Below are 226,635 nucleotides of genomic sequence, written 5' to 3'. Positions count from 1 at the left end.
CCGTACGCTCCTGCCGTCACTCAGCCACCTAGCCATGTTAGCTAACACCACAGACCAAGCATCTGGTCTGCATTATAGTTTTCGCCGAATCGCACGAGCAACGTCGGCCGGAGGCTGTCACGTGTCCGTCCATCGCTCGCGAGGGGGAACGACGGCATCGCCGGTGACTCCCGGACAGCGGGAAGACGAACCGGGCTGTTCCAGCGACCTTGCTCTCGTCACAGGAACAGTGCCGGGACGGTCTTCCGGAAGATGTTCAGCGAGATGATGAACAGCATGATGATGACGATCCAGTTGAACTTCGCTTCGTCGACCTCGAGCCGGCGGAGGTAGGTCCCCAGCAGGAGGCCGACGATGGTGACGGTCGCGATGGCCGACCCCAGCCAGAGCCGGTAGGGAGTCAGCAGGCCGTTGAACCACATCTGGACGATGCGTTCGGTGAAGACGAATGTGAAGATCATCGACAGACCGCCGACGTACCGCTCGGTGTCGCGCTCGAACGTGTGCAGGTAGGCGGGGAGCAGCGGCCCGAGGTTCGCCGCGGCGAGCAGGAACCCTTCGACGAGCCCCACCGTTCCGAGCGCGACAGGGTTGTGGGCCTTCTCGATGACGACGAAGTCCTTGCCCACCTCGAACAGCACGTAGCCGAACAGCAACACGCCGATGAGGAACGGTATCGCGGGGCCGGTCTGGAACGTGCTGAGGAAGAACACGCCCGCGAACGAGCCCACGATGGCGAGCAGGATGAGCGTCCACTCGCGCTTGATGTAGGTCAACCCGGTCCTGGTCTCGCCGATCTGGAAGAGGTTGATCATCCACGGCGGGATGGCCAGCACCACGACTGCGAGCGTCGGATCGATGACCGTCGCGAACACCGGCGTGGTGATGAGCGCGTACCCGAAACCGAGCGCGCCCTTGACCGCACCGGAGAAGATGGCCACGGCGAAGAAGAACAGCAGGGTGAGCGTGCCCACCTCGGCGTTGACCCCGTCGGTCATGCTATCGACGCCGGGGAACAACGCGACGGTAGCCACCAGAACCGTCCCGGTGGCTAGCACCATCATCAACTCACGGTACTGCAGGGCGAGCAGGTTCCTCGTGAACTGTCTCGGCTGGATCTCCGTGTCCTTGGTGGTCATCTGTGATCACGAACCCGTACCGTTGTCTGGGTCTGGTGGCTGTGGGTCATCAGTCGACCGCGCATTTGTTCGGCCCGAGTTCTATCTCGGGGTCGGTCACCTCTCGTTTCCCCTCGTTGATGGCGATGATCTCGTCGTGGTTCGCCGGCTTCGAGCCCAGTTGCTCGATGATGTAGTCGACGAACGCCTCCCGGGAGTCCTTCTGGACGGCCGGATTCGTCTCCTTCACCTCGCCGATCGTCGCGGTGACCGGCGTCCCGGCGTCGACCTCACCGCCGCCGTAGTGGGCCGGGAAGATCGACACGTCGTCGTCGTGTTCGAGGATCGTGTCGAAGATGGTCTCGTAGAGCACCTCGGCGTGTTCCTCGGCACCCTCGTCGCCGTGTTCCAGGTCGGGTCGACCGACGCTGTCGACGAACTGCGTGTCGCCGGTGAGCATCGCGTCGCCGTCGACCAGATAGGAGGTGCTCTCCATCGTGTGGCCGGGCGTGTGGAGCGCCTCGACCTCGTGACCACCGACCTCGAGGACGTCGCCGTCCTCGACCAGCGTGTACTCCGAACAGCCGTCGGGCTGGTCGGTCCGGTCGGAGACGGGTGCCCCGACGACGAGTTCGGCGTCGTACTCGGCGGCGAGCTCGCAGCCCGACGAGATGTGGTCGGCGTGGATGTGCGTCAGAGCGACGTACTTCACGTCGATGCCGCCGTTCTCGTCCCGGAGGCGCTCGTCGCCCTCGAGGTTCCGCCTGAACACGTCGGTGTACTGCACCGGGTCGACGATCATGGCCTCGCCGTCGGCGCCCAGTACGTACGACAGACAGCCGTTGGCGACGCGCTTGGCCTGCTTGAACACGAGGTCGGAGCCGAAGTCGATGTCGACGACGTCGAACACCTGGCTCCAGCCCAGCATGCCGTCCTCGAGCGTCGCGACGTCGAAGCCGCGACGCGAGAGGGCCGCCGCGGCCTGCCGGCTCGTGTTGCCGTGGGCACAGACCGTCACGACCGTCTCCCCCTCGTCGAACAGCTCGTTCGGGTCTTTTCCGAACTCGTCCTCCTCGGCGTCGTACGGGAGGTGGACCGCACCTGGAATGTGCCACTGGTCGTAGGACTCCCGCGACCGGACGTCGGCGACGGGCGTTCCGTGGTTGATTCTACCGATCAGTCTCTGCGGGGTCATCTGCCCCATCGTATGACCTGCTTGCATCGGTTTCACCTTGATTGCGGTGTGGTGGCATACACCACCGGGAACAAGTATACAGAGCCTGCCTGAAATAGTTACCCGTTCAGAAACGCTCCCACGGGGCTCCGCGAGGCCGTCGGGACGTGTGACGGCATCTTCATCGCAGTGAACATTTATGGGATTCGGCCGTGATTACCGGACCATGTTCGATTCGATACTGCTCCCGGTGGACGGTTCCGGGTCGATGGACACGCTGGTCGAGTGCGGCTACGACGTGGCCCAGACCCACGGTGCCGACGTACACGGACTGTTCGTGAACAACGTCTCGGACATCGTCCCCACGACCACCGCACCCGCAGCTCCGGACGCCATCGACAGCGAGGTCGAACAGCGGGGCGAGCAGGCGCTCAACCGCATGCGCCGGATGGCGCCCGCGGGCATCGACCCCGACACCGAGATCCGGCAGGGGAACCCGGCGAACGAGATCATCGAGTACACGAAGGAGAACGACATCGACTGCATCGTCATCGGCCGGAAGGGGACGTCGATGCTGTCGCACCTCGGGAGCAACACGTCCGGTGTCGTCCAGGCCAGCCAGGTCCCGGTGCTGGTCGTGCCGTTCGAGGACGCTGCACGCACCGAAGAAGAGTAGCTGGGCAGCGAGCAGTCTGCCGCGGCGTCACCGCTTGCTGTTGAACCCTTCTTCGGTGTGGCGGTTGCTCTGCGGGATCATCGAGACCTCCGTGTACTCCTCGCCGTTGGCGTAGTCGACGCCGGGCTGGATGTGCGGATACGGCCCGTCGGCCGGGGTGTTCTGGACGTCACCGCCGTCCTCGGGCGTCTGGACGAGCCCCATCACGTCGTAGTCCACGGGGGAGTTGCGCTCGAAGTGGTCGATCAGCACGTCGACCGGGATGGTACCGTTCTCTATCTCGACGTTCTGGAAGGGGAACCCGCAGTTACCGAGGTCCTTCTCCGGATCGCCGGGTCGCCTGAGCGTCGCCACGGTGTACGTCTCCTCGGGGTCCATCGGCTCGCCGTCGACGGTCATCTCGACGAGTCGCCGGCCGCGCTTCGCGGTCGGGTCGATGGTGACCTCGACGTTCGAGGAGTAGTTCCGGAGCCGGCCGTCCTCCTGGTCGTAGACGTACGGCGTGAAGTTGTCCATCAGGAACTCCTCCATGTGGTTCATGATCTGCTGGCCGTACGCGTCGCCCTTCGCCACGGGAGCCGTCATCGGGAAGAAGGTGTAGAGGTCGCCGATGGTCACCTCGCCCGCCGGGATGGCCGAGCCGTACCGGAAGCCGTGCGAGATGGCCAGGTCGGCCTCGAAGTGCTGCTTGAGCGCGTCGTTGTAGAGCGTGTTCCAGGCGCTCTCGAGGAACGACTGGCGGTAGAGCGGTTGCTCCGTCTCGCCGACGACGGTGTCGATGGGGCGGTCGAGCGTCCCGTTCCCGCGCTCGAAGTGGACGTCCTCCTCGAGGAACGGCGCGCGCACCTCCTCGACGGTGCGCTGGGCGGCCTCGTCGGGGGCCGGCGTGTACTCGTGGTCCTCGACGAGACAGTAGAGGTTGTGCCGGAACTCGACCTCGCCGTCGGCGATCCGCACGTCGACGCGACCCAGGCCGTCGCCCATCCCGGACTCGACGACCACGGTTTCGGTGTCCTGGACGACGATGGGTTCGTGGGTGTACTCGTGGGTGTGAGCCGAGAACATCACGTCGATGGAGTCGAAGTCCTTCGCCGCCTGGACCATCCACTGGAGTCCGATCTCGGTGATGGCGACCACCACGTCGGCCCCGTCGTCGCGCGCCTGCCTGGCGTACTCGTCGAGCAGACGCGGGTGCTTGGCGAACTTGTACTTCTCCTTCCAGAACAGCGGCATCATCCGGTCGACGTAGACGTTCGTCATGCCGACGACGCCCACCTTCGTCCCGCCGACGTCCTCGATGGTGTACGGGTCGAAGATGAGCTCCTCGCTGTCCCAGTCGAGGAGGTTGTTGGCGAGCACGTGCGCGTCGAGGCTCTCCATGAGGTCCACCATGTTGCCGTCCTCGACGGCCTCGTTGGAGTAGTCCCAGTTGCCCGGCATGTAGACGTCGGGCTGGAGGTGGCGGTTGACGGGGTCGAGCATCGACCGGCCGAGGGTGTAGGTGGTGACCGCGGTGCCGTGGAAGGTGTCGCCGCTCATCAGCGTGAACACGCTGTCGCCGTACTCCGCCCGGAGCTCGTCGAGTTTCGCGGTCAGGAGGGGGACGCCGCCGCCCTTCCTGATGAGCTTGTCCTTCCCGTCGAAGTCGAAGTCGGGCCTGGATTTCGGATTGTCGTAGTACACCTGGTAGCCGGGCGTTATCTGGCCGTGGAGGTCGCTCAGGTGCGTGAACACCACGTCGGGGTCCTCGTCGGGACGGTCCGACGCCGTACCGTCCAGTCGCTTCCACTCGCCAAGGTACTCGCTATCAATACCCATGATACAGCCCAACTCCAGGAACCAACTTATTATTTGTGTACGTTGAGTTATGGCTCTCCCCGGTCGGAGTGTCGAACGCGGACGTCCACCGTTCCGGCCCCGGAGAATCGCCGGGATGCGCCGCGGTGATGGCCGCTGTTCGGTCGAGGCGACCTGCCGGACCGGCCGGTACGCCGCCGACAGTCCTCGCTATCCCGAGCAGTCCGTTCTGCATCACAGAACGAAAGTCGTGTCGATTGACACCATCTGGCCGCCACCACCCATGCTAAACGGTGACAAAGGCCTGGATGCGCTGCTGCGACACCGGCCGAACGCTCACGTCGTCGTTATCCATGATAGAACGGCGAGTCACGGCCGAGCGCGTGACCGACCCGCCGGGTCGGGCGATGTCGCCGGAGTGGTGGATCGTCTCCGGGAGCGGTCTTCACCAGAACGCGACCCATCGCGGATAGATTTTCGTTACACTGATTGTTGCACCTGTCTTCGTTGAAGTATTTTATCGCAGGTTCGCGCCAGAAAGGCGTTCTATAATGCTGAACAGGCGATTCCGACGGGAAGGACCGCCGGTGGGCGTGAACTGCTCCACGTGACCGACCGCAACGTCAGTTTCGTGACAAAGAAACTAAGATGCTCATCGATGTTTGTTATGTAAGTCCATGTCAGAAGATGCCAAACACCCGGTCAAGGCCACCGAGAAGACGCTGGCCATCGTCGAGGCGCTGAAGGAGGAGGACGGTGGCCGCGTCACTCCCCTCGCGGAGTCGCTGGACATGAGCAAGAGCGTCGTCCACAACCATCTCGCGACGCTCCGGAAGCACGGGTACGTCGACCGGGACGGCGACGAGTACCGCCTCGGCATGAAGTTCCTCGACCTCGGCGGCTATCTCCGCCACAACATGAAGCTCTACCGGGTCGCCAAGCCCGAAGTCGACAAGATGGCCGAAGAGACGGGAGAGCTCGCGAATCTCCTCACCGAGGACAACGGCTGTGGGGTCTACCTCTACCGCGTGAAGGGAGAGCAGGCGGTGGACCTCGACACCTACGTCGGGCGGCGGACCAACCTCCACTACACCGCGCAGGGGAAGGCCATCCTCGCGCACCTCCCCGAGGAGCGACTCGAGCAGGTGATCGAGGAGAAGGGGCTGCCGAAGGCGACCAACAACACCATCACGGACCGCGAGGCGCTCGACCAGGCGCTCGCCGACATCCGCGAGCGCGGCTACGCCTACCACGAGGAGGAACGCCTCAAGGGGCTGCGGTCGATCGCCGCCCCGATAGTCACCGACGACGGGACGGTCCACGGCTCCATCAGCATCTCGGGACCGGCGAACCGGATGCGAGGCGAGACGGTGGAGTCGGAGATTCCCCGGCTTGTCCGTTCGACGTCGAACGCCATCGAACTCAACCTCAACTACACCGACATCTAGTCGTCGTCCTACGGCCGGGAGACGGCAGTGGGGGTGGTACGCCGTTCGCATCACGTCGCGCTGCACCGAAACAGACAAATCCGTCACGGGAGCTACGTGTACACATGGGCGAGACGTCGGGACCGCGGAGCAAGGTACAGCGGGTGATCGACGAGTACGAGCTGACGGGGATGGGCGAGCAGCTCGAAGCGTACTGGACGGGCGACGGCGAGGTCGAGTACAGCCTCCGCGAACTCGCGGACGTCTTCAACCGCGCCGTGTTGCGCGCCGCGCTGGACCGGGCTGGGGCGTCGCCGCTGGAGGGCGAGGTCGAGAACACGTACCGGCTGTTGACGGACGACTCGGTGAGCAGCGGCGTCCGGACGGAGACGCGGAACGCACTCGCGCGCGACGGCGTCGCCGTCGAGGAACTCGAGGACGACTTCGTGACCCACCAGGCGGTCCACACGTACCTGACGAAGCACCGCGGCGTGGAGTACGAGTCAGGCGGGGACGAGACGGACCAGGTCGAGAAGGGTGCCGAAACGATACAGCGGCTGCGGTCGCGAACGAGTGCCGTCGCGGAGACGACGCTCGAAAATCTCGAATCGACCGACCGTATCGCGCTGGGCGACTTCGACGTCTTCGTGGACGTGCGCGTGCTCTGTGACACCTGCGGACGGTCGTACACCGTCGACGACCTGCTCGAGGACGGGGGGTGTGCCTGCGCCGAGTCGGAGTGACCGGGCCCATTACAGCTTTAGTATCGTAATGGCCCTGTTGGCGACAGTCGGGTTTAAATGCCTGCACGCCAAGGTCGGCGGTATGGGAGCTACACAGGACGAACAGCTTCATCCGATAATCTCCGCGCGGAACATCGGTGGCATCGACGAGACGGAGGTGACGTTGGCGTCAGGCGTGACGGCACTGGCGGGGCGGAACGCGACGAACCGGACGTCGCTGCTGCAGGCGCTGATGGCCGCGCTCGGCAGCGACCGCGCGTCGCTCAAGGCCGACGCCGACGAGGGGACGGCCACGCTGGAACTGGGCGACGAGACGTACACGCGAACGCTGACGCGCGAGGACGGGGCGGTCGCGACGAGCGGCGACCCGTACCTCGACGACCCGGAACTCGCCGACCTGTTCGCGTTCCTGCTGGAATCGAACGAGGCGCGACAGGCGGTCGTGCGCGGCGACGACCTCCGCGACCTCATCATGCGGCCAATCGACACGGACCGGATCCAGGCCGAGATCGAGCAACTCGAGAGCGAGAAGCGCAGCCTCGACGAGCGACTCGACGAACTCGATGCGCTGTCGCGACGACTGCCGGAGCTCGAGGAACGGCGAACGCGCCTCGAATCGGAACTGGGGGAGAAGCGCGCGGAGCTCGCGGACAAGGAGGCCGAGATAGAGGACGCCGACGCTGACCTGGACGAGACGAGAGCCGAGAAGGAAGCGCTCGAGGAGAAGCTCGACGAACTCCGGGACGTCCGGTCGCAGCTCGAGGACGCACGGTTCGACATCGACACCGAGAAGGAGAGCCTCGAGGCGCTGCGCTCGGAAGCCGCGGAGCTGCAGGACGCGCTCGACGACACGGACGACGTCGCCGAACGGGACGTCGACGGCCTCGACGACGAGATCCGGCAGTTGCGCGACCGGAAGCGACAGGTCGACTCGACGATGTCCGAACTGCAGTCGGTCATCCAGTTCAACGAGGAGATGCTGGAGGGGAGCAGTCAGGACGTGGCCGACGCACTGCAGGGGGACGGCGAGTCCGGGTCGGCGTCGGACGACGCCATCACGGACCAGCTCGTCGACGACGCGGAGACGGTCGTCTGCTGGACCTGCGGGTCGGAGGTCGACCGCGAGAAGATCGAGGCGACGCTCGACCGACTGCGCACGCTCCGCCGCGAGAAGCGCAGCGAACGGAACGAGATCGGAGCCGAGATAGACGACGTCCAGGCCGAGAAGCGGACGGTAGAGGAGGCTCGACAGGAACGCGAGGAGGTGACGCGTCGACTCGACCAGCTCGACGCCGAAATCGAGGACCGGGAGACGCGGCTCGCCGAGTTGCGGACGACGCGCGACGAACTCGCCGACGAGATCGACGTACTCGAGGCTGACGTCGAGGCGCTCGAGCAGGGCGACTACAGCGACATCCTCGACCTCCACCGGGAGGCGAACCAGCTCGAGGTCGAGATCGGACGCATCGAGGACGACCTCGAGGACGTCGAGGCCGAGATCGCCGACGTGGAGGACGAACTGGCGACCAGGGAGGACGTCGAAGCGGAGCGCGAGCGCGTCCAGGAGGAACTCACCGAACTCCGGACGCGCGTCGACCAGATCGAGGCCCAGGCGGTCGAGCAGTTCAACGAGCACATGGCGACCGTCCTCGACCTGCTGGACTACGAGAACCTCGACCGCATCTGGATCGAGCGCACCGAGCGGGAGGTCCGGGAGGGGCGACGGACGGTCTCGAAGACCGTGTTCACCCTGCACATCGTCCGCAGCACGGAGTCGGGGGCGACCTACGAGGACACCATCGACCACCTCAGCGAGTCCGAGCGCGAGGTCACGGGACTGGTGTTCGCCCTCGCGGGCTACCTCGTCCACGACGTGTACGAGGAGGTGCCGTTCATCCTGCTCGACTCGCTGGAGGCGATCGACGCCGACCGCATCGCCGCTCTCGTCGACTACTTCGACGAGTACGCCGACCACCTCGTCGCCGCCCTGCTCGTCGAGGACGCCGCCGCCCTCGACGACGAGTACGAGCGCGTCACCGAGATCTGACCGACGCAGTACTCCACCGTTGCTGCGTCCGGGGGGCTCGTCCGGAGGCACACGCGGCGAACATCTTCAAAAGTGATTACTCATCCTCCCCCGGAGCAGGCAACGGCGGCAACGGCACACGCGATGCGCTCTCGGAAGGGTCGCCGAAGTGACGTCGCCAGTGCGACACGGACCGCCATAATCGGCCGTTCACAGCGTCGCCGTGCCTCCGGTCTCGTGCCAGAACCGTCGTCGGCCGCCACGGGGACGAACGAGGCAGCGCGCAGTCGTTGTCACTCGCCGACGTTCCGTCGAAGACGTCCGAGGAATCGTCACGCACGTCGTCGACGACGGCCGGCCACCGAGGCCAGCGATCGGCTACCGTCGTCGGCCCTGGCAGATCACTCTGCGAGGCGGCCAGGTGGTATCTGGTCCCGCCCGAATCGGCGTCGAGAACTACCGATTCGAGCCTCGACGCCACCACCGGCGAGCGCGTCCGCCATCCGACCTCTGGACAGGGTGATGGCGGGGACCGCCCTGACGTATGCGTGTAAAAATTTCTAATGCCGTGACCGACGACGGGAAGTAGACCGCCGCCGGCGGCCGGGGAGCACGCGCGGCGTCGACGTGCTCAGTTCAGTCGCCGCCCGAGGGTGACGCCGACGCCCACGAGCGCGACCGCGCCGACGCCCACGAGCGCGACGAGGAGCGGCGTGTCGAGCGTCGACGGCAGGCGGCTGACGTCGGAGACGACGCCGGACCCGCCCGACGCCGGGACGTCGCGCTGGAGCGGAACCGAGGCGGAGTCGGCCGACACGGCGATCCCCTCGGCGTTCGCGTCGTTGAGCCGGGTGTCCTCGGAAACGAGGGCGACGTCGGCGGACGTGTCGTTCTCGGCGACGACGGCGAAGGTGACGGTGGCGAACGTCGGAGCGTTCGACCCTTCGGCCTCCGACTGGGTGAAGAAGGCCCAGCCGGCGTCGTTGTTCACGTTCGTGACGGGGTCGCCGTAGTCGACGCCGTCGATGGACTTCACCGTGAGGACCGACGGGTCGAAGGTGAGGTTCGCCTGGTAGCCCGCGACGTTCCGGGCGTCCGTCGCCAGCGTGACCGTCACCGTGCCGTCGTCGCGGACGTCGCTCGACGAGAGCGCCAGTTTGGCGTCGGAAGACTGTGCGAGGCCGGACTGGACGACCGCCGGTGAAGCGAGCACCGACAGCACCAGCAGGCCGACGATGAACCGTGTCGTGTGTCGTGTTCGTGTCATGGATCGAATGGTGCCAACCGGCACCGATGCCCCGTCGGGGGCGTACGAGGGTGTGAGACACCCCGGATAACGGGAACGCCGGTGAAGGCGCAGTGAACTAGCTGTGCGTCGTTCGTCGTCTACGCACCGCCCGTCGCCTGCGCGCCGTTCGCGCCGACGATCTTCTGGAGGATGGCGGTCACGTCGGCCGACGTGATGACGTCGTCGCCGTTCATGTCCGCGGACGCCTCGTAGAACGGCCCGTCGATGGGCTGGCCGACGATGTAGCGCTGGACCAGGGTGGCGTCGGCCGCGGAGACCTCGCCGTCGCCGTTCACGTCGCCGAGGGCAGTCCGGGCGACCGACACGGACCCGGGCGAGTAGTCGACGTAGCGCGTCGACCCGTTCGCCGCGTTCAGGACCGTGTCCTCGTAGACGAACGAGAGGTTCGTCGCGACCGCCCGCTCCTCGGCGGTGACGTCGAACGTTATCTCCGCGAAGACCGGCGAGTCAGCGTTCGTTGCCTGCGCCTGCGAGACGTAGACCCAGCCCTCGTCGTTGTTCACGTTGACGACGGGATCGGCGAAGTCGATCCCCTCGACGTTCGTGACCTCGACGACCGACGGGTCGAACGTGACGTTCGCCTGGTAGCCGGCGACGTCCGTCGCGTCAGTCCTGACCCTGACGGACGCTTCGCCGTCCGGCTGAACCGTGTCCTCGGTTGTCGAGAGGGTTCCGACGGGGTTCCCGCCCGTCGCCGCGAACGACACGGCGTTCGCCAGGATACTGTCGGCCGTGTCGGTGTAGTCGCCGTTGCCGACGTACGTCGTGCGGCCGAGCGACGAGGCCAGCACCGTCATCGAACCGTCGTCGACGGCGAAGCCGGACCCCTTGAGCCCGTCCTGGTCGCCGACTTCGGCGAGGACGGTCGCGTCGGTGCCGTCGAACCAGTCGTGGTCGCCCCACGAACCGGTGTGGATCTCGACGGTCTCACCCGGGGCAGCGATGCCCTCGAAGATGGGGTGCGAGTCCGTCAGTTCGTAGACGACGGGTTGGGAGCCGAAGCCGTCGTCGTCGACGGATTCGGGGTCGCCGATGCTGTCGGAGCGAGCCTCGATACCGTTGCTGTCACTACCCCACTGGTCGAGGTAGACGACGCCGAACCGGCGTGGCTGCGTGCTCTCGACGAACTCCTCGGCGTTCGCGTCGCGAACCTGCTGGACGACGAAGCCGTCGTAGGTCGGGAGCGCGTCGAGCGCGGTGTCGGAGGTGACCGTGGCAACCTCGTAGTTCGCCGGGAGTTCCGAGCGGAGGGTGGCGGCGACCGCTTCGCCCCATCCCTGTCCGCTGTCGTCGACGACGCCGACGGTCGTGTACTCCTCGAACACCTGGGTCGGGCCGGTGGTGAGGGTCTCGCTGTCTCCGAGGCCGGCGAACGTGTGTTCGAGTGCGATGCTACCGTTCGTGTTCGCGGTCGTCTCGACCGTGACGGTGAGTTCGCCGGAGTAGGGTTCGTCGAACTGTAGCGGCTCGCCGAACGCTGCCCGCTCGCCGTTCACGAACAGGGTCGCGTTCTCTGCCGCGTAGTCGCCGGCGAGGTCGATGGTCGCCGATTCGAGGTTCGCAGCCCGCACGGAGAGCGAGAGCGACTCGCCGCCCTCGACCGCGTCGGGCTGTGCCTGCGTCGGTTCGACCGCGAGCGTCGGAGCCAGCGAGAAGTTCTGGGCGACGAAGCTCCCGTTCGGCACGGAGACCGTCGCGCTGTCGGACTCGTAGCCGAACGCCGAGGCGGTCACCGTGTGCTCGCCCTCCGCCGCGAGGAGGGTGTACTCGCCGTTCGGGCCGGTCGTCGCGCTGAAGCTGCCGTCGGCCAGCGCCACCGTCGCGCCCGGGACCGCCGTCCCGTTCGTGTCGGTGACGGTGCCGTTCACGCCGTTGTCGAGGGCGACGAGGTCGGTCGCGGCCTTCGCGTCGACGATGCCGGTGCCGTAGCGCGTGTCGTTCCCGGCCGGTTCGTCGGCGGGTTTCCAGGCCGTCTCGTACAGCGCGGACTTGACGGCGCCGTTGGACAGGTCACCGCCCGACGCCGAGAGCATCAGGGCGATCGAGCCAGCCGTGTGGGGGGCTGCCATCGACGTGCCGTCGTATTCGGCGTAACCGCCACCGGGGACGGAGCTCTTCACCGACACGCCGGGCGCGGCGACGTCGGGGACGACGTAGGAGTCGGGCCAGCTCTCGGGAGCGTCCGACCCCCAGGCGGCGTCGGTGTCGATCTCCTCGCCGCTGGAGAAGCTGGCGACGTCCGCGTCCGCGTCGGTCGCGCCGACGGCGACGGACTCGTAGACGTTCCCGGGCGACCCCGAGCTACCTGGGCCGCTGTTTCCGGAGGAGGCCGCGACGACGACGCCCGCAGCGTGTGCGTTGCGGACCGGCTCCAGCATCTCCGTGGAGTAGCCGCCCGCACCGAGGCTCATGCTGATGACGTCGGCGTCCTGGTTGACGGCCCACTCCATGCCGCCTGCGACCTGTGCGAACGACCCGCCGCCACTGGGGAGGACGAGTCCGTGCATCAGGTCGACGTCGGGCGCGACGCCGATGTACTCGCCGCTCGCGTTCCCGCCGGAGACGGTCCCGCTGGTGTGGGTCCCGTGACTGTCGGTGTCGTGCGGTTCGCTGCCGGGGACGACGTTCCCCTCGTCGTCGAACTCGGCCCAGCCGCCGGGATACGTCGGGTCGCTGCTGTCGTTCGTGTAGAGGTCGATGTCGGGGTGGGAGACGTCGACGCCCGTGTCGAGGACGGCGACCTTCACGCCCGCGCCTTTCGTCCCGTAGGCGTCCCAGACCTCCGTCGCGTTGACCTGGTCGACGCCGTAGGTGGTGTTCGGACCGTCGTCGGACGTCCGGGCGGGAGCAGCGTCGGTCTCCGTGGTCGACTGCTCCGGAATCTCGACCTGGAAGTTCGCGTGGAGTTGCGTGACGTAGCTCTCCTTCGCGAGTTCGTCGAGGTCGACCTGGCTCTGGTCGACCTCCAGCAGGACGGCGTTGGTCAGCCAGAACCGCTGGCGGACGTCCACGCCGTCGGTCCGTTTCGCGTACGCGAGGACCGACCGCTGGGTCGTCCTGGCGTGACGTTTCAACTGTCGGATGGCCGACTCGCGGTCGGTCGACGGGGCGACGTCCGCCTCCTGCAACCGAACGACGACCTGGGTCGTGTCGCCTGCTCGTTCGAGCGCCGGGTCGACCTGGACCGCGGAAACGCCCGGTGAGTTGTCAGTTGTCGATACCATTGAGGACGCCTGTCCGGTCTCGGGGACGGCCGCAACTGCAAAGGGTGCGGACGCCGATAGCGAAACCAGACAGACGAGCAGGGCTGCCAGCACCTTCGTCTGTCTACTTGTCATAGGGTGTACGCTCCGTTAGCGAGCCTGCACTTTATTCTGCGTTGCAGGCATGAAAATACAATAAGCGTTTAGTAATAAGTTTAATTTAGCTATAATTTTATATAGAATCCGTCCTGTCCGCGCCCCGATATAATTTCGGGATTTCACAGTGTGAAAATTTTTCGCGGTGTGACGGAGATGTCGAGTAGCGCCACAATCTTCGAGGAGTGAGAGAACGGTCCCGTGCAGCAAGTACACCGCCGCCTTCGGCCGGAGACCTCGACGTCGGTGGGACGGCCAGTCGACAGCGCACCGGTCGGCAGGACTACAGGTCTGGCAGACGGTCACCCAGGCGGAGAGGACGGGTGACGGAGGGCCGACCGGTGGAAACCTCCTGTTCCGTGACGGAGACGGGACGTTCATTCCAGTCGGTGACCCGACAGCTACGGACGAGCGAAGAGAACGGTGGGCAGCGCCCCATACCCGTTCGCGGGCTGAAGTCGGACGGCTACACGTGCTGTGTCGTCTTCGGATGTCGACGCGTGCACGGCCACACCGGGCGGTTCGACTCCCCGGCCGTCGATTCACCGGGCACGACCGACGGCCGGACCGTCATTCGCCCACGCCGAGGTGGTCGTACAGGAACGTCCACTCCTCGACCTGCTCCTGGACCGCCGACGAGGTGGACGCGCCACCGCCGTGGCCGGTGTCGCTCCGCGTCCGCAGGAGGAACGGGCCGCCGTCGGCCTCCGTCTGCAGTCGCGCCGCCATCTTCCGGGCGTGGGCGGGGTGGACGCGCGTGTCCTCCGCCGCGGTCGTGAACAGGACCGGCGGATACTCGACGCCCGCCTCGACGTTGTGGTACGGCGAGTACTCGCGGAGGGATGCGAACGCCTCGGGGTCCCCGGGATTGCCGTACTCGGCGGTCCACGACGCCCCGAGCAGGAACTCGTGGAACCGCAGCATGTCGAGCAGCGGGACCGACGAGCGCGCCGCGGCCCAGAGGTCCGGCCGCTGGGTGACGACGGCGCCGACCGACAGGCCGCCGTTCGAGCGACCGGTGACCGCCAGCCGGTCGGGGTTCGTGTAGCCGACCGAACAGAGGTGCTCGGCCGCCGCGACGAAGTCGTCGAAGGTGTGCTGTTTCTTCGCCAGCATGCCGTCCTCGTGCCACGACTCGCCGTACTCGTCGCCGCCGCGGGCGCACACCTGCGCGTACACGCCGCCGTCCGCGAGGAACGGCACGCGGAAGCGGTCGAAGTTCGGCGGTCGACCGGAGCGGAACCCGCCGTACCCGTGGAGCACCGCCGGGTTGTCGCCGTCGCGCTCGACCCCCGCGCGGTGACAGACGAACAGCGGAACCTCGGTGCCGCCGGACGATTCGACGAACGCCTGGCGGACGACCAGGTCGTCGGGGACGCCGACGTCGACCCGCGCGAGTTCGCGCGCGTCGCCCGACGAGGCGTCCGCCCGGACGACCGTCGGAGGGCGGTGGAACGACTCCACCTGGTAGAACACCCTGTCGGCGACGGCGTCCGCCCGTAGCTGGGACACCGACGCGTAGTCGGGCAGCGGGAGGTCCCGGGTGCGGTCGCCGTCGCGATCGTGGACGGCGAGACGCGCGCGCGCATCTTCCAGGTGGTAGACCACGACGTGCTCCGACGTGACGGCGAACGACTGGAGGACGGCCTCGCGCTCGGGCACGACCGTCTCGCACTCGTCGAGCGAGAGGTCGCCCTCGCGGAACCGCGCGAGCGGGCAGGCGAGGACGCGCCCGCGCGGCGCGCCGTGGTCGGTCTGGAGGAAGACGGTGCCGTCGTGGAACACCACGTACGTCTCGGCGTCGACGTCGTCGAGAACGGGGCGGAGCTCGCCGTCGACGTGGACGTACCAGTCGATGCCGCCGCCGACGGCCGAGAGCCCGACCGCAAGCGTTCCCGACCCGACCCGGACCGTCGGCCAGACCTGCTCGTCGTCGTTCGCGAGCAGCGTCGACTCGGTCCCGTCGAACCGCCAGTGACGCAGTTCCGTCCTCATCTGCGCGCCCGCGTCCGGGTCGCCGGTGGCGACGTAGTAGAGGCCTTCGCCGTCGGCGTCCCACGCGACCATCCCCGGGCTCACCGCGTCGAACCCGATGAGTCCGAGGTACACCCGACCGCGGTCCGCCAGGACGGCCACCTCCTCGCCGTCGGGCACGCTCAGGACGTGGACGTCCACCTGCTCGTCGCCGCCCTCGGTGACGCCGACGGCGACGTGCTCGCCGTCGGGCGACGGCAGGTGCCAGGCCATCGACCGCGTGGGGGCGTCCGCGGCGGCGTTCGCCGGCCACTCCGCGGGGGCGACGAGGACGTGCCCCTCGTCGCCCGGCGATTCGCGCACGAGCAGTCGGGGATGGTCCTCCTCGGGGCGCTCGACCGTCTGGAAGTAGCGACCGCCGGCAGCCTTGACGGGTCCGTAGTCGCGCACGTCGGCGAGGGGCTCCATCGCCGAACGCAACCGCTCGCGCGTCGGCGAGTCGAGGTGGGCGTCGGCGTACTCGTTCTGCGCCGCCGTCCACTGGGCGACCGCCTCGCCGTCGCCCTCGAGCCACCGGTAGGGGTCGCGCACCTCGACGCCGTGGCGCGTCTCGACGACCTCCTCGCGTCTCGTCGCCGGCGGGGCGGTTGATTCGTCACCCGGATTCGACATGTTTCCCCGTTGGAAGGGCGCGTCGAAAAAACGATGCGGTCGACCGCGACGGCTTACGTCTCGGCCGTGGCGACCTGCCCGCCGGTCGAGAGCAGGCGGTTGAACGCGTCGAGCATCGCCTCGACGCTGGCGCGGGTGATGTCCGCGTCGCTCGCGCCCATGGTCACCGAGCGGTCGCCGCGGGTCACCTCGACCTCGACCGTGACCAGCGCGTCCGTCCCGCCGGTGACGGCGTCGACGTGGTATGATTCGAGCGTCGCGTCGAGGTCGAGCGCCTCGCGCGTGGCGGTGACGGCCGCGTCGACCGGGCCGCTCCCGACGCCGCTGGCGACGCGCTCCTCGCCCCTGACGGAGAGGCGGACGCTCGCCGTCGGCGTCGCGCCGCCGCTCGCGGCGGTGAGGTCGAGCAGTTCGACGGGGCGGTCGCGCTCGCGGCCCTGCACCTCGTCGGCGATGGCGAGCAGGTCGGCGTCGGTGACCCGCCGCCCCCTGTCGGCGATGGTCTTGATCTGGTCGACGACCGCCGCGAGTTCGTCGTCGGTGACGTCCACGCCGTGTTCGTCCAGCGCGGCGCGGACGCCCGCGCGCCCGGCGTGCTTGCCGAGGACGAGGCGGCGCTCGCGCCCGACGGCCTCCGGCGGGTACGGTTCGTACATCGCGTCGTCCTTGAGCGTCCCGTCGGTGTGGATGCCCGACTCGTGGGTGAAGGCGTTCTCGCCGACGACGGCCTTGTTCGGCGCGAGCGGGACGCCGGTCGCCGACGCGACCGTCGCCGCGAGGTCGTAGAGCCCGTCGAGGTCGACGGTCTCGACGTCGTAGCCGCGGTCGAGCGCGACCGCGACCTCCTCCAGCGCGACGTTGCCGGCGCGCTCGCCGATGCCGTTGACCGTCGCGTGGACGAGGTCCGCGCCGGCGGCGACGCTGACGAGCGCGTTCGTCACCGCCAGGCCGAGGTCGTCGTGGGTGTGCGTGCTCGTCGGCCCGAGCGCCGCGAGTCGCGACACCGCGTCGAGGGTGCGGTCCGGCGTCGCGTGGCCAACCGTGTCGCAGTAGCAGATGCGGTCTGCGCCGGCGTCCAGCGCCGCGTCCATCAGCCGTTCGAGGAAGTCGAGGTCGGCGCGCGAGCCGTCCTCGCCGAGGACCTCGACCCAGAGGCCGTGCTCCTTGGCGTACTCGGTGAGGTGGACGGTCGTCTCGACCACGTCCGCGCGCGTCGAGCCGACCTTCCCCTCGACGTGGCGGTCGCTCGCTGGCACGACGAGGTTGACGCCGTCGACGCCGCAGTCGAGCGCCAGGTCGACGTCGTGCTCGACGCCGCGCGCGAAGCTGGTGACCGTCGCGTCGAGGTCGAGGTCGGCGACGCGCGAGATGGTCTCGCGCTCGCCCGGCCCGGTGCAGGCGCTGCCGGCCTCGACGACGTCCACGCCGACGGCGTCGAGTTCGCGGGCGACGTCGGCTTTCTCGCTCGGCGTGAGCGACACCCCCGGTGCCTGTTCGCCGTCGCGGAGCGTCGTGTCGAGGAACTGTACGTCAGAATCGGAGAGGTGGGTTGTGTCGGGGTGACCCCCGAATAAATCGACCACTGGTCATGATAGCCACTCGACCGTGAGAGGTGCACACACATAATACGCCGGAGTCGGGCAGATATTGCTGTCAGATAGCAAGGGTCACCGGTAGGCGAGTCCGATGGCGAGGGTGGTAGCGACGAAGCCGCCCGCCGCAATGGCGAGGACGACGGCGGGACCCGCGTCGACCCAGATGGCCGGCGCGAGCGGGAGGGCGAGGACGCCACAGAGGATGGCCGCGCCCCCGACGCGTCGCGCGGTGTCGCGGTCGACGTCGGGCGACGTGAGCAGTTCCCGGCGGTCGCGACACCGGATGAACCAGCCGAGGACGATACACAGCGCGGCGGCGACGAGCACCGTCCCGGCACCGACCACCCGCTCCGGCACGTCTGCGACGACCGCCGCGCCGAGCAGGCCCAGGAGGACCCCGCTGAGGCCGACGACGAGGGCGTTCGACCGCACCGCCGCGTCGTCGTCGGGGTCGACGTCGTACAGACGGCGGAGCGGACTGTCGGGCCGCAGTGAGTGGAGGGCGACGCCGACGAACAGCACCGCCGTCAGGAGAGTGATCGACAGGGCGACAATCTCCGAACCCATACGTCACCATTCGTACCTGTAACTGAAAAGGACGAGGGTCGACTGCGGCCGATAGCGTCGCAATCCGCGCCGGGGCAGGCGGACGAATATATGGGATAGTCACGTACTTGCGTCGTGTGTCCACCAGCTACCCCGACGGATGGGAGTATCGCAGCCTCGATCCACCTCGTGACGAGACGCGGAAGGAGGCGACGGACCCGACAGCGCAGCTCAACGAGCTCGGCGCGGAGGGCTGGGAACTCGTCGACACGATAGAGTACAGCGGCGGCGGGACGAAGCTCCTCCTCCTCAAGCGTCCGCTCGACCACGACGCGGAGACAACGGATGAGTGACCGGGACCCCGGGAGCATCGGTACCGCGGACAGGATGCGCGAGCGGGCGAACGAGAACCGCCTCAAGATCTGGCTGCTGTTCCGGACGAACCGGTTCCTGCTCACCGCGCTGCTCGCGGCGTTCGTGTTCGTCTCCCTCGTCGCGACGAGCGTCGTCCTCGAGCCGTCGCTCGCGACGGAGCTGCGGTCCGCCGACACCATCGAGACGACCTTCTCGGCGATGATCGGCGTCATCGTGACCGGGACGACGCTCGTCGTCTCGATCAGCCAGCTCGTGCTCTCGCAGGAGAACGGACCGCTGGGCGACCAGCGCAGGCGCATGAGCGACACGATGGACTTCCGGACGCACACGAAGGACATGTTCGGCGGCGTCGTCCCGGCCGACCCGAACTCGTTCCTCAGCCAGTTGATCGACGAGACCGAGCGGCGAGCGGAGGCGCTCGACCGCATCGTCCGCGAGAGCGACGACGACGAACTGATCGAGCAGGTGGGGGAGTTCGTCGACAGCGTACACGGGAACGCCAAGGCGGTCCAGAGCAGCCTCGAGGGAGCGAAGTTCGGGACGTTCGACGTGCTGTTCGCCGCGCTGAACTTCAACTACGGGTGGAAGATATACCAGGTCGAACGGATGAACGAGGAGTTCTCGGCGTCGCTTTCCGACGACCAGCGGGCGGCGTTCGAGGAGTTGCGGACCGCGCTCGCGATGTTCGGGCCGGCGCGCGAGCACGTGAAGACGCTCTACTTCCAGTGGGCGCTGGTCGACCTCTCGATGTACATCCTCTACGCGGCGGTGCCGGCGCTGGTCGTCGCCGGCGGGATGCTCACGTTCGTCAGCAGCGAGACGTTCACCGGGGCCTTCCTGTCGGTCCCGACCGTGACGTGGGTCACCAGCGCGGCGTTCACCGTGACCCTGGTCCCGTTCCTGCTGTTCACGTCGTACATCCTCCGCATCGCGCCGGTCGCCAAGCGGACGCTCGCCATCGGCCCGCTCATCCTCCGGGAGTCACAGCGGTAGTTCGTCCCCGTCGAACCCTCGACCGGCACCGCCAGAACCAGGACGTCCCGGGCGTCACCCGTCGACGCGTCCTCGGGGCAACCGTCCCGGCGGCGGTCAGCCACGACGTCAGCCGGCAGTCCCGCCGACCGTTCCCGCTCCCTCGGTGCCCGTCGGGAGCGGAGCGACTGTTGCCCCGGTCGTGGTGGGTGCCGCGGTCGCTGTCGCCGGCGCTTCACCCGTGGTCTCCGCCGGCGGCTGCGCCGTCGTCGTGGGCTGGCCGGGCGGCGTCTCCGTCGCCGTCTGCTGGCCGAGACACGCTTCGAGGTTCCGCTGCTGAGCTGCAGCGACCTGCTCGCCAGCGGGCGTGAAGACGGAGGCGTTGACCACCACGTACCCCTCGAAGCCGAGGTCGGCCGTCGTGTTCGTCCACGTCCAGTTCCCGGGGTCGTCCGGCGACGCGACGAAGTTCTCCGGGGCGAGGTCCAGGGTCAGCAGCCGCGCGTCGTCGAGGTTCGCCGGGTCGACGACCACCGCCTGGAGGCGGTACTGGCTGCGGTTCGTCGTGTCGAACGTGATCTCCGTGCAGGTGAGGTTCAGTCCGTACCGGTCCTCGGCAGGGACCGCAGTCGTGGTCGTGGCGTTGGTCGCGGGCGTCGTGGTCGTGGCGTTGGTCGCGGTGGCCGTTCCTGCCGTCCCGGGCGTCGTCGTGGTGCCAGGGAGAGTCGCGGTTCCGGTCGGTCCACCGGGCGTCGTCCTGGTCGGCTCGCCGGCGGGCGTCCCGGGCGTCGGAGCGACCGCCGTCGTCGTGTCCGGGAACAGTTCGACGGTCCCCGTCGTGGTCGGGAGCACGTCGACGGTCCCCGTCGTCGTGTTCGGCAGGACGGCGGTCGTGGTCGTCGTCTCGGTCGGGGTCTCCGTCGGTGGGCCGGGAGTCTCGTCGGGCGTCGGCGACGTCACCGCCACGGTCTGGGTCGTCTCTATCGTCGTCGGTTCGGCGGTCGTCGTGACGTCCTCGACGTCCGTCGCCGCCTCTCGCGCCGCCGTTGCCAACTCCGCCGGCGGGGCGTCCGGACTCTGGACGGCGATGCCGGCCGCGGCGACCACGCCGGTACGGGCCGCGGCGCGGACCTGTGCCTCGTCGGTCACGGACCGTTCGACGGCGGCCGTCGCCGCGCCGCTCGCCGCGCCGAGCGTCGCCGACTGCACCTGCTCGACCGACACCGCCTGGCTCTGGCCGACGCCGCCGGCGGCAGCACCCTGGGCGGCCGCCTGGAGCTGCGTGACGCTCGCGCGCTGGGACTGCCTGAGCGCGCCGACCGCGGCGCCGACGGTCGCCGCCTGGACCTGCCGGACGTTCACGGCCTGCACCTGCGTGACGCCGCCGCGGGCCGACCCGGCCGCGACCGCCTGCACCTGCTCGACGGTCACCTGCTGACTCTGGGCGGCACCGACGACGGCCCCGCGGGCGCTCCCGCTCGCGGCGAACTGGATCTGGACGACGGTCACGACCTGCTGCTGGACGACGACGAGCGCCCCGCTCGCCGCGCCGCGTGCGGCCGCCTGTATCTGGACCACCGTCACCTGCTGGCGCTGGACCAGCGCCCCGCTCGCCGCGCCGAACGCCGCGGACTGGAGCTGTTCGACCGTCACGCGCTGGCTCTGGGAGATCGCGCCCGCCGCCGCACCGCTGGACGCGGACTGCACCTGCTCGACGGTCACCTCCTGGCGCTGGACGAGGCTCCCCCGCGCGGCGGCGAGGGCGGTCACCTGCACCTGCTTCGGGTCGGCCGTCGTGCTCCCGTTCAGCACGCCGCGGGCGGCACCCACCGCGGCCGCCTGGAGCTGTTCGACCGACACCCGCTGGCGCTGGACGAGCGCGCCGTAGGTGGCACCCTGGGCCGCCTCCTGTATCTGCGCGACGGCCGAAGCGTTCTGGACCGCACCGGCGACCGCGCCGCGCGCACCGCCGCGCGTGGCGACCTGGAGCTGTTCGACGGTCGCTCGCTGGCTCGCCGCGACGCCGCCGTGTCCCGCACCGAACGCGGCGGCCTGGACCTGCGAGACGGTCGCGCGCTGGCGCTGGGAGAGCGCTCCCTGCATCGCGCCCGCCGTCGCCTGCTGCACCTGCGAGACGTTCACCCGCTGGCTCTGGAGCAGCACGCCGTGGGCAGCGCCCTGCGCGGCCGCCTGTATCTGCGAGACGTTCGCGTCCTGCGTCTGTCGGACGACGCGAGCCGCTGCCTCCGCCGCCGCGCGCCGCTTCTCAGACGGGACCGACGCGCCGCTGACCGCCGCGATGCGGGCACCCCGACGCACTCCTCGCACGGCGGCGCGTCTGCGCTCGGCCGTCGACTGCGACTGCGACTCTTGCGCGCTCGCGTGGGCGGACGGTTGCTCGACGGGCAGTACCGACGGCGACGCAGCGAGCGCGGATGGATGCACATCAGCGGCGGAGGACCGGTCCCCGCTCGCGGACTGGCCGTCGGTCCGGCGGTCGGACGTCGTGGCGACGCCGGCACTCGCGACGAGGGCGAGGGCCACCACGACCACGACCGCGCGTGTCGTTCGACTCATGCGGCTAACATCAGAGGGGACCACGTTCAAGCCCAGGCGCCGTTAATTCCGTTCGGCGGAGCGGAGAACGACGAAAGCGGCCGATACGGTGTCGGCGACGCGAACGTGTCCGAGCCCGCCGGCCCCGTAACGTTCGTTACCACGCCACGTTCGCGACGGCGCGTTCCCGCCGACGGGACGCTCAACGTCGCGCCTCGCGCGAGACGCCGCCGGAGCGATGGACGACGGCCGGAAGAATGAGGCGTCGTCAAGACGTAGCTCTCCGGCGGTTCGACCCGGCAGGCCCGTGCGAGGAAGCACTGGTGCGAGGACGTACCGCAACCTGCGACACGCGCCAGCGGGCGACCGGTCGGTCCGGGCCCCGGCCGAATCAGGAGGAAGCATGACAGCACTCGATTCCAGTCCGGTATCGGCGGTTCGACGCACCGTCGTGAAGGGGCTGGCTGCACTCGGCGTTGCGGGAAGCGTCGCGGACCCGGCCGCAGCAACGCAGAGCGTCATCGTGTTGCACAGCGCGACCGAAGACGTCGTCGACTACCAGTTCACGGTGTCCGGCGAGCTCCGGAAGACGACCAGCAGCGGAGGTGCGCCGGTCGACGGCGACGCCATCACCATCGACCCGGAAGACGACCGCGACGGCCGGACGGTTCACGGCGCGACCGCCGGCGGGTACGACGCCTACGCCTACACCGGGAAGGTCACCGCGTTCGACGTCACCGACTGCGAACGCGCCGACGTCTGGATCGACGGGCAGGCGGTGGACGCCTGCGACCTCGTCGACGAGACGCCCGCCGACGGCGGCGGACCGTCGACCCTCCCGGGCGAGATCGTGCTCCGGGGCGGGTACTCCTCACCGGTCACGTTCCTGATCCAGGTGTCCGGACGCATCTACTCGACGCGGCGTCACGAACGGGACAGCGAGTACGAACAGGTCGAGTGGCAGCTCGGCGGCGGCGAGCCGACCCGGGACCGGTACCGGTTCAGCGGTCACGTCGAGCAGCTGCAGACCTCCGACGGCGAGGTCGACGTCGTCGTCCGACAGCGCGACTGACGCGACGGTCCGACGCAGTCGGTCGGCCCGCGCGGGATGGTCACTCGGCGTCGTCGTTCCCGCCCGGGGTCTCGTCCGTCCAGTAGTCGACGTCGTCGTCGCGCCGGTAGTAGCCGTGGACCTGCCGGTCGTCGCGTCCGCCCGGCGGCGAGCCGACGAACACCCAGAGTTTCTCCGAGTCGGGGGGTACGGTCACCTCCGGTTCGGCCATCGTCGACACGGCCAGGTAGGTGAGCGGGTCGTCCGAGTCGTTGACGACCCGATGGGCGCCGCTCTCGTCCGCCGGCAGGCTGACGTAGCCGCCCTCGGTCACCGCCAGCAGTTCGTCGTCGAGTCGTATCTTTCCGCTACCGGAGAGCACGAACAGCGCCTCCTCGTTCCGCGTGTGGTAGTGGTAGGGCGACGAGCCGCCGACTCCGGCCACGAGGCCAAAGTACCGGTGTGACGAGAGGAGGACGTGAGCTACGACACGACTATCGGATGGTCGCTGTTCAGTTCCGGCGTCGTCACGCTGCTCCTCGTCTGGCTCCCGGGCGACTCGCTGTACTGGGGCCTCGCCCTCCTGGCGATCGGACTGGCGGTGCTCTCCCGACGATTCACGTAGTCGGGGGACGGCGACCCCGTACCGACGCTCGACGACGTCGCCGGGCGGGGAGCGCGTCGCGGACTGCGACGGAACACCTACAGCACGAGCGACACCACTGCCAGGACGAGGAACGCGATCACCAGCCACTTTGCGATACCCATCGACATCCCCGCGACGCCGCCAGCGCCGAGCGCGCCGGCGATGATAGCCAGTACGAAGAAGCCGATTGCGAGCTCTAGGAGTGCCATCGTCGGAGACAACACGAGCGTTCGGTTAGTCGTGGTGGCTAAACAGATAGCGTACCCGCGGTTCCCGGCCGGAACGGGGTTCGGCATCAGGTAGCACTGAACTCGGGCGGTGGCAGTCCGGAAACGCGGGGGTTCCGTCACGGGCGACGTCCGCGCGCGGCGGCATCAGTCCGGCAGCGACGGACGACGGTCCCGTCCGTAGTCCGCTGGGACGCCACCGCTCCAGCGCGAATCGGTCACCGGGGGATGGCTACTCGGTCTCGGCGGCCCCGTCGTTCGCCGACGCGTCGTCGCCCGCGGTGGACCGTTCCCGGGCCGCCTGCGGATCGGACCCGACGGACTCCCCCAGCGACACCGTCGGGGTGAGCGGCTCGCCGCGGACGAGCTGCGGAAGGGGGATGCGGATCGCCTCGAGCATCAGGATGAACAGGATGGGGAGCAGGAAGAAGCCGTACCAGCCGAAGAGTACGGGGCCGAGCAGGTAGGCGAACATCATCACCACCATGTCGAGCTGGCGGCCGGTGATGTACGGCTGGAGGAACGTCTGGGGCAGGATGTCGAGCACGAGGAAGTAGGAGACGAGCGCGCCAGCGACGAACGGGAGGTAGCGTCCCCCCGCGCGGAGGGACTGGAGCGCGAGATAGGCGACGACCGGGACGTAGACGAGCTTCCCGACGACGATCGGGACGAGGCTGGCGACGCCGGTCAGGAACGCGAGCACGAGCGGCATGGGCACCTGCAGCGGTTGCGGCGCTAGCTGGTTCGTCCCCCAGTAGGCGACCGCGGAGACGGCGAACATGACGACGACGAACAGCAGGTTGCCGAAGAAGACGGACTCGAGGTCCGAGTCCACCGCCGTGGCGTACGCGTAGGCGGTGCTGTCTTCGCCGCCGAGCAGTTCCCGGAGACCGTCCGAGAGCTCCTGGTCGTTCTGCAGCAGGAAGTACGACAGCGTGATGGCGAGCGCCAGGAACAGCAGCGTGCCGACCAGTGCCGAGAAGACGGCGACGCTGATCTGCAGGAGCGTCTCCGCCGTCTGCTGTGGGTTCGCGACCAGTTGCTGTGGGTTCTGGATCACCGACGCGAGCATCCGCTGTTGTTCCTGCGGGAGCGCGCCGGTGTTCAGGTAGTTCCCGGCGAGCGCCAGGGGGTTGGCGGCGTTGCCGAGGAACTGCTGGGTCTGCTGGAACACCTGGAACCCCGCGTACAGCGCGAGCGCGACGATGGGGACGAGCACGAGCAGGACGGTCACCCCGGCCGCGATGCTGTCCGAGTCGATAACGCTGCCGAGTCGCTGGTAGATCGGCCGCGTCGCGTAGTAGCCGAAGATGCCGAGGACGAAGAGACCGACGAACGAGTACGTGATGTACGCGGCCAGGGCGGCGAGCGCGAGGGCGAAGAGCCACCAGCCGACGCGGGCCCGGGAGTCCGGGAGCGCGGATCGAGGGTCGTCCATCTCCGTGGAAGTATGGCGGTCGTCGTCCGTAACAGTTGTCGCCGCGCTGGTCGGCGTCGTCACGGCCGGGAACTTCGTCGGCGGCATCGGACTGGTGACGCTCACCCACGTCACGCAGGCCATGGGCTCCGAGGCGTCCAGCGAGGCCGGTCAGTCTTCCGGGGCCGCGGGGAGCAGTGGCTCCGAGCAGGCCTCCTCCGGGTCCGAGGGGTGACCACCCGGGAACGCCGCGACGGGTCTCTCGCTCGTCAGCGGGAATGGACGAGACGCGACCGGTGACGAACTGGATCCTCGCCTGCCGGTTGCTGAATCCTTTTCAAACCGCCGTGCATACTACGAGTCGTCCATGAGTAATCTGGAAGCACTCGACCTCGACTACGCCCAGCTCGGAACCACCGGCCTGCAGACGAGTGAACTGCAGTTCGGCACCTGGCGATTCGGCAAGGAGACCGAGGAGGGGAACGTCGAGATCGACGAGGAGCGCGCGTACGAACTGCTCGACGGCTACGAGGCGGCCGGCGGACGGTACATCGACACTGCGGACATCTACGGCGGCGGTGCGAGCGAGCGGTGGATCGGCAACTGGCTCGAGGACCGCGACCGACACCGGTACACCATCGCCTCGAAGATATTCTGGCAGACGCGAGAGGAAGACCCCAACAGCCGCGGGACCAACCGGAAGAACGTCCGCCAGCGCGTCGACGGCATCCTCGACCGCCTCGACACCGACTACGTCGACGTCCTCTACATCCACCGCTGGGACGACCAGACGTCTGCCCGCGAGATGATGAAGACGCTCAACGGCCTCGTCGAGTCGGGCAAGGTCAACTACCTCGGCGCGTCGACGCTGCGCCCCAACGCCTGGAAGGTGGCGAAGGCGAACGAGATCGCCCGCAGCGAGGGCTGGGAGCCGTTCACCGTCCTCCAGCCGCGCTACAATCTCGTCGACCGCGAGATCGAGGGGGACTACCTGGAGATGGCCCGCAGCGAGGGCCTCGCCGTCTGTCCCTGGAGCCCGCTCGGCCAGGGCTTCCTCACCGGAAAGTACTCCCGCGAGGACGGACTGACGGGTGAATCGCGCGCCGCGGAGTCCAGCCGCTTCGAGGAAGGGTACCTTACCGAGGAGAACTTCGACCTCCACGACGAGCTCGACGCGGTCGCCGAGGAGGTCGACGCCACGCCCGCCCAGACCGCGCTCGCGTGGCTCATGCACCGCGACGGCGTCACCGCGCCCATCGTCGGCGCGCGTACCGTCGACCAGCTAGAGGAGAACCTCGCCGCCGCCGAGATCGACCTCTCCGACGAGCAGGTCGAGCGACTCACCGAGGCGAAGGGCGGCCCCTACGCCGGGCTCTGACGGCGGCGCGAACCGCACCGGCCCACCGACGCTGACCCGACGGTGGCGGTCCACCCCTCGTTTTTGCGCACCGCCGATCGTCGCTTCCTACGCCGTCTGCGAACGCGCCCGTTCGAGCAGTTCGCCGATGCTCGCGTCGTGCAGGTCCTCGTCCGCGAACCGCAGTCGGAGTCGCGGACGTCCGACGTCGATGGGAACCTTCTCGGTGTCGATGAGACCGGTGTCCTCCAGATGCGTCTTCGTCCGCGAGAACGTCGCCTTGCTGGCGAGACCGACGTCCTCGCCCCACTTGCTGATGTCGTAGAGGAGCACCCGGTTCTTCGCCGCGACGATGAGGCTGATCGCCACCTCGTCGAGCGGGCTCTCGCTGTCGACGGTCTCGGTCGCCTCGAGAAACTCGTCGAAGTCGTCCGCCGTCTCGTCGCCGATGTCCTCGCGCAGCGTCTCGCGGATCTCCGACAGGGGCGGCGTCCGGAGCGTGACCTCGTCGGCGCCCTCCCACTCGCTCATGAACGTCTCGCGTGCCCGGTCGACGAGTTCCGAGTCGTCGGACTGCAGGCTGGTGATCTCGCCGTTGATCTCGACGAGCGGGATTATCCTGTCGGTCGTGATGAGCAGCGAGTTGCGAGCGATCTCCGGCGCCGAGCGCGGCTGGAGCTGCTCGCGGTCGATCAGGTCGGCCGCGTGACTCGCGATGATGAAGTCGTCGAAGACGCTGCCCGGGGTCTGCTCGTCAGTGAGGACGCGGAGCTCCGGACCCTCACCGTCGAATTCGATTGCAGAGACGATGAGACTTTCAAGTTCGGCGTGCGACGGGTTGACGATGAGAATCGGTTCGGTTGTTGTTTCGAACAGTTCCTGAAAGAGTTCGGCGACGTCGTGGTCAAGCAATTCGGCGTGGGTCATAATACTGCCATCGGACACGCTGGACTTTGTTGTGCGCCGATTGCTCATGAGAAACTTCAGAATACTACGCTCCGCAAACGAAACTTGACCGTCCCGTCCTCGCGCTGATCACCCTAACGTCTGCCTGACAGGTTCGGACCTGCGGCGACACGGCACCGCCGCACACTCGTGTACCCGCCGGTGACGGGATAATAGAACGCGATGAAAGCTCGTATTACCGGTGTCGGGACGTCACAGTTAAGCCCCGAATACTCGATTAATCTGTCCCGTCAGTAGTCGTATCACCCGAGTCGTGGCGGGGCGAGCGCCCGACGGCGCTCGCGTCCGAGACGTGCGGCGTCCAGCGCGCGGAACCGGGCGGGCGCCACGGCCTGCCGTCGTCAGTGAGCGTGGCGAGGTGGACGCCGCAGTCGTCGAAAGCGGGACACAGTTCCAGGATGGCGTAATCGACGTCGTGGTCGGTGAGCGTCTCGTGGACGTGACGGGCCACCGACTCCGCCGCGTCATCGTCTCCATCGACGCCTCGAAGTGCTGTCCGACCGTCGTGCGCTGAACAGGTGCGATACCACGGTATCCAGGCCGTGGATACGCGCCGTCGCTTGCCACGCGCCGCCGATATTGGATATACCATCATGCAGTTTATCAGGTGGTGGGCAAGCCACCAGGTGGTAAAGCCGACGTAGCGACCGTTGCGGACGCCGGCGCACGGAGAGCAAAGGCAGACGCAAAACGGTATCGTTTTATTCCCGCACGGGTGGATTAGTGACATGGTGTCGCATGGGGAACGGGAAACAGTATCGCAGCAGGCCGGATCGGTGCCGACCGAAGGATTCAACGCAGACGAACGGACGGAGCAACGCCTCAGCTGGGCGCTCGGCGACCGGCTCACGTCCCAGGACGGTATCGAACGGGTAGCGACGCTGCGAGACCCCCCGTCGGGCGCAACGGTGACGGTGTTCGACCTGGCCGCGGAGACGTACCTGGTCCGCCGACGGACGCCGGTGGGCCGCGAGCGGTACTACGAGGTCGAGCGGACGACGTTCGACCACGAACTGGGCCGTCGGTCGCGATACGGCCGCTGGCATTTCGTCGAGGAGTAGCGGAACCGAACGGTGTGACCACCGACGCGCGGACGGTTATCCTGTAGGCTTCGTCGCTTCGAGCAGCGGTCGGTACGGTCGTCGGCCCTCGCGGTGGGGATGGAGCCCCAAGGTGTGGTCTAGAGGTACACGGATCGACAGCGGGATGACAGTCCCTGACGACGCAGTACCCTGTCGACCGACACCGAATTCTACTGCCTGCGGACCTCAGCCTTCTCGAGCATTATCGCCGCCTGACGCTCGCGGGGGCTACATCGTTTCCCCTCGGAGTGCGCTCCCCCGAGGGCGGCGACCCGCTAGCATCCACTTCCGTTTATGGCTGTAAACAGCAGTGGGAAGAATCGGGGGAGAATGGCGAAAATCGCAAGACGGCGGCAGGAGCACCTGAAAATAAATCGTATAGTGCTATATCAAATATCGTCGTGGGCGCGGTCGAACACTCCGGTGCATCGGAATAGCTGGATCGGTCCGCCACTGCCAAGAACAGTCGGGGGCTCTCCTGGGAAGTTGCGGAGACGAGCGGGTTAGTCGAAGGACCCTTCCAACGCCGTCCGGGACGCCTCGGGACGGTCCTGCATCATCCAGTGGTAGTCGTCGTCCAGGGACTCCTGCTCGGCGTTCGGGAGGTCTTCAGCGAGTCTGTCGGCCGAACGGGATCCTCTGACTATCGACCGTCGTCGTGGAATTCCCGGGTCGTCGGCCGGCGTTCACCGCCGCGTTCGCACGGGAGATGAGTGGTCGCACAACGACTTTCCGCGAGCGTCCGGTAACGCCGTTCGGGGGGAACACCTTGGCTGAAGTCACTCACACGGTACAGATCGACGTCCCAGTCGAGTCGGTGTTCGAGTACATGGACCGACCGGAGAATCAGCCCGAGATAACGCCCAGTCTGACCCGCTCGGAACCGGTCGAAGCCCTTTCGAACGGCGGGAAACGGGTCGCGTACACCTACACCATGGCGGGGATGGAACTCGACGGCCACGTCGAGGCGGTGGCGTACGAACCCGAACGGCGGATCGGTTGGGAGATGACCGGCGACCTGAACGGCGAGATAGAGTGGGAGTTCGAACCGGACGGCGACGAGACGGAGGTCACCTACACCGCACGGTACGACGTCCCGATTCCGGTACTCGACGCCCTCGTCGAGCCGTTCGTCGAGCGCTACAACGAACGCGAACTGCGGACGACGCTGGAGAACCTCCGGACCCGACTCGAACACGGAGCGACGCCCTGAACGACGACGTCGGTGACGATACCGAAGCGTCCGCCGGGGGGATAGTCCACATCCAGAGCGACCGTTTCGACCTCGGTCCGAGTGCCGAATCGAGGCCACAGTGGAGGCGACGATTGGAACGACTGGCCTCAGGCGAGTCGACGAGAGCGGGTACCCTCGGACGTGATGCAACCACCGATGGCGGTTCGATTCCCGTCGACGGGGACTCTTTCCTGGACGGCGCACGGCGACCACAACAATTATTGAGCGCATGTATAAAATTTCTGGGAATTTTCTAGCCAGCATTATATAAAACCCTAATTTTTTACCAGAATGGCCTAATACACGCAGGTTCTCTCCCAGGGTGTGAACGTGAGTTCCTTCGAGACGTTCGACCGGGGACGGGAGCGGCCGTGACCCGTCTGGGGGCCACTACGGGGTCGTGGAGGGCGTCTGCCGTCCGTCTGGGTTCGACGGCGGCGGTCTCGTTCGGCTTCTACCTCGCCCTCGGTGACCCGACCGACCCCTTCGACCTCGTGACGGGCCTCGTGAGCGCGGCCGTCGTCGCGGTCGTCCTCGGCGGCGTCACGTTCGAGCGCACCCCCTCTATCGCCACGTTCGGGACCGTCCTGCGGTCGGTGGTGTTCCTCCCGGTACTCCTCGCCGCGGTCGCCCGCACGAACCTCGCGCTGACGGCCGTGATCCTCGACCCACGGCTGCCGGTCGACCCGGCGGTCGTCCGGATACCGGCCCCGGAGAGTCGGTTCGCCCGCGCGCTGCTGGCGAACAGCATCACGCTGACGCCAGGCACGCTGACGCTCGACGTCGTCGACGACGAACTCGTCGTCCACGCGCTGTCCGAAGCCAGTCGGACCGAACTGCTGGAGGGGTCGCTGGTCCGGTGGGTCGCGTTCGTCACCGGTGAAAGCGAGTTCCTTCACGAGAACCGGAGGCAGACACGATGACGGGCCTCGTGACGACGGGACTCGTGGGCGGCGCGCTCGCGCTCGTCGTACTCGCGCTCGCGCTGTTCGGCCGGGTGGCCGTCGGTCCGAGCACCGCCGACCGGCTCGTGGCGGTCAACGTCATCGGGACCGCGGCGGTGGTCGTCATCGCCCTGCTCGCCGCGGCGTTCGACGAACCCGGCTTCCTCGACGTCGCGCTCGTGTACGCGCTGTTGAACTTCCTGCTGTCGCTCGGGCTGGCGCGGTTCTCCGTCGAGCGGGGAGGGATACTGTGACGCCCGGCGAGGCCGGCGTGCTGGCGCTCGTGGCCGGGAGCGTGTTCTTCTCGTCCGTGGCCGTGGTGGGGTTCGCTCGGCTGCCCGACGCCTTCGCCAGGGCTCACGCCGCCTCGAAGAGCGAGACGCTGGGCGCGCTGTTCGGGCTGGCGGCCGCAGCCGTCGCGTTCGGTCCCGGCAACGAGACCGTGAAGCTCGCCATGCTCGCCGTGTTCGTCCTCGTGACTGGCCCGACCGCGGCCCACGCCATCGTCCGGGCGGCGACGCGGGCCGGTGCGACCCCGTGGACGCGGGACGAGGCGGGAGACGGGGACGCAGGGGACGACAACGAAGCGGAAGACCGGAGCCCAGGAGACGGGGACGAAGCGGGAGACGAGGTCGAGAGCGACGGAGGCGAGCGATGACGCCGACGCAGGCGCTCCTGTTCGCGCTGTTCGGGGTCGTCATCGCGACCGCGGTGGTGGCGGCCCTCGCCCGGACCCTGGTGACCGCCCTCGTCGCGTTCGCCGCGTACAGCCTCGGGCTCGCCATCGTGTGGCTCGTCTTCCGGGCACCCGACGTCGCGCTCACCGAGGCGGCCGTCGGCGCGGGCGTGACGACGGCCCTGTTCCTGTTGCTCGTCCGACGTCTCGGCGGGGTCGGGACGGCCACCGCCTCGCAGAAACAGCAGATCAGGCCCGCGTCCGTCGGGGTCGCGGCGCTCGTCACGGTCGGCCTCCTGCTCACCGTGCCGGCACTGCCAGCCGTCGGTTCGGCGGACGCACCGGCGTTCGGCCCGGTCACCGAGTTCTACCTCGACGACGCCGCCGACAGGGGTATCGACAACGTGGTGACGGCGGTGCTGGTCGTCTACCGCGGGTTCGACACCTTCGGCGAGATCGCGGTCGTGTTCACGGCGGCCGTCGCCGCCCTCGCGGTCCTCCGACGGGGGGTGCTGGCGTGACCCGCCGCGGCGACAGCCCCGTCGTGCTGACCACGGTCCGCGTCCTCTCGCCGTTCGTGCTGACGTTCGCGCTGTTCACCCTCTTTCACGGCACCAGCTCCGTCGGCGGGGGCTTCCAGGGCGGCGTCGTCGCCGCAGCGGTCGTCGTGACGCTCGCGTTCGCGTTCGGGGTCCAGGACACCGCCGACTGGCTCCGGCCGGGATGGCTGGTGGCGTTCGTCGCTGCGGCACCGGTCGTCTTCGGTGCCGTCGCCCTCGCGGGCATCGCGAGCGGCGGAGCGTTCCTCCAGTTCGACCTGCTTCCGATCCCGAAGGCGTCGGTGTACGCGACGGAGGCCATCGAACTCGGCATCGGTGCGACGGTCGCCGCCGTCGTCGTGGTCCTGTTCGTCTCGCTGGCCGAGGAACCCGGGGAGACAGAGGAGGGCGAGGAGAGCGAGGAGAGGGAGGGCGAGCAGCGGTGACGTCGCTCGAATCGCTGCTCCTCACCCGCGGGGCCTACGTCGTCTACGCGCTGCTCGTCGGCGTCGGACTGTTCGTCCTCGTCGACGACGACAGCCTCGTCAAGAAGATCCTCGGCCTGAACCTGTTCCAGACGGGCGTCTTCCTGTTCTTCATCGCCGCCGCGTTCCGCGTCGGCGGGCAGGCACCGCTGCTCACCGGGGACGGGCCGTACGCGAACCCGCTGCCGCACGTGCTCGTCCTGACCGCCATCGTCGTCGGCGTGAGCGTCACTGCCGTCGCGCTCGCCCTCGTCGTCCGGATCTACGACGAGCACGGCACGGTCGACGAGAGCGAGATCCGGGAGGCCCGGTCGTGACCCACCTCCTCCCCCTGCTGGTCGCCGTCCCCGTCCTCGGGGCGCTCGTTCCGTTCGCCTTCCGGCGTCGGTTTCCGACGGTCGGCCACCGGGCGACGGGTGCCCTGCTCGTCGCACAGGTCGGACTCGCGAGTGCCGTCGTCGCCGGCGTCGCGACCACCGGGCCGCTGACCTACGTCGTCGGCGGTCTCCCCGCGGCCGTCGGGATCGGCCTGCTCGTCGACGAGGTGTCGAGCGCGTTCGTCCTGTTCGTCGCGGTCGCCGCTGCGACGCTGTACCTGACCGTCCGGACGGACCCGACCGGAGCGAGCGACAGCCTCTGGCTCCTGTTCGTGGCCGGGCTGACCGGGATGGCCGTCACCGCCGACGTGTTCAACCTCTACGTGTTCCTCGAGATCGCCGGGCTGGCCGCGTACGCCCTGGTCGGGAGTCGCCGCGGCGCGACGGCCGCCCTCGCCGCCCTGCAGTACCTGCTGGTCGGCACCGTCGGCGCGACCTTCTACCTGCTCGGCGTGGGCTACCTCTACGTCGCCACGGGGACGCTGGCGATGGCCGACCTCGGACCGGAACTCGCGGCGGTCGGCTACGACTCGCCGCTGGTCGTCGCGGCCCTCCTCCTCGTCACGGTGGGACTCGGCGTGAAGATCGCGGTGTTCCCGCTCCACACCTGGAAACCCGACGCCTACGCCGCCGCCGGGACGGACGTCGCCGCACTGCTGGCGGCGCTCGGCTCGACGGTCCCCGGCTACGCGCTGGTCCGGATCGTCTTCGACGTGTTCACCGTCGGCACGTTCGAGGCGGTCCCGCTCCTCCAGGCAGTGTTCGTGGTCGGCGGTCTCGTGAGCGTCGTCGCCGGCGGGTACCTCACCTTCCGGCAGTCGAACGTCCGCCGTCTGCTCGCGTACTCGTCGGTCCTCCAGTTCGGCCTGGTCTTCGTCGGCATCGGGCTCGCGACCCCCGGTGCCGTCACGGCGGCGCTGATCCTCGTGCTGGCGAACGGCATCGCGAAGGGCGGGCTGTTCGTCGCCGCCGGGCAGTTCGAACGCGAGTTCGGCGCGCGGACGGTCGACGAGTACGCCGGACTGGCGCGCGAACGGCCCGTGGTGGCTGCGGGCGTCGCCGTCGCCTTCGCTTCGCTCGTGGGACTGCCGCCGACCGTCGGGTTCGCCGGCAAGTGGTACCTCGCGCTCGCCGCCGTCGAGGTCCGTGGCTGGGTCGTCGCGGGCGTCGTCCTGCTCAGCACGCTGGTCTCGCTCGCCTACGGCGGCCGCGTGGTCGAGCGACTCTACCTCGCACCGACGACCCAGGGGGAGTCGACGGTGGCCGACGGCGGGGCGGCAGGCGACGGGCCGGCAGACGATGGACCAGCAGGCGGCGAGGCAGCAGACGGGGGGACGGCAGATGGAGAGACGGCAGACGGGGGAACGTCGAAAGGGTGGGTGGCAGGCGGCGAAGTGGAGGCCACGCGTCGCGGGCGGGAGGCACTGGTCGTCGTCCTCGCAGCCACCGCGACCCTCGCGCTCGGGCTGGGTTCGACGGCGCTCGCGGACTGGTTCGCCCCGGTCGTGGAGGTGTGGGTGTGACCGACGCCGTCTCGCCCCTGCCGCTCGTCGCGGTCCTGCTCCCGACGGTCGCGGTCCCGCTCGTCTACGCGACGCGGTCCCGACCGAACGTCCGGGAAGGGGTGACCCTCCTCGCAGCAGTCGGGACGCTGGTCGCGGTCTGGCTCGCGACCCGGTCGCCCGCGACGCCGGTCACGCCGCTGGGGTCGGTCGCCGGCGTCCCCTTCGACCTGCGGGCCGACGCCGCCGGACTCCTGTTCGCCCTGCTCGCGAGCACGCTGTGGCTCGTGACCAGCGTCTACAGCATCGGCTACGTCAGGACGGTCGAGGAACGGTCCCAGACGAGTTACTTCGCGGCGTTCGCCGCGAGCATCGCCGCCACGATGGGCGTCGCCTTCGCCGCGAACCTGTTCACGCTGTTCGTGTTCTACGAGCTGTTGACGCTCGCGACCTACCCGCTCGTCGTCCACGCCGGGACGGCGAAGGCCCGCAGGGCCGGCCGGACGTACGTCGCCTACACGCTCGGCGGCGGTGTGCTCGTCCTCGGCGGAATCGTGCTCGTGGGCGTGCTCACCGGGACCGTCGCGTTCGTTCCCGGTGGCATCGCCGGACTGGCGACGGTCGACCCCACGCTCGGTCGACTCGCGTTCGCCCTGCTCGTCGTCGGGTTCGGCGTCAAGACCGCGATCATGCCGTTACACCGCTGGCTGCCGGCCGCGATGGTCGCCCCGACGCCCGTCTCCGGGCTGTTGCACGCCGTCGCCGTCGTCAAGAGCGGCGTGTTCGCCGTCGCGCGGACCGTCCTCTACACGTTCGGACCGGACCCCACCTGGGACCTCGGCGTCGGCCTGCCCCTCGCGGTCGCGGCCGCGGTCACGATGGTCCTCGCCGGCGTCGTCGGCCTCCGGCAGGACAACCTCAAGCGCGGACTGGCGTACTCGACGGTGAGCCAGCTGTCGTACATCGCCCTCGGCGTCGCGCTGGCGACCCCACTCACCGTGTTCGGTGCGTTCCTCCACGTCGTCGCCCACGCGTTCATGAAGATCACCCTCTTCTTCGCCGCGGGGGTCGTCTACGCCGAGACCGGCGAGAAGTACGTCTCCGACATCGCAGGGATCGGACGGCGGCTCCCGATGACGATGGCGGCCTTCGCCGTCGCTGCGGCCGGACTCGTCGGCTTCCCGCTGGTCGCCGGCTTCGTCAGCAAGTTCCAGCTCGTCCTCGGGGCGGCCGGCGGCCCCGTGCCCGTCTTCGTCGCCGCCTACCTGCTGGCGGGGGTCCTGAAGCTGCTGTACTTCTGGCCCGTCGTCTACGTGGCCTTCTTCGGCGAACGGAACGCGGACGACCCGGAGAGTCGCCACGCGTTCGCGCCGCCACATGCCGCCGATGGGCCTCGGGCCGACATTGATGGGCCTCGTGCGGACACCGGTGGGCCTCGGGCCGCGGACGGCGGCCGCGAGGAAGGATGGGAACGTCGCCCGCTCGGCCGCGAGGCCACGCCGTTCCTGCTCGTTCCCGTCCTCGTCACCGTCGGGTTCGCCGTCGCGCTCGGGGTCGCGCCGACCGCGTTCCCCGTCTGGGAACTCGCCGAGACCGTCGTGGCGGAGGTGTTCGGATGACCGACGTCCTCGCGGTCGTCCCGCCGTGGGCGGCGTACCTCCTCGCGGCGGTGGTCGTCCTCCTGGCACCCCGTCGCGTCGGGACCGCCGTCGCGGTGGCGCTCACGGCACTCACGGTCCCCTGGCTGTTCGCGGTGCCGCCGGGGAGTTCGCTCTCGACGACGGCGCTCGGCTTCGAGCAGGTGCTGTTCCGGGTCGACCCGCTCGCCCGGCCGGTCGCCGCGCTGTTCGGCTTCGTCGCGGCCATCACCGTCCTCTACGGCTACGGGACCGGCGCCGACGCCCGACAGACGGCGTACTCGCTGGCGTACATGGGTGCCGGCGTCGCGGCGGTCGTCGCCGGCGACTGGCTGACGCTGTTCATGGCCTGGGAACTGCTCGCGGTGTCCGCGACGGTGCTGGTCTGGCACCACGGCGGTGACGCGGTCCGACCGGCGTTCCGGTACGCCGTCTACCACCTGATCGGGGGCGCGTTCCTCGTCTCGGCCGTCGCGCTCCAGTACACCGCTACGGGGACCTTCGTCTATGACGGCGGCCTAACGGCCGGCCTCCCGACGACGCTCGCGGTCGTCGGCGTCGGCGTCAACCTGGGGTTCGTCGGACTCCACGCCTGGCTGCCCGAGACCTATCCCCGGCCCCACGTCGCGGTGAGCGTCGTGATGGTCGGGTTCACCACGAAGGTGGCCGTCTACGCCCTCGCGCGGATCGCGCTCGACGGGAGCCTGGCCGTCGCGTGGCTCGGTGCCGTGATGGTCGGATTCGGCGTGACGCAGGCGGTCCTCCAGACGGACATGCGACGGCTCCTGTCGTACCACATCATCTCGCAGGTGGGGTACATGGTCGTCGCCATCGGCATCGGCACGTCCGCCGGTCTCACGGGGGCCTTCGCCCACCTGACGGCGAACGTCCTCTACAAGGGCCTGCTGTTCATGATCGCCGGCGCTATCATCGTCCGCACCGGCGAACGGTCGCTCAAGAAGCTGGGCGGCCTGGCCCGCGAGATGCCGGTCACCTTCGGGACGTTCCTGGTCGCCGCGCTCGCGATCAGCGGCGTCCCCGGATTCTCCGGGTTCGTCAGCAAGGGTCTCGTGACGAAGGCAGTCGAGAGCGCCGGAGCGGAGCTCCTGTGGTGGGTGCTCGTCCTCGCTAGCGTCGGGACCGCGCTCTCGTTCGCGAAGTTCGGCTACTACGCGTTCGTCCGGCGGCCGCCGGACCCGGTCGTCGTCGCTCCCGCCTCGCGATCGCAACTGGCGTCGCTCGTGATAATCGCCGTTCCCTCGGTGCTCTTCGGCCTGTTCCCCGGAGCCTTCCTCGGAGCCTTCGCCGGCAGTCCCGGGACGTTCGAGCCCTACGCCGCCAGCGAACTGGCGAAGGCCCTCGCGGTCGCCGTCGCGGGGGTCGTCGGGTTCGGACTCGTCAGGAAGCCGCTGACCCGCGTCCATCCGGTCGACGTCGACCGGGTACTGAACCCGGCCGCCGCGTCCCTCGCGGTCGCGACCTCGACGCTCGCCGTCGACGCCGGGGCCACGGCGACCCGGGCGGGGGCGGACCTTCTCGGCCGTCTCGGGTCGCTCGCGGGCCGCGACCCGGCGACGACCGAAACCTCACTCCGCGCGGCACTCTGGGCGCTCGCTGCGACCACCGGGCTCGCGCTCCTCGTCGTCGCGCTCGCCTAACAGACACCAACACCATCATGATATTCAACGAGAAGAACACGCCCGAACCGGACTACGACAACCTCGTCGCCCAGCTCCAGGACCGCTTCGGCGACGGCCTCCGCTGGGTCGCCTCGTTCGACGCGACCCGGTACGATTACGTCATCCACTACGTTCGCGACGACCTCAGGACCGAACTGTCGAGCCACGAGTTCGACGTCATCGTTCACCGCTCGATCGCACTGTTCCGGCGGCCGTACGTCGAGGAGGTGTACGCCCATCTCGGTCAGGCCCGGTCGCTGATCGTCGAACACGAACGGGCGACGGCCGTCCACCTGTACCTCTCGGAGACCAGCGGCGTGATCGTCAAGGTCAGGGCCGGAAACGAGATCTCCGTCCCCGCGTTCACCGAGGAGTGCACCGACGCACTGTTCCCGGAGGAAGACGCGTCGTGATCCCCGCGGCCCCGCGCGGCGGTACCGTCCGGAGGCGGTCGACGCGCCGCACTACAGCGTCGTTCCGATCCGCGGACGACTCTCGACCCCCGACATGACGCTCGAAGGTCTCGACGAACTGGACCAGCACATCCTCGCCGAGTTACAGCGCGACGCTCGACACGCCTCGTCCAGGGACATCGCGGCGAAGGTGTCCGCCTCGCCCAGCACGGTCCGGAAACGGCTCCAGCGGCTCGAGGACGAGGGCATCGTCACCGCGTACCGGGCCGAGGTGGACTACGACCGGGTGGGCTACGACCTGCACGTCCAGATCGTCTGCACCGCACAGATTCCCGAACGAGAGGCGATGGCCGACGCCGGGCTGGCGGTTCCGGGCGTCGTCGGCGTTCGGGAACTGGCGACCGGAGAGCGAAACGTCGTGTTCACCGTCGTCAGCACGGACAACGACGACCTGACGCGCATCGCCGCCGCCCTGAGCGAACTCGGTCTGACCATCGTCGACGAGGAGTTGATACCCGCCGAGAGGGTGAAGCCGCTCTTCGAGTCCGCGCTGGACGACACCGCGACCGAGCGCGAGTGACGGCCACGGGAGAGGTGATGACCACGGGCTGTTTCGAGAAGGCGGGCACGTGCGACACTCCATCGCCGGGTCGCGCGTGAAGCTGGCGATGGTCGAGCGCGACCACCTTCCCGGACCGGTCGAACGCATCGGCGCGGAGTCAGGGACGCCGACCGTCGCGGTGCTGGTGACCGACGCTCTCGTCCTGGCGTTCTTCGTCACGTTCACCGTCGTCTTCGGGTCGCCGCCCGGCGTGCCAGGAGGACAGGCCACCCTCGGTCTCGAATCGCTCGCGCACTTCGCCGAGTTCATGCTCCTCGCTGGGCTGACGTTCGTCAACGTCGCGCTCGTCCAGTCGCGACGGAAGCGTCCCGAACTGGAACGCCGGTTTCGGACGCCCGGCGTCCCCTGGGTGCCCCTGGTCGTCATCGGGTCGAACCTCGCGCTGCTGGCGAGCCTGGAGCTGCTGAGCGTGAGCATCGGCGTGCTCGCGGTCGCCGACGGCGTCGTCGTCTGGGTCGCCGTCCTCGACTGGGGGCGGATTCGTCCTCGCTACTCGTCGAGCGCGCGGTGGGGGGCGATGTGGGGGCCGGTGTCGGCCTCGCCGTCGACGTCGGCGTCGACGCGGAAGACGTCGGCCAGCAGCTCCTCGGTGACGACCTCGCGAGGCGGCCCCCAGTCGTAGGGTTCGCCGTCCTTCATCGCGATGAGGTTGTCCGCGAACCGCGCGGCCTGCCCGATGTCGTGGAGCACGACGCCGACGGTGACCCCCTCCTCGCGGTTGAGCGTCCGGACGACCTCCATCACCCGGAGCTGGTGGTGCAGGTCGAGGAACGTCGTCGGTTCGTCGAGCAGCAACACGTCGGTGTCCTGTGCGAGGACCATCGCGATCCACGCCAGTTGCTTCTGGCCGCCGCTGAGGTTCCCGACCTCGTCCTCGCGGAGATGGTCGACGCCAGCCAGGTCGATGGCCCGCTGGACCGCCGCGCGGTCCTCCTCGGTGGCGGACTCGAAGAACCCGCGGTGGGGGTATCGACCGTGGTAGACGAGGTCCTCGACGGTGATGGAGCCCGGCGACTCGTTCTCCTGTGAGAGCAACCCGAGCCGCCTGGCGAGCTCCTTCGAGTCGAACGACTGGACGCGGTCGCCGTCCAGCAGGACCCGTCCCCGTTCGGCGGAAAGCTGGTCCGCCATCGACTTCAGCAGCGTGCTCTTCCCGCTCCCGTTCGGACCGACGAGAGCGGTCACCTCGCCGGCGGGGATCGTGACGTTGTCGCACTCGACGACCGGTTCGTCCGTGGTCGGATAGCCGACGGCGAGGTCCTCGCCCACGAGTTCGCTCGCGGTCTCGCGGTCGGCGGCCGACCGACCGTCTCCGTGTGACGGGGACCCCGCGTCTCCATCCCTGCGTGTAGGCTCGTCCCCGTAGCTGGTCTTCTCGCTCATCAGATCTCACCCATCTCGTCCTGCTTGCGCATCAGGTAGAGGAAGTACGGCCCGCCGATGACGCCCGTGACGACGCCGACCGGTACCTGGATGGGGTTCAACGCCAGGCGGGCGCCGACGTCAGCGACGACCATCAGCGCCGGACCGGCGAACACGCACCCGACGAGCAACCGACGGTAGTCGCTCCCGACGGTGAGGCGGACGACGTGGGGGACGACGAGGCCGAAGAAGCCGATGATCCCCGCGACGGAGATGGCGGCGCTGGCCGCCAGGATAGCGACCCCAGACAGGAGGAACCGGACGCGCTCGACGCGCATCCCGAGCGAACTCGCCGTCTGCTCGCCCAGCAACAGCAGGTTCAGCTGGCGCGCACCGGCCAGCGCCAGGAGCACGGCGACGGCCGTCGGCAGGGCCGCGATCCGGAACTGCTCCCATCCGACGCCCGTCAGCGAGCCGGTGATCCACGCTATCGCCGACTGGACGGTGCCCAGGTCGTCGGCGAAGAAGAACAGCGCCCGCTGGAGCGAGCTGAACACCATGTTGACGATGACGCCCGCGAGCACGAGCCGGACCGGACTCGTCCCGCCCTTCCAGGCGATGGAGTACACCAGCAGGAAGGCGATCGTCCCGCCGAGGGCCGCCAGGATCGGGAGGAACGGCGCGAGACTGCTGAACACGACCAGTGTGAGCAGGACGGTGAAGCCGGCGCCGGAGCTCACGCCCAGGACGAACGGGCTGGCGAGTTCGTTCCGCGTCACCGCCTGGAAGATGGCACCCGACACCGCGAGACACATGCCCGCCAGGACGGCGACGAACACCCGCGGCATCCGGATGTTCCAGACGATGAGGCTCCGCTTGTTCATCTCCGGCACCTCGCCGCCGAGCAGGAAGTACTCCCACGCGTTCGGGTTCAGGACGACCTGCGGATCGAACACGGCCCGCCACGCCTCGACGAAGCTCATCGAGAACGCGCCGAAGCTCACCTGCACGAGACCACCGAGGACGGTGATGGCGACGCTCCCGGCACAGAGTGCGACGAGCGAGGAGTCGACCCAGTCGACCAGTCGCTCTCCACTCGACTCCGGGGGCGACTCACTTGCTAGCTCGCCCGCCATCGTCACCGGTTCACCTCTACCGAGTCGGCATCGATCTCGCGCGCCCGTTCGAGGACGAGTTCGTCGTCGACGTGGTCGAGCAGACGACGCTGGCCACGTTCGGTCCGGCGTTCGATCTCGTCGTCGGTTATGTAGGTCGCCAGGCGTCGGTCGATGTGGCGCTCCCGCAACGTCACCCATCGGTCTCCGTCCAGATCGGCGTCGTCGGGGCAGCGGTCGTCGTACCACTCGCGCCACCGGTCGCGGTCGGACCACTCCGCGTCGCGTGCCGCCTCCCGACGGACCCAGTCGTAGTGGTCGGCGACGGACTCGGGGTAGCCGGTCGCGCGACGCGCATCACGAACGACGGCGAGTCCGACGCGCGCGCCGCGGCCGGCGGCGACGATGGCCTGGCGGTCCGCCTCGTCCGACGGGGACGCGACGTAGAGGCCGTCGACGGGCGTCGTCCCGTCCGATTCCGGGTACGACCGAGCGAATCGCTCGCGCTCCTCGCCGTCGTACTCGACCGTCTCGAACATCGTCCCGTCGTCGAGCGGACGGAGGTAGTCGCCGTCGTACCGGGTGGCCGCGACCACCCGGCGGGTCGAGACCCGTCGACCGTCCTGCGTGCCGACGACGAACCCCTGGCCGTCCTCTTCACGCGTCACCGACTCGACGAGGTCGGCGATCAGTTCGGAACCGGCTTCCGCGACGTGGTCGTGCAGCAACCCGTACAGCGTCTCGACGTCGACGCCGGCCGGGAACCCGGGGTAGTTCTCCAGGTAGGCACACTGCCGCATCGAGGAGCGGCCGCGGTCGAAGACGGCGGTGGCGAGGCCGTACCGGGCCGCGAAGACGGCGGCCGAACAGCCGGCCGGGCCGCCCCCGACGACCACGACGTCGTAGTCGGCGTCCTCCCCGTCCCCGCCAGGCGTCTCACTCGCTACGTCGCCCGTCCCACCGGTGGCCATCGTCAGCTATCTCCGTTCACGACGTCGGCGACCCGCTGGCGGTCGAACAGCTTCCGGTCGCCCATGGCGTCGGGGTAGACCTGCCGGGCCGCCCGCTCGGTCACCACGAGGTTGATGATCGGCCCCTGGTAGAGCGGGCCGCCGCGGTAGACGTCGCCGTTCGTCACCGCCGTCAGCGCACTCGCGGTCGAGTGGTTCTCCAAGAACGAGACGACGGTGTTCTGGAACTCCTCGGCGGTCTTGGCCTCGTGGCCGCGACAGAGCAGCACGTCCGGATCCACCTCCAGCAGCGTCTCGTAGTCGATCTGGCCGCGCGTGGCGTGGAAGTCCTTCACGTCGGAGTTGCCGAGCGCGTCCTTCACCTTCAGGTCGCGCCACTGCTTGAAACTCGTCCCCTCGCCGATGACGTAGGGGTAGAACCCCTCGGGTTCGTCGCCGCCCGCCCAGACGATGGCGACGCTCGGTCGCTCGCTCTTCGAACTCGGGACGACCTCGCTCACCTTCGACTGGAACTCCTCGTGGAGCGCCGCGAACTGCTCGTAACGCTGCTGGCGCTGGAACACCTTCGAGAGCTTCTCGAACGCCTCGTACAGCGAGAGGTACGGGTAGTCGTCGTGCCACTCGTACCCGGTCGAGAAGATGCTGTTACCGAAGAACGGCGCGATGTTCTTCTCGATCTCGTCGACGTCTGACTGTTCCCAGCCCTTGAAGCGATTCTTCAGGAAGTTGGGGTCGATGACGTGCACGTCGCCGTCGAGCTGGTAGAACAGCTCCTTGCTGACGCCGTCGTTGGAGAGGGCCTGCATCCCGCTCTTGTCGACGGAGACACCCGGAATCTCGTCGTAGTACTTCGTTCGGTAGCGGCTGGGCAGCCAGACTGCCTTCGGCGGTTCGACGCCGAGTGCGGCACCCATGTCGGCCCAGCTACCGTTGTTGGCGACCCAGGTCTCCGGGACGCTCTCGAACGTTACCTCCCCGACCGGTTTCATCGAGACGGAGTACGGGCCATCCGTCGTGGTCGTCTCGGTGGACGTCGCGCCGGTCGACGTTCCATCCGTCGTCGTACTAGTGGTCGTCGTGTCGCCGTCCGACGTGTCGCCAGTACAACCAGCCAGCAGGGCTGCACCGGTCGCAGCACCACCTTTCAGGAACCGTCGTCGCGTCGCATCGTCGCTGAATCTGTCGACCATATGATTTAGGCCCGCCTAAAAGTAATTAATGGCTTCGGTTTAGGGTTGCCAAAACCGCTCTGTCAGTTTCCTTTTCCGACCGTACGGATAAACGTCCCGGAAGACGTCGGGGTCTCATGGTCGTACCGCTGTCGATGTCCGGATCGCACGCACCCTGACCACGAGAATCGGCCCGGGTGGTCCAACGGCTCAGGCGTCACCCTTGCTGATGGCGGCGACGCGCTGGCGATCATAGAGTCGTTCGTCGCTGTCGAACTCGTCAGGGAACAACTGCTTCGCCGCGCGCTCCGTCTTCGCGAGATTCATGATCGGGCCCTGGTACATGCTGCCGGCGGGATAGACGTCGCCGTTCTGCACCGCCGTCAGTGCGCTGGCGGTGTCGTGCTCACGGAGGAACTCCAAGTACGTCGAACGGAATTCCTCGTGAGGACGGTGTTCGTCGGTGTAGAACATGATGACCTCCGGATCGATCTCCAGCAGCGGTTCGAAGTCGATGGTCCCGCGGTCCGACGTGAACGTCGCGATGTTCGACCCAGCGAGCGCGTCGGTGACGCCGAGGTCGTGCCAGTGTTTGTACGCCGTCCGTTCGCCCAGCCGGTACGGGTAGAACTTCTCCGGTTGGGTGGAAGCCGGCGACAGGAGCGCGATGGACGGTCGTTCGTCCGGCAGTCGTTCCGTAACGTTTCCGATAAACTCGTCGTGATACTGCTTGAAGGCCACGTAGCGGTCGCGACGTCGGAACACCTTCGCAACCTTCTCGAACGCTTCGTAGAGGTCGTAGTATGGGTAGTCCTCGTGCCATGGGTAGGTCGAGAAGCTGGTGTTCCCGCACATCGGAGCGACGTTCGTGGCGATCTCGTCCACGTCCGACTGGTCCCAGTTCGGGATGAGCTTCGTCATGTAGTTCGGGTCTATGAAGTGGACGTCGGCGCCGAGTTTGTAGAACAGCTCCTTCGAGATGCCGTCCTGCCAGAGGGAGGTCATCTCGTCCGTGTTCACCGAAATTCCCGGGATATCGTCGTACTGGTGAGTCCGGTACTCGGACGTGAGGACGACCGCGAGCGGTTGTTCCAGGCCGAGAGCAACGCCCATATCGGCCCAGCTCGGGTTCTCTGCCACCCACCGCCCGGGCACCGACTCGAACGTGACCTTCCCGACCGGCGGCATCGTGACCGAGTACGGGCCGTCGGTCGTGGTCGTCGTCTCGTCGCTCGACGTCCCATTTGACGTAGTCCTGTCGGACGTCGTCTCACCGGTCGTCGTGTCGCCGTCCGACGTGTCACCAGAACAGCCCGCAAGGAGGGCTGCACCGGCGACAGCGCTACCTTTCAGGAATCGTCGTCGTGTCGCGTCGTCGCTGGAACGCTCGACCATGTGATTTAGGCTAGCCTAAAAATAATTAATCGCTTTGGTTTAGGCCCGCCAAAAAACCACGTAGCTCGATTCCCCCACGATTTATATGAACGTTTTGAAACACGTCGGCTGCCCGTGGCCGTGCCACCGTCAGTGTCTGGCTCCACTCCTCCTACTATCGCCGACTCGTCACTTACCTCGTGACCATCACAGCGAACGCAACGCGAGTATCGCCGCCTGCCGGGATAGCTGAGACCAGCCCAGTCAGTCTGTCTCCTCGTTCCCGTCCAGTCGCCCCGCCGCTCTGCGGTCTCGTGGCCCGTCTATCCGTGCAGTACTTTATGTAGGTTTCCCATCGGTCGGTCAGTCGGTCATCGCTGCGGCGAGCAGACGGATGTTCGTCCCCAACTGTCCGACGAGCGCGCGCGGGAACCGCTTCCGTGCGCCGTCGAGGGCGTCGTCGAGTGCGGCGCTCGCGTCATCGAACACGCCGTCGCCGTGACCGAAGAGCACCCGCTCGGGGTCGAGGTCGCCGAGCGCGTCCCGCGGAGGAAAGAGTCGGTGTGAGAGCACGACGCCAACCCGTTCGTCGCCGACGGTGTACCCCGGGGCGGACGCGAGCAGGTCCGGCACGACGAGCGTCCCGTCGTCGGCGCGGTAGGCAACCGCCTCCGTCCACAGCGAGAGCGGGTCGAACCGTCGGACCCGGAACCCCGAGCCGCCGATCGCGACGTCGTACCGCTCGACCGGCGCGTCGACGCGGTCCGCGACGCGGTCCATCCAGCGCGGGACGTGCACGGCCACGTCGTGGCGCGCCGCGAACGCGCCGGCGTCCCGGGCGTGGTAGCTCGACAGGACGGCGACGCCGGCGACGTCGCCCAGTTCCGCGATCAGCCCGTCGACACCCGGCGCGTCCAGCGGGTCGAACACCCAGACCCCGTCGTCGCCGACGACGGCGTGACTCGCTCGCCGGCCTTCCTCGTCGGGGTGGGCGAGCCAGCCGACGCCGTCGGGCCACCGGTCGATTACCTGGAGGTCGGTCGATTCGGACCGCTCGTAGGCGGGCATGGGCGAATGTTATCTAGCAGGACACAATAAACGTCGGTTCGTCGTCGGGTCGGCGCGGTTTGCAGTCGAACACGACGCCCGCCTTCGTTACGTCACGACGGGCAAGGCAGACGCAATCGAGGACGGTCGTTCGACGATCCGAGGGCGGCTAGAGGTCGTAGCCCCAGTCGCGGAGAATCGTCGCCGCGTCCTCGATGTTCTGCATCCCCGCGAGATATATCGCCTCCCGGGCGTCCAGCCGATAGACGTCCTCGCCGACGAGCGACTCCAGGTCGCGTTCGGCGTCCTTGGCGCGCTCGTCCGTCGCCGACTGCACGAACAGCTGGTGGACGCTGTCGCGCTCGTCCTTGACGTTGTCGCGGCGCAGCGTGAGCGGGAGGTCCTCCCGGTTGATGCGAGTATTACTGTCCGATGTTACTGACTCGTCAGTAGTGCTGGTGTGACCGCCTGTGGCTACGTCGGTCTCGTCGCTCACCGACCCGTCGTCGGACGCGGGCGTGGACTCCGACGTGGAAGCGGGGTCGGCGTCGTCCTCCTCGACGTCGTCGCTGAACGGATCCGACGCGCCCGATTTCATGGCATCGCCTCCGGCTGTTCGAACTGTTCGGTCACGTGTGCCGCCAGTTCGTCGAACTTCTCCAGGGTACCCTCCTCGTAGTCCCGGAGGTCGCGGTAGTCGTCGTTTTCCGCGAGTTCGAAGACGCTGACCTGGTTCTTCCAGGCCTCGCTGAGCATCGACCCGCGTTCGCGGATCGACACCGGCGCGATGGGAATCTCCTGGCCCGAGAGCCGCTCCTGGTACTCCTCCTGGACGTTCGTGTCGGAGACCTTGTTCGGGACGATGCCGAGCACGCCGATCTCGATGTCGCCGAGCGTCTCCTCGATGTTGTCGACGACGTCGCGGAGCCCCTCCACGCTCTGGGAGCCCTTTGCGGAGAGTTCGGCCGGGATAAGCAGGTTCGACGTCGCGTAGATGGAGTTGTAGATGTGCTGGCCGACCGTCGCGGGCGGGTCGATGATGAGCACGTCGTACTCGTCGGGGACGTCCGCGTCGGCGAGCACGCGTCGGAGCTGTTTCTCCTTGGGCCAGCGGTAGTTGGCGTCGTGCATGTCCTCCTCCATCTGTGCCGCGCGGGTGAGGTTGCGCTCGAGCGATTCCAGCATGTTGTGACCGGGGACGATGTCGACGTTCTCCTCGGCGGACACGACGAGATCATCGAACTCGCCCTTCGGCCGCTCGACCATGTGCCGGACGATGTTGTCGACGTCCGGGTCCGAGCGCAGATGCTCGGCCCCGAAGTGGTGCGTGATGCTGCCGTCCTGGGGGTCCATGTCCACGACGAGCACGCGCTGTCCACGTCGGGCGTGCGCCGCCGCGAGGTTCACGGACATCGTCGTCTTGCCGACCCCGCCGGCCTCCGACCAGACGGTGTACGAGATCATACGATTCCGTTTTCACACCCCCCACATAAAAATACTCGTCAGACGAACTGCTTAGTATTACTGGCCAGTGTTACTGCCCATAGTGACCAGGCAGTGATATCACCAAGCAACGCCAGCGAGTAAACCGCAAGAAGGCTACTTGATCCGCGCCTATTTGGAGGAGGAGGACCGGAAGTCCGTGACTACCGACCCAGTGACGACCATCCACCGGCAGACCAGATAGTGAAACTGCCCAGACGTACTGTGCGACAGTACTGGCCAACATTACGCTCCAGCACTACCCACCAGACTGACTCGACAGTATCACCAGACAGCATAATTGCACAGCAACGCCAACCATAACTACCACCCAACACCACCATCCATATTTACTGCCCAGTACAACCAGGCATATTTACTAGGCAGTATTACTGCCCAGTACCACTCCCAGCACAACCAGGCAGTGGTGGGTAGCAGGGCTAATCGTCAGCAAGACTGTAAGACAGTGCAGGGTGGCGACGCCGGAACCGGCCAGGCTCCCCGATCCGACCGCGGGCCCGATAGCCGACGCGCGCCCGATAGTATTAGGAAAATTATAGAACAGTTCTTCTATCGTTCCACCGATAGAAATATCGTTCTAATTACAATTACGTGCCAGGGGGCGGACGTTCGAGTGGACGATGACCGACGACACAGATTCGAGCGACAGGCTGGCAGCGTTCGCTGCGCTGTCGACGCTCGCCAGCCCGACCGCATCGCCGACGGGTGAGGAAATCGCACTGTACTACGACGTCACCGGGCGGAACGAACTGCACGTCCTCGACGTAGCGTCGGGCGAGCTAACGCAGTGGAGCGACGGCGAGGTGCCGCGTGATTCGGGTGCGCCGTTACTGTGGGGGTCGGACGGCGACCGGGTGTACTTCCACAGCGACGAGGCCGGGAACGAGCAGTACGACGTGTACGCGTGCGGACGTGACGGTGACGTCGAGCCAGTCGTCCAGTCCGACGGGCGGAACGTCCTCCACGACGTCGACCAGGAAGGAAAGTTCCTGCTCGTCGGCTCCACCCGCGACGGGCAGTTGACTCTCTATCGACACGATATCGACGGCGACGGCGTCACGGCGCTCACCGACGGTGACGGATCCGTGTGGTGGTCCGCTATCTCGCCGACCGGCGACCGCGTTGCGTACGCGGCGGGCGAAGCCAGCGACGTTGCAGTGTACGTTGCCGCCGCGGACGGTTCGTGGCGACGAGAACTGTCCGTCGGGACCGCCTGTAGCGAGACGCGCGTCGCGGACTGGAACGATGACGGCGATCGACTGCTCATCGCCGACGACGCCGATGGACGTACCCGCATCGGGGTGTACGACCTCGCCGCAGACGCGACGATCTGGCTTGGCGACGGTGAACACGAGGAATCACCGAAGGCGTTTCTGCCCGGGGGAGAGCGCGTCGTCGTCACGCGCGACCGCGACGCGATGACCGTCCCGGTCGTCTACGACATCGAAAGCGGCGACGACCGAGAGTTCGACCTGCCGGAAGGCGTCGGACTCTTCGGGACGATTCCACGGCCACCCATGGACGCGGCGAACGAGGTCGTTCTCGGCGACGACCGCGTGCTGGTCACGCACTCGACACCGACCCATCGGCGTGAACTCCTCGCGTACGACCTCGCGACCGACGAGTCGAGGACGCTCATCGAGGCCGACCACGGACCGTTCGACACGGCGGAGTTCGCCGGCGCGGAGTACTTCACGTTCGAGTCAGACGGCGTTCCCGAGACACGGCAGGCCGCGGTCGAGCACGAACCCGCCGAGACGCTCGAAATCGAGGCGCTGCTGTACGACTCGGGCGAGCGCCCGTCGCCGCTCGTCGTGAAGCCACACGGCGGGCCGCGCGGGCGGGACACGCGGGGATTCAGCCGTTACACGCAGGTGCTGGCGGCGCTGGGCTTCTCCGTACTGGAGGTGAACTATCGCGGGTCTATCGGCCGCGGGCGGGAGTTCGTCGAGGAACTGTACGGCGACTGGGGCGGGGCGGAGCAGGGAGATATCGCGACCGGCGTCGAACACGTGCTCGACGCCAACGACTGGCTCGACGAAGACCGCGTCGCCGTGTTCGGCGGGTCCTACGGGGGCTACTCCGCGTACTGGCAGCTGGTCCAGTACCCAGACCGCTACGACGCGGTGGTCGCGTTGAACGGCCTGACAGACCTCGCGGACTACCACGAGAACACGATGCCTGACTTCCGGAACTTCCTGGAAGTGTACCTCGGTTCGCCCGAAGAGAACGCCGCCTTCTACGAGGAACGCTCGCCGGCGACACACGTGGACAATTTCGACGCGCCGTTGCTCGCCGTCCACGCCGTCAACGACCGTCGCGTCCCGATATCGCAAGCCAGAATCCTGCGCGAAGCGCTCACAGCGGCCGGGTACGAGGAGGGCGTCGACGGCGATTTCGAATACCACGAACTCGACGAGGAAGGACACAGTTCGACGGACCAGCGACAGATGCTACGAACGTTCCGACTGCTCGGTGATTTCTTCGACCGTCGACTCGGCACCGACGGCAGACGGGACGGACAACAGTTGCGAGGGGACGGATAGTAGCGCGAGCAGCCAGAGCGTGCGCCAATCGTCCTGCACCGTTTGACCGCTGGGTGGACCAGGCGACACCTCCTTTTACGGTACCGGGACGGCGAGTCGGTGTATGAGCGAACGGTTCGTCCAGCGAGCGGACCCGGAGGAGGTGTTCGGGTCGCTGTCGAACGACACGCGCGTCGCGGTCATCCGCGCATTGCGAGAAGCCGACGGGCACGAGGCGACGTTCTCCGACCTCCGCGAGACGGTCGGGGTCGATGATCCGGGCCAGTTCAACTACCACCTCGGCAAACTCAGGGGGCACTTCGTCACCCGGACGGACGAGGGGTACGAACTCACGCAGGCGGGCAAGCAGATCGCGGGTGCGATCGCGTCCGGCGCGTACACGGTCCGGGGGGAGACGGACCCCATCGCACTCGACGACCCGTGTCAGGTGTGCGGCGGTGAGCAGACGCTTCGCTACGAGGACGAGGTCGTCCGCGTCGAGTGCGACTCCTGCGTTTCAACCAGCGCGTTCGCGGTACCGCCCGCCGCGTTCGCGGGGCACGAACGCGAAGAAATCCCGCAGGTCGCCAGTCGCTACCTCCGGACGACGATCCGACAGCAGTACAACGGGTTCTGCTGGTACTGCGAAGGGCGAGTAGAGCCCTCCGTCGGAACCATCTCGGACATCGATATGGTCGAGGTCCCGTCGGAGGAAGTGCTCGAGGAGTTCGTCGACGACATCGAGACCATCCCGTGGGTGCAGTACGACTGCCAGCAGTGCGGGGCCACGGCGACCACTGGACTGAACACCGTCCTCCTGAACCACCCTGCCGTGGTCGCGTTCTACCACGACCACGGGGTCGACGTTCGGGAGCGACTCGTCTGGGAGTTTCCGCCGGTCGACGACGTCCGGATGGCGGTTCGCGACGCCGATCCGTTCCGAGCGAGCGTGACCTACGAAGCCGGTGGCGAGACGCTGACCGTGGTCGTCGACGAGACGCTCGGCGTGGTCGACGTCGACCCATAAACCACATATCGATTGACGTTTCCTCGCCGGACGCCGCAGGCCGTGCGGAGATTCGGAGAGCAGTTGGCGGGCGACCGCGTTGTGACGTCGCGCCCAATCGACCGCCAGCTCGGCGTCGGTCCAGAACCGAGACGAGAACGCACCGGGCACGTGCTGGCACGTTCAGTCGTCCACGGACGTCGAGTCGCCACTGTCCCGGAGGGAAGCTAGAACGTCGTCGTCATCCGCGGCGAGGATGACCTGTTCCTGTTCCTCGATCCGCTCCATCCACTCGGCGAACTCGTCGGATTCCAGTATCTCGTGTTCGCGGTCGAGGCCCAGATACACCGTATAACACATCAACAACAGCAGCGCCGCGAAGGGTAACCCGGCCGTGATCGAGGCGGTCTGGAGCGCGTCCAGGCCACCGCCGAGCAACAACACGGCCGCGACTGCGCCCTCGGTCACGGCCCAGAAGATGCGCTGGACGACAGGCACGTCGTGTTTCCCACCGGAGGTCAGGTGGTCGACGACCAGCGACCCGGAGTCGGAGGAGGTGACGAAGAAGGTGACGACCAGGAGGACCCCCAGTCCGGACAGTAACGCCGTCAGTGGGAAGAAGGAGAACAGTTCGAACATCGCCGTGGCGACGTTCGCGTTCACCGAATCGACCAGCGTGCCCGCAGTTTCCAGTTCGACGAACAGGGCCGAACCGCCGAACACGGACATCCACAGGAAGGAGAACATCGACGGCAGTAGCAGGACTCCGAGCACGAATTCGCGGACGGTGCGTCCCTTCGAGATGCGCGCGATGAACATCCCGACGAACGGCGACCACGAGATCCACCAGCCCCAGTAGAAGATGGTCCAGTCGCTCTGCCAGGTGGTGCCACTTCTCGATTCGGTCCAGAACGCCAGGGCCGGCAGGACGTCGACGTAGGTGCCGAGATTCGACACGAACCCCCCGAGGAGATACAGCGTGGGTCCGAGCACCAGCATCAGCGCGAGGAACAGAACCATGAGATAGAGGTTGACCTCGCTGAGCCGTCGGACGCCACCGTCGAGCCCCGCAGCGACCGAGAGTGTCGCGACGCCCGTGATCAACCCGATCAACGCGATCTGCACCCAGACCGACTGCGGGACGGTAGCGGGAAGGAACTGGCTCGACAGGACGTTGAGCCCGGCGTTCACCTGCTGGACGCCGATTCCAAGCGAGGTCGAGAGACCGAACAGCGTCGCGATGACCGACAGGACGTCGATGACGTGGCCCGGCCAGCCGTAGATGCGGTCACCGAGCAGCGGCCAGAAGATCGACCGGAACGTCAGCGGCAGGCCGCGGTTGAACGAGAAGAAGGCGAGCCCGAGGCCGACGAGCGCGTAGATGGCCCAGGGGTGGATTCCCCAGTGGAAGAAGGTCGTCGCCATCGCAGTGTTGCTCGCCCGGACCGTGCCGCTTTCGACCCCGCCGAAGAACGGTGACACGGAACCGAAGTGGAAGACCGGTTCGGCGACGCTGAAGAACATGAGGCCGATCCCCATGCCGGCGCTGAACAGCATGGCCACCCACGAGAAGTCGCCGAACTCCTTCTCGGCCTCCACGCCGCCGATGCGGACGTTCCCGTACTTGCTGAGCGCGAAATAGAGGATGACGACGATGAACGCGTTCACTGCGAGGATGTAGAACCAGCCCGCTGTCGCGGAGATGGTCGTCTGTATCGCGTCGAAGAAGGAAGCGGCCTGGGTCCTGAACAGCAGGGTGAGGGCGATGAAGACGGCGATCAACCCGCAGGCGATCGGGAACACCTGCGGGTGGACGTCGAACCCCCACTTCCGGATGTTCGTATCACCGGGTTTGCGCTCGGTATCCGGGTGGAACAGTTCGACCTGGAGGCCCTCGGACGTCTCGCCGACGACGTCGTCGCCACGATCAGTCGCCATCGTTGTTACTCACTGTGACGAGGCGTCTGGATGGCCTGTGGTCGGGGTCTGGTGGCCAACGAGCCACGCTGCGCCCCCGCTGGATCGCGATACCGCACCCGAACGACCCTCCTGGAACCGTGTATGTGCACCGACCGGAACCCCCCATAGTGATAATTGTTAACATTCTACACTGTTAAACCCTCGCCTTCGCTCGACGGGGCGCGGCGGTGCGAACAACCCACTGCAATGGGGCTGACGGGTCCGCGGTATCACGTCACGACCCGCGTCCGGGAGGTGACATCACAGCAGGCCGGTTCAGAAAGGTAAGACGCTCTTCTCCGGGGGGAGTAGCGCAGAACCAGCCTCGGTACTCGTGGCTCAGGCCAGGTCGTCGAGCTGGCTGTCGCGGAGGACGGCCTTCAGCACGACGTCGGTGTCCTTGACGAGGCGGTGTTCCAGGTAGCTGCCCTGGCCCCGCCCGCCGCCGGTCCGGGTGGACTCGACGACGCCGAGGAACGCCTGCTCTTTGAGGAGTTCGTACACCCGATGTTCGCCGAGGATGTTGACGCTGAGCTGTTCGCAGACGGACTGGTAGCGCTCGTATATCTCGCTGGTCGAGAACTCGTCCTCCGGACTCTCCCGGGTCAGGCGGCCGAGGGCGTAGAGGATGAACTTCACCTGCGTCGTCGAGCCCCGGAGCAGTTCCTCGAAGCGGTCGATCTCGGCCCACTCCTGGGCCTCGCGGACGTTCTCCTCGGTGACGCACTCGTTGCTCTGGCGTTCGGCGAGTTCGCCGGCGTGCCTGAGAATCTCGATGGCCTTGCGCGCGTCGCCGTGCTCCTGGGCGGCGAACGCCGCAGTCAGCGGGATGACGTCGTCGGTGAGGACGCCGTCGCGGAACGCGTCGCGGCGATGGTTCATGATGTCTCGGAGCTGGTTCGCGTCGTACGGCTGGAAGACGAACTCCTCCTCGCGGAGGCTGCTCTTGACGCGCTCGTTGAGTTCGTCGCGGTACTCGATCTTGTTGCTGATGGCGATGACGCCGAGGTGGCAGTCGGCCTTCCCCGATTCGCGCGCGCGAGACAGTTGCATCAGAACGTCGTCGTCGTCGAGGCGGTCGACCTCGTCGAGGATGATGATGGTGGCGTCGTAGGTGGCGTCGAGGATCTCCCAGAGGTAGTCGTAGTACTCGCCGCTCCCGATGCCGGCGCGGGGGATCGAGAGACCGGTCCGGGGTTCGTCGTTGAGGTCGCGGGTAATCGTCCGCGCAACGCGGGTCTGGGTGTTGTGCTGGGCGCAGTCGACGTAGACGGTCCCGACGGACACGTCCTGGGCCTCGGCGGCGCGTCGCGCTCGCTCCGTGACGTGGCGGGCGACCAGCGACTTCCCGGTCCCCGTCTTCCCGTAGATCATAACGTTGTTCGGCGGTTCGGAGCGGACGATCGGGCGGAGTTCGGCCGCGACTGCCTCGATCTCGCTGTCACGACCGACGATCCGGTTGCTCTCGGGGACGTGACCGACCTTGAGCAGTTCCTTGCGTTCGAAAATCGACGTCCTGCCGGATTCATCCTCGTCCCAGTTGAAGAGGGGATCGTCCGACGGATCCTCGAAGGGATCGTCGATTTCGGAGATCCGTGCGGAATCGTCGGTCATACCCCATTTCATATAGCCGTAGTATAAATAATTAATCCATCCCCGCCCAGAGTGTATCGCCGCGTAATCCCTTCTGGAACCCCGTAATCGGAGAGATTACAGTTCGTATTAGGGGTATAGCACACCCCTCATCCAGAGTGAATCGGGCGACGGGTACCGTCAGGTGCCAGTTACGAGACGCCGATGCCGCCTTCGTGGTGCCACCATCCCGATGGACGTCCCACCATCTCCCGATGGACGTCCCACAAATTCCCGACGAACGGCACGACGTACAACGAATCCTCCCTCGGACCGAATACGACGGGACGTCGTGCCGTCAAGCGTCGCAAGGGGGCGAAGTCCCGTTTCGGGGACGCTACGTCACGTTCCCACATCTCGAAGGGAGCAGTCGGGGGCGGGGGACACCCCTCGTCCAGAGTGTAATGGTGTGTGGTGGGTCGGCGACGAGTCGACATCTGGTCACGGGCGCAGGACGGGCGCGGACCACACCCCTCGTCCAGAGTGAATCGGGGAGGGGCGCGTGAACAGGTGACAGACGCGACGTCGCGTTCCGCTACTGCGGTCTCCAGTTCGAGACTAGGTCCGACCGTCCCGCACCAGACCCCTGGTCCAGACTGAAACGCGAGCCACGACTGCATCGCCGAGCATGACTGAATCCGCTGCGTCGAGACCGGCGAGATGAGGTCACCAGAAGACCGATGTACAGCGCAGACCTGCGATCCGGTCGTCTCGAAACGCCGTTGTTCACCGTTATCGTCCGCCCGGCGTGGTAGAACCGTGAAACCGATGGGAAGAGACGTGAGGCCGACGGAACGAGACGTGAGCGACGGTAATGGAGGAAACGTCGCGAGGGACGCAGTCCCGAGTTCGTCGACGGTGCACTACGCGGCCCCGAACCCTGCTCCGATGCACCACACACCCCTCGTCCAGAGTGAAACAGTGTAAAGGAAAGATGCGTGTCGAGAATCGAGAGGGCTCGATGGGCACCCCCAGTCAAGAGTGAAAACGCCGGATTTCGTTCGCGTACAGCACGCTCGCAGGTTATTCGTAATAGTCATCTGTTGATCCGTTTCCGATTGCGGATAGATAAGATTGATAACGTTAATTGTGGCAATCACTACAGAACTGCGTTTTCGGGGGGAAGACGGCTAACTGATGGTGAAGACGAACTTCGGCCACGGTATTCGGGACCTTACTGCGACCGCAGTTGTTCATCTATCTAGTGGTTTTATAAATGAGTAGAATCTAAAGTCCATTGACTGGATTTCGTCTTCTTGTAAGGACGAATCACGATTCGTCCGTAACAGACGAACGATCGGTCGATATCACCGGCGGGGTTCGTTCCTGCCGTGGTTCTAACTTTCGTGATAGAGACTGAGCTCCGTCCGCGTACTGCCGGAATCGAAGAACTCCTGACCCATCGACCACTGTCTCTTACCCTCCCTTCCCTTCGAAACCTTTCACTCTGGACGAGGGGTGTGTGTCCCCGCCCACCGACTCCACAGATTTTCTCCCTCGTCCCAGCGGGTCACTTTCTTTCAGTCGGGTTGCTCCCCGCCAGACGGCATCTGTAACGGAACATTAAATTCTCGTGCAATAATACCTCTGTGCGTGAACCGAATTGGGTCCCTTGCGATCGCTCTCCTCGCCCTCTTCGCCCTCGCCTTCGCCGCGGCGACGCTGGACTCGACGACGGCGAATCCGCTCGCCGAACGGACGGCGTCGTCTACCGGCAGCGGCGGGGGCGGTGGTGGTAGCGACGTACGCGTCGCACCGGACAACGGCGGCAGTGACAGCTTCGGTTCCCTCTTCCCCCAGTTCGACGTTGCAGGTGACCGCTCAGTGGTACCGTCCGACGGGGAACTCGACGTCCTCTTCCTCGCGGGCTGTCTCCTCGCAGTGGGTATCGGCGCGGCCGTCTTCCTGCTCACCGGCGACGACGAAACCGCCCCGGACGAGCGGACGGCGATGGTGGCCCCGTCTCCGGCAGAGGGGCGTTCGGCGGCCGTCCCCAAGGTCGAGCACGCGCCGGCAACGAACGACGTCTATCGCGCCTGGAACCGCATGGTCGAACTCGTCGAACCGGTCGACGACGCCCGGACGCCGAGAGAGATAGCAGCACGAGCTCGCGACGCAGGGTTGCCGGACAGGCCTGTCGAGGAACTCACGTCGCTCTTCCGTGGGGTCCGGTACGGGCAGCGGCAGCCGACCGACCGTCGCGAGGGCCGAGCGACGGACGCGGTGCGCCAGCTTGCGGAGTCGGAGTCGGACGCGTCAACCGACGAGGACGACGCATGACCGACGGTCGACGTCTCGTCCTCGCCGTCGGCGTCGCCGGTAGCCTCCTCGGCGTGACGATGCTCGCGGTCCCGGGGCTGGCCCGGGCGGTCGACTTACCACGGATCGTCCTCGCGCTGTTCCTTGCTGCAGTCGGGCTCCTGGTGCTCCTGGCCGCCTTCCGGACCGTGGTCACCGACCCACACCGCGGCTCAGGGGGAGCGTCGTCCTCGCTTCCCACGCCGGAACGACGTCCCGCGTAGGAGCGTCCCGGGACCGGGTTCGCACGTCGTCTCGACGAAATTCGTTGGACGGACAGACGCGCGGCGACCCGGAGAGGTGCGGCCGACGGTGATTCTGCCCCAGGCGATGCGCGCACAAACGAGAACCATACGGAAGCCGACGCGGCGACTGCCGAGGCGGACGGCGGCTCGACGGCCACCGAACGGGTCGCCGACGACGCGACCCACTCCGACCCCGCAGACCCGCTGGCCGCCCGCCGGCGGCTCAGGGCGACGCTGCGACGGATGGCAACCGACGTCGTGTCGGAACGTGGCGGCCGCTCGGGCGCAGACGTGGGTGACCGTCTCGCGGACGGGTCGTGGACGGACGACCCCCGGGCGGCGGCGTTCTTCAGTGGCGACCTCGTGCCGTCGCTAGGGCTCCGCGACCACGTTCGTGTCCTGTTCGGGCGAGGAGAGACGCCCTTCGAACGCCGGGCCCGGCACGCGATGGCCGAACTGACCGCGCGTCACGACGCGACTGACGGTCGGCCGTCGTCGGACAGCCGTGGGGCGTCAGACTCACGTGGGGCGTCTGAGATGCGGGAAAGACCCGATTCCCGTGGAACGCCAGACGCCCGAGAGTCACCAGAAGTTCCCGAGGACTGCCGCGCCCCCACCGACCCCGAACCGTACTGGCCATCGGTTGCCGACGAACGGTCGACCGTTCGAAGAACGGGCCGGGGGCGCGTGCTGACGGTCGGTGCCTTCGCTGCCGGTGGCATCGGTCTCTTCACCCAGACTCCCGGGATGCTCCTGCTGGCAGTGTTCGGCATCGCGTTCGAGGCGTTGGCGAGCGCGAGTCCGCTCCCGGCCGACGACCTGGCGGTCGAACGAACGGTGAGCGATTCCAGCCCCAGTCCGGGTGACGACGTCACCGTGACGGTGACGGTCCGGAACGGCGGGACCGTGGTACTGCCGGACGTCCGCATCGTCGACGGCGTCCCGCCCGGCCTCGTCGTCACCGAGGGGTCGCCGCGATTCACGACGGCGCTCCGTCGCGGCCGGTCCGCGTCGTTCTCGTACACCGTGACGGCGGTGGCGGGGCACCACGAGTTCGAACCCGCGGTCGTCCTCGCACGCGATTTCAGCGGCGCGTGGGAACACCGGACGTCGGTGGACGCGACGACGAGGATCACCTGCGAGCGACCGACGCCCTCCGTGTCCTTCGACCGTCGTCGACAGGTCACGACCCAGGCCGGACGAACGACCACGGACCTCGAAGGTGCTGGCGTCGAGTTCCACTCCGTCCGGGAGTACCGCCGTGGCGATCCGGTCTCCCGGATAGACTGGCGTCGGCGCGCGAAGACCGGCGAGCTCACCACCGTCGACTTCGTCACGCCGCGACTCGCGACGGTACTCCTCGTGGTCGACGTCCGCCGGTCGGCGTACGTCGCGCCGGCCGACGGCTCCGTGCCAGTCGTTCGACGGTCGGTCTCGGCGGCACGCGCGCTCGTCGACAGCCTGCTCGACGCGGGCAACCCGGTCGGTCTCGCCAGTCTGGGTCCGGACCCGACGGTGATACGCCCCAGCAGGTGCGAGGACCACCGCCACCGACTCCGGACGGCGCTGTCGACCGGCCCGGCGTTCGACTGGACGCCACCGGACGACGACGTCGACGCGACCAGTGTCGTGCGGACGGTCGCCTCGCACGTCGACGCCGGCGTACAGGTCGTGGTCCTCTCTCCGATGCTCGACCGCGGGGCGGTGTCCGCCGTCGAGCACTTCGAGGCGACCGGGCACCGCGTCACGGTCGTCACCCTCGACCCGACGAGCACGACGGACCTGTGTGGCGGGTTCGCGCGACTGCAGCGCGAGGCCAATATCCGAGCACTCCGTGCGACCGGAGCGACGGTCGTGGACTGGTCCCGGGACGATTCCGTCGCGGAGGTGCTGGAACGTGGCCGCTGAGGACGCGGACGCCGGTCCGCAGGCCGACGGTCGTGAGAAGGGGGCGCCCGTCCCGGTCGAGCGGTCGCCGGCGCTCGTGAGTGCCGCGGTGGCGGTCGTCGCCGCGGCGGCCGCCAGCGTTCTCCTCGCGGTTTCGCCGTTGCTGCTGCTCGCGTCGGCCGTCGGAACTGCCCTGGTCGTTGTGGCGGTCGTCCGGGGGTCGCACCGGGCGCTCGTCGCGGGCACCGGCAGCCACTTCGCGGGCCTGCTCCTCGCGGGCGTCTACGGCATGGCCCCCGGGTACGTGCTCGCTGCGGCACTGCTCGTCGTCCTGGCGTGGGACGTCGGCGAGTACGCGCTGACAATCGGTCGGGAGGTCGGTCGAGCACCACCGACGCTCCGCGTCGAGGTCGTCCACGTGGCCGGCAGCGTCGCCGTCTACTCGCTGACTGCGACGGTGGGCTACGTCCTCTATCGGTCGACGACGGGCGGCCAGCCGATGCTCACGCTCGTCGCGCTCGTCGTCGGCGGGATGGCGCTGCTGTACGCGCTCCACTCGGGATGACGACGCCGCCGGGGCAGACCACGCTCGAACGCGACGATGGCATCGCCTCCCGTTACGAAGGCGTCGCCTGACTCTGCACAACCGTCGCTTACGCGGGGTCGAGGACGTGGACGCGGTCGGAATCGTTCTCGCGGCGCGCGACGGCTATCAGTGTACCGTCAGCAACGGTGAGGCCGCCGTTCGGGACGCCTGGGAGGTCGTATCGCCACCGCCAACCCGGTTTCTGGGCGAGCACTCTCTCACCGCCGCCGAGCGTGTGGGCGGCGAGGTAGCCGCCGGACGGGTCCTCGTCCTCGACGCCGACGAGACGGCGGTGCCGCGCCCGGCGACGGCCGCGACTCGCGAAGGGGCGAGCGCGACGCGGACGCTCGGTCACGGCGACGAGGACGTGATGGCGCTGCTCAAGCATCTCGAAGCCGTCCGGGGATGGACCGTCGGCGAGGGGTGAACGGGAGAGAGCGACGGATCGTCGACCAAACGAATCGCCAGCGCACTGGACTGAGGTAGCTACGAATTGTTCGAGTTCTTCGGTATTCCGCCCATCTTGACTGGGTTCGCGCCGAGGACGGCAGACAGCGTCAAGTTGGAAACCTGTTTTATGGGGGGCGATGAGGTCTTCGACCACGGCCGTTTCCCGTCCGTTCGCGTCGCCTGTTCGGGTGTCCGGACGTAGATTTTTGTTCTAGCCAATCGTTCAGCACCCGGGGGAAAGCATGAATTTCGACGAGTTCACCGGTCAGGTACAGCATCGCCTCGAATTACCAGCGACCGGCGAGACGGTACGTGCGATACGAGCGACGTTGATGACTCTGGGCCAGCGCATTCCAGAGGGAGCAGCCGAAGACCTCGCTGCTTCCCTTCCGATGGAGATCAAGTGGTACTTGACCGGCGCTGTCCACGACCACGGCCAGCGATTCGACTGGCAGGAGTTCGTCTCGCGCGTCAGCGACGTCGAAGTGACCGACCGACCGGAAGCAGCCTACCACGCTCAGGTCATCGTGGATCTCGTCCACACCCAGGTCCCGCCGTCCGACTTCCAGCAGCTCCGCGACCAGCTTCCGGAAAGCGAAGACGACGAGAACTGGCGCAAGCTCTTCGCGGTCGTCGATGCCGGGGGGTGGAGCGAGGGCGAAGCGGGACAAACTGCTGGTGCACAACCCGCTGACGAAAACGAGGGCGAAACCGAAACGACTTCGAGTGATCTCTCGGACCGGGACGAGTAGCCCGACTCCGTTCGAGAGGGCGTTCGTCGCGTGGTCGAGGACTGCGACCGATTCGACGTGGTCCCGAAGCTCCGTGTTCTCGCTGGTCCGTTGGCGACCGGGCCGTGGACTGCCGGTCCATCTCTGGAAACTAGCATGGCGTTCGACCGAAGGACGCACCCACGGGGTCGGCTCGTTTTCCCACCCCATATCGCGACAGATGTGCCCCTACTTCGGGAATCTCCTTGCCGGCCGAAAGCTCCCCGCACTCACGAATCTCGGTTTTGATTCTCGCGTTCCAGTATTCTCCCGTCGGCTATACTTGATGTGCCCGCGTAGAACGAGTCTGGGGGGAACCAGATGCCAGTTGAAAACCTCGCACGCAGTGACGTGATCACTGCAACGACCGAAACGTCCGTAACCGAACTCGCGACGACGATGGAGCAACAGAACGTCGGCAGCATCGTCATCACTGAAACGGGGACTCCAGTCGGTATCGTGACCGACCGGGACCTGGTCGTACGTGTGCTCGCCGGACAGGCCGACCAGGACGAGACCGCTGAAAACGTGATGTCCGGGGATATCCACACGATCGATTCGGGCAGCGGCTTCTACCAGGCGGCCGAACTGATGCGCGAACACGGCGTTCGGCGGATTCCCGTCTGTGATGCCGACGACGAACTGGTCGGGATAATCACGGCCGACGATATGACCGAACTCCTCGCCGACGAGCATCAACAGCTCGCCGACGTCATCCGGGCTCAGCGACCCCCATACTGACAACCCCTTTTTTAAGCAGGATCTGATCCCCGCTCTCGTTTCGGGTCGCGTCCGAGGGCGCTGGCGACGGACTCCACGCGGTCTTCGACGTGCTGGGTGCGTTCTCCCTGTTCGTCCACCTCCAGCGAGGAGATGATACGGTCGCCCTCCACCGCGTCGTGGGCGGCTTTGACGGCGTCGAACACTTCGGACACGTCGCGGGCCTCGATGACGGTATCGGTCGCGGTCATCTCGTATGAGATGTCGAAGTCATCGAGTGCTTCGATCGCCCGTGCGATGTCTTGCGAGAGACTTCCTTCGTGGACCGGGATGACCTCGAATCTGGCGATTACTGTCATGTTTGATCTCCACCCGTGATGCAGGTAGCGACTGCTCCGTTCCGCTGTACAGCGCCATACGTGAACAGCTGTCATAGTAATTCGGGCCAACCACCGCTCGTCTTCGAGGCGCGACGCAGGTCCCGTCTACCCCCGTTCGCCGGATTGCCCGCAGGCCAACTCGCTGGATCGGCCGCTGCCTTTCTCACCGCTGGGAACGCCGGTCGAACGAGACCCCGGGGGGTGCACCGACCGTGACGTCTCGACCGGATTCGAACCCGCAACGGCTTCACACGCAGTACGGAGCGGAGGCGTCTGTCATTCTTCGAGCAGCCAGCCGAACCGTTTCTCCCAGTACTCTCTGTCAGGGTGTTTTTTGCTCCGTCCGTGGGTCTTCTTGTCGCGAATCTGGCGCTCCAGGACGTCCCGCGCCTCGTTGAGCGCGTGACTCGCACCGTATCCCGTCCCGGAGGCGATGAACAGCCCCCGGTCGGTGTGCAGGCGGATGCGGGCGAGCAGCAGTGGCGTCCCGCGTCGCTTCTCGTCGTGTTCGTGCAGGTGAATCTTCGCGTCCAGAACGTTCATGCCGTGGTCTCTGTCGTCGAACTTGTCGATCATCTCCACTATCTCCTCGTAGCGCACGTCGTCCAGCATATCTGTGCCGTATATCTGGACGGCCCGGTTGCCGCCAGCCTCCCACGTGAGCGATTCGAGGACGTCCGTTTTCGTGACGATGCCGTCGGGACGCTCGTCTTCGGTGACGACGAGCGACGAGCCGCCGACGTCGAACATCTCGTCGACGGCCGCTTCGAGCGTCTGGGCGGGCCGAATCGTTCTCACCGGTGACGCCATCACGTCCCGGACAGGCAGGTCGAGGATGCGTTCGAGTTCCCCTTCGCGGGCACCGAAGCCGCCGCGCCGCGCGCGCCCTGCACTGTCGGAGATGTCGCCACCGTACGCGTCGGTTCCACCCGGGTCACCGCCCTGGCTCTGCTGGGCGGGCCTGACCGTGAGGTCGATGACGTCGTAGAGGCTGAGGATGCCGACCGCCGCGCTGTCGTCGACGACCGGGAGGTGCGTAATCCGGTGTTCACGAAAGATGTGGAGCACTTCACCGATCGTCGATTCCGAGTTCACCGATACCAGGTCGTCCGTGTACGCCTCGGCGACGGTCGCCGCGTCGAGGAACTCCCTGACCTTCCGGAGGACCCCGTCGACGGTGACGACGCCGACCATGTCCCGACCGTCGAAGACGGGCAGCAGTCGGGAGTCGCTGTCGATCATCAGGCGAGCGACCTTCCGGATGTCTTCGTCGGGAGCGAGTCGCGGGACGTGCCAGACCAGCGACCCGAGCTTTTCGTCGGGCTGGTGATGCGAGGTGGCGAGTTGCCGTCTGGTGATGACCCCCTCGAACTCGTCGCCATGCACGACGACCCCCCGGACGTCGGGGTCGTCGAACGTGCCGACGAGCTTCGAGACCCTCGTATCCGGCGGGTATTCTGCGAATTCTTCCGAGACGATGTCACTGATGTCCATGGATTGGTCCTTTCGACGTCGGTTGGTCGATTCTCGGTACGCCGTGACCGCTCTCCCCCACTATCGCAAGACGAACCCACGTCGTTGGAGTGCAAATAGTCACTGGTCACCGCCACAGCCACAGGGCGGCCGGTGATTCCCGGGGTGGTCGAACGCGAAAGCGTCGCACGCGTGGCTGTCACCGGTGCGCTGTGACGATGCCCCGGGCGTCCCGTTCTCGGCGTGGCTGCTGGGGAAGCGGCGGTGGACGAGTCCAGAAGCGGACAAGGCGTCGCGGGGCCGTCCGCCCCTGGTCCGGTTCAGTCAGTGCTCCGAGGTGGTCGGTCACGACGCGGAGTCGTGCCAACGGCAGCCCCGCCGAAGAAGCCGCTGTCGGTGCCCCAGCGCCCGGCCGGCGACCCGAACGCGCGGCCTGGCGGCCCATCGAACGCACCGGTGGTTCGAGTCCCGGTGGTCGTGGTTAGTTCGAGTCCCGGTCGTGGTTAGTTCGAGTCCCGGTCGTGGTTAGTTCGAGTCCCGGTCGTGGTTATTCCGAGTACCCCTCCGTGAGGAACTCCCCCTCGGTCTCGTACATCGACACCAGTTCCTCGATGAGTTCCGCGTACGATTCGTCCTCCTCAAGGTGTCGGTCAAGTCGCTCCGCGAGTTCGTCGTCTAGCGTTATCGTAACGGTCATGATTGGTGATTTGATTATCGGCGGTGTTTCGTCTTCGGTGACCGCGGCGAGTGCGCCTCGCCCGCGAGCACGACGCGGCGATGGGCCGCCGTCTCGATTCCGGCAGTCCGCCTCCTGCGTCGACGACCGGGGGACGCTGCATCGACTGCCCGTCCATCGCCATGGACGCTTGGGGGACGCCGCATCGACTGCCCGTCCACCGCCCTGGACGCTTCGGAGACGTCTTCGTCGGCACGTACTGCGGTCGAACACGTTCGGTGGCGACTCCGACAGCACGTCGCCGTCTTCGACACCCGTGCTCACAACGTTCTCCCTTGCCATCTCGGTGGCCCGTTCCCCGGCTGTCGCTGGGGAGCGGTCACCACGCTGGCCGGGCTACGTCTCGGACTGCCACTGCGTCACCCCGCAAACGGGTAGGACGGCCGGGTCAATAAGTGTACGTCCCGGACGGAGCGGCGGCGAACCGTCCAGGTGTCCTGCCGTCGATCGTCCGGTTCTATCCCGTCACGCGTCGGAGTAGCGACAGCACGCGATACAGCACCGTCTCGTCCTCGTAGTGTCGCCACCCCTTGAACCCGCCGGAGAGGGTGGTGGCGTCGTAGTCCTGCTCCCGGAGGTGGTCCGTGGCCTTCCGCGCGACGACGCCGGCCTTGCAGACGGTCACGACCTCCGCGTCCGACGGCACCTGGTCTAGGTGGGCGTCGAGCGCTCCGGTGTCGCCCTGCCGCAGGTCGTGGTACACCGGCGCGTTGTAACTCCCGTCGATGTGTCGCTCGCGATAGCTCTCGGCGGGGCGGACGTCGAGCACGAAGACGTCGTCCCGCGACAGTCGGTCGTCGAGGTCCGACGGACGAATCTTGCTCATCGATTCCAATATCGCACCGGACCGGTTTGTACCTTCCCGTCCTACCCAAGGCCTATACGCCGGTGCCCTCCAGTGGATGGTATGCAATCGCCCGCACGTCGTCGCTCGCTGTCGCCGCGAGCGGGGAGTCGCACCCCTGTCACGGGCGGTCGCCACCCTGCCGTCGGCCTCCGTGGGCGGACCCCTGCCGCTGGCGTCCGTAGTCGAAACCCTGCCGCCGGCCTCCGTAATCGGAACCGTCGACGGGCCAGCGACGGCCACCCCTTCGGCCACGCGACGAACGGGGGCCGTCCGCCGTGAAGCAGTTCCCGGCGGTTCCGGACGTCGAGGAGGCCCCCGACTCCCTCCTCGCCGGCGGCCACCTCTGGCTCCAGGAGTCTGTCGACGGCGCGCTTCTCCGGTTCCAGCTCCGGGACTCGGGGATGCTCCGGTTCGGCGACCGCGACCGGACGTTCGACGCCGGCGAGATACCGCCGCCGTACCGCCACGCCGTCCGCCACGTCCGCGAGAACGTCGACCGGTCGGCGCTCCGCGACGCCGTCGACGACGTGGCGTCCGTCGTCTGCTTCGGGGTCGCGACCCACCAGCACGCGGTCGACTACGACTGGGACCGGACGCCATCGTTCCTGGGCCACGACGTCTGGTTCGCGGACGACGAACGGTTCCTCCCGCCGGACGCCGTCGAGAAGCTGTACAGCGGAATCGGTCTGCGGCCGGTGAACGCGTTCCGGAAGGAGGTGCGTGCCGTCGACTTCGACCCTGACGCGTACGGGATTCCGGCGTCGGAGTGGTACGACGGTCCCGCGGCCGGCGTCGTCGTCCGGAACAAGCGCGGCGTCAGGGCCGCGATATCGAACCCCGAAGTCCGAACGCCGGACGAACCGGACGCGCTGGACGCGTCCGCCGTCGATCTGGCCCGAGCGTACGCGACCGACCGTCGATTCGAGCGCGTGGCGGACGGACTGGCTGCCAGCGGACGTCCGGTCACCGCCGACGCGCTGTTCGAACGCGTCTTCGAGACCGTCGTCCGGGAGGAACACCGGCGGCTGTTCGTCGAGGGCCGGGACCTCGACGTGAGCGCGTTCCGCTCGGAGCTTGCCTCGCTCACCCAGCGGTTCGTCGCCGACCGGGACTGATCTCCGGGTCGCTGGTCGCTCGAAACGGTCCTTCCGACCGTTCGTTGCGCCAGCGCACCTCGTCGAAGTCGTACACTATCGTTTAAGATGTTCTCGGGCGTACGTTCGGACGGAACCATGGCGCAGAAAGAAGTACAACAGGAACTGACGGTCGACCAGTACACGCTCGGGCTGGTGGGGCCGGACCAGGAGTGGGCCGGGACCGTCGCCGACGGCGGAACGATCAGGACGCACACGCCGCCGGCGTGCTGGGGACCGATGATAACGCCGGAGTTCCGCGGCGGCCACGAGGTCACGCGGCCCATCCGCGTCGAGAACGCCGAGGTCGGCGACGCCATCGCGCTGAAGATACGGGACATCGAGGTGACGAGCGTCGCGACGAGCACCGGGAGCATGTCCGAGCGCGAGGACGCGTTCGGGGACGACCCGTTCGTCGATCACCGGTGTCCGGAGTGTGGCGCGGAGTGGCCGGACAGCGTCGTCGAGGGCACGGGCGAGGACGCGATCCGTTGCGCGGAGTGTGGCGCGAACGCCTCCTCGTTCGGCTTCGAGTACGGCTACACGGCGGTCTTCGACGACGACCGGACCGTCGGCCTGACGGTCGGCGAGGAGGGTGCCAACGACCTCGCCGAGCGGGCGGCGGATGCGATGGCGCTGCCGCCAAACTCGCGTCAGCACCCCATCCTGCTCTACGAACCGTCGGAGATGCCGGGAACCCTGGCGCACCTCCGGCCGTTCATCGGGAACGTCGGCACGACGCCGCCGGTGGAGATGCCGGACTCGCACAACGCCGGCGACTTCGGCCAGTTCCTGATCGGCGCCGACCACGACTGGGGGCTCGACGACGAGGCCGACCTCGAAAAGCGCACCGACGGTCACATGGACGTCAACGCAGTGCGCGAAGGAGCGGTCCTCGTCTGTCCCGTCAAGGTCGATGGCGGCGGCGTGTACGTCGGCGACATGCACGCGAACCAGGGCGACGGCGAACTTTCGCTGCACACCACCGACGTGAGCGGTCACGCCGAGCTCCAGGTCGAGGTGATCGAGGGTCTCGACATCGACGGACCGCTTCTGTTCCCCAACGAAGCGGACCTTCCCCACATCGCGAAGCCCCACACTGACGAGGAACGCGAGCGCGGCCGTCAGCTCGCCGACGAGTACGGCGTCGACGCCGTCGACGAACTCGGACCGCTCCAGGTCGTCGGGACCGGCGCGACCGTCAACGACGCGACGGAGAACGCCTTCGACCGCGCGGGCTCGCTCCTCGACATGACCGAGGGCGAGGTCCGCGCGCGCTGTACCTTCACCGGCGGGGTCGAGATCGGCCGGCTCCCCGGCGTCGTCCAGCTCACCATGCTCGCTCCGATGGACCGCCTGGAGGAACGCGGACTGGCCGACCTCGTCCGGACGCAGTACGACCTCTGAACCCGCTGCGTTTCCACCCGAAGCGGTACTCCAGCGAGGGTACCGCTCTCCGGCGGAGACCCCCGACCTCGAGTGTAACTCCGGCTACGTTGCTCCGCCCTGGACCGCCGGGACCACCGTCAGATCGGCGTCCGGCGGGCACTTCGTCTCCACGTCGACGCGCTGACCGTCGACGGAGAGGCGGACGCTGGGGCGGAGCGAACCGTCGTCTGAGTAGAGGTGCTGTCGGGCCCGCGGGTACGCGTCGACGAACGCAGCGAGGGCGTCGCTGACGGTGCCGCCGTCGAACGCCACCGGGACCCGCTTGGCACCCGTCGCGCTCCGGAGCGGTCCGTACACGGTCACCTGCACGGGGAGTACTGCGGCGGCCGAGGAGAAAACAGTTCGCTCGGGTCGGCGGCGGCCGAGGAGAAAACAGTTCGCTCGGGTCGCTTCCGTCTCGAACGCCCCGGAAGGGGTAGTCACTCGGGACGGGACGCGCTGGATGGCGGACGACCCACTCCCTGTGACCCCGGGAACGAGAACTGTGGTCGTGTCACGTGACAGCGCCCTTCAGGTGATTTCTACTTTATGGTAATCGGCAGAAGATAAAAGTAGGGGAAGGACTGGTTCATGACTACACTCATGGAAGCCCAGATTCGTACCGAACTTCGAACGCTTCGGGAACAACGACCGGCGCAGTACGGGCTTCTCGACAGTCATCTCTCGGACGTCAGGGACGGCATCGAGGCGTGCCGACGTAACTACCCGTCCACGACGCAGATCGCAGCCGAGCTCGACGACCCCGCCATCACGACGCAGATGCTGGGGAACGTCCTGTCCCTCCTCGCGCGCATCGGGGTCATCGGCATCTACAGCGACCGGAACAACGGCAACCGGTACGACCTGACCGAGTACGACCCCATCAAGATGCAGTACCTGAGTCGCCTCCTCGGGTCGGACCTGACCGCCTGATCGCGTGCAGACCACACTACGTCCGCCGTCTCTTACGACTCGCCCACGTTCCCGTCGACCTCGTCCCACGCGACCGTCCCGTGGTCGGGGCAGGACACCTCGACGGCGTGGGAGAGGTCCGGCAGGCCGCGTTCGAACACGGTGTACAGGATGGCGGCCGTGTGCTGGAGCGCGCTCTTCGGTGACCACTCGGGGTCCCGGGCCCTGACCACTCCCTCCTCGTCGGCCGACAGCGTCAGCGCGTCCTGCCACTTGCAGAACTCCACGAACCGCGCCTGTCCCTCGATGGCGTCGGTCCGGTAGACGTAGGTGCCACCGGCGAACTGGAGATCGAGACGATTCCCGTCGACGTAGAAGTCGATGGACGGGCCCTCGACACTGTCGGCGGGCTCGTGGTCGTGGTGGTGCCGGTACAGTGCCGCGAGACGTTCTCGCTCGCTCCCCGTTTCGGTGGCCCCGTCTGACGACATCACGCCAATATTTCTGCGATACTACATTAATATCTTACTACTCGTTGCGTGAACGGTGGTGTTGTTTCCTATCGTCAGCAGCTGATGATATCATTTCCGGCAATCGACCGCCGGAGATCGGGATGGCGCAGCTTCTGTACGCACCGTCGAGAAGAGGGGTGTCGGTCGTCAGACCGTGACGGCGTTCTTCTGGGAGAGCGACCGCGGAACGGTCACGCGATAGATCGTCGTCGAGCCGTACTGCGTGGTGATCTTCAGCTGGACCTCGTCGCCCTCGTCGAGCGGACTGGAAATCTGGGTCGCGTTCATCGTGATGACGAACCGGTCGTCCTGGCTGTTCAGGACCGGCTGTGAGTCGTCCGTGTCCCGGATCGCCGACACGCTGAAGTTACCGCTGTCGGCCGTGTCGCTCTTCGTCAGCGTCGTCGCCGTGTCCGGACCGATCCACTCGATGGTGGCCGCAGAGAGATTGATGTCGTCGGCGCCGGAGCCGCGCATCACCGTCAGGTTCACGCGGTCGACCGTGTTTCCGTCGACGTTCCCGGAGCCGGAGACGACCGCCACGCGATTGGAGACCTGTGCCGTACTGTCCTCCCCCGTCTGTTCAGCTTTCGTCTGCAGGAAACCCGCCGTGTTGATGAGCACGCCCGCCGCGATCGCGGCGACCAGCACCATCGCGATGAACACGATGAGCGTCCCGATACCGACCTGGCCTCGTTCGTCGAGGCGCTCGTTGAGTGTGTCTTTCATGTTTCTCGGTGTGTCCGTGGATTCGCGTACTAAATAACGGACACTCTGAATCGTCATAACAGCATGGTTTTATAACTTTGCTTCCGTGTCTACTTTCGTATCTATCGGCTGTCTGGTAGCTACAGCAAACATTTTAAAATCTAAACAGCTACCGGCACGAACGCACCACGATGGACGCGGACGACCCTGTGCTGGTGACCGACGGGTGCCGGTTTTTTGCTCGTGGCCGCCGTCTGTCGGGTATGGACGAGCACTCCCGCCGCGAGAGGCCGAGGGACGTGTTCTGGGCCCGCCACTCCAATCCGAAGAGCGGTTGGTCGCGCACGCTCGTCGGTCCGCTGCTCGTGCTGGCGCTGTATCGCCGCGACTGGCGGCTGGTCGCCGTCGCCGTGCTGGCGGCGGTCGTCAACCCGGTCGCGTTCCCGCCGCCGGACGAGGACGTCGACAGCTGGATGACCCGCGCGGTGCGTGCCGAACGCTGGTGGCTCGGCGAGGGACGCGGCACGGTCGGCCTCGGCTGGCCGAACGTGCTCAACGCGCTGAACGTCCCGGCGTTCGCGTACGCTCTGTACGCCGCCTACGAACGCACGCCCGCCCGGGCCGTCGTCGCGCTCGCGCTCTCGACGGCGCTGAAACTCGGGTGGATCGAGGTCGTCGCTCGACGGTACGACGCCACGGTCGAACGGTAAGTGACCCTCGAATGTGGGCTTCAGGGCGACGGTTTCCGACTGGGCTCGTCCGGTCGCTGCCGGACCGTGTCGTCCCTGCCGTGTCCGTCGAACCCGTCGTCGATTCCGGTCTGGTCCGTTGGGACCTCCCACAGACGCCCGGTCGCGTCGGCGTCGCGGGACGCGTCGCTGGAGCGTTGAAATTCGGGGCTCCCCCGCGTTTTCATGCGTCCGCCGGGACCGATGTACTCGCCACCGGTGACCTCGCAGTCGTCAGGCGAGCTGGGCCCGGCTGAACCGCCAGCGACCGAACGCCAGCGGGAGCACGATCCAGAGACCCAGCACCAGAAATCCGAACCAGCCCTGTTGCCAGACCCCGTCCACGGCCCCGTTCGGGTCCACGGAGGCGACGGTCGAGAAGGCGAGGTTGAACGCCTGCTGGGGGTTCAACGCGCTGATGAACGAGACCGTGCCGTCCCGGAACGACTCCGACCCTATCCCGAAGTTCCGGAGGACGAGCGCCAGCGCGAACGTGAGGACGTTCCACAGCATCGTGAAGAGGATGACCAACCCGAACCCTCCGATGACGACGATGTTCTCCGAGCTGAATCCGGCGGACAGACCGACGCCGACGCTGACGAACGCTGCACCGAGCACGAGCGCGAGCAGTACGAAGGCGAGGTAGTCGACGGCCGGGAGCGGTGCGCCGAGTGTGAGGATGACGCCGCCGCCGACGAGGAAGCCGACGATGGCGGCCAACGAGACGACGGCAGTCCGGCCGACGAACTTCCCGACCACGACGTCCGTCCGGGTGTGCGGCAGCGACAGCAGCAGCTTCAGGCTGCCGGACTCGCGCTCGCCGATGACCGACCTGTATCCCGTCAGGATACCGATGAGCGGGAAGAAGGTCCCGACCGGCGTCGAGAGAGCGAGGAGGACACCGAGCTGCTCCGCTCCCTGCTGGTCGATCGCGTTCGTCAGCTTGATGAAGAAGTACGACGCCCCGGCGACGAAGAGGACGAACACGGCGACGAGGGCGAGCAATCGCCGGGAACGGGCGGCGTCCTGGAAATCCTTCTTCGCGACCGTAATCCAGCTCATGCCGGGACCTCCTCGCTCTCGGTGTAGGCGGCGAACAGGTCCTCGAGCGACGACTCCTCGGTGGCGAAATCCAGGACTTCGACGTCCGTTTCCTCCAGGGCACTGAGGACGGTCGTCTTCGAGCCCTCGCCGACCGTGACGGAGATGGTGCCGTCCTGTCCGGAGACCTTCGAGACGTCGTCACAGCGCCTGACGGCCCGGATCGCTTCCGACGTCACCTCCGGAACGGAAACAGTGAGCACCGTCTCGGTGTCCATCGACCGGCGGAGCCCACGGATGGAGTCCTCGGCGACGAGCTGACCCTCGTTGAGGATGCCGACGCGGTCGCAGACGGCTTCCACCTGTTCGAGGATGTGGCTGGAGAAGAAGACGGTCGCGCCCCGCTGGTTCTCCTCCATGATTATCTCCCGCATCTCGCGGGCACCGTTAGGATCGAGGCCCGTCGACGGTTCGTCGAGGATGATGAGGTCCGGGTCGCCGACCAGTGCCATCCCGAGGGCGAGTCGTTGGGCCATCCCCTTCGAGTACTCCCCGGCTTTCCGGTCGGCGGCCTCGGGGATGCCGACGCGGTCGAGTACCGCCATCGGGTCGTCGTTCGATTCTTTCGAGTCGATGGCGAACTCGACGTGCTGGAGTCCGGTCAGTCGGTCGTAGACCTGGAAACCGTCCGGGAGCACGCCGATCCGCTGGCGGATAGCGTGCGACTCCTCGTGGGAGTCGTGACCGAGGACGGTCGCTTTCCCGCTCGTCGGTTGGATGAAATCGAGCAGGACGTTTATCGTCGTGGACTTTCCGGCCCCGTTCGGACCGAGGAAGCCGAATATTTCCCCTTCCTGGACCGTGAGGTCGAGATCGCGGAGGGCGGTGACGTCACCGAACTGCATGGTGACCCCTGTGAGACCAATTGCTGGCATCGCGTCCGCACATGAATACGCCGAACGAAATGATAGTATTGATTGCTCGGGATGATGAAATATTCACGGGGCGATTGCTGACTTAGGAACCACCTCTCCGAAGTTCACAGTCAGCAACCGCTCTCTTACGCTCGTCTCTGACGATACCGACTGTGGTTGGAAGCACCGGAAACCGGGGACGGTTCCCCGCACGACCGATTATTCAACCTGAGATACCTGTTTGTCTGGTTATGGTAACGGCACGGTAACCGTGGCTGTCGCTCCCGGCGGCGGTCCCGGTGGGCTGGCGGGCCGGTCGGGGCGCGGTCGTCTGCGAGGCACTGCCAGCGGGACTGCTCCCGCCAACCCATCCGTGCATCGTCGGCGTGGAAGCACCTGTCGGGGTCGGGCACCTTGCGCCGTCATCGGACCCCTCCACAGCGCTCACGTCCCCCGTAGTCGTCCCGGAGCGGGACGTACCGGAGGCGGTACCAGAGCGCGAACAGGACGAGGGCGGCGAGCGTTCCGACCAAGAACAGTTGGACGCTGGGCTGTCCCAGGAGGTCGAACGCCCGTTCGACCAGGGAGGGCTGCTGGTGGACGGTCGTCGTCGACTTGGTCGCGTCGGTGGTGACGTACGCCTCCTCGCCGCTGGTGCCGCCGCCCTCGCGGTCGGTCGTGGCCCACCCGGAGACGAGGCGAACGAGCAGGCTGGTGACGGCGACGAGCGATATCGCCCCGAAGAGCCGTTCGAGGGCCTTCACGAGCGAGGGGGTCGCCGTGTCGTCCCCGGCGACGAGCACGAGCGACTCCTTCGTCGGCGCGTACACCGTCATCTCGTTGCCGCGTTCGGAGTACCACGTTCCGCTCTCGCCGACGAGGTCGACGTCCTCGAGTTTCCCGAGGTGGTACTGCACGTTCTGGATGGACGTGTCGAGTCGTTCGGCGAGGTCCGACGCCGTCGCCGGTTCCTCGTACAGCGACGACAGCACCCGGCGCGTCGTCCGCGCGGACAGGACGTCGAACACCTCGTCGGCGCTCTCGTCGTCGAGTTCGAGTATCGTCGACTCGCGGTCGGGGTCCGGCTCGACGGGAGTCCGGCGGGGAAACAGTCGACTCACGCGTGTGCTGGAGTCTCTGTCCGCGGACAATAGCTCTTTGTCAGGGTGAAATCCCCATTTTAGTCATCGTCACGCCGCGATTCGTCGCCGGTCGTCTCTGCTGGTCGTCTCCTCGCCCGGTCGTTCCACCACCCACTTGGGTCGTTTCACCACTCACTTTATATCATGTTGGCGAGCAGAGGGGAGAAAGAATTAAGCGCCCGTCGGTTGCCACGACACGTGATGACGCAGCACAACCTGGACGACTACGACGCGTTACGGGAGTCGTTCGACTGGAGCGACGTCTTCGACGAGGCTGACTGGGACGCCCCGGAACGGTTGAACGTCGCCCACGAGACGGTCGACCGATACGCCGACGACCGCGGGCGGGTCGCCCTCTACTGGGCGGGAACCGACGGCGAGCGCGAGACGGTGAGCTTCTGGGAACTCGCCGAGCGTTCGAACCGGTTCGCGAACGTGCTCTCGGAACTCGTCGACGCCGGCGACAGGGTCTTCTCCTACATGCCGCGGGTTCCCGAACACTACGTCGCCCTGGTCGGGACGCTGAAGACCGGCGCGGTCTGGGGGAGCATCAACGAGCGGTTCGGTCCCGACGGCATCGCCTACCGACTCGACGACTGCGACGCGAAGGTGGTCGTCACCACCGCCGACAACCGCGACACCGTCGCCCGGGCGCTCGAGGACGTCCCGTCCGTCGACCACGTCGTCGTCGTCAGCGACGACGGCACCGGTATCCGGCGCGGCGACGTCAGCTACCACGCCGCGATGGCCGACGCCAGCCGCGAGTTCGAGGTGGCCGAGACGAGCGGCGACGACGACGCCCTCCTCTACTACACCAGCGGCACGACGGGGCCCGCTAAGGGCGTCCTGCACGAGCAACGCTGGCTCGGCGGCGTCGCGGCGACCCAGCGGTACGCCGTCGACCTCCAGCCGGGGGACATCTACTGGAGCACGGGCGACCTGGGCTGGCTGACGGGCGCCATCAACACCCTGGGCGCGTGGTTCTGGGGAACCAGCCAGTTCGTCTACGAGGGCGAGTTCGACCCGGAGACGTGGGCCGACCTGCTCGACGAGTACCCCATCTCCGTCCTCTTCAGCGTCCCGACGGCGTACCGGATGCTCCGCGAGCACGACGAACTCCTCGACGACGTCTCGCTGGACCTGCGGCACGCGCTCTCCATCGGCGAGCCGCTGAGCGCGGGGGTCGTCGAGTGGGGCGAGGAGACGCTCGACGTCACCATCCACGACACCTACGGCCAGACCGAGACGGGCAACATGATCGTCAACAACTACCCGGCGATGGACGTCCGCCCGGGGAGCATGGGCAAGCCGCTCCCCGGCATCGAGGCCGCGGTCGTCGACCCCGACACCGGCGAGCGCCTCCCGCCCGGCGAGACGGGCGAGATCGCTCAGCGCGGCGACTACCCCTGCTTCTTCGCGGGGTACTGGGAGCAACCGGCGAAGACCGAGGAGTGCTTCGTCGGCGACTGGTACCTCTCGGGCGACCTCGGGTACGTCGACGAGGACGGCTACTTCTGGTTCGAGGGTCGCGCCGACGACGTCATCCTCAGCTCCGGCTACCGCATCGGTCCCTTCGAGGTCGAGAGTTCGCTCGGGGAACACGAGGCCGTCGCGGAGGCGGCCGTCGTTCCGAAACCCCACCCGGAGCGTGGCAACGTAGTGAAGGCGTACCTCGTCCTCTCTGAGGGATACGAGCCGTCGGCCGACCTCGAGGCGGACGTCAAGGACCACGTGAAGTCGGAACTCGCCGCCCACGAGTACCCCCGCGAGGTGGAGTTCGTCGACGAACTCCCCAAGACGGTCACCGGGAAGATACGCCGGACGGAACTGCGCGACCGGACGGGCGACGCCGGGGAGGAGTGACGACCAGGGTGGGCCATCCAGTTCTTGCCGTCTCGGTTACCTGTCGGAATCGTTTCAGTGACTGTGCTTAGTAACCAATTAACAAAGGGGTCACCTGTGGAACAGTAGTGTGAGCGGAGGAACTCGACAGAGGGTGACTCACTGCTCGTTCGCTGTCGCCCCCTCTGCTCACGCGCTCTAACCCAGCATTCCCCCCTTCGCCGGCGACACGCTCCACAGCACCAGCAGTCGAGCCCGTCGCCCTCGGGACCGGGGTCGTCCTTTCGGCGACTTCGTCGTCCCTCCGTCCAGCGTCGCCCTCTCCCGGAACTTCGACGGCCTCTCTCCGTCGGGACGCCCGACGGTCCACCGTCGCGCCCGTATCCGGCGCTCCGACGGTTGCTCGCCTCGCTCTCGTACCGCTAGAGAGATTCTAACGCCGCGACTACACCGGAGTGGTCGGTCCGGCGACCGAACCGGCGGGCGACGAGCGCCGCGGTCCCCGGACTCCTCGTCGTACTGAATCACCTGGCTGTCGTTCCCTGGCCTGCCCGCGAAGACGCCTCCGGTCGACGTGAGCGACGCTCTCGCAGCGCGCCCGCCGTTTCAGGCACTGATTGTGGCAGTCGTCGCCGACAGGGAAGGGCGCTCGCCGGAGCGGTCTCGCCGCAGCACTCGACGCGGTGCCCGTCGACGAGCGTGCGACGGGCTCTCGTCCCCCCGACCCGGTCGGCGGCGTGGTCGAGGTGGGTCAGTGGCTCGTACCGCTCAGTCGACAGTCCCCAGCGCGTCTTTGGGGCCGCCTACGGGGCGGTACAGGAATCATAACAAAGCATGTCGTCGGTCTGGACCATCGCAAATGCGAGACGGGAGACGACACTGCACGAGTTGTCGCGAGCTAACCACCGTGACGACCCGCCGGGGGTCGGGGTGTGGGAACGAGTAACCGCGTATGGGTGCGAGTAACCGGAACCTCATCGAACTGCTGTCGAGCTCGGTCCTGATAATCGTCGGCGTCGCCTTCTCGTCCGTGGGGCGCCTCGTCGAGCGGGTCGTCGTCGCGCACGCGTTCTCGCCGGCGGTGTACGGCGAGGTGACCATCGGTCTGGCGGTGCTGACCCTCGGGAGTTCGGTCTCGCTCGTCGGGATGAACCACGGGATTCCGCGATTCCTCTCGCGGTTCGACGACGACCGCGACGTCCGGGGCGTCGTCGTCCTCGGACTCGCTATGGCCGTCGCCACGAGCATCGGGCTCTCGCTCGTCTTCTTCGCGAACGTCGACTTCGTCACCACCTACCTGTTCGACGGGGGCTCCTCGTACGAACTCCTGCGGATGTTCATCGTCGCGATCCCGGCCACCGCCGTGCTCACGGTCGGGGTGAGCGCCCTCCGCGGGCAGGAGAACACGCGGCACAAGCTCTACACGAAGGACATCCTCCATCCGGTGCTGCGCGTCGCGTGCCTGGGCGTCCTGCTGTGGAGCGGGTGGAGCATCGTCGCCGTGGGGTACGCCTACCTCTTCGCCGCGCTCGCGACGAGCCTCGTGGTGTACGCGCTCGTCGCCCGTGAGTTCAGCCTCCTCGGGCCGGTCCGGTTCCACGCCCGCGAGCTGCTCGCCTTCTCCGCGCCGCTCGTGCTGACGATGCTCATCGGCGTGCTGCTGACGCGCATGGACACGCTCATGCTCGCGTACTTCCGACCGTCGGACCAGGTCGGACTGTACAACGCCGCCTACCCGCTCGCGAACAGCCTCCTGCTGGTCGTCTCCTCGTTCGGCTATCTCTATCTCCCGATGACGTCGCGGCTCGACGCCGACGGCGAGCGCGAGGAGGTGAACGAGCTCTACCAGCTCACCACGAAGTGGGGATACGTCATCACGTTCCCGGCGTTCCTGGTGTTCGTCGCGTTCCCCGGCGACATCGTCTCGATGTTCTTCGGCGCGGAGTACGCGGCAGGCGGCACGGCGCTCGCCATCCTCGCGGTCGGATTCTTCACGAGCGCCGCGCTCGGCCGGAACCGCGCGACGCTCTCCGCGCTGGGGCACACGAAGCTGATACTGCTCGCGGACTCGGTCACCATCGCGCTCAACTTCGTCTTCAACATCGTCCTCATCCCCGGCTACGGGTTCGTCGGCGCGGCGGTCGCGTCGACGAGCGCGTACGTCATCCGGAACCTCTCGCTCAGCACGGCGCTCTGGCGTATCAGCGGCATCACGCCGCTGTCGCGGCCCACGGTCGTGACCTACGTCGCGCTCCCGGTCGCACTGCTCCCGGTCGGACTCTTCGGTTCGGACGTGCTGACGCTCACGCTGCTGACGCTGCCGGCCGTCCTCGTCGTCACCGGGCTGCTCGGGCTGGTCGTCGTCTGGGCGGCCGGCGGTCTGCAGCCCGAGGACGTGACCATCGTCGACTTCGTCGAACAGGCCACGGGCCTCGACCTCCCCGTCGTCCAGCGATACATCCCGGCACAGAGCGAGTGAGGCTGGCGCTTTGACGCGAAGGTCCCATCCGCGTCGCGCTCGAAACCGCCGTGGCGGGACGCCGTTCCGGAACGCGGCGGTTCCGCCCGCCGCTTAAAAACGCCCTCACCAGCGAGAGCACGGCCGCCCCGTGCACCCGGGAAATGAATGAGGCATGCAGACAGTTGTCTCGGAAGATGGCACGGGGTTCGCGGACGAACGAGTCGGGTCGGGACCGCCGATGGTCCTCCTCCACGGCGGGTCGACCACGCGCAGGACGTGGGACGCCATCCGCCCGCACCAGGGGGACGATTCACGCACGTCGTCCCCCGACCGCAGGGGGCGCGGCGACTGCGGCGACGGCGAGGAGTACGGCCTCGACCGGGAGGTCGCCGACCTGCGCGCGCTCGTCGACGCCTTTCTTCCGGCGGCGACACGGCCGTCGAATCCGCGGCTTCAGCCACTGCATAACAAAGGGTGGTGTCGGGGTATCACCGAACGGAATCGTCAATGACGTTGCTCGAGTCGAAGCGACAGCGAGGCAAGGCCGCGCTCGTCGCGGGCTATCTCGCGCTCGCCGTCGCGACCGTCGTCGCGTATCGCTCACCGGCCGAGGCGTACGAACTGTCGATATACGCCGCCACGCCGCTGACGTACTGGGTCGGTGCGGCGATCGCGATGCTCGTCGGCATCTGGCTGGGTTTCTCGGCCGACGGGCGACTCCGGACCGTCGCGCTCTTCCTGGCTGGCCTCGCGACGCTCGGGTTCGCCGGGTTGCCCGTCGTCCGCGGCTACCACTACTTCGGCGCGGGCGACGCCCTGACCCACCTGGGCTGGGCCCGCGAGATAGCGGCCGGGCAGAAGGAGGCGTTCACGCTGCTCTACCCGGCCCTCCACACGACGAGCGTGTTCCTGCACGACGCCACCGGGTTCCCGCTCAACCGGACGATGCTGGTCACCGTGCTGGCCTTCGTGGCGCTGTTCCTGGTGTTCGTGCCGCTGTGCGTGCGGGCAATCGACGCCGACGGCCTGACGACGGCGATAGCCACCTTCGCGGCGCTGCTGCTGTTGCCTATCAACGGCATCAGCCTCTTCAACCAGCCCCATCCGGCCACACAGGCCGCGCTCTTCCTGCCGTTCCCGCTGTACCTCGCGGTGAAGTACATGGGCGTTCCGTCCGACACCCGCCTCCCGTTCACCGGCACCTCCTACGCCGTACTGTTCGCGCTGTCGCTGGTCGGCGCTGTGCTCGTCCACCCACAGCAGGCGACGAACGTGTTCCTCCTGCTCTCGGCCTTCGTCTTCGTCCGCTGGCTCACGCGTCTGGTGCGGTCGGACGGTCTCATCGTCGACCATCGCTCGCTGCTCGAACACACCGGTCTACTCGGCCTGCTGTTGCTCGTGTGGATTCCGACGCACGACCGCGCCAGCGGGTCGATGCAGTACCTGGCGAGGGAGCTCCTGTTCGGACCGTCACCCGTCGGCGGGACGATCAAGCAGCGAGCGGGCGGGCTGTCCCAGCTCGGCACCAGCATCGAGATAATCTTCGTGAAGATCTTCCTCGTGACCCTGGTGTTCTGCGTCATCGCCGCCCTGCTGATGAGCGCGGGCGTGTTCAACGTCATCCGCGACCGCCCCGTGAACGCGTTCGCGACGTACGCCGCCGTGGCGATGCTCCCGCTGTCGGCGGTGTTCGCCGTCTACCTCGCGACGAGCTACGGCGAGTACCACTTCCGCCAGCTCGGATTCATGATGGTCCTCATCACCGTCGTCGCCACACTCGGCATCGCACGCTTCGTGGCGCTCGCCGAGACCCGGTTCGGCGGCAGAAGGGTGCTGTCGGTGGCGATCGGCGTCTTCTTCGTGGCCGCCATGGTGCTCTCGGGCGTCTCGTTCTATAACTCTCCGTACATCCTGAAGTCGAACTCGCACGTCACCGAGGGCCACATGACGGGCTACGAGCACGCCTTCGAACATCGCGGCGACGTCACCGTCACCGGACTGCGCGCCCCGGGCGAACGGTACGCGGACGGTCTCTACGGCGTTCGCGAGGAGGACCCGCGGTCGTACCTCGGGCGGAGCATCTACGCCACCACGCCGCTCGTCGGGGAGAACTTCACCGCCGAACGGATGCAAAGCTACTACGGGTCCGAGCGACTCCTCCCGATAACGAACTCCTCGCGGCTGCGTGAGACGGCGGTCCTCGAGGGGCTCCGGTTCCCCTCGGAGGGATTCCGGTCGCTGAACAGCCACCCCGGAGCCGACAGGGTGCAGTCCGGCGGCGGGATGAACACCTACCTGGTCCACGGGACGAACTCGACGACGGTCTGACCGCTGCCGGACACCGGTCGCTGGTCCTCCGCCGCGGAATCGCAGCGACCGCCTCGCCGTCCGGGCTCTCGGCTCTCTGGGCCCCTGGCGTGAGCGAGCCGTGCTGGGACCGGACACGGCCGTCGTCCGTCCGTTGATTTCCGGTATCCCGTCGTTTACCGAGCCACGGATTACCGCTCCGGTTACTCTCTAGCGAGATATTATTAAACGATTCCTGAAGCATTGAAGCCGATACCGGAAGTTTATTAATTGCACTCTAAGCATTGACCATCGCATGGCACGCGATGGTTGCAGTGACGCACGCGAGAATAGTAACGACGGCACCGCTCTCCAACGCCGTTCGTACATGAAACTCCTCGGCGCGACTGGCGCCACCCTGGCCGGCGCAGGGATGGCCAGCGGCGTCGCAGGCGCGAAGGACTACCGGACCATCACGGTCCCGTCCGGCGGTCGCAAGGTGTTCCGGGTCGGCTCCGGCGAGACGCTGGAGAACCTCCTCATCGACTGTACGGCGTCCGACGCGGACGCGCGCATCGTCGCCAGCGGCACCGGCTGGACCATCCGCAACGTCGGCTTCAAGGGCGAGATGGACCACGGCGCCTCCGGGGGCTACCCGAACCACATCGCCGCGTCTGGCGAGGGCCGCATCGAGAACGTCTACGTCGGCAACGGCGTCGTGGGCGGCACCCGCAAGGGCGGCATCGGCGTCGGTGCCAACCACTCCGGCCACATCGACCTCGTCCGGACGCACATCGCCGGCTGGTCGGACAACGGCATCTACGCGGCCGGGATGGCCCGAAGCAACGGCGGCCACGGGACGCTCGCGTTCGATTCGTGTTACCTCCACGACAACAACGTCTCTAGCCTCCGCATCGCCTCCGGCGGCACCACGGTCAAGAATACTGTCGTCCACAACACGGGTAACGCCCCGACGGTGTCGACGTGCGGCTGCGTCAACGCCCGCGGCGTCTACGACGGCTACGGCACCGAGAGCGACGTCGTCACGTTCGACAACGTCGACATCAAGTGCACGGACGGCAACACGAACGGCGCCACCTCGGCGCTGGTCGCCGCGAAGACGACCTTCGAGGTCAAGAACTCCCAGGTCGATGGCGAGCTCATCGGGAACGTCGACACCACGAACGTGGGGAACGACCCCGACGTCACCCCGCCCGAGGGCGTCCCGATGACCGCCGAGGAGGCGGCGAAGGGCGCGAGCTCGGCCGGCAGCACCGGCGGGTCCGCCACCACCAGCGACGACTCCTCGACCGACGGCGAATCGACCACCTCGGACGGCGACGCGACGTCCGACTCCGACGGCCTGTCCAACGCGGAGACGACCGACACGAAGTCGAAGCAGAAGTCCGCTTCGGAGGAGACGTGGTGTTTCGAGACCGGCGACGGATCGAGCTACTGCATCTCCCTGTCGCGGCTCAGCAGAATCCTGGCCCGGTACTTCTAGGTTCGGTCCTCGCACGAGGTCTGCTCCGGATTTTTCTGCAGCGCCGACCGCTCCAGCGGTGATTCCATCGGCCGTCCCGGAGACCGTCACGGGCCGACGGATGCGTGGTTCGTTCCGCGTCAGCAGCCGATTACCCGCGAGTACACGGTCCCTGCGTCGCCGTTGTCGGCTCATTACAAAATGGCTGAACGGAGACACACGAACGATTCCAGCAATGAGCGGCACCCCAGAGGAGACGTTACGTCGGTCGGAGGTTAAGCATGAACAACCCGAGAACGCCGCCGTCGACAATCGCGGAGTAGCCGATAAAGTTCAGGATACCGACCAGCTCGCCATCGGAATGTACTATCCGACGGCCGGGTCGGTACACACCAGCGGTATCGTGACGTACATCCGGGAGACGGTGCGGGCGCTCTCAGGGGCCCATTCCCCGTACCTCTACACGGAATCGGAGGCCGCGACGCGGGCGGTCCAGCGCGCGGGGGCGGAGGTCGTTCAGATAGACCGTAACGGTCTCGGCGAGCGAACCGAACGATTACTGGAATATTTCTCCCGTGCGGGGCTCGGGACCGCGAAGGTCCTGCAGCGGCGACTGCCGACGCTCGTCGCGGCCCGACAGGACGGCACCCTCCGTCACCTCTCCGACACCCTCGACGTCGTGGTCACCCACAACTACCTCGACGATATCCTGCTCTCGAACGTCGTCGACGTCCCCGTCGTCACAGTCTTTCACGGTGTTGCGCAGGTAGGGGCCGGAGCGAAGCTCTGGAACCGGTTCTCGAACGGGGACGGCGTCGTCGCGAACTCGCGACACACCGCCGAACGGCTGGAGCACCACTTCGACCGCGAGGTCGACGGTGTGGTCTACCCCGGCATCGACCTGGAGACGTTCCGGCCCGACGTCGAACCCGCGTTCGACCGCGACGAGACCGTCGTCCTGTTCGCCGGCCGGTTCACGGAGGAGAAAGGGGTTCTCGACCTGGTGGACGCCGTCACCCGGCTCCCGGCGGACCACCACCTCTGTCTCGTCGGTCGCGGCGACGGCGAGCGCGTCGAGTCGCACGCCGCCGAGCGCGGCGTCAGGGACTCCGTCACCGTCCTGGGGTCGGTCCCCCACGAGGCCATGCCCCGCTACTACCGCGCCGCGGACGTCGTCTGCAGCCCCACGCACTACGACAGCTTCTGCATGGTGAACGTCGAGGCGATGGCCTGTGGCACGCCGGTCGTGACCACGGCCATCGACGGCGTCACCGAGTACGCGACCGACCGCGAGACGGCACTCCTCGCCACGCCCGGCGACGTCGACGAACTCGCCGACGCCCTCGTCGAGGTGACGACCTCGCCGGACCTGCGCGACCATCTGCGCGACCGCGGACTGGCCACCGCCGAGCGCTACTCCTGGGAACGGTCGGCAGAGCGACTCGCCGACGTCTGCCGGCGCGTCAGCTGACCGTCGGTCGCCGACTTCGACGGTGCGTCGACCGTGCGCGGGTCGCGCCGTCCTGCGCGCCACCGTGAACGGGCGTCAGCCAACGACCCACCAGGCGGCGACGACCGCCGCCGCGCCGACGACGGCGCTCGTGGCCGCGTGGGCCCGCAGGCGGTCGCGGAACGCGTGGACGTCGCCGTCGAACGACCCGGCGGGACAGCTCTCGCTCCCGGTCGTGCACTCGGGGAGCAGGTCCACGGCGACGTGGAGGAACACGCCCGCAGCGACGCCGAAGAACAGGCCCTGGAGTCCGCTGTTCGGCGCGATTCCGAGGATGCCGACCGGGAGCGCGACGAGTCCGACCGCCGCCGCCGGCAGCAGCAGCGCGCCAACCGAGCGCCGCTGGTCCGCGAGTCGACGTGCGGCGGCGTAGCCCGCCGGGGCCTTGTGGGCGACGAGTGCCACGCCGAGAACCGACGTGAGCGACGGCATCGTCGTGTAGATCCCGCCGATGATGGCGCCGGCGAACAGCGCGTGCACCGTCAACTCCGCCGTCGTCCGGTCGACGGGCACGTCGAGGTGCGTGAGCCGGTGGCCGAGCGTGTGCCCGACGTACCCCGCGAGGAAGCCGACGGCGATGCCGAGGCTCCCGAAGCGGCCGTGCTGGCCGAGCGCCTGCGGGACGAGGAAGAGCGCGGCGCTCGCCACCATCGCTCCGCTGGCGAGTCCGTACTCCCACACGGGTTCGAGCGGGTGCTCGGACGCCGCTGCGCGGGCGCCGAGCGGTGCGCCCAGCGCCATCGCGCCGAACGCCGTCCACGAGATCGCGACGAGCTTCCAGTTGACCCCCGTCCCCAGCGCGACCACCGTGAGCGCGACGAGGGCGAACCCGCCTGCCGCCCCCAGAAGCCACCCCTGCCCGACGTCGCGGTGCCGTAGCCGTTCCCGTACCGCGTGTTCTCCGACCATCTGTGTTATTAACTACGAACTGGATATTATTAACAGTTCTGCCGATTCCCACGGGTCGAAACGGAGCCTCCGGCTCGCTGCTGTGCACGCGTCGTTCGCCTCCCGGTCGCGGGCGGCTCCGACGATCAGCGCCGCGAGGCGGAGCTGTACGCCGAGACGAGTTTCGACTCGACCCGCTGGAGGTGTTCGCTCACCGTCCCGGGCGAGAGGTCGAGTTCTGCCGCCAGGGCGCGATGCGTCGTCTCCCGCGGCACCTCGTAGTACCCCTCCTCGACGGCGAGGTCGAACAGTTCGAGCTGGCGGTCGGTCAGCACCGAGGCGAGTCGGTCCGGCGACGGCTCGTACTCGCCCAGCCGTTCGACGTCGAGGCGGACGCCGTCTGGCAGGTCCGCTGCCGCTCGCTGGATGGCCTGGCTCGTCCCGATGACCGTGACGGTGAGTCCGCGGTCGTCCGCGGCGTCGACGTAGCGCATCGGCCAGTCGAGGACGATGTCGTGTTCGCGGAGGATGGCCAGGAGGTCCTCGACCAGTCCGGCGGTCCGGCACTGGACGTACGCGACGCCGCGTTCCCCGGTCCCGGTGACGTCGTACTCGATGGCGTCCTCGGCGGCGGCGAGGAGTGTCCGGGCCGCCGCCAGGTCGCCGGAGAGTTCCAGCAACTCGACGTACCGTCCCTCGTGGACGGGACTCACGTAGCGGACCGCTTCGACCGCCACGGCGTCCGACGACGCGAAGATGTCGTCGACGGGGTGGACCGGGCGGTCGTTCCAGACCAGGGTCACGGTCGCGTATCGCATCGCCGGGACTTCCCGCCGCGGACGGTTAAATCCGTCTAGGATGCTCGGGTCAAGACGTACCGTCGTCGGGCACGTATCCCGAACCACATGAGTCGCGACACCCCGCCGGTCAGCGGCGAGACGCCGCCCGGCCCCCAGGGACTGCCGATAATCGGGAACAAGCTGGCGTTCGTCCGTGACCCGTACGGGTTCATGACGCGGACGGCCCGCCAGTACGGCGATATCGCCCACTGGGAGGACGTCAGCGGACAGATCTACCAGCTCAACCACCCCGAGTACATCGAGCACGTCCTCGTCCAGAACAACGAGAACTACGTGAAGGGCGACGACTTCCAGAACATCCTGGAACCGATCACCGGCAACGGCATCCTGAACAGCGAGGGCGCGGTCTGGCGGCGCAACCGTCACCTCATCCAGCCCGCCTTCCATCCGGACCGCATCCGGAGCTACGCCGAGATGATGACGGACGAAACCGAGGAGATGCTGGCCTCGTGGGCGGACGGCGAGACGCGACTGGTCCACGAGGACATGATGACGGTCACGCTCCGCATCGTCGCCCGGGCGCTGTTCGGCGTCGACATCGACGAACACGTCGACACCATCGCCTCCGCGCTGGAAGAGTTCATGGAGGCGACGGAGAACCTCCCGAACCTCGTGCTCCCGCCGGAGATTCCCACGCCGTCGCGACGCCGCATCCGGCGGTCGCGCGAGCGCCTCGACAGCGTCGTCACAGAGATGATCGAGAAGCGACGTGCCGACCCCGGCGAGGACGACGTCATCTCGATGCTGCTGGACGCCACCGACGAGGGCGGCAACGCGATGTCCACCGACCAGATCCGCGACGAGGTCGTGACGCTGCTGCTGGCTGGCCACGAGACCACGGCGCTCTCGCTGACGCTCACGACGTACGTCCTCTCCCAGCATCCCTCCGTCGAGGAGGACCTCGTCGCCGAACTGGACGACGTGCTCGACGGTCGGACGCCGACGATGGCGGACCTGGACGACCTCACCTACACGGAGCGGGTCGTCAAGGAGTCGATGCGGCTGTACCCGCCGGTGCCCGGCATCGTCAGGGAGCCCGTGAAACCGGACATCGTCGGCGGGTACGAGATTCCGGCGGGCGCGACGGTCCGGATGCACCAGTGGGTCGTCCACCGCGACCCCCGGTGGTACGACGACCCCCTCGCGTTCGAACCGGACCGGTGGACCGACGAGTTCGAGCAGTCGCTGCCGAAACTGGCCTACTTCCCGTTCGCGGCCGGCCCCCGACGCTGCATCGGCGAACGGTTCGCCATGCTGGAGGCACGGCTGCTGCTCGCCACCATCTACCAGCAGTACCACCTCGAACTCGAACCGGGGACCGACCTCGACCTGATGGCGACCGTCACGGCCCGGCCGAAGAACGAGATCCCGATGACAGTCCACCGTCGGTCGACCGAGTGAGTCGTCTCGGACGTCGACGGGATCGCCAACGCTTGCACCCCCGAAACGCTTAGTGTCAGCCTGGCCGAATCCGCCCGGTACGTACGTGGACGGGTCGACGACGCTCGCCATCGGGCTGTATCTGGTCGCCGCGACGCTCGCCGTCTATCGGTCGGTAGCGACCAGTCGGAGCCGCGTTCGGGAACTCGGGACGGCGCTGTTCTTTCTCGGCGCAGCTATCGCGATGTTCGCCGACGACGTCGCCGCGGCCGTCATCGTCGACCAACCGAGCGTCGTGGCGTGGCGCGAACCGGTCGGTGCCGCGCTCATGGTCGTCGGACTCCTGCTCTCGCGATACGCGTCGGATAGCTCGACGTAGCAGGTACTACAGTTCCGACTGGACGTCGAACCTGTCGAGTTCGTCGACGTCGCGGCTGATGTCCTCGATCTGGGCCGTCTGCTCCTCGTTCGCGGCCGCGATCGCCTCGGCCTCGTCGGCGACCTGCTCGAAGCCCTCCGCCGTCTCGTCGACCATCGCCGCGATCTCCTCGGCGCTGGCCGCCTGGTCGTCGGTCGCCCTGGCGACCTCCTCGACGCCGTCGGAGGCGTCCTCGACGACCGCCGCGATCTCCTGGAACGTCTCGCTCGAACTCGCGACGCGCTCGACGCCGCCCTGGACGACGTCGTTCGTCCGTTCGAGGCTCTCGACCGTCTCGTCCGAGTTCTCCTGGATGTCGGCGACGATGGACTCGATCTCGCTCGCGCGCTCCTGGGATTCCTCGGCGAGCGACTTCACCTCGTCGGCGACGACGGCGAAACCGTCGCCGGCCTCGCCGGCACGGGCGGCCTCGATGGAGGCGTTGAGCGCGAGCAGGTTGGTCTGGTCGGCGATGTCGTTGATAACGTCGACGAGTTCGTCGATCTGCTGGATGCTCTCCTGCAGGTCCTCGACGTCCGTCATCACGCCCTCGGAGGCGTGCTCGATCTCGTCCATGATGTCGATGGTGGTCTGGGCCTCGTCTTCGCCCTCCTCGGCCTTCTCGCGGGCGGTGTCGCTGATGTCGCGCACCTCGTCCGCGGTCGCCGCGATCTCTTCGACGGTCGCGCTCAGCGACGACACTTCGCTCGCCACCTCGTCGATGGAGGAGAGCTGGTCGTCGGCGCGGGCGCTGATCTCCTCCGAGTTCTCGGCAACTTGCTGGGAGGACGCCTTGAGGTCGTCGACGGCGCTCTTGATGTGGCCCGTCGCCTCCTTCCGGGTCGAGATGTCGTGGAACGTCTCGCTGATGGCGACGACCTCGCCGTCCTCCGCGCGGATGGGGCGGACGACGAGCTCGGTCGGGACGACGCGGCCGTCGTAGCTCTCCTTCTCGACCTCGACGCGGATCTCCTCTTTGCCCTCGTCGACGATCTGCTTGAGCGTGCAGTTCCCCGTCCCGCATACCTCCGGGTTGCAGAACTGGTCGAAGCACTTCAGGTCCGTGCCCTCGGCCTCGACGCCGCCCATCTCCTTCATCCGGTCGTTCTCGAGGACGACGTTGAAGTCGGTGTCCAGGATCCGCATCGCCGCACCCGTCGAGTTCATGATACCGCGGATGTTGTTCTGGAGGTGTCGATGCAACGTGTCGTCGTCGAGTCGTTTCCCGCCAGAGATGTCCTGGGAGAGGTCTTCGCCGGCAGTGAGTCCCGCTTGGTCGGTCGCCATGGCCTCAATGGTCACACCGAATACTTAAAGGAACCACGAGTTTCCCAGCATGTAGTAACCAATATGGCCTGTAGTTAGAACAATCGTCGGATCGGAGGGAAATATTGCCGGTTCATCACACACAGCGAGCAGGCTGGCCGACGACACGACCCTGGATTCCGGGCTGCTTTCGTTCGCCTCGCGCCCCGCTGTCGACATCGCTTTGGGACCCGAGCGAAAACCGTCCCCCATGTCACTATCCGACTACGTCCACTCGCCGGGCGCTCACTGCGGGTCGTCGTCGCTGCGCAACCTCGCCACCCACTACGGCTGGGACTTCGACGAGCCGCTCTGTTTCGGTCTCGGTGCCGGACTCGGCTTCGGCTACTACGAGGGCGGTCCCGCGAGCCGACTCATCATGGGCCGCAACGGCCACCTGGAGACCAACTTCTTCGACCACCTCGATGTGGGCTACGAGGACCGCTCGGGCCAGGACTGGGAGTCGGCGTGGGACGAGGTCCGCGCCCGCGTCGAGGCGGGGACGCCGGTGATGCTGTTCGTCGACCTCTACTACCTCGACTACTTCGGGACGGACACCCACTTCGGCCCGCACGTCCTCCTCTGCGTCGGCGTCGACGGCGACGAGGTGGTCCTCTCCGACAGCGAGTTCGACGAGCGCCAGCGCGTTTCGACCGACGCTCTCCGGCGGGCCTGGGGGTCCGACCACGGCTTCGCGCCGCTGGACAACCGCTGGCTCGCGGTCACCGACCCGGAACTGGGACGCGACGTCGAGACGGCGGCCCGCGACGCCGTCGACCGCACGACGGAACTGATGCTCGCGCCCGCGGACACGGGGTGGGACACGCAGGGCGTCCGGGGAATCGAGCGGTTCGCCGAGGAACTGCCGTCGTGGCACGGCCTGGACGACGCCGACTGGTGTGCCAGGTTCGCCTACCAGAACATCGAACGCCGGGGGACGGGCGGCGGCGCGTTCCGGCGACTCTACGCCGACTTCCTGGCGGAGGTGGAGTCTGAAATCGACGTTCCATCCGGGAGCGCCGACCGACTGCACGGCATCGCGGACGACTGGACGGCGCTCGCGGGGACGCTGAAGGACGCGAGCGAGGCCGACGCGTCGGAGCGCGAGCGACTCCTCGAACGGGCGGGCGAGGAAGCGTCCGACCTCGCCGACCGCGAACGGACGTTCTTCGAGTCGCTCGACTAGCTCAGGTCGAACTGCTCGGCGGCGGTCTCCATGTCCTTGTCGCCGCGCCCGCTGAGGTTGACGAGGATGGTGTCGTGTTCGCCGGACTCGGCGAGGTCGATGGCGTGCGCGACGGCGTGGCTGGATTCCAGCGCGGGGATGATCCCTTCAGCTTCGCTCAGTTCGCGGAACGCGGCCAGCGCCTCGTCGTCGGTGACGCCGGTGTACTCGGCGCGCCCAATCTCGCGGAACATGGCGTGCTCGGGGCCGACGCCGGGGTAGTCCAGCCCCGCCGAGACGGAGTGGACCTCGACGTCGTCGTCGATGACGCGCGTCTTCATGCCGTGCAGGACGTCGTCCTGCCCCTGTGCAAGCGGCGCGGAGTGGCGCTCGGAGTCGGGACCTTCGCCGCCGCCCTCCGCGCCGTAGAAGTCGACGTCGTCGTCGCGGAACGCGTGGAAGAGGCCGATGGCGTTCGACCCGCCGCCGACGCAGGCGACCGCCGCGTCGGGCAGTTCGCCCGTCCGGTCGAGCATCTGTTCGCGCGCCTCCTGGCCGATGACGCTCTGGAAGTCCCGGACCATCCGCGGGAAGGGGTCGGGACCGACGACGCTCCCCACGAGGTAGTGGGTGTCGTCGACGTTCGCGGCGAAGTCCTCCAGCGCGGCGTCGACGGCGTCGGCGAGGCCGGACCCGCCGCGGGTGACCTCGTTGACCTCCGCGCCCATGAGGCGCATCCGGAAGACGTTCATCTTCTGGCGCTCGACGTCCTTCTTCCCCATGTAGATCTCGGTGTCGAGGTTCAGCAGTGCGCCGACCATCGCCGTCGCGGTGCCGTGCTGGCCGGCCCCGGTCTCGGCGATGAGCCGTTCCTTCCCGGCCTTCTTCGCGAGCAGCGCCTGGCCGATGGTGTTGTTTATCTTGTGCGCGCCGCCGTGCAGCAGGTCCTCGCGCTTGAGGTAGACGTCGGCCCCGTACCGGTCGCTGAGGTTGCGGGCGTAGTAGAGCGGCGTCGGCCGCCCGGCGAACTCCCGCTGGAGTTCCTGCAGGTCCGACTGGAACTCCTCGGTGTCGCCGAGGTCGTCGTACGCGCTGGCGAGTCGGTCGAGCGGTTCGAGAAGGGGGTCGGGAACGTGTCGTCCGCCGTACCCTTCGAAGTCGCCGTCTGACATGCTTGCCAAATTGTCACGGTATCCCTGTATAAATATGTGCGGTAGGGGACACAGCTATCCAGTGAGGTGCCGTTCGCGTCGCCGAAGTCCTCGGTCGTCTGTCCGGCACTCGCGCGTCGCCCCGAAACAATTTCACTGGTGCTGACACGTACCTGGCGACGAAGACGCAAAACCGATGACAACTAACCGGTCGGGAATGTCGCTCTTCGTCTCGCGAGTCGCCGTCGGCCCCGGTGCGGCCAGCGGCGGCTGTCACTCCGGCCAGTCAGGTTCGCGGCCCTCCCGCTGGGCGTCGACGCCCTCCCGGTAGTCCGGGTCGGACCGCGCCGCTTCCAGCGCGGCCGTTTCGAGGTGCGACTTCGCCGCCGTCGGCGACATCTCCGCGCTGGCGTAGACGCCGCGCTTGAGGTGCTCCAGCACGCGCGGACTCGTCGCCTTCAGCGCCTCGACGACGGACTCGACGGTCGCGTCGAGTTCTTCGGCGGGGACGCTCCGCGACACGAGGCCGACCTCGTCGGCGCGCTCCCCGGAGATGGGTTCGCCCGTCATGAGCAGGTCCATCGTCGTCGGCAGCCCCACCCGCCCCAGCAGCTCCGGCGGCGAGAAGTGGTTGACGATGCCCAGCGACGACTCCGGCTGTCCGATGCGGGCGTCCTCGGCGGCGACGGAGATGTCCGCGTGCAGCAGCAGGTCGAACCCGCCGCCGTAGGCGTGGCCGTCGACCTTCGCCACCGTGGGCCGGGGCAGCGTCCGCAGTTCCGTGAACAGTTCCTCCCACGACTCGGTGAACGGTTCGAGGGCGTAGTCGCGCTCGACCACCTCGTCCAGGTCGCCGCCGGCGCAGAACGCCTCGCCCGCGCCCTCGACGACGACCACGCGCACGTCGTCCCGGTCGCGGTACGCCCCGAGTCGGTCGGTGATGGCCCGCTTGGTCTCCATGTCGATGGCGTTCAGCGCGTCCTCGCGCCGGAGCACGACCCGGGCGACGCCCTCGCTGACGTCGAACTCGGCGTTCACGTCTGCCATGTCTTCCCGCACCACGCCTGGTCGAAAAAAGGTACGGCCGGATCCGTCCGGTCGCCCGGCGGGCACCCCCCATCAAGAGTGAAAAGGGCGCTGTCCGTCCCGTTCCGGTGCTCTCCCCCGGTTCTCACTCGGCGGTCCAGCCGCCGTCGACGACGAGGCACTCGCCGGTCACGTAGGACGCGAGGTCGCTGGCGAGGAAGACGACCGGTCCAGCGACCTCCCCGGGGTCGGCGAACCGCTCCATCGGCGTCCGGTCGACCAGTCTGCGGTAGAGGTCCTCGTTCTCCCGCAACTCCGCCGTCAGGTCCGTGGTCACGTACCCGGGTGCGACGGCGGTGACCCGCACCTCGGGCGCCCAGTCGAGCGCGAGGCTCCTGGTCAGGCCGACGAGACCGTGCTTCGAGGCCACGTACGGATGCTGGCGGGGGATGCCGACCACGCCACCGACGCTGGCGACGTTGACGAGCGCGCCGCCCGACTCGCGAAGCGCCGGCCCCGCCGCCTTCGCGCACGCGAACGCGCCGCGGAGGTTCACGTCGAGCGTCCGGTCGAACTCCTCGCGCTCGACCGCCGAGGGCTCTCCGAGCGCTCCGCGAGGGTTGATGCCGGCGTTGTTGACGACGACGTCGACGCCGCCGAACTCGTCTTCGACCCGTTCGAAGAGCGCCGCCACTGCGTCGCGGTCGCTCACGTCCGTGGGAACGACCAGCGACTCGCCGCCGCGATCCCGGACGGCCTCGGCGGCGTCGGCGACGTCCGCCTCCGTCCGCGACGTCGGCACCACGTCCGCGCCGACGTCCGCGAACGCCTCGGTGATGGCCCGCCCGATGCCCCGGCTCCCGCCGGTCACGACCACCGTCTGCCCGGTGAAGTCCAGGTCGACCATGGCCCGACGTCGACGGCGCGTCGTATCAAACCCCGCGTTCGACGAGGACCTGTTTCGTCAGTTCCAGCACGACCTCGCCGTCGTCGGTCCGCATCCGGAGGTCGAAGCGGGCGACGCCGAGGTCCTCGCTCCAGTCCTCGCAGTCCAGCAGGTCCGCGGTCCCGTGGAGGGTGTCGCCCGGTCGGACCGGCGTCGGCCACCGCAACTCCTCGACCGCGACGCCGGCGCGGACGGCGACGCCGGCGTCCTCGACGACGCCGGCCACGAACCGCCGCATGCTGACGGCCACCGTGTACCACCCGCTGGCGACGACCCCGTCGAACAGCGACTCCTCGGTCGCCGACGGGTCCGTGTGCATGGGCTGGGGGTCGTATCGGTCCGCGAACGCCAGCATCTCCTCCTCCGTGACCGTCTCCGACCCGAGGGCGAACGTCTCGCCGGGGCGCAGGTCCGCGAAGTAGCGCGTCGCCGTCTCGTGGCTCATCGATGCAAGGACGGAACGACGTCAGAAATGCGTTCGGGTCGGAACGGACCCGGGTCAGGCGTACATCCGGTCGAGGACGACCAGGCGGTTCACCTCGTTCGTCCCGTCGTAGATCTGGGTGCCCTTCGCCTCGCGCATGTAGCGCTCGACGGGGTGGTCGCGGGAGTACCCCCGTGCCCCGAGCACCTGGACCGCCTCGGTGGCGACGTCCATCGCAGCGTCCGTGGCGAACGTCTTCGCCATCGCGGCGTCCTGCGTGACGCGGTCGCCGGCGTCGCGCCGGGCGGCGGCGTACGTCGTCAGCAGTCGCGCCGCCCGCGTCCGCGTCGCCATGTCCGCGAGCTTGAAGCCGACGCCCTGGAACTCCCGGATGGGCCGGCCGAACTGCTCGCGCTCGTCGGCGAACGACTTCGCCGCGTCCAGCGACCCCTGGGCGATGCCGACGCCCTGGGCTGCCGTCCCGATGCGGCCGACGTCGAGCCCCTCCATCGCGTACCGGAACCCCCGCCCTTCCTCCCCCACGACGTTCTTGGCGGGGACCCGGACGCCGTCGAAGCGGATCTCGCTCTCGACGGCCGCGTCGCCCTCCATGCAGGGTATCGAGCGGACGAAGGAGAGGCCGTCGCGGTCGGCCGGGTCGGGGACGCCCACGAGGCTCAGGTCGTCGTGGCCGCGGTCGTCGCGCTCGCCGTCGGCGTCCGTCCCACCGTCGCCGTCCTCCTCTTCGTCGACGGTGCGGGCGACGACGAGCAGGAGGTCGGCCGCCTCGCCGTTGGTCGTCCAGACCTTGTGGCCGTCGAGCACGAGTTCGTCGCCGTCGCGGCGGGCGGTCGTCGACATGGCGGCGACGTCGCTCCCCGCCTCCGGTTCGGTCATCGCCAGCGCCGGGATGGACTCGCCGCGACACACGGGGGCGAGCCACTCCTCGCGCTGCCAGTCCGCGCCGAACTCAGCGATGGGGTATCCCACCAGCCCGCAGGCGACGTTGACCGCGCCGGCCACGAGCTTCCACGTGCGGGCGAGCTCCTCGACCGTGACCGCGAACGAGCGGTAGTCCAGTCCGGCGCCGTCCACCGACTCGTCGAACGGGACGCCCGTCAGCCCCGCCTCGCCGACGCGCCGAATCAGGTCGTCCGGGAACTCCCCGCACTCCTCGTACGCATCGACGTGGGGCGCGACCTCTCCCTCGCAGAACTCCCGGACCGTCTCGCGGTGGGCCAGGTGGTCGCCGTCGAGCGCGAACTCATCGAGCATCGGTGTCTCCGTCGACGACGGCGGTTCCTTCGAGTTCGACCAGCGCCGCCTCCCTGAAGAAGCCGCTCACCTCGAACAGCGCGACGGCGGGGTACTCCTCGAAGTACTGCCCGAACGCCTCGCCGAGCGAGCCGAGGTTCGCCCGGTACTCCTCGCGGTCGGCGACGTAGATGGTGAGCCGCACGACGTCCTCGCTCGTGCCGCCGGCTTCCTCGACGACCGCCGCGAGGTTCGCCAGCGCCCGCTCGAACTGGCCGACGAGGTCGCCGGGCGCGACGAGGTCGCCATCCGGCCCCGTCGCGTCCTGCCCGGCGAGGTAGACCGTCCGTCCGCCGTCGACCGCTATCCCGTGGTTGAACCCGCTCGGTGGCGCGAGCTCGTCGGGGTCGAGGACCGTCCGTTCCATGCCACCGCACCACGTCCGCCGGCATCTTAAGCGCTGTCCCGGGTCCGAAAATATCGGGGCCAGCAGCACCGGTCGACAGGGTGGCCGTCAGGTCCCGCCGCCTCCGGGGTGGAACGTCACCAGGTCCGCTCGACCGCCGCCGACCAGGGTGTTCGCCTCGTCGTACGTCGTGCAGTAGTTGGTCGAGAGCGTCGGTATCTCGACCTCGTTGCGGAACTTCTCGCTGAACCGGCCGAGCGTCGCGGTGTCGAAGGTCGGGCGCTCGCGCACCGACGCCCGTCCGGCGACGACCGCCAGCAGGTCGCAGCCCCGCGACTTCAGTTCGCGGGCCACCTCGTACGCCTCACGCGTCTTGAACCCGTCGAGGTGCCAGTCGGTCGCCTGTAGGGTCACGCCGAGCGACTTCTCGGCAGGCCAGGCGTCGCGCACCGCCTCGACCACGGCGAGGGGGTAGCGTATCCGGTCGTCGAGCGACCCGCCGTACTGGTCGTCCCGGTCGTTCGCCAGCGGCGAGAGGTAGCTCGACAGGAGGTAGCCGTGGCCGGCGTGCACCTGGACGTGGTCGAAGCCGGCAGCGTCCGCGCGCTCGGCGGCGGCCTCGAACGCCTCCCTGACCCGGTCGCGGTCGTCGTCGTCCATCGCGGTCGGCGTCGGACTGGCCGGCCCGTACGGTTTCGCGGAGGGCGCGAACAGCTCCCAGCGCTCCTCGTCGGGGAGCGGGCGGTCGAGGCCGTACGCCCGGGACCGGGTCGCACCGCGGCGGCCGGCGTGGACGAGGTGCGCGCCGACGGCCGACTCGGTCGGGGACCCCTTTCGAACGCGGTCGAGGGCGTCGTCGAGGGCGGCCGCGTGGTCGCTGTCGTACAGCCCCGGCGTCCCGGGCGTGATGCGGCCGTTCGCCGTCACCGCGAGCGGGTCGGTGAGGACCATCCCGGGGCCGCGCTCGGCGACGTCGACGAGGCGGTCCTCGTACACTTCGGTCGGCTGGCCGTCAGTCGCGGCGTCCGTCGGCGGCAGCGTCATCACCGTGCGGTTCGGGACCGTCGTCTCTCGCAGGTCGAACGACTCGAACAGGGGCGGACTGGCGACCGCCGTCGCGCCGTCGCCCTCGGCCGCCGCGAACCACCGGTCGAACCGGTCGGCGAAGGAGGGGTCGCGCACCCGGAGGTCGTCGTAGGAGACGCGGCCGCTACGCGTGAGCAGGTTGAACGCGAACCGCCGCGGCTGCAGGTTCCGGTAGCGCTCGACCGTCTCGAAGTAGGTCTCGCTGCGCTCGCCGGCGTCCTGGATGGCCTCGACGCGCGGTCGGCGCTCCTTCTCGTACCAGTTGAACGCAGAACGGAGGTCGCGGCCGTGCTCCTCGAAGGCCTCCTGCAGTGCGATGGCGTCCTCCATCGCCATCTTCGTCCCGGAGCCGACCGAGAAGTGGGCGGTGTGGGCCGCGTCGCCGACGAGGACGACGTTCTCGTGCGACCAGGACGCGTTCGTCACCGTGGGAAACGTCCGCCAGGCGTACAGCTTCGACTCCAGGGGGTGGCCGTCGAGGTGGTCTGAAAAGAGGTCCTCGAAGTAGGCGAGCGCCTCGTCCTCGTCCGCCCTGTCCATCTCGGCGGCCCGCCAGGTGTCCTCGGTACACTCGACGATGAACGTGCTCATGCGCCCCGGGTAGGCGTGGACGCGCCAGAGGCCGTGCTCGTTCTCGCGGAAGACGAAGGTGAACACGTCGAACGGCTTCGACGTGCCGAACCACGCGAACCGCGCCGACCCCTCGCTGACGCTCGGGCGGAACGCGTCGGCGTAGGTCTCCCTGACGGTGCTGTCGAGTCCGTCCGCGCCGACGAGGACGTCCGCCTCCTCGCGGAGCGCCCCGGGGTCGTCTATCGCCTCGCCGTGGTGCAACTCCACGCCGAGGTCGGCGGCGCGGTCCTGCAGGACGGCGAGGAGGTCGGCGCGCATGATGCCCGCGAAGGAGTGGCCGCCGCAGCGGAACTGTTCCCCGTCGTAGAAGACGTCGATGGGGTCCCAGCGCACGAACGCGTCGGTGATGCGCTCGTGACTCGCCCGGTCGGCCTCCCGGAGCGACGAGAGCGTGGCGTCCGAGAAGACGACGCCCCACCCGTACGTGTTGTCCGCCGGGTCGCGCTCGTGGACGGTCACGTCCCACTCCGGGAACGACTTCTTCGCCAGCAGCGCGGCGTACAGGCCGCCGGGGCCGCCCCCGACGACGGTCAGGTTCACGACCCACCACCTCGCTCCGAACTGTGCTGCTTCCCGTCGCGCACGCCACCACCGCCACGTTCGTCCCGCTCCCCGCCGTTCCCATCCCACTCGTCGCCGACGACGTCGACCAGCAGGTCGAACTGCTCCTCGTCGGCGACGGTCGGGAACAGCAACAGCTCGTCGCAGCCCTTCTCCTCGTAGCCGCGCACGAACTGCATCACCTCCTGGGGCGTCGTGAGGAGGCCGTCCGCGATGCGCTCGGCGAACGGTCCGGTGAACTCGTAGTAGTCGAGCAGGTACTCTCGGCCCCGCTCCGCGGCGTCCTCGCCGCCGAGCGCGAAGTAGCCGTGGCCCCACAGCTCCGGGTCGCCCGGCCGCCCGCATTCGGCCCACGTGGCGTGTGCGCGCTCGGCCTGCCGCCCGAACGCCCGCGGCGGCCCGCCGCCGTGCACGTACCCGTCGGCGAACCGCCCGACCCGGCGGTAGGTGTGGTCGCTCTCGCCCCCGACGAGGATCGTCGGGCCGCCGTCCTGAACGGGGTCCGGGCCGACGTCGTCGCCCTCCCAGTAGTCGCGGAGCCGCGACAGTTGCTCGTCGAACTCGCGGCCGCGCCGCTCGAAGTCCGCGTCGACCGCCTCGTAGTCGTCGCGCCGCGCGCCGAGCGCCAGTCCGAGGGTGAGCCGCCCGTCAGAGACGACGTCGACCGTCGCCGCCTTCTTCGCCAGCATCGCGTCGCGGCGCAGCGGCCCCGCCACGATGGACGTGGCGAGTTCGACGTCCTCGGTGACTGCGGCGCACGTCGAGAGGGTCGCCAGCGGGTCGAGGCCGTGGTAGCGGAGCCGGTCGAACACCCCGAGGCTGGTGAACGGTCCGTCGTCCGCTCGCTCGGCCCACGTGAGGAGTAGCTGTCTGTCGGCGCCGTGCAGCGTGTTCGGGACCCCGATGCCGACCTGCATGTTTATGTTGGCTCCCCAACACCTACAACCACCTATAGCTATCGGTGAATGTTACCGCGGCACACGACGGCGGCGTCCCGCGGTCTGTTGGTCGCCCACTCCGCCACGGGACCGACGGCCAGGTCGCTCGCCCCAGGTCAGCCGAAGACGCACCCGATGCTATCCGTGACGTCACATCGGGCGTAGTCGAGCGCGACGACGCGGCCGTACGCGTAGGTGACGAGCATCTCGTCGTCGCCGTCGCCGTCGAGGTCGGCAAGCCGCGGGCGGGTCAGGATGGCCTGCTCGCGGCTGTACGACTCCACCACCTCGCCCGTCGAGGGGGCGACCACGGCCACGGTCCCGTCGTTGGCGGCGGCGACGAGCTCTTGGTCCCCGTCGCCGTCGGGGTCGCCCAGGGTCGGCGGCGGCATCATCGGGACGTCCGCGGACGTGAGCGTCGTCGTCCACTCGACGCGCCCGTCGTCGGCCCCGATGCTGCGGAGCTTCCCGTCCCGCGCCGTCGCGTAGACCTCCGCTTGCCCGTCGTCGTCGGCGTCGCCGAACGCGTGGACCGCCGCGAACTTCCCGAAGTCGTGGCGCCACTCCGTCTCTCGCGTCGCACCGTCCACCATCGCGACGGTGCCGTCGGCTCCCGCGACGACGATCTCGACGGCCGGGTCGCCGTCGCCCTGGCCGGTGGTCATCCAGGTGATGGAGGTGTCGAACCGCTTCGGCGCTGGCCACGCCGACGCGCCGTCCCGCTCGAACAGACGTAACTGACCAACGTCGAACCCGGCGACCAGCTCGGGAGCGCCGTCGGCGTCGAAGTCGGCGACGGCCGGCTGGCCCCAGGTGTAGCCCGAGAGGTTCCGAGACCACGCGGTGGACCCGTCCGCCCGGAAGACGTGCACCGACCCGGTGACGTCGGCGGCGATCACCTCCTTGTCGCCGTCGCCGAGGAGGTCGGCGACCACCGGCCGGGTGTAGCCGTAGTGGTCGAGGGGGAACCGCGTCTCGACGGCGCCCGTCCGCGCGTTCGCGGCGACCACCTCCCCGGCGGTGGTGGCGGTGAGCACCTCCATCGTCCCGTCGCCGTCGTAGTCCGCGACGGTCGGGTCGGCGACGGCGTGCACCGTGCAGTTCGACGGCCGAACCCCGTACCGCCACTCCGCGTCCCCGGTCGTCGCGTCGAGCGCCGTCAGCCGGCAGGTGGACGTGTTCGGCAGGCCGTTGAGCGGGGCGAACGCGACCGGTCGTCCGTCGACGCGCGCCACGGCCGGTCCGTGGTGGTTGCCGGGCGTCTCGCCCGTCGCGTCGCTCGCCCACCGTTCGACGAGCCGACGGTCCGACGGCCCTTCCGCTCCGAGCGCGAGGACGGCGGTGCCGACGAGCGCAACCAGGAGGACCGCGAGCGCGACCGCGGTTCGGCGTCGCATCTGAGGGGTGACTCTCGGCCTGCAGAAGCCAAAAGCTGTCGGCTCGATCACCGGCCGTCGGTCTCCCCGCGGTCGCGGCCCCGTCGAGGGGGAAAGCGTTTTTCGCTCCCGGGTCCACGTCCGGATATGGTCTCGGAGGCGGCAATCGAGCGACTCCGGCTGGAGGCGGACACCATCTTCACCCGCATCGAGACGGTGCGGTCGGCGCTCGACGACGCCCGCCACAGCGAGGGCGACCACTGGGACGACGAGGAACTCGCGCTGACGCTCGCGTCGCCCGTCGGCGACGACGTCGAGGTGACGCTCGACCTGACACAGAGCGCGGCCGAGAACGCCCAGGAGCGCTACGAGCGCGCGGACGAACTCGAAGCGGAACTCGCGGAACGGGAGGCGGTCGCGGGCGAACTCGCGGCGGTGCCGCCGCATCCGCTCGCCTTCCTCGTGCTCTACCACCTGGACACGGTCGAGGGCGACTACCCGCGCTCGATGGCCGGCCACCTCACGGCCGACCGCAAGCGGACCGCCGAGACGTGCGAGGACCTCGTGACCGCCGGCGTGCTCGAACGCATCGAGTCGGGGATGTTGAAGCGCCGCGACGTCAAGCTGAAGAAGGCGAACGAGACCCACCAGCACCACACCTACTACCGGCTGTCGCGGGAGGGCGACCACCTCCTCCGGTTCCTCGGCGAGCGCGAGGGCAAGGCGAACTTCCTGCGCTGGGTCGACGGCGCGGCGACGCTCGCGCGCCGACTCTCGCGCGGCGGGCCGGACTACCCCCGGATGACCGCCGAGGAACTCGACCGCGACTTCGAGACGGTCCGGCGGCTCTACCGCGCGATGCGGCGGGTCGGGCTCGTGACCACCTACGAGGGCAGCATCATCAAGGGGACCGAACGGAAGCTCAAGCCGAAGGACGAGACCCACCGCAAGCACACCTACTACGTGACGACCGACGTGGCCGACCGCATCCTGCGCGACCTCGACCAGTCCGATTCGTGAGCGGGTGACGTATTCGCCTCCCGCCGCGGTTCGCGGTCGGCCCCCGAACTTATCATCGACACCGACGGTACCGTCCGCATGAACGTCCACGAGGTCGCCGACGACGTCGAGGGGTGGTTCAGGTCCCGGAAGGAACAGGCGCCGGTCGAGTCCGACCCGTCCGAACTCGACCGGTTCACGGAACCCGACCCGCGGGACGTGCACCCCGACGTCGACGCCGGAACCCTCTCGCTCGGGCCGACCGAGCTCGAGGCGTCCGTCTGGCGTCGCCTCCCGCCGAGCCACGTCCCACGGGTCGAACGGCCGTTCGAGTTCGCGTCGCCCGTCGAATCGCCGCACGAGGCGAACGACGTTGTCACGGGCCTCCGCTGGCACGGGCAAGGGGGCGAGACGGCGTCGACCGCGGTCGTCATGCTCCACGGCGCGTTCGCCCCGTCGTTCGCGGCCGAACGGCTCATCTCGGTCCCGTTGCTCCGCCGGAACGCCCACGTCTTCGCGATGGCCGCGCCGTACCACATGGGGCGGGCACCGCCCACGTCGGAGTACTCCGGCCAGTACCTGCTCTCCGGCGACGTCCCGCGGTTCGTCGAGGGGGTGGTCCAGGCGGTCGCCGACGTCCGGCGCCTCGTCGCCACGCTGCAGCAGGAGGGTTACGACGAGGTCTACCTGTCCGGCGTCAGCCTGGGCGGGAACGTCGCCGCCCAGGCGCTCACGATGGCCGACGTGGATGGTGGCGTCCTCACCGTCCCCGCGGTCGACTTCGCGGAGACCCTCCAGCGAGCGCCGATAGCGGCCGGGATGCGGCGCGCGGCGAACCAGGCCGGGTTCTCGGACCCGGACGTCCGGCGTGCGATGGCCCCCATCACGCCGGAACGCCTGGGGTCGCCCGTCCCGGACGAGTCCGACGTGCACGTCGTCTACGGCCGCTGGGACCGGCAGGTTCCGGCGGAGACGGTCGAGTCGCTTCTCGGCGAGTGGCCGGGCGCGTCGTCTGTCGAGTACCCGACCGGCCACCGGACGACGGCGCTGCGCATCCTCGCCCACCGCCACCAGCTGGCGGGCTGGCTCGACGCGAAGATGGCCGCCGGGTCGGTCGAGTGACCACCGTCGAATCCGGACCGTGCGTCGCCTCGGCCGCCGGGATGGCGACGCCCCTCCCCGCTGCCTACCCGAGGACCAGGGCGACGAAGAACAGCAGCACCACCTCGTTGACGACCCAGGAGTTGTCGTCCATCCAGTCGCGCGCCCTCGGGAGGAACGCCTCCGCCCGGTCGCCGAACGCGAACAGGACCAGCGACGGCAGCGCCAGGAGGAAAAGTGTGAGCGCGACGAACCCGGCGGCGTCGGTCAGCGGGAGGTCGTTCGCGGCGAGATACGAACCGACCGCGACCGCCGTGAAGACGTCGCTCGGGAACAGTCCAAGCAGGAGGAAGCCGAGCCGGAACGAGAACCGCGGGTTCGCGCTGGCGAGTTTCCCCATCCACGCCGGGGGCCCCGACTCCTCGCGGGTCCGGTAGGTGTTCACCATCGCGGCGAGGAGCAGCACGACCACGACGGCGGTGAGGGCGTCGTTCGACGTCCCCTGCCTCGACGCTCCGTCGCCGAGCAGGTAGGCGAGCGTGACGGTGGCGCTGATGGAGAGGGACGCCCCGAAGACGTACGCGGCGGAGTTCCGGCGCCACTCGTCGCTCGTGGCGAGGAAGATGGCGCTCAGGATCTGCGGCCCGGCGACCATCACGATCGCCAGCGGCAGCACCGTCAGGAAGCTCACGGTGACTGCACCGTCCGGACCCGTCCATCCCCGTCGCCCGGGTTCGGAGCTCTCTCCCCCGACTGAACGTTCATGCTCGGAAACACGTCCCGGGGACGATTCAAGCTATCGGGGGACTACGGGGTCGTAGGCGGCCGTTACGCGCCGTCAGGCCGCTTTCTCACCAGGGGAGCGCGTCGCACGACGCGCCAGCGTCACTTCGCCCAGCCGCCGTGCATGTCGTCCGCGACGTTGCGCCGCCAGGTCTCGAAGCCGGACTCACAGGTGGGATGGTCGTCGATGTGGTCGACGAAGCCTGCGCCGGGATTCGGAAGCTCTGCTTCACAGAACGGGCAGTGGTCGGGATCGTTCCAGGTGGGAGCCATTGACGGCTGCAACGACTCCGTTCCAGTGTATAAATTCTGTGGCGATATGACTTATTGGGATATAACGTGTTAATATGTCCATAGTACACCTTGTGGTCGTCGCGGGGTCCGCGGTCGTTTCCGGTGGCGGTGCGTTTCGACGCCCGAACCAGACGCGTTTTCCGGGTACTCCAGCTATCTCCGGTGATGACGGACGGAACTCCGACGCCCCGGTCGCGCCGCGCGTTCCTCGCGACGACGGGACTCGTGGGCGTCGGCGCGCTCGCTGGCTGTCTCGGCGGGAAGACGGACGCCCCGACGGCCGACCCGGTCGCGCTCACGGGGACGAAACAGTGCGAGGTCTGCGGCATGATAATCGAGCAACACCCCGGCCCGACGGCCCAGTTCTTCTACGGCGACGGCGGGCCCGACCACGAGGGCCCGGCCTGGTTCTGCAGCGCCTGGGAGGGGTTCCAGTACGACTTCCAGGCCGACGACCGCGGCTGGACGAGCGAGGGCGGCTACGTCACCGACTACTCGACGGTCGACTACGAGGTGTCCACCGACGGCGGCGAACGGTTCATCTCTGCCCACCTCGAACCGGCGGCGTTCTCGCCAGTGGACGACGTCGTCTACGTCGTCGACAGCGAGGTGAAAGGCGCCATGGGCGACGACCTCGTCCCGTTCGGTGAGCGCGAGGACGCCGACGCGTTCGCCGAGCAGTACGGCGGCGAGGTCGTCGGGTACGACGCCGTGACGCCGGAACTGATCGGCCAGATCGGTCGCTGACCTACCAGACCCAGCGGACGGCGACGGCCAGCAGACCGGTCGCCCAGGCGACGAGCGACCCGGCGGCGGCGACCGGCGAGACGAGCGTCGCGCCGGACGTCGTCGCGCCCACGACCGTCGTCATCACCAGCCCGCGGTACGCGCTGGCCGGACTGGCGACGAGTGCGGTCGCGAGTGCGCCGTCGCCCACGGCGCCCTGCGCGAGTCCGCCGAGCAGCAGGAGGTCCGCCCCCAGCGACAGGGCGGCGACCGCGAGGACGGCGACGACGACGCCCGAACGGACCGACCGCGCGGTCGCGGAGACGGCGACGGCGGCGGCGAGGCTCGCCAGCCCGTAGAGGACGGTTAGCGCGACGAACCGGACGTAGAGCACGGGCGAGTCGGCGCCGGTGGTCGTCGCGTAGATGCTCCCGGCCGGTTCGGGTTGCAGGAAGGCGAGCGTCCCGACCACCGCGAGCGGCGCGACGACGAGCGCGGCCAGCGCCACCCCTCTCGCCGCGAACACGCCGACGACGTAGGACGCCCGCGGGAGTGGGAACGTCCGCAGGACGGCGAGCTCGCCGTTGGCCCGGTCGTCGAGGACGGCGCGGTAGCCCAGCGCGAACGCCGCCACCGGGACCAGCACCTCGACGTACGTCAGGAGGTCGACGACGAGCGGGACGTAGCCCGTGGCGACGCCGCCGCCGAGGACGGCGAGGCCGACGACGGCCAGCAGGAACCCGCCGGCGAGCGCGAGGTACGCGCGACTCCGCCGAAGCGTCGCCAGTTCGCGGTGGAAGACCGACTCCGCGGCGGCGAACGTCCCGGGGCGGACCGACGCCTCCTCGCTCGCCGCCCCGCCGACCGGCGACGTCGCACCGTCGGCCGTCGGGTCGTCAGTCATCGCTCCCTCCCGCGTCCCGCACGGCGACGCGCCCCTCGTGGCCCGCGACGAGGTCGCCGAAGACGGCCCGCAGCGACCGGTCGCCGCCGGTGACGGCGTCGACGCTTCCGGCGGCCGTCACTTCGCCCTGTCGGAGCGCGACGACGCGGTCCGCGCGCTCGGTCACCAGCCCCAGGTCGTGCGAACTGAGCAGGACGGCGGTGCCGTCGGTCGCCGCGCCGTTCGCGACGTCGAACACGCGCTCGCTCATCGTCGGGTCCAGCCCGGAGGTGGGTTCGTCGAGGACGACCAGCGGCGGGTCGCCGAGCAGCGCGGTCGCGATGCCGAGCAGGCGCGTCATCCCGCCGGAGAGCGCGCCGACCCGGCGGTCGCGGGCAGCGGCCAGTCCTACGCGGTCGAGCGTCGCGTCCACGTCGGCACCGCCGACGAGGTCGGCGTAGTGGGCCACCGTCTCCGCGACGGTCAACTGCGGCCGGAACGCGGGCGTCTGCGGGAGGTAGCCCACCGCCCGCCCGCGGGCGTCGGGTCGGGTGACGGTGCCGTCCGTGGGAGCGACGAGGCCCGCCAGCACGCGCAGCAGCGTGGTCTTCCCGGAGCCGTTCGGCCCGACGAGCGCGGTCACCGCTCCCCCCGGTATCGTCGCCGACACGTCTCCCAGCACTTCCACGTCGCCGAAGCGTTTGGCGACGCCCTCTGCGACGAGTCCTTCCCCTTCGGCCGGTTCGTCGCGGTCGGTCGCTTGTTCGTCGGGCGTCCGTTCGCCGGTCGCTTGCGTATCCGTTCCGTCGGTCGATGCGGTCGAAGAACTGGTGGTCATGGCTGTGTCGGAGTCTCCGTAGCGTTCGCGAGCGTCCCTGCGCGGTCGAGGCGGTCGGGGTTCGCGGGGGCGGCGAGCGGGTTGCGGTCGACGATTCCCTCGGCGCGCATCCCCGGCACCTCGCCGAGGAGGAAGCGCGTCAGGCGGTACGACGGTGCTTCCGCGAGTACGCGGACGGACGACGTCGTGGCGAGGCGCTCGCCGACCGCGTCCGTCGGGGTGAACGAGCGGTCCAGGTGGTCGCCGACGGCGCGGCCGGGCGCGCCGCTCCAGTGGTTGCCGTCGCCGTCGTACGTCCAGACGTGGAGCGCGCCGTAGGTGGCGGTGGCGTGGCGCTCGTTCGCCACGAAGTCGTTGCCGGTGACGCGGTTCGACGCGAGCAGGTCCGAGGTCTTCGCACCCACCTCGTTGCCGTACGCGACGTTGTCCTCGTAGGTCGAGTGGCGGGTGTTCACGTCGAAGCCGTAGGTCGCGTCCGCGACGACGTTGCGGGCGACGTACGCCCGGCTGCCGGCGACGGCGATGCCGGTCGGCGCGTCGGTGACCGCGTTGCCGACGACGGCGGTGTCCGTCGGCCGCGTCATCACGTCCATGCCGGCGTTCGACTGGCCGCGCATCGCGTTGCCCGCCACGAGGGCGCCGGAGGTGTACATCAGGTGGACGCCGAACCGGCCGCCGGTCATCGAGTTGTTCCTGACGACGAGCCCGTCGGCGTGGTGGGTGGCGACGCCGTCGCGGCCGTCGACGAACGTCGAGTCCTGGACGACGCCGTCGGAGTAGATGGCCATGGTGCCCATGCGGCCGTCGCGCCAGTGGTCGCTCCCGCGGACGGTGACGTTGTCGACGACGGCGTCGGTGCTGTTGACGACGAGCACGCCGTTGGCCCGGGTGTCGACCGCGACGTCGGCGACGAGCGGTGCGGCGGCCCTCTGGACCGCGACGCCCGCGTTCCCGTCGGCGTACGCGTTCTCCACCGACGCGTCCCAGCCGCCGCTGACGTCGTCGTCGGCCGATCCGACGCCGGCGACGTCGAGTCCCACCACGGCGGCGCGGTCGGCGCGGACCGTCACCACGCTCCCGGAGCCGTTGCCCCGGACGGTCGCGCCGGACGCGCCACGGAGGGTGACCGGCTTCCGGACCGTCACCGTCTCCTCGTAAGTGCCCGCCGGCACGAGGACGGTCGTGTTCGGCGGCGCGGCGTCGACGGCCGCCTGGACCGTGGGTGCGTCCCGGCCGACCACCGTCGAGACCGGGCGGTCGCGATACTCGTCCGTCGCGCGGACCGTCCGGTCCGCCGCGGCGTGGCGGTCGGGGACCGCCCGTCGGACGTCGTCCCCACCCCTCGCCTCGACTGTATCGAGGACGGTCGACCACCGGACGACGCGGCCGCCGTGGGCGTCGGCGAACTGCTCGGCCGCCGCCCGCGCGCCGAAGGCGGGGACCGCGGAGCCTGCCATCGTCTTCGCGTCGCTCCCGAGGACGAAGAACGCGCGGTCGGCGCGCACCCACCCGGGGTCGCCGTCGCTGGCGAGATAGCCGTCGTCGGTCGCCCGGAGCGAGACCGTCGCCAGGTCGGACACGTACACCGCGATGGGCGTGCCGTACCGCTGGGGCGTCTCGGGGAGGCTGGCGACGTGCGCGTACGTCCGCGTCCCGTAGTAGCCGGCGACGTACCGGTAGCCCGAGTAGAACACCTCGACGCGCGGGAGGACGAGCCCCCGCTCGCGGCTCTCTTCCACGGCGGTCGAGGAGAGGCCGGACGCGACGGTGTCGTGGAACGGCACCGGCTCGGGCGTCGCGCCGGTGTCGACCGCGAACGCACCGCCCGCGAGGGCCGTCCCTGCGACGACGAGAAGGAGGACGCCGAGCGTGGTCGCACGCTGTGTCACAGCGGACGTTGGGACGCCCGCGATATAGGGCGACTGGTACAATCGTCGAAGGCGGCCCCGGCGAGACTCCGGTCCGTCGACGAGCGATTGGAACCGTCGAGGCACCGACGCTGCAGGAACTCGCCCCCTTCCGGCTCGTCGACCGCACGCCCATTCTCCGGCGACGGCTTTCGTCTATTGTACCAGATTCACTATACTGCCGGGGTCACGATACGGTGCCATGGTGGACGACGAGACGGACGCGATCCACGACCTCACGCGACGAACGGCGCTCCGTGCCGGTCTCCTCGGCGTCGGAGCGGCGCTCGCGGGCTGTGTCGGCTCCTCCGGGACCGACGAGGAGACGACGAGCACGACCGACCGAACCAGCACCGGGCAACCGACGACGAGCACCGCGACGGAGGGGACCGACGCGGCGGCAGCGAAACCGGAGACGCCGGGCGAGGAGGAGTCCTGTGCCGTCTGCAAGATGTACCCCGCGAAGTTCCCGGACTACAACGCGCAGTTGCTGCGCGACGACGGCGAACACGTTCACTTCTGCTCGACGGGCTGTATGACGGCGTACACGGCCTCACCGGGCACCTTCCAGGAGGGCGTCACCCGCGACGACGTCGACGTCGCGTGGGCCCACGACCACGCGACGAAGGAACTGACCCGGGCGAGCGAGGCGTACTTCGTCCTGGAGACGGACGCGGACCGCGTCGACGACCCGATGATGAAGAATCCGCTCGCGTTCGCAGACGAGGGGGACGCGACCGACTACGTCGACCAGTACGACGACCTCTCGACCGACGACGTCGTGCGCTACGACGACTTCGACGTCGAACTGGCGAAGCAGTACCGCGGGAAGTTCTTCGAGTAGGATTCGCGGCCCGGACCGTCCTGCGACGGTCGGGCCTGCCCCGGCGTGGGCCCCAACGCTTCGGAGCGACCCTCACTGCCCGACGTCCTGCCACCCACTCTTGCCGGTCGCCTTCGCCGACCGGAGTCGCGACCAGCGGTAGCCGTAGGGGTCGATGGTGAACTCGTAGCCGTCGCTCTCGGCCGAGTCGAGCGGGTCGTACTGCCGGTTGGCGAAGACGTCGACGAGGCGGGGGTCTCCCGGAAGCGAGAACGTGACGTCGGTCTCCTCGTCGGCGAGGTTGTGGATCGCCAGGACGCCGGTGCCGTCCCACCTGCAGCGGTGGATTATCACGCCGGGTTCCTCGGTCTCCAGAAGGTCGAACTTTCCCCACCCCAGTTCCGGGTTCTCCTTCCGGAGGGCGACGAGTCGCTGCATCCAGTTGAACAGCGAGTCGGGGTCGAACTCCTGGTCGGTGACGTTCACCCGGTCGTGGCCGAACTGGCCCTCCTCGACGACCGGGAGCACGAGGTCGTCGGCCGGCGCGTCCGAGAAGCCGGCGTTCTCCTCGTTCGCCCACTGCATCGGCGTTCGCACCGCCGTCCTGCCCGCCTGCGAGAGGTCCTCGCCCATGCCGATCTCGTCGCCGTAGACGAACATCGGCGTCCCCGGCATGGAGAACAGCAGGCTGAACGCCATCCGGATCCGCCGCTCGTCGCCGTCGAGCATCGGCGCGAGCCGCCGCCGGATGCCGCGACCGTAGATCCGCATCTCCTCCTCGGGGGCGAACGCCTCGAAGACGTCCTCCCGTTCCGATTCGGTGAGCCGTCCGAGGTCCAGTTCGTCGAGGTTCCGCAGGAAGTTGACCCACTGGCCCTCCGTCGGGACGGTCGGCAGGAGGCGTATCCCCTCAACGATGGGTTCCATGTTCTCTCGCGCCAGTCCGAGGAAGAGGTAGTTGTCCAGCAGGAAGTTGAACAGCATCGTCAGCTCGTCGCCGTCACCGTCGCCGAAGTACTCGCCGAGTCGGTTCGGCGCCACGTCCACCTCGCCGAGGAGGACGGCGTCGCCTTTCCGCTTGGTGACGAACCGTCGGAAGTTGCGGAGGACCCCGTGGGGGTCGTCCGGTCGCTTCGACTCGAGCCCCTTCGGCCCGATCATGTGGGCGGCGGCGTCGAACCGGAAGCCGTCGACGCCCAGCCGCAGCCAGTAGCCCATGATGCTCCGGATCTCGTCGCGGACGTCAGGGTTCGAGATGTTCAGTCCCGGCTCGAAGCCGTAGAACTTGTGGAAGTAGTAGGCGTCGGCGACCTCGTCGTAGCTCCAGACGCTCTCCTCCTGGCCGGGGAAGACGGTCTCGGCCTCGACGTCGGCCTCGTCGGGGTCGTCGACCCAGACGTAGTAGTCGCGGTACTTCGAGTCGGGGTCCTCGCGGGCCTCCTGGAACCACGGGTGCTGGTCCGAGGTGTGGTTCACTACCAGGTCGACGATGACGCGGATGCCGCGACTCCCTGCCTCGTTGAGGAACTCGGCGAAGTCACCCAGGTCGCCGAGTCGGTCGTCGACCTCGTAGTAGTCCATCACGTCGTAACCGTTGTCCCGGTTCGGCGTCGGATAGAACGGAAGCAACCACAGGCAGTCCACCCCGAGACGGGAGATGTAGTCCAGGCGATTCGTGAGTCCCGGGAAGTCCCCGATCCCGTCGCCGTCCGAGTCGTTGAACCGCTCGACGTCGACGGCGTACATGACGCTGTTCTTGTACCAGTGGTCGCTCCCCCTCATCCTCTCCACGGGTACGTTCCTATCGAGGAAGGTATCTTCGGCAGTCGTATGACAGGTCTGTGACGTGATGGGTCGTCCGCGCGTCGGCGACGACTGAGCGCCGTCACTCGTCGCCGCGAGCGCCGACGGTCCGTGACGTGTCGCGCACCGACCGCGTTCAGGACTCCGACTGGACCTCCTTCCGCCCGGTCAGTCGTTCGGGAACCAGGCGGAACTGGCGGAACGTCACGTCGTCCTGCGGCTGGTCGAACACGTCCACCCGCGGAATGTTGACCGCCCACATCCCCTGCACGGCACTCGAATCGTACGGCATGTCCGTCAGCTCTTCGAGGCGACCGTCGGCGACGACACTCCGCTGGCCCTCCTCTGTCTGCCGGTGCGTGACGAAGGAAACGGGGTTCTCGACGAGGTCGGTCTTGCCGCTCTCCGGGGGGAAGAAGAGTCGGAAGTAGAAGTCCCCCGAGTCCGCGTCGTACCCGTAGGACACCGGCAGCGAGAACGGCGGCTCTTCGAGTTCGGTCGAGAACGACAGCGTTCCGGTTCCCCCGTCACCCAGGAACTCGTCCAGTTCGTCTCCGCTCAGTTGCACCCAGCGAAGCCCCTCCATGGTCCACCGTACGGCGGTGTGAGCAAAAACGACTTGGGACGGTTTCTGCCCTCCGAGTCGCGAGAGAAGCCCCCCTCGCCCCCGACGGACCGCAGTCCTCGGCGCGACACCGCCGGTCCGCGCCCCCTGACACTTTACGTCCCGGCGAGAAGTGCCACTCGAACAGGTGTTCCAACGGCGAGCGTCGTCCTTCCGGCCGTCCGGTGCGGACGCCGTCGTCGGTGCGTTCCGCGACGGCGACGAACTCGTCGACTGCGGCCCGCCCGCCGACCCGGTGGTCGCCGACGCCCCGACCACGCGACGGTCCTCGTCGCCGGCGAGCCTGCAGGCTGTTCGAGGACGGCTCACGCGCTCGCGGCGGGGATGGAGCACGCGACGAACGACGTCGTGGTCTGGACCGACGACGTCTCCCGCGAGGGCGGGTGGCTCGACCGGCTCGTCGGTCCTGCTGCCGTTCCCGTCGCTGCTCGTGACGTCGCCGCTCCTCCCGCTGGGCGTGGCCCCACCGCTCTCGGGTAGGGGTCGGACGTACCGGTGGTGGGGGACGTTCGACGTGACGGTCGAGCGCTGACCGTCGCAGCCGTGCCTGTCGGTGAGAACCGTCGGTTCAGCCTCCGAGACTGTCGGCCCCTACTGGGTGGCCGCAAGGGATACGTTCGCTGACTCCCTAGCTGGTCACGGTTACCGTCGACCGAACTCGCGTTCGTTAGTCCGCCGTGCCGCCCGCGTCGATTCCCACCATGCTCGACCCAGTCATCGCAAGCCGCCTCCAGTTCGCCGTCACGACCATCGTCCACATCATCTTCCCCGTGATGAGCATGGGACTCGCGCCCTTCCTCATCTACTTCACGTGGAAGGACATCCGAACCGGCCGACCCATCTACGAGCAGTTGCGCCGGTTCTGGACGAAGATCTTCGCCATCAGCTTCGTCGTCGGCACCGTGACGGGCATCGTCCTGGAGTTCGAGTTCGGCACCAACTTCGCGGTGTTCTCGACGGCCGCCGGCGAGCTGTTCGGCGGCCCGCTCGCCGTCGAGGGGCTGATGGCGTTCATGCTGGAGGCGACGTTCCTCGGCATCTTCGTGTTCGGCCGCGAGCGCGTCGGCAACGCCGTGTACATGCTGTCGGCGCTGGCGGTGGGCGTCGGAAGCTGGCTGTCCGCGGTCTGGATACTGATCGCCAACTCGTGGCTGCAGACGCCGCGCGGGTTCGAGGTGGTCATGCAGAACGGCCAGCCCATCGTCAGACTCGTCGACCCCATCGCGGCGTACGCGAACCCGCGGTTCCCGTGGATGTACGTCCACATGCAGAACGCCGCCGTCGAGTCCGTGGCGCTCGTCATGGCAGGTATCGGCGCGTACTTCGTCTTCCGCCACCACGTGTGGGGCTACCCCGTCGAGAACGTCGGCTTCTGGGAGACGACGCTCAAGTTCGGCCTCGTCGCGCTGCTCATCACGGCACCCCTGCAGGTCGTCCACGGCGACCTGTACGCCCGCCACGTCTACGAGACCCAGCCCCAGAAGTTCGCGGCGATGGAGGCGGTCTGGGAGACCGACTCCTACGTCCCCGAGTACATCGTCGCCTTCCCGACGAACCTGGAGGACCTGCTCGACCCGCGGGCGAAGGACATCTTCGGCATCGGCATCCCGGGCGGGGCGTCGTGGCTCGCCAGCGGCGGCGACCCGAACGCCGAGATAACAGGGCTGAACGAGTTCGAGGGGCCCCAGCCGCCCGTCGCGCTCGTGTTCTGGTCGTTCCGCATGATGGTCGCGCTCGGCTTCTGGTTCATCCTGCTCGCCGTCTGGGGCGGCTACCGCTGGGCGCGCGGCGAACTCCGCTCGGACGACCTCCTCCACAAGGCGCTGATGGCGTCTGCGCCGCTGGGCATCCTCGCCGTCCACCTCGGCTGGATCGTCACCGAGGTGGGTCGCCAGCCGTGGCTCATCCAGGGCGTGATGAAGACCAGCGACGGCGTCTCGACCGAACTCACCGCGACCGAGGCGACGGTGACGCTCGTCGGATTCGTCGCCGTCTATCTGGTGCTGCTCGCGCTCTACCTCTACGTCGTCGTCCGCATCGTCCGCGAGGGACCGCCGACCGTCTCCGAGGACGCGGTGGTCGACCGGTCGGAGGCGACGTCAGAGGTGAGCGTGGATGATTGAGGTCGGCTCGCTGGCGAACGAGCCGCTCTTCGGCCTTCCGCTGGCCGACATCTGGTTCGGCCTGCTGTTTTTCATCTTCGGCACCTTCCTCTTCCTCGACGGGTTCGACTTCGGCGTGGGCGCGCTGTTCGCGACCCGCGACGACGACGAGGAGCGCGAACTGCTGCTCGCCGCCATCGGGCCGGTCTGGGACGGCAACGAGGTGTGGCTGGTCGTGTTCGGCGGCGCGCTGTTCGCCGTCTTCCCGGCGGCGTACGCCAACCTGTTCAGCCGCCACTACCTGCTGATGTTCGCCATCCTCGGCGCGCTCATCCTCCGGGGCCTCGCCCCCGAGTTCTACGAGCAGCGCCACGACGAGCGCTGGCAGCGGTGGTGGGGGCGGGCGTTCGTCGTCGGCAGTGTCGCCGCGCCCTTTCTCCTCGGGATGTTCGCGGCGAACTGGCTGCTCGGTGCGACGACCACCGTGACGCTCCCGGGAATCGTCGTCGGCTTCGCCCTCGTGGCGCTCACGGTCGTCGACGGCGTCGCCTACCTGCGGTTGAAGACCCGCGGCGACCTCCGCGACGACCTCCGGTCGGACGGCTACCGCGCGCTCGCGGCGTACCTCGTGCTGGTCGTCACGACGCTCGCGTACGTCTACCTCGCGGAACCGTCCCTCCGCTCCGCGCTGCGCTCGCCGCTCGTGCTGGGACTCGTCGCGGCGACGCTCGTCTTCGCGGCCACGTACGCCGGGGGGATGGCCCGCGACCGCGACTACCTGACGTTCGGTGCGGCCGCCGGGCTGGTCTTCTCGCTGGTCGCCGTCGTCGCAACCCTGATGTACCCGAGCATCGACCGCGCCGGGGGATTGACCGTCGACGCGGCCGTCGTCTCGACGCTGCCGCTGAACCTCGTCACCATCGGCGCTGCCGTCCTCCTCCCGTTGATATTCGTCTACTTCGCCTTCCTCTACTCGGCCTTCAGCGGGCCGGTCGAGGCGGGGGAGGCGTACTGATGACCGGGGAGGACTCCGGAGACGGGGGCGATTCCGCGGACGCCGAGAGCGCGCGCGACGACCGACCGGCGAACGACCGCACGGCGTCCGGCGAAGCGACCGGGCCGAGTTCGAACCACACGCCCGAACCCCGGCTCGTCACGCGCATCCTCGTGACGTGGATCGAACTCACCCTCGTCGGGCTCACCGGCACCCTCCTCGGTGCCACGGTCGGCGGGCCACCTGGCTTCATCGTCTACCTCGTCACGACGCTCGTCACCGTCGGCATCCTCTTCTACAACGTGAACGAACTGATCCGGCGGTGGGTGCTGTCGACCGCCGAGGCGTCCTGACCGCGGTCGAAATCCGAGCGGTCGAGACCCAACGACGGCACCGTCCGGCAGCGTGAGCACCGTTCGGCCGCGCGGTCGCTCACTCCCCGAGCGTCGACTCCCGGTTCCACTGCCGGTAGAGCCCGAGACTGAGCACGAGGAGCACCACCGCGATGCCGAGGTTGCGCAACAGCGTCCCGAACTCGCCGTCGATGTACAGTCGCAGGAGCCCGACGCCGATCAGGATGAGGACGACGACGCCCGTCAGGAGCAACAGCAACGTCTCCGAATCGACCTGGCCACGGTCGCTCACCGTCCGTCACCTCCGTCGTCCGCCCGTCCGGTTGGAATCGCCATGCCGGTGCAGACGCGCCCCAGCGTAACGACGATACCGGCTGCGCGGCGGCCCCTCCGTCGTCGGGCGACGGCTGCCGTACCTCGACCGGTCGGACCCCGCCGTCCGCCACAACGCCTACCCACCACTCCCTGGTAGACGGGACATGGTCCGACTCTCGACGGGCGTCATCCTCGCTGGCATCATCCTCCTGTTCGTTCCCATCCCGCCGCTCGCGACGGCGCTCGGCATCGTCACCATCGTGCTCGGGGTCGCGCTCCGGGTGCTCACCTCGATGTAGGGTGCCCGGCCAAGTGGACCGGCCCAGGCTCCCACCGCTCACCGCGGCGGATAGGTGTGGTGCCAGGGCCGCACCCGCTCGAACGCCCCGCTGGCGGCGAGCACGTCCGTGTCGGCGAACCGGTCGCCGACGACCTGCAGACCGACGGGGAGGCCGTCGTCGGTCAGGCCGGCGGGGATGGACGCCGCGGGATGGCCGGTGAAGTTGATGGGGTAGGTGAGACACCAGCCGATGAGCGGGTCGACCGACTCGCCCTCTATCTCGGTCGGGCCGACGGTCTGGACGTCCGGGTCGTTTTCGTTCTCCACGGGCGGCACCGCGAGCGTCGGCGTCACTAGGAGGTCGTGGTCGACGAAGACGTCCTGGATGGCGTCGTACACCGCGGTGCGCACCTGCTCGTCGCGCTTGTACTCGATCATGCTCATGTCCCGCGTGTCCTCCAGCAGTTCGGCGAACTCTGGGCTGAGTTCGTCGCGGTGGTCGCCCAGCAGGTCGACGCCCTCGTCCTTGAACCCCTCCACCGCGGAGTGGTACAGCATCCCGATCTCGCGGATCCAGAGGTCGGCGAGCTCCCGCTGGGACTGTTCGACGTCGAGGTCGACCGTCTCGACCGTCGCGCCGGCCTCCTCGAAGGCGTCGACGGCGTCGTCGACCACCTCGCGGACGCGCTCGTCGACCGGGAACACCTCGAAGTTCGGGCTGTAGGCGACGTCCATGTCGTCGATGCCGCGCCGGACCGCGCCGCGGTAGTCCGGGTCCTCGTCCGGCATGCTCAGCGGGTCGCGCGGGTGCGGCCCGGTCATCACGTCGAGCATCAGCGCCGCGTCCTCGACGGTCCGCGTGATGGGACCGGCGTGGATGGTCGGCGTGTGCGAGAGGAAGGCGTCCGGGCGGATGGCCTGCGCGACGCGGCCGTAGGACGCCTTGAAGCCGTACACGCCGCAGAACGACGCCGGGATGCGGACCGACCCGCCGCCGTCGGACCCCTGCGCCATCGTGACGATGCCGTCGGCGACGGCCGCCGCGCTCCCGCCGGAGGACCCGCCGGCGTTGCGGTCCAGGTCGAAGGGCGTGCTCGTCGGGCCGAGCACGCGGTTGTCGGTCGTCCCCTTGTGGCCGAACTCGGGCGTGTTCGTCTTGCCGACGATTATCGCGCCCGCCTCTTCGAGTCGCTCGACGTAGGTCGCCGACTCGTCCGGGACGAACTCCTCGAACGGCTTCGACCCCATCGTGTTCCGGACGCCGGCCTTGAAGTCGAACAGGTCCTTCACCGCGATGGGGACCCCGTGCAGGGGGCCGAGTTCGTCGCCGGCTTCGACGGCGCGTTCGGCTTCGCGGGCGCGCTCCCTCGCCTCTTCCTCTATCACGGTGACGAACGCGTTCAGGTCGTCGTCGCGCTCCTCGATCTTCTGGAGACACTCGTCGACGACCGTCACTGGCGACACGTCCCCGCGCCTGATGCGGGCGGCGAGCTCCGTCGCGGAGCGGTAGGCTGGTTCGAGTGCCATGGCAAGTCACGTACACTGTTACCACCCATCAAGATTTCTGCCGCCACCCTGTTCCGACGCCGAGCGTCGCCGGTCGCTCGGTCAGTGCTGGCGCGCGTGCTAGCACTGTCGACGCCCAACGGTCAGCGGCCGCCGACCGCGACGACCAGCACCCATCGCACCGACGGCGTCGCCACCGTGGTCGGTGCAGTGGCAGGGTGGTGGCGCGGTTACTGGTCGCTGGTCGGCCGCGTCCACCGGACGGTGCTGGCCGTTCTCGCCGTCGGCTTCGTCTGGCAACTGTCCGTGCTCGGGTTCCTCTCGTTCTGCGGACTTCGACGGTGGATTCGGCCCGTCACTCGTCGTCCATCGGCTCGTAGGCGTGCTCTCGCGTCGGGAACTCCCCGGCTTCGACGTCCTCGACGAACGCCGTCGTCGCGTCCTCGATGACGGTCCCGACGTCGGCGTACTGCTTCGCCAGCTTGTACCCCGACGGGTCCAGGCCGATGACGTCGTTCGTGACGAGCACCTGCCCGTCCGTGTACCGCCCCGCGCCGATGCCGAGCGTCGGGACGTCGACCGCTTCCGTTATCCGTCTCGCGACCGCCTCCGTCGTCCCCTCGACGACCAGCGCGAAGACGCCGGCGTCGGCGAGCCTGCCCGCCGTCTCGACCAGTTCGTCCGCGAACTCGGACTCCGGTCCCGCGCGTCCCTGTATCTTCGTCCCGCCCATCTCGTTCGCCCGCTGGGGCGTGAGTCCGACGTGACCCATCACCGGGATGCCGAGTTCGGTACACTCCCCGACGATGTCGACGGTCGTCGTGCCGCCGGGCGCCGTCTCCAGTTTCACGGCGTCGGCGCAGGCCTCCTTCAGGAATCGGCCGGCGGTCCGCACCGACCGGTCGACGTCGGGGCCGTAGGCGTTGAACGGCAGGTCGCCGACGACGAGCGGCCGGTCCGCACCGCGCGTCACGGCGGCGGTGTTCGAGAGCGCCTCCTCGGTCGTCAGCGGTATCGTGTCCTCGTACCCGTGGTGGTTGTGCCCCGCCGAGTCGCCGACGAGGATCATGTCGACGCCGCTCTCCGCGACCAGGCCGGCCATCGGCGCGTCGTAGGCCGTCAACATCGTGAGCGGTTCGCCGCGACTGTACTTCGATTCGACGTCGGCGAGCGTGATTCCTGCCATGGTTCGCACTCCTGTTCGAGGACGAGTCCGCCTCGCGCTACCGTTCCGGACCGCGTCGACGTCCACCGGTCGCCCCGTCGCATCGCGACTGGCCCGGTGCCCGCCGAACGAGCGGCCGCGTCCCGCTGTCCTCGTCCGTCACTCGTCCTCGTCGTGTGCCACCGTACTGAACGCCGGCACAAAAGTTGCCGCGAAAACCAGTTGCAGTTGGATACGTTACACTTCTGCACGGTCCGGCGGTCCCTCGCCACGATGCGCTTCGACGTCGAACAGTACGACCCGATTCCGGAGGAGATCGCCGGCGAGTAGCGGATCTCTTCCGCCGCCGCTCGCCGCCTGCGCCGGGAGTACGCCGACGCGATGCGACGCGACGTCGCGACGCTTCTCTCCCGACCCTCCCTCCGCCCCGCGTTCGAAAGGACCGAATATCCTAGGCGGCAGTGCCATGCGGTCCGGCACCGAGAGGAACGTATGAACCTGGAGCACACCTCGTTAGACGTCGACGTCCAGTATCTCGGGTGCGTCTACTGCTCGAACCTCCTCGACCTCACCGATCCGCATCCCGTGGCCATCAACGAGGAGGAGGACGAGTTCGACGAGCCGATCCTGGTGTCGTATCACTTCTGCTCAGGTGACTGCTGCAGACACTGGAGACGCGATGGGGGGTTCGCCCCCGACAGGGCGAACTACTGAGGCCCGGACGGCGTGCGTGGATGGACCGCACGTGGGTGGACCGCGCACCGGTAACGGGACGCTCACGGTCCGCGCGCCACCCGGAAGATCATCACGCCGCGGTTCTCGTACACGAGTCGATAGTCGGACGAGCGGGCGAGCGACCGCCGCATCCGGATCGACTGCTGTTTCTGGTTCCCCCGGACCGTGTAGCTGCCTTTCGGCACGTACACGTAGTCCGGACGGACGTCGTTCCGGCGGAGCCTGTTCGAGAGGCACGGCTCCGCGTGGCAGTGCGAGAGGCGGCGGAACGTCCGGAGGTGGTGTCGATACTCCTCGGGCGACTTCCACTCGACGCCCCACGGTCCGACGAGCATCGTCCGGTCGGTCTGCTGGGGGAACCACTCGGCGGCGTCGCCGAGGACGACGAACTCGGCGTCGGCCGGGAGCTCCTCGTCGACCCACTCCATCGCCTCGACGTCGTCGTCGTCGATGAACGCCGGTTGCGAGGTGCCGCCGTGGATGGGCGTCCCGGCCGCGTAGAGCCCGCCCATCACGACCAGCAGGACGACCAGTCCGGCGGCCGCGCCGCGTTGCAGCCAGCGCGTGAGGGACCGGTCGCTCTCGCCGACGGCAACGTGACGCGGCGCGGTCACCAGCGCGCCGATGGCCATCGTCCCCGGCACGAACGCGAACCGCCGCTCGTGCAGCAGCACGATCGCCAGGAGGAACCACGCCGGCAGGAAGAACCGCCTGCGGGCGACGAGGTACCCGCTGCCGAGGAGGGCCAGCAGGTACCAGAACGACGTGGTGCGGCCCGCGGCGATCGGCCGGCCCAGGTCGGAGAGGAGGCGGAACGGTTTCTTCGTCTGCACGACGCCGCCGTGCGTGCCCGCCGCCGCGGCGAGCGTCCCGACGCTGTGTGTCTCGACGACGTGTGCCATCCAGGGCGACGCGAGCAGGAATCCGCCGGCGGCGACAGCGGCACCCAGGGCGAGACCGGTCGCCGTGCGGTCGTAGAACAGGTACGCGAGGGCGTAGCTCGCCGCGAAGAAGACCGAGTACGTCGGGTGGGTGAGCAGCGCGAGACCGAAGAGGACGGCAGCCGGCACGACCCACAGCCGACCTCCGGACCTGAACAGTCGTACCCCGCAGTAGAGCCCCGTCAGGGTGAGCAGGAACGCCGGGGCGCGCACGATGCCGCCGGCGGAGACGTGCCACTGGAGGACGACCGGCGTCGCCGCGAACACCACGGCCGACACGCCGGCGCGGAACGGCGTTCCGAGGACCTCCCGCGCGAGGTAGTAGAACGGAATCACGGCGACGGTCGAGACGATGCCGGGGAGAACGCGCGTGAGCGCCAGCGGGTCGACGCCGAGGTCGAGCAGCACCGCGGTCAGGTAGAAGCCCAGCGGCGGGTAGACGAACGGGATACCGCCTGCAGTGTACCCGGCGATCCTTGCCGGCGGGCGGTAGCCGTGGGCGACGATCTCCTCGGCGATCTGGAGGTAGAGGCCGGCACCGTAGGCGGGGTAAGGGTGGGTCTGATAGTAACTGCCGACGACGACGGCCGCGACGCCCAGCGCGACCACGAGCCAGTTCCGGTCCTCCGTGAGCGCCGCCCCGAGTAGCGAAGCGGACTGCTCTCCCAGACGGGACTGCTCGCGGTCGTCGGCGGACCGGTCGGTGACACCGCTATCTCCCGCCATCGTCGGTCGGTGTCCCCGGCGGTCGGGCACGCGAGCGAAGAAGTACTAGCATGCTGTGTCACCTCGCCGCCGGGCGTTTCTCGAGGTGCGTTCACTTTCCGTTGGTCGAGGGGGCGTCCAAACGCGGGCAGTCACGTGTCTCTGTGTCGCTCCCGTACAGTTTGAACCGCGTGATTGTCCACGTCGATAGGACGACGTTTCGCGCCCGACTCGACGCCGGCGATACGGTTACCGTCGGATGTCGTCCGGTAAAGCGGTCGTACAGACGCCCGGTTCGGGCGGCTCCGTCGGTCCCGTTCCCGGCCGCCGTTCGAACCGTGCCCGGCCGAAATCGCGCACCGTGACGCCTTCGGCTGGGGGAGCCGACCGTCGCTCGCGGACTGCCAGTCGGCCCCACCGGTGGAAGCCACGGTTAGTGCGTGCCTACACGCATTGACGACGGCAGCGTTTCGGACGTCGGATACTGGTCGGCACGACCGTACCGCGACGCGGTTGCTCCCCCGGCAACAACGCGAGAACCGGGTAGGCGAAACGACGGTTACGGGGGTGGAAACTGGCCGATAACAAACTGTGTCGACATCGTCGGCGGGTGCATGGTCGCGAGAGATGCGGTTCGAACGTACGGACGCTCGACGCGCTCGGATCGTCCGCGTGAAATGATAGAGCAAGGGACAAGATGAGGGTGCAATCAGGTGGGGACCACTCGAGGCTCGGTGCTCTTCTCGTCGTGGCCGGCGTGCTGCTGGTCGGACTGTCGTTCGGCGCTGGCTGGGCCCTCGCGCCGAACACGGACAAGGCGTCCTCGGCGACGGACAATCCGCTGCTCGTCGGCGTGCAGGGTCCGGGCTGGGGCGGGAACGTGACGATGCTCGGCAGCAACGGTAGCAGGCGCTGGAGCGTCGGCGACGCCATCAGCTACCAGGACGTCTCCATGCTCGACAACGGCACCGTCCTCGCGACCTTCGCGGAGGGTCCGTACCGGCAGTGCGGCCAGTTCGATTCGCCGTGCAAGCGGACGGGCGTGCGGTTCATCGACACGCAGTCGCCGGCGAACGTCACGGGGCAGTGGAGCTACCCGGTCCGGACGCGGAAGGACAGCGAGGTCCACGACGCGGAGATGCTCCCGTCGGGCGAACTTCTCGTCGCCGACATGGAGTACGAGAGCATCTACACGTACGACTTCTCGACCGGGACGAAGACGTGGGTCTGGAACGCCAGCCAGTACTACGACGCGCCGCCGGACCCCACGAAGACCGACTGGCTGCACATCAACGACGTCGACCGAATCGGTGAGGACCGATACCTGGTCTCGGTGCGGAACACGAACCAGCTCGTCGTCGTCGAGCGCGGGAAGGGCGTCGTCGAGGTGGTGAACGAGGACCGCGACCCGTCGCTGCTCGACAAGCAGCACAACCCTCACTGGCTGGGGAACGGCGCCGTCCTCGTGGCGGACTCGGAGAACCACCGCGTCGTGGAGCTGCACCGCAACGAATCCACGGGCGAGTGGGAGGAATCCTGGGTCGTGTACGAGATCGACGACATCCCCCTCGACTGGCCCCGTGACGCCGACCGGCTGCCGAACGGCAACACGCTCGTCACCGACAGCCGGAACAACCGCGTCGCGGAGATCACCCGCAACGGCAGCGTCGTCGCGAGCTACCGGGTCGAGGACCTGCCGTACGAGGCCGACCGACTGCCGTACGGCGAGTCGGCCGGACAGCCGTACGGGTCCGACGGTAGCCGCGACGTCCTGGGCCAGCGGAACGTCGACGTCCCGGTCCTCTCCACGCTGCTCTCCGCGGCCCACCACGTGACCCCTGTCCCGTTCTGGGTTTCGGAACTCCACGTGCTCGCGGTGCTGCTCGCCGCCGGGCTCTGGATAGTCGGCGGTGCGTTGCTGGCGAGCGGGTGGCTGTCGTCGCGGCACGACAGTTGACCTCGCCGGGCGGGAACGCCTGCCCGGATGGTCGACGACGCGAGCGGTTCGACGGCGACCTGCGGAGCGGTGACGCCCTCGAGATCGTCCCGAGGACGAGGTCGAGGTCGTCGAGCGCGCCCGTTCGTAGCTCCCGAAGACGCGTCAGTTCTCCAACTACAGCCTGCTTTGGCGAATCTATTTCGGACTGGTTCTGCTAGTTGCGTCCGTGATCCGAGAGCTCGAAACCGAGCCCCAGCGGCGCGCTGCGGTCCCCGTCCTGCGACAGCTCTGGAGCGACGCGACGCCGAGCGAGGTGCTGGCGTGGACCGCCGAGGACGACTACACTCTCTTCGGACGGTTCGTCGACGACGACCTCGTCGCCGTCGCGGGCGTCCTCGTCAGGGACGTCCTCCATCACGCCCGTCACGCCTGGCTCTACGACCTGGCCGTCGACGAACCCCACCGCGGCGAGGGCCACGGCACCGCGCTCGTCGAGCACGTCGAGACGTGGGCCGCCGAGCGCGACTGCGAGTACGTCGCGCTCGCGTCGCCCGCCGGGAAGACGGACGTCCACGAGTACTACGGCGACCTCGACTACGAGCAGTGGGGCTACGTCATCGAGAAGGAACTCTGAGGGGCCACATGCGAGCGGGTGAAGACACGCCGATCAGGTCCCCTCACGCTGGATGACGATGACGCCTGCGACGACGAGGGTCCCTCCGACGACCGTCACGACCGTGATCGGTTCTCCCAGCACGGCCGCACCGAGAGCGACGGTGACGGCGGGTTCGGCAGTACTGATGATGCTCGCTCGACTCGCGCCGATCTTCTCTATCCCGGCGAAGAACGTGAGGACCGGAACCACCGTCGCGAGGATCGCGATCGCGAGGACGGAACCCCACGCGACGGCGCCGTCCGGCATCGCGAGCGTGTCCGTCCCGACCCCGAAGACCACGAAGCTCAGGGCCGCCGAGGGGAGGACGAACGACGTCAGCGTCTCTGCGTCGACCGTCGTGAGCGCGCGCTGGCTCACCACGATGTACAGCGAGTACGCGAGCGCCGCACCGAGGACCACGACGACGCCTCGCGGGTCGACTCCGGCCGGGTCGACGCCGGTGACGAGCGCGACGCCGCCGATCGACAGTCCGAGAGCGCCCAGGAGACGCGGCGTCACCCGGTCCGGGTGGACGACCGCGACGAGACAGACGACGAACGCCGGATACGTGTAGAGGACGATCCCGACCATCCCCGCGGTCATGAACTCGAGCCCGAAGAAGTAGAGCCCGCTCTGGACGGCGTAGCCGCCCGCTCCGAGGGCGAACGCTATCGCCAGTATCCGCCTGCCGGGGACCCGGAACCGACCGCGGTGCCAGCGGACGCCCCAGACGAGAGCCGTCGCGAGGGCGAACCGGAGCGCGAGCACCGTCGGGATGGAGAGCCCCTGGTCGGCGGCGATGACGCCGAAGATCCCCAGCGTGCCGAATCCGATGGCGGAGACGACCACGAGCGCGATCCCGACCGACTCGTCGTCCATGCGCCAAGGCTGCCGTCGTATTGTAAATCAGTGTCGTCTCGCGTGTCAGTCTCCTGGTCCCGTCCCGGGTTGTCGTCGACGTACCCGCGACGAAGTCGCCACGCAGAGCAGTCCGGCCCCGCCGCGACCTAGCGCTCCTTCGCAGGCGTCCACGTCCGCCCTGCGTCGCCGACGTAGCGGGCCCGCGGACGGACGAGCCGGTTGTCCTCGAGTTGTTCGAGGCAGTGGGCCGTCCAGCCGCCGACGCGCGACACGCCGAACGTCGCCGTGAACAGGTCGCGGGGGACGCCGACGCCGTGCAGCAGCGCGGCGGTGTAGAACTCCACGTTCGTCTCGAGGCTGCGGTCGGGCTTGTGTTCGGCCAGCACGTCGACGGCGACGTCCTCGAACGACTGGACGGTCTCGAAGAAGTCGTCGTCGCCGCTCGCCTCGTAGAAGCGCTCGGCGGCCGACGACAGCACCGACGCCCGGGGGTCGCGGACGCGGTAGACCCGGTGACCGAAGCCCATCAGGCGCTCCCCGGCGTCCAGCGTCTCGCGGACGTACGCCTCCGGGTCGCCGCGCTCGTGCACCTCGGTGAGCATGTCGAGCACCGGACCGGGAGCGCCGCCGTGCAGCGGTCCCTTGAGCGTCCCGACGGCCGCCGTCGCTGCTGAGACGACGTCCGACTCGGTGGAGACGACGACCCGGGCGGTGAACGTCGAGGCGTTCAGCCCGTGGTCGACGACGGTGTTCAGGTAGGTCTCCAGGCCGCGAACCGCGGCGTCGGTCGGCTCCTCGCCGGTCAGCATGTACAGGTAGTTCGCGGCGTGGCCGAGGTCCTCGCGCGGCGCGACCGGCTCCTCGCCCTGGCGGTACCGCCAGTACGTCGCGACGATGGTCGGGAAGGCGGCGACGACGCGGCGGGCGTCCGTCTCCGGGTCGCCGTCGTCGCTCCCGAGGTTGGCCGCCGCGGCGCCCATCCGAAGCGCGTCCATCGCCGGTTTGCCCTCCGCGGCGGCCCGCCGCAGCACCTCGCGGACCTCGTCGTCGATGGCGCGGCGCGCGGCGAGGTCGGTCCGGAAGTCGGCGAGCTCATCGGCGGTCGGCAGTCGGTCGTTCCACAGGAGGAAGACGCTCTCCTCGTAGGTCGCGTTGGCAGCGAGTTCGTCCAGCGGAAATCCGCCGATGACGAGTTCGCCGGCCTCGCCGTCGATGCTGCTCAGTCTCGTCTCAGCGACGGCGATGCCCTCGAGGCCGCGGTGGACCTGCTGGTCGTCTGTCGGCATGTCCCGTCCTTTCTCGGGCACCGCAAAGTAGCTGTTCCAAAACGCAGTTCGGTTAACGAACTGTCACGTCGGCGGTCCGTCCGCGCCCGCAGGGGGGACCGGTGACGGGAGCCGCCACCCGGAAAGCGAGCGTCCACGAGTTCGTCGTGGCTGGGAGCGTCACGACCGTGATGGCCACGCCGAGCGCACCTTCGATGAATCGTCGTCGGCCGGTGCCGTCGATTACGCCATCGAGTTTTGACGTACGATTACTGCTGACTCGATCTGGTTGTGCGGCGTTACGGCCGAAACGCCGTTCGGGCGGAATACGTGATTCTGGGAGGCAGTCGAAACGACTCGCCCCGACCGGTCTGCGTCGGCCGGACGTGGTGACGGCAGCGTGGGCGACCCGTCCCGACCACCGAACGCGTTGGACAAAATTCTTTTTTACCAACTGGTCGTTGGGCTGGCGGGGGAGAAGACACATGACACAGTCACGACGACAGGTACTTCGAGCGTTCGGGGCGGGTGGACTGACCGTTCTCGGTGGGGTTGCGGGCGCACAGGAGACGACCCCGGCCGAGGGGGAAGCGGCCCGCGTGCGGGTCCTCCACGCGATTCCGGACGCGCCGGCGGTGGACGTCTTCGTCGACGGGGACCGCGTGCTGGAAGGGGTCGAGTTCACGGACGTGAGCGACTACCTCGAACTCGAGCCAGGAGAGTACACGTTCGCGGTCGCACCCGCGGGGGAGGGGCGACAGGGCGCGATTCTCGAACAGCAGGCCACCCTCGAATCGAACACGGCGTACACCGTCGCGGCGGGTGGCAGACTCGACAGCCCCGAGGTGTTCCTCTTCGTGGACCAGACCGAGGCACCGTCAGGGGAGCAGGCGCGACTGCGAGCAGTTCACCTTTCGCCGGACGCGCCGGCCGTCGACATCGCTGCAGACGGTGACGTCCTCGTCGAGGGACTCGAGTTCGGGAACGCCAGCGACTACCTCGACGTCCCGGCCGGGTCGTACACGCTCGAGATCCGTCCGGCCGGTGCGGACCAGGCCGTCGGAACGTTCGACGTGACGCTCGAAGGTGGCGTCGTCGCATCGGCGTTCGCCGTCGGTCTCGTGGAGACGGACGACCAGGCCCAGTCGCTGGACCTCGTGACGACCGTCGACGCGGGCGGCCAGGAGATGACGACCACGACGTAGCGACCGACCGGTCGTACGCCGTTCGGGCACGTGAGGCCGTGGACGCCTGGGCAAGCAAGCTGGTCCAGGTGCGGGGTCTCCGCGCAGTCGACAGGCGCAGGCTGTCACTCGACCCCACGTTCCCGGTCACGGAGTGCGGAGTCCACTTCAGCTTTCTGGCGTTCGGTGGGGCCGATACGGCCCGGCGCAGGCGGGGACCTCATGGCCGAACCGAGCGACGCTACTTTCGACGGACGAGCGAGGGGCGACGAGTGCGAAGCGCCCCCGCCGCGAGTGCGAGCGGTTCGCACCGCCCCGTGACGGTGACGTGCACCGCCCCGTGACGGTGACGTACTCGACAGCCGCTGCACCCCCAAACCCTTCAACAGGACCGTCGTTGGTCCACGCACCGATGGGGGCAGTCTTGATCGGCTACGGCGAAACGAGCGTCGGAGCGACGCCCGACAGCGGATACGAGGAACTGAACGTGGAGGCGACGCGCGAAGCACTGCGAGACGTCGGACTCGGTCCGGGCGACGTCGACGGTCTCATCGCGACCGCACCGTTTCGCAACGAGCGATTTCCCCTCCCCCGTCTCGTCGAACGGCTGGGACTCGCGCCGCTGCGGTTCGCCGAACTGACCGGACTGGGTGGCGCGTCCCACGTGAACTCGATCGAGCGAGCGACGACGGCCATCGAAAGCGGCCGAGCGGAGACCGTCCTGGTCGTCGCAGCAGACGCACTCCGATCCGAGTTCGGGCCGTCGACGGTCGTCGAGGAACTGGCGGACGCCGTCGGTCCGTTCGAAGAACCGGCGAACATCGTTCCGTCGCTCTACGCTCACGTCGCGAACTGGCACCTCGACACCTTCGACACGACGCGGCGACAGCTCGCCGAGATAGCCGCCATCGAACACGAACACGCCTCGCTGCAGCGACCGGACCGGGTCCAGCGAACCGAGGCGAAGTCGGTCGACGACGTTCTCGACTCGCCGACGGTCGCGACGCCGCTGACCGCTGACCAGTGTGCGCTCATCTCCGACGGCGGAGCGGCGTTCGTCGTGACGACCGAAGCGAACGCAGCCACCGTCGACAGGACGCCGGTCGAGCTGGCGGGGTTCGGGGCGCGACACACTCACGACCACGTCTCGCAACTGCCCTCGTTCGAGGAGACGGGGGCCGTGGAAGCGGGACGTGCGGCGATGAACGAGGCGGACGTCGACCACGACGAGGTCGACGTGCTCGAGCTCTACGACTGCTTCACCATCACCGTTCTTCGGATACTCGAGGACCTCGGCTTCTGCGACCTGGGTGACGGCGGGGAACTCGTCGAGAGCGGTGCGCTCCGACTGGACGGTAAGTGGCCGCTCAACACGCACGGTGGGGCGCTCGCACAGGCGCATCCCGGGATGCCGAGCGGCATCTTCCACGTCACGGAAGCCATCCGCCAGCTCCAGGGGCGGGCCGAAGCGACGCAGGTGGACGACGCCTCGACGGCGCTCGTCCACGGCAACGGCGGCGTCTTCTCGACGCAGTCGGTCGCGGTGCTCGAACGGGGTGGTTCCGGTGCCGACTGAGAAGCCGATTCCATCGACGACCTCGGACCACGAACGGCGATACTGGCAGCGCGTCGCCGACGGTGAGGTGTGCGTGCAGCGCTGCCACGACTGCGGCGCGGCGAGCCATCCCCCGCGGCGCTACTGTCCGGACTGCTACTCCGACGACTGGGAGTTCGAACCCATCGCCGGCACCGCCACCGTGTACGGCTACACGCACGTCCACCGTCCGGCGCGGGAGTTCGAGACCGACGCCCCCGTCCTCTCCGCCATCGTCACGCTCGACGAAGGGCCGAGACTCATGGGGCGCATCGCGGACGACCCGGCGACCGTCGAAGTCGGCAGTCGCGTCCGCCTCGACGCCTCGACGCTCTCGGCCGAGAACGTCCGTCTCACGTTCGAACTCCTCCCGGACTGACGCCCTTCCGTTGTTAGACCTGCGAGCGTTCACACGCCGCCGTCGTGACTGACCCTGTTGAACGTCCCGTCCGTCGACGGGAGAGGTTGCCGCGGTGAACCGGACGCCTCGGCGTCACTCGTACTCGATTCGCACGAGGCTCGCGGCCCAGTACGGCAGGTCCCCGTCCGGCAGGTTCCACTCCACCTCCGCGTCGGTCGGGACGAGGATGCCGTTCCGATTCTCGTACGCGCGGAAGTAGCCCGTCCACGGGGCGTAGGCGTCGTCCTCCTGGCGGTATCGTTCGGTGGTCACGCGCGACACCAGGTCGCGGCCGTCGAAGTGGAAGGTGACGGACGCCTCGTTCCCGGCGTGCTCGAGCGTCGCGCGCGCCGTCCGGTCGTCGACGGCCTCCCACTCGACGCCCTCCCCCGGAAACAGCGCGGTCGGGTACCAGACCGCCTCGGCCAGGTAGCGCACCAGTTCGCCCTCGTCCATCCGCTCGTCCGGGCCGGCGTCGACGACCGGAATCGTCGCGAGCACCTTCGCGCGGAGGAACCCTTCGCCGTGGGCGTACCCGTCGACCACGTCGGTCGAGACGAACGGGAGCACGTCGATGGTCGCGTCCCAGACGAACCCCGGCGGATCGACCGTGACGTGCTGGGTCGCGGTCATCGGCTTCCACTCCGCGTCCGGACCGCCCAGCCTGAACTCGCCGCGCTGTTTCAGGGAGGCCGACCGGACGTGCGGTTGCCCCTCCTCCAGGACGGTCTCGAAGTAGCGCCGGACGGGTGCCGGCAGGTCGTCGACGTCGTCCGCCGCGTACTGGCGGTCGGTGGTGCTGCTGGCCTCGCTGAGCAGGTCGTCCGCGAGGCGGGCGTGCGTGCGTTCGAGTCGGACGGCGTTGATGCGAACGACCGCGGCGACGACGAGCAGCAACACCGTCACCCTCCGGAGTGTCCGTCTGATGTTCATGCGTCGGTGTGCCGACTACGTGTCGAAGGTGCATCAGTCGTTGTGTCGTTCGACCCCGGGTTGCCAGCGGGCGGACACAAAAATTACCAGTGAGGTAGTGGTCAACGTATCACATGGGGGCCGCGACGACCAGTACGACCGAACCGTCCGTCGAGCTCGAGTTCCAGCTCCGCGACCGCGACTGTTTCTTCGTCGAGATGTCGGCCCGGCTCGACACCCGGGTGAACCTGGAGTACTTCGTCAACCGGTCGGACGGCCGCCTGCTGGAGTACTTCACCATCGAGGACGCCGTACCCGAGCAGGTGTTGTCCGCGACGGACGACGCGTCCGTCATCGCCGACGCGCGGCTCGTCGGGCGCGGGGCGACGGGGAGTCTCTTCGAGTTCGTCATCGCCGGCCACTGCGTGGCGACGACGCTGGCCGACGCGGGCGCGCTCACGCAGTCCGTCGTCGCGGACGACGGGGTGGGTCGCGTCGTCGCCGACGTCCCGCCGCACGTCGACGTGCGCGACGTCGTCGAGACGTTCCACGAACGGTATCCGGGGTCGGACCTCGTCGCGCGTCACGACGCCGGACAGTCGGTGCCCGTCCAGACGGCACACGGGGCGCAGGTCGCGCTCACCAACAGTCTCACGGAGAAGCAGCTCGACGCGCTCGCGACGGCCTACGAGCGCGGCTACTTCACGTGGCCGCGGGAGAGCTCCGCGGACGACTGCGCCGACGCGCTCGACATCGCGCAGTCCACGTTCAGCCAGCACCTCCGGACCGCGCAGAAGAAGGTGTTCGCCGGCCTGTTCGACTCGCCCGCCCGGGAGTGACGCCCGGTCGTCGGACGCCTACGGGGTGATGACGGCCCGTCCCTCGATCTCGCGGTGTTCGAGTCGCTCGGCGACCGCGTTGACGTCGCCGAGGTCGTACCGCGAGGTGCGCAGTTCGACGTCGCCGTTCTCGACGAGCGCGACGAGTTCCTGGAGCTCGGCGTACTTCCCGACGAGCGTGCCCCGGAACGAGAACTCGCCGTTGACCAGCGCCTGCGCGGGTTCGTGGACGTGCCCGCCGTAGCCGACGACGTGGTGGTCGCCGCCGGCAGCGACGACGTCCGGCGCGTACCCCGTCGTCGCGTCGGCACCGACGAAGTCGAGCACCTGCGCAGCGCCCGTCTCGTCGGTCAGCGCCGCTATCTCCCCGGGGACGTCCTCGTTCTCCGGGTCGATGGTGTGGTCCGCGCCGAGGTCCGCCGCGAGTTCGCGTGCCTCCGGCTTGAGGTCGACCGCCGTGATGGTCGCCGCGCTCATCGCGTCGAGGCACTGCAGGCCGATGTGGCCGAGGCCGCCGACCCCGATGACGACGGCGTGGTCGCCGGGGTTCAGTTCCCGCACGGCCTTCTTGACGGCGTGATAGGCGGTGATGCCGGCGTCGGCGTGCGGAGCGATGTCCGTCGGGTCGACGCCGTCCGGGAGCGGAACGACGGCGCGCTCGTTCGTGAGGAGGGACTCTGCGAAGCCGCCGTCCGTCGTCAGTCCGTTGAACGCGCTGTTCTCGCAGTACATGTCCTCGCCGAGGCGGCAGGGCCGACAGATTCCGCAGGTCTGGACCGGGTGACAGATGACCGGGTCGCCCTCGTCGACGAGCGTGACCTCGTCCCCGACCTCGCTGACGACGCCCGCGTTCTCGTGACCGAGGGTCATCGGCAGTTCCTGGGGGACGTACTCCTGCCACATCCCCTCGATGATGTGGTTGTCAGTCTGGCACCAGCCCGCGCCCTCGACATCGACGACGACGTCGTCGGACTGGTCGGGCACGGGCCGGTCGACCTCGTCGATCTGCAACGCGTCGTCCATGTCGTCCGTGTACTCGTGGAGTCTGGCTGCTCGCATGTTACAGGCTACCACATCGGAGCCGCCGGGAGTAAACGACGTGCCTATCATCATCGGTACAAGCGATATTGGTCCGTGCTACCACACTACAACCGCAATGTACACGCACGACGGCGAGGACGTGTTCGTCATCGACGGCCACGTCCACCTCTGGGACGCCTCGGAGGCGAACGTCGCACACGAGGGCGGCGAACAGTTCATCCAGTGCTTCTACGACTACCACACGGCGTTCACGCCCGAGGAGGAGCAGTGGGACATGGAGACCTACCGGAAGTACGGCACGGAGAAGATGGTCGACGACCTGTTCCGCGACGGCCACGTCGACATGGCCATCTTCCAGCCCACCTACCTCTCGGACTTCTACGAGGAGGGGTTCAACACCACCGAGCAGAACGCCGAACTCGCCGAGGAGTACCCCGAGCGGTTCGTCCTCAACGGAAGCTTCGACCCGCGCGACGGCGAGGAGGGGCTGGCGTACCTCGAAGAACTGGACGAGACGTACGACCTGCAGGGGGTGAAACTCTACACGGCCGAGTGGCGCGGCGACTCGAAGGGCTGGCGCCTCGACAGCGAGGAATCGTTCGAGTTCCTCCAGAAGTGCGTCGACCTCGGCATCGAGAACGTCCATCCGCACAAGGGGCCGACCATCCGGCCGCTGAACAAGGACGCCTTCGACGTCGGCGACGTCGACGACGCCGCGACGTCGTTCCCCGAACTCAACTTCGTCGTCGAGCACGTCGGCCTCCCGAGGCTCGACGACTTCTGCTGGATCGCGGCCCAGGAGCCGAACGTCTACGGCGGTCTCGCAGTCGCTGCACCGATGGCGCAGAACCGCCCCCGGAAGTTCGGCGAGATAATGGGCGAACTGCTGTACTGGCTCGGCGAGGACCGCATCCTTTTCGGCTCCGACTACGCCCTCTGGGAGCCCGACTGGCTCGTCCCCACCGTGATGGAGGCCGAACTCACCCCGGACCAGCGCGACGAGTACGGCGTCGAACTCACGACGGAGGTCAAGAAGAAGTTCATGGGCGAGAACGCCGCGGAGCTCTACGACATCGACATCGAGGCGAAGAAGGCCCAGTTCGAGGACGACGCCATCAGTCGGGAGTTCGACCTCGGCGGCCAGTACGCCGACTCGGCGGCCGACTGACCATGTCGACGAGCGACCCGACCGACGGCGACGACACGGCTCCGGTCGAGGACGGCGGCGGCGGGCCGCCCCCGTCCCGCGAGGCGATCGTCGAGCGGTTGCGGCGCGTGGACGACCCCGAACTCGACCGCTCCATCGTCGACCTGGAGTACGTCGACCGCGTCGACGTCGACGGCGACCGCGTGACGGTCGCGTTCGTCCTGCCGACGGCCTGGTGTTCGCCGGCGTTCGCGTGGATGATGGCGACCGGGATACGCGACGAGGTCGGCGCACTGCCGGGCGTCGCCGACGTGACGGTCGACCTCCGCGACCACATGCACGCCGAGGAGATAACGACCGGCGTGAACGAGCGGCGACCGTTCCAGGCCGTCTTCCCGGACGCCGACGCCGGCGTTTCCGCCGTCCGCCACAAACTCGACGAGAAGGCGCGGCTCGCCCGCCAGCACGCCGCCGTCGAGGCGCTGCTGGACGCAGGACTCGCGCCCGAGCAGATCGTCGCCCTCGGCCGCGACCAGGTCGACCTGGACGCTGACGGGGACCGCGCGGTCGTCTCGCTCCGGGGCGGGTCGGTCCTCGTCCCCGTCGACGCCGCCCCGCTCGCGCGGTACCTGGAGAAAGCCCGCGCGGTCGGACTCGCCGACGACCACCTGTTCGCCGACCCCGACGGCGACCCCATCAGCCTCGACGCCTTCGAATCGGTCCAGGCCCGCGCCCGCGCCGCCAGGGTGAACGTCGACGGCCAGGGTAGCGTCTGCGCCGCACTCCACGAGTCCCGCAACGGAGTCGCGGTGGACGACTGACCCCCATCGTCCGTCCGGCTACCCCTGGTCTGGCGCTCGCTATCGTGGCCCCGTCCCTCCAGCGTCCAGTCGGGAGACGACCGCTGCGAGCGCTCCCGCGTGGACCGCCGCAACCGCGCCGCTTCCGACCGGTCCCACGAGCGCAACGCTCACGAGCAGGTGGTTCGCGACGCCGATTACCAGGGCGACGCCGAGCAGCGCCCACCCGTGACCCAGGGTTATGCGCCAGCTTCGTCGTACCGCACTGCCGAACGAGTCGCCGAGCAGTAACCCGACAGGAAGTAGCACCAGGCGGACCGCCACGACGAACAGTGCGGCGACGAGCAGCAGTCCGACGACCACCGCCCCGCCGTCGAACGTGGCGCGAAGGAGGCTGTACCGAAAGAGCGCCACGACGAGTCCGTACCTGGCGACCGCTGCCGGCGAGGGTTGCACGTCGAGCAGTCGCCCGAGGGCGTAACTGCTGGCGGCGACGACCACCGATAGCTCCAGGAGCGCGAGGCCGACCGTGGTCGCGAGCCACGCCGGTTCGAGGTGGAGTAGCGCGGACGCCGGCGTCGTCGCCCGCGAGGCCACGTTCACCATCACGTCGAACTCGACCGCGACCCTGCCCTGCTGGATTCCCTCGTAGCCGGTAGTCGGCACCGGGTCGTGGAGTCGGACCCAGTCGATGCTGGCGACGACTCCTCCTGCCAGCAGCAGTGCAACGAGCGCAGTCGGGTTCGCTCCGAGCCGACGCAACGCGCCCGCGAGGACGGACACCGTCGACAGCGATCCGTCGCGCCTGCTGCTCGCGTCGACCGACGCCCCCGACTGCGTCGGCGCGTCGGCGTCGGTCATGCTTCCTCCAGCGCGTAGACGTGCCCGTTACCGACCGCGTACAGCGTCTCCCCGGCGAGCGCGACCGGCGACCACGGCCGCCGTTCGTCGTTCCCGCCGAACCGCCACCGGACGTGGCCGTCTCTGGCGTCGACGGCCGCCAGCCCCTCGTCCTCGAGCGGGAGATAGACGACGCCGTCCGCGACGGCCGGCGGTGCGAATCTCGGACTCGCCTCCGGTGCGGCCGGGGAACGCCACCGTTCTTCGCCCGTCGCCGCGTCGACGGCGACGAGGGGGTTGTCGTCTTCACCCCTGAATCCCGCGTACGCAACGCCCTCGGCGAGCGCGACGGCACCGTGATCCCGCGAGAGGTCCCCGGGTGCGAACCGCCAGCGCGTGTCGCCGTCGTAGGAGAGTCCCGCGAGTCCCTCGTCCGTCGCGACGACGAGTCGTTCGGGACCTGCCGTCACGGAGATAGCGGTCGCTCCGGAGACCTGCGCCTCGAACTGCTGGTCGCCCGTCTCGACGTCGTAGCCCCGGACGCCGAACGGGTACGCTGCGACGTAGACCGTCCCCCGGTGGACCGCCGGACGCTGGGCGTCGACGTTGACCTGCCATCGGACCCGGCCGCTGCTCGCGTCGACCGCGACCAGTCTCCCACCTGTCGAGCCGAACACCGTTCCGCTCGCGGCGACGGTCGGGACCGACGGCGGTGTTCCGCCGACGAACACGGTTTCCTGGCTGCCTACCGGGACTTCCCACCGGGTGAGGCCTCGCTGGGAGCCGAGCACGTCCAGTCCGCCGTTCGCGTGGAGGCCGGTGACGCTCGACGCGTCGCTGACCGCGAGCGTCGGGGAACGGTAGGCGCGGGCCGGTGCGACGGCGGGAGCGGCGTCGAGGTCCCGGTCGGCGCGGAAGTCGACCGCGCCCGTCGCTGCATCGAGCGCGAGCAGGCGACGACCCGCAGCGTACACCCGTCCATCCGCGACGACGGGTGCGACGCCGTAGTCGAAACCGAGGTCGGTTGTCAGTCGGTGCTTCCAGCGCACGCTCACGCCGTCCGTCGGCGGGGAGGCCGCAGGTGCGTAGCTTCGCCCTGCAGGGTCGTGCTGGGCCATCGGCCAGCCGTCTCCCGGGTCGTTGCCGGACGACCCGGGCGTGGTGAGGGCGCGACCGGCCGCGAGTCCACCGAGGAGCGTTCCGGTGGCGGCGAGGAGGCGGCGTCTCGATAGGGCAGGGACCATTGCTATCAGCCTGTGGCTGCTGGAGAATAACCGTTCTGCAATCCGCCGTCGAGAACGGGGGCGTGCCCCCGCGTCGCCGGTCGCCGACCGGGTTCTCGGGCCTGGTAACCCCTTCCGACGTCGTGGAAATCAACATTATCCACTTCTCACCCCAAATTTATTGTATTCTACCATGTTTTTATTTGCACGATAACACTTATTGGGGGCACTGTCCATCTGAAGACCATGCCAGGAGCGGGGAACAGGGACGACGGTCAGGGGGAGCGAGTACTGTCGATCGACGAGATGCTCGAGGTCCTGAGCAACTACCAGCGGCGAGGGATAATCAACCACCTCCGCGACACGCCGGGTCACGTCCACTCCATCGACGAGGTGATGCATCACCTCAAGCACATCGAGCAGCAGAAGTACGGCGAAACGCCCGGCGACGACCACCTCCTCTCGGTCCTCGTCCACGTCCACGGCCCGAAACTCGAAGAGGCGGGGCTCCTCGACTACGACGTTCCGAACCGGGAGATCCGCTACCGGCCGAACGAGACCGTCGAACGGATGCTGGACGAGATAGACGGGATCGTCGAGGAACTCGACCGCGAGTGACCGCGTCGCGCCGGCGCGAACGACCGTGTCAGTCCTCGACCGACACTCGCTGCTCGAACCGCGCTGGCCCGAACCGCGTCGGGTACCCACTGTAACCTTTATTGATGGCGTGGGAGACTATCACACTGTGGGAGAGGAGTCCGCCGACGGGCCGCGTGACGCTGCACTCGAAACGGTGTTCTACCACACCGACAGCGTCCGGTTCGTCCACTGGCGGCAGTTCTCCGGCGCGAAACCCACCGTCGTCCTGACCGGCGCGACCACCGGCCTCGCGTTCGTCACGGGCCTGTCCCACCTCAGTCGGGAGACGGCGGCGATGGCCGGTCCGCTGGCGTCGGTGCTGCCGGGAGAGGCGGTGTTCGTCCGGTTCGCCGGCGTCCTGTGCGCGTTCCTCCTCGGCGTTCTCACGGTCGGACTGCAGCGCCGCAAACACGTCGCCTGGTACGGGACGGTCGCCGTTCTCCCGGTTCTCGGGCTGTTGCCGCTGGTCACGCTCCAGACGACCGACGCGCCGCTGTTGTTGCTGGTGCTCGTCACCTTCCCGCTGGTCGTGCGGAACCGCCGGCAGTTCGACCAGTCGCTCGACCTCTCCCCGCTCCAGGTCGCCGCACTGTCGTCTATCGGCGGCGTCGGGATGTACGGCACCGTGGGGTCGTTCGCGCTGCGCGCACAGTTCGCCGGACTCGAGACGTGGCCCGACGCCGTCTACTACGTCATCGTCACCATCGCGACCGTCGGGTACGGCGACATCACCCCGGTGACGGCCGAGGCGCGATGGTTCTCGCTGTCGGTCATCGTCTTCGGCACCGGGGCGTTCACCGCCGGCGTGGGCTCGCTCGTCGTTCCGGCGATCGAATCGCGGATGGCGACTGCATTCGGAAACATGACAGCTTCGGACCTCACACTCCTCGAGGATCACGTCCTCGTCCTCGGGTACGGCGACGTTACGGAATCGCTACTCGACGAACTCGCGGGCGAGGTGGACGTCGTCGTGGTGACCCCCGACGCGGACGTCGCCGCGACGCTGGAGAGGGAGGACACGACCGCCCTCACCGCCGACCCCACCGACGAGGCGGCGCTGCACGACGCACAGATCGATTCGGCACGCGGCGTCGTGGTCGGAACCCGGGACGACGCGCGGGACGTGCTGGTCATCCTCGCCGCCAGGAAGGCCAACCCCGACGTGCGGATCGTGGGGGCGGCGAACGACCACAAACACCTCGACAAACTGGAGGCGGTCGGCGCCGACGACGTCATCAGTCCGACGGTCATCGGCGGCCGGATACTGGGGCGGTCGGTTCTCGGCCGGTCGACCGGGCCGCTGTTCGAGACGGCGACCGACGACGAAGGAGACGACAAGGGACCGTAGGGAGCCCGGGTGACCGACCGGCGGTTCGCAGCGGCCTGTTCCGTCCGGTGGCCGGACCGACGCCGGTACGCGGCGTGAGCGCCTGATGCGGGCGGTAGTACTTTGGTCACCGGCCGAAACAGTGTGCGTATGAGTAGCACGGGGGCCGACGTCGCCGAGCGGTTCCTGCAGCGAGTGCTCGCGCCCGTCTGTCTCCTCTCGGGCGCGGTCGTCCTCTCGGGGTTCTTCTTCCCCGGGTTCGTCGGGAGCGTCGTCTCCGGGACGAGCTGGCTGGTCGTCGCACTGCTGTTCTTCGGCTCCGGACTGGGGTACCTCGCCGTGTTCGAGACCGGAGGCGACGACGGCGACCGGTTCGACGTCGGCACCCTCCGTGCGCTCCGTCGTCGCTCGTGGACCGACCAGGCGTCCCGGTTCCTCGCCCGCCAGGACGCGGTCACGTTCGGCGTGCCGGTCGCCGTGTTCGGACTGTTCTTCGCCGTCCAGCTGGCGTTTCCGGCCGGCGTGACCGCTGCGATCACCGCCGTCGAAACCGTCCTGCTGCGCGACGTCGGCTGGCTGTTCCTGGCGGCGATGTTCCTCGCCGTCCTGTACTGCCTGCTGCTCCTCCTCGGACCGTGGGGCGAGATCAAGCTCGGCGGCCCGGAGACCGAACCGGCGTACACCTACCCGACGTACTTCTCGCTGGTCTTCACCGCTGGCATCGCGGCCGGTATCGTCTTCTGGGGCCCCGCCGAGACGCTGTACCACTACCGGACGCCGCCGCCCGCGGTCGACGCGGCACCGCGGTCGGAGGGAGCCATCCTCGGGGCGCTCACCTACGCGCTGTTCCACTGGGGCGTCTCGGCCTGGAGCGCCTACACCGTGGTCGCGGTCCCCATCGCCTACTTCGTGTACGACCGCGGCGCGCCGCTCCGCGTCTCCACGATCCTGACGCCGTTCCTCGGCGTCGACGGGCTCGACTCCGCGTGGGCGAAGCTCGTCGACACGCTCGCGGTGTTCGCCACCATCGGCGGCATCGCGACGTCCATCGCACTCGTCGGCGAGCAGTTCCTCGCCGGCATCACCGTCCAGTGGGGCGTGACGACGGGCCGTCTCGGGCCGCTCCTGTTCGTCGGCGGCCTGACCCTCGTCTACGTCCTCTCGGCCGTGACGGGCATCCATCGCGGCATCCGGCGGATCGCCGGCCTCAACGTCGTCCTCTTCGGCCTGTTCGGTGTCCTGCTGGCGGCGCTCGGCCCCCGGTCGTTCGTCGTCGACCGCGGCAGCGCCGCGCTCGGGAACTACGCGCTCAGCTTCGTCTCGCTGAGCCTGTTCCCCGCCGGCGAGTGGGCCACCGACTGGACGGTGTGGAACTGGTCGTGGTGGTTCTCGTGGGCGCCGTTCGCGGGACTGTTCCTGGCCGCGCTCTCGCGGGGGCGACGGATACGGACGGTCGTGTTCACGGGCGTCGTCGCCACCTCGGCCGCGACGATGGTCTGGTTCCTCCTGTTCGGCGGGACGTCGCTGTACGTCCAGCACTCCGGGGCTGCGGACGTCCTGGGTGCGATCGCCGCCCGCGGCGGGTCCGAGGCGGTGGCCGGGTTCCCCATCTTCGCGGCGCTCCCGCTCGGCCAGTTGCTGACGTTCCTCTTCCTGGCGCTCATCGTCGTGTTCATCACGACGTCGGCGGACACCTCGACGCTCGTCGTGGCGATCCTCGGCACGAAGCGCGGGCTCGCACCGTCGACGGGTAGCGTCGTCTTCTGGGGCGTCCTCCAGGGTGTCGTCGCCGTTGCGGTCCTGCTGGTCGGCGACGGCGGAAGCCTCCAGACCGCCGCCGTGCTGACGGGCGGCCCGTTCGCCGTCCTCTCCGTGGTCGCGATCGCGGGCCTGGCGTTGACGTTCCACCGAGACGAGGGCGGGCACACGTCCGTGGTCGGCGCGGTCAGGGAGCGGCTCCCGACGATACAGGCCCACCACGACGTCGATCCGCCCCAGGACGACTGAGCGTCCGGCGCGACAGTCCACGCTGCAGTGCTACGCCTCCCGGTCCGCGTCGCGGTCGAGCACTCGCTCGACGACCTCAGGCGCGACGCCAGCGTCGCGGAGCACCGATTCCGTGTCTTCGCCGAGGTCCGGGACGGCCGTCGGGACCGATTCGGCCGCCGCGGTGCGAGCGGGGAACCCGAGACGGGGCGGTGCCTCTCCGCCCGTGACGACCATCTCGCGCTCTCTCGTCTGCGGGTGGTCGAGCGCCTCCCCGACCGTGTAGACGCCGCCGACCGCCGTGTCGACGTCGTCGAGTTCGTCGAGCCACGCCTCCAGCGACCGCTCCGCGAAGGTGTCTTCGAGCGCGTCGCGGACGGCCGTCCGGACGGCCGGGTCGTCGCTCATGTGCCGGTCGACGAGTTCGGGCCGGTCGATGGCGACACAGAGCTCGCGCCAGAACTTCGGTTCGAGCGCGGCGACCGTGAGGTACCGGTCGTCCGCGGTACGGTAGACGTCGTAGCAGGGGTACATCCCCGTGAGCATGGTCCCGCCCGGTCGCGGGTCGTCGCCGGCCAGCGCCTGCCCGGCGTATATCTGGGAGAACGACAGCATCACGTCCGTCATCGCGACGTCGACGTAGCTTCCGCCGCCGCCCGTCTCCCGGTCGAACAGCGCGCCGACGATGCTGAAGGCCGCGAAGAGGCCGCTCGCCATGTCCACGGCGGGATAGCCCGGGATGGTCGGCGGCGACGAGGCGTCCCGGCGCGTCATGTCGAGGAGCCCCGTCAGCCCCGCGTAGTTCAGGTCGTGGCCCGCACGGTCGGCGTACGGGCCCTCCTGTCCGTACCCGGAGAGGGAGACGTAGACCAGGTCCTGGTTGTAGGTCGCGAGCGTGTCGTGGTCGATCTCCAGTCGGTCGACGACGCCCGGACGGAAGGACTCGAAGACGACGTCCGCGTTCGCGACCAGGCCGTAGAACGCCTCGCGGTCGGCCTCGTCCGTGAGGTCCAGCGCGACGCTCCGCTTGCCGCGGTTGACCGCCTCGAAGATGCGTCCGGTCCCGCTCTCGCCGGCGGTCCCCATGTGCCGGGCGGCGTCGCCGCCCTCCGGCCGTTCGACCTTGATCACCGTCGCGCCGAGGTCGGCGAGCAGTTGCGTCGCGTATGGGCCGGGGAGGAGCCGAGAGAGGTCGAGGACGACCACGTCGTCGAGTCGCATAGAGGATGGCTGGGCGAGAGCGACAAAACCGTTCGGGGTACCCCGCCATTCAAGCGCGTCGGATGCGACCGTGTGTGCATGGCCGTTGCCGAGACCACCGACGCGCACGTGCACCTGATGCCGCCGCGACTGATGGCGGCCATACGGAAGTCGCTCGCCAGGGAGGCGGGGTGGACGTTCGACCATCCCGTCGAGCGCGACGCGATGGAGGCCGCACTGCGGTCGGCGGGCGTCGACCGCTACCTCGCGCTCCCGTACGCTCACGAGGCGGGGATGGCGGCCGACCTCAACGAGTGGGTGCTCGCCGAGAGTGCCGACTCCGACATGGCCGTCCCGTTCGCGACGGTCCACGGCGACGACGAGGTCGAAAGCGTCGTCAGGGCGGCGTTCGAGGCGGGCGCGCGTGGACTGAAGTTCCAGTGTCCCGTGCAGGAGTGCGGCCCGGCGGACCCCCGACTGGCGCCCGCGTTCGAACTCGCCGCCGAGTACGACCGTCCCGTCCTGTTCCACGCCGGCACCGCACCGATGTTCGAGGAGAGCGAGCACGTGGGCGCCGACCAGTTCGCGGAGTTCGTCGCGTCGTTCCCGGACGTGCGGGCGTGCGCCGCCCACATGGGAACCTACGAGACGCCGGCGTTCCTCGACATGGCCCGCGAGCACGACCAGGTCTTCCTCGACACGACGATGGCGCTCTCGTCTCGCACTGCGGACGTCCTCGGGTTCGACCCCGAAACGATAGCGGACGAGACGCTGACCGACCTCTCCGACTCCATCATGTACGGCTCCGACTTCCCGAACCTGCCGTACCCCTACGACGACGAACGGCGCGGTCTCCTCGCCCGCGACCTCTCCGAATCGACGTACTGCGACCTCTTCCACCGGACCGCCGGGCGGTTCCTCGACGGATAGCCCCTCGTGGCGCACGAGGCTCGGTGACGGTTCCAACACTGTGAAATGATAACAAAAGTCGTAATGTTTACCCCACAGGGTGGAGTTGCTCCGTACGTTCACGCATGAAGACGGAAATGACGACGCTGGACTTCCTCGACCGCGCCGCCGACATATACGACGACGTGGTCGGCGTCATCGCCGACGACGGGACGGAGTACACGTACGCGGAGTTCGAGGAACGGGTGAACCGGCTGTCGAACGCGCTCGCCGAGTTCGGCATCGAACAGGGCGACCGGGTGGCGATGCTCGCCTCGAACACGCACTACTTCCTCGAGGCGCTGTACGCGACCAACCAGCTCGGGGCGGTGTACGTCCCGATGAACTACCGGCTCGTCCCCGACGACTACGAGTACATCCTCTCGGACTGCGAGGCGTCGGTCGTCATCGCCGACCACGCGTTCGCCGACAAGGTCGAGGCGGTACGCGGCTCGGTTCCGGCGGAGCAGTTCGTCGGCTACGAGGCCGACCGCATCGACGGCGACTGGGTCGACTACATGGACCTCGTCGACGGGGCGTCACCGGAACCGCCGGAGCGCCCCGACATCTCCGAGGACGACGACGCGAGCATCAACTACACGTCGGGGACGACCGGCGATCCGAAGGGCGTCGTCCGCACCCACCGCACCGAACACTGGCACGCGCTCGTGCTCAACCAGCACATGGAGATCCGCGACGACGACACCTACCTGTGGACGCTGCCGATGTTCCACTGCAACGGCTGGGGGCACACCTACGCCATCACGGGTACCGGCGGCACGCACGTCTGCCATCGCGAGTTCACGCCCGAGGGGACCCTGGCGAAGGTCCGCGAGCACGACGTGTCGTTCATGTGCGGCGCGCCGACCGTCCTCAACCGCATCATCGCCCACCACGACGAGAACCCGTCCGTGGAGACGACGGGCGACCGCGACGTCCGCATCGCCACCGCCGGGAGCGCGCCCGCGACGGCGACCATCGAGACCGTCGAGGACGACATCGGCTGGCGCATCATCCACATCTACGGCCTGACCGAGACGGCACCCATCATCACGACGTCGAACTCGCCGCGCCGCCTCGCCGAGCGCGGGCGCGACCTGAAGGTCAACCAGGGGAGCGAGACGCTCGCGACCGACGTGCGCGTCGTCGACGAGAACGGCGACGACGTCCCGGCCGACGGCGAGACGATGGGCGAGGTCGTCGTCAGGGGCAACCAGGTGATGGACCGCTACCTCAACAAGCCCGAGGCGACCGAGAAGGCGTTCAACGACCGCCTGCCGGGTTACTTCCACACCGGCGACCTCGGCGTCATCGACGAGGACGGCATGGTCGCCATCCAGGACCGCAAGAAGGACATCATCATCTCCGGTGGGGAGAACGTCTCCTCCATCCAGGTCGAGGACGTCCTCTACGACCATCCCGACATCGCGAAGGCAGCGGTCATCCCCACGCCGAGCGAGGAGTGGGGCGAGATGGTGACGGCCATCGTCGTCCCGAAGTCGGACGACCTCACGAAGGAGGGCGTCGAGTCGTTCTGTCGCGAGCGCCTGGCCGGCTACAAGATACCGCGCCAGATCCTCATCCAGGACGACCTCCCCGAGACCGCGACCGGGAAGGTGCAGAAGTACCAGCTCCGCGAGGAGTTCTGGGAGGACGAGGAGCGACTCATCGGACAGGGGTAGCCAGCACTTCCCGCCACAGCCGGCCGTGTCCGGGCCAGTTCGCCATCGAAGGACTACGGCTGTCGTTCACGCACTGTTGTCACGGCGTACCCCAGACCGAAGTAGAGACCGAGGAAGACCACCATTCCAGTGGAGTACGTTGCAACTGAGGAGTAGTATCCCAGCAGTTGCTCCCACAGCTCGCTCAGTTGCAGGGAGACGACGAATCCGAGAGCGCCGGTGGCGAGAACGACCAGGAACTTCGCGACCGCCGAGTCGAAGTCGGTCGCGGCGGTCCACGTCTCCTGGAGGGAGGATAGCGTCGTGGGCATGACTGCAGAACTGTATCCGACGTTGAAAAGTGTGCCTGTCCGAACTGACGTTCAGCTCGGGGGTAGCGGGACTGCCGGCCCGGCTTCTCGAACCCCAGCGACGCCGGTCACTCCCCTGGCCAGCGCTCGATGTACACCGTCTCGTCCGTGTAGAAGCGGATCATGTCGTCGCCCTGGGCGTGGAGGTCGCCGAAGAACGAGTCGTTCCGGCCGCCGAAGTGGAAGAACGCCATCGGCGCGGCCGTGCCGACGTTGACGCCGAGGTTGCCCGCCTCCGCCTCGTGGCGGAACCGGCGGGCCTCGCCGCCGCGCTCGGTGAACAGGCTGGCGGCGTTGCCGTACTCGCTCCGGTTGAGCGTCTCCAGCGCGTCGCCGAAGTCGTCGGCACGGACGAGCGCGAGGACGGGGCCGAATATCTCCTCGCGTGCGACGGTCATGTCGGGTTCGACGTCGCCGAAGACGCTCGGCGCGAGATAGTACCCCTCGTCCGGCAGGTCGTCGTCGCGCTCGCGGCCGTCGAGCAGCAGAGTCGCGCCCTCCTCGACGCCGGTCTCCACGTACTCCCGGACGGTCGCCTCGTGGTCGGCCGTGACGAGCGGCCCCATCTCGGTGTCCGCGTCGAGGCCGTCGCCGACCGCGAGGGCGTCGGCCTTCGAGACGACGCGGTCGGCGAACTCCTCGTAGACGTCGTCGTGGACGACCGCGACCGGGTTGGCGAGACAGCGCTGCCCCGAGTTGGCGAAGGCGGAGGACACCGTCTGTTCGGCCGCGAAGTCGAGGTCCGCCGAGTCGGAGACGACGACGTGGTTCTTCGCGCCGCCCTGTGCCTGCACGCGCTTGCCGTGGCTGGCGGCGGTCTCGTAGACGTGCTTGGCGACGGGCGTGCTCCCGACGAACGACGCGCCGACCACGTCGCCGTGGACCAGCAGGGCGTTCACGGTGTCCGGCCCGCCGTTGACGAGCTGGACGACGCCGTCCGGGAAGCCGGCCTCGTCGATCAACTCGAAGAGCTTCCGGGCGGTGAACGGCGTCCGCTCGCTCGGCTTGAGCACGAACGCGTTCCCGGTCGCCACCGCGTACGGCAGGAACCAGAGCGGTATCATGCCGGGGAAGTTGAACGGCGTGATGGCGGTGAACACGCCGAGCGGCTGGCGGACCGCGGTCTCGTCGATGCCGGGCGCGGCGTTCGGGAGGTGGCCGGCCTGCAGCATCGAGGGGATGCCGCAGGCCACCTCGACGTTCTCGATGCCGCGGCGGAGTTCGCCCATCGCTTCGTCGAACGTCTTGCCGTGCTCGCGGACGAGCGTCTCCGCGACGTCGTCCTGGTGGGCTTCGAGGAGCCGCTTGAGTTCGAACAGCGGCTGGATGCGCTCCTCGACCGGGCGCGCCGACCAGTCCGCGAACGCCTCGTCGGCCCGTGCGACCGCCTCGTCGACGTCGCCGGCGTCGCTGAACGGGGTCACGCCGACCCGCTCGCCGGTCGCCGAGTTCACGACCGCCTGTTCGTCGTCGCCAGCCGGGTCGCGCCACTCGCCGCCGACGTAGTTCTGCGCCGCGCGTTCCGTCGAGCGAGGTGCTCCGGTCATCTCGCTCCTCCGTCTGCGTCGCCGTACTCCCTCCGTTCGCGGAACGTACCGCGTCCGTTCGCGTCGCGTCTACCGGTTGCAATCACGTGCGTGCCAACGAGTGGTATGATGGGTGATAACGCCTTCCATCTGTACCACGGCCGCGAGAGGCGACACGCTGGGATGTGGGACTGCCCCCGTCTCACACCGACTCGTTCAGCAGTTCGTCGATGTGTTCGTCGATCGCCTCGAGGTCCTCCTCGAACACGCCGAACATGGTGAAGTGCCCCCACAGGCTGTCGATCGGTCGCAGTTCGCTGTCCGGAATCATCGACTCCTCGTACTCGCAGTCGCGCACGGGGAAGAACATGTCCTCCTCGAAGGGCATGACGTACACCTTCGCCTCGATACGTCCGAGCGCCGCCTCGAGGTCGCCGTCCGTGTTCCGGCTCACGTCGCCGTGCTGCCACTTCGTCGCCATCGTCAGCAGGTCGTTCGGATCCATCGGCAGGAACCAGTCCTCCCAGAAGTTCGCCATGAAGTCGTCGACCGACTGGAACCCGGCCCGCTCCCAGGCCTGCTCGGACTGGTGGTAGAACTGGGTACTCAGCCCCATGACCGACCAGATGAGCGCGTGGCGGCGCAGCCCCGTGAGGACGGCGTGGGGCTCCGTGTAGAACCCGTCGTTCCACGCCGGGTCCGAGCGGATCATCTCCTTGTGGGCCTCGATGAAGAGCTGGTCGTGGGGCGTCACCTTGGCCGTCCCGGCGATGGGCGCGGCCCGCTTGACCATGTCCGGGTACCGGACGATCCACTCGTAGGTCTGCTGTGCGCCCATCGACCAGCCGAGGACGAGCTGCAGTTCGTCGATACCGAACTCCTCCGTCACGAGCCTGTGCTGGGCGCGGATGTCGTCCTCGATCATCACGTCCGGGAAGTACCCCATGCCGCCCTCCTGTGGCGGCGTGTTGTGCGGCGACGACGAGAGTCCGTTGCCGAACTGGTCCGGAAGGACGACGAAGTACTCGTTCGGGTCGATGGCCATGTCCTCGCCGACGAACCGCTCCATGTCCCGGTGCGTCCCGGAGTACATGTGTGGGAACAGGATGGCGTTGTCCTTCTCGTCGTTCAGCTCGCCGAACGTCTGGTAGGCCAGCTTCGCGTCGGGGAGCGTCTGCCCCCGCGCGAGTTCGAAATCACCGAGATCGAACAACTCGTACTCTCCATGCACTTCCTGCGTGTAGTATTCGTTCTCCAGGTAGCGGTCTTCCAGTGACATACGACATCATAATTGATGATGTAGCTGGAAAAAGGTGCGTGGCAACTCTCGGCCGTCCGTCCATTGTTACCCTTGGTTTTAGCAGGCATCTGCGGCCTGGATAGTGTTCGACTGGACGTACGCGAGACCCTGGCCGTCGTCGCGGTTCTTCGTCGACTGCCCGGGTCGCGACGCTTCGTCGACACCGGGTGGTCCGGACTGCCCGATGCACTGACTATCCCGTCTTGGAGGGACTCTCCAGGTCGGCGGGAACCATTTGTGTCGTTCTGCTGCTATCCCTGGTTCGTTCGGGTATCGCTGGTCGCTGTCATCCTGTACCCGCGTCCATCCGGTCTTTCCTCCGGCCGGCGTTCCGTGGCGAGTGCCTGGTTCGAGTCTGACGCGCACCAGCTGACGAACGAGCCAGTGCGACGATGCAACCCTGCTATTCACGACTTCGCTGAGGGTCGAAGACCGTCAGACGTACTGTGTTCACAATAGTCGTGGTTAGGATTCGATACTGGCGCGCCGGTTTCGCTCCAGCCGCCTGTTCATTCACGGTGAACAGTTATGAATCTCGGTCGTTCTCGAACCGTGGATGAACCGCGAGAAACCGTATATTCGGACTGGATGGGCTCTCATGGTTTACTTTCACTGATGGAGAACGGTTCTATTCACGGCCTATGTCCTCGACGGCAATGTCCTTCGTGGTGCTGAGAACGAGACCGGGGATGTCCTCCTCGAACCGCTTGCCGCTCATCCGCGGGGAGGTGCTGGAGACGGTCACGGCACCGACGGGATGGCCGTCGTCGGTGACGATCGGTGCTGCGACGGCGCGCCGGTCGGGGGTGAGCTCCCCCCGGTCGAACGCGAGCCCCTGGTCGCGGACGGTCTGGAGCTCCCGCCTCAGGGCCGCCTGCGACGCTATCGTCCGGTCGGTCGGCGTCGACAGGTCGTCTTCGAGGGCCTCGTCGAGGGTGTCGGGCGACCGGTGTGAGAGGATGGCCTTCCCAGCGGCGCAGGCGTGGACCGGGACGCGGCTCCCGTCGCGGAAACGGGCGTCCGTACTGTCGCCCGCCCTGTACGCGAAGACGGCCTCGCCGGATTCCTCGACGACGAGACTGGCCGTCTCCCCGCTGGTGTTCGCGAGACGGTCGATCTCCTGTCGCGCGACGCGGTACAGTGCGTCCGCCGCCCGTACGCCCGTCCCCAGTTCGAGGAACCGCAGTCCGAGGCGGTACTGGCCGTCGTCGCGGACGACGTACCCCAGTCGTTCGAGCGTGGTGAGGTGGTTGTGGACGCTCCCCTTCGACCGGTCGAGACGGTCGGCGAGCTGCGTGACGCCCGCCCGTTCGAGCGTCGCCAGGGCACCGATGATTTCGAACGTCGTCGCGGTCGCTCCGACTGGATACTCCGCCATACCCGCAGGTCACACCGAGAACACAAAAACGTTCACCGACGCTGAACGTCGGCGGAGTGGTCGCTCGTCGGTTCGGTTCATCGTCCGAAACGCGGTTCCCTGGTTACGGGCGGTCAAAGCGGACGTACCGCACGATCCGCCATTCACGGCGGAATCTCTGTTCACCATCGATGAACAATATCCGATTTCACTGATTCATGGTGATATGCGATAATAGCCTACAATCTTTTTAGAAAGATGCAATCTGGCTACCAGACTAAATATTTGGGTTGCGATTGCCAAAGAATTAAGTATTCGAGTGTGTAGCCCTACAGTATCCCGCACAATGAAAGGTGACAGACACGGTACGAACCGACGGAACGTGCTCAAAGGCGTCGGCGTGGCCGGCGCAGCGGCGCTCGCAGGTTGTGTCGGCGGTGGCGGCGGTGGCGGCGGCAACGAGAAGGCGGACTCCATCGACGCGTGGAGCTGGGACGTCGCAGCGAAGTCGCTGAAACTGACCGCGAAGTCCTACGAGAAACAGAACGACGCGACGGTCAGCGTCGAGCAGATCGGTCGGTCCGACATGAAGGACAAGTACAAGTCGAAGCTCCTGGCCGGGTCGGGAGCGCCCACCGTCGCGACGATGGAGAGCGTCGACGCCGCCGCGTGGGTCGACACGGGCGGGCTCCGCGACATCTCCGGATGGCTGAAGAAGGACGTGAAGAAGAAGTTCGTCTCGGGCAAATGGGGCCCGCTGACCAAGGACGGGAAGACGTACGCGCTCCCGTGGGACATCGGCCCCGTCGGGACCTTCTACCGCAAGGACGTCCTCGACGAGCACGACGTCGACCTCGACGGCGTCGAGACGTGGGACCAGTTCGTCGAGGAGGGCAAGAAGCTCCCCGACGACGTGGCGATGCTCAACATCCCGTCGAACGACTACGACGGCCTCTGGCGGATGCAGTACCGCCAACTCGGCGGTCAGCCGTTCACCGAGGACGGCAAGATCGCCTTCGACAACGAGAACAGCGTGCGCGTCGCGCGCAACCTCAAGCAACTTCGCGACGCCGGCATCACCGCAAGCGAGGCGTCGTGGTCGAGTCCGTGGTTCTCGGGGTTCAAGAACGGGACCATCGCCTCGCTCAACGCCGGTGCGTGGATGGAGGGGACGCTGAAGGCCGAGCTTCCCGACACGTCCGGCAAGTGGCGCGTCATGAAGCCCCCGGCGTTCGAGAAGGGCGGCGGGCGCGCGAGCAACTGGGGCGGGTCGAACCTCGTCATCGCCGACCAGGTCAGCGACGCGAAGGCCAACCGCGGCTGGGACTTCATGAAGCACAGCCTGGCCAACAAGGAACAGCAGGTGAAGATGTACCGGGAGTACGGCATCTTCCCCGCGTTCGAGCCCGCCTACGAGAGCGACGCCTTCGACTCCGGCCACGAGTTCCTCGGCGGACAGAGCGCCGGTCGGATGTTCGCCGAGATCGCGCCGAACATCCCGTCGTACCGGTACACGACCGACACCCCGGAGGTCACGAAGGCCATCAACACCCACTTCGAGAGCATGATGAAGGGGAAGCTCTCGCCGGAGAAGGCCGTCGAGAAGGCGGCGAAACAGGTCGCCGACCGCACCGACCGCTCGCTGGCCTGAGAACCCCTTCGCCACCACATGTCTCAACAGAACGAAACGATGAACCAGCGACGCACGTCGCACCGCGACGAGCTCGCCGACCGGTTCCGCTGGCGTCGCCAGCGCGTCTCCGAGCGACTGCCGAGCTTCGAGGGGGTCCCGTACGTCTTCCTGTTGCCGTTCTTCGTGCTGTTCGGGGTGTTCCTCGCGTTCCCGATCCTGTACACCGTCTACCTCTCGTTCTTCCAGTTCGAGGGCGTCGGCGGCTCGGTGCTGTTCACCGTGCCCGGTATCGGGTTCCAGGTCACCTCGATCGCGAACCTCGAGTTCGTCGGACTGGCGAACTACGCGCGACTCTTCGGCGACGGCCAGTTCCACCAGGCGATGTACAACACCGTGTTCATCCTGCTGGTGCAGGTCCCGCTGATGATCGCCGTCGCGCTCTCGCTCGCCGTCGCGCTGAACGCCTCGTTCGTCAGGTTCCGCGGACTCTTCCGGACGACGCTCGCGCTGCCGGTCTCGGCGAACCTCGTCGCGTACGCGACGGTCTTCGTCCTGCTCATGCAGCAGCACGGCCTCGTCAACTACCTGCTCGGCCTCGTCGGCATCGGACCCGTCCCGTGGTTCCGGAGCGACTTCTGGTCGCGGATGACCGTCGTTGGCGCCGTCACCTGGCGGTGGACCGGCTACAACATGATCATCCTGCTCGCTGGACTGCAGAACGTCCCCCAACAGCTGTACGAGGCCGCCGAGATCGACGGCGCGAACCGCCTGCAGAAGTTCCGGTACGTGACCCTCCCACAGCTCAAGCCCGTCCTGCTGTTCGTGGCCGTCACCTCGACCATCGGGACGTTCAAGCTGTTCTCCGAACCGCTCATCGTGAGCGAGGCGGGAGCCTCGGCCGAGGCGACCCGTACCATCGTCCAGTACATCTACGAGATGGCGTTCGTCCAGTTCCAGCTCGGGTACGCGAGCGCGCTGACGTGGGTGCTCATCGCCGTCGTCAGCACGCTCTCCATCGTCCAGATAAAGGCCGTCGGCGGAGGTGGTGGCGGTGCGTGACCACCAGCGCGAGTTCGCCTGGAAGCTCGTCACCTACGCGTTCCTGATCGTGGCGGTGCTCGTCACCGTCGTCCCGCTGTACTGGATCGTCGTCGCCGCGACGCTCGAGGAGCAGGCGTTCCTCGCCGCCGCCAGCGACCCGCGGGTCGTCCCCGGGTCGGTCGACCAGTTCCTGGCCAACTTCGAGGCGCTCCAGCAGCGGTCCAGCACCGAGCTCCTCGGGTACAGACTCGGGTTCCTCGCCGCCATCGGCAACAGCGTCCTCGTCGGGACGGTGTACACGCTCCTCTCGCTACTCTTGTGTTCGATGGGCGGGTTCGCCTTCGCGAAGTACGAGTTCAGGTACAAGGAGCCGATATTCTACACCATCCTGGCGACGCTCGTGCTCCCCATCCAGCTGCTCGTCATCCCGCTGTTCCTGCTGATGTCGCGCATCGGGATGACGAACACCTACTGGGCCATCATCCTGCCGTGGGCCGCGAACCCCCTCGGCATCTTCCTGATGCGCCAGAACATGAAGTCGATTCCCGACGCCCTGCTCGAATCCGCCCGCATGGACGGGGCGACGGAGTTCCAGGTGTTCTACCGCGTGGCGTTGCCGACGATGAAGTCGTCGCTGGCGGCGCTCGCCATCGTCCTCTTTCTCTTCCAGTGGAATCTCTTTCTGTTCCCGCTGGTCATCCTGAGCCAGGACAAGTACACCATCCCGGTCGCCATCAGCGACCTCGTCGGCGCACAGCGCGTCTACTACGACCAGATCATGGTCGCCGCCGGTCTCTCTATCGTGCCGATCTTCGTCCTCTTTCTCTTCCTGCAGAAGTACTTCGTCAGCGGCATCCTCGCCGGTTCGGTCAAGGAGTGATATCACATGGCAATCATCAACATCGACGATTTACGGAAGGAGTTCGAGCTCGACGACGGCGTCCTCACGGCCGTCGACGACGTCGACCTGACGGTCGAGGACGGGGAATTCCTCGTCCTCGTCGGTCCGTCGGGGTGTGGAAAGACGACGACCCTGCGCTGCGTCGCGGGGCTCGAGGAGGTCACCAGCGGTCACGTCCGATTCGACGACGAGGACGTGACCGACCTCCGGGCGCGCGACCGGGACGTCGCCATGGTTTTCCAGAACTACGCCCTCTATCCGCACATGAACGTCCGCAAGAACATCGGCTTCGGTCTGAAGCTCTCGTCGGAACTGACCTCCGCGGAGATCCGCGAGCGGGTCGAGGACACCGCCGAGATGCTCGGCATCTCGGACCTGCTCGGAAAGCGACCACGCGACCTCTCGGGCGGCCAGCAGCAGCGCGTGGCGCTCGGCCGCGCCATCGTCCGGCAGCCCGAGGTCTTCCTGATGGACGAACCGCTCTCGAACCTCGACGCGAAGCTCCGCTCGGAGATGCGGACGGAGTTACAGGAGCTCCAGCACGACCTCGACGTGACGACGATGTACGTCACGCACGACCAGACGGAGGCCATGGCGATGGGCGACCGCATCGCCGTGATGAACGACGGAGAACTCCAGCAGGTCGGCACCGCCGAGGAGGTGTACAGCTCGCCGGCCAACGAGTTCGTCGCGAACTTCATCGGCTCGCCGAGCATCAACCGCTTCGCGGCCGAGGTCGACGACGGGACGCTCCACGGCCCGGGCGGGTTCACCTACCAGTTCGACGACCCGTCCTGGGTCGAGGGTCACGACGAGGTTCGCGTCGGCATCCGACCGGAGGACGTCAGCCTTGTCGAGTCCGGCGGGAACACCGCCGAGGCGTCCGTCGTCGAGCCGATGGGGAACGAGAACTTCCTCTACGCGACGCTCGGCGACCGGGAGCTGACCGCCCGCATCGCGAGCACGCTGCACCCGAAACCGGGCCAGACGGTCCGGTTCACGTTCGACGAGGCGGCGCTGTACCTCTTCGACGCGGAGACGGGCGAGTCGCTGAAGACGAAGACGGCCGAGACGAGCGCGACGGTCGGCGACTACGTCCAGACGGAGGGTGAGTCGGCGTGAAGACGCGCATCGTCGACTACGACCTCTACGAGGTGCCGCCGCGCTGGCTGTTCCTCCGCCTGGAGACGAGCGACGGCCTCGTCGGGTGGGGCGAACCGGTCGTCGAGGGGCGGGCGCACACCGTCCGCGCCGCCGTCGAGGAACTCCTCGACACCTACCTGCTCGGGAAGTCGCCGGGCCGCATCGAGGACCACTGGCAGACGATGTACCGCGGCGGCTTCTACCGCGGCGGCCCGGTCCTCATGTCGGCCATCGCGGGCATCGACCAGGCCCTCTGGGACATCAAGGGCAAGCGGTTCGACGCGCCAGTCTACGAACTGCTCGGTGGCCGGGCCCGCGACCGCATCCGCGTCTACCAGTGGATCGGCGGCGACCGCCCCGACAGGGTCGCGGAGGCCGCCCGGGAGAAGGTCGACGCCGGGTTCACGGCGCTGAAGATGAACGCCACCGCCGAACTGCGGCGGGTCGACTCCCCGGCGGCGGTCGACGACGCCGTCGCCCGCCTGGCGGCCGTCCGCGACGCCGTCGACGACGACGTGGACGTCGGCGTCGACTTCCACGGCCGCGTGTCGAAGCCGATGGCCAAGCGCCTGGCGAAGGCGCTCGAACCGCACGAGCCGATGTTCATCGAGGAGCCGGTGCTCCCCGAACACAACGACGTCCTGCCGAAGATCGCCGACCACACGACAATCCCCATCGCGACCGGCGAGCGCATGTTCAGTCGCTGGGACTTCAAGGAGGTGTTCGAGAACGGTAGCGTCGACGTCATCCAGCCGGACCTGAGCCACGCCGGCGGCATCACCGAGGTGAAGAAGATCGCCGACATGGCCGAGACGTACGACGTGGCGATGGCACCGCACTGCCCGCTCGGCCCCATCGCGCTCGCGTCCTGCATCCAGGTGGACGCCGTCGCGCCGAACGCACTCATCCAGGAGCAGAGCCTCGACATCCACTACAACGAGACCAGCGACGTCCTCGACTACCTCGCCGACGCCTCGGTGTTCGAGTACCGAGACGGCTACGTCGACCTGCCCGACGGCCCCGGCCTCGGCATCGACATCGACGAAGAGCACGTCCGCGCGAAGGCGGGCGACGTGAACTGGCACAACCCCGTCTGGCGACACGAGGACGGGAGCGTCGCGGAGTGGTGACCGTGTCGGACGCCACCACCAGCGACAGCCCCCACCGGTTCGAGGACGCGACCGTCCTCGTCACCGGGTCGACCCGCGGCATCGGCGCGGGCATCGCCCGCCGGTTCGCCCTCGAGGGCGCGAACGTCGTCGTCACCGGTCGCACCCGCGAGGACGGCGAGGCCACCGTCGCCGACGTCGAGGCGGCGGGCGGCGACGCGACGTTCGTCCGCGCGGACATGCGCGACCCGGACGACGTCGCGGCGCTCGTCGAGGCCACAGCCGCGGAGTACGGCGGCCTCGACGTTCTCGTCAACAACGCCGGCGTCGAGACGAACACGGCGGCCGACGACGCGTCGATGGACGACTGGGACTTCGTCCTGGAGACGGACTTCCGCTCCTACTGGCTCTGCGCCAAGCACGCCCGCGAGTACATGGACGAGGGCGCCATCGTCAACGTCTCCTCGAACCACGCCCGCCTGACGATGCCGGAGATGTTCCCGTACAACGCGGTGAAGGCGGGCATCGACGGGATGACGCGCGCGATGGCGCTCGACTTCGGCCCCCGGGTCCGGGTGAACACCGTCAACCCGGGCTGGGTCGCCATCGAGCGCACGACCGACGGGATGGACGCGGAGTACCGCGAGCACCTCGAATCCATCCACCCGGTCGGCCGCCTGGGCGACCCCGAGGACGTCGCTGCCGCCGTGGCGTTCCTCGCCAGCGACGAGGCCGCCTTCGTGACGGGGACGTCCCTCCTCGTCGACGGCGGGCGCACTGCGGTGATGCAGGACGACATGTTGCCGGACTACCGCGAACGACGCGAGCGGGGCGAGGAGGACGGGGACTGATGGCCATCCGGGTCGCGGGCGGCGACACCGCGGTGGAGTACCGGCCGGCGGAGCGCCGCCTCGTCGTCGAACGCGACGGCGAGACGGTGCTCGACGGCCGACCGGCCCTCGACGTGGGTTCCGCGACGCTCCCGGCTAGTGCGTCGGCCGCCACCGACTCCTCGCCCGGGACCGCTCGCGCGGTCCACGACGACGACTGGGCGACGACGGTCGAACTCGACGCGGGCGACGGCCACGCCGACGTCCGCCTGTCGTTCCAGGTGCCCGCCGACGGGTCGGCAGTCCTCGGCGACCTGCGGCCGCTCGCCGACGCGGCGGCGCCGACGCACGGCCCGGACAGTCGGCGCTACCGCCACGGCTACCAGTCGTGGACGCCGACGGCGACGCTCCCGGTCGGCGAGCGCTTCCCGCCTGAGGGCGACGACCCACAGATGAGCGACCTCGCCGCGCCGGGCGAAGCCTCCCATGGCGTGACGGCCCTGCTCGACGGCGGCCGTGCGCTCGCGCTTGGCTTCCTCGACCACTCGCGGTTCCTCTCGCGGTTCGACGTCGACCACGACGAGGGCGGCGTCCACCGCGTCGACGCCGTCTGTCCCGGCGACGCGACGAGGGTCGTCGGCGGCGAGCGCGTCGCGTTGCCGTCGCTGCGCGTCGACGCCACGCGCGACCTCGACGACGCGCTGGCCGCGCTCGCCGAGGCGACCGCAAAGCGGATGGACGCACGCGTGCCGGACGACGCGCCGACCGGCTGGTGCTCGTGGTACCACTACTTCACCGACGTCACCGAGGGCGACGTCCGGGAGACGCTCGACGCGCTCGACGACTGGGATGCCCCGCTCGACCTCGTCCAGGTCGACGACGGCTACCAGGTCGCGTTCGGCGACTGGCGAACCCTCGACGACGGGTTCGAGGACGTCGCGGGCCTCGTCGACGACGTGCGCGACGCCGGCCACACGCCCGGTCTCTGGGTGGCACCGTTCTACGTTCAGGCGGACTCGGCGCTCGCCGCCGACCACCCAGAGTGGCTGGTGACCGACGACGGCGACCCGGTCGACGCCGGGCCGCGCCACGGACCGATGTACGCGCTCGACACCACCCATCCCGGGGTCCTGGACTGGCTGCGGGAGACGTTCGAGACCGTCGTCGACGAGTGGGGCTTCGAGTACTGCAAGCTTGACTTCCTCTACGCCGCCGCGCTCCCGGGCGACCGCCACGAGGACGTCACCCGCGCGGAGGCCTACCGCCGCGGCCTGGCGACAATCCGCGACGCCGTCGGCGACGTCTTCCTGCTCGGCTGCGGCGCGCTCCAGGGCCAGAGCGTCGGCCTCGTCGACGCGATGCGCGTCGGCCCGGACACCGCGCCGCACTGGCGGGCGTCCCCCGCGAGCCAGCCCGCCCACGAGAACGCGGTCCGGAACGTCCTCAACCGCCAGTGGACCCACCGGCGGCTCTGGGTGAACGACCCGGACTGCCAGCTGGTCCGCGAGACGACCGACCTCTCGCTCGCCGAGCGCCGGTCGTTCGCCGCGCTCGTCGCCCTGCTCGGCGGTTCGAACGTCGTCAGCGACCGCATCGCGGACGTGGGCGACGTCTCCCGCGACCTCGTCGAACGGTCCCTGCCGCCGGTGGAGACCGGGCGGGTCCTCGGCGTCGGCGAGCGGGAACTGCCGACCAGGGTCGCCTGCGAGCGGCCGGCCGACGGCGCGCTCGCCGTCGCCGCGTTCAACTGGAGCGACGACGCCCGGACGGTGCGCATCGACCCGGCGGACCACGGTCTCTCCGGTGCGCACGTCTGGGACGCGTTCGACCGCCGGTACTGCGGTACCGGTCCCGTCGAGCGCGAGGTCCCCGCACACGGCTGCTTGCTGGCGCACCTTACCCCGGCCCGTGACGGGCCACAGCTCGTCGGCGCGGACCACCTCGCCAACCTCGCCGCGCAGGTGACCGCCATCGAGCGCGACGGGGACGCCCTCGCCGTGACCCTCGACGCCGGCCGACCGCAGAGGGCCGTCGTCGCAGCGCCGGCCGGGACGGGCCCGACCGAGGTCGTCCTCACGCCCGGCACGAACGAACTCTCTCCGGACGAACGATGACCGGCACTGCACCATCAACGACGCGACCTCCTCACCGATGACACGCGCACCTCACCATCACCGATGACACCCACTCCTCACCACGCATGACGATCGGAGTCTGCTACTTCCCCGAACACTGGCCGAGCGACGACTGGGAACGAGACGTCGAACGGATGGCGGACGCCGGCATCGAGTACGTCCGCATGGCGGAGTTCTCGTGGGGGCGGGTCGAACCCGCCCGCGGCGAGTTCGACTTCGAGTGGCTCGACGACGCCGTCGACCTCGTCGGCGAGCACGGCATGGCGGCCGTCCTCTGCACGCCGACGGCCACGCCGCCGAAGTGGCTCGTCGACGAGCGCCCCGGGATACTGCAGGTCGACCGCGACGGCACCACCCGCAACTGGGGGAGCCGACGGTTCACCTGCTTCAACTCCGACGCCTACCGGCGCGAGACGGAACGCATCGTCCGGGCGTTCACCGAGCGGTACGCCGACCACCCCGCGGTCGTCGGCTGGCAGACCGACAACGAGTACGGCTGCCACGACACCGTCCGCTGTTACTGCGACGACTGCGCCGACGCCTTCCGCGACTGGCTTCGCGAGAAGTACCAGTCGGTCGCGGCGCTGAACGAGGCCTGGGGCACGACGTTCTGGAGCCAGCAGTACGATTCGTTCGCGGCCGTCGACCCGCCGCGGCCGACGCCCGCCGACCAGCATCCCTCGCGCCTGCTCGACTACTACCGCTTCGCCAACGACAGCGTCGTCGAGTACAACCGCCTCCACGCGGACCTCGTGCGCGAGGCGAACGACGACTGGTTCGTCACGCACAACTTCATGGGCGACTTCGACAGCCTCGACGCCCACTCGCTCGCCGCCGACCTCGACTTCCTCGCGTGGGACTCCTACCCGACGGGGTTCGTCCAGGACCGCCGGCAGGGCGACCCCACCGTCGACGAACTCCGCGCCGGCGACCCGGACGAGGTCGGACTGAACCACGACCTCTACCGCGGTGCCGACGGGACGCCGTTCTGGGTGATGGAACAGCAGCCCGGCGACGTGAACTGGTCGCCGCACGGTCCCCAGCCCGGCGAGGGCGCGATGCGGCTCTGGGCGCACCACGCCGTCGCCCACGGCGGCGACGCCGTCTGCTACTTCCGGTGGCGTCGCTGCCGGCAGGGCCAGGAGCAGTACCACGCCGGCCTCTGCAAGCCCGACGGGTCGCCCGGCCGCGGGTACCGCGACGCCGCGCAGGCGGCGGACGAGCTGTTCGACCTCGGCCCCGTCGACGCTCCCGTCGCCGTCCTCCACGACTACGAGAACCTCTGGGCGACCGAGATCGAGCCCCACGCCCCGGACTGGAACTACTGGTCGCACCTCCGCGCGTTCTACGACGCCGTCCGGCGCCACGGCGTCCAGACCGACGTCGTCGCCCCCGGTGTCGACCTCTCGGGGTACGACCTCGTCGTCGCCCCCGCGCTCCACCTCGTCGACGACGAGCGCGCCGCCGCGCTCCGGGCCTACGCAGAGGCGGGCGGCCGCGTCTGCTTCGGTCCGCGGACCGGCGTCAAGGACCCCGCGAACAAGCTCCACCGCGCGTCCGCGCCCGGCCCGCTCGCCGACCTCGTCGGCGCGACGGTCGACCAGCGCGAGAGCCTCCCCGGCCAGGTGCCGACGCGCGTCGACCTCGACGGCGAGCGGTACGACTACCGGACCTGGGCGGAGTGGCTCGCTCCCGACGACGCCGACGTCGTCGCAACCCACGCCGGCGGCGTCGCCGGGGGTCGCCCGGCCGTCGTCGAGCGCGACGTCGGCGACGGCGGCGTCGCCTACTGTGGGGTCTGGCCGGAACCGGACCTGGCGGACGAACTCCTCACACGGTACCTCGACGCGGCGGGCGTCGTCCGGACGGACCGCCTGCCGGACGCCGTCAGGGTCGCCGAGCGCGGCGGCTACACCTGGATAACGAACTTCGGCAGCGAGTCGGTCGACCTGGACGTCCCCCCTGGAACTGACTTCATCGTCGGCGGGCCGACCGTCGACGGTTTCGACGTCGCCGTCGTCGACGCCGCGCCGCCGGACCTGTCGTTCAACTGAGGTGGGGCCGGCGACTCATCCGCGTCGGAACCGATGCCAGGCGTCGACGACTTGCGTCGGCTTCTCCGTCACCACTGACTCCCCCGTAACACCCGCCCAGCCCCGTCTTCACCACTCTTCCTGGGCGCGCGACGGCCGTTCGCGCTCGTAGATGTCGTCGCGGACGTCCTGGAACGTGTTGATGAGTTCCGCGACGGCGTGGGTGATGGTGTCGAAGTACTCCTCGCCGCGCTCCGCGGTCGCCTCGCCGGGGTCGCCCCACACGCCGGACTCGCTCACGCGGTAGAACGACCCCTTCCCGATGAGCAGGGGGTCGAGCAGTGCGCCCGGGTTCTCGACGTCCTCCGGCATGTCCGGGTCGTCCACCGCGACCTCGTCGAGGTCCACCAGCCCCTCGTCGATGGCCATCACCGCCGCGGTCTCGCCGACGTTCGCGTGCCAGCCGGCCTCGAACGAGAGGTAGTCCGCCATGTCCTCGCCGCTCAGCGCGTCCCAGTACGGGAACGCGTAGACGTAGTTGTCGTCGGGGAGGTCGTGGGTCGCCTGGTTCGCGCCGACCTTCGCCGCGTAGTCGTTCGTGAGGTGGCCCGAGACGAACACGACGTCCGTGAACCCGCTCTCCGCCAGCGAGTAGGCGACGTCGCGGACCACCGTCGCCAGCGTCCGGTAGTTGACGTACGTGATCCCATCGTAGCCGGCGTGCATGTCCGAGGCGCCGTAGTTCATCGGCGGCCCCACGAGCGCGTCGACGTCCTCGGCGACCCGCTCGCAGACCTCGGTCGGGATGTACGCGTCCGTCCCCATCGCCAGGTGCTGGCCGTGCTGTTCGGTCGTCCCGAGCGGCACCAGCGCCGTGGGGGTGTCCGCTGAGTCGAGGTACGCTTCCACCTCGGGGAGCCGCATCTCGTCGAGTCGGCGTGTCGATGCCATACCGCCGTACAACCCACCAGTGGAACGCATAGGAGTTCTGCCGATGTGTATCGGGTCGCCTGCATCCGGCCGGGAATCCTGGTGCGCAGAGCCGAGCGGCCCACACTGTGGTCGACCCGAGACCGTCCGGCCTCTCGAACGGCGCATCGCTCGGTCGTCGCCCCCGCACGCGAAGTTGTCGTCTTCGGTGTAGTGGTTCAGCGGTGGTATCGGACCCGAAATATCTCCGCATGAACAGCCCCGAAGTTTTCAAGTATATAGCATTAGTTAGCAAAATCAATGGTCGAGAGCTTCGTCATTTCGCTCAGTAGTATCGTGTTCGTGGCGGTCGGGCTCGTCACGGTGAACAAGGGTCGCACGGAGCGCGCCGAAAGCACCCGGATGGAAGAGACCGAGACGACGGCGATCCGCGACCTGGAACCCGGGGTGGTCGAGGTCAAGGGGACCGTCCGCGGGACCGAGGACGCGACCCTGCAGCAGTCGCCCATCGACGGGACGGACGCGTTGGCCGTCCACGTCGAGGTCAAGGAGTTGCACTCGGACGGCAACGGCCCGGGCAACTGGCAGACCATCTTCGAGGACCAGCGGGCCGAACCCATGTTCGTCGACGACGGCACCGGCGAGGTACTGGTCGACCTTCCGGCAGACGGCGGACTGAACCTCGACCAGACCGAGTGGAAGGTCGAAGCCGGCGACGAGCCACCCGAGGAGATCCGCTCGTACGTCGAGAACGAACCCGCACTCGACCTCCCGGACGGCGTCGACATCGGCCCATTGAGCACCGGCGAGCGCCGCCGCTACCTGGAGGGCACCCTCGAACCCGGCGAGGACGTCTACCTCCTCGGGACCGCCAGGGAGACCGAGGCGGGCTGGGACAACCGCGAGTACGTGGTCGACGAGTCGACGCCCGACGGTGACTTCATCCTCTCGGACAAGTCCGAAGCCACGCTCATAGAGGAGGGACGGAGTAGCGGCCTCGTCTTCCTGGTCGCTGGCGTGCTCATGACCGTGATTGGACTGAGCGGATTCGTTGCTCCGTTCCTTTCGATATAACAGCTGTTGGCGACGCGGGCTCCTGTATCCAGGTCGACCGGGACGGTCGATTCGCAATCGGCACTGCTCGTCGTTCGTCTCCTCGCTGGGACGTGTCTCGATCCCCGTGACATCGACGCAGGCGGCCTCGGGTCCCGGGGGACGATGGAAGACTGCCTTCGAGTCGTCGAGAACGCCGAGACGGTACTCACCGTCGACTGGCTGGCGCACGTTCGGAGTGCTGGTGGTCGGTCAGTCGGCTACCTGCTCGGCCCGCCGAGTCTCTTCTACCCCTAATGGGTCTGCCGTCGACGTCGCGGTGACCAGCCGCAAGAACTGACCCGCGTTCGTGAGGAGTTTGTTCTCGGCCTTCCGGAGGTGTTCTTCGTACGTCGAGCGAGCGACGGCGGTCATTTCGGCCAGCTCCCGGAGCGACGTCTTCCGCGGCTGTTCGTAGTAGCCGCTCTCCAGCGCCAGTCGAAGCGCCGCCATCTGGCGCTCGGTCACGTCCTCGAACAGCTGATCGACCGGTGCCAGCATGCTGTGGGGAATCTGCTGTTCCGTGATCGTCGTCTTCGAGAGGACCTCGACGTCACGGTCGGTCTCCAGGTCGTGGAGGAGTTTCCGGACGTCGTCCTCGTCGAACGCGATGACCGTGTAGTGCTCCCACCCCTGGCGGTGGACCGTCGGCGGCTGGTACAGGCAGTTGTACTCTTCGAAGCGGTCGATGATGGAGTCTTCCAGCGAGCAGAGACAGGACTGCGTGACGACGTGGAGCCCGGAATCGTCGACGGACCGGTGCAGGATCGTTCCAAGCTGGTCTATCTGGTCGAGTAGCTCGTCGGTCGGCGACCCCGGGGCCGTAATCTCGACCACCTGGCAGTCGCTCAGGTACCATTCACGGATCGTGAGATCCGGGTAGTGCTCCGAGATCTCCCGGTAGGGACACTCGTGTTTGACCCGGAAGGAGGCCTCGTACAGGCTCATATGCGGAACGACGGGCTAGCGTGGGTTAACCGTGCCGGTCATGTCCGGCAGCACCTATATTCTATTAATCTCCCTATGACTGAACACTGATGTCGGAGATGAGCCCAGTGGACTCCGGTGATAGATTACAGGACGACGAAGACGACCTGCTCGTACTCGATACTCACCTATGAGTACGGACACTGAACTGGAACAGGGCATCCGCGAGCACGTCGGACAGTTCTCGCTACACATCCTGCTGGTGTTCGCTACCGGGTTGACCATCGGGTCCGAGCGCGCCGTCGTGCCCGTGCTTGGCCGGGACGTCCTCGACGTGGCGTCGCTGTTCGTCATCGGGTCGTTCGTCGTCTCGTTCGGCTTCGTCAAGGCGCTGCTCAACCTCTACGCCGGCAAGTGGGGCGGTGAGTACGGTCGCAAGCCCGTCCTGATCGCTGGCTGGGCGACCGCGCTCCCGCTCCCGGTCATCCTCATCTTCGCGCCGAGCTGGGGCTGGATCACCGTCGGGAACGTCCTGCTCGGCATCAATCAGGCGCTGACGTGGAGCATGGCCATCAACGCAAAGATCGACCTCGCGGGCCCCGACCAGCGAGGGTTAGCCGTCGGCATCGACGAGGCGTTCGGCTACACCGGCGTCGCCGCCGGTGCCTGGATCACGGGTATCATCGCAGCCCGGACGAATCTCCGCCCTGAACCGTTCTACTTCCTCGCCGTCGTGGTCGTGCTGGCGTTCCTCATCTCCATCTTCCTGATCGAGGAGACCGTCCAGTACGCGGAGGTGGAGGTCGACGACGACGACCACCACGACGCGAACCTCCCGTTCGGGGAGGTGGTGAAGCGGGCGACCTACGGCGACAAGACGCTGTTCGCCGCGGCACAGGCTGGTCACGTCGAGAAGTTCGTCGACACGCTGTTCTGGCTCGCCGTCCCGCTGTATCTCACGAGCGAGGGCATCGGAATCGCAGCCGCCGGGTTCGTCGTCGGCGTCCACAGCGCGATGTACTTCCTCCAGATCGCGACTGGCGGACTCGCGGACCGGATCGGTCGCCGGCCGCCCGTCGTCGCCGGGATGTTCCTCGCCGGTGCAGGCATCCTCGGGATGGTGCTCGTCGAGGGGTATCTCCCGTGGGCCCTGCTCGCGGGCGTGTCCGGGCTCGGGATGGCGTTGCTCTACCCGAACCTGATGACGGTTCCGGGCGACGCGGCGCATCCGACCTGGCGTGCGGCCGGGATGGGCGTCTACCGGATGTGGCGTGACGCCGGCTACGGCGTCGGCGCGATCCTGATCGGTCTCTCGATGGAGTTCGTGAACGCCGAGGCCGCCTTCTACATGACCGCGATCCTGATGTTCGTCTCCGGGGCGGTCGTGTACGTCTGGATGGAAGAGACGCATCCGGAGTTCGGGACACACGAGCCACCGGCACCTGCGACGGAGCAACCCTCCGGGGGCGTTCCGCAGGACTAGTTCGCCGGGATACCCTTGGCGTAGCGGTCGACGGTCGCCGCCATCTTCGCGACCTCGATGTCCCTTCCGGGGCGTACGTTCGCTCCTGTCGTCTCCTTCTCCGGTGTTCGACAACGACCTTCGCTCGATTTTCTCCGGAGTACACTGCCACTCGTCGGTCCCGGAAACTTATCTGCTCGCCCGGACCAGCATACGGACGTGACTGGCACGAACGTCGACGGTTTCGACCACGACTCGCATCTGCGCAGGGCCTTTGACCTCGCGCGTGAGGCCGCCGCCCGTGGCGACGAGCCGTTCGGCAGCGTGCTCGTCCGCGACGACACCGTCGTGATGACCGACTCGAACCGTGTGGTCACGGAGGACGACATCCGGCGCCATCCCGAACTCCACCTCGCGTACCGTGCGTGTCGAGAACTCGACGCGGACGAACGTGCCGAGACGGTGATGTACACGAGCACGGAGCCGTGTCCGATGTGCGCCGGGGGGATGGCCAGGGCCGGATTCGACCGCGTCGTCTACAGCGTCGGCAGCGACGAGATCGCGGAATTCACGGACAACGAGCCGTCGGTCCGATCGGCAGAGATCCTCGCTGGCGTCACCGACGTCGTCGGACCCGTTCTGAACGACGAGGGTCGGCAGATCCACGAGGAATTCGACTGGTGACTCCGTGCGCTCACGAGCGAGGTTTCGTGAGTTCCGGGCGTGAGCTCCGAAATATCGCGCTGAAACGTGTCGTCCCCAGCGTCAAGCGAGCCGTGAAACGGTGACATACCGTGCCGTACGTCGGTTCACCACGGTCGCTCGATTCCACCTCGCTCCACTTCCGGTGATTCTGGACTCGTCTTATCGGCCCTGAATCGTTCGAACTGCTGGCATCTTCGAACCCTCCTGCGCGAAACGTCGCTCCGGCGAGCTACTGTACCGGACCTCGGTACTTGCCAGATGGCAGTAACCACTATTTGGACGATACGAGTAGTGTGGAGCGTATGACTCGCACAGCAGTCATCGCAGGCGTCGGTCCAGGACTTGGCGAGTCGGTGGCGCGAACGTTCGCAGCCGAGGGATGCCAGGTCGCACTGTTCGCCCGGTCGACGGACTACATCGAGGAGCTCGCGGACGACCTTCCGGATCCCGGCGAAGGCCTTGCCGTCCAGACTGACGTCACCGACGTCGATCAGATCCGGGCTGGATTCGACGCCGCCCGCGAGGCGTTCGGTCCGGTCGACGTGCTCGTGAACCACGCGAGTGCTGCCTCCTGGAAGGGGCTCATGGACGCTAGTGTCGAGGAGTTCGAACAGGCGTGGGCGGTCAACGGCCGCGGCGCATTCGTCTGCTCGCAAGAGGCCGTCGAAGACATGCTAGAGACCGATGGCGGGACGGTCATCTTCACCGGTGCGACCTCTGCGGTGCGGAGCCTCGGGGGAGCGATCGGCTTCACCGCTGCGAAGTTCGCCGCCCGCGGGATGGCGATGGACATGGCCCAGGAGTTCGGCCCCGAGGGAATCCACGTTGCGCACGTCGTCATCGACGGCCAGATCGACACGCCGGGCGTCCGTGACCGGTTCTCCGACCGCGACGACGAGACGTTCCTCGATCCCGACGAGATGGCCGAGACCTACTGGCACCTCGTCGAACAGGACGACGTCAGCACCCAGCCGTTCGAGGTCCACGTCACGAACGGACCCCAGAACTCCGAGTTCATCTAACCGGCTCCCGGTGGAGACGCGTACCGGTCGTGTTGGGTGAGTACGACCAGGCGGTAGCCTGTAAGCGACGGCCCCGTGGCTGGGCCGAAACGTGCTCGTCGACAGCGGTGGACGACGGACATCGAACCGTCCACTGACGAGAGCGGCGCGCTCGATACAACCACGCAGTCGTCGGTTACGGTCGAATCTTCGTCCGGCCCGACCCAAACGTTATCGGGTACTGGATAGTGTTGGCTGGTATGGTTCCAGCGTCCGCATGGGACGAAACGAATCGGTTCGCCGTCCTCGGCGGACTCGCCCTGTCGCTCGTCACCCTCCTGCTGTACGTGGTCGTGTTCCCGGCGTACGGCTACAATCGAACCCCGGTCTGGGGGCTTGCCTGGTACGCCGTCGGAACGTTCCTGCTCGCGGCGATCCCGATCCACCTCTTCGTTCGGCGTCGCATCGTGTCGCCGGTCGTCGCCGTCGCTGGAACGTACGCCGTCGCGGTCGTCTCGACGTGGAATCGGATCGCGAGCGCGCACGAAGCTGGAGCCGCCCTCCACGCCGGTCCCCCTGCCCTGTCCTTCCTGCTGCTGTTCTGGGTCGTTCCCCTCCTCCTCGTCTCCCTCCTCGGCGGGAGCGAGTACGCGCTCAAACGCATCGTCCATCGATACGCACCGCCCTCGGGCGAGTGACCAGTCCGCGACGCTCTCCCCGTCGTCACGTCGCTACACCGGTCGTCGACAGGATCTCGGCACCGGTGGAACGAGGTTGTCGCGCTGGATGGCGTTACCGACTCTCCGTCTTCACCGCCTCGCCGGAGACGACGCCGACGGACTCGGTCACGCCCCGCCCGTCCGTCGTCGTGATGGTGACGTCAGACGTGCGGGTCATCGTGCGACGGACGAGGGCGTAAGTCCGCAGTCGCGGGGGACGAACGGACACGTCGCGCCCGGCGATCCCGACGGTGCTCCCGACGCGGGACGGGTTCGGCGATTCAAATATCTTTGTGCGTCGAGCCCGAAGGGAGAGTGATGGAGTACGAGTACACTGGCGACGCGCATCGGGAACTCCACGAATCTTACGAGCGGGACGAAGCGCCGTTCCTGACGTCGCCGTCGACGACCTTCCCGCGGCGGGACCACCTGTGCGAGGAGATCGAACTCCTCAAACAGCTCCTGTTCCCCAAGTACTGGAACGCTCACCCGCTGGTACGGGACCCGGAGGCGACGCGAGCGCGGTTGACCGACCTGGGTGCGCTGGTGTTCTCCGGCGTGACGGCCTACTCGGACGGCGACGAGGTTGCCGTCGCGGAGCTGGTCGACGGCGTCCTGGACCAGCTACCGGCGCTCCGGCACACGCACAAGAAGGACGTCCAGGCCGCGTACAACGGCGACCCGGCGGCGAAGAGCTACACGGAGGTCGTCCGGTCGTACCCCGGCGTGCTGGCGATCATGATCCAGCGGTTCGCGCACACCCTCTACGAGGCCGGTGGCGCGGAGTACGCCCGGGAACTCACCGAGTACGCGAAGACCGAGACGGGGATCGACATCCACCCGGGCGCGGAGATCGGCGAGTACTTCTTCGTCGACCACGGCACGGGCGTCGTCATCGGTGAGACGGCGACGGTCGGCGACTGGGTCCGGATCTACCAGGACGTCACGCTGGGCGCGCTCCACTTCGAGGAGGAGGAAGGCGAAGAGCACATGCTGAAGAAAGGGTACAAGCGCCACCCGGACATCGGTGACCACGTCGTCATCGGGGCCGGGAGCAAGGTGCTCGGAGCGATCAGCATCGGCGACCACGTGAGCATCGGCGCCAACTCGTGGGTGACCGACGACGTCCCGGACCACACCCGGGTGTTCATCACCGACCACCCCGAGCACGCGCGCAAGCAGAAGGAGTGAGACGCGACGCGGCGACAGTGAAACGCGACTCGGTTCGGCGCTTCCGGCCGGCGGAAGGTACGCCAGCAGTTCGCAGTGGACGAGCAGGTCGTGGACGAGCAGGTCGAATCGTGCCTGCGCGCCCTGCAGTCTGTGATGCGTGTCGACGGCTGACATCTGCAATCGCTGTTGGCCCCGACCTTCCACGTCTGACGTCGCCGCGGGGTGGCAGTGTCTCGGCGCGAACCGTCACTCAACCGGCGTCCGACGACCCCGCGAACTGCGAACGCGGTTCCGGCGGCCGCCCGGGCCCGCGCCGACCCCCGACGATTTCGAAGCAGTCACATCAAGACCTTGTGGTGGTTATCAGTTTCCAGGAACGGACGCGACTTTTAGGGTATCCGGTGAGCAACGTGGAGATAGACAACATCCTGACCGATGTTGTCCCCGGACGCAGGACCCAGTGAGAGCCCGTTACTGCCATAGCTCGACTCTGTCTGCCACCTGTGCGCCGGGACGAGCACGAACGTGCGCTCGCGCGATGGGTCGACGCCCAGTCGACTGTCATCGCCTGGAATCCATCCTTCAGACGTCCTCCAACCACCGAGAGCGTCCGGTGACGTCAGTGAACCGCCCGGTTTCCCTGGGGCCGTCGTAGCCGGAAGCAGGCAATGAATCGACGGCTGTGCTCGACGACCTGGTTCGCGGAGTCCGGCTCGTAGCCGTCACGTCGACGCCTCGTTCACGTTCCGCCCCGACGTCGTCAGCTTTCGTCGTCGACGGTCCTGTCACCGTTCGCGCCGCTGGCCTCGCTGTACATCTCCGCTATCGGCCTCTAGAGTTGCGGATTCCCGCCACTGGACTGGGTGCCGAACGAGAACTCTCCCCTCTCCCGGACGTACGCTTCGAGGTCGTCGTAGAGGTCCGCACAGCTCTCATCGGGCGAGCGGTCGGGCGACGGCGTTGCGAGCGTCTCCCAGTCGCCCACCAGCACGAGCCGCTTTCGAGCGCGGGTCAGCGCGACGTTCAACCGCCGCGGCCCCTCCTCGGGCGTCTCCAGGAACCCGCTGCGCCCCTCGTCGTTGCTGCGTACGAACGAGATGACGATCACGTCCCGTTCACCGCCCTGGAACGAATCCACGGTGTCGACCGTCACCTGGCCGGCGTCGTCGACGTCGGACCCGTCGAGTCGCGACCGTATCCTGCCGATCTGGCCGCTGTACGCGGAGATGACGCCGACGTCCTCCGGCGAGACGCCGGCCTCGACGAGCCGTCCCACCTCCCGCACGACAACCGCTGCCTCGGCCGGATTGTAGAACGAGTGTCCGCCCGGTTCCCGCCGCTCCTCGCCGGACACGTCGATGCCGACCAGCGGTGCCAGGTCGGCGACCCGCCACTCGTGGTTCCGGTCCGCCGTCTCCAGTCGCCCGCCGTAGAACGCCCGGTTCGGGAACGCGGCGATCGTCTCGTTCATCCGGTACTGCCGTTTCAGGAGCACCCTAACGTCGTCCCCGTACCGGTCGACGAGGTGTTCGAACAGCGAGATGCGCTGCCCGGTTTCGGCCGCGGGCTCCGCCGCGCTGTACGGCGGAAGCTGTTTGTGGTCCCCGGACAGCAGCAGCCGCTCCGCGCAGTCGAGCACGATGGCCGTCGCGGGACGGCTCGCCTGCGTCGCCTCGTCGACCACCGCCACGTCGAACCGGTCGGTCTCGAACTGCGCCGCCGCGTTCGTCGTCGCGGCGACGACGTCCGCCCCGTCGACCGACCGGCCGCGGTAGTGACGCTGGACGACGTCGTTCTTCGAGTTTCGGCCGACCCGCGCTATCGAGAGGTCCACGTCGTCCTCGCCGTCGCCCCCGCTCGTCCCGCAGGCGGCCGCGTGCAGCGTCCCGGGTTCGGGGTCGTCGACGGTGCTGTCACCGACGAGGAGGTTGTCGACCGCCTGGTTCGAGTGCGACGTCACCAGCACCGACTCGCCGCGGCGGACGGCGTGTTTCACGTACGCCGTCAGCGTCCGCGTCTTGCCCGTGCCCGGCGGTCCGTGGATGCAGAGGACGTCCTCCGCGTCGGCCGCCCACTTCAGCGCCTGTCGCTGGTAGCGGTTGAGCTCCATCGCCGGACTCGGGATGGCGTGCCGGTCGACCGAGAACCGCACCGGCCGGTCCCCGGTCAGCAGGTTCCGCTTGGACGGCTGGGACTCCACCGACCGGATCGCGTCGATGCGCCGGTCGAACGGAACGGGGTTGAGCAGCAGCGTCGCCCAGAACTCCCTGGTTCCGTCCTCCAGCGTGGCCTCGACGGCGGCCCGGTCGTCGACGTCCTCCCACTCCAGCCGGACGGTCATCGTCAGGTCCTCGACGGCCGACACCTCGCCGACGACGGGGAACGAGGGGTCCGCCTCGCGCGTGTCGATCAGGAACAGGTTTCCGGGGTGGATCCCCTCGTCGCGGTGGAGGTCGACGTCCGCCGTCCCCGAATCGCTCGCGAGCTGCAGTTGGAGGTCGTCACCGTCGGCGGTCCAGCCGACGGAGACGAACGGCCCCGACGCGATCCCTCGCTGGATCAACGTCGCGAGCGATTCGTTCCGGTATCGCTGGCGGTTCGACCGGCGTTCGGCGTCGCGTGCCCGCTCGACCGTCGCGGTGAGCCCCTCGAAGACGTCGTCCGCCGGGAGCGTCGACGACGGCTCGACCGTCCGGTGTGGAAGTTCGAGGTCCGACAGCTCGTCGTCCGGCTCGGCACTGAAGTCCGGATGCCAGAACCGCAACCGACTGCCGATGGTGGTCTCGGCCGCCGTCGCAAGCGACACGTACCGAACGGTGCCGTCGATGCCGAAGTCGGTGTCGTACCACCCGATCTGCTCGCGGTCGGGTCGCCAGAGGACGTACTCCGCCGTCGCGGTGGGGTCGTCCTCCGCGTGGAGCGGGACGGCGTAGCCGTCCCCGTCCGGCGGCCTCGTCCGAACGGTCTTCATCCCCACCTCCAGCGCCCGCTTCAGGACCGCCGGGGGGACGTTCCGCTCGTACCGCGTCGTCCCGGCGATCCGCCCCTTCGAACGGAGCAGTTCGCTGGCGTGCGCACGCCAGTCCGACGAGAGGTCGTGTATCTCCGCTCCCGTGGCTGCCGGCTCTCCCGACGTCATCGCGACCCCGGGGCCGTGAGCCTCGTCCGGGACGCGCCCGGCGGCCTGCTGTGCTCGTCGGCGGTGTCGCCTCGATTCCACTCCCGCGGGCCGGACGCCCCCGCGGCGCGGTCGTCGGTCGGGCCGTGCCGACGTCGACGCCCGGAGTCAGGAGCGCGTGGTCCGTCGCTAGCGGCGGCTGATGACATGGGGAGTCGTGCCTTGGGAGAGCGGGCGTGTAATACCTTCTCTTGTCGGTCCGACCGCCCACGTGTCCGTCCTGGCGACGGACGACGCTCTCGACGGTGGCGTCCCCCGCGGACGCAGCGCTCGGTACTCGCGCCGTCGAACGACCGGAAAACAGCCGTGAAGCCCGAACCGTGTCGGAACTTCCGGCTCGACCCGGAGCGCCGACTGGCCGGGACGTCAGTCGTCCGTCGGTCCGACGCCGGCCTCGCGCATGTACTCGTCCAGCTTCGCGGCGATGGCGTTCGCGAACGCCTCGTCGTTGACGTCGGTCTCCATCTCGACGAGTTCGACGTCGTCGCCGACGTTCTCCCGGAGCGCGTCGAACAGCGCCGCGTCGGCCTCGGGGTCGTGGAAGTCCTCGCCCTCGACGTCGAGCACGGACACGCCGCCGAGCGGGAGCGCGAGCGCCGTCGGCCCGGTGGCGGCGGCGAGCTTCTCGGCGAGTATCTCGCCGAGCTCTTCGTTCTCCTCGGTCGTGGTCCGCATCAGCGTCACCTGCGGGTTGTGGACGTGGAGTGTCCGGTCCTCGAACTCCGCCGGGACGGAGTCGCGCGGGCCGAAGTTCACCATGTCGAGCGCGCCGGTCGAGACGACCTGCGGCGTCCCCGTCTCGGCCGCAGCGTCGAGGCGGTCCGGGCCGGCGTTCAGCACCCCGCCGACGAGTTCGTCGGCCCACTCCGTGGTCGTGACGTCGAGCACGCCGTCGATGACGCCCTGTCGGACGAGGTTCTCCATCGCCCTTCCGCCGGTGCCGGTGGCGTGGAAGACGATGGTCTCGTAGCCGCGCTCTTCGAGGGACTCGCGGGCCGTCTGCACGCAGGGCGTCGTGACGCCGAACATCGTCATGCCGACGGTGGGCCTGTCCTCGACCTCGACGTCCGGTTCGTTCTCGACCATGCCGACCATCGCGAGCGCGGCGTTGGCGATGACCTGCCGCGAGAGCTGGTTGAGCCCCTCGACGTCGGCGACGGAGTACATCATCGTCACGTCCTTCGCGCCGACGTAAGGTTCGACGTCGCCGGCGGCCATCGTCGAGACCATCAGCTTCGGCACGCCCACCGGCAGCGCCCGCATGGCCGTGGTCGCGATGGAGGTGTTCCCCGACCCGCCGAGGCCCAGCACGCCGTCGAGGACGCCCTCGTCGTGGAGTCGTTCCGCGACGGCCGCGGCGCCCTCGCCCATCGCCTCCATCGCCTCGCCGCGGTCGGCGTCCTCGCGCAGGTGGTCGAGACTCGTGTCCGCTGCGGCGGCGACGTCGGCGGCCGCCGTGTCCGGTTCGAATCCGGGGTCGCCCACGACGCCGGTGTCGACGACGTGGACGTCGACGCCCTGTGCTTCGAGGACGTCCCTGGCGAACCCCATCTCCTCGGCCTTCGTGTCGAGCGTTCCGACGACGACGACCGCCATCAGAACTCGATCCCCTTGAACTCGCGGGCCTGGTTCTCGATGGCCTCCTCGGTCGGCAGCCGTTCGAGACTGGACGCGCCGAAGAAGCCGACCACGCCCTCGGTGTTGTTCAGGACGTACTCGGCGTCGTCCGGCCACGCGATGGGACCGCCGTGGCAGATGACCATGACGTCCTCGTTCACGTCGGTGGCCGCGTCGTGGTGGGCCTGGACGCGCTCGGCGGCCGTCTCCAGGTCGAGAGCGGTCTCCGCGCCGATGTCGCCCGAGGTCGTCAGCCCCATGTGGGAGACGACGACGTCCGCGCCCGCCTCGGCCATCTCGCGGGCCTGCTCCTCGCTGAACACGTACGGGCAGGTGAGCATGTCCTGCTCGGCGGCCTCCTGTATCATGTCGACCTCCCGGTCGTAGCCCATGCCGGTCTCCTCGATGTTCTGGCGGAACTGGCTCCCCTCGTCGATGAGCCCCACCGTCGGGAAGTTCTGGACGCCCGAGAACCCGCGTCGCTTGAGGTCCTCGATGAAGACGTCCATCTGGCGGAACGGGTCGGTCCCGTTGACGCCCGCCAGTACGGGCGTGTCCTCGACCACCGGGAGGACCTCGTGGCCCATCTCGACGACGATCTCGTTCGCGTCGCCGTACGGGAGTAATCCGGCGAGCGAGCCCCGCCCGTTCATCCGGTACCGACCGGAGTTGTAGATGATGAGCAGGTCGACGCCGCCGCGCTCGGCGAACTTCGCCGACATCCCCGTGCCAGCGCCGGCCCCGATTACGGGCTCGCCGTCCGATACTGTCTCCTCGAGTCGTCGAAGCGACTCCTCACGTGTGTACTCCATACGACACGTGTTGTCACTACGCATGCAGTATTCAGCATTGTGGTGGTCGTTCGCGAACGGAACTCCGACGACGTCGACCAGGGGCGTTCGCGCCCGGAGACCGTATCAGGGGTTCCGACCGGCGACCGTCGCGACCACCGGTGCGATTAAGCTCCCGCGGATGGCAGTACTGTGTGCCAATGACGGGCAAGCACTTCGTCAGCGGCGAAGACGTCTCCACCCAGCTGTTCGACTGGGGGACGCTGAAGTGGATGGCGACCCCGGACGTGAACGGTTCGGAGCGGTTCAGCGCGGGCGTCGTCCAGCTCGAACCGGGGAAAGGCCACGAGTTGCACACCCACCCCGACAGCGACGAGATACTGTACGTCGTCGGCGGCGAGGGCGAGCAGACGGTCGACGGAGAGACGCGCGAGGTCGGGCCGGGCGAGATGGTGTACGTCCCCGCGGGCGTCGAGCACGGGACGACGAACACGGGCTGGGAGACCATGCAGTTGCTGGCGGTGTACGCGCCGCCAGGTCCGGAGGAGGTCCTCGCCGACATGCCCGACTGCGACGTCCTCCCCCCGGGGGAGCTTCCGGTCAGGGAGGGCTGACGGAGAACTCGCGGTTGCCGTCGGCGGGCTTCCCGCTGCCCAGTCACCAGCTCCTCCAGCGACGTCCCGAACAGAACGGTACTACTGCCGGCGATTCGCGAGTGTATCAGAAATTACTTTTAGCGACGTTCGGTCGGTCGGAACATGGACAACTGGTGGCGTCGGGTCGCGCTGTCGGTGCTGACGTTCTTCGGCGTCATCACCGGATACACCGTCGTCTACCGGTGGGGGATGGCGACCTTCGAGGGGGAGCCCGTCTCGCCCGTTCGCGCGCTCCAGGTGGTGGTCGAGGCGTTGACGACGGCGGGGTTCGGTGGCGACGCCCCGTGGTCGAGCGCCGTGATGAGCGGGTTCGTCGTCGTGATGAACCTGTCCGGCGTCCTGTTGATGTTCCTCGCGTTGCCGGTGGTGGTCGTCCCGCTCCTCAAGCAGGCCGTCGAGACCGACCCGCCGACGACGACCGACCTCACGGACCACGTCGTCATCTGTTCGAACTCCACGCACGGCGAGGTGCTGCGGGACGAACTCGAGGCCGTCGGCGTGCCGTATCTCCTCGTCGAGTCCGACCCCGAGAGTGCGAAGGAACTGGTCGACGACGGTATCGACGTGATCTGCGGCGACCCCGAGCACCTCGACACGCTGCGGGCCGCCAACGCAGGCGATGCACGCGCGGTCGTCGCGGACGTCGACGACGACACCAACCCGATCGTCATCCTCTCGGCCAGGCAGATAGACGAGGACCTGCCGGTCGTGAGCGTGGTCACGGACCGGGACGTGACCGTCTACAACCGGTCGGCGGGAGCCGACACGCTCGTCAGGCCGCGGCAGGTGCTCGGAACCAGTCTCGCGACGAAGGCTGCCGCGACGTTCCCCGAGCGCTTCCAGAAGACGCTCTCGGTCGGCGACGGCCTCGAGATAACCGAACTGGTCGTCGAGGCGGACAGCGACCTGGTCGGGGAGACCATCGCGGGGACCGACGTGTTCGACCGGGCCGACACGCTGGTCGTCGGCGCGTGGAAGGGCGGTCGGTTCGTCCCCACGCCGGACCCGACTGAACCCATCGACGAGAACACGACGCTGGTCGTCACGGGCCACCACGACGACCTCGCGGAACTGCGGTCCAGGACCGTCTCGCCTACCACCGACCGCTCGTCCCGCGTCGTCGTCTGTGGGCACGGCGTCGTCGGCCGGACGGTCGCCGACGTCTGCGAGGCCAGGGACATGGAGACGTGCGTCGTCGACGCTGTAGACGGCGACGGCGTCGACGTGACTGGTGACGTCACGAATCCGGAGGTGCTGTCGGCCGCCAACGTCGAGGACGCCAGCGCCGTCGTGGTGGCGCTCGACGACGACACGCAGGCCATCTACGCGACGCTCATGCTCACGTGGATGGCCCCCGACGTCGAGGTGATCGCCCGAGCCAACGACCCCGAGAACGTCTGGAAACTGTACAACAGCGGTGCCGACTACGTGCTGGCGCTGCAGACGGTGACCGGACGGATGCTCGCCTCCCACCTCATCGAGGGGGAGACGATACTGACGCCCGGGACGCAGTTCGACCTCGTGCGGACGGACGCGCCGTCGCTGGTCGGCCGCAGTCTCGGCGAGGTCGACGTCCGCGCGAAGACGGGGTGTACGGTCGTCGCGGTCGAACGCGACGGTACGCTCCGGTCCGGGCTCGGTTCCGAGTTCGTCGTCGAATCGGACGACACGCTCATCGTCGCGGGCGACGACGACGCGACCACGCGGTTCCTCGAACTCGGGCACTGACGGCGGCGTTTACCGATGCAGCCCCCGCGTGGCACCTGCGGGGGGACCGACGCCCCGTCCCGCAACAGAAGATACTTGCTGGGCCTGGTCGACGCTGGACGCATGCCAGGCGCACGCGTTTCCAGGGGCGAGCGGGTCACGCTTCGGACGGTCGAGCAGGAGGACCTGTCGTTCGTCCAGCGTGCGGGTGCGAACCCCGAGATACGCTACCCGCTGGGCAACCCGGTCATGTCCCGGGACGACTACCAGGGCCTCGTCGGGGACGACGCCGACCGGTTCCTGATCTGTCTCGACGGGGAGGACGCCGGGCCGGGCTCCCCCGGCGAGGACGGGGTGCGACGGATCGGTGCAGCGGCCGTGGAAGACACCGACTGGAAGCGCCCCGAGCTCGGATACTGGCTCGTCCCCGAGGTACACGGCCAGGGGTACGGGACGGAGGCGGTCTCCCTGGTCGTCGACTACGTCTTCCGGTCGTACGACGCCCCCGCCATCGGTGCGGCGGCCTACGAGTTCAACGAGGCTTCCCGCGGCCTGCTGGCGTCGCTCGGGTTCAGCGAGGAGGGACGTCGCCAGCGGTACATGTTCGTCGACGGGGAACACCGCGACATGGTGCTGTACGGTCTGCTCCGCGAGGACTGGCAGGGGTAGCAACTATCAGCTGCGGAGACGTTCTCAGGTTCTGAGAACGTAGTCGGTACTATCTTCAGTCACAGTCGCGTCGACCTGTGTGGTAATCCGAGCGTTGCAGTCCGACGAGGTGCTGAACCTGCTGCGGGCCCAGACGACGAATGGGTCCACCGTCCAGGGAATTCAGTTCCGACGAAACCCATAGACAGCGATGTCGTCCGGCACCGTTGCCGGATAGCGGGCGCGTCTCTCACCCGAGCCGGTACTTCGATCGGACCGGTTGGTGATAAAGGGTTTATCGAACTACGTGCTGTTTACTGTGAAAGTGAGAGGAACAGACACTGCCGAGTGCGGGGTCGGATGACCGACGGCGGACTCGTCGCAGTCGTCACGTTCGTCCTGAGTATCGGGGCCCTGTGGGTCGGCGCAGACGCGTTCGTGTCCAGCGCGGCCGGGGTAGCGCGCCGCTTCGGCCTCTCGGAACTCGTCGTCGGCCTGACGGTGGTCGCGATGGGGACCTCGGCGCCCGAGGCGGCCGTCAGTATCGACGCCGCGCTCGTCGGAAACGGCGATATCGCGGTAGCGAACGTCGTCGGCTCTAACCTCTTCAACGTCGGTATCGTTCTCGGTGGTGTCGCAGCCGTCGTCGGCGTTCGAAGTTCCTCCCGGATGGTCCGTCGAGATGGCATCGCGATGATACTCTCGACGGTGCTGCTGTTGGCGCTCCTGTGGGACGTCCGGTTGAGTCGGTTCGATGGAGTCGTCCTGCTCGTCGCATTCGTCGGCTATCTCGTCGTCCTGTTCGCCCGACCGGACGAGTCGGTGCAGGAAACACCGACCGATGAGCGTGAAGCAACGTGGCAGACGGCCCTCCTCCTTCTCGGTGGGCTCGGCGCCGTCGTCGTCGGTGCGCAGTTCCTCGTGGAGTCGGCCGTCTTCATCGCCGAGGCGGCGGGTCTCTCCGAGTGGGTCATCGGGGAGACCATCGTCGCAGTGGGTACCTCCACCCCGGAGATCGCCGCGTCCGTCGCTGCCGCCCGCAAGGGGATGGGCGACATCGCCGCCGGCAACCTCATCGGGAGCAACGTGTTCAACGCGCTCCTCGTCCTGGGCATCACGTCGACGCTGACGCCCATCGAGGTCGCCGAGCCCGCCGTCGGGACCACCGTCTGGCTGCTCGGGCTCTGCGTGCTCACCGCCGCGTTCCTCGGAACGAACGGGAAGTTGGGACGGCTCGAAGGGGCGGTGCTCGTAGGGATCAACATGAGCCGGTGGATACTCGACGTGTTCTAGCCAGCAGTTCGCCTCGACGACAGCGGCTCACCTGTCCGGTTCACTCCGCTCATCTTCAGCGACAGCCATCCGCGCCACTCAGCACGGATCCTGTCGACTTCGACGGGGACGAGAGTTCGAATCAGCGCAGCGGTTCGGGACGGTCAGGACTATCGTCGAAGACGTCGGAGTGCCGGACGAACTGGACGGCGAACCCGACGACGAGGACGCCGACGAACCACTCGGTCGCGAACGCCGACCCGGCGAGGTCGCCGAGTCCGTCGACGGTCCCGCGTCGCCGCCAGAGCGGGACGACGTAGGCGAGCAGCGTCGCTCCGAAGGCGCTCGTCACGAGTGCCATGAGGAGGACGTAGAACCGCCAGGCAACGACCGCCGCGATGCCGCCGGCGAGCAGCGCGACCGCGGCGATCTGCTGGAGTTGCGGGTCCTGGAGGATGGTCTGTATCTGGAGCGCCTCGATCACGCTCTCCGGCCGTCCCGTCGTCCCCGCGTCGGCGAGCGCGTCCGTCGTCACGACGCGCTGGCCGGTGACGACGACGAACGTGGTCACCGTCGTCACGACGAAGCCGACGCCGACGGTCGCGGCGCGCGTCGCGACCGGCACCACGAAGAACCCTGCCAGCCCGCCGGCGAAGCCGAGCAACCCGACGAAGATGTACTGGTACTGCAGTTCGATGCCGTCCGTGAACGCCGGACTCGCCCAGACGAGCGCGCCGACGGCGAAGGCGCCGGCGGCCCCGCCGGCCCAGGGGAGCAGCGCGTCGACGAGGTCGTATCCGAAGAACGCGACCGTCCCACCGACGACCGCGACCAGCGCAAGCGGAATCGCCGGGTCGGTGCCTTGCAGTGCCATGATTCTCTGTTCGACTAGTAAGGTTCATCTCACTTATAACGCACATCTGTACCTCCTGACAGGACAGATTAATTGAACCGGGTTCGTACTCGGGCATTTACTGGCCGGAATCGCCGCCAGCCACGGGGGAACCCCCGTCGACCCGGTGGGCCACTACCCCTGACAGCATCAGGGGCGACGCCGGGGGTATGGCCGACCACCTGCAGCGCACCCGGAAGGAGATCCACCGGGCGACGGAACACGTCGACGGCGAGGTCCAGGACAACCTGCAGTCCATCGACGAGGAGCTCCAGAAACTGGCCCAGGGCAGCAACACCGGGGCGGAGTTCGCCGACGACGAGGCCGAACGGTTCGAACACGTCGAGGAGAAACTCAGCGGCCCGATGGACCAGGTCGACGGCGGCGAGGCCGAGCGGGCGCTGCAGGACGCCCGCGACGAACTCGACGCCTTCCGTCGCGAACACGACCTCGCGTGACCACGGTCACCGCCAGGAGTCGTACACCGACTCCAGTTCGTCGACGGTCCGCGCCCACGTGTAGCGTTCCGCTGCGTACGTCCGGCACGCGGTCGCCGCTGTCGACGAACCGGCGTTCGAGACCGCAGCGCCGCCGTGATGGACGACCCGGCGCGCCCGCGGGGACTGAAACGCTCTTCTCCGGATCGTTCGGACGGCACCAGCGAGTGCGCCAGCTACCGGCGACGCATGACGCTCAGCCACGCGAGATTGCCGAAGTCGACGACGAGGAACGCTACGATACTGGCGACGAACGGCGACAGCGAGAGCAGGTCGGTCCCGGCGAGGTAGAGACCGATGAACTCGACGGTCACGACCGCGCAGGCGGCGAGTATCCACGCCACCGCCTTCCAGGTCGCGTCGTACGCCGGCCAGTACCCGTCGTACGCCGACGGCACGCCGACGGCCAGCGTCATCAGCAGGAGGAAGCCGCCCTGGGCTCCGCCGACAGCCGTATTGAAGGCGGACGCGAGCGGCACGGCGACGAGGATGGCGAGGTATATCGTGACGTTGCGCTGCGTCGTCGCTCGCTCCCGAAGCCGGACGAACACGGTGGAGGGCACGGTCGGGATTTCGGCGGGAGTTGACATAAATGCTGTCCGTGAGTCTGGTCCTGATTCGGCTGCCGACCGCACGTCGTCGATGACCCAGGGTCGTCCCGGGTCGCCCCGGACCCGGAGTTATTCCGTGGGGCGTCGTACACCGGGGCATGGGCCACGACGCCACTCCACCGACCCCCGACGGCGTTCCGCTGCTGGGAAACGGCCTCGCGTTCTCCCGCGACCCGTTCGGTGCGATGGAGTCGTGGGCACGTCACGGCGACGTCGTCCGCCTGGAGTTCCCCGGCCGGTCGATGTACCTCGTCACCGGGCCCGAACTGATCGAGGAGGTTCTGCTCGACAGCGAGGGACGGTTCACCATCGGCCGCGAGCAGCGCGAGACGTTCAGCGGCATCGAGGACGACGCGCTGACCGCGAACACGGGCGACCGCTGGCGGCGGCACAGGGGCGCGCTCCAGCCGGCGTTCACCTGGGACGGCATCGAGGGTTACGGCGGACGGATGACCGAGCGCACGGCCGAGCACGTGGCGGGCTGGGCCGACGGCGAGCGACTGGACCTGCACCACCAGATGCGACTGCTGACCCTGCACGTCCTCGGCGACACCCTCCTCGGCATCGACGTCGAGGGCGACGAGGCCGTCGCCATGGACGCCGCCGACGCGCTCGTCGCGCGAGCCGACCCACGCCGGTTCGGACGGCTGTTGCCCGGCTGGCTACCGACCCCGACCGAACGGCGATTCGAGCGGCGCGTCGCCGAACTGGACGCCTACGTTGCCGGCGTGCTCGCGGCCCGCTCGTCCGGCGACGGCGACGTGTGCTCGGTCCTGCCGGCGGCTCGCGACCGCGGCGACCTCTCGATGGCGGAGGTCAGGGACACCCTCGTGGGGCTGTTGCTCGCCGGCCACGACACCTCGGCGGTGGCGCTCACCTACGCCTGGTACGAACTGAGCCGGCGTCCCCGGGTCAGGGAATCGCTGGCGAGCGAGGGCGAAGCGGTCGCCGACGACGGACCCCCGCGCAGCGAGCACTTCGACGACCTGGAGCGGACGCGGCACGTCGCCAGCGAGACGCTGCGCCTGTACCCCCGACGTGGGCGGGCAACCGGCAGACGATGGAGCCGGTGACGCTCGGCGGGTACGACCTCCCCCGTGGTGCACGGCTCACCGTCCCGCAGTGGGTCCTCCACCGCGACGAGCGGTTCTGGGACGCCCGGAGACGTTCGCCCCGTCCCGATGGGAGCGGGAGTCCGACCGGCTGGAGTACGCCTACTTCCCGTTCAGCGGCGGCCCACGCCACTGGGGATGCGGTTCGCACGTCTCGAACTGACGATCGCGACGATGGTCCGGGCGGTCGCGCTCGACGTCGCGACCGACGGCCCGCTCTCGTTCGCGCCGTCGCTGGTCCTGCGCCCGGAGGTAACCGTCGAGGCGACAGTCCGTCGGCGGTGAGGTCGCCGGGCGCTACGGCAGTTCCTCAGCGGCGTCGACGAGGTCCTCCTCGGTCCGCCAGCGGTAGAGGCGGCCCTCGTCGTCGAGCAGTTCGAAGACGCCGTCCTGCATCCAGCCGAACGGGTGGTCCTCGTCCTCGTACTCGCGCTTGAGCACGTGGCTCTTCCTGAAGTACTCCACCGTCCCCACGAGCAACCCCTGTTCGACGAGGAAGTCGCTCGGCTCCTTCTCGGCGACGCCGACGAGGCAGGTGACGAGGTCCGCGACGAGGCAGAACTTCTGGATGCTGTTGTCCCACTCGCCCCTGATGTCGACCATCCGGAAGGCGTAGGTGTCCTCGCGGCGGTTCAGCCGGTCGACGACGAGGTTCAGCCGCCGAATGGGCTCGCGGGCGTAGTTCCCGAGCACGAAGTACGTGCGGTCGTTCTCGTAGACGGGGGTCAGTTCGCTCAGCGCGTGGAGTATCTCTTCGTTGTCCGCCAGCGAGGGCTCCTTCTCGTCGAGTCGTTCGCTCGCGCTCGTCAGCACGTCCTCCGGGACCGGTGTCTCCTCGTCTGGCACGCGCGGTTGTTTTCGCGTGCCTCGAATATAGTTTACGACGTAGTTCACTCGTTCAATAGGCGGATGCGTCGTTCCGACGCCCATCGAACCGGAACGGTCGTCGCTGGCTCTACGGCGGCGTAACGCGAGGCTGCTGGTCGACCGGGGTGGTCTACTCCAGAGTAATTTACTTCAGGGTAAACTACTTGTCCGTGCAGTCACTAGCTGCTCACATGAGCACCGACCTGGGGACGTCCGAGGGAGCGACGGGACGCGAACTCGTCCACTTCGTGACCCAGCGGACGCGGTTCGCGCTGGTCAACAACATCCTCCAGCACCCCGAACAGCTGCCGTCGATGTACGAACTCGAACGACTGAACCCCAGCGTGAGCGACGCGACCGTCTACAAGCACGTCCAGAAGCTGATCGACGCCGGCGTCGTCGAGGAGGTCGCGCTGCCGGACGACGAACGGCGACAGGGTTACCCCTGGAAGTTCTACGGCCTCACCGACGACGGCCGCCGGTTCCTCGACGACCACAACCTGCTCGAGGCGGAGGAGACCCTCCAGCGCATCTACGAGACGATATCGGACAAGCCCGAGAAGATGGTCAAGTACGAGAACGCGCCCCGTCCCGACCGCGATTGACGACCGTCACGTCCCGTCCTCCTGCTCCCCGACCCACTGGAGCAGCAGTTCGAGTCGTCGACACAGGTGCGCGCCCGTGGACGTGAGGTCGTACTCGACCCTGGGCGGTGTCTCGTCGTACTGTTCTCGCGAGTAGCCCGCCTCGACCAGTTCGTCGAGGAACTGGACGGTGGCTTCTCGTTCGTGCTCGACCGGAGTCCGGAGGTGTGCTCGTCGATAGCGAACCTGGCCTGGAAGGCGTCGCGGTGCTGTTCGTGGGCCACCTTCGAGGTCGAACTACCGCCGGGTGAGGAGACGATACCGTGGACCGCCCGTTCGGAGCGGGAGACGGTGCGGCGTTCTTCGCCGCCGCGCTGCGGGCCGAACTCCGGGCGTTCGACCTGCCTGGGCAGCGTCGCGTTCGGACGACAGCCCACAGGACGGCCCGGAATCGCGGGTCGCGGTATATCTGCTGCGTCGGTGCCCGTGCCGCCTTCGTCCATTCGGCCCACCGGTACCATTATGTGGAACGAGCGGGGTAATACGCATGCTCCGTACTTCATAAGCGTGGTGGCTGATGGTGCGGAGTATGGACCGACCTCGTTCGGTCCGTCTTCGAGGTCGCGCCCGGTCAGGTTTCACTTTCACTCCTTCAGAGCGGTTAGCCCGACGGCCGTTCCCCGGGTAATTAACCCGCCGTCCCCGCCAGCGTCCGATGCGTCCCTGACGCCCGCGTTTTCACTTTCACTCCGCTGCAGGCCAACCATTAAACGGAACTGGACGAAAACGAACAGGTGGCGCCACCACTGCTTCGCCCCACGACGCACCATCAGCCACCACAGACGGACCGCACCTGCGACGAGCGCGTCGTCACGTTCGACGACCCTCGCTCGTAGCGTACCGCCCAGAGGCCCGGTTCAGAACCGTTTCGCGGCCGATTCGAGTTCATGAGTACGAGCAACGACGTTTCCGACTCCCCGGGAGAACAGCACGACGAAGACATCGCTGCCCTCGTCGCGGACCTCCGTGACAGGGTCTCGCAACTGGAGGACAGCGTGGCCGAACAGCGGGCACGCCTCGACGGTCTCGCGGCCGAACTCTCCGGCGAGCGTGACGACCGCGAGGCGGCGATCCGCGACGAACAGATCCAGCGCACGCAGATCGTCCAGAACGCGAAAGACGACCTCCGCGAGGATATCGAGGCGCTCCGGTCGGACCTCGTGGACGAACAGAAGACCCGAAGCAGGGCCGACGCGCTGGTCGAGAAGCGCGTGACGCACCTCGCGGACGAACTGGACGTCGCCGTCGACGACGCCGTGGCCGCGGAGGACAAACTCGTCCGCCTGCTTCGCCGCGGCCCCGACGACGTCGTAGATCGCGTCTATCCGGTCCACGAACGCGCCCGCGAACTCCTCGTCCACGCGACCGTCTGGGGCTCGCTCGTCGCCGACGAGAACGGCCGCCGACTCGTCTTCGTCGCTCCCGAGGTCAAACCGTACCTGGCGGCGCGGTTCGACCGGACGTTCAGCACGAGCGAGGTCGAACGGGTGTTCACCAAGCTGGTCGACCTCGGCGCGGACTCGCCGCGCCGCGTCCGCAAGGACAAGAGTCGCGATGGATACCACCGACTGCTCGTCTGGAGACCGGACCCCCTGCTCTCGGCGTCGGAGCGGATGCGGGCCTGACGGCGCCGACCCAGGACCGGAGTCACACGGGTCCGGCGGGGGTCGGTCGCCCCGCCTCACACCTGCTGGTAGCGACTCCGGGGCCGACGCCTGGCAGTTCGTTCCCCGTGCGGACTGCCAGCGGCCGGAAACTGGAGACGACGGCAGACACGCAGCGAGCGCCGCCGCCTCCCTCGACCCCGCAGCGGTCGCTCGCGAGGGTCGGTTAGCTGGTAGTCCACCTCCGCTATCGGTGTCTATCGGTGCTAGCGCCGCCAGTTCGGCGTCGACCCGTGCTACCAGCAGGTGGTAGCCGGAGCGTCACCGGTCGAGAAAACGCCGAATCCGGTCGCGGGCTGGCGCGTCAGTCGTCGTCCGTCCGGTCGTCCGCCTGCTCGACGTGCTTGAGCGTCGTGATGCTCCGGCGGATCTCGTCGAGTTCGTCCTTGATTTCGTTCGTCCGGTCGATGTTCTCGTCCAGGAAGTCGATGATTCCCTGGTCGAACTGGCTGTTTCCCCCTTCGATGAGGCTCTTCAGCTCCTGGAGTTCGCTCTCGTTCCGACGCGCGTGTTCCAGCGCCGTCGCTGCGCGGTCTTCTATCGGTTCGAGTTCCTCGTTGACGTGCTCCTCGACGTACGACTTGGTCGCCAGCCCGGCGGAGCTCCGCGCGAGCCAGTAGACGAATCCCCCGATGGTCCCGAGAGCCGTCACGAGCGCTGCGATGGCTCTGACGACGTCGAATGGTTCTACGATGTTCATCTGTCAGTGATCGAGTAGTCGTCGATGGTCGGTTGTCGTCCCCACGAACCCCGGGTCACGAAGCGCCGTCCGGCTGGTCGCCGCTCCGACGATCCCCCTGACGCCGACCTGGCGGCGACGTCGGTTCCCCCGTCGGCAGGTCCGTCGTGACCCCCGGTCGCACGTCTCGAAGACGACGGTTAGATCCGGAGCCACGGCACAATGCGGGCACGAGGGTCCTCCGGTCGACCGTGCCCCCAGCGGTCGGGCCCCAGCACCTCGCCGTGGTCGGCGGTGACGACTCCAGTGAGGTCGCTGGCGTAGATTCTGCGTCGAAGGCGTTCGGACTCCCGCCAGACGAGCTTCAGATTCTCGAGATAGGCGTGGCGCAGCAGGCTGCCGGAGACCTCGCCCTCCCGGAACAGGGTGACGGCCGGACAGACCGTGTCGAGGAGGTCGTCACCAGTCTCCCGGTCGGGTACGAACGGTTCTCGGTGTCGTCCCTGCACCCCAACGTCCCCGACGTACGGGACGTGTGGCTGGAGGTAGTGGACCACCAGCGGCGGTCCCTCGCCGTCGAGGTACGCGAGCGCGAGGTCCGTCATCCGGTCCGGCCGGGTGCAGTGCAGGAGGTCGTTACAGGCGCTGTCGTCGTCGCCGCGGAAGGCCTCGACGTAGGTGCCCACGCGTTCCTCGAGGACCACGCCGAACCGCTCCGCCTCGCGGGCGTAGGTCGTGAACGGATTCCCCGAGATGTACGTCACGTCCTCCCAGCCCTCGCGGTCCCACGTCCGGGTCGTCCAGTCGGGCGTGGCCTCCTCCGCGGGCGTGCGGACCATCTCGGCCGCCTCGTCGACGAGGGTCAGATAGTCCCACCGGCAGTCGTCGAGCACGGTCAGGACGTCCCACTCACGTCGTTCGATCCGGGCGCGTTGACTCGGCACCTCGCCGAGGGCCGGATACCACGCCGGGTCGTGGTACCCGTCGCCCGCGCCGGGACGGCTCATTGGGTCACCGTCGTCCCGTCGACCGCCCCGCCTTTCCCGGGAACCTTCCCGCCGGCCGCGTGCTCGCCGCGCCACGTGATGCGCTTCTCCTGGAGGTACGGCGAACTGTTGACCTGCGCCGCGACCGCCTCGTTACGGATGTGTGCGATCGCGTTGTGACCGCTCCACGTGAACGGCGCGTCGAGCCACGACTTGAGCGCGTGCGCGGCCGCTTCGTCCTGGTCCGCCATCAGTCGACCGCGATGATAGGCGACGCGCTCGGACGCCTCGCACTCGAACGAGCACGGCAGGTGCGTGATGAACCGGAGCCCGAAGTAGCGCCACATCGGGTTGACCCACGGCGACGGGTCGGTCACCCGGACGTGGTCGTACTCGTCCGTCATCGCCACCCGCTCCGCCGACGGCGTGTTGCACGCCGCCTCGTACATCGGGTCGTGACTCGGTTCGTCGAGCCAGTTCTCGAGGAAGTGCTCCCGACAGCAGTCGGGGAACCCGAGTAGTTCGCCGAGTCGGCTGTGTTTCGTCGCGGCGTCGTCGCTCTCGTAGGCGTCCTCGGCCGCATCGAGCACGTCTTCGGACTCCGCGACGGCCGTGAAACACAGCCGCTCTGGGTTGTCGCGTCCGGTGTACGTGTGACCGTGCGCGAAGCCGCTGTAGGGTTCGACGTACTGGAGCGTCCGCGTGACGAGGCCGTGCTTGCCCGCCCGGGTCAGCCACGATTCCATGTTGCTGTGGCTGACGTTCACCAGGGCGAGCGTCCGCGGAGCTTCGTCGTCGAGGACGGCCTGCCACTCCGCCGCAGCGGAGACGTTCCTCATGCGGTCGATCAGGTTGTCCCACTGCTCTTTCGTTGCCTTCGACTTCCAGTTGTACGACGCGAACGAGTCGACGTCCGGATCGTAGTCGCCGAACCGGTTGTGGTAGTGGGGGTCGACGGTCATCAGTCCGCACCTCCGTCGTCGACGCGCTCCCAGTCGGTCTCCGAATCCTCACTCGACGCGTCGTGCGCTGCGGTCTCGCGGCCGCATCCACATCCGGAGCCACACCCGCACCGTCGGTCGGTCCGTTCGGCGTCTCCCACGTCGCTCCGGCGCGTCACGTTCGAGTCGGCGTGGAGGTTCTGTCGCTCGTAGTCGACCTCGACCACCTCCTCGTCGTACTCCTCGTGCCAGAACTCGACCTTGCGTTCGAACGACTGGTCGTCCGGGAGGACCTCGTCGAGTCCCCCCGCTGCCTCGACCACGCTCTCGGGATGTCGGCCGTACCGGTTCGCCGACGAGGGGCCGTCTGCGCCGGGACGGATGCCGCCGAACGGCTTGATGTCCAGGTTGTCGTAGGAAGCGGTGTCGCTCACGTCGGCGTCCCACGGCAGGTCCGTTATCAGGCGGACGTTCGGCAGCGCCGACCGGAGGTGGTCCTCGAGGGTCTCGTAGGCGGCGTACTTGGCCCTGCACATGATCGAGCGGTTGCGCCAGTCGTCGTTCAGCCCCGCCGACGGACAACCGCCCTGGCAGACCGCCCAGTACCTGCAGCCCTTGCAGCCGCCAAGGTCGGGTTCGTCGTCGGTCGTCCAGCCTGGGAGCTGACGAAGCACGTCGTAGCGCTCGGTGCGCTCGCCGTACTCGTTCCCGGCGGTGTCACCCTGCAGGAACGTGGTCCCGTCCCCGAAGGTGTTCCACGTCTTGCCACAGCCGGTCGTCGTCCCGTCGCCCTTGATGATCTGGGCCGCCCCGGCGTTGCTCACGTCGCACTTGTTGTTCACGCAGTTCCCGAGGCCGTTGCCCAGGAGGTTGTCGAGATGCTGGTCGAACGGGCCGAACTCGCGGTGTTCTTCGGCGACGAGCCACTCGGCGGCGCGTTCGTACACCTCGGTCAGTCGCTCCGGGTCGAGTGCGACGTCCTCGACGTTCTCGTCCTCGTACGGGATGGCCGGGTTGAAATGGCCGGTGACGCCCATCCGGTTCAGGTTGTCCACCCACGAGAGCAGTTTCTCCAGCTGCTCGTCGGTGCCAGCGTTCGCCTCGTTCAGGACGACGATGATGCCGACGCTCGTCCCGTCGGCCTCGACGAGTCGTGTGATCGCCCGATTCGTGCGGACGGAGTACTCCTCGGTCACGTCATCGCCGCCGTGGCGTGCCTTCCGGTTCGCGTTCAGCGCCGGCGGACCGTCGCAGGAGATGCCGACGTTGACGCCGTGCTTCTCGAACAGGTCGACGTGCTCGTCCTTGATGAGCGACCCGTTCGTCTGGATGGAGGGGCCGCGGTCCCAGTGTTCGTTCATGTACCCGAACAGGCGGTCGATGTCCTCGTTTGCCATCAGCAGCGGTTCGCCGCCGTGCAGTCCGGGCGAGGAGTTCGGCTTCTTCTCCTTCCAGTCGCTGAGGCGGTCGATGATGGCGTCCATGTCGTAGTCGACCGCCATCCCGTTCTCGTTCTCGATCTCGCGGGCGGGTTCCTCGTAGCAATAGTCACAGCCCATATTGCACTCGGTTCCGCCGACGACGTGCAGGCTCATGGTGTAGGTTCTGGAGGGTTCTTAGACCGCAAGCGGCTGGTCGCTGTGGGTGTCCGTGTGGCTGTCCGAGTGGTCCTCGTGTCCGTCGGTGTAGCTGTCGTCGTAGTCGTCGTCGTAGCCGTAGTCCGAGTAGTCGTCGTAGTCGTCCGTGTAGCCGTCTGAGTGCGAGGGTGCGTCGGAATACCCGCCGGTTGCCCTGTTGTCGTTGTGGTCGCTGTGACCGTAATTGGAGTGGTTGTCCGTGAACGGATCGTCGGTGTGGTCGTCGTGCTGGTTGGTGTGCGGGTCGTCGGTGTGGTCGTCGTGTTCGTCGGCGTAACTGTCGCCGTGGGTGTCCGAGTGGCCGTCCTGGTGCGCTTGCATCTTCCGCGACGACCCGTTGACCATCTTGATGACGGAGTTCTCTATCCAGACCGATCCGTTCACGCCGGCGACGGACGACCCGACCGAACATGGAGCGCGGCGCTCGTTCCCGCTGCCGTCGACGTAGTGCAGCGAGTCCGCCTCTATCCACATCGACCCCGGCGTCGCTCCGCTCGGATCGTTGCCGGTGTCGGTGCCGGTGTACTTCCATTCGGTGCCGGACCCGTCCACGAAGTGGAGGTCCGACCCTTCGACCCATATCGAACCGTTTGCAGGCATATCTAATCTGTGAACGTGTTGTAATTATACCAGTTTTCACGAACCCGGACGGTCGGCGGGAATCAGGCCCACCTGTCCGTCCCGACCGGGAGGACGACCGCCCCGCTGCTCGCGTCCAGCGTGTTCGTGACCTGGACGTCGTTGTTCGAGTCGACCTTGAGGTTGACGTTCCCCTGCGTGACGAGCGCGATCTCGTCGGCAGCGGTCTTGCTGGCGTCCGCACCCATCTCTATCGCGGTCGAGGAGCCGCCGCGCTCCGCGTGGGCCTCGATGGCGCTGGTGTACACCCACGGCGCGTTGACGTGGCCCGACCCGGCGACGCTGGAGTTGCTCTGGAAGGTGCTCTCCGCGCCGGTGATGCCGCCGACGTCGGCCTGGGCGACGCCCGTGATGTCGTTGCCCGCCATGTCCAGCGCGCCGCTCATCGAGTCGCCGGCCCGCTGGAGGTACCGCGCGTCGTCGACGTCCAGCGAGACGGACGAACCGAGCGCGACCGTACCGCCGCCCGTGAGTCCCGTTCCGGCGGTGACGGTGACGCTGTCGTCCGCCAGCGCGAGGTCGTCGCTGCCGTCGTCGACGAGGCCGGCCCCGGCGAAGTCGGCCGGTTCGACGTGGACCGTCGTCGACCCGCCGAGCGCCACGCTCCCCCCGCCGACCAGTCCGTCGCCGGCGGTGACGGTGACGCTCTCGTTCTGGAGTCGGCCCTGGGGGACGTACCCGTTCGCGGAATCCCAGAGCGTCGTTCCGCCGGTGGTCCGCACGTCGTCGCCGACCGAAAGTGGGCCGTTCGGCATCTCGACCTCGCCCCCTTCGTGGGCGCGGACGACGTCCTGGCCGGCCTCGTCGTCGCGAAGCGTGACGCGGCCGCTGCCGGACCCGCTCGTCCTGACCTGGAGGTCGTCGTTGCGCGCCCGCACGTCGTCGACGTTGACGTCGTCGACGTTCGTCAGCGAGTTGTACCGGAGGTCGACGTCCGTGTTGAACGCCGGGAACGTCGTCCAGTGGCCGCTGACGGCGTCGCGCTCCGCGTAGACCGTCTCGTGGTGGTCCACCAGCTGGAGGTCGCCGGTCGCCGATTCCCGCTGGACGTACCGGCCGCCGAGGGTGTGTTCGTCGGTCTGGTCGACGGCGACGGTGGTGCCCGACGTGGCGACCTCGACGTGGTAGTCCCCGCCCCCGAGCTTCTGCTGGTCGGCCAGGAACGTCTCCGTCGTCGACCCGCCGGCGGCGATGGTCACGCTCCGCGTCTCGGCGGCGACCGGCGTCCCGGTGGCGTCACCCCCTTCGTACAGTTCGACGGTGACGTCCTCGGTCGCCGACGAGTCACTGCCGTTCGTCAGCCTCACCGCCGTCCGGTCGTGGACGTCGCGCTGGTCGGTCCCGGTGAAGGTGAACGACGCCGGCGACGTGGACTCGCTGACGATCTCGGCCGGGTTCACCCCGACGCCGAGTCCGTCGAGGTCGAGTTCGTCCTGACCGCCGACCTCGTGGAAGTGCGAGTGGTTCCCGAGCGTGTCGTTGAGGTTCGCGACGTCGGTGGTGACCGCCCACATCGCCCAGTTGTCGTAGGCGGCGATGGGCTGGTCGCCCGCGACGTATATCTCGTCGCCCTCCGTCGGCTTGGTGCCGCTGTCGTTCCAGACGTACGATTCGAGCGTGAGTGCAGGTTGGTCGGTCATCGGTCGCTCACCAGGTCCTCGTGGTTCTGCAGGTGGTCGAGTGCGACGCGGTCGGTCCGGAGGCTGCGCCGCGTCGCTTCGATACGTCCCTCGACGTCGTCGAGACGCCGCCGGAGCCGCCGTCTCCGCTCGTGGAGGTCGTCACGCACCGACTCGCGCTCGCCGGCCGGGACGCTCATCGACACGCCGCCTTCCAGCCGTTGCAGGACGAGCCGGTCGGGGTCGGCGTCCGCCAGCCGTTCGACGGTGTACTCCAGCGCCTCGACGCGCTGGCTGATGCGCTGGCGTCGCTGTTCCGCCTCGTTCAACTGCCGGTGCAGCCGTTCGACCGCCGCCCGTTTGCGGGCGACTGCCGTCTCGGCGCGAGCGCGTGCGGTCTCGCCGTCGACCGCTCGAAGCAGTCGCTTGGCCTCGCGCTTCCCCTCGACCTCGGGGTCGAACGGCTCATCGTCGTCCGCCGCCGATTCACCGGCCGTCGGTTCGCCGACCGCTGCTTCGCCGGAATCATCTCCGTCGGTCGGCCGCTCGGTCGCCGCGTCCGCCGGCGCTGGTCGGTTCGTCGCCGTCCCGTCGTTCGTCGTCGCGTCGTCGGTCTCGGTTGCCGTCCGTCCCTCGTCGTTCGTCGCTGGTCTCTCGTGTTTGCTCATGCTCAGAGGATGCCGGCGTACGTGCCGTTCTCGAAGCCGTCGGTCGCGTCCCTGTACCCCTTCGCCGGGTCGTTCGCGTCGCCCAGGTAGTCGCTCTCGGAGCGGTAGACGAACGTGCCGCGGACCTGCTCGACCGTCCGGACGCCGGCGCTCCGCACCTGGTCGACGAACGACCGGAACTCGGTGTCGCTCACCCCGGCCGCGTCGAGGTCGCGCTGCCAGACCCGGACGACGAAGCGACCGGGTTCGACCGCGAAGTCCTCCTCGATGGTGATATGGTCGGTGTCGGTGTCGAGCAGTATCGCGGCCGTCTCTGTTATCTGGTCCGTCGTCGCCCCGCTGAGGAACCGCCGGAGCTGGACGGTGAGTCGGCCGCGGTAGTGGTCGTCGGACTCGCCGCTCTCGCGCTTGGTGTCGACGAGTTCGCCGAGCCTGTCCAGTTGCGCGCCCGTCGCGTCGTCGATGACCTTCGAGTCGAGGACGGCCTCGTTGGCCGCTTCGAGGTCCTCGACCTCGGCCGCGACGGTGGCCAGCAGGTCGCTCCAGAACGTGCCGTCGTCGTCCGGGTACGGGCTCTTGAGGTTCCGTGCGAGCCGTTCGCGTGGCGTCCCGGCCATGCTAGTTCACCGTCACGTCGAGCCAGTCCAGGTCGGTGCGCGCCACCTCGGTCCGCCCGACCGGGAGGTTCGCCGTCCCGGTGGGGTCCTCTCCCGTCCCGAGCGTCAGGTCGACCTCTCGCACGCCGGTCACGCGCATGACCGCGGCGAACACCTGGTCGTAAACGACCTCCTCGCCGATCTCCGTTCCGGAGATGGCCAGGCCGGCGCTGTCGGTGCCGCCGACGTAGTGGACGACGTTGTCCGCGATCCGGGTCGCGCCGTCGCTCGGGAACGTGTCCGTCGTGTCGACGGTGACGTCGGCGTGGACGTCTACCTGGGTGGCCCGCTGGAACTGTTCGATCCTGGTCTCGCCGTCGGTGGTCTCGGCGGTCCCCGTCCGATCGCCATACGACCGGATGCCCGCCGGCCGCGAGTCGAAGATGGCCTGCGCGATCTCGTCCGGGGAGCCGCCGAGCACCGTCGCCCGGAACGACTTCGCCGGAAGCCCGCCGGCGTCGGTGTCGTCCGTCATCGTGACGTTCTCCTCCATGTGGACGTTCACGACGTCGGCGGACGCGTTGAAGATCTCAGAGCGGACCGCGTCCATCGTCGCGTCCCCCGACTTGGCGAAGGTGTTCTCGTACCGAAGCTTGAACTCCGCGTCCGTCTCGCGGTCGCGGCCCTCGACGAAGCCGGCGGACGGGTCGCCGGTCGCCGTCGGGTTCGTCACCGTCTCGACGCCGGAGATCGGCTCCGCGAGCTCCGTGATGGTGTCCGGCGCGACGTTCGTCTCGGCCCCCAGCCACTCCTCGTCGACGTCGGTCTCCCACGGCTTCTTCCCCTCGACGGGGACCGTGACGCTGGTCTCGCCCTTCGGGAGCGTCGCCTCCGCCACCGTCTCGAACGGGATCGCGGGCTTCGCGTCCGTGGGCTTCGTCGTCACCTCCGTCCCCTTCGGGATCGTCTTGTCCGTGCTGTTGGGGCCGTTCGTGCGGAACTCGACCTCGCCGGTCGCCGACCGCCGCGGGATACGGGACATCCCCGCGAGCGACAGTAGCTTGTCGAGCTGCGTCCCGAACGCGTCCTCGTAGTAGGTCGCGTAGTAGTTCTCCTCGGCGGCCTCCCAGAGGCCGGCGACCTCCAGCGCCACCGTGTCGAGCAACTGCTTGACCGGCGAGGACTGGGTCAGGTCGATGTTCTCGCCCGCCTCCTGCCGCAGCTTGTTCGTCAGGCTCTCCTGTACGTCGTCGATGTGTTTCCGTTCGAACGTGCCGTCGTCCTGGACTCCGTAGCTCATCGTGTCACCTCGAACGTCTGCTGGCTGTCGTCGACGAGCGTGACCGTGACCCGGACCGACGCCGTGCGCGCGTCGGCCGCCGGGTCGATCGTCACCTCGTTCACCTTCTTGACTCGCTCGTCGCGGTCCAGCGCCTGTACTATCTCCAGCTTCAGTCTCGCCTCGCTGGTGCCGGTCGCGGCGAACATGTCGATGCCGTGCTCGGGGGCGAACGGGTCCTCGCCCTGGATCGTCGCCAGCGTGACCTTCAGGTCCTGCACGACGGCCTCGTGACCGTCGATCCATCGGAGGGTGTTCAACTCGTTCACCGCGAGGTCCCCGTCCGCTTCGAGCGCCAGTGTCTTCCCGAATCGCGTCATCCGGTCGTCTAGTTGTAACATTGATTATATGTGTGTTTTCGGCAGCCGGTGGCTCACGATATCTGGGTGTCGGTACCGCCCTCGTTCGGCGAGGTGGTCGTCGCGGTCGTCCCGTCGCTCAGCGTCACCTCGTGGGTGTGGTCCTGCACGGCGACGGACGTCGTCGCGTCGGGGTCGCCGACGGTGACCCGTCCCTCGACGTCGATGCCGCCCGCGTGGAGGCGCAGCGTCGGCCCCGCCGGATGGGTCACCGTAGTCTCGCTGGCGTCGGGGTCGATGGAGAGGGTCTGCCCGGTCGCGCCGGCCAGTTCCACCCGCCCGTCCGGCTTGATGCGGACGACGCTGTCCGCGTGGGCGACGAGGTACTCGCCCGGGTCGTGGTCGGGGATGGTGTCCTGCTCGTTCCAGACGCAGGGGAAGAAGACGGCGTCCTGGGGCGCGAACTGTCGCTGTTCGTACCCGACGTCCTGGTGACCTCGCTGGACGAGGAGGTCGTCCAGCGGCTCCTTGGTGTGCAGGACGAAGCCCTCGTCTCCCTGTTCGACGGGGACGATCTCGCCGTAGCCGTCGGCCGACGCGAACACCGACGCGATGGGAACGTCGTCGACGATGACGTCCTCGTCGCGCTTGAAGCTCACCGTGCAGCGTCGGCTCCCGTCGTCGACCGACTCGACGACGACCATCGACACGGTGTAGACGCCACGCAGTTCGTCGGCGACGTACTCGCGCAGGAGCGCCGGGATGTCGCTCATCGGTCCACCCCGTCGCGACTCCCGCGCTGGCAGCCCGGACGTCCGTCGTCCGACGCGTTGGGAACGGCTACGACGACGTCCGTGCTCGTCTGGACGCCGACGGGCTCGTCCGCTGGCTGCGACAGGCTCGGCCACGTCGTTGCACCCGCGCGTCGTTCGCACGGGGGTCGCTGTACCGTCTGCCGTGACGTACGGCTCGTCGTTCGGCTCATCGTCGTTGGTGTCATCGTATCGTGTACTCGACGCCGAGCGGGGCGAGTCGCCCCTCGACGTAGTGGTCTCCCGTCCCGGTGTCCGAGACGAACGCGTACTTCGTCAGGGAGTAGGCGCCCTGGTACTCGTCCGTGTCGACGACGACGGTGCTCCCGCGTCGCAACCGCGGCTCGCACAGCGCCTCGAACGTCAGTTCGCCCGTCTCCGCCTGCGACTCGCCGTCGGCCTCGCCGATGCTGACGAGCGCGTTGTCGAAGGAGAGTTCGACGGCCCCCTCCTTCCGGCCGTCCTTGGTCACGAAGTGGAGCTTCCCGGCCTCCACCAGCCACTCCCACGCCGTGTCGGTTCGCTTCTGGGCCTCCTCGACGAGCTGGTCGAGCCAGTAGCGAGCCGGTCTGTCCTTCGAGATGGTCCAGTTACCGTCGATGGTCGCGCCGACGGGTTCGATCTCGCCCGCCGTGAGTCCGACCTGTCCCGCGACGTACCGCGCGATCTGGTCGGGCGATTTCCCCCTGAGGGTCTTCGAGAACCGCCGTCTGGTCCGCTCGTCGCTCCGGTCCGTGCCCTGCACCCGACACCGAACGTCGGTGCCGTCGACCTCCTTTCGTTTCTTCTGGACGACCCCCTGAACGACGCTGCGGGTGGGTCCGTTCTCCCAGCCCAGGACGACGCGGCAGTCGTCGCCCGTTCGTATCTGGCGCCACGACTCCTCGGTGAGGTTCCAGACGCTCACCTCGAACGTGAGTTCGCCGTCCTTGCTCGTCTCGACCGTGATCTCCACGTCGAGGTCCTCGACGGAGAGGTCGCCGACGTCCACGCGGCGGTACTGCTTCCAGACCATCAGCTCACCCCCGGCCCCGGAAGCACGCCGAGGACGACCTCGCTCCCGAGGTTCGAGGGCGTCACGCGCTCGGCCTCGTTCGCGGGGTCGAAGAGGACGAACGTGACGTACGGGTCGAGGGAGTACTCGCGCATGAGGCAGGCCGGGGCGCGGACGAACTCGCGGCCGGTCTCGCGGTGGGCGATGCGCAGTATCCACCGGTCGAGGTGGCCGTTCCAGTCGAAGCGGACCTCGAACCGGTGGCCCGGCCAGGCGTCGAGTTCGGTCGTCTCCAGGCGAATCGGCTCCATGCGCTCGGCCGCCTCCGTGGGGATCGGAATCGTCTCGAGGGTCATGCGAAACCGATCTCCTCCGCGAGGTCGCTCACCGTGTCGACGACGCCCCAGTCGGCGGTCCCCGGCGATTCCGTTCCGGAGCGAGCGAGGGTCGGGTCCGTCGCACCGGACCCGCCGCTGAACACGGACCCGCCGCGTCCGTCGGTGGCGTCGACGACCAGTGTCGCGGTCCCCGTCCGCGCCTCGCGCACCTGGGTTACGGAGATGCGGACCGAGTAATGGCTCGTCGTCGACGCCTCCTGGTCGATCTGGAGGTCGTCCAGCCGACACGCGCCGAACGAGACGACCCCGACCGTGACCGGGAACGGCTCGTCGGCGTTGCGGACGTCTGCGAGTCGCGAGTAGGTCGCCGGTTCGACGACCGCCTCGAACGTCGCCGACACCGGCTCCGGCCCGACCGCGGTGCCGTACGAGAACCCCTTCTCGGTCTTCTTCGTCGGCGCCTGCTGGCCGCCGCGTTCGCTCACCTTGGTCACGTTCTCCAGCGCGACGTCGCCGACGAGCATGGACGTCTCGCGACTCGATGCTCCCGAGTTCCGTCGAAGTTGTGCGTTCATAGCAGTGACTCCCTGGCGTCTCTGCCCATGTCCAGTGCGTCCTCGATGCCGCCGTGGGCCTGTCTGACGGCCTGACGCTGGGCCTTCCTGACCTTCCGGTCGACTTTCTGTGCGTCGTGGACCTCCCCGTGGAAGTGGATCTGCGTGTTGTTGTTCTGCGTCTTGGCCCCACCGCTGCCTCCGCCGCCAAGGAGGCCACCGGCAGCGTTCGCGATGCCGCCGGCGACGTCCCCGACCGCCCGCGTCGCTCCGGCCGCGGCACCGCCGACGTCGGACGCGACCGAGCCCGCAGCTCCGGCCGCGTTCGAGACGGCGTTCGCCGCGCCCGCAGCGGCGTTCGTGGCGCCGGACACCGCGCTCCCGACCGCATCGGCGGCACCTCCAGCCGCGTCGACGGCACCGCCGACCACGCCCGAAACGGCGTTGTCGATTGCCCCTGCGGCGTTCTGGATGCCGCTCGCGATGCCGGAGGCGATCTCGGCGCCGAGCGAGAGCGCCGCTCCCCCGAGACTGCCGAGGGCGTTCCCGAGGACGTTCGCGACCGCACCCGCGATGGCCGTCGGCGCAGCGAGTACGCCGGACGCGATGGTTCTCACGAGCGACGCGCCCGCGCCGGTCAGGTTCGAGAGCGGCCCCTCGTCCGCGTCGCTGGCGGGGAGCAGCGCCCCGAGCGGGCCGAGCGCGGCCTTCAGTGCGGAGACGACGGGTCCGGCTCCGACACCGACGATGCCGGCGGCGAGTGTCCGGAGCAGGGTCGCTCCCGCTTTCGAGGCGACGTCGCCGATCGAGCCGAGGAGGTTCGAGGGGACCAGGCCGGCGAGGACGCCGCTCACGTCGAGGTCGGAGAGGACCGACGAGAGCGCCTGCACCCCCGCGATGATTCCCTGAACGACGGGCAGGACGGGGAACAGCACCGACAGCAGCAGCTTCGCCCACTTCGCCATGCCCGTCGGCTCGCCGCCGACACCGACGAGCGTCTTCAGGAAGCTGACGACCTGGTCGACCGACGGAAGGAGGCCGGCCAGCGTCTCGACGAAGGACTGGAATCCGGCGACGATGGGGTCGAAGTCGATCAGTCCGAGGTGGTCGGCGAGCAGTGCGAGTCCCCCGACGAGCGCGCCGAGCAGGACGAGCAGCGGGCCGATGCCGAGCGCACTGAGCGCGGCCCCGAGCAGGCCGACGCCGACGCTCGCTGCCGTCGCTCCGGCGGCGACCGCCCACTCTGCACCGGCGAGCGCGTACTCCGCAGCCGCGAGTGCCGCCGACTTCACCGCGCCCGCTGCTTTCAACAGGTTCTCCTTGCTCAGCACGCCTGCCAGCACGGTCTTCGCCTTCGTCACGGCCGAGGTCGCCGTCGCCCACGCCTTCTCGGCGGCGGCGGTCAGGTACGCGCCGGTCCTGGTGCTGGCGAGCAACGTCTCGGTGAACACGAGCTGCGTCGTCAGCGCGGCGTACTCCGCGACGAGGACCGAGAGCACCGACAGGACCACGCCCATCGCCACCCCCAGCGCCTTCGCCACCGACCTGTGTTCGTTCAGGAGCTGTAGCACGCCTGTGAGCGTCTCCGCGACGACTTCGAAGGCTGGCGCGACGGCCGCCCCCATCGACGACTGCAGGTTCCTGTAGGCCGCGTTCAGCTCCTCGATGTCCGCACGCAGGCTCTTGCTCTCGCGGGTCGCACCCGCGACGAGGACCCCCCAGGCGCTCCGGAGGTACTTCAGCGACGTCGTCGCGATCGTGACGTGATTCGAGATGGCGCCGATGTCCTGGTTCGCGCTCTGGAGGCTGGCGCTCGCCGCCGAGGCGGCACTTCCGGCCTGCCCGAACGCCGACCTGAGGCTGTTCAACGACGAGTTGATGTTCTGGATCTGTTCTAATCCGAATGCCATTGTGTGAAGAAATGCGTGTCAGTCGTCCCTGACGCGGACGACGTGTTCGTGGTTCGCGACCGAGGGGTGGACGCCGCGTGGTGCCTGCGACGGTGGCGTCGGTACGCCGTTACCCGTGCTCCGACCGGTTCCCTGGGCCGTCCGACGTGCGTCGCGCTGGGCCCGCTGGTGTTCCGAGAGAGCGATCGCGTACGCGTACCGCTTCTTCCAGGGCCATGCAGCCACGTCTTCGATGGGCTCGTCGAACCGGAGCGCGATGCTCACGGTGATGCGGCCCGCCGGCGACGCCGCCCACTCGGTTACTCGTCGAGAAACCCCCCGTCGAGGCCGAGGAACTCGGCGGCGCGACTGGCGAGTGCGAGCTTCGCCGAGAACGCCATCTCCTCCCAGCGCTCGTCGGAGACGTCGGGGCTGGTGACAGCGAGCTGGACGAGCGCTCGCATCTGGGCGGCACGGTCGGCGTCGGCGACGTTCTCGAGTTCGTTCAGGACCGCGTCGTCGTCGGCCGGCTCTTCGAGGAGGAACTTCATGCCGCGAAGCTCGAACACCGTCGGCTGCCGACGTTCGTCGAGCGTCCACTCCTGGGCATCGAAGTCGAAGCTCTCGGGGTCGACTGCCTCGCCGTCCGGCGAGTCGGTCCCGTCGCTGGAGCGTGCGTGCGTGCCAACAGCGTCGGCGTCGTTCACTTCGAGGTCGTCGGTTGCGAGCATCTCGTCGACCGTACGTTCGACCGCGTCGTTCGATTCGAGGTCGGTCGCGTCGCGTCGTTCGAGGACGGTGTCGTCTGTCATGGTGGATTATCGGTGGGTGACCTCGGCGGCTTCCCAGGACCCCTCGACGGTCGGGACGCCGTCGAGTTCGTAGTCCGACGGACCGAAGTCCGTCAGCACGCAGTCGACGAACGTGCTCTCCGAGCGCGGTTCGCCCTCGGCGTAGGAGATGGTGACGTCGAAGACGGTGCCCTCCTGGAAGAGGTCCTCCAGCATCGGGACGTCGTCGGAGGTCGCCTTGACGGCGAAGGTGCCGGTGAACTCGCCGGTCCCCTTCACCCAGACGCTGCCGCCGTCGAGGGTGCGCTCCAGTTCGTGGGCCTTCGACTGGTCGTAGCCGAAGCTGTCGATGTCTGCGATCTGTTCGCCGTTGACCGTGATTGAAACCTCACGGGCGTCGTATTCTGTGTTTGCCATTGGTGGTCACTCCTCAGACGCGGACGTTAAGTTCGACGCCGAACTCGTGGACGTTGCTGGCCAGCGTGCCTTCGACGGTGATGCCGCTGAAGACCCGGTTGGCTTTGTCCGCGTCCGAAAGCTGGTCGATCGTCGGTGCGCTTACTTCGAGATCGGACAACGGCGCGTTGTTCGACCCGACGTACTGCTGGAGGCGGCCGCGGATCGCGCCGAGGATCTGCGAGCGGCCGTCCTTGGTGAACGGGATCTGGTCGTTGTCGAGACGGAGGCTCTTCAGCGCCTCCTCGACCTCGCTGGCGACGAACGCTTCCGTGCGGCCGATGTCGAAGTACTGGTAGTCCGAACTCGCCCCGTCGGTCGTGAGCGAGTTCGACAGCACGAGCGTCCCGTCGACGGAGATGATAGCGTTCGACGGCCCGCTGCCGTCGGTGTCGCCGCCCTCGAACGTCCCCGAGGTACCGGGGTCGCCGACGAGCGAGCGGCGGTAGAGCTCCGTGTCGAACGGGTACCCCTCGCCGTCCCAGAACGGGTCGAACCACGCCGGGTTGACGCCGAGCTGCCCCGCGATGTAGGCGGCGACGTCCTCGCTGGACTTGTGCGCGACCATGAGCAGGTCGCCGCTCGGGACGGCACCAGCCACGTCGTGGGCCGTCGCCAGCGCCTCGGCGTCGTCGGTGGCGGTAGCGCCGTTCGCGTGCGCGCCGACCACCGCGCCGTCGACGGACCCGGCGAACGTGACGAGTTCGTCGAGGTTGCCCACGTGCTGGCGCTCGCAGTGGGTGTCGGCGAGGACGAACAGGTCGAGGCCGAGCGGTTCGAGTTCGGCCTCGAGGCTGGTCCAGTCGAGGTAGTGGTAGTCCGCCTCGATTCCGGACCCGCTTCCGCTCGTGGACTCACCGGTGACGACCTCGCCGGTGTCGAAGTTGACGAACGCCTCGTCGGTCGCGGGCGAGCCGTCCGCGTCCGGCGGGCTCGACGTCTTGGGCACGACCGTCTTCTGCTTGCCGTCGACGTAGACGGAGACGACGCTCAGGTCGTCGTGGAGCGGGACGTTCGAGATGGTCCCGGTACTGGTGCTGGAGGCGTCTCCGCCGAGCAGCTCCCCGGAGACGGTCTTCTCATCGGCGGTCGCCGCGACCCAGGATTCGACGCCCATCTGGGAGAGCGCCTGCGACGCGACGTGCACGTCGCTGCCGTCGCCGAAGTCGCTGGCGACGTCAGTCGGGTTCGAGTACCGCTTCGCGTTGTCGAACCCGACTGCCGGTTCGGTCGTCGCGTGACCGATCAGTGCGATGTCGTTGTACGTCGGCTTCGCCGTCGCTCCGGTCGAGGCCGACAGGTTGATGTCGACTACTGAAACTGGCATGGGACTGGCGTTTACATCTACAGGCCTGGGGCATATATATTGGTTTTCTGATAATTATCGTGGGCGTCCTGCGGCTGTCCTTCTCGCGTCCTGGGTCGTTCGGAGAACGACGGAAGAAAGGCTAGTCCATCAGTTCTGCGTCCGCTCGACGCTGTACTCCACGGCCTCGGTGGCGTCCACGGTCTCGATGTGCCTGTCGGTGTAGTGGACGCGGACGCGGAACTCGTACTCCTGGACGTCGGTCCCGGTCGGGTCTGCGTGGGCGTCGTGGACCGGTCTCATGGCACTGCGCACGACGACGGGACGCTCGCCGTCGGTCCCCGTGGCGTTCTGGTCCACCGCGTACCGGAAGTGGTCTCGCAGGACCGTCGCGAACGCCTCCGCGCGAGGGTGCGGCGGAACGCCGTCGTCGTTAGTCGCGTCCGCGACGAGACACGTCACCGACAGTTCGTCGTACAGGCGCGTGGCGTGGGTGTACTCGCAGACGTTCTCGCCCGGTCGCTCGTCGATGGCGACGACGCGGCCCAGCGACTGCACGTCCTCGACTTCGACGCCGCGTTCGGTCCACCCCAGTATCGCCTCGGGGTAGCTGCGCGTGTGGTTCTCGTCGGTCCACCACGTCTCGAAGCCGTACGTGTAGGTCGTCCCCTCCCACGTCAGGTCGTACGACCCCGGAAGGCTGTTCTCCAGTCGGGACCGCTCGGCGGAGGTCAGCACGGGAACACACCTCCGGCGCGGCGCACAACGGGGTTGGCCGTCATCGTGCCACACGTACCACGTCTGTCAATTAAATGTGGTTTGGTCGGGGGTATCCGGTCCGGGCGAGGACGCGCGGTTCGTACCCCGCTGCGACGTCGCCGCGGTACTCGCGGATGGCGAGCGTCCCCGACTCGACGCAGTGGGCCATGCCGTCGACGTCCTGGACGGACTCGTACAGCGACCGCGCGGCACGGCGGTCGTCGAAGGGGATCGACGCGCCCACGGCCGGATTCCCGAGCGCCGTCTCGTCCACGTACGTCCGGTGACCGTCGGGTTCGACGCCCACCGCGTCAGCGTCGGGGACCTCGTCCAGGAGGGCGTCGGCGAACGCCCGGTCGTCGACTTCGAGCACGAACTGTACCGCGTACGTCGGGGTGCGTTCCTCCCCTGTCGAATCGCTGCGCGACATGTTCGTTCCAACAGGAGTATCGGTATAAACTGGTTTTCCGTGGCGCGAACCCGGTGCCAGATGCAGTCCGTCCGACGTCAGGGCGACCGGTCGACGCGCGAGTCGCTACTCGCAGTGGTTCCGAAAAATGAGGTGTTCGTCGAGGGCAGACGGACGCAGCGCGTCAGATCCGCCCGTCCCGTTCGTCGAGTCCAGCCTGCACGATGTCGTCGAGGACGGACATCCCTTCGGGGGTGACGACCGCGTCCTCCTCCTCGTCGACGTCGAGCGGGGCTTCCCGTTCCTTCATTCGGTTGCGGTACTTCCGGACTGCCCAGACGGAGCAGTTCGCCTTCTTCGCGATGGCGCGGTTCCCGAAGAACGGCGCGCACGCCATGATGACTACCTTCTGCCAGTCGCTGAGTTGTTTGTTCGGCATGTGTGGTGGCTGATGGATTTACGACCGACCCCGGATTGCAGGGGCGGTCGCGGGTCGACTGTCGAACTGTGCGGTGGCGGTGGCACACGATGCGTCGGACACCCTGCCCCCGCCGATGATACTGTTACGGGGCCGACGCAACTTAAATTCGGTGGGGTGGTTTCCGGATTATTCCGATACGATGCTCCGCGGTGACTGTCGTCACGTGACCCTCCCGACGCTCTGTTTCGGTGGCGACGACGCGACGCCGTCGGTGTCGAGCGTCGCCGGGGGTCGTCGACAGCGGACGCGTCCGTGGGGTCGGTCGGCGGTGCGTGGCCGGAAGGCAGCGTCATCAGGCCCGACGCCGCCTGTCCTCGTTCGACGAACCAGACGCAGTCCTGGATCGCGTCGGCCGCGACGCGAACGTCGACCGCCGGCGAATCAAGCCACGTCCGTTCGGTCCCGTCACCGTCCTGCAGCGAGACGCACTGGCCTCCGGGGGTGACCGTCCAGCGGACGCGACGACCGCCCTCGTGGTCGTAGCGCGCTGCTGCACTGATCCCGTCGGGGTCGGCGGTGAGGTCGCCGACGACCCACCCGTCGCCCAGGTGGTCGGCGATACGTTCCATCCGCTCGATGAAACCACCGGGCATACCGGATTATTGTCATTTTCGTGTTATACCGGTTTTCCGTCGACCGACAGGTCTCCGCCCCTCCGGGCGTCCTTTCGAGTCCCAGACGGGAGCCGCCACGCTTATCGCCACTACCGACTCACGCTAGCACATGACGGGGGAGGGTGAGATTCCGGAAGTGGACGCGTCCGTCGATTCGATGGACGCCCAGGACCTGAAAGAGCGACTCGACGGCGGCGAACGGACGACGATACTCGACGTGCGCGCCACGTCGGAGTTCGAAGAGTGGCACGTCGACGACGAGGCCGCCGAGGTCGAGAACGTCCCGTACTTCGAGTTCCTCGACGGCGTGGACGAGGAGATGCTCGCCCGGGTGCCCGAGGCGGACCCGCTGGTCGTCGTCTGCGCGAAAGGCGGGTCCAGCGAGTACGTCGCCGGACAACTCGAAGCGGCGGGACGGAACGCGGTCAACCTCGCCGGAGGGATGAACGGCTGGGCGAGCGTCTACGAACGTCACGAGGTGTCCCGCTACGACGGCGAGGGACGGCTGTTCCAGTACCAGCGCCCGTCCTCCGGCTGTCTGAGCTACCTCGTCGTCGGGGACGAAGCGGCCGTCGTCGACCCGCTTCGGGCGTTCGCCGACCGGTACCTGGCCGACGCCGCCGACCTCGGCGTCGACCTGGCGTACGCCGTCGACACGCACGTCCACGCCGACCACGTCAGCGGCGTGCGCGAACTCGCAGCGGAAGGTGCCGAGGCCGTCGTTCCGGCCCCCGCCGTCGCCCGCGGCATCGAGTTCGACGTCGAGTTCACCGCCGTAGAGGACGGCGACACCCTCTCGGTCGGCGGCGTTCCGGTCGACGTCGTCCACACGCCGGGCCACACGACCGGGATGACGTCGTATCTGGTCGACGGGAGCGCCCTCCTGTCGGGCGACGGGCTGTTCACCGAGAGCGTCGCCCGCCCCGACCTCGAAGAGGGCGACGTGGGTGCGCCCGACGCGGCGCGACAGCTCCACGAGACGCTCCACGGCAACGTCCTGGCGCTCCCCGACGACACGGTGGTCGCGCCGGGTCACTTCGGCCCGGCCGCCGAACCGGTCGGCGACGACACCTACAGCGCGCGACTGGGCGACCTCCGCGAGTCGCTGGCCCTGCTGTCGATGGGTCGCGACGCGTTCGTCGAGCACGTGCTCGCGGACATGCCGCCCCGTCCCGCAAACTACGAGGAGATAATCGCCGTGAACCTCGGTCGGGAGGACGCCGACGACGACACCGCCTTCGAACTGGAGCTCGGCCCCAACAACTGCGCGGCGACGGCGGACGCCGGTGGCGACGACTGAGCAGGGCGGACGCCTGATTGCGCGGCGGGTGCAGTGTCGTCCGCGCCGTCCTCAGTCCGTCACGGTCACGTCCAGTTCCTCGTCGACCGTCAGTCGCAACTCGTCGCCGTCGTGGCTGACGACGACGCGAACGCGAGGCGGCTCCGCCGAGACGACCTCCTGGTCGTGGTCGCCGACGAGCGCCACGCGTCGCCGCACGCTCTCGAAGTCGTCGGCGTCGAACTGGACGTCGACGCCGCGCTCGTGGTAGAAGGCGACGACGGCGGGATGGTGTGCGACGATGCTGCGGGGCGACGTGACGTGGTAGTTCTTGCAGACGCTACACCCGAGGAACGCCATCGGGGCCGAGCGTCGGCCGCACGCCTCGCAGACGCCGTCGGAGTCGTGGTCCTCGCAGACGGCGAGCGACCCGCCGGCCGGACCGGAGCACTCGTCGCAGACGCCCTCGATCATCGACCTGACGTTCTGGAACACCTGGATGCGGGCAGCCGCCCACGTCTCCCTCGCCGTCCGGTCGGTGAACCCGGCCGGGTCGAGGGCGATGCCGGCCAGGTACCCCGCCGGTTGCGCCTCGTGTCCCTCGTAAGCGCCCGGACACTCGGTGCAGACCTGGTAGAGCCGGTCGTCCTCGTACCGTATCTCCGTCGCGGCGCCACAGATGGGACACGGCACGTCTATCTCGCTCGCCTCGAAGGTCGGTTCCTCGATGCCGGTTCCCGCGACGACCGTGCGAACCAGCCGCAGTCCGGCACGCCGGAGCACGTAGCCGTCGTCGGTCTTGCGGACGAACTGTCCCTCGAGCTCGCCGAGGTGGTAGTTGAACCGACCGGAGTTGCGCATGTCGACGCGCCGTCTGAGCTCGGAGAACGAGACCCCTTCGTCCGGAGCCGCCGGGCTGTACGCCTCCCACAGCGCCAGCAGGATGGCGAGGCGCGTCTCGTTGCTCAACGCGCCGAACGCCTCGGCAGCCCGTGACGAATCACCCCCGGAGACCGCTTCGAGCGGCGAATCCGTCGAGTTGCGGTCGGACACACCGGCGACTACCACAGTGGCAGTCATAAATCGCCCGGTCACGCGATCTTGGACCCGTGGAAACCGCTGCGCCCCGAAGGACACCACGGAGATCGAGCGGTCCGTCGTCGCGGTGCGGAACCGCGCCGCGGAGAGCGGCGACGGCACGAAGGAAGCCGGCGTGGCGTGACCGCTCACCGGGGTTCCATCGTCGGAGTGGACCGTTCGGAGTCCGCACGTGATGGCGGAGAACGGACCTTTCAACCGCCGTACCGAGCTGCTTTTTCCGGACGCGCGCCTACGGGACGTGATGGGCGATCCGGGCGAGCGGACTACAGCGGAGGACGTTCTCGCGGTCTTCGAGGGTCTGGCCGACCCCGCCGAGCCGCTGACGACGGGGGAGGTCGCAGACGCACTGGACGGTCCACGCGGAGCGGTGTCCGACGCCCTCTGTTCGCTCGTCGACCGTGGCGAACTCGAGTCGAGACGGCTCGACGCACGGAACTCGGCCTGGTGGCGTCCGTCGGCTGCCGCTGGTCGGAAGACGGCGGAGAGTCGCGAGGGTGACTCCACGGCAGGACCGCGCTCGTCGGGGAGGGAGTTCACGGCACGTATCCTCGGGGCCAGCCCCGTGAGCATCGTCGTCGTCGAACCGTCGGGCAGGATATCGTTCGCGAACGAGCGTGCCGTGGAGATACTCGGACTCGAACGCGACGAGATCACCAGTCGGACGTACCTTGAACCCGGGTGGAACATCTACTACGAGGACGGAACGTCGGTCCCCGTCGAAGAACATCCCGTGACCCGCGTCCTGGAGACGGGACGGTCGGACTACGGGTTCGAACACTGGATAGAACTCTCCGACGGAACCGCGCGGTGGCTCTCCAGCAACTCCGCCCCGCTGCTGGACGACGATGGCGGGGTCGAGTCCGTCGTCGAGACCGTCGCGGCGGTCACCGGAACGGACCCGAACTCGATGCGACCGCTGTATTCCGTCCTCGATGCGGACGCGCTCGACGCTCTCCTCTCCAGTGTCCGCGACGGCACCGTACACACCTCGTTCACGTTCGAGGGGTGTTCGGTCACCGTCGCGAGCGACGGGACGGTGGACGTCGGCCCGGCAAGCGAGCGGTGACGTGGCCCCGTTCCCGGAGAGGTGTGACTACTGCAGCGCACCGTTCGAGGAGGGGATACGGTATCCGACGACCACCGTCGACGGGGACCTCCGCATCTACACGTTCTGCGACGAGACGTGCAAAGGCGACTGGCTGGACGAGCACGGCGGGGCCACGACGGAGACCGGGTGACCGTCGCCGGGCCGTGACGTGTGCGGTGAACTCGAGTTACTCGTCGGAACGCTCCCCGGGAGTCCAGTCGGCAGCCATCTCCTCGTGGCGGAACGGCGTCGCGTCCTCGCCGGCGTACGTCGCGACGAGGTGTCCGTCGCCCTCGAGGTGGTACTTGTAGGTCGTCAGCCCTTCGAGACCGACCGGACCGCGGGCGTGGATCTTGCCGGTGCTGATGCCGACCTCGGCGCCGAGGCCGAAGCGGTAGCCGTCGGCGAAGCGCGTCGAGGCGTTGTGGAACACGCTCGCGGAATCGAGGCTCCGCATGAAGCGACTCGCACGGTCGTCGTCCTCCGTGACGATCGACTCCGTGTGCTTCGAGCCGTACGTGGTGACGTGGTCGATGGCCGCGTCCAGCGAGTCGACGAGCTTGACCGAGAGGACGAGGTCGCCGTACTCGGTCGACCAGTCGCCCTCGGTCGCTGCGTCCATCGTGACGACCTCCCGGACGCCGTCGCCACCGCGGAGTTCGACGCCGGCGTCCTCGTAGCGCTCCACCATCCCGGGCAGGAACTCCTCGGCGACGTCCTCGTGGACCAGCAGCGTCTCGACGGCGTTGCAGACGGCGGGGTACTGCACCTTCGCGTCGTAGGCGACGTCGGCCGCCATCTCGAGGTCGGCGGCATCGTCGACGTAGACGTGACAGATGCCCTCGGTGTGGCCGAGGACGGGGATGCTCGTGTTGTCCTGGACGTACTGGACGAACGCGGAGCTGCCCCGCGGCATGAGGAGGTCGATGGAGTCGTCCATCTCCAGCAGGGCGTCGACGTCCTCGCGGGCTTCGATCAGCTGTGCCCAGCCGTCGGGCAGGTCGGCGGTGGCCTCCCGGATGATCTCGTAGAGCACGCGGTTGGAGTGGCTCGCCTCGCTGCCACCTTTCAGGATGACGGCGTTGCCGGACTTCAGACTGAGCGCGGCGATCTGGACGAGTGCATCGGGACGGGACTCGAAGACGGTCCCGACGACGCCGATCGGTACGGCGACCTTGTACAGTTCCAGGCCCTCGTCGAGTCGCCGCGCGGCCAGGGTCTTCTCGAGCGGGTCCGCCTGGTCCGCGACGCTCCTGACCATCTCGGTGATGCTCTCGAGTTTCGACTCGGAGAGCTTCAGTCGGTCGACGAGCGCCTGACTGTACTCGCCTTCCTCGAGCATGCGCTGGCCCGCTGCGACGTCTTTCTCGTTCGCGTCGAGAATCTCCTCGTGGCGTTCGTCGATCGCGTCTGCGATCGACAGCAGTCCCTCGCGTCGCTCGTCGTCGGACAGCTTCGCGAGGTCGAGTGCTGCGTTCTGTGCTTGTTCGACTTTGGTCTCGGCCGTTTTCTCGGTCATCGTTGTTCCCCGTTGATAGGGACGAATACTGTTCCCACCGGCTTGGCAGCAGCGATTCTCCCGAGGACGTTCTCCTCGGTCGACTTCGCGATGATAGCCGGGATACCGTGTTCGCTGGCGTCGCGTGCCCCCTGGACCTTCGTCTGGATGCCGCCGAACTCGGCGGACGAACTCCCGTCGACGATGGACTGCACCTCGTCGTAGTTGCGACCGACCGCCTCTATCAGCTCTGCCGCGGAGTCCTCCTTCGGGTTGCCGGTGTAGACGCCGCCGACGTCCGTCAGCGTGACCAGCAGGTCGACGTCGATGCCGACCGCGACCGACGACGAGAGCATGTCGTTGTCGCCGATCCGGATCTCCTGGGTCGCCACGGCGTCGTTCTCGTTGATCACCGGGACGATGTCCCACTCCAGTAGCGTCTCGATCGTGTTCCGGAAGTTCGTGAACCGTCGTGGGTTCTCGAGGTCGTGCTGGGTCAGCAGGATCTGTGCTATCTGGCGGTCGTAGCGTTCGAAGCTCTCCGTGTACCGCCGCATGAGCTGACTCTGACCGACGGTCGACAGCGCCTGCGACTCCTCGACGGTCTCGCCCGTGTAGTCGACGAGACCCTTCCCCGCGCCGACCGCACCCGAGGAGACGAGTATCACGTCCTTGTCCCGCTCGTGGAGGTCCGCGATGTCGTCGACGAGCTTGTCGAGTTTTTCGTCGTCGAGGTTCGACTCCGCGTCGGTGAGCGAGTTGGTTCCCGCCTTGACGATCACGCGCTCGGCGTCGGCCGCGAGCCGTCTCGTCCGTTCGATCTCGTCGAGTTCCACTGCGTCACTCATCGTCGCCTCCCCCCGAGAGTTCCGTCGAGCGCCGTTCGGCTGCGAGCACCGCGTCGACGACCGCTTCGTCCGCATCACTGTCCCACAGGACGTTCATCCCTTCGATGGTCGTTCCGTTCGGCGAACAGACCGCGTCGATCAGGTCGTCGATGGACTCCTCGGAGCGCAGCACCGTCTCGGCAGCTCCCTTGAACGTCTGTGCGGCGAGCGTCCTGGCGTCGTCTTCCGCGAGTCCGCCCTCGACGCCGCCCTGCGTCATCGCGTCGAGGAGGTAGAACACGAAGGCCGGCCCGCTCCCGTTGACGGCTGTCGCGGCGTCCATCTGCGCCTCGTCGATCTCGACGTACTCGCCGACCTCGTCGAGGAGGGCCCGCACGTCGTCGGTGACGGTAGCCGCCGTCACTGCTGCTGCCATGTTCCCCGTCTCCGCCGCCAGGTTCGGCATGACCCGAACGACGGTCGCGTCCGTGTACTTCTCGATGAGGTCGGTCGGAACGCCGGCCGCGATCGAGACCAGCGTCTGGTTCGGAGACAGTTCGAGTTCTTCGAGGACGGCCTCGATGACGTCGGGTTTCACCGCGACGACCACGATCTCCGCGTCCGCCGCGACGTCGATGTCCGACGTCGTCTCCGAACTGTACGCCGACACGGCTTCGAGCGCGTCCGGGTCCAGGTCGCATGCCGTCAGCGTGTACTTCTCTACCTCTGCGAGCCCTTGTAGCAGGGCACCGCCCATGTTCCCGCAGCCGATGACGCTCACATCAGTCATCCCGTTTCTGGAGGGGTGACCAAAGGACATACGCTTTGGCTTTCCCGCAATAGTCTGTCACCGAGGGAGGAGCGTTCGGTACCGGTCGAGAAGCACCTACAGTTAACCGTCCCTCCTTCCATGGTCCGCACGATGGTCCTGAGTGGTCTTCTTCCGGACACGCCGGTCATCAACGTCCTCGTCATCGTCGCGGCGACGGGGTTCATCTGGTTCGGCAGCGGCTGGCTCGAAGAGTCGGCCGAACATCTCTCGGCGTTCTACGGTCTCCCGGCGGTCGTCCAGGGGTCGATCGTGGTCGCCGTCGGGTCGAGCTTCCCCGAACTGTCGAGCGTCGTGTTCACGGCGCTCGCCGGCACCTTCGACATGGGCGTCGGCGCGATCGTCGGCTCTGCGATCTTCAACATCCTCGTCATCCCGGCGCTGTCCGGCATCGTCTCGGACGGGCACCTGGAGACGAACCGGACGATCGTCTACAAGGAGGCGCAGTTCTACATGATCGCCGTCTCCGCGCTGGTCGTGACCTTCGCCCTCGCCGTCATCTACGTTCCCGTCCCCGACGGTCGCGCGCTCACCGGGCAGCTCACCCGTCCGCTGGCGATGCTCCCGATCCTCCTGTACGGCCTGTACCTCTTCATCCAGTGGCAGGACGTCAGCGACCACGAAGCCACCGACGACGTCGGCGGCATCGCCGTCGGACGCGAGTGGGGTCGGCTCGCCGTCGGTCTCGTCGTCATCCTCGTCGCCGTCGAACAGCTCGTCGGGAGCGTCGAGTCGCTCGGTCACACCTTCGGCGTCCCGGAGTTCCTCGCGGGCGTCACCGTCGTCGCGGCGGCGACGAGCCTCCCGGACATGCTGGTGAGCGTTCGGTCGGCCCGGGCCGACAAGGGCATCACGAGTCTCGGGAACGTCCTCGGGTCGAACACGTTCGACCTCCTCGTCGCCATCCCGATCGGGGTGCTCATCGTCGGCACCGTCCCGGTCGACTTCGCCGTGGCAGTGCCGATGTTCGGCGTCCTGACCCTCGCGACCGTCCTGCTCTTCGCGTTCCTCCGCACCGACCTCTGGATCACCGACGTCGAGGCGTACCTGCTGTTGCTCGCCTACGTGCTGTTCGTCGGCTGGGTCGTCGCCGAGTCCGTCGGCATCACCCACCTCATCAAGGGCGCGTGAACACGGCTTCCGGCGAGCGACGCGAGAGGCTCGGCTCTGGATTCGTCCCGTCAGCGAGTGTCGAATCCGCGAACGGGGGTGGAGCGATACCTGCTTCGAGGAAACGACACGTCAGGAATCAGTCGTCGCCTGCAGCGGCGTCCATCTCGTCCGTCTCGACCTCGTGTCCGGTGGCGGTGCCACGAACGTCCCCTTCGCGCCAGGTCCCCCGGCGGAACCACAGCCAGGCGATGGCAGCGCCGGCGACGTTCGAGACGAAGAACGCGACCCAGATGCCGCGCACTCCGTGGACCGACTGGGCGTAGGGGACCGGGAGCCGGAACTGCGAGGCGACGTACGCGACCGGGAGACGGATGCCCCCGAGCGTGAGGATGGAGATCGCTGCGGCGACGAGCGTCTTCCCTGCGCCACGGAACCCGCCGGTGAACGCTCGCATGATGCCGATGAAGCCGAACGAGAGCGCGACGTACCGGAGGAACGTGGCGCCCTCCGCGAGCACGGTCGCGTCGTCGGTGAACACGCTGACGATGGGCGTCGGGACGAGGAAGATGAGGACGCCGACGAGGGCGAGGATGACGAACAGCCCCCTGGCGGCGACGTAGTTCGCCCGCTCGGCGCGGTCGTACTTCCCGGCGCCGATGTTCTGGCCGGACATCGTCTCGACCCCCCGTGCGACGGCGATGGCGGGCAGGAAGATGACCGAGAAGACGCGGGTCCCGATGCCGAACGCCGCGACGACCTCCTTCGAGAACAGGCCGACGACGAGCAACAGGGCGTTGATCGAGAGGGCGCGGCCGGTGCCCTCGATGCTCGCCGGCACGCCGATCTGGAGGATCTTCCGGAGGTACTGGAAGTCGGGTTTCATGTCCGAGAGGTGGATCTGGATCCCCCGCCGCCCGGACTCCATGATGACGAGCCCGACGATCATCGCGAGGGTGCGGGAGAAGACCGTCGCCACGGCCGCCCCCTCGATGCCCATCTCGGGGAACGAGACGGTCCCCACGAGCGGCGCGTTCGTCACGACGGTCCAGCCGTTGATGAGGAACGGGTCGAGGATCACGTTGACGACGACCGTCCCGAACATGACGAGCATCGGCGTGATGGTGTCGCCCGCGCCCCGCATCAGCGAGATGAACACGAAGAAGCCGAACATGAAGGGGAGACCGAGCGCGACCACCTGCATGTAGGCCGTCGCGCCCGGAAGCACGTCCGGCGACGCTCCGAGGAAGTCGAGGAAGGGACCGACGAACGGATAGCCAGCGGCCCCGAGGACGACCGAACCGAGGAACGCGAACGTGACCGTCTGCGAGGCGGCGTACTCTGCCTGCTCCGTCTCGCCGGCGCCGGTGTGCTGTGCGACGAGCACGCTCCCCGCGACCGACAGCCCCATCCCCAGCGAGATGAGCAGGAACACCATCGGGAAGGCGAAGGAGATGGCCGCCAGCGCGTCCGTCGAGTACTGGCCGAGCCAGAACGTGTCCGCCAGGTTGTACGCCGTCTGCATCAGGTTCGTGATGACGATGGGGAGCGAGAGGAAGACGAGTGGCTTGACGATACCACCCTCCGTGAGGTCGAGCTCCTCCTGGCCCTTGAAGAGACTCACGCCTCGACCTCCGGCGTCCATCCGAGCTGCATCCCGAGGTACGCTTCGACGACCTCGCGCGTGTCCGCGGGGTCCTCGCCGAGCGCGACGTCGCGGACGTGACCGCCGTTGATTATGGTGGTGACGAGGCGGGCGACCGTCTCCGGATCGGACTCGTCGAAGTGGCCGGCGTCGATGCCGTCGCGCACCGTCCCGGCGACGACGGACCGCATCGCGTCGTCGAGGTCGCGGAACCGCTCCCTGAACGGTGGATGGTACGGCGCTTGCGCCTTCAGTTCCATGAACGCGACGGGGAAGTCGTCGCGGCCTTCCTCCGAGGGCGTGAATATCGCGTCGAGGAATGCACGGAGCCGTTCGCGCGGGTCGCTGGCGTCGCACGCCAACTGCTCCTCGAACCGCTCGATCAGGTCGTCGAGGAACGCGTTCAGCAGCTCCTCCTTCGTGTCGAAGTGGTAGTGGATGGCCGAGGTCGTCATCGACGACTTCTCGGCGATCCGTTTCATCGTGAGATCCGCATAGCCGTGTTCACAGAGAGCGCGACCGGTTGCCTCCATGATCTCGGCAGAAGTCTCCGTGTCCATTCGTTGTCTGAACTTACTGACCGGTCAGTAAAAGGGTTTTGACTAACCAGTCAGTCAGAACCGTGAAGAACCGGTTCATCTAGAAATCCGGGAACGGTCTGCGTTCGCCCGTCGAAGTCCGTTACGGCCGTCGAGAAACGTCCCCAGAAGCGGCTACCCGGGATGACGACGTCAGTCGTCGTCGGCCGGAACGGGGTCGGGGTCGACGTCGTCTTCGGCGCGCGGGAACTGGCCGATGGTGTCCTCGCGGAACGCCTCCTCGTCGAACGAGTAGTCCTCGTCGAAGAACTCGACGAGCGTCTCCGTGTCCTGCATCGCGTTCTTGAGGCTCGTCGAGGCGCCCGGCGACGGGGTGATGTTGAAGATGATGTCGTCGCCGACGAGTTTCGCCTCGCCCATGTCGAGTGACTTGTTCGCGGTGTCGACGATCTGCGGGCGGACGCCGCCGTAGCCCTCGGCACGCTCGATGTCGTCGAGGGTGGCGCTCGGAACGACCTTCTGGACGTGCGGGAGGAACGCCTTGGTTCCAACCTCGGGGAGGTCGTACACGAGGTTCTTGAGGACGTACGGGAGGAGGATGCGGTCGGCCAGGATGTTCCCGTAGCTGAGGAACGAGGCGAGGTTCAGCCCGAACACGTCGAGGAAGTCCCCGATGGTGGAGAACCGGCCGCGTTCGAGCGTCGGGACGAGCTTCGCCGTCGGACCGAACCGCGTGATGGAACCGTCGTGCACGTCCGCGTCCCCGTGGACCGCGGCGAACGGCAGCTTCTTCATCTGGAGCGTGTACACCTTCCCGTTCAGGAAGTCGTCCGCGAGGAAGAAGCTCCCCGCGATGGGGAGCAGGACCATGTCCTCGCCGTAGCCCAGCTCTTTCGCGATCTGGAGGCTGTGCGACCCCGCGGCGACGACGGCGACGTCGCAGTCGAAGCGACCGCCGGAGGTGCCGATGGTGTAGCCGTCCAGGGTCTCGGTGATGTCCTCGACCTCCGTCCCCGTGTAGACGTCCACGCTGGCCTCCTCCTTCGCCTGCTCGACCATCGACTTCGCGGTGGCGCCGTAGTCGACGACGTACCCGTCCGGCGTCTGGAGCGCCAGCAGGTCCTTCGAGGGGTCGCGACCCTCGACGACCTTCGGTTCGAGTTCCGCGATCTCGTCGCGCTCGATCGGACGGAGCTTCGGATACAGGTCGCCGAAGCCCTCCTCGTGGTACCGGTCCTCGAGCTTCTGGACTTCGTCGTCGCCGACGGCGAGCACCATCTTGCTCCGCTTGGAGTGCATCTCCCGGTCGGCGTCGTGGTTCTCGAGGTACCCTGCGAGCATCTCCGCGCCTTCCTTGACCTTCTCGGCCTTCTCGAGCGTGTAGTTGGTCTCGATGTCTCCGAAGTGGAGCGTCTGTGAGTTGTTCGTGTGGTCCGAGTTGATCGCAGCGATCTCGGATTCCTTCTCGAGCAAGGCGATCGATTCGATGTCGGTGAACTTCGCGGTCGTGTAGAGGAGCGACGCACCGCTGATGCCACCGCCGACGATGATGAGGTCGTATTTCCCAGACATGTCGTGGGTAGTCAATCCACCTCAACCGCTGCACTTCACCTGCTTAAATCATGTTTTTTCGCCGCACGGGAGTTCGACGATTGCCACCGTGGATTTCGATGATCGTAGAATAGCCCGGGTTCACTGTCCCCAGGTCCATCGCAGGTCGAGGACGAACCGGTAGAGGCCGCTGACGCCGATGGCGATCGCGTTCGCCACCAGGTACGAGACGTTCCCCCACTCCACGAGGGAGAACAGGACGGAGAGCTGGATCGGCATCGCCGTCCCACGAACGACGTTCGTCTTGAGCAGGCCGACGAGATAGCCGACGGTGCCGGTGTTCTGGACGGCCCGGAAGGTCCAGGCGTTGTTGAGAACGTACGAGAGGACGATCGTGATCTCGATGGCTGTAAAGGCTCCGAGGAGGTAGTGGACGCTGGCCGCGTCGACGAACGCCCACAACAGCAGCATCTGGACGCCAGCAGTGAAGGTACCGACGACCACGAACCGACGAAGCTGGGGTGCGAGCGGACCGCTGTATAGGTTTCGAATGAATGCGCGAACCATCTGTCGATTGTCCCCGGTCTCCCCTGGTTCCGACCCTTCGTCGTCATCGCCTTCAACCTTCCCATCCTCCCGGACGCGGTCCACGGCTCGACGCCGGCTTCCACCGGAGAACGAGGCGTGCGTCCGCCGGAGTCGGAGAGCCTGTCTCCGGTGTCGTCTGACCGCGGAACGAGTGACGGTCCGACCCGGGAGTCCACTCTCCCTCGGAGTATCGAGCGCCGGTTACAGGTCCGCGGCGTCCTCGATGGCGTTGGTCAGGGCCTCGATGCTCTCGACGGTGTGCTCGCCCATGTGGCCGATGCGGAACGTCCGTTCGCCGAGCGTCGACCCGTAGCCGTTCGAGAAGACCATGTCGTACTCCTCCGAGACCGCCTCGATGGTCGCGGCGACGTCGATGTCCTGCGTGTTCTCGATACAGCTCACCGTCTGTGACTCGTAGCCCGCCTCGGCGAAGACGTCGAAGTGTTCCCGGGCCCACTCGCGGGTGTACTCGGCCATCTTCCGGTGGCGCTCGTTGCGCGACTGGTGGCCCTCCTCGAGCATGTGCTTCATCTGCTCGCGGTACGCCAGCATCACGGGGATAGCGGGCGTGGAGTGGGTCTGGCCCTTCCGGTCGTAGTAGTCGAGCGAACGCTGGAAGCCGCCGTACCACGACGCCGACTCCGACGCGACCTCGCGCTCGTACGCGTCGTCGCTGACGACGCACACCGCCAGTCCAGGGGGCATGGCGAACGCCTTCTGCACCGACGTGAAGATGACGTCGATGTCGTGTTCGTCGATGTCGACGTAGTCGCCACCGAGCGCCGAGACGGCGTCGACGACGAAGAGCGTGTCCGGATACTCGGCGACGACGTCACCGATCTCCTCGATGGGGTTCCGGACGCCGGTCGAACTCTCGTTCATCACGCACGTGACGACGTCGTAATCCGTCTCGCTCCGTTCGAGCTTCTCGCGCACGTCTTCGGGCTTGACCGCCTGGCCCCACTCGTACTCGAGCGTGTCGACGCTCTTGCCGAGCCGTTCGGCGACGTTGGCCTGCCGCTCGCTGAAGCTGCCGCAGGTCGTACAGAGGACGTCCTCGTCGACGAGGTTGAGGATCGAACTCTCCATGAACTCGGTCCCCGAGCCGGTGAGGACGACGACGTCGTTGTCCGTGTCGAGGAACTCCTTCGTGTCCTCGACGATGGTCGTGTACAGGTCCGTCATCTGGTCCATGCGGTGGCCGAACATCGGCTCGCACATGGCCTCGATGACGTCCTCGCGTACCTCGGTCGGCCCCGGGATGTACAGCGTCTTCTCCGGATAGTCCTGTTTGTATTCGCGTTTCTGGGTCACGCAATCACCTGATGTGACTCCATTCGCGGTACCGTCTCATGGGATTTTTGGTAGGGTCAAATACGCCAGGTAACTGGCCTCGACGCCACCGGTTCCGTTCGGTCGTCAGCCCCGGAAGTCCGGGAATCCGTCGACGTCAGCGTCCGCGGTGTTGATGTTCACCTCGATGACGTTCGCGGTATCGGTGACCGCATCGACCAACTCCGCCCGATACCCGTCGTCCTGCATGCGATGGGCCGGCCCGGAGACGCTGATCGAACCGAGGACGTCGTCATCCTGACCGAGGATCGGAGCGCCGACGGCCCGTATCCCCTCGATCTCCTCCTCCCTGTTGATCGAGTAGCCGCGCTCTCGCGTTCGTTCGAGTTCCTCGGCGAGTGCAGCGCGGTCGGTGATCGTGTTCGCAGTTCGCCGCGTGAGTCCGTACTCGTCGACGATCCAGTCGACGCGGGATTCGGGCAGGTGGGCGAGTATCGCTTTCCCGGTGGCCGAGAAGTGCAGGTAATCCGGTCGCTGGAGTTTGCTCAACTGATATCTGCTTCCGATGGCCTCCTCGCCTTTCACCTTGTACAGGTCCACGGCGAGCCCGTGCTCCTCCGTCGCGAGGTGGACGTAGCGTCCGGTGTCGTGGGCCAGCCGGGCCAGCTCCTCGCGGCCGTGCTGGTAGATCGTTGCCCGGTCCCGGACCGACCGGCCGATGTGCAAGAACTGGTACGAGAGCCGATACGTGTCACCGTCGCGCACGACGAGTCGGTTCTCCTGGAGGGTGCCCAGATAGTTGTACGTGGAACTTTTCGACAGCCCGAGGGTGTCTGCCAGTTCGGTTATGCCCGCGCCACCCAGTTCTTCCAGCGCCTGGATGATATCGATGGCTCGAGCCACGGTCTTCAGCGTGCGTGGTGACCCAGTCTCGGACTGGTCATCCATACCCCTCGTTGCTATCGGGGACATATTGTTGTTTGCATTTCGTAAACGGGTGCTGGACCGTCTCCCCCGATTTCACCGCCATGGTCCGCCGAAGTGGGACAAAAACCGCCGGACGTGGTCTGCCTTTCCCCACCTACGATGAAACGAACTGGCTGTACGCCATTCACATATGTGGCAGCGGTTGGGCGGGTGTGAGAACGGCTCTTTCCCGGCAATTAGGGATTATGGACCAGTGGAGTGTGATGGCATGTCATTCCGTCAGCCATAATTCGAATATATATTAGTCTGTTAGAAATTGATGGACAAGCATTTGGTTTCAGAATGTAAAACTGGCAGCACAGTTTTGATTCGACATACAATTTTGCACATTTCCGGAATATTTAACTCTCGTGGTTGAGATTGGTCCTTGTATGCGTCGTACCAACGAGCGGGATAAGGACACATCTGAGCAGAAACTTCCGCGGCGACAGTTCCTCGCGGCCTCGGGTGCCGCAGCTGCCGCCGGGCTCGCAGGGTGTTCGAGTGACGACGGTGGGAACGGAGGCGATTCCGACGGGACCGACGACGGAACCGACGGCACGACGGGAGCGCCTGCCCAGTCCCAGCAGGGCGGGAAGTTGATCGCCGGTATGCAGTCGGGGCTCGACGGCCGGGACCCGCACAAGGTGCAGGCAGCCGCGTCGCTCCGCGTCCTCGAGAACGTCTACCAGAAGCTGGTCGCCATCGACGAGGACCTGAAACCGGTCGGCCAGCTCGCGAAGGACTGGTCGGTCAGCGAGGACGACCTGACGTGGACGTTCCAGCTTGAGGAGGGCGTCCAGTTCCACCCGCCGGTGAGCCGCGAACTGACCGCAGCGGACGTGGTGTACTCCTTCGAGCGACTCCTCGACGAGGAGACCGGCTCGCCGTGGCGGTCGAACTTCACGCCGATCGCGAACGTGTCCGCCGACGGTGACTACACCGTCGTCTTCGAGTTCGACGAGCCGTACGCCCCGTTCCTGTACAAGCTCTCCTCGGGCGGATACATCCTGCCGGAGGGCGCCGCCGCCGCGTCCGACTACGACATCTCCAAACAGCCGGTCGGGACCGGCCCGTTCGTGTTCGACGAGAACGTCGCCCAGGCGCGAACGAACGTGACCGCCTTCGAGGACTACTGGGAGACGGACGAGGAAGGGAACGCACTGCCGTACGTCGACGAGGTCGAGTTCAAGATCATCCCGGAGGGACAGGCCAGGCTCACGAACCTCAAGTCGGGGAGCATCGACTGGGCCGTCACCGTCCCGCCCTCGCAGGCGAGTACGCTCGAGGGGAGCCAGTCGGTCACGCTCTCGAACATCCCGGGGACCTTCTACGACTACATCGGCCACAACACGACGAAAGCGCCACTGGACGACGTGAAGCTCCGACAGGCTATCTCGTGGGCGGTGAACCGCGAGGCCGTGGTCAAGGGCGCCAGGTTCGACTACGCGACGCCCACGCAGGACCCGATCCCGCCGTCGTCCGTCTGGAAGGACCTGATCTCCGTCGAGGACCCGTACTCTCAGGACAAGGAGAAAGCCCGGGAACTGCGCAAGGAGTCCAAGTACGGCGGTGAAGAGTTGACCATCCAGGTCGGCCAGCAGTATCCCGCACAGGTCAACATCGCGGAGATCGTCCAGCAGCAGTTGAGCGAGGTCGGTATCGAGGCGACCGTCAAACCCAGCGACTTCGGGACGATGATCGACAACCTCAACGACGGCGCCTACGACCTGGCCATCGTCGGCTGGTCCGGCTTCGTCGACCCGGACGACATGATGTACCTGCAGTTCCACTCCGGCGAGACGTTCAACCAGTCCAACTACTCGAACGACGAGGTCGACGAACTGCTCGAGAAGGGTCGACGGGCCGCCGGGAACCGCGAGAAGCGAGCCCAGCACTACGACGACGCCATCGACATCATCTCCCGGGAGGTGCCGTACACGTTCCTCGAGTTCAACGACGAACTCGCCGCGTGGCGGAACAGCGTCAAGAACTTCACCCACATCTCGACGGGAACGCCCCGGTTCAAGGACGTCTGGCTCGACAAGTAATGGGATACGGAGCATACGTCCTCAAGCGCGTCCTCCTCATCGTCCCGATCCTCTTCGGGGTGAGCGTCATCTCGTTCGGTGCGCTGCACCTCCTGCCTGGCGGGCCGGTCGAGGCCGCGTTCGGGACACGAGCGAACCAGGAACTGGTGTCGCAACTCCGGGCCCAGTACGGCCTGAACAGGCCGCTGTACGTCCAGTACCTCGACTGGATGTCGGGCATCGTCTTCGAGTTCGACTTCGGCCAGTCGATCCGGACGGAGCGGGACATCTCCCAGCTACTGGCGACGAGCCTGCCGGTCACCATCTGGGTGGCGACGGCGGGCGCGCTCGTGAGCGTCCTCATCGGCATCCCGGCGGGCATCGTCAGCGCCGTGCACCACTACGAACCCGAGGACTACGTCGCGACGTTCCTCGCGTTCCTCGGCCTCTCGATCCCGAACTTCTTCCTCGGGCTGGTGTTGATCATGGTGTTCTCGCTCTACCTCGGACTGTTCCCGTCGTCGGGGTTCGTCAGCCCGCTGGACGACCCCGTCGCGGGGATCAGACATCTCGTCCTTCCGGCGTTGACGGTCGGGACGGCGATCAGCGCGGTCGTCATGCGGATGATGCGCTCGTCGCTGCTGGAGGTGTTCTCCGAGGAGTACATCAAGACCGCCCGTGCGAAGGGATTGACCCGGGCGCTCATCACGAACAAACACGCGGTCAAGAACGCCCTCATCCCGACCGTCACGGTCATCGGGCTGAACTTCGGGTACCTGCTCGGCGGCGTCGTCATCGTCGAGCAGATATTCGCCATCCCCGGGCTCGGCCGGCTGACCCTGACGGCGATCACGACCCGCGAGTACCGCGTCCTGCAGGCGTCGCTGCTGGTCATCGCGTTCCTGTTCGCGGTCGTGAACCTCGCGACGGACCTCGTGTACGCGTATCTCGACCCACGGATCAAGTATGACTGAGTCTAACACGGACACGGCAGATCGGACCGCCGACGGACGCCCGCTCCCGGGCGCTGCCGCGATGGAGACCGCACGACGGGTGTTCACCGAGAGCCGCCTCGCGATGGTCGGTCTGCTCATCACCGCGGTCGTCATCGTCGTGGCGGTCTTCGCACCGGTCATCGCACCCTACGACCCGACGGCGCAGAACATCGCGGAGGAACAGTTGCTCGCCCCCAGTCTCGAACATCCGATGGGAACCGACCAGCTGGGCCGGGACATCTTATCCCGCGTGCTGTACGGTGCCCAGCTGAGTCTGAAGGTCGGCATCATCGCCGTCGGCGTGGCGATGGCCGCCGGCGTCCCTCTCGGGCTCGTGGCCGGGTTCTACAGCGGCTACACCGACGAACTGATCATGCGAGGCATGGACGTCGTGTTCTCGTTCCCGGCCATCCTGCTCGCCATCGCGATGGTCGCCATCCTGGGCCAGTCGATGGTGAACGTGATGCTGGCGATCGGTATCACGTACACGCCGGTGTTCGCCCGAGTGACGCGGTCCGGGGTGCTCTCGGTCCGCGAGGAGACGTTCGTCGACGCGGCCCGGGCGATCGGCGACACCAACCGGAACATCATCGTGCGCGACATCCTCCCGAACGTCGTCGCGCCGATCATCGTCCAGGCGACGGTGAGCCTCGCGTTCGCCATCCTGGCCGAGAGTGCCCTGTCCTTCCTGGGACTGGGTACCCCGCCGCCGGCACCGTCGTGGGGACGGATGCTGTCGGACTCCCGGAACTTCATGCAGTCCGCACCGTGGACTGCCGTCTTCCCGGGGCTGTCCATCATGATAACCATCCTCGGGTTCAACTTCCTCGGGGATGGGCTCCGTGACACGCTGGACCCGCAGAACGACACCGAGTCCGGGGGGAGCATCTGATGACGCTGCTCGACGTGACCGGGCTCTCGACGGAGTTCCGGACAGACGACGGCGTCGTCCAGGCTGTCGACGGCGTCGACCTCAGCATCGAACCGGGCGAGACGGTCGGCATCGTCGGCGAGTCCGGCAGCGGCAAATCGGTCACCGCACTCTCGCTGCTCGGACTCGTCGACTCGCCGGGACACGTCACCGACGGAACGGTCGAGTTCGACGGCGAGGACCTCCGCGCGGCGTCCGAAAGCCGGCTCCAGGAGATCCGCGGCAACGATATCGGGATGGTGTTCCAGGACCCGATGGAGAGTCTCAACCCGGTGTTGACCGTCGGCGAGCAGATCGCCGAGGCCGCACGGGCCCACGGGCTCTTCGAGGACGAGGGGATCGACTGGCTCGAGGAGAGCCTGCTCGGGAACTTCGTCCCGCGACGGAGTACGCGGAAGCGGTATCCGGAGTCGTGGGAGCACGCCGTCGAGATGATGCGGCAGGTCGGAATCCCGGAACCCGAACAGCGGGCCACCGAGTACCCCCACCAGTTCTCCGGCGGGATGCAGCAGCGGGCCATGATCGCGATGGCGCTCGCCTGCGAACCGGACCTGCTCATCGCCGACGAGCCGACGACCGCGCTCGACGTGACCATCGAGGCACAGATTCTCGAACGACTCGACCAGCTCCAGGCCGAGCGGGAGATGGGCGTGCTCCTCATCACCCACGACCTCGGCGTCGTCGTCGAGACGTGCGACCGGGTCGCGGTGATGTACGCCGGCCAGATCGTCGAGAAAGGGACCGTCGAGGACGTGTTCCGCGACCCCGCTCATCCGTACACGCGCCGTCTGCTCGGGGCGATCCCGGACGTCCGGCAGGGCGAGGAGCGTCTCCAGGCCATCGAGGGGAACGTTCCGGACCTGATCGACATGCCCGACGCCTGCCACTTCGCACCGCGCTGTCCCCACGCCCACGACGCGTGCGAGGAGGGCGTCCCCGACCAGTACGAACCCGCTCCGGGACACGAGGCACGGTGCATCCTCCATCGCGACTCGTCTGACCTCCCGTGGAACGAGGGTCAGGACGACCCGGACGGACGGGCCGTGACCGACGGAGGTGACCGATGACCGACGACCCGCTCGTCGAGACGCGCGACGTCGCCAAACACTTCCCGGTCGAATCGGGGCTCCTCAGCCGGTTGCTCTCCCGCGAGGAGCAGTGGGTGCGTGCGGTCGACGGCGTCGACCTCAGCATCGCACCGGGCGAGACGCTCGGCCTCGTCGGCGAGTCCGGCTGTGGCAAGTCGACCCTCGGCGAGACCATCCTTGGACTCCTCGAACCGACGGACGGGGAAGTGTGGTACGACGGGGAACGGATCGACGATGCGTCGAAGACGCGGATGCGGGAACTCCGTAAGGAGATCCAGGTCATCTTCCAGGACCCGAGCGCTAGCCTGAACCCGCGCCGTCGGATACGGGACATCGTCCGTCGTCCGCTGGAGGTGCACGACATCGGCGACTCCCGTGCGGAACGGAACCGGCGCGTCGAGGAACTCATCGAGCGGGTCGGCCTCTCCGCCGACCAGCTCGACCGGTTCCCGCACGAGTTCTCCGGCGGGCAGCAACAGCGCGTCGCCATCGCCCGGGCGCTCGCCGTCGAACCGGAGTTCGTCGTCGCCGACGAGCCGACGTCGGCGCTCGACGTCTCCGTCCAGGCGCAGATCCTGAACCTGCTCGACGAGCTTCAGGACGAGTTCGGGCTCACGTTCCTCTTCATCACCCACGACCTGTCCGTCGTGCGCTACTTCTGCGACCGGGTCGCGGTGATGTACCTCGGCGAGATAATGGAGCGCGGGACGACGGAGGAGATCTTCGAACACCACCAGCACCCCTACACCGACGCCCTGCTGAAGGCCATCCCGTCGACTGACCTCGACGACCGGGGCGAACGAGCGGTCCTCGAGGGCGACGTACCGTCGCCGATCGATCCGCCGTCGGGCTGCAAGTTCCGCACGCGGTGTCCGGTCGCCGAGGAAGCGTGCGCCGAACCAGTCGAGGAGCAGACGTTCTCCGAGACGCAGGTCGTCCACTGCTGGAAGCGGTCGCCGACCGAACACGCCAGCAGTTCGTCCCCCGTCCAGGACGGGGACTGAGTTCCCCCGACTCTTCTCGAAGACTGGCGTCGACGGACGAACCTCACGAGTCGCGTCGGAGTTCCGGTGACGCCGAGGAGCGGAACGCGTCTACGGCACTGCGAGCGGTGGGAGGTCGGGACGCTTCTCGCCCCGCCGACCGAGATTCGCACGGCGAACCAGCGATGGAGCAATGCAAAGAGATATATGAGCGTAAGGACTACATTATAGACGAGTCACTACTATATAGTTTAATCTTGTCACCCCGGACTCATCACCGGACAGGGTACAGGCACGATTGGAGACCCCTCCCGCGACAGCAACGCCTTCGTCACTGGCCCGACGAGTACGACCATGACACGACACGCGATCCAGCTGTACTCCCTGCGAACGGTCGAACGACCGCTCGAAGACCTGATCGTCGCCGCGAGCGAAGCGGGATTCGAAGCCGTCGAGTACGCGACCCGGATCCGTGACGCCGACACCGGGGCCGTCGTCGAGGCGCTCGACGAGACGGGGATGGAGTCGGTCGCCGCACACGTCGCGTTCGACGAACTGAACGACGACCCCGGAGAGACCGTCTCGTTCTACCGGACGCTCGGCTGTGACCGACTCGTGATTCCGTGGCTGGACGAGGACCACTTCGAGAACGAGGACGCCATCGAGGAGACGGCACATCGGCTCACGTCACTCGCGGAGCGGGTGTCGGACCACGGCGCAGCACTAGGGTACCACAACCACGTCCACGAGTTCCGTGACGTCGGCGGCCGCCCCGCATTCGACCGGTTCGCCGCCGCGTCGGGCGAACCGCTGGAACTGGAGGTCGACCTGGGCTGGGCCGCGGCGGCGGGGGCCGACCCCGTCCGGTTCCTGGACCGCTGGCACGACCGTATCCCGCTCGTCCACGTCTCGGATGCCGACCAGACGAGGACGCCCACCGAGGTCGGCGACGGCGTGCTCGACGTCGAAGCGTGCGCGGCGGCGGTCCGGCGCAACGACGTCGAGTGGGCCATCTACGAACACGACGAGCCGGTGTCCCCGCTCGAATCGATGGTCCACGGTACCGAGGTACTGGAGGGGTTCTGAGCGCCCCGGCGAGCACCACTGTGGGCGTCAAGCACCGATTTCGACCACGAGGGACGAGTCGGGGGTGCGTTTAATACGCATGCCACAGTGTAGCAGGGTATGGATCTCGACTCGCTCTTCGACGAGAGCTGTGCGCGCGACTGGGAGACGGTCGACCCGGAGTCGACGCCACCGGTCAGGTTCGCGGTGGTCGGGCTCGGCTGGTTCACGAGGGGGCGCGCCCTGCCCGCCCTGGAGGCGAGCGACCGCTGTGAGCCCACGGTGATGGTGAGCAGCACGAGCGAGAAGGCCGAGCGCGTTGCGAGGGAGACGGACGGCGCGGCCGACGGCGTCACGTACGACGAGTTCCACGACGGGGCGGCCCGCGAGGAGTACGACGCCGTCTACGTCTGCACGCCCAACGCGCTCCACCTCGACCACGCGGAGACGGCGGCGACCTACGGGAAGGACGTCCTCTGCGAGAAGCCGATGGAGCGCGACAGCGCCCGCGCCCGCGCGCTCGTCGAGACGTGCGAATCGGCCGGCGTCGACCTGATGATCGCCTACCGGATGCACACCGAACCCGCGGTCCGGCGGGCGCGCCAGCTCCTCGAAGCGGGCTACGTCGGCGAACCGATGGAGGTCAGGGGGGACATGTCCCAGCGCCTGCTCGACCGCGTCAACCCGGACCCCGACCAGTGGCGGCTCGACGAGGAACTCGCGGGCGGCGGCGCGCTGTTCGACATCGGCATCTACCCGCTCAACACGGCACGGTTCCTCCTGGACGCGGACCCGGTCGCCGTCTCGGGACGGACGACGAGCACGCACGACGCCTTCGACGACGTCGACGAGACGGTGTCGTTCACCCTGGAGTTCCCCGACGACGTGTCCGCCTCCTGCTACGCCAGCCACAACGCCCGCCAGTCCAGCGCCATCACGGTCACCGGCACCGAGGGACAGGTGCGCGTCGAACCCGCGTTCTTCCAGGACCAGACGCGCGAGCTTCACGTCTCCCGCGGCGACGGCCGGGCGTCCGTCGAACTCTCGCGGGTCGACCAGATGCGCGAGGAGTTCGACTACTTCGCCGACCGCGTCCGCGGCGACGCCGAGATTCTTCCCGACGGCGAGCACGGGCTCGTGGACGTGATGACGATGGAAGCCGTCTACGAGGCGGCGGCCGACCGCACCTGGGTCGCCGTCGAGTAACCCGTGACCGACGACTGCGGCAGGAGCACACGCGCCAGCTGTCAGGCGTTGAACCCCTGGTGGAACCCGACGAGCTTCTCGCGCGAGAAGTGGTCGAGCGCGTACTTGATGCCCTCCTTGCCGACGCCGGAGTCCTTGAACCCGCCGTATGGCATGTGGTCGGCGCGGAAGCCGGAGACGGTGTTGACGTTGACGCCGCCGGCGTCGATCTCGTCGGCGGCGCGCTTCGCGCGGTCCATGTCCTGGGTGAACAGGCCGGCTTCGAGGCCGTAGTTGGTGTTGTTGGCCTCCTCGATTGCCTCGTCGAAGTCGCTCACCGAGATGACGGGCACGAGCGGGCCGAACGTCTCCTCGCGCGCCGCGGGCATGTCGGGCGTCACGTCGGAGAGGACGGTCGGTTCGAAGACGCGCTCGCCGAGGTCGCCGCCGTAGCTCCCGCCACACTCGACGGTCGCGCCCCGGTCGACGGTCGCCTCGAACAGGTCGACGACGGTCTCGAACTGGTCGTCGTCGACCATCGCGGCCACGTCCGTCGCCTCGTCGAAGGGGTCGCCGACGGTCAGCGACTCCGCGGCGTCGACCATCGCGTCGACGAGTTCGTCTTCGATCGTCTCGTGGACCAGGACGCGTTCGACGCTGTTGCAGACCTGGCCGGCGTTCGAACACGCCCCGCCGACGACCCGCTCCGCGACTTCCTCGACGTCGGTGTCGTCCCAGACGATGGTCGGGTCGTTGCCGCCGAGCTCGAGCGTGAGCTCCGTCATACCGCTGTTGTTCGCGAGGTACTTGCCGACGTCCGTCGACCCCGTGAACGAGATGACCTCGACGGCCTCGTGGTCGAGGAGGACGTCGCCGGCGGTCGACCCGCTCCCCGTCACGACGTTCACGAGGCCGTCCGGCGCGTCGACCTCCGCGGCGGCGTCGACCAGGCACTCGAAGAGCAGGATGGCGCTCAGCGGCGTGTTCGTCGCGGGCTTGCCGACGACGGCGTTGCCGGCGGCGAGCGCGGGGCCGACCTTGTGGACCATGAGGTTCAGCGGGAAGTTGAACGGCGTGATCGCGCCGACGACGCCGAGCGGCTCGCGCTGCGTGAAACAGTGGTCCTTTGCGAACCCCTTCTGGGCGTCCATCGGGACGTACTCGCCGAACATCCGCTTTGCCTCCTCGCCGGAGAGCTGCAGCGTCTGGACGGCGCGGTCGACCTCCGTCCGCGCCTCGCCGATGGGCTTGCCCTGCTCGCTCGTGACGACCCGCGCCACCTCATCGGCGCGGTCTTCGAGGGCGTCCGCGGCGGCTGAGAGCAGTTCGTACCGCTCGTAGGCCGAGAGGTCCGACTCCACGTACGCGCGGTCGGCGGCCTCGACGGCCTCGACGACCTGTTCAGCGTTCGCTAGCGGCACGGACCCGACGGTCGACCCGTCGTACGGATGGACGACGTCCGTCCGGTCGTCGCCGTCGACCCATTCGCCATCGATGCGCATCTGCTTGTCGAGACGGCTGGCTACGTCCAGGCTCATGGTGTAGTGGTCGGCCATCCGCCCGATAAGTGTTGTGCCGCGATACCACATTGCGTACAGCTATCACGACGCCTTCGACTCCGGTCGAATCCGTCCCGGTAACGGGCCGATTCGCTGTGTGCTACCGCATCCCAAATTATAAACGGGTGCTGACCGAGATGAGAGGCATGCACCTTTCGGGGACAGTCGTTCCCATGGCGACGCCTACCGTCGGCGGGAGCGGGGACGTAGACGTGCCCACGCTCGAACGGTTCACGGAGTCGCTCCTCGACGCCGGCGTGCACGGTCTCTTCCCGGGCAGTTCCATCGGCGAGTTCTCCAGTCTGACGCCTGAGCAGAACCGGACCGTGGTCGCGACCGTCACGGGGACCGCAGACGATGACACCACCGTGTTCGCGGGCTGCGGCGACACGAGCGTCGAGGGCGTCGTCGACAACGCCAGCGCGGCAGCGGCGGCGGACGCCGACGTCGCCGTCGTCGTCGCACCGTACTACCTGAACACGACGCAGGAGGGACTGGAAGCCTTCTTCACGAGGGTCGCCGACCGCTCGCCGCTCCCGCTCGTCCTGTACAACATCCCACCGCTGACCGGGAACGCCATCGGACTCGACACCGTCGAGACGCTCGCCGCCCACGAGGGGGTCGTCGGCCTCAAGGACACCTCCGGCGACCTCACGTACCACCATCGGCTCGTACGGCGGACCGACGACGAGTTCGCCGTGTTCCAGGGCGCGACGGAGCTCGCCGCCGCGTCGCTCGACCTCGGCGCCGACGGCATCATCGCCGGTCCCGCGAACGTGTTCCCGGGACACCTGGCGCGTCTCTACGAGGCCCACGCGGCGGACGACCACGACGCCGTCGCTCGCCTCATGGAACACGTCGTCGCGCCGATGGTCAGCGCGACGGCCGACGTTCCGAGCGCGCCGGCCATCAAACACCTCGTCGCCGTCGACGGAACGAACATCGGCGACGCGCTGCCGCCGCTCCCGACGCTCTCGGACGCCGAACGCGACCGCCTGGAGCGGGCCTACGGGAGCGTCGTTGAGGCCATCGAGGACGGTCCGGTCACGCAGTAGCTATCCTGGGACGGGGTATCCGTTCACCGCAGGAGAGTCGGCGGTCTGCATCGCACCTCGCCGTCTGCATCGCGCTCCCCGTCCGCACCCATCCCCCACGACCGTCGTCCGCTGCCGTCGTCGGCGACTGGCGTTCGACCCCGGCGGTGCTGTCGGTGTTCGCGTTCGTTGCCGGTGTTCGCGTTCGTCGCTGTCGACGCTGACGTCCTCCGCTGGCGTTCACCGCGTCTCCCAACGGCAGGAGAGGACTACGGGACCGAGGTCCGGGCGACCGCGTCACCTGTGTTCGTCACGCGTTGTTGACCTGGCTGTCGATCTGGCTCTGGGCGTCGTCGAGCGCCTTCTTCGGCGACTTGCTCTGGACCAGCGCCTTGTTGCACTCCGTGAAGACGATGTTCGAGAACGTCGAGTACTTCGGCGTCGCGGGTCGGGCGCTCGTCTGCTCGACGATGTTCTTGAACACCTCGAGGTGCTCGGCCTGGTCGAGGTACTCGTCCTGGTAGAGTTCCTGCATGACCGGCAGGCGACTGTGTTCGAGCGCCATGTTCTCCTGGGCCTCCTTCGAGGCCATGAAGTTGGCGAACTTCTGGGCTGCGCCCTTGTTCTGCGAGAACTTGCTGATGAAGACGTTCCAGCCGCCGAGACAGGAGTTGTTCGCGTCCTGGTTCCCCTCGGCCTTCGGCATGGGGGCGACCGCGAACTTGTCCTTGACGGGCGACCCGTCCTCGTTCATCAGCGCGTAGGCGTACGGCCAGTTGCGCATGAAGACGGTGTTCCCCTGCTGGAACGTCTTGCGGTTCTGGTCGGTGCTGGACGAGGGGACCGACTCCGGGGTCACGTTGTGCTCGTGGATGAGGTCGACGGCGTGGGAGAGCGCGTCGACGCCCTTCTGGGTGTTCACCGTGAGATTGCCGTCCTTCCGGACGCCGCCGCCCATCCCCCACAGCCAGTTGAGCCACATGATGGTCAACCCCTCGTTGGCGCCGCCCTGCCAGATGTAGCCGTTGAGGTCCTCGTCGCTGTTGTTCTTCACCTCCTGTGCCATGTTGACGAGTTCCATGTACGTCTTCGGCGGTTCGTCGAAGCCAGCGTCTTCCAGGAGGTCGGTGCGGTAGTACAGCGCGTTCGCGTCGGTGTGTATCGGCATCCCGTAGAGTGTCCCATCGATGGTGACGGAGTCGACGGGCGTCTTCAACATCTCGTCGGTGAGCCCCTGCGGGTCGTTCACCTCGGCGGCCCAGCCGTTCTTCGCGAACTCCGCCGGCCAGACGACGTCCATGTTGCCGGCGTCGAACGCCGACGACTGGGAGATGAACTGGTTGACGTAGTACTTGCGCGTCGACGCTGATTCGGCCGGCGTCTTCTGCGAGTTGACCGTGACGCTGTTGGACTGCTCGTTGAACATCGGCAACAGGTCCTTGGCGTCCGCGCTGAAGTAGCCGGGATAGATGTACTTTATCGGCGTCTTGTTGCCACCGCCTCCACCGCCACCGCCGTTGCCCGTCGTGGTCGTTGTGCCGTCCTGATTGTTGGCACCACTGCATCCTGCGAGCAGGGCCGTGCCGCCAGCAGCGATTCCTTTGAGTAACTGACGCCT

General features: G+C 67.9%; 212 protein-coding genes and 2 pseudogenes. 104 read left to right on the top strand and 110 right to left on the bottom strand.

The features are described from left to right. Positions 1-218: 218 nt before the first annotated feature. A complete protein-coding gene (locus NKT36_RS18330) occupies positions 219-1,139 on the bottom strand; it encodes a sulfite exporter TauE/SafE family protein (RefSeq protein WP_327053874.1) in 921 nt (306 codons plus the stop codon). 49 nt (positions 1,140-1,188) lie between these two features. Next, positions 1,189-2,313, bottom strand: coding sequence for an MBL fold metallo-hydrolase (locus tag NKT36_RS18325; protein WP_327053873.1), 1,125 nt, complete (start codon positions 2,311-2,313; stop codon positions 1,189-1,191). A gap of 205 nt (positions 2,314-2,518) precedes the next feature. Between NKT36_RS18325 and NKT36_RS18320 the strand changes: the two genes are divergently transcribed. Then, positions 2,519-2,968 (top strand): universal stress protein, encoded by a 450-nt coding sequence (locus NKT36_RS18320; protein WP_327053872.1) that lies wholly within the window; start codon positions 2,519-2,521, stop codon positions 2,966-2,968. A 27-nt stretch (positions 2,969-2,995) separates the two neighbouring features. Here NKT36_RS18320 and NKT36_RS18315 read toward each other — a convergent pair whose 3' ends face one another. After that, the gene (locus NKT36_RS18315) at positions 2,996-4,786 is read right to left on the bottom strand and encodes a 5'-nucleotidase C-terminal domain-containing protein (RefSeq protein ID WP_327053871.1); all 1,791 of its coding nucleotides are present in this window, start codon (positions 4,784-4,786) and stop codon (positions 2,996-2,998) included. 656 nt (positions 4,787-5,442) lie between these two features. On the opposite strand from NKT36_RS18315, the gene NKT36_RS18310 reads away from it, so the two are divergent. The 3 genes from NKT36_RS18310 (at position 5,443) to NKT36_RS18300 (ending at position 8,982) form a co-directional block, all read left to right on the top strand. After that, positions 5,443-6,213 (top strand): IclR family transcriptional regulator, encoded by a 771-nt coding sequence (locus NKT36_RS18310; RefSeq protein ID WP_327053870.1) that lies wholly within the window; start codon positions 5,443-5,445, stop codon positions 6,211-6,213. Positions 6,214-6,317: 104 nt separating this feature from the next. After that, a complete protein-coding gene (gene rdfA, locus NKT36_RS18305) occupies positions 6,318-6,935 on the top strand; it encodes a rod-determining factor RdfA (RefSeq protein WP_327053869.1) in 618 nt (205 codons plus the stop codon). Positions 6,936-7,017: 82 nt separating this feature from the next. Beyond that, complete coding sequence (locus tag NKT36_RS18300; protein ID WP_327053868.1) at positions 7,018-8,982, top strand: archaea-specific SMC-related protein; 1,965 nt, start codon at positions 7,018-7,020, stop codon at positions 8,980-8,982. 610 nt (positions 8,983-9,592) lie between these two features. On the opposite strand, the gene NKT36_RS18295 is transcribed toward NKT36_RS18300, so the two are convergent. The 5 genes from NKT36_RS18295 to NKT36_RS18275 all read right to left on the bottom strand — a co-directional run bounded on the left by NKT36_RS18295 (position 9,593) and on the right by NKT36_RS18275 (position 18,437). After that, the gene (locus tag NKT36_RS18295; RefSeq protein WP_327053867.1) at positions 9,593-10,228 is read right to left on the bottom strand and encodes a cohesin domain-containing protein; all 636 of its coding nucleotides are present in this window, start codon (positions 10,226-10,228) and stop codon (positions 9,593-9,595) included. Between the two features lie 119 nt (positions 10,229-10,347). After that, a complete protein-coding gene (locus NKT36_RS18290) occupies positions 10,348-13,494 on the bottom strand; it encodes a S8 family serine peptidase (protein WP_327053866.1) in 3,147 nt (1,048 codons plus the stop codon). A 705-nt stretch (positions 13,495-14,199) separates the two neighbouring features. After that, entirely contained in the window at positions 14,200-16,275 is a 2,076-nt protein-coding gene (locus NKT36_RS18285; RefSeq protein ID WP_327053865.1) for a prolyl oligopeptidase family serine peptidase, read from the bottom strand. A gap of 53 nt (positions 16,276-16,328) precedes the next feature. Then, the gene (locus NKT36_RS18280; protein WP_327053864.1) at positions 16,329-17,858 is read right to left on the bottom strand and encodes a (R)-citramalate synthase; all 1,530 of its coding nucleotides are present in this window, start codon (positions 17,856-17,858) and stop codon (positions 16,329-16,331) included. A gap of 84 nt (positions 17,859-17,942) precedes the next feature. Next, positions 17,943-18,437, bottom strand: coding sequence for a hypothetical protein (locus NKT36_RS18275; protein ID WP_327053863.1), 495 nt, complete (start codon positions 18,435-18,437; stop codon positions 17,943-17,945). Positions 18,438-18,553: 116 nt separating this feature from the next. On the opposite strand from NKT36_RS18275, the gene NKT36_RS18270 reads away from it, so the two are divergent. Both NKT36_RS18270 and NKT36_RS18265 read left to right on the top strand, forming a co-directional pair. Then, complete coding sequence (locus NKT36_RS18270) at positions 18,554-18,769, top strand: hypothetical protein (protein WP_327053862.1); 216 nt, start codon at positions 18,554-18,556, stop codon at positions 18,767-18,769. Continuing rightward, complete coding sequence (locus tag NKT36_RS18265; protein WP_327053861.1) at positions 18,762-19,784, top strand: hypothetical protein; 1,023 nt, start codon at positions 18,762-18,764, stop codon at positions 19,782-19,784. Before NKT36_RS18270 ends, NKT36_RS18265 begins: the two co-directional genes overlap by 8 nt. 108 nt (positions 19,785-19,892) lie before the next feature. Here the strand turns inward: NKT36_RS18265 and NKT36_RS18260 are convergent, their stop codons facing one another. After that, positions 19,893-22,340 (bottom strand): hypothetical protein, encoded by a 2,448-nt coding sequence (locus NKT36_RS18260; RefSeq protein WP_327053860.1) that lies wholly within the window; start codon positions 22,338-22,340, stop codon positions 19,893-19,895. 382 nt (positions 22,341-22,722) lie between these two features. Here NKT36_RS18260 and NKT36_RS18255 point away from each other — a divergent pair, with 382 nt between their 5' ends. Next, positions 22,723-23,391: a hypothetical protein gene (locus NKT36_RS18255; protein WP_327053859.1), complete on the top strand. Its 669-nt coding sequence runs from the start codon at positions 22,723-22,725 to the stop codon at positions 23,389-23,391. Positions 23,392-23,431: 40 nt separating this feature from the next. On the opposite strand, the pseudogene NKT36_RS18250 reads toward NKT36_RS18255, so the two are convergent. Next, positions 23,432-23,797, bottom strand: a pseudogene (locus NKT36_RS18250) (cupin domain-containing protein); the annotation flags it as partial. A 51-nt stretch (positions 23,798-23,848) separates the two neighbouring features. On the opposite strand from NKT36_RS18250, the gene NKT36_RS18245 reads away from it, so the two are divergent. After that, positions 23,849-23,995 carry a hypothetical protein gene (locus NKT36_RS18245; RefSeq protein WP_327053858.1) on the top strand — a complete coding sequence of 49 codons (147 nt, stop codon included), beginning with the start codon at positions 23,849-23,851 and terminating at the stop codon, positions 23,993-23,995. 77 nt (positions 23,996-24,072) lie between these two features. On the opposite strand, the gene NKT36_RS18240 is transcribed toward NKT36_RS18245, so the two are convergent. Next, positions 24,073-24,225 carry a DUF1328 family protein gene (locus NKT36_RS18240; protein ID WP_327053857.1) on the bottom strand — a complete coding sequence of 51 codons (153 nt, stop codon included), beginning with the start codon at positions 24,223-24,225 and terminating at the stop codon, positions 24,073-24,075. Between the two features lie 250 nt (positions 24,226-24,475). Beyond that, positions 24,476-25,681, bottom strand: coding sequence for an AI-2E family transporter (locus NKT36_RS18235; RefSeq protein WP_327053856.1), 1,206 nt, complete (start codon positions 25,679-25,681; stop codon positions 24,476-24,478). 4 nt (positions 25,682-25,685) lie between these two features. Here NKT36_RS18235 and NKT36_RS18230 point away from each other — a divergent pair, with 4 nt between their 5' ends. Both NKT36_RS18230 and NKT36_RS18225 read left to right on the top strand, forming a co-directional pair. Beyond that, entirely contained in the window at positions 25,686-25,895 is a 210-nt protein-coding gene (locus tag NKT36_RS18230; RefSeq protein ID WP_327053855.1) for a hypothetical protein, read from the top strand. A gap of 132 nt (positions 25,896-26,027) precedes the next feature. Next, the gene (locus tag NKT36_RS18225) at positions 26,028-27,038 is read left to right on the top strand and encodes an aldo/keto reductase (RefSeq protein WP_327053854.1); all 1,011 of its coding nucleotides are present in this window, start codon (positions 26,028-26,030) and stop codon (positions 27,036-27,038) included. Positions 27,039-27,125: 87 nt separating this feature from the next. Here NKT36_RS18225 and tbsP read toward each other — a convergent pair whose 3' ends face one another. Then, on the bottom strand, positions 27,126-27,944 hold the full coding sequence (gene tbsP, locus NKT36_RS18220) for a transcriptional regulator TbsP (protein WP_327053853.1): 819 nt from the start codon (positions 27,942-27,944) through the stop codon (positions 27,126-27,128). A gap of 397 nt (positions 27,945-28,341) precedes the next feature. Here tbsP and NKT36_RS18215 point away from each other — a divergent pair, with 397 nt between their 5' ends. The 14 genes from NKT36_RS18215 (at position 28,342) to NKT36_RS18150 (ending at position 39,131) form a co-directional block, all read left to right on the top strand. Further along, the gene (locus NKT36_RS18215; RefSeq protein WP_327053852.1) at positions 28,342-28,497 is read left to right on the top strand and encodes a hypothetical protein; all 156 of its coding nucleotides are present in this window, start codon (positions 28,342-28,344) and stop codon (positions 28,495-28,497) included. A 214-nt stretch (positions 28,498-28,711) separates the two neighbouring features. Then, positions 28,712-29,044 carry a hypothetical protein gene (locus tag NKT36_RS18210; protein WP_327053851.1) on the top strand — a complete coding sequence of 111 codons (333 nt, stop codon included), beginning with the start codon at positions 28,712-28,714 and terminating at the stop codon, positions 29,042-29,044. Between the two features lie 790 nt (positions 29,045-29,834). Next, positions 29,835-30,278 (top strand): SRPBCC family protein, encoded by a 444-nt coding sequence (locus NKT36_RS18205; RefSeq protein WP_327053850.1) that lies wholly within the window; start codon positions 29,835-29,837, stop codon positions 30,276-30,278. A gap of 392 nt (positions 30,279-30,670) precedes the next feature. Then, positions 30,671-31,222 (top strand): Na+/H+ antiporter subunit E, encoded by a 552-nt coding sequence (locus tag NKT36_RS18200; protein WP_327053849.1) that lies wholly within the window; start codon positions 30,671-30,673, stop codon positions 31,220-31,222. After that, a complete protein-coding gene (locus NKT36_RS18195) occupies positions 31,219-31,497 on the top strand; it encodes a monovalent cation/H+ antiporter complex subunit F (protein WP_327053848.1) in 279 nt (92 codons plus the stop codon). Before NKT36_RS18200 ends, NKT36_RS18195 begins: the two co-directional genes overlap by 4 nt. Then, positions 31,494-31,901, top strand: coding sequence for a cation:proton antiporter (locus tag NKT36_RS18190; protein ID WP_407652251.1), 408 nt, complete (start codon positions 31,494-31,496; stop codon positions 31,899-31,901). Before NKT36_RS18195 ends, NKT36_RS18190 begins: the two co-directional genes overlap by 4 nt. Continuing rightward, on the top strand, positions 31,898-32,440 hold the full coding sequence (locus tag NKT36_RS18185) for a DUF4040 domain-containing protein (RefSeq protein WP_327053847.1): 543 nt from the start codon (positions 31,898-31,900) through the stop codon (positions 32,438-32,440). The genes NKT36_RS18190 and NKT36_RS18185 overlap by 4 nt, the downstream gene beginning before the upstream one ends. Next, positions 32,437-32,904 (top strand): MnhB domain-containing protein, encoded by a 468-nt coding sequence (locus tag NKT36_RS18180; RefSeq protein WP_327053846.1) that lies wholly within the window; start codon positions 32,437-32,439, stop codon positions 32,902-32,904. The genes NKT36_RS18185 and NKT36_RS18180 overlap by 4 nt, the downstream gene beginning before the upstream one ends. Then, entirely contained in the window at positions 32,901-33,260 is a 360-nt protein-coding gene (locus NKT36_RS18175) for a cation:proton antiporter subunit C (protein WP_327053845.1), read from the top strand. The genes NKT36_RS18180 and NKT36_RS18175 overlap by 4 nt, the downstream gene beginning before the upstream one ends. Further along, positions 33,257-34,843 (top strand): complex I subunit 5 family protein, encoded by a 1,587-nt coding sequence (locus tag NKT36_RS18170; RefSeq protein ID WP_327053844.1) that lies wholly within the window; start codon positions 33,257-33,259, stop codon positions 34,841-34,843. The genes NKT36_RS18175 and NKT36_RS18170 overlap by 4 nt, the downstream gene beginning before the upstream one ends. Then, positions 34,840-36,441, top strand: a complete 1,602-nt coding sequence (locus NKT36_RS18165; RefSeq protein WP_327053843.1) for a complex I subunit 5 family protein — start codon at positions 34,840-34,842, stop codon at positions 36,439-36,441. The genes NKT36_RS18170 and NKT36_RS18165 overlap by 4 nt, the downstream gene beginning before the upstream one ends. Then, the gene (locus tag NKT36_RS18160; protein WP_327053842.1) at positions 36,438-38,117 is read left to right on the top strand and encodes a proton-conducting transporter transmembrane domain-containing protein; all 1,680 of its coding nucleotides are present in this window, start codon (positions 36,438-36,440) and stop codon (positions 38,115-38,117) included. Before NKT36_RS18165 ends, NKT36_RS18160 begins: the two co-directional genes overlap by 4 nt. 17 nt (positions 38,118-38,134) lie before the next feature. After that, positions 38,135-38,551, top strand: coding sequence for a hypothetical protein (locus NKT36_RS18155; protein ID WP_327053841.1), 417 nt, complete (start codon positions 38,135-38,137; stop codon positions 38,549-38,551). A 94-nt stretch (positions 38,552-38,645) separates the two neighbouring features. Then, positions 38,646-39,131 carry an Lrp/AsnC family transcriptional regulator gene (locus tag NKT36_RS18150; RefSeq protein WP_327053840.1) on the top strand — a complete coding sequence of 162 codons (486 nt, stop codon included), beginning with the start codon at positions 38,646-38,648 and terminating at the stop codon, positions 39,129-39,131. A 531-nt stretch (positions 39,132-39,662) separates the two neighbouring features. Here NKT36_RS18150 and NKT36_RS18145 read toward each other — a convergent pair. The 8 genes from NKT36_RS18145 to NKT36_RS18110 form a co-directional block, all read right to left on the bottom strand. Next, on the bottom strand, positions 39,663-40,556 hold the full coding sequence (locus NKT36_RS18145) for an ABC transporter ATP-binding protein (RefSeq protein ID WP_327053839.1): 894 nt from the start codon (positions 40,554-40,556) through the stop codon (positions 39,663-39,665). After that, entirely contained in the window at positions 40,556-41,671 is a 1,116-nt protein-coding gene (locus tag NKT36_RS18140) for a FecCD family ABC transporter permease (RefSeq protein ID WP_327053838.1), read from the bottom strand. Before NKT36_RS18140 ends, NKT36_RS18145 begins: the two co-directional genes overlap by 1 nt. A 2-nt stretch (positions 41,672-41,673) precedes the next feature. Further along, positions 41,674-42,621 carry an FAD-dependent oxidoreductase gene (locus NKT36_RS18135; RefSeq protein WP_327053837.1) on the bottom strand — a complete coding sequence of 316 codons (948 nt, stop codon included), beginning with the start codon at positions 42,619-42,621 and terminating at the stop codon, positions 41,674-41,676. A 2-nt stretch (positions 42,622-42,623) separates the two neighbouring features. Then, a complete protein-coding gene (locus NKT36_RS18130) occupies positions 42,624-43,811 on the bottom strand; it encodes an ABC transporter substrate-binding protein (RefSeq protein ID WP_327053836.1) in 1,188 nt (395 codons plus the stop codon). Positions 43,812-44,000: 189 nt separating this feature from the next. Beyond that, positions 44,001-45,185, bottom strand: a complete 1,185-nt coding sequence (locus tag NKT36_RS18125) for an ABC transporter substrate-binding protein (RefSeq protein ID WP_327053835.1) — start codon at positions 45,183-45,185, stop codon at positions 44,001-44,003. Between the two features lie 342 nt (positions 45,186-45,527). Then, a complete protein-coding gene (locus NKT36_RS18120) occupies positions 45,528-46,232 on the bottom strand; it encodes a hypothetical protein (protein ID WP_327053834.1) in 705 nt (234 codons plus the stop codon). 148 nt (positions 46,233-46,380) lie between these two features. Continuing rightward, positions 46,381-46,809 (bottom strand): hypothetical protein, encoded by a 429-nt coding sequence (locus NKT36_RS18115; RefSeq protein WP_327053833.1) that lies wholly within the window; start codon positions 46,807-46,809, stop codon positions 46,381-46,383. Next, positions 46,806-47,675: a ParA family protein gene (locus tag NKT36_RS18110; protein WP_327054147.1), complete on the bottom strand. Its 870-nt coding sequence runs from the start codon at positions 47,673-47,675 to the stop codon at positions 46,806-46,808. The genes NKT36_RS18115 and NKT36_RS18110 overlap by 4 nt, the downstream gene beginning before the upstream one ends. Before the next feature lie 659 nt (positions 47,676-48,334). Here NKT36_RS18110 and NKT36_RS18105 point away from each other — a divergent pair. Both NKT36_RS18105 and NKT36_RS18100 read left to right on the top strand, forming a co-directional pair. Further along, positions 48,335-50,260 carry a S9 family peptidase gene (locus tag NKT36_RS18105; RefSeq protein WP_327054146.1) on the top strand — a complete coding sequence of 642 codons (1,926 nt, stop codon included), beginning with the start codon at positions 48,335-48,337 and terminating at the stop codon, positions 50,258-50,260. 103 nt (positions 50,261-50,363) lie between these two features. Next, on the top strand, positions 50,364-51,266 hold the full coding sequence (locus tag NKT36_RS18100) for an ArsR/SmtB family transcription factor (protein ID WP_327054145.1): 903 nt from the start codon (positions 50,364-50,366) through the stop codon (positions 51,264-51,266). A 162-nt stretch (positions 51,267-51,428) separates the two neighbouring features. On the opposite strand, the gene NKT36_RS18095 is transcribed toward NKT36_RS18100, so the two are convergent. Both NKT36_RS18095 and NKT36_RS18090 read right to left on the bottom strand, forming a co-directional pair. Further along, positions 51,429-53,183 (bottom strand): BCCT family transporter, encoded by a 1,755-nt coding sequence (locus tag NKT36_RS18095; RefSeq protein ID WP_327054144.1) that lies wholly within the window; start codon positions 53,181-53,183, stop codon positions 51,429-51,431. 360 nt (positions 53,184-53,543) lie between these two features. Beyond that, positions 53,544-54,818: a Cdc6/Cdc18 family protein gene (locus NKT36_RS18090; RefSeq protein ID WP_327054143.1), complete on the bottom strand. Its 1,275-nt coding sequence runs from the start codon at positions 54,816-54,818 to the stop codon at positions 53,544-53,546. 1,611 nt (positions 54,819-56,429) lie between these two features. Here NKT36_RS18090 and NKT36_RS18085 point away from each other — a divergent pair. The 7 genes from NKT36_RS18085 (at position 56,430) to NKT36_RS18055 (ending at position 61,813) form a co-directional block, all read left to right on the top strand. Then, complete coding sequence (locus tag NKT36_RS18085; RefSeq protein ID WP_327054142.1) at positions 56,430-57,116, top strand: DUF4129 domain-containing protein; 687 nt, start codon at positions 56,430-56,432, stop codon at positions 57,114-57,116. Then, positions 57,113-57,358 carry a hypothetical protein gene (locus NKT36_RS18080; protein ID WP_327054141.1) on the top strand — a complete coding sequence of 82 codons (246 nt, stop codon included), beginning with the start codon at positions 57,113-57,115 and terminating at the stop codon, positions 57,356-57,358. The genes NKT36_RS18085 and NKT36_RS18080 overlap by 4 nt, the downstream gene beginning before the upstream one ends. 39 nt (positions 57,359-57,397) lie before the next feature. After that, the gene (locus NKT36_RS18075) at positions 57,398-59,287 is read left to right on the top strand and encodes a DUF58 domain-containing protein (protein WP_456071261.1); all 1,890 of its coding nucleotides are present in this window, start codon (positions 57,398-57,400) and stop codon (positions 59,285-59,287) included. Continuing rightward, positions 59,277-59,831, top strand: coding sequence for a DUF7519 family protein (locus NKT36_RS18070; protein ID WP_327054139.1), 555 nt, complete (start codon positions 59,277-59,279; stop codon positions 59,829-59,831). The genes NKT36_RS18075 and NKT36_RS18070 overlap by 11 nt, the downstream gene beginning before the upstream one ends. Positions 59,832-59,937: 106 nt before the next feature. Then, entirely contained in the window at positions 59,938-60,279 is a 342-nt protein-coding gene (locus tag NKT36_RS19305; protein WP_327054138.1) for a hypothetical protein, read from the top strand. A gap of 265 nt (positions 60,280-60,544) precedes the next feature. Then, positions 60,545-61,054, top strand: a complete 510-nt coding sequence (locus NKT36_RS18060) for a DUF2267 domain-containing protein (RefSeq protein ID WP_327054137.1) — start codon at positions 60,545-60,547, stop codon at positions 61,052-61,054. Between the two features lie 339 nt (positions 61,055-61,393). Further along, positions 61,394-61,813: a CBS domain-containing protein gene (locus NKT36_RS18055; RefSeq protein ID WP_327054136.1), complete on the top strand. Its 420-nt coding sequence runs from the start codon at positions 61,394-61,396 to the stop codon at positions 61,811-61,813. An 11-nt stretch (positions 61,814-61,824) separates the two neighbouring features. Here the strand turns inward: NKT36_RS18055 and NKT36_RS18050 are convergent, their stop codons facing one another. From NKT36_RS18050 to NKT36_RS18035, 4 genes are all read right to left on the bottom strand, one after another. Then, entirely contained in the window at positions 61,825-62,151 is a 327-nt protein-coding gene (locus NKT36_RS18050; protein WP_327054135.1) for an MTH1187 family thiamine-binding protein, read from the bottom strand. Positions 62,152-62,448: 297 nt separating this feature from the next. Further along, positions 62,449-63,666 (bottom strand): CBS domain-containing protein, encoded by a 1,218-nt coding sequence (locus tag NKT36_RS18045; RefSeq protein WP_327054134.1) that lies wholly within the window; start codon positions 63,664-63,666, stop codon positions 62,449-62,451. Positions 63,667-64,192: 526 nt separating this feature from the next. After that, on the bottom strand, positions 64,193-64,342 hold the full coding sequence (locus tag NKT36_RS18040) for a DUF7557 family protein (protein WP_327054133.1): 150 nt from the start codon (positions 64,340-64,342) through the stop codon (positions 64,193-64,195). A 496-nt stretch (positions 64,343-64,838) separates the two neighbouring features. Continuing rightward, entirely contained in the window at positions 64,839-65,207 is a 369-nt protein-coding gene (locus tag NKT36_RS18035) for a rhodanese-like domain-containing protein (RefSeq protein WP_327054132.1), read from the bottom strand. 296 nt (positions 65,208-65,503) lie between these two features. On the opposite strand from NKT36_RS18035, the gene NKT36_RS18030 reads away from it, so the two are divergent. Together NKT36_RS18030 and NKT36_RS18025 are read left to right on the top strand one after the other, a co-directional pair. Further along, complete coding sequence (locus tag NKT36_RS18030; RefSeq protein ID WP_327054131.1) at positions 65,504-66,343, top strand: RNA ligase family protein; 840 nt, start codon at positions 65,504-65,506, stop codon at positions 66,341-66,343. A 117-nt stretch (positions 66,344-66,460) separates the two neighbouring features. After that, the gene (locus NKT36_RS18025; RefSeq protein WP_327054130.1) at positions 66,461-67,768 is read left to right on the top strand and encodes an acetamidase/formamidase family protein; all 1,308 of its coding nucleotides are present in this window, start codon (positions 66,461-66,463) and stop codon (positions 67,766-67,768) included. A gap of 84 nt (positions 67,769-67,852) precedes the next feature. On the opposite strand, the gene NKT36_RS18020 is transcribed toward NKT36_RS18025, so the two are convergent. Next, positions 67,853-68,119 carry a ubiquitin-like small modifier protein 1 gene (locus NKT36_RS18020; RefSeq protein ID WP_327054129.1) on the bottom strand — a complete coding sequence of 89 codons (267 nt, stop codon included), beginning with the start codon at positions 68,117-68,119 and terminating at the stop codon, positions 67,853-67,855. 261 nt (positions 68,120-68,380) lie between these two features. Between NKT36_RS18020 and NKT36_RS18015 the strand changes: the two genes are divergently transcribed. Continuing rightward, positions 68,381-68,722, top strand: a complete 342-nt coding sequence (locus tag NKT36_RS18015) for a hypothetical protein (RefSeq protein ID WP_327054128.1) — start codon at positions 68,381-68,383, stop codon at positions 68,720-68,722. 32 nt (positions 68,723-68,754) lie between these two features. On the opposite strand, the gene NKT36_RS18010 is transcribed toward NKT36_RS18015, so the two are convergent. Together NKT36_RS18010 and NKT36_RS18005 are read right to left on the bottom strand one after the other, a co-directional pair. Beyond that, on the bottom strand, positions 68,755-69,192 hold the full coding sequence (locus tag NKT36_RS18010) for a hypothetical protein (RefSeq protein ID WP_327054127.1): 438 nt from the start codon (positions 69,190-69,192) through the stop codon (positions 68,755-68,757). Between the two features lie 168 nt (positions 69,193-69,360). After that, positions 69,361-69,942 carry an archaellin/type IV pilin N-terminal domain-containing protein gene (locus NKT36_RS18005; protein WP_327054126.1) on the bottom strand — a complete coding sequence of 194 codons (582 nt, stop codon included), beginning with the start codon at positions 69,940-69,942 and terminating at the stop codon, positions 69,361-69,363. A 242-nt stretch (positions 69,943-70,184) separates the two neighbouring features. Between NKT36_RS18005 and NKT36_RS18000 the strand changes: the two genes are divergently transcribed. Then, complete coding sequence (locus tag NKT36_RS18000) at positions 70,185-70,631, top strand: DUF6653 family protein (RefSeq protein WP_327054125.1); 447 nt, start codon at positions 70,185-70,187, stop codon at positions 70,629-70,631. A gap of 252 nt (positions 70,632-70,883) precedes the next feature. Here the strand turns inward: NKT36_RS18000 and NKT36_RS17995 are convergent, their stop codons facing one another. The 3 genes from NKT36_RS17995 to NKT36_RS17985 form a co-directional block, all read right to left on the bottom strand. Next, on the bottom strand, positions 70,884-71,711 hold the full coding sequence (locus NKT36_RS17995; protein WP_327054124.1) for an ABC transporter permease subunit: 828 nt from the start codon (positions 71,709-71,711) through the stop codon (positions 70,884-70,886). Next, a complete protein-coding gene (locus NKT36_RS17990) occupies positions 71,708-72,625 on the bottom strand; it encodes an ABC transporter ATP-binding protein (protein ID WP_327054123.1) in 918 nt (305 codons plus the stop codon). Before NKT36_RS17990 ends, NKT36_RS17995 begins: the two co-directional genes overlap by 4 nt. Positions 72,626-73,026: 401 nt before the next feature. Beyond that, positions 73,027-73,725 (bottom strand): ArsR/SmtB family transcription factor, encoded by a 699-nt coding sequence (locus tag NKT36_RS17985; RefSeq protein WP_327054122.1) that lies wholly within the window; start codon positions 73,723-73,725, stop codon positions 73,027-73,029. A gap of 222 nt (positions 73,726-73,947) precedes the next feature. Between NKT36_RS17985 and NKT36_RS17980 the strand changes: the two genes are divergently transcribed. The 6 genes from NKT36_RS17980 (at position 73,948) to NKT36_RS17955 (ending at position 83,289) form a co-directional block, all read left to right on the top strand. Further along, positions 73,948-75,609 (top strand): acyl-CoA synthetase, encoded by a 1,662-nt coding sequence (locus NKT36_RS17980; RefSeq protein WP_327054121.1) that lies wholly within the window; start codon positions 73,948-73,950, stop codon positions 75,607-75,609. A gap of 931 nt (positions 75,610-76,540) precedes the next feature. Beyond that, positions 76,541-78,067 carry a flippase gene (locus tag NKT36_RS17975; RefSeq protein WP_327054120.1) on the top strand — a complete coding sequence of 509 codons (1,527 nt, stop codon included), beginning with the start codon at positions 76,541-76,543 and terminating at the stop codon, positions 78,065-78,067. A gap of 154 nt (positions 78,068-78,221) precedes the next feature. Next, positions 78,222-78,560 carry an alpha/beta fold hydrolase gene (locus NKT36_RS17970; RefSeq protein ID WP_327054119.1) on the top strand — a complete coding sequence of 113 codons (339 nt, stop codon included), beginning with the start codon at positions 78,222-78,224 and terminating at the stop codon, positions 78,558-78,560. Further along, positions 78,557-80,377 (top strand): hypothetical protein, encoded by a 1,821-nt coding sequence (locus NKT36_RS17965; RefSeq protein WP_327054118.1) that lies wholly within the window; start codon positions 78,557-78,559, stop codon positions 80,375-80,377. The genes NKT36_RS17970 and NKT36_RS17965 overlap by 4 nt, the downstream gene beginning before the upstream one ends. A 346-nt stretch (positions 80,378-80,723) precedes the next feature. Further along, positions 80,724-81,839: a hypothetical protein gene (locus NKT36_RS17960; protein ID WP_327054117.1), complete on the top strand. Its 1,116-nt coding sequence runs from the start codon at positions 80,724-80,726 to the stop codon at positions 81,837-81,839. 340 nt (positions 81,840-82,179) lie between these two features. Next, positions 82,180-83,289 carry a glycosyltransferase family 4 protein gene (locus NKT36_RS17955; protein WP_327054116.1) on the top strand — a complete coding sequence of 370 codons (1,110 nt, stop codon included), beginning with the start codon at positions 82,180-82,182 and terminating at the stop codon, positions 83,287-83,289. A 75-nt stretch (positions 83,290-83,364) separates the two neighbouring features. On the opposite strand, the gene NKT36_RS17950 is transcribed toward NKT36_RS17955, so the two are convergent. Both NKT36_RS17950 and NKT36_RS17945 read right to left on the bottom strand, forming a co-directional pair. Further along, on the bottom strand, positions 83,365-84,237 hold the full coding sequence (locus tag NKT36_RS17950) for a ZIP family metal transporter (protein WP_327054115.1): 873 nt from the start codon (positions 84,235-84,237) through the stop codon (positions 83,365-83,367). A gap of 125 nt (positions 84,238-84,362) precedes the next feature. Then, positions 84,363-85,034, bottom strand: coding sequence for a helix-turn-helix domain-containing protein (locus NKT36_RS17945; protein ID WP_327054114.1), 672 nt, complete (start codon positions 85,032-85,034; stop codon positions 84,363-84,365). 87 nt (positions 85,035-85,121) lie between these two features. Between NKT36_RS17945 and NKT36_RS17940 the strand changes: the two genes are divergently transcribed. Beyond that, positions 85,122-86,477, top strand: coding sequence for a cytochrome P450 (locus NKT36_RS17940; RefSeq protein ID WP_327054113.1), 1,356 nt, complete (start codon positions 85,122-85,124; stop codon positions 86,475-86,477). Positions 86,478-86,562: 85 nt separating this feature from the next. Continuing rightward, entirely contained in the window at positions 86,563-86,835 is a 273-nt protein-coding gene (locus NKT36_RS17935; RefSeq protein WP_327054112.1) for a hypothetical protein, read from the top strand. A gap of 6 nt (positions 86,836-86,841) precedes the next feature. Here the strand turns inward: NKT36_RS17935 and NKT36_RS17930 are convergent, their stop codons facing one another. Next, positions 86,842-88,161 (bottom strand): methyl-accepting chemotaxis protein, encoded by a 1,320-nt coding sequence (locus NKT36_RS17930; RefSeq protein WP_327054111.1) that lies wholly within the window; start codon positions 88,159-88,161, stop codon positions 86,842-86,844. Positions 88,162-88,390: 229 nt separating this feature from the next. Here NKT36_RS17930 and NKT36_RS17925 point away from each other — a divergent pair, with 229 nt between their 5' ends. Next, positions 88,391-89,365, top strand: coding sequence for a BtrH N-terminal domain-containing protein (locus NKT36_RS17925; protein WP_327054110.1), 975 nt, complete (start codon positions 88,391-88,393; stop codon positions 89,363-89,365). On the opposite strand, the gene trpB is transcribed toward NKT36_RS17925, so the two are convergent. The 9 genes from trpB to NKT36_RS17880 all read right to left on the bottom strand — a co-directional run bounded on the left by trpB (position 89,362) and on the right by NKT36_RS17880 (position 99,166). Next, positions 89,362-90,516: a tryptophan synthase subunit beta gene (gene trpB / locus NKT36_RS17920; protein WP_327054109.1), complete on the bottom strand. Its 1,155-nt coding sequence runs from the start codon at positions 90,514-90,516 to the stop codon at positions 89,362-89,364. The genes NKT36_RS17925 and trpB overlap by 4 nt on opposite strands. Positions 90,517-90,768: 252 nt before the next feature. Next, complete coding sequence (locus NKT36_RS17915) at positions 90,769-91,542, bottom strand: enoyl-CoA hydratase/isomerase family protein (protein WP_327054108.1); 774 nt, start codon at positions 91,540-91,542, stop codon at positions 90,769-90,771. A gap of 124 nt (positions 91,543-91,666) precedes the next feature. After that, positions 91,667-92,428, bottom strand: coding sequence for an SDR family NAD(P)-dependent oxidoreductase (locus NKT36_RS17910; protein WP_327054107.1), 762 nt, complete (start codon positions 92,426-92,428; stop codon positions 91,667-91,669). 25 nt (positions 92,429-92,453) lie between these two features. Beyond that, a complete protein-coding gene (locus tag NKT36_RS17905) occupies positions 92,454-92,912 on the bottom strand; it encodes a MaoC/PaaZ C-terminal domain-containing protein (RefSeq protein ID WP_327054106.1) in 459 nt (152 codons plus the stop codon). Between the two features lie 54 nt (positions 92,913-92,966). Next, positions 92,967-94,166: an acyl-CoA dehydrogenase family protein gene (locus NKT36_RS17900; RefSeq protein ID WP_327054105.1), complete on the bottom strand. Its 1,200-nt coding sequence runs from the start codon at positions 94,164-94,166 to the stop codon at positions 92,967-92,969. Beyond that, positions 94,156-94,572, bottom strand: coding sequence for a RidA family protein (locus NKT36_RS17895; protein WP_327054104.1), 417 nt, complete (start codon positions 94,570-94,572; stop codon positions 94,156-94,158). The genes NKT36_RS17900 and NKT36_RS17895 overlap by 11 nt, the downstream gene beginning before the upstream one ends. Before the next feature lie 87 nt (positions 94,573-94,659). Further along, positions 94,660-96,810, bottom strand: a complete 2,151-nt coding sequence (locus NKT36_RS17890; RefSeq protein WP_327054103.1) for an oxidoreductase — start codon at positions 96,808-96,810, stop codon at positions 94,660-94,662. Next, complete coding sequence (locus NKT36_RS17885) at positions 96,807-97,748, bottom strand: LLM class flavin-dependent oxidoreductase (RefSeq protein WP_327054102.1); 942 nt, start codon at positions 97,746-97,748, stop codon at positions 96,807-96,809. The genes NKT36_RS17890 and NKT36_RS17885 overlap by 4 nt, the downstream gene beginning before the upstream one ends. Before the next feature lie 137 nt (positions 97,749-97,885). After that, on the bottom strand, positions 97,886-99,166 hold the full coding sequence (locus NKT36_RS17880; protein WP_327054101.1) for an FG-GAP-like repeat-containing protein: 1,281 nt from the start codon (positions 99,164-99,166) through the stop codon (positions 97,886-97,888). Positions 99,167-99,292: 126 nt separating this feature from the next. Here NKT36_RS17880 and NKT36_RS17875 point away from each other — a divergent pair, with 126 nt between their 5' ends. Then, positions 99,293-100,165, top strand: a complete 873-nt coding sequence (locus tag NKT36_RS17875; protein ID WP_327054100.1) for a DUF2250 domain-containing protein — start codon at positions 99,293-99,295, stop codon at positions 100,163-100,165. 78 nt (positions 100,166-100,243) lie between these two features. After that, on the top strand, positions 100,244-101,266 hold the full coding sequence (locus NKT36_RS17870) for an alpha/beta fold hydrolase (RefSeq protein ID WP_327054099.1): 1,023 nt from the start codon (positions 100,244-100,246) through the stop codon (positions 101,264-101,266). Positions 101,267-101,330: 64 nt separating this feature from the next. Here NKT36_RS17870 and NKT36_RS17865 read toward each other — a convergent pair whose 3' ends face one another. Both NKT36_RS17865 and NKT36_RS17860 read right to left on the bottom strand, forming a co-directional pair. After that, positions 101,331-101,936 (bottom strand): GAP family protein, encoded by a 606-nt coding sequence (locus tag NKT36_RS17865; protein ID WP_327054098.1) that lies wholly within the window; start codon positions 101,934-101,936, stop codon positions 101,331-101,333. Positions 101,937-102,130: 194 nt separating this feature from the next. Continuing rightward, positions 102,131-102,301: a DUF7501 family protein gene (locus NKT36_RS17860; RefSeq protein ID WP_327054097.1), complete on the bottom strand. Its 171-nt coding sequence runs from the start codon at positions 102,299-102,301 to the stop codon at positions 102,131-102,133. Between the two features lie 186 nt (positions 102,302-102,487). Here NKT36_RS17860 and NKT36_RS17855 point away from each other — a divergent pair, with 186 nt between their 5' ends. Next, positions 102,488-103,069, top strand: a complete 582-nt coding sequence (locus NKT36_RS17855; protein ID WP_327054096.1) for a nitrous oxide reductase accessory protein NosL — start codon at positions 102,488-102,490, stop codon at positions 103,067-103,069. A gap of 1 nt (position 103,070) precedes the next feature. Here the strand turns inward: NKT36_RS17855 and NKT36_RS17850 are convergent, their stop codons facing one another. The 3 genes from NKT36_RS17850 to NKT36_RS17840 are packed head-to-tail and all read right to left on the bottom strand — an operon-like array spanning position 103,071 to position 106,658. Next, positions 103,071-103,952, bottom strand: a complete 882-nt coding sequence (locus NKT36_RS17850; protein ID WP_327054095.1) for an ABC transporter permease — start codon at positions 103,950-103,952, stop codon at positions 103,071-103,073. Next, positions 103,945-104,769 carry an ABC transporter ATP-binding protein gene (locus tag NKT36_RS17845; protein ID WP_327054094.1) on the bottom strand — a complete coding sequence of 275 codons (825 nt, stop codon included), beginning with the start codon at positions 104,767-104,769 and terminating at the stop codon, positions 103,945-103,947. Before NKT36_RS17845 ends, NKT36_RS17850 begins: the two co-directional genes overlap by 8 nt. Beyond that, positions 104,766-106,658 (bottom strand): NosD domain-containing protein, encoded by a 1,893-nt coding sequence (locus NKT36_RS17840; protein WP_327054093.1) that lies wholly within the window; start codon positions 106,656-106,658, stop codon positions 104,766-104,768. The genes NKT36_RS17845 and NKT36_RS17840 overlap by 4 nt, the downstream gene beginning before the upstream one ends. 220 nt (positions 106,659-106,878) lie before the next feature. On the opposite strand from NKT36_RS17840, the gene NKT36_RS17835 reads away from it, so the two are divergent. After that, positions 106,879-107,520, top strand: a complete 642-nt coding sequence (locus tag NKT36_RS17835; RefSeq protein WP_327054092.1) for a nitrous oxide reductase accessory protein NosL — start codon at positions 106,879-106,881, stop codon at positions 107,518-107,520. 72 nt (positions 107,521-107,592) lie between these two features. Here the strand turns inward: NKT36_RS17835 and NKT36_RS17830 are convergent, their stop codons facing one another. Together NKT36_RS17830 and NKT36_RS17825 are read right to left on the bottom strand one after the other, a co-directional pair. Continuing rightward, positions 107,593-109,281 carry an alpha-amylase family protein gene (locus NKT36_RS17830; RefSeq protein WP_327054091.1) on the bottom strand — a complete coding sequence of 563 codons (1,689 nt, stop codon included), beginning with the start codon at positions 109,279-109,281 and terminating at the stop codon, positions 107,593-107,595. A gap of 157 nt (positions 109,282-109,438) precedes the next feature. Next, positions 109,439-109,888: a pyridoxamine 5'-phosphate oxidase family protein gene (locus tag NKT36_RS17825; protein WP_327054090.1), complete on the bottom strand. Its 450-nt coding sequence runs from the start codon at positions 109,886-109,888 to the stop codon at positions 109,439-109,441. A gap of 166 nt (positions 109,889-110,054) precedes the next feature. Here NKT36_RS17825 and NKT36_RS17820 point away from each other — a divergent pair, with 166 nt between their 5' ends. From NKT36_RS17820 to NKT36_RS17805, 4 genes are all read left to right on the top strand, one after another. Beyond that, positions 110,055-110,459, top strand: coding sequence for a hypothetical protein (locus tag NKT36_RS17820; protein WP_327054089.1), 405 nt, complete (start codon positions 110,055-110,057; stop codon positions 110,457-110,459). A gap of 169 nt (positions 110,460-110,628) precedes the next feature. Next, entirely contained in the window at positions 110,629-112,050 is a 1,422-nt protein-coding gene (locus NKT36_RS17815; RefSeq protein WP_327054088.1) for a cytochrome ubiquinol oxidase subunit I, read from the top strand. Beyond that, the gene (gene cydB, locus NKT36_RS17810; RefSeq protein WP_327054087.1) at positions 112,043-113,044 is read left to right on the top strand and encodes a cytochrome d ubiquinol oxidase subunit II; all 1,002 of its coding nucleotides are present in this window, start codon (positions 112,043-112,045) and stop codon (positions 113,042-113,044) included. The genes NKT36_RS17815 and cydB overlap by 8 nt, the downstream gene beginning before the upstream one ends. Beyond that, on the top strand, positions 113,044-113,376 hold the full coding sequence (locus NKT36_RS17805; RefSeq protein WP_327054086.1) for a hypothetical protein: 333 nt from the start codon (positions 113,044-113,046) through the stop codon (positions 113,374-113,376). Before cydB ends, NKT36_RS17805 begins: the two co-directional genes overlap by 1 nt. Positions 113,377-113,455: 79 nt before the next feature. Here the strand turns inward: NKT36_RS17805 and NKT36_RS17800 are convergent, their stop codons facing one another. After that, positions 113,456-113,668 carry a hypothetical protein gene (locus NKT36_RS17800; RefSeq protein WP_327054085.1) on the bottom strand — a complete coding sequence of 71 codons (213 nt, stop codon included), beginning with the start codon at positions 113,666-113,668 and terminating at the stop codon, positions 113,456-113,458. Positions 113,669-113,855: 187 nt separating this feature from the next. On the opposite strand from NKT36_RS17800, the gene NKT36_RS17795 reads away from it, so the two are divergent. After that, on the top strand, positions 113,856-113,990 hold the full coding sequence (locus tag NKT36_RS17795) for a transporter (protein WP_327054084.1): 135 nt from the start codon (positions 113,856-113,858) through the stop codon (positions 113,988-113,990). A gap of 38 nt (positions 113,991-114,028) precedes the next feature. On the opposite strand, the gene NKT36_RS17790 is transcribed toward NKT36_RS17795, so the two are convergent. Continuing rightward, positions 114,029-115,498, bottom strand: coding sequence for an amidase (locus tag NKT36_RS17790; protein WP_327054083.1), 1,470 nt, complete (start codon positions 115,496-115,498; stop codon positions 114,029-114,031). Positions 115,499-115,832: 334 nt separating this feature from the next. Next, positions 115,833-116,663 (bottom strand): 3-methyl-2-oxobutanoate hydroxymethyltransferase, encoded by an 831-nt coding sequence (gene panB / locus NKT36_RS17785; protein WP_327054082.1) that lies wholly within the window; start codon positions 116,661-116,663, stop codon positions 115,833-115,835. Between the two features lie 471 nt (positions 116,664-117,134). Between panB and NKT36_RS17780 the strand changes: the two genes are divergently transcribed. Then, entirely contained in the window at positions 117,135-117,356 is a 222-nt protein-coding gene (locus NKT36_RS17780) for a hypothetical protein (protein ID WP_327054081.1), read from the top strand. A gap of 62 nt (positions 117,357-117,418) precedes the next feature. On the opposite strand, the gene NKT36_RS17775 is transcribed toward NKT36_RS17780, so the two are convergent. Then, a complete protein-coding gene (locus NKT36_RS17775; protein WP_327054080.1) occupies positions 117,419-119,044 on the bottom strand; it encodes an ArnT family glycosyltransferase in 1,626 nt (541 codons plus the stop codon). Positions 119,045-119,720: 676 nt separating this feature from the next. On the opposite strand from NKT36_RS17775, the gene NKT36_RS17770 reads away from it, so the two are divergent. Beyond that, a complete protein-coding gene (locus NKT36_RS17770) occupies positions 119,721-120,980 on the top strand; it encodes a hypothetical protein (RefSeq protein WP_327054079.1) in 1,260 nt (419 codons plus the stop codon). Positions 120,981-121,188: 208 nt separating this feature from the next. Beyond that, positions 121,189-121,596, top strand: coding sequence for a GNAT family N-acetyltransferase (locus NKT36_RS17765; protein WP_327054078.1), 408 nt, complete (start codon positions 121,189-121,191; stop codon positions 121,594-121,596). A 33-nt stretch (positions 121,597-121,629) separates the two neighbouring features. On the opposite strand, the gene NKT36_RS17760 is transcribed toward NKT36_RS17765, so the two are convergent. Both NKT36_RS17760 and NKT36_RS17755 read right to left on the bottom strand, forming a co-directional pair. Beyond that, positions 121,630-122,496, bottom strand: coding sequence for a DMT family transporter (locus NKT36_RS17760; protein ID WP_327054077.1), 867 nt, complete (start codon positions 122,494-122,496; stop codon positions 121,630-121,632). A 128-nt stretch (positions 122,497-122,624) separates the two neighbouring features. After that, positions 122,625-123,764, bottom strand: coding sequence for a citrate synthase/methylcitrate synthase (locus NKT36_RS17755; RefSeq protein WP_327054076.1), 1,140 nt, complete (start codon positions 123,762-123,764; stop codon positions 122,625-122,627). A 464-nt stretch (positions 123,765-124,228) separates the two neighbouring features. Here NKT36_RS17755 and NKT36_RS17750 point away from each other — a divergent pair, with 464 nt between their 5' ends. From NKT36_RS17750 to NKT36_RS17740, 3 genes are all read left to right on the top strand, one after another. Next, the gene (locus NKT36_RS17750; RefSeq protein WP_327054075.1) at positions 124,229-124,948 is read left to right on the top strand and encodes a DUF4397 domain-containing protein; all 720 of its coding nucleotides are present in this window, start codon (positions 124,229-124,231) and stop codon (positions 124,946-124,948) included. A gap of 391 nt (positions 124,949-125,339) precedes the next feature. Beyond that, complete coding sequence (locus NKT36_RS17745) at positions 125,340-126,503, top strand: thiolase family protein (RefSeq protein WP_327054074.1); 1,164 nt, start codon at positions 125,340-125,342, stop codon at positions 126,501-126,503. Further along, complete coding sequence (locus NKT36_RS17740) at positions 126,493-126,900, top strand: Zn-ribbon domain-containing OB-fold protein (RefSeq protein ID WP_327054073.1); 408 nt, start codon at positions 126,493-126,495, stop codon at positions 126,898-126,900. Before NKT36_RS17745 ends, NKT36_RS17740 begins: the two co-directional genes overlap by 11 nt. A 114-nt stretch (positions 126,901-127,014) precedes the next feature. On the opposite strand, the gene NKT36_RS17735 is transcribed toward NKT36_RS17740, so the two are convergent. Further along, entirely contained in the window at positions 127,015-127,854 is an 840-nt protein-coding gene (locus NKT36_RS17735; RefSeq protein ID WP_327054072.1) for a DUF6920 family protein, read from the bottom strand. Positions 127,855-127,967: 113 nt separating this feature from the next. On the opposite strand from NKT36_RS17735, the gene NKT36_RS17730 reads away from it, so the two are divergent. Next, entirely contained in the window at positions 127,968-128,672 is a 705-nt protein-coding gene (locus NKT36_RS17730; protein WP_327054071.1) for a bacterio-opsin activator domain-containing protein, read from the top strand. A gap of 18 nt (positions 128,673-128,690) precedes the next feature. Here NKT36_RS17730 and NKT36_RS17725 read toward each other — a convergent pair whose 3' ends face one another. Beyond that, positions 128,691-129,731 (bottom strand): NAD(P)-dependent alcohol dehydrogenase, encoded by a 1,041-nt coding sequence (locus NKT36_RS17725; RefSeq protein WP_327054070.1) that lies wholly within the window; start codon positions 129,729-129,731, stop codon positions 128,691-128,693. Between the two features lie 97 nt (positions 129,732-129,828). On the opposite strand from NKT36_RS17725, the gene NKT36_RS17720 reads away from it, so the two are divergent. Both NKT36_RS17720 and NKT36_RS17715 read left to right on the top strand, forming a co-directional pair. Beyond that, complete coding sequence (locus NKT36_RS17720; protein ID WP_327054069.1) at positions 129,829-130,881, top strand: amidohydrolase family protein; 1,053 nt, start codon at positions 129,829-129,831, stop codon at positions 130,879-130,881. A 2-nt stretch (positions 130,882-130,883) separates the two neighbouring features. Beyond that, positions 130,884-131,681 carry an iron-sulfur cluster assembly protein gene (locus NKT36_RS17715; RefSeq protein ID WP_327054068.1) on the top strand — a complete coding sequence of 266 codons (798 nt, stop codon included), beginning with the start codon at positions 130,884-130,886 and terminating at the stop codon, positions 131,679-131,681. Positions 131,682-131,720: 39 nt separating this feature from the next. Here NKT36_RS17715 and NKT36_RS17710 read toward each other — a convergent pair whose 3' ends face one another. Together NKT36_RS17710 and NKT36_RS17705 are read right to left on the bottom strand one after the other, a co-directional pair. Next, on the bottom strand, positions 131,721-132,521 hold the full coding sequence (locus NKT36_RS17710; RefSeq protein WP_327054067.1) for a hypothetical protein: 801 nt from the start codon (positions 132,519-132,521) through the stop codon (positions 131,721-131,723). Then, on the bottom strand, positions 132,518-133,744 hold the full coding sequence (locus tag NKT36_RS17705; protein WP_327054066.1) for an outer membrane protein assembly factor BamB family protein: 1,227 nt from the start codon (positions 133,742-133,744) through the stop codon (positions 132,518-132,520). The genes NKT36_RS17710 and NKT36_RS17705 overlap by 4 nt, the downstream gene beginning before the upstream one ends. Positions 133,745-133,969: 225 nt before the next feature. Between NKT36_RS17705 and NKT36_RS17700 the strand changes: the two genes are divergently transcribed. The 3 genes from NKT36_RS17700 (at position 133,970) to NKT36_RS17690 (ending at position 137,696) form a co-directional block, all read left to right on the top strand. Beyond that, positions 133,970-134,341, top strand: a complete 372-nt coding sequence (locus NKT36_RS17700) for a DUF7344 domain-containing protein (RefSeq protein WP_327054065.1) — start codon at positions 133,970-133,972, stop codon at positions 134,339-134,341. A gap of 127 nt (positions 134,342-134,468) precedes the next feature. Then, the gene (locus NKT36_RS17695; protein ID WP_327054064.1) at positions 134,469-135,710 is read left to right on the top strand and encodes an NAD-binding protein; all 1,242 of its coding nucleotides are present in this window, start codon (positions 134,469-134,471) and stop codon (positions 135,708-135,710) included. A 129-nt stretch (positions 135,711-135,839) separates the two neighbouring features. Continuing rightward, positions 135,840-137,696 carry a BCCT family transporter gene (locus tag NKT36_RS17690; RefSeq protein ID WP_327054063.1) on the top strand — a complete coding sequence of 619 codons (1,857 nt, stop codon included), beginning with the start codon at positions 135,840-135,842 and terminating at the stop codon, positions 137,694-137,696. Between the two features lie 30 nt (positions 137,697-137,726). Here the strand turns inward: NKT36_RS17690 and NKT36_RS17685 are convergent, their stop codons facing one another. Continuing rightward, positions 137,727-138,896 carry a CaiB/BaiF CoA transferase family protein gene (locus NKT36_RS17685; protein ID WP_327054062.1) on the bottom strand — a complete coding sequence of 390 codons (1,170 nt, stop codon included), beginning with the start codon at positions 138,894-138,896 and terminating at the stop codon, positions 137,727-137,729. A gap of 78 nt (positions 138,897-138,974) precedes the next feature. Between NKT36_RS17685 and NKT36_RS17680 the strand changes: the two genes are divergently transcribed. Together NKT36_RS17680 and NKT36_RS17675 are read left to right on the top strand one after the other, a co-directional pair. After that, positions 138,975-139,805, top strand: a complete 831-nt coding sequence (locus tag NKT36_RS17680) for an amidohydrolase family protein (protein ID WP_327054061.1) — start codon at positions 138,975-138,977, stop codon at positions 139,803-139,805. Between the two features lie 104 nt (positions 139,806-139,909). Further along, entirely contained in the window at positions 139,910-141,505 is a 1,596-nt protein-coding gene (locus tag NKT36_RS17675) for a long-chain-fatty-acid--CoA ligase (protein WP_327054060.1), read from the top strand. A gap of 53 nt (positions 141,506-141,558) precedes the next feature. On the opposite strand, the gene NKT36_RS17670 is transcribed toward NKT36_RS17675, so the two are convergent. The 4 genes from NKT36_RS17670 to NKT36_RS17655 all read right to left on the bottom strand — a co-directional run bounded on the left by NKT36_RS17670 (position 141,559) and on the right by NKT36_RS17655 (position 146,059). After that, positions 141,559-141,816: a hypothetical protein gene (locus NKT36_RS17670; protein WP_327054059.1), complete on the bottom strand. Its 258-nt coding sequence runs from the start codon at positions 141,814-141,816 to the stop codon at positions 141,559-141,561. Between the two features lie 107 nt (positions 141,817-141,923). After that, positions 141,924-143,402: a CoA-acylating methylmalonate-semialdehyde dehydrogenase gene (locus NKT36_RS17665; protein ID WP_327054058.1), complete on the bottom strand. Its 1,479-nt coding sequence runs from the start codon at positions 143,400-143,402 to the stop codon at positions 141,924-141,926. A 181-nt stretch (positions 143,403-143,583) separates the two neighbouring features. Further along, positions 143,584-144,660 (bottom strand): alpha/beta fold hydrolase, encoded by a 1,077-nt coding sequence (locus tag NKT36_RS17660; protein ID WP_327054057.1) that lies wholly within the window; start codon positions 144,658-144,660, stop codon positions 143,584-143,586. A gap of 649 nt (positions 144,661-145,309) precedes the next feature. After that, the gene (locus NKT36_RS17655) at positions 145,310-146,059 is read right to left on the bottom strand and encodes an IclR family transcriptional regulator (protein WP_327054056.1); all 750 of its coding nucleotides are present in this window, start codon (positions 146,057-146,059) and stop codon (positions 145,310-145,312) included. 325 nt (positions 146,060-146,384) lie between these two features. On the opposite strand from NKT36_RS17655, the gene NKT36_RS17650 reads away from it, so the two are divergent. The 8 genes from NKT36_RS17650 (at position 146,385) to NKT36_RS17615 (ending at position 156,884) form a co-directional block, all read left to right on the top strand. Then, positions 146,385-147,689, top strand: a complete 1,305-nt coding sequence (locus NKT36_RS17650; protein WP_327054055.1) for an ABC transporter substrate-binding protein — start codon at positions 146,385-146,387, stop codon at positions 147,687-147,689. A 39-nt stretch (positions 147,690-147,728) separates the two neighbouring features. Beyond that, positions 147,729-148,730, top strand: coding sequence for a carbohydrate ABC transporter permease (locus NKT36_RS17645; protein WP_327054054.1), 1,002 nt, complete (start codon positions 147,729-147,731; stop codon positions 148,728-148,730). Next, positions 148,723-149,592 carry a carbohydrate ABC transporter permease gene (locus NKT36_RS17640; protein ID WP_327054053.1) on the top strand — a complete coding sequence of 290 codons (870 nt, stop codon included), beginning with the start codon at positions 148,723-148,725 and terminating at the stop codon, positions 149,590-149,592. The genes NKT36_RS17645 and NKT36_RS17640 overlap by 8 nt, the downstream gene beginning before the upstream one ends. A 6-nt stretch (positions 149,593-149,598) precedes the next feature. Beyond that, a complete protein-coding gene (locus tag NKT36_RS17635; RefSeq protein WP_327054052.1) occupies positions 149,599-150,735 on the top strand; it encodes an ABC transporter ATP-binding protein in 1,137 nt (378 codons plus the stop codon). Then, entirely contained in the window at positions 150,732-151,886 is a 1,155-nt protein-coding gene (dgoD, locus tag NKT36_RS17630; protein ID WP_327054051.1) for a galactonate dehydratase, read from the top strand. Before NKT36_RS17635 ends, dgoD begins: the two co-directional genes overlap by 4 nt. Positions 151,887-151,888: 2 nt before the next feature. Further along, positions 151,889-152,716, top strand: a complete 828-nt coding sequence (locus NKT36_RS17625) for an SDR family NAD(P)-dependent oxidoreductase (protein WP_407652252.1) — start codon at positions 151,889-151,891, stop codon at positions 152,714-152,716. Continuing rightward, positions 152,716-154,809, top strand: a complete 2,094-nt coding sequence (locus tag NKT36_RS17620) for an alpha-galactosidase (RefSeq protein ID WP_327054049.1) — start codon at positions 152,716-152,718, stop codon at positions 154,807-154,809. The genes NKT36_RS17625 and NKT36_RS17620 overlap by 1 nt, the downstream gene beginning before the upstream one ends. An 86-nt stretch (positions 154,810-154,895) precedes the next feature. Beyond that, on the top strand, positions 154,896-156,884 hold the full coding sequence (locus NKT36_RS17615; RefSeq protein ID WP_327054048.1) for a beta-galactosidase: 1,989 nt from the start codon (positions 154,896-154,898) through the stop codon (positions 156,882-156,884). 108 nt (positions 156,885-156,992) lie between these two features. Here the strand turns inward: NKT36_RS17615 and NKT36_RS17610 are convergent, their stop codons facing one another. Continuing rightward, positions 156,993-157,814: a creatininase family protein gene (locus tag NKT36_RS17610; protein WP_327054047.1), complete on the bottom strand. Its 822-nt coding sequence runs from the start codon at positions 157,812-157,814 to the stop codon at positions 156,993-156,995. A 279-nt stretch (positions 157,815-158,093) separates the two neighbouring features. Between NKT36_RS17610 and NKT36_RS17605 the strand changes: the two genes are divergently transcribed. After that, positions 158,094-158,867: a hypothetical protein gene (locus tag NKT36_RS17605; protein ID WP_327054046.1), complete on the top strand. Its 774-nt coding sequence runs from the start codon at positions 158,094-158,096 to the stop codon at positions 158,865-158,867. Between the two features lie 231 nt (positions 158,868-159,098). Here the strand turns inward: NKT36_RS17605 and NKT36_RS17600 are convergent, their stop codons facing one another. Beyond that, positions 159,099-159,833, bottom strand: a complete 735-nt coding sequence (locus tag NKT36_RS17600) for a helix-turn-helix domain-containing protein (RefSeq protein ID WP_327054045.1) — start codon at positions 159,831-159,833, stop codon at positions 159,099-159,101. Positions 159,834-160,002: 169 nt separating this feature from the next. Here NKT36_RS17600 and NKT36_RS17595 point away from each other — a divergent pair, with 169 nt between their 5' ends. From NKT36_RS17595 to epsC, 5 genes are all read left to right on the top strand, one after another. Continuing rightward, positions 160,003-161,295 carry an MFS transporter gene (locus tag NKT36_RS17595; protein ID WP_327054044.1) on the top strand — a complete coding sequence of 431 codons (1,293 nt, stop codon included), beginning with the start codon at positions 160,003-160,005 and terminating at the stop codon, positions 161,293-161,295. Positions 161,296-161,493: 198 nt separating this feature from the next. Then, positions 161,494-161,958 carry a nucleoside deaminase gene (locus NKT36_RS17590; protein WP_327054148.1) on the top strand — a complete coding sequence of 155 codons (465 nt, stop codon included), beginning with the start codon at positions 161,494-161,496 and terminating at the stop codon, positions 161,956-161,958. A 323-nt stretch (positions 161,959-162,281) separates the two neighbouring features. Continuing rightward, positions 162,282-163,001, top strand: a complete 720-nt coding sequence (locus NKT36_RS17585) for an SDR family NAD(P)-dependent oxidoreductase (RefSeq protein WP_327054043.1) — start codon at positions 162,282-162,284, stop codon at positions 162,999-163,001. A 239-nt stretch (positions 163,002-163,240) separates the two neighbouring features. Then, positions 163,241-163,678: a hypothetical protein gene (locus NKT36_RS17580; protein WP_327054042.1), complete on the top strand. Its 438-nt coding sequence runs from the start codon at positions 163,241-163,243 to the stop codon at positions 163,676-163,678. A 339-nt stretch (positions 163,679-164,017) separates the two neighbouring features. Continuing rightward, positions 164,018-164,890: a serine O-acetyltransferase EpsC gene (gene epsC / locus NKT36_RS17575; RefSeq protein ID WP_327054041.1), complete on the top strand. Its 873-nt coding sequence runs from the start codon at positions 164,018-164,020 to the stop codon at positions 164,888-164,890. A gap of 814 nt (positions 164,891-165,704) precedes the next feature. On the opposite strand, the gene NKT36_RS17570 is transcribed toward epsC, so the two are convergent. The 3 genes from NKT36_RS17570 to NKT36_RS17560 form a co-directional block, all read right to left on the bottom strand. Then, entirely contained in the window at positions 165,705-168,011 is a 2,307-nt protein-coding gene (locus NKT36_RS17570; protein WP_327054040.1) for an AAA domain-containing protein, read from the bottom strand. Positions 168,012-168,416: 405 nt separating this feature from the next. After that, positions 168,417-169,646, bottom strand: a complete 1,230-nt coding sequence (locus NKT36_RS17565; protein ID WP_327054039.1) for a Tm-1-like ATP-binding domain-containing protein — start codon at positions 169,644-169,646, stop codon at positions 168,417-168,419. Then, complete coding sequence (locus NKT36_RS17560) at positions 169,646-170,479, bottom strand: phosphoenolpyruvate hydrolase family protein (protein WP_327054038.1); 834 nt, start codon at positions 170,477-170,479, stop codon at positions 169,646-169,648. Before NKT36_RS17560 ends, NKT36_RS17565 begins: the two co-directional genes overlap by 1 nt. A gap of 179 nt (positions 170,480-170,658) precedes the next feature. Between NKT36_RS17560 and NKT36_RS17555 the strand changes: the two genes are divergently transcribed. The 4 genes from NKT36_RS17555 (at position 170,659) to NKT36_RS17540 (ending at position 174,762) form a co-directional block, all read left to right on the top strand. Then, positions 170,659-171,072 (top strand): cupin domain-containing protein, encoded by a 414-nt coding sequence (locus NKT36_RS17555; RefSeq protein WP_327054037.1) that lies wholly within the window; start codon positions 170,659-170,661, stop codon positions 171,070-171,072. A gap of 144 nt (positions 171,073-171,216) precedes the next feature. Then, complete coding sequence (locus tag NKT36_RS17550) at positions 171,217-172,842, top strand: potassium channel family protein (RefSeq protein WP_327054036.1); 1,626 nt, start codon at positions 171,217-171,219, stop codon at positions 172,840-172,842. Positions 172,843-172,944: 102 nt separating this feature from the next. Further along, complete coding sequence (locus tag NKT36_RS17545; protein ID WP_327054035.1) at positions 172,945-173,490, top strand: GNAT family N-acetyltransferase; 546 nt, start codon at positions 172,945-172,947, stop codon at positions 173,488-173,490. A gap of 339 nt (positions 173,491-173,829) precedes the next feature. Next, positions 173,830-174,762, top strand: a complete 933-nt coding sequence (locus tag NKT36_RS17540) for a calcium/sodium antiporter (RefSeq protein ID WP_327054034.1) — start codon at positions 173,830-173,832, stop codon at positions 174,760-174,762. Positions 174,763-174,883: 121 nt separating this feature from the next. Here NKT36_RS17540 and NKT36_RS17535 read toward each other — a convergent pair whose 3' ends face one another. Next, a complete protein-coding gene (locus tag NKT36_RS17535) occupies positions 174,884-175,615 on the bottom strand; it encodes a hypothetical protein (RefSeq protein ID WP_327054033.1) in 732 nt (243 codons plus the stop codon). Between the two features lie 188 nt (positions 175,616-175,803). Here NKT36_RS17535 and NKT36_RS17530 point away from each other — a divergent pair, with 188 nt between their 5' ends. After that, positions 175,804-176,091, top strand: coding sequence for a DUF7553 family protein (locus NKT36_RS17530; RefSeq protein ID WP_327054032.1), 288 nt, complete (start codon positions 175,804-175,806; stop codon positions 176,089-176,091). A 215-nt stretch (positions 176,092-176,306) separates the two neighbouring features. On the opposite strand, the gene NKT36_RS17525 is transcribed toward NKT36_RS17530, so the two are convergent. Next, positions 176,307-176,693, bottom strand: a complete 387-nt coding sequence (locus NKT36_RS17525) for a hypothetical protein (RefSeq protein WP_327054031.1) — start codon at positions 176,691-176,693, stop codon at positions 176,307-176,309. 146 nt (positions 176,694-176,839) lie between these two features. On the opposite strand from NKT36_RS17525, the gene NKT36_RS17520 reads away from it, so the two are divergent. Together NKT36_RS17520 and NKT36_RS17515 are read left to right on the top strand one after the other, a co-directional pair. Next, the gene (locus NKT36_RS17520; RefSeq protein ID WP_327054030.1) at positions 176,840-177,814 is read left to right on the top strand and encodes a cytochrome P450; all 975 of its coding nucleotides are present in this window, start codon (positions 176,840-176,842) and stop codon (positions 177,812-177,814) included. Between the two features lie 177 nt (positions 177,815-177,991). Beyond that, entirely contained in the window at positions 177,992-178,138 is a 147-nt protein-coding gene (locus NKT36_RS17515; RefSeq protein ID WP_327054029.1) for a hypothetical protein, read from the top strand. A 12-nt stretch (positions 178,139-178,150) separates the two neighbouring features. Here the strand turns inward: NKT36_RS17515 and NKT36_RS17510 are convergent, their stop codons facing one another. After that, on the bottom strand, positions 178,151-178,699 hold the full coding sequence (locus NKT36_RS17510; RefSeq protein WP_327054028.1) for a hypothetical protein: 549 nt from the start codon (positions 178,697-178,699) through the stop codon (positions 178,151-178,153). 212 nt (positions 178,700-178,911) lie between these two features. On the opposite strand from NKT36_RS17510, the gene NKT36_RS17505 reads away from it, so the two are divergent. Continuing rightward, positions 178,912-179,325 carry a MarR family winged helix-turn-helix transcriptional regulator gene (locus tag NKT36_RS17505; protein ID WP_327054027.1) on the top strand — a complete coding sequence of 138 codons (414 nt, stop codon included), beginning with the start codon at positions 178,912-178,914 and terminating at the stop codon, positions 179,323-179,325. 6 nt (positions 179,326-179,331) lie between these two features. Here the strand turns inward: NKT36_RS17505 and NKT36_RS17500 are convergent. Next, a pseudogene (locus tag NKT36_RS17500) lies at positions 179,332-179,478 on the bottom strand (winged helix-turn-helix transcriptional regulator); the annotation flags it as partial. A gap of 773 nt (positions 179,479-180,251) precedes the next feature. On the opposite strand from NKT36_RS17500, the gene NKT36_RS17495 reads away from it, so the two are divergent. Then, a complete protein-coding gene (locus NKT36_RS17495; RefSeq protein WP_327054026.1) occupies positions 180,252-180,989 on the top strand; it encodes a hypothetical protein in 738 nt (245 codons plus the stop codon). Positions 180,990-181,332: 343 nt separating this feature from the next. On the opposite strand, the gene NKT36_RS17490 is transcribed toward NKT36_RS17495, so the two are convergent. The 22 genes from NKT36_RS17490 to NKT36_RS17385 all read right to left on the bottom strand — a co-directional run bounded on the left by NKT36_RS17490 (position 181,333) and on the right by NKT36_RS17385 (position 199,178). Beyond that, the gene (locus NKT36_RS17490) at positions 181,333-181,728 is read right to left on the bottom strand and encodes a hypothetical protein (RefSeq protein ID WP_327054025.1); all 396 of its coding nucleotides are present in this window, start codon (positions 181,726-181,728) and stop codon (positions 181,333-181,335) included. 179 nt (positions 181,729-181,907) lie between these two features. After that, complete coding sequence (locus NKT36_RS17485; RefSeq protein ID WP_327054024.1) at positions 181,908-182,714, bottom strand: hypothetical protein; 807 nt, start codon at positions 182,712-182,714, stop codon at positions 181,908-181,910. Beyond that, complete coding sequence (locus tag NKT36_RS17480) at positions 182,711-183,655, bottom strand: hypothetical protein (RefSeq protein WP_327054023.1); 945 nt, start codon at positions 183,653-183,655, stop codon at positions 182,711-182,713. Before NKT36_RS17480 ends, NKT36_RS17485 begins: the two co-directional genes overlap by 4 nt. After that, the gene (locus NKT36_RS17475; RefSeq protein ID WP_327054022.1) at positions 183,655-185,229 is read right to left on the bottom strand and encodes a radical SAM protein; all 1,575 of its coding nucleotides are present in this window, start codon (positions 185,227-185,229) and stop codon (positions 183,655-183,657) included. Before NKT36_RS17475 ends, NKT36_RS17480 begins: the two co-directional genes overlap by 1 nt. A 21-nt stretch (positions 185,230-185,250) precedes the next feature. Next, a complete protein-coding gene (locus NKT36_RS17470) occupies positions 185,251-185,871 on the bottom strand; it encodes a hypothetical protein (RefSeq protein WP_327054021.1) in 621 nt (206 codons plus the stop codon). 62 nt (positions 185,872-185,933) lie between these two features. Continuing rightward, positions 185,934-187,550: a hypothetical protein gene (locus NKT36_RS17465; protein WP_327054020.1), complete on the bottom strand. Its 1,617-nt coding sequence runs from the start codon at positions 187,548-187,550 to the stop codon at positions 185,934-185,936. Beyond that, a complete protein-coding gene (locus NKT36_RS17460) occupies positions 187,547-188,197 on the bottom strand; it encodes a hypothetical protein (RefSeq protein ID WP_327054019.1) in 651 nt (216 codons plus the stop codon). The genes NKT36_RS17465 and NKT36_RS17460 overlap by 4 nt, the downstream gene beginning before the upstream one ends. A 2-nt stretch (positions 188,198-188,199) precedes the next feature. Continuing rightward, on the bottom strand, positions 188,200-188,814 hold the full coding sequence (locus NKT36_RS17455; RefSeq protein ID WP_327054018.1) for a hypothetical protein: 615 nt from the start codon (positions 188,812-188,814) through the stop codon (positions 188,200-188,202). A gap of 1 nt (position 188,815) precedes the next feature. Beyond that, positions 188,816-190,093 carry a baseplate J/gp47 family protein gene (locus NKT36_RS17450; RefSeq protein WP_327054017.1) on the bottom strand — a complete coding sequence of 426 codons (1,278 nt, stop codon included), beginning with the start codon at positions 190,091-190,093 and terminating at the stop codon, positions 188,816-188,818. Continuing rightward, positions 190,090-190,473, bottom strand: coding sequence for a GPW/gp25 family protein (locus NKT36_RS17445; RefSeq protein WP_327054016.1), 384 nt, complete (start codon positions 190,471-190,473; stop codon positions 190,090-190,092). Before NKT36_RS17445 ends, NKT36_RS17450 begins: the two co-directional genes overlap by 4 nt. 32 nt (positions 190,474-190,505) lie before the next feature. Continuing rightward, a complete protein-coding gene (locus NKT36_RS17440) occupies positions 190,506-191,204 on the bottom strand; it encodes a hypothetical protein (protein WP_327054015.1) in 699 nt (232 codons plus the stop codon). Between the two features lie 223 nt (positions 191,205-191,427). Then, positions 191,428-192,258, bottom strand: coding sequence for a hypothetical protein (locus tag NKT36_RS17435; protein WP_327054014.1), 831 nt, complete (start codon positions 192,256-192,258; stop codon positions 191,428-191,430). Then, positions 192,258-192,593, bottom strand: coding sequence for a phage baseplate plug family protein (locus tag NKT36_RS17430; protein ID WP_327054013.1), 336 nt, complete (start codon positions 192,591-192,593; stop codon positions 192,258-192,260). Before NKT36_RS17430 ends, NKT36_RS17435 begins: the two co-directional genes overlap by 1 nt. Then, positions 192,590-193,150 carry a hypothetical protein gene (locus tag NKT36_RS17425; RefSeq protein WP_327054012.1) on the bottom strand — a complete coding sequence of 187 codons (561 nt, stop codon included), beginning with the start codon at positions 193,148-193,150 and terminating at the stop codon, positions 192,590-192,592. Before NKT36_RS17425 ends, NKT36_RS17430 begins: the two co-directional genes overlap by 4 nt. Next, a complete protein-coding gene (locus tag NKT36_RS17420; RefSeq protein ID WP_327054011.1) occupies positions 193,147-195,039 on the bottom strand; it encodes a hypothetical protein in 1,893 nt (630 codons plus the stop codon). The genes NKT36_RS17425 and NKT36_RS17420 overlap by 4 nt, the downstream gene beginning before the upstream one ends. An 18-nt stretch (positions 195,040-195,057) precedes the next feature. After that, positions 195,058-195,303, bottom strand: a complete 246-nt coding sequence (locus tag NKT36_RS17415) for a hypothetical protein (protein ID WP_327054010.1) — start codon at positions 195,301-195,303, stop codon at positions 195,058-195,060. 35 nt (positions 195,304-195,338) lie between these two features. Continuing rightward, positions 195,339-195,830 (bottom strand): hypothetical protein, encoded by a 492-nt coding sequence (locus tag NKT36_RS17410; RefSeq protein WP_327054009.1) that lies wholly within the window; start codon positions 195,828-195,830, stop codon positions 195,339-195,341. Positions 195,831-195,836: 6 nt separating this feature from the next. Beyond that, positions 195,837-196,226, bottom strand: coding sequence for a hypothetical protein (locus NKT36_RS17405; protein ID WP_327054008.1), 390 nt, complete (start codon positions 196,224-196,226; stop codon positions 195,837-195,839). A gap of 13 nt (positions 196,227-196,239) precedes the next feature. After that, on the bottom strand, positions 196,240-197,592 hold the full coding sequence (locus NKT36_RS17400; RefSeq protein ID WP_327054007.1) for a hypothetical protein: 1,353 nt from the start codon (positions 197,590-197,592) through the stop codon (positions 196,240-196,242). 129 nt (positions 197,593-197,721) lie between these two features. Next, the gene (locus NKT36_RS17395; protein WP_327054006.1) at positions 197,722-198,309 is read right to left on the bottom strand and encodes a hypothetical protein; all 588 of its coding nucleotides are present in this window, start codon (positions 198,307-198,309) and stop codon (positions 197,722-197,724) included. A 70-nt stretch (positions 198,310-198,379) separates the two neighbouring features. Continuing rightward, positions 198,380-198,760, bottom strand: a complete 381-nt coding sequence (locus NKT36_RS17390) for a hypothetical protein (RefSeq protein ID WP_327054005.1) — start codon at positions 198,758-198,760, stop codon at positions 198,380-198,382. Positions 198,761-198,923: 163 nt separating this feature from the next. Beyond that, positions 198,924-199,178 (bottom strand): hypothetical protein, encoded by a 255-nt coding sequence (locus tag NKT36_RS17385; protein WP_327054004.1) that lies wholly within the window; start codon positions 199,176-199,178, stop codon positions 198,924-198,926. 765 nt (positions 199,179-199,943) lie between these two features. Between NKT36_RS17385 and NKT36_RS17380 the strand changes: the two genes are divergently transcribed. Beyond that, on the top strand, positions 199,944-201,134 hold the full coding sequence (locus NKT36_RS17380) for an MBL fold metallo-hydrolase (RefSeq protein WP_327054003.1): 1,191 nt from the start codon (positions 199,944-199,946) through the stop codon (positions 201,132-201,134). Positions 201,135-201,185: 51 nt separating this feature from the next. Here NKT36_RS17380 and NKT36_RS17375 read toward each other — a convergent pair whose 3' ends face one another. Next, entirely contained in the window at positions 201,186-202,166 is a 981-nt protein-coding gene (locus NKT36_RS17375) for a winged helix-turn-helix domain-containing protein (protein WP_327054002.1), read from the bottom strand. Positions 202,167-202,386: 220 nt separating this feature from the next. Here NKT36_RS17375 and NKT36_RS17370 point away from each other — a divergent pair, with 220 nt between their 5' ends. Together NKT36_RS17370 and NKT36_RS17365 are read left to right on the top strand one after the other, a co-directional pair. After that, positions 202,387-203,280 carry a HalOD1 output domain-containing protein gene (locus NKT36_RS17370; protein ID WP_327054001.1) on the top strand — a complete coding sequence of 298 codons (894 nt, stop codon included), beginning with the start codon at positions 202,387-202,389 and terminating at the stop codon, positions 203,278-203,280. Position 203,281: 1 nt separating this feature from the next. Continuing rightward, on the top strand, positions 203,282-203,452 hold the full coding sequence (locus NKT36_RS17365) for a DUF7576 family protein (protein ID WP_327054000.1): 171 nt from the start codon (positions 203,282-203,284) through the stop codon (positions 203,450-203,452). 36 nt (positions 203,453-203,488) lie between these two features. On the opposite strand, the gene NKT36_RS17360 is transcribed toward NKT36_RS17365, so the two are convergent. Genes NKT36_RS17360 through proC form a run of 3 tightly spaced genes read right to left on the bottom strand, consistent with a single transcriptional unit; the run spans position 203,489 to position 206,416 of the window. Then, positions 203,489-204,820 carry a glutamate-5-semialdehyde dehydrogenase gene (locus NKT36_RS17360; RefSeq protein ID WP_327053999.1) on the bottom strand — a complete coding sequence of 444 codons (1,332 nt, stop codon included), beginning with the start codon at positions 204,818-204,820 and terminating at the stop codon, positions 203,489-203,491. After that, complete coding sequence (gene proB, locus NKT36_RS17355) at positions 204,817-205,647, bottom strand: glutamate 5-kinase (protein ID WP_327053998.1); 831 nt, start codon at positions 205,645-205,647, stop codon at positions 204,817-204,819. The genes NKT36_RS17360 and proB overlap by 4 nt, the downstream gene beginning before the upstream one ends. Then, positions 205,640-206,416 (bottom strand): pyrroline-5-carboxylate reductase, encoded by a 777-nt coding sequence (gene proC, locus NKT36_RS17350; RefSeq protein WP_327053997.1) that lies wholly within the window; start codon positions 206,414-206,416, stop codon positions 205,640-205,642. The genes proB and proC overlap by 8 nt, the downstream gene beginning before the upstream one ends. Before the next feature lie 132 nt (positions 206,417-206,548). Between proC and NKT36_RS17345 the strand changes: the two genes are divergently transcribed. Further along, positions 206,549-207,586, top strand: a complete 1,038-nt coding sequence (locus tag NKT36_RS17345) for a sodium:calcium antiporter (RefSeq protein ID WP_327053996.1) — start codon at positions 206,549-206,551, stop codon at positions 207,584-207,586. A gap of 118 nt (positions 207,587-207,704) precedes the next feature. On the opposite strand, the gene NKT36_RS17340 is transcribed toward NKT36_RS17345, so the two are convergent. The 6 genes from NKT36_RS17340 to NKT36_RS17315 form a co-directional block, all read right to left on the bottom strand. After that, on the bottom strand, positions 207,705-209,189 hold the full coding sequence (locus tag NKT36_RS17340) for an MATE family efflux transporter (protein WP_327053995.1): 1,485 nt from the start codon (positions 209,187-209,189) through the stop codon (positions 207,705-207,707). After that, a complete protein-coding gene (locus tag NKT36_RS17335; protein ID WP_327053994.1) occupies positions 209,186-209,770 on the bottom strand; it encodes a TetR/AcrR family transcriptional regulator in 585 nt (194 codons plus the stop codon). The genes NKT36_RS17340 and NKT36_RS17335 overlap by 4 nt, the downstream gene beginning before the upstream one ends. Before the next feature lie 171 nt (positions 209,771-209,941). Then, complete coding sequence (locus tag NKT36_RS17330; RefSeq protein WP_327053993.1) at positions 209,942-211,321, bottom strand: FAD-dependent oxidoreductase; 1,380 nt, start codon at positions 211,319-211,321, stop codon at positions 209,942-209,944. Positions 211,322-211,441: 120 nt separating this feature from the next. Further along, entirely contained in the window at positions 211,442-211,867 is a 426-nt protein-coding gene (locus tag NKT36_RS17325; protein WP_327053992.1) for a GtrA family protein, read from the bottom strand. A gap of 222 nt (positions 211,868-212,089) precedes the next feature. Next, a complete protein-coding gene (locus NKT36_RS17320) occupies positions 212,090-213,202 on the bottom strand; it encodes a pyridoxal-phosphate-dependent aminotransferase family protein (RefSeq protein ID WP_327053991.1) in 1,113 nt (370 codons plus the stop codon). 105 nt (positions 213,203-213,307) lie between these two features. After that, complete coding sequence (locus NKT36_RS17315; protein WP_327053990.1) at positions 213,308-214,129, bottom strand: IclR family transcriptional regulator; 822 nt, start codon at positions 214,127-214,129, stop codon at positions 213,308-213,310. Positions 214,130-214,758: 629 nt separating this feature from the next. On the opposite strand from NKT36_RS17315, the gene NKT36_RS17310 reads away from it, so the two are divergent. The 7 genes from NKT36_RS17310 to gfo6 all read left to right on the top strand — a co-directional run bounded on the left by NKT36_RS17310 (position 214,759) and on the right by gfo6 (position 222,445). After that, positions 214,759-216,198, top strand: a complete 1,440-nt coding sequence (locus tag NKT36_RS17310) for an ABC transporter substrate-binding protein (RefSeq protein ID WP_327053989.1) — start codon at positions 214,759-214,761, stop codon at positions 216,196-216,198. After that, complete coding sequence (locus NKT36_RS17305) at positions 216,198-217,151, top strand: ABC transporter permease (protein ID WP_327053988.1); 954 nt, start codon at positions 216,198-216,200, stop codon at positions 217,149-217,151. The genes NKT36_RS17310 and NKT36_RS17305 overlap by 1 nt, the downstream gene beginning before the upstream one ends. Further along, complete coding sequence (locus NKT36_RS17300) at positions 217,144-218,064, top strand: ABC transporter permease (protein ID WP_327053987.1); 921 nt, start codon at positions 217,144-217,146, stop codon at positions 218,062-218,064. The genes NKT36_RS17305 and NKT36_RS17300 overlap by 8 nt, the downstream gene beginning before the upstream one ends. Continuing rightward, positions 218,064-219,170, top strand: a complete 1,107-nt coding sequence (locus NKT36_RS17295) for an ABC transporter ATP-binding protein (protein WP_327053986.1) — start codon at positions 218,064-218,066, stop codon at positions 219,168-219,170. The genes NKT36_RS17300 and NKT36_RS17295 overlap by 1 nt, the downstream gene beginning before the upstream one ends. Further along, positions 219,167-220,195, top strand: a complete 1,029-nt coding sequence (locus NKT36_RS17290; protein ID WP_327053985.1) for an ABC transporter ATP-binding protein — start codon at positions 219,167-219,169, stop codon at positions 220,193-220,195. The genes NKT36_RS17295 and NKT36_RS17290 overlap by 4 nt, the downstream gene beginning before the upstream one ends. Before the next feature lie 333 nt (positions 220,196-220,528). Then, positions 220,529-221,260 carry a sugar phosphate isomerase/epimerase family protein gene (locus NKT36_RS17285; RefSeq protein WP_327053984.1) on the top strand — a complete coding sequence of 244 codons (732 nt, stop codon included), beginning with the start codon at positions 220,529-220,531 and terminating at the stop codon, positions 221,258-221,260. A gap of 99 nt (positions 221,261-221,359) precedes the next feature. Next, positions 221,360-222,445, top strand: coding sequence for a D-xylose 1-dehydrogenase Gfo6 (gene gfo6, locus NKT36_RS17280; RefSeq protein ID WP_327053983.1), 1,086 nt, complete (start codon positions 221,360-221,362; stop codon positions 222,443-222,445). Positions 222,446-222,486: 41 nt separating this feature from the next. Here gfo6 and NKT36_RS17275 read toward each other — a convergent pair whose 3' ends face one another. Beyond that, entirely contained in the window at positions 222,487-223,962 is a 1,476-nt protein-coding gene (locus tag NKT36_RS17275; protein ID WP_327053982.1) for an aldehyde dehydrogenase family protein, read from the bottom strand. A 158-nt stretch (positions 223,963-224,120) separates the two neighbouring features. On the opposite strand from NKT36_RS17275, the gene NKT36_RS17270 reads away from it, so the two are divergent. Continuing rightward, the gene (locus tag NKT36_RS17270) at positions 224,121-225,038 is read left to right on the top strand and encodes a dihydrodipicolinate synthase family protein (RefSeq protein WP_327053981.1); all 918 of its coding nucleotides are present in this window, start codon (positions 224,121-224,123) and stop codon (positions 225,036-225,038) included. 289 nt (positions 225,039-225,327) lie between these two features. Here NKT36_RS17270 and NKT36_RS17265 read toward each other — a convergent pair whose 3' ends face one another. Next, the gene (locus NKT36_RS17265; RefSeq protein WP_327053980.1) at positions 225,328-226,443 is read right to left on the bottom strand and encodes an ABC transporter substrate-binding protein; all 1,116 of its coding nucleotides are present in this window, start codon (positions 226,441-226,443) and stop codon (positions 225,328-225,330) included. Positions 226,444-226,635: the final 192 nt, after the last annotated feature.

This window comes from Halomicrococcus gelatinilyticus (assembly GCA_024227995.1).
Taxonomy (GTDB): Archaea; Halobacteriota; Halobacteria; order Halobacteriales; family Haladaptataceae; genus Halomicrococcus; species Halomicrococcus gelatinilyticus.
Note: the sequence above shows the minus strand (reverse complement) of the source record. Positions and strands in the feature narration are given on the sequence as shown.

What these genes read in the sequence shown, in the direction of transcription:
- NKT36_RS18330 (WP_327053874.1), bottom strand. Translation starts at nt 1,139, where the DNA reads ATGACCACCAAGGACACGGAGATCCAGCCGAGACAGTTCACGAGGAAC.
- NKT36_RS18325 (WP_327053873.1), bottom strand. Translation starts at nt 2,313, where the DNA reads ATGACCCCGCAGAGACTGATCGGTAGAATCAACCACGGAACGCCCGTC.
- NKT36_RS18320 (WP_327053872.1), top strand. Translation starts at nt 2,519, where the DNA reads ATGTTCGATTCGATACTGCTCCCGGTGGACGGTTCCGGGTCGATGGAC.
- NKT36_RS18315 (WP_327053871.1), bottom strand. Translation starts at nt 4,786, where the DNA reads ATGGGTATTGATAGCGAGTACCTTGGCGAGTGGAAGCGACTGGACGGT.
- NKT36_RS18310 (WP_327053870.1), top strand. Translation starts at nt 5,443, where the DNA reads ATGTCAGAAGATGCCAAACACCCGGTCAAGGCCACCGAGAAGACGCTG.
- rdfA (WP_327053869.1), top strand. Translation starts at nt 6,318, where the DNA reads ATGGGCGAGACGTCGGGACCGCGGAGCAAGGTACAGCGGGTGATCGAC.
- NKT36_RS18300 (WP_327053868.1), top strand. Translation starts at nt 7,018, where the DNA reads ATGGGAGCTACACAGGACGAACAGCTTCATCCGATAATCTCCGCGCGG.
- NKT36_RS18295 (WP_327053867.1), bottom strand. Translation starts at nt 10,228, where the DNA reads ATGACACGAACACGACACACGACACGGTTCATCGTCGGCCTGCTGGTG.
- NKT36_RS18290 (WP_327053866.1), bottom strand. Translation starts at nt 13,494, where the DNA reads ATGGTATCGACAACTGACAACTCACCGGGCGTTTCCGCGGTCCAGGTC.
- NKT36_RS18285 (WP_327053865.1), bottom strand. Translation starts at nt 16,275, where the DNA reads ATGTCGAATCCGGGTGACGAATCAACCGCCCCGCCGGCGACGAGACGC.
- NKT36_RS18275 (WP_327053863.1), bottom strand. Translation starts at nt 18,437, where the DNA reads ATGGGTTCGGAGATTGTCGCCCTGTCGATCACTCTCCTGACGGCGGTG.
- NKT36_RS18265 (WP_327053861.1), top strand. Translation starts at nt 18,762, where the DNA reads ATGAGTGACCGGGACCCCGGGAGCATCGGTACCGCGGACAGGATGCGC.
- NKT36_RS18260 (WP_327053860.1), bottom strand. Translation starts at nt 22,340, where the DNA reads ATGAGTCGAACGACACGCGCGGTCGTGGTCGTGGTGGCCCTCGCCCTC.
- NKT36_RS18255 (WP_327053859.1), top strand. Translation starts at nt 22,723, where the DNA reads ATGACAGCACTCGATTCCAGTCCGGTATCGGCGGTTCGACGCACCGTC.
- NKT36_RS18240 (WP_327053857.1), bottom strand. Translation starts at nt 24,225, where the DNA reads ATGGCACTCCTAGAGCTCGCAATCGGCTTCTTCGTACTGGCTATCATC.
- NKT36_RS18235 (WP_327053856.1), bottom strand. Translation starts at nt 25,681, where the DNA reads ATGGACGACCCTCGATCCGCGCTCCCGGACTCCCGGGCCCGCGTCGGC.
- NKT36_RS18225 (WP_327053854.1), top strand. Translation starts at nt 26,028, where the DNA reads ATGAGTAATCTGGAAGCACTCGACCTCGACTACGCCCAGCTCGGAACC.
- tbsP (WP_327053853.1), bottom strand. Translation starts at nt 27,944, where the DNA reads ATGACCCACGCCGAATTGCTTGACCACGACGTCGCCGAACTCTTTCAG.
- NKT36_RS18210 (WP_327053851.1), top strand. Translation starts at nt 28,712, where the DNA reads ATGGTGTCGCATGGGGAACGGGAAACAGTATCGCAGCAGGCCGGATCG.
- NKT36_RS18195 (WP_327053848.1), top strand. Translation starts at nt 31,219, where the DNA reads ATGACGGGCCTCGTGACGACGGGACTCGTGGGCGGCGCGCTCGCGCTC.
- NKT36_RS18185 (WP_327053847.1), top strand. Translation starts at nt 31,898, where the DNA reads ATGACGCCGACGCAGGCGCTCCTGTTCGCGCTGTTCGGGGTCGTCATC.
- NKT36_RS18160 (WP_327053842.1), top strand. Translation starts at nt 36,438, where the DNA reads ATGACCGACGTCCTCGCGGTCGTCCCGCCGTGGGCGGCGTACCTCCTC.
- NKT36_RS18155 (WP_327053841.1), top strand. Translation starts at nt 38,135, where the DNA reads ATGATATTCAACGAGAAGAACACGCCCGAACCGGACTACGACAACCTC.
- NKT36_RS18150 (WP_327053840.1), top strand. Translation starts at nt 38,646, where the DNA reads ATGACGCTCGAAGGTCTCGACGAACTGGACCAGCACATCCTCGCCGAG.
- NKT36_RS18145 (WP_327053839.1), bottom strand. Translation starts at nt 40,556, where the DNA reads ATGAGCGAGAAGACCAGCTACGGGGACGAGCCTACACGCAGGGATGGA.
- NKT36_RS18140 (WP_327053838.1), bottom strand. Translation starts at nt 41,671, where the DNA reads ATGGCGGGCGAGCTAGCAAGTGAGTCGCCCCCGGAGTCGAGTGGAGAG.
- NKT36_RS18135 (WP_327053837.1), bottom strand. Translation starts at nt 42,621, where the DNA reads ATGGCCACCGGTGGGACGGGCGACGTAGCGAGTGAGACGCCTGGCGGG.
- NKT36_RS18130 (WP_327053836.1), bottom strand. Translation starts at nt 43,811, where the DNA reads ATGGTCGACAGATTCAGCGACGATGCGACGCGACGACGGTTCCTGAAA.
- NKT36_RS18125 (WP_327053835.1), bottom strand. Translation starts at nt 45,185, where the DNA reads ATGGTCGAGCGTTCCAGCGACGACGCGACACGACGACGATTCCTGAAA.
- NKT36_RS18120 (WP_327053834.1), bottom strand. Translation starts at nt 46,232, where the DNA reads ATGCCCGCCTACGAGCGGTCCGAATCGACCGACCTCCAGGTAATCGAC.
- NKT36_RS18115 (WP_327053833.1), bottom strand. Translation starts at nt 46,809, where the DNA reads ATGAAATCGGGCGCGTCGGATCCGTTCAGCGACGACGTCGAGGAGGAC.
- NKT36_RS18110 (WP_327054147.1), bottom strand. Translation starts at nt 47,675, where the DNA reads ATGATCTCGTACACCGTCTGGTCGGAGGCCGGCGGGGTCGGCAAGACG.
- NKT36_RS18105 (WP_327054146.1), top strand. Translation starts at nt 48,335, where the DNA reads ATGACCGACGACACAGATTCGAGCGACAGGCTGGCAGCGTTCGCTGCG.
- NKT36_RS18100 (WP_327054145.1), top strand. Translation starts at nt 50,364, where the DNA reads ATGAGCGAACGGTTCGTCCAGCGAGCGGACCCGGAGGAGGTGTTCGGG.
- NKT36_RS18095 (WP_327054144.1), bottom strand. Translation starts at nt 53,183, where the DNA reads ATGGCGACTGATCGTGGCGACGACGTCGTCGGCGAGACGTCCGAGGGC.
- NKT36_RS18090 (WP_327054143.1), bottom strand. Translation starts at nt 54,818, where the DNA reads ATGACCGACGATTCCGCACGGATCTCCGAAATCGACGATCCCTTCGAG.
- NKT36_RS18080 (WP_327054141.1), top strand. Translation starts at nt 57,113, where the DNA reads ATGACCGACGGTCGACGTCTCGTCCTCGCCGTCGGCGTCGCCGGTAGC.
- NKT36_RS18060 (WP_327054137.1), top strand. Translation starts at nt 60,545, where the DNA reads ATGAATTTCGACGAGTTCACCGGTCAGGTACAGCATCGCCTCGAATTA.
- NKT36_RS18055 (WP_327054136.1), top strand. Translation starts at nt 61,394, where the DNA reads ATGCCAGTTGAAAACCTCGCACGCAGTGACGTGATCACTGCAACGACC.
- NKT36_RS18050 (WP_327054135.1), bottom strand. Translation starts at nt 62,151, where the DNA reads ATGACAGTAATCGCCAGATTCGAGGTCATCCCGGTCCACGAAGGAAGT.
- NKT36_RS18045 (WP_327054134.1), bottom strand. Translation starts at nt 63,666, where the DNA reads ATGGACATCAGTGACATCGTCTCGGAAGAATTCGCAGAATACCCGCCG.
- NKT36_RS18040 (WP_327054133.1), bottom strand. Translation starts at nt 64,342, where the DNA reads ATGACCGTTACGATAACGCTAGACGACGAACTCGCGGAGCGACTTGAC.
- NKT36_RS18035 (WP_327054132.1), bottom strand. Translation starts at nt 65,207, where the DNA reads ATGAGCAAGATTCGTCCGTCGGACCTCGACGACCGACTGTCGCGGGAC.
- NKT36_RS18025 (WP_327054130.1), top strand. Translation starts at nt 66,461, where the DNA reads ATGGCGCAGAAAGAAGTACAACAGGAACTGACGGTCGACCAGTACACG.
- NKT36_RS18015 (WP_327054128.1), top strand. Translation starts at nt 68,381, where the DNA reads ATGACTACACTCATGGAAGCCCAGATTCGTACCGAACTTCGAACGCTT.
- NKT36_RS18010 (WP_327054127.1), bottom strand. Translation starts at nt 69,192, where the DNA reads ATGTCGTCAGACGGGGCCACCGAAACGGGGAGCGAGCGAGAACGTCTC.
- NKT36_RS18005 (WP_327054126.1), bottom strand. Translation starts at nt 69,942, where the DNA reads ATGAAAGACACACTCAACGAGCGCCTCGACGAACGAGGCCAGGTCGGT.
- NKT36_RS18000 (WP_327054125.1), top strand. Translation starts at nt 70,185, where the DNA reads ATGGACGAGCACTCCCGCCGCGAGAGGCCGAGGGACGTGTTCTGGGCC.
- NKT36_RS17995 (WP_327054124.1), bottom strand. Translation starts at nt 71,711, where the DNA reads ATGAGCTGGATTACGGTCGCGAAGAAGGATTTCCAGGACGCCGCCCGT.
- NKT36_RS17990 (WP_327054123.1), bottom strand. Translation starts at nt 72,625, where the DNA reads ATGCCAGCAATTGGTCTCACAGGGGTCACCATGCAGTTCGGTGACGTC.
- NKT36_RS17980 (WP_327054121.1), top strand. Translation starts at nt 73,948, where the DNA reads ATGACGCAGCACAACCTGGACGACTACGACGCGTTACGGGAGTCGTTC.
- NKT36_RS17975 (WP_327054120.1), top strand. Translation starts at nt 76,541, where the DNA reads ATGGGTGCGAGTAACCGGAACCTCATCGAACTGCTGTCGAGCTCGGTC.
- NKT36_RS17970 (WP_327054119.1), top strand. Translation starts at nt 78,222, where the DNA reads ATGCAGACAGTTGTCTCGGAAGATGGCACGGGGTTCGCGGACGAACGA.
- NKT36_RS17965 (WP_327054118.1), top strand. Translation starts at nt 78,557, where the DNA reads ATGACGTTGCTCGAGTCGAAGCGACAGCGAGGCAAGGCCGCGCTCGTC.
- NKT36_RS17960 (WP_327054117.1), top strand. Translation starts at nt 80,724, where the DNA reads ATGAAACTCCTCGGCGCGACTGGCGCCACCCTGGCCGGCGCAGGGATG.
- NKT36_RS17955 (WP_327054116.1), top strand. Translation starts at nt 82,180, where the DNA reads ATGTACTATCCGACGGCCGGGTCGGTACACACCAGCGGTATCGTGACG.
- NKT36_RS17950 (WP_327054115.1), bottom strand. Translation starts at nt 84,237, where the DNA reads ATGGTCGGAGAACACGCGGTACGGGAACGGCTACGGCACCGCGACGTC.
- NKT36_RS17945 (WP_327054114.1), bottom strand. Translation starts at nt 85,034, where the DNA reads ATGCGATACGCGACCGTGACCCTGGTCTGGAACGACCGCCCGGTCCAC.
- NKT36_RS17940 (WP_327054113.1), top strand. Translation starts at nt 85,122, where the DNA reads ATGAGTCGCGACACCCCGCCGGTCAGCGGCGAGACGCCGCCCGGCCCC.
- NKT36_RS17930 (WP_327054111.1), bottom strand. Translation starts at nt 88,161, where the DNA reads ATGGCGACCGACCAAGCGGGACTCACTGCCGGCGAAGACCTCTCCCAG.
- NKT36_RS17925 (WP_327054110.1), top strand. Translation starts at nt 88,391, where the DNA reads ATGTCACTATCCGACTACGTCCACTCGCCGGGCGCTCACTGCGGGTCG.
- trpB (WP_327054109.1), bottom strand. Translation starts at nt 90,516, where the DNA reads ATGTCAGACGGCGACTTCGAAGGGTACGGCGGACGACACGTTCCCGAC.
- NKT36_RS17915 (WP_327054108.1), bottom strand. Translation starts at nt 91,542, where the DNA reads ATGGCAGACGTGAACGCCGAGTTCGACGTCAGCGAGGGCGTCGCCCGG.
- NKT36_RS17910 (WP_327054107.1), bottom strand. Translation starts at nt 92,428, where the DNA reads ATGGTCGACCTGGACTTCACCGGGCAGACGGTGGTCGTGACCGGCGGG.
- NKT36_RS17905 (WP_327054106.1), bottom strand. Translation starts at nt 92,912, where the DNA reads ATGAGCCACGAGACGGCGACGCGCTACTTCGCGGACCTGCGCCCCGGC.
- NKT36_RS17900 (WP_327054105.1), bottom strand. Translation starts at nt 94,166, where the DNA reads ATGCTCGATGAGTTCGCGCTCGACGGCGACCACCTGGCCCACCGCGAG.
- NKT36_RS17895 (WP_327054104.1), bottom strand. Translation starts at nt 94,572, where the DNA reads ATGGAACGGACGGTCCTCGACCCCGACGAGCTCGCGCCACCGAGCGGG.
- NKT36_RS17885 (WP_327054102.1), bottom strand. Translation starts at nt 97,748, where the DNA reads ATGCAGGTCGGCATCGGGGTCCCGAACACGCTGCACGGCGCCGACAGA.
- NKT36_RS17880 (WP_327054101.1), bottom strand. Translation starts at nt 99,166, where the DNA reads ATGCGACGCCGAACCGCGGTCGCGCTCGCGGTCCTCCTGGTTGCGCTC.
- NKT36_RS17875 (WP_327054100.1), top strand. Translation starts at nt 99,293, where the DNA reads ATGGTCTCGGAGGCGGCAATCGAGCGACTCCGGCTGGAGGCGGACACC.
- NKT36_RS17870 (WP_327054099.1), top strand. Translation starts at nt 100,244, where the DNA reads ATGAACGTCCACGAGGTCGCCGACGACGTCGAGGGGTGGTTCAGGTCC.
- NKT36_RS17860 (WP_327054097.1), bottom strand. Translation starts at nt 102,301, where the DNA reads ATGGCTCCCACCTGGAACGATCCCGACCACTGCCCGTTCTGTGAAGCA.
- NKT36_RS17855 (WP_327054096.1), top strand. Translation starts at nt 102,488, where the DNA reads ATGACGGACGGAACTCCGACGCCCCGGTCGCGCCGCGCGTTCCTCGCG.
- NKT36_RS17850 (WP_327054095.1), bottom strand. Translation starts at nt 103,952, where the DNA reads ATGACTGACGACCCGACGGCCGACGGTGCGACGTCGCCGGTCGGCGGG.
- NKT36_RS17845 (WP_327054094.1), bottom strand. Translation starts at nt 104,769, where the DNA reads ATGACCACCAGTTCTTCGACCGCATCGACCGACGGAACGGATACGCAA.
- NKT36_RS17835 (WP_327054092.1), top strand. Translation starts at nt 106,879, where the DNA reads ATGGTGGACGACGAGACGGACGCGATCCACGACCTCACGCGACGAACG.
- NKT36_RS17830 (WP_327054091.1), bottom strand. Translation starts at nt 109,281, where the DNA reads ATGAGGGGGAGCGACCACTGGTACAAGAACAGCGTCATGTACGCCGTC.
- NKT36_RS17825 (WP_327054090.1), bottom strand. Translation starts at nt 109,888, where the DNA reads ATGGAGGGGCTTCGCTGGGTGCAACTGAGCGGAGACGAACTGGACGAG.
- NKT36_RS17815 (WP_327054088.1), top strand. Translation starts at nt 110,629, where the DNA reads ATGCTCGACCCAGTCATCGCAAGCCGCCTCCAGTTCGCCGTCACGACC.
- cydB (WP_327054087.1), top strand. Translation starts at nt 112,043, where the DNA reads ATGATTGAGGTCGGCTCGCTGGCGAACGAGCCGCTCTTCGGCCTTCCG.
- NKT36_RS17805 (WP_327054086.1), top strand. Translation starts at nt 113,044, where the DNA reads ATGACCGGGGAGGACTCCGGAGACGGGGGCGATTCCGCGGACGCCGAG.
- NKT36_RS17795 (WP_327054084.1), top strand. Translation starts at nt 113,856, where the DNA reads ATGGTCCGACTCTCGACGGGCGTCATCCTCGCTGGCATCATCCTCCTG.
- NKT36_RS17790 (WP_327054083.1), bottom strand. Translation starts at nt 115,498, where the DNA reads ATGGCACTCGAACCAGCCTACCGCTCCGCGACGGAGCTCGCCGCCCGC.
- panB (WP_327054082.1), bottom strand. Translation starts at nt 116,663, where the DNA reads ATGGCAGGAATCACGCTCGCCGACGTCGAATCGAAGTACAGTCGCGGC.
- NKT36_RS17780 (WP_327054081.1), top strand. Translation starts at nt 117,135, where the DNA reads ATGAACCTGGAGCACACCTCGTTAGACGTCGACGTCCAGTATCTCGGG.
- NKT36_RS17775 (WP_327054080.1), bottom strand. Translation starts at nt 119,044, where the DNA reads ATGGCGGGAGATAGCGGTGTCACCGACCGGTCCGCCGACGACCGCGAG.
- NKT36_RS17770 (WP_327054079.1), top strand. Translation starts at nt 119,721, where the DNA reads ATGAGGGTGCAATCAGGTGGGGACCACTCGAGGCTCGGTGCTCTTCTC.
- NKT36_RS17760 (WP_327054077.1), bottom strand. Translation starts at nt 122,496, where the DNA reads ATGGACGACGAGTCGGTCGGGATCGCGCTCGTGGTCGTCTCCGCCATC.
- NKT36_RS17755 (WP_327054076.1), bottom strand. Translation starts at nt 123,764, where the DNA reads ATGCCGACAGACGACCAGCAGGTCCACCGCGGCCTCGAGGGCATCGCC.
- NKT36_RS17750 (WP_327054075.1), top strand. Translation starts at nt 124,229, where the DNA reads ATGACACAGTCACGACGACAGGTACTTCGAGCGTTCGGGGCGGGTGGA.
- NKT36_RS17745 (WP_327054074.1), top strand. Translation starts at nt 125,340, where the DNA reads ATGGGGGCAGTCTTGATCGGCTACGGCGAAACGAGCGTCGGAGCGACG.
- NKT36_RS17735 (WP_327054072.1), bottom strand. Translation starts at nt 127,854, where the DNA reads ATGAACATCAGACGGACACTCCGGAGGGTGACGGTGTTGCTGCTCGTC.
- NKT36_RS17730 (WP_327054071.1), top strand. Translation starts at nt 127,968, where the DNA reads ATGGGGGCCGCGACGACCAGTACGACCGAACCGTCCGTCGAGCTCGAG.
- NKT36_RS17725 (WP_327054070.1), bottom strand. Translation starts at nt 129,731, where the DNA reads ATGCGAGCAGCCAGACTCCACGAGTACACGGACGACATGGACGACGCG.
- NKT36_RS17720 (WP_327054069.1), top strand. Translation starts at nt 129,829, where the DNA reads ATGTACACGCACGACGGCGAGGACGTGTTCGTCATCGACGGCCACGTC.
- NKT36_RS17715 (WP_327054068.1), top strand. Translation starts at nt 130,884, where the DNA reads ATGTCGACGAGCGACCCGACCGACGGCGACGACACGGCTCCGGTCGAG.
- NKT36_RS17710 (WP_327054067.1), bottom strand. Translation starts at nt 132,521, where the DNA reads ATGACCGACGCCGACGCGCCGACGCAGTCGGGGGCGTCGGTCGACGCG.
- NKT36_RS17705 (WP_327054066.1), bottom strand. Translation starts at nt 133,744, where the DNA reads ATGGTCCCTGCCCTATCGAGACGCCGCCTCCTCGCCGCCACCGGAACG.
- NKT36_RS17700 (WP_327054065.1), top strand. Translation starts at nt 133,970, where the DNA reads ATGCCAGGAGCGGGGAACAGGGACGACGGTCAGGGGGAGCGAGTACTG.
- NKT36_RS17690 (WP_327054063.1), top strand. Translation starts at nt 135,840, where the DNA reads ATGAGTAGCACGGGGGCCGACGTCGCCGAGCGGTTCCTGCAGCGAGTG.
- NKT36_RS17685 (WP_327054062.1), bottom strand. Translation starts at nt 138,896, where the DNA reads ATGCGACTCGACGACGTGGTCGTCCTCGACCTCTCTCGGCTCCTCCCC.
- NKT36_RS17680 (WP_327054061.1), top strand. Translation starts at nt 138,975, where the DNA reads ATGGCCGTTGCCGAGACCACCGACGCGCACGTGCACCTGATGCCGCCG.
- NKT36_RS17675 (WP_327054060.1), top strand. Translation starts at nt 139,910, where the DNA reads ATGAAGACGGAAATGACGACGCTGGACTTCCTCGACCGCGCCGCCGAC.
- NKT36_RS17670 (WP_327054059.1), bottom strand. Translation starts at nt 141,816, where the DNA reads ATGCCCACGACGCTATCCTCCCTCCAGGAGACGTGGACCGCCGCGACC.
- NKT36_RS17665 (WP_327054058.1), bottom strand. Translation starts at nt 143,402, where the DNA reads ATGACCGGAGCACCTCGCTCGACGGAACGCGCGGCGCAGAACTACGTC.
- NKT36_RS17660 (WP_327054057.1), bottom strand. Translation starts at nt 144,660, where the DNA reads ATGTCACTGGAAGACCGCTACCTGGAGAACGAATACTACACGCAGGAA.
- NKT36_RS17655 (WP_327054056.1), bottom strand. Translation starts at nt 146,059, where the DNA reads ATGGCGGAGTATCCAGTCGGAGCGACCGCGACGACGTTCGAAATCATC.
- NKT36_RS17650 (WP_327054055.1), top strand. Translation starts at nt 146,385, where the DNA reads ATGAAAGGTGACAGACACGGTACGAACCGACGGAACGTGCTCAAAGGC.
- NKT36_RS17645 (WP_327054054.1), top strand. Translation starts at nt 147,729, where the DNA reads ATGAACCAGCGACGCACGTCGCACCGCGACGAGCTCGCCGACCGGTTC.
- NKT36_RS17635 (WP_327054052.1), top strand. Translation starts at nt 149,599, where the DNA reads ATGGCAATCATCAACATCGACGATTTACGGAAGGAGTTCGAGCTCGAC.
- NKT36_RS17620 (WP_327054049.1), top strand. Translation starts at nt 152,716, where the DNA reads ATGGCCATCCGGGTCGCGGGCGGCGACACCGCGGTGGAGTACCGGCCG.
- NKT36_RS17615 (WP_327054048.1), top strand. Translation starts at nt 154,896, where the DNA reads ATGACGATCGGAGTCTGCTACTTCCCCGAACACTGGCCGAGCGACGAC.
- NKT36_RS17610 (WP_327054047.1), bottom strand. Translation starts at nt 157,814, where the DNA reads ATGGCATCGACACGCCGACTCGACGAGATGCGGCTCCCCGAGGTGGAA.
- NKT36_RS17605 (WP_327054046.1), top strand. Translation starts at nt 158,094, where the DNA reads ATGGTCGAGAGCTTCGTCATTTCGCTCAGTAGTATCGTGTTCGTGGCG.
- NKT36_RS17600 (WP_327054045.1), bottom strand. Translation starts at nt 159,833, where the DNA reads ATGAGCCTGTACGAGGCCTCCTTCCGGGTCAAACACGAGTGTCCCTAC.
- NKT36_RS17595 (WP_327054044.1), top strand. Translation starts at nt 160,003, where the DNA reads ATGAGTACGGACACTGAACTGGAACAGGGCATCCGCGAGCACGTCGGA.
- NKT36_RS17585 (WP_327054043.1), top strand. Translation starts at nt 162,282, where the DNA reads ATGACTCGCACAGCAGTCATCGCAGGCGTCGGTCCAGGACTTGGCGAG.
- NKT36_RS17580 (WP_327054042.1), top strand. Translation starts at nt 163,241, where the DNA reads ATGGTTCCAGCGTCCGCATGGGACGAAACGAATCGGTTCGCCGTCCTC.
- epsC (WP_327054041.1), top strand. Translation starts at nt 164,018, where the DNA reads ATGGAGTACGAGTACACTGGCGACGCGCATCGGGAACTCCACGAATCT.
- NKT36_RS17570 (WP_327054040.1), bottom strand. Translation starts at nt 168,011, where the DNA reads ATGACGTCGGGAGAGCCGGCAGCCACGGGAGCGGAGATACACGACCTC.
- NKT36_RS17565 (WP_327054039.1), bottom strand. Translation starts at nt 169,646, where the DNA reads ATGGCGGTCGTCGTCGTCGGAACGCTCGACACGAAGGCCGAGGAGATG.
- NKT36_RS17560 (WP_327054038.1), bottom strand. Translation starts at nt 170,479, where the DNA reads ATGGAGTACACACGTGAGGAGTCGCTTCGACGACTCGAGGAGACAGTA.
- NKT36_RS17555 (WP_327054037.1), top strand. Translation starts at nt 170,659, where the DNA reads ATGACGGGCAAGCACTTCGTCAGCGGCGAAGACGTCTCCACCCAGCTG.
- NKT36_RS17550 (WP_327054036.1), top strand. Translation starts at nt 171,217, where the DNA reads ATGGACAACTGGTGGCGTCGGGTCGCGCTGTCGGTGCTGACGTTCTTC.
- NKT36_RS17545 (WP_327054035.1), top strand. Translation starts at nt 172,945, where the DNA reads ATGCCAGGCGCACGCGTTTCCAGGGGCGAGCGGGTCACGCTTCGGACG.
- NKT36_RS17540 (WP_327054034.1), top strand. Translation starts at nt 173,830, where the DNA reads ATGACCGACGGCGGACTCGTCGCAGTCGTCACGTTCGTCCTGAGTATC.
- NKT36_RS17535 (WP_327054033.1), bottom strand. Translation starts at nt 175,615, where the DNA reads ATGGCACTGCAAGGCACCGACCCGGCGATTCCGCTTGCGCTGGTCGCG.
- NKT36_RS17530 (WP_327054032.1), top strand. Translation starts at nt 175,804, where the DNA reads ATGGCCGACCACCTGCAGCGCACCCGGAAGGAGATCCACCGGGCGACG.
- NKT36_RS17520 (WP_327054030.1), top strand. Translation starts at nt 176,840, where the DNA reads ATGGGCCACGACGCCACTCCACCGACCCCCGACGGCGTTCCGCTGCTG.
- NKT36_RS17515 (WP_327054029.1), top strand. Translation starts at nt 177,992, where the DNA reads ATGCGGTTCGCACGTCTCGAACTGACGATCGCGACGATGGTCCGGGCG.
- NKT36_RS17505 (WP_327054027.1), top strand. Translation starts at nt 178,912, where the DNA reads ATGAGCACCGACCTGGGGACGTCCGAGGGAGCGACGGGACGCGAACTC.
- NKT36_RS17495 (WP_327054026.1), top strand. Translation starts at nt 180,252, where the DNA reads ATGAGTACGAGCAACGACGTTTCCGACTCCCCGGGAGAACAGCACGAC.
- NKT36_RS17490 (WP_327054025.1), bottom strand. Translation starts at nt 181,728, where the DNA reads ATGAACATCGTAGAACCATTCGACGTCGTCAGAGCCATCGCAGCGCTC.
- NKT36_RS17485 (WP_327054024.1), bottom strand. Translation starts at nt 182,714, where the DNA reads ATGAGCCGTCCCGGCGCGGGCGACGGGTACCACGACCCGGCGTGGTAT.
- NKT36_RS17480 (WP_327054023.1), bottom strand. Translation starts at nt 183,655, where the DNA reads ATGACCGTCGACCCCCACTACCACAACCGGTTCGGCGACTACGATCCG.
- NKT36_RS17475 (WP_327054022.1), bottom strand. Translation starts at nt 185,229, where the DNA reads ATGAGCCTGCACGTCGTCGGCGGAACCGAGTGCAATATGGGCTGTGAC.
- NKT36_RS17470 (WP_327054021.1), bottom strand. Translation starts at nt 185,871, where the DNA reads ATGCCTGCAAACGGTTCGATATGGGTCGAAGGGTCGGACCTCCACTTC.
- NKT36_RS17465 (WP_327054020.1), bottom strand. Translation starts at nt 187,550, where the DNA reads ATGACCGACCAACCTGCACTCACGCTCGAATCGTACGTCTGGAACGAC.
- NKT36_RS17460 (WP_327054019.1), bottom strand. Translation starts at nt 188,197, where the DNA reads ATGAGCAAACACGAGAGACCAGCGACGAACGACGAGGGACGGACGGCA.
- NKT36_RS17455 (WP_327054018.1), bottom strand. Translation starts at nt 188,814, where the DNA reads ATGGCCGGGACGCCACGCGAACGGCTCGCACGGAACCTCAAGAGCCCG.
- NKT36_RS17450 (WP_327054017.1), bottom strand. Translation starts at nt 190,093, where the DNA reads ATGAGCTACGGAGTCCAGGACGACGGCACGTTCGAACGGAAACACATC.
- NKT36_RS17445 (WP_327054016.1), bottom strand. Translation starts at nt 190,473, where the DNA reads ATGTTACAACTAGACGACCGGATGACGCGATTCGGGAAGACACTGGCG.
- NKT36_RS17440 (WP_327054015.1), bottom strand. Translation starts at nt 191,204, where the DNA reads ATGAGCGACATCCCGGCGCTCCTGCGCGAGTACGTCGCCGACGAACTG.
- NKT36_RS17435 (WP_327054014.1), bottom strand. Translation starts at nt 192,258, where the DNA reads ATGGTCTGGAAGCAGTACCGCCGCGTGGACGTCGGCGACCTCTCCGTC.
- NKT36_RS17430 (WP_327054013.1), bottom strand. Translation starts at nt 192,593, where the DNA reads ATGACCCTCGAGACGATTCCGATCCCCACGGAGGCGGCCGAGCGCATG.
- NKT36_RS17425 (WP_327054012.1), bottom strand. Translation starts at nt 193,150, where the DNA reads ATGAACGCACAACTTCGACGGAACTCGGGAGCATCGAGTCGCGAGACG.
- NKT36_RS17420 (WP_327054011.1), bottom strand. Translation starts at nt 195,039, where the DNA reads ATGGCATTCGGATTAGAACAGATCCAGAACATCAACTCGTCGTTGAAC.
- NKT36_RS17410 (WP_327054009.1), bottom strand. Translation starts at nt 195,830, where the DNA reads ATGACAGACGACACCGTCCTCGAACGACGCGACGCGACCGACCTCGAA.
- NKT36_RS17405 (WP_327054008.1), bottom strand. Translation starts at nt 196,226, where the DNA reads ATGGCAAACACAGAATACGACGCCCGTGAGGTTTCAATCACGGTCAAC.
- NKT36_RS17400 (WP_327054007.1), bottom strand. Translation starts at nt 197,592, where the DNA reads ATGCCAGTTTCAGTAGTCGACATCAACCTGTCGGCCTCGACCGGAGCG.
- NKT36_RS17390 (WP_327054005.1), bottom strand. Translation starts at nt 198,760, where the DNA reads ATGTCGCGCAGCGATTCGACAGGGGAGGAACGCACCCCGACGTACGCG.
- NKT36_RS17385 (WP_327054004.1), bottom strand. Translation starts at nt 199,178, where the DNA reads ATGCCGAACAAACAACTCAGCGACTGGCAGAAGGTAGTCATCATGGCG.
- NKT36_RS17380 (WP_327054003.1), top strand. Translation starts at nt 199,944, where the DNA reads ATGACGGGGGAGGGTGAGATTCCGGAAGTGGACGCGTCCGTCGATTCG.
- NKT36_RS17370 (WP_327054001.1), top strand. Translation starts at nt 202,387, where the DNA reads ATGGCGGAGAACGGACCTTTCAACCGCCGTACCGAGCTGCTTTTTCCG.
- NKT36_RS17360 (WP_327053999.1), bottom strand. Translation starts at nt 204,820, where the DNA reads ATGACCGAGAAAACGGCCGAGACCAAAGTCGAACAAGCACAGAACGCA.
- proB (WP_327053998.1), bottom strand. Translation starts at nt 205,647, where the DNA reads ATGAGTGACGCAGTGGAACTCGACGAGATCGAACGGACGAGACGGCTC.
- proC (WP_327053997.1), bottom strand. Translation starts at nt 206,416, where the DNA reads ATGACTGATGTGAGCGTCATCGGCTGCGGGAACATGGGCGGTGCCCTG.
- NKT36_RS17345 (WP_327053996.1), top strand. Translation starts at nt 206,549, where the DNA reads ATGGTCCTGAGTGGTCTTCTTCCGGACACGCCGGTCATCAACGTCCTC.
- NKT36_RS17335 (WP_327053994.1), bottom strand. Translation starts at nt 209,770, where the DNA reads ATGGACACGGAGACTTCTGCCGAGATCATGGAGGCAACCGGTCGCGCT.
- NKT36_RS17330 (WP_327053993.1), bottom strand. Translation starts at nt 211,321, where the DNA reads ATGTCTGGGAAATACGACCTCATCATCGTCGGCGGTGGCATCAGCGGT.
- NKT36_RS17325 (WP_327053992.1), bottom strand. Translation starts at nt 211,867, where the DNA reads ATGGTTCGCGCATTCATTCGAAACCTATACAGCGGTCCGCTCGCACCC.
- NKT36_RS17315 (WP_327053990.1), bottom strand. Translation starts at nt 214,129, where the DNA reads ATGGATGACCAGTCCGAGACTGGGTCACCACGCACGCTGAAGACCGTG.
- NKT36_RS17310 (WP_327053989.1), top strand. Translation starts at nt 214,759, where the DNA reads ATGCAGTCGGGGCTCGACGGCCGGGACCCGCACAAGGTGCAGGCAGCC.
- NKT36_RS17305 (WP_327053988.1), top strand. Translation starts at nt 216,198, where the DNA reads ATGGGATACGGAGCATACGTCCTCAAGCGCGTCCTCCTCATCGTCCCG.
- NKT36_RS17300 (WP_327053987.1), top strand. Translation starts at nt 217,144, where the DNA reads ATGACTGAGTCTAACACGGACACGGCAGATCGGACCGCCGACGGACGC.
- NKT36_RS17295 (WP_327053986.1), top strand. Translation starts at nt 218,064, where the DNA reads ATGACGCTGCTCGACGTGACCGGGCTCTCGACGGAGTTCCGGACAGAC.
- NKT36_RS17290 (WP_327053985.1), top strand. Translation starts at nt 219,167, where the DNA reads ATGACCGACGACCCGCTCGTCGAGACGCGCGACGTCGCCAAACACTTC.
- NKT36_RS17285 (WP_327053984.1), top strand. Translation starts at nt 220,529, where the DNA reads ATGACACGACACGCGATCCAGCTGTACTCCCTGCGAACGGTCGAACGA.
- gfo6 (WP_327053983.1), top strand. Translation starts at nt 221,360, where the DNA reads ATGGATCTCGACTCGCTCTTCGACGAGAGCTGTGCGCGCGACTGGGAG.
- NKT36_RS17275 (WP_327053982.1), bottom strand. Translation starts at nt 223,962, where the DNA reads ATGAGCCTGGACGTAGCCAGCCGTCTCGACAAGCAGATGCGCATCGAT.
- NKT36_RS17270 (WP_327053981.1), top strand. Translation starts at nt 224,121, where the DNA reads ATGAGAGGCATGCACCTTTCGGGGACAGTCGTTCCCATGGCGACGCCT.
- NKT36_RS17265 (WP_327053980.1), bottom strand. Translation starts at nt 226,443, where the DNA reads ATGTTCAACGAGCAGTCCAACAGCGTCACGGTCAACTCGCAGAAGACG.